192 protein-coding genes, 5 tRNA genes, 3 rRNA genes and 5 pseudogenes (2 of these 205 only partly in view) are annotated in these 229239 nt (G+C 65.9%); 104 read left to right on the plus strand and 101 right to left on the minus strand.

Translation table 11 applies throughout. The features are described from left to right. On the plus strand, positions 1–457 hold the 3' portion of the coding sequence (psbD, locus tag H8F25_RS10220; protein WP_197210327.1) for a photosystem II D2 protein (photosystem q(a) protein). It extends 599 nt beyond the left edge of the window; the window shows 457 of its 1056 coding nt (coding positions 600–1056); its start codon lies beyond the left edge, outside the window; the stop codon is at positions 455–457. Between the two features lie 949 nt (positions 458–1406). On the opposite strand, the gene H8F25_RS10225 is transcribed toward psbD, so the two are convergent. Then, positions 1407–3596 (minus strand): glycosyltransferase family 39 protein, encoded by a 2190-nt coding sequence (locus tag H8F25_RS10225; protein WP_197210328.1) that lies wholly within the window; start codon positions 3594–3596, stop codon positions 1407–1409. Positions 3597–3810: 214 nt separating this feature from the next. Between H8F25_RS10225 and H8F25_RS10230 the strand changes: the two genes are divergently transcribed. The 3 genes from H8F25_RS10230 (at position 3811) to H8F25_RS10240 (ending at position 8381) form a co-directional block, all read left to right on the plus strand. Then, on the plus strand, positions 3811–5460 hold the full coding sequence (locus tag H8F25_RS10230) for an iron uptake porin (RefSeq protein WP_197210329.1): 1650 nt from the start codon (positions 3811–3813) through the stop codon (positions 5458–5460). A 228-nt stretch (positions 5461–5688) separates the two neighbouring features. Continuing rightward, complete coding sequence (locus tag H8F25_RS10235) at positions 5689–7344, plus strand: iron uptake porin (RefSeq protein ID WP_197210330.1); 1656 nt, start codon at positions 5689–5691, stop codon at positions 7342–7344. Positions 7345–7676: 332 nt separating this feature from the next. After that, the gene (locus H8F25_RS10240; RefSeq protein WP_231596755.1) at positions 7677–8381 is read left to right on the plus strand and encodes a DnaJ domain-containing protein; all 705 of its coding nucleotides are present in this window, start codon (positions 7677–7679) and stop codon (positions 8379–8381) included. Between the two features lie 39 nt (positions 8382–8420). On the opposite strand, the gene ndhO is transcribed toward H8F25_RS10240, so the two are convergent. Beyond that, entirely contained in the window at positions 8421–8690 is a 270-nt protein-coding gene (gene ndhO, locus H8F25_RS10245) for an NAD(P)H-quinone oxidoreductase subunit O (RefSeq protein WP_197210332.1), read from the minus strand. A 257-nt stretch (positions 8691–8947) separates the two neighbouring features. On the opposite strand from ndhO, the gene H8F25_RS10250 reads away from it, so the two are divergent. The 4 genes from H8F25_RS10250 to H8F25_RS10265 are packed head-to-tail and all read left to right on the plus strand — an operon-like array spanning position 8948 to position 16981. Beyond that, positions 8948–9880 (plus strand): cupin domain-containing protein, encoded by a 933-nt coding sequence (locus tag H8F25_RS10250; RefSeq protein WP_231596756.1) that lies wholly within the window; start codon positions 8948–8950, stop codon positions 9878–9880. After that, a complete protein-coding gene (locus tag H8F25_RS10255; protein WP_197210334.1) occupies positions 9877–11085 on the plus strand; it encodes a hypothetical protein in 1209 nt (402 codons plus the stop codon). The genes H8F25_RS10250 and H8F25_RS10255 overlap by 4 nt, the downstream gene beginning before the upstream one ends. Beyond that, entirely contained in the window at positions 11082–12278 is a 1197-nt protein-coding gene (locus tag H8F25_RS10260; protein WP_197210335.1) for an HlyD family secretion protein, read from the plus strand. The genes H8F25_RS10255 and H8F25_RS10260 overlap by 4 nt, the downstream gene beginning before the upstream one ends. A 56-nt stretch (positions 12279–12334) precedes the next feature. Beyond that, a complete protein-coding gene (locus H8F25_RS10265) occupies positions 12335–16981 on the plus strand; it encodes a type I polyketide synthase (protein ID WP_197210336.1) in 4647 nt (1548 codons plus the stop codon). Positions 16982–17045: 64 nt separating this feature from the next. Here H8F25_RS10265 and H8F25_RS10270 read toward each other — a convergent pair whose 3' ends face one another. The 4 genes from H8F25_RS10270 to H8F25_RS10285 form a co-directional block, all read right to left on the minus strand. Next, positions 17046–18023 carry a 1-acyl-sn-glycerol-3-phosphate acyltransferase gene (locus H8F25_RS10270; protein ID WP_231596757.1) on the minus strand — a complete coding sequence of 326 codons (978 nt, stop codon included), beginning with the start codon at positions 18021–18023 and terminating at the stop codon, positions 17046–17048. Continuing rightward, positions 18023–19597, minus strand: a complete 1575-nt coding sequence (locus tag H8F25_RS10275; protein WP_197210338.1) for a hypothetical protein — start codon at positions 19595–19597, stop codon at positions 18023–18025. Before H8F25_RS10275 ends, H8F25_RS10270 begins: the two co-directional genes overlap by 1 nt. A gap of 168 nt (positions 19598–19765) precedes the next feature. Next, positions 19766–20665, minus strand: a complete 900-nt coding sequence (locus H8F25_RS10280) for an alpha/beta fold hydrolase (protein WP_231596758.1) — start codon at positions 20663–20665, stop codon at positions 19766–19768. Positions 20666–20682: 17 nt separating this feature from the next. After that, entirely contained in the window at positions 20683–22284 is a 1602-nt protein-coding gene (locus H8F25_RS10285) for a tetratricopeptide repeat protein (RefSeq protein ID WP_197210340.1), read from the minus strand. Between the two features lie 395 nt (positions 22285–22679). Between H8F25_RS10285 and H8F25_RS10290 the strand changes: the two genes are divergently transcribed. Further along, complete coding sequence (locus tag H8F25_RS10290; protein ID WP_197210341.1) at positions 22680–23540, plus strand: phytanoyl-CoA dioxygenase family protein; 861 nt, start codon at positions 22680–22682, stop codon at positions 23538–23540. 431 nt (positions 23541–23971) lie between these two features. Here H8F25_RS10290 and H8F25_RS10295 read toward each other — a convergent pair whose 3' ends face one another. Further along, entirely contained in the window at positions 23972–24541 is a 570-nt protein-coding gene (locus H8F25_RS10295) for a hypothetical protein (protein ID WP_197210342.1), read from the minus strand. 168 nt (positions 24542–24709) lie between these two features. Here H8F25_RS10295 and H8F25_RS10300 point away from each other — a divergent pair, with 168 nt between their 5' ends. The 5 genes from H8F25_RS10300 (at position 24710) to H8F25_RS10320 (ending at position 37416) form a co-directional block, all read left to right on the plus strand. Further along, a complete protein-coding gene (locus H8F25_RS10300; RefSeq protein WP_197210343.1) occupies positions 24710–32476 on the plus strand; it encodes a type I polyketide synthase in 7767 nt (2588 codons plus the stop codon). Positions 32477–32547: 71 nt separating this feature from the next. Next, positions 32548–33711 carry an amidohydrolase family protein gene (locus H8F25_RS10305; protein WP_197210344.1) on the plus strand — a complete coding sequence of 388 codons (1164 nt, stop codon included), beginning with the start codon at positions 32548–32550 and terminating at the stop codon, positions 33709–33711. A 139-nt stretch (positions 33712–33850) separates the two neighbouring features. Beyond that, a complete protein-coding gene (locus tag H8F25_RS10310) occupies positions 33851–34912 on the plus strand; it encodes a hypothetical protein (RefSeq protein WP_370525720.1) in 1062 nt (353 codons plus the stop codon). Between the two features lie 48 nt (positions 34913–34960). After that, on the plus strand, positions 34961–36157 hold the full coding sequence (locus tag H8F25_RS10315; protein WP_197210346.1) for a CaiB/BaiF CoA-transferase family protein: 1197 nt from the start codon (positions 34961–34963) through the stop codon (positions 36155–36157). Positions 36158–36165: 8 nt separating this feature from the next. Next, positions 36166–37416 carry a CaiB/BaiF CoA-transferase family protein gene (locus tag H8F25_RS10320; protein WP_231596759.1) on the plus strand — a complete coding sequence of 417 codons (1251 nt, stop codon included), beginning with the start codon at positions 36166–36168 and terminating at the stop codon, positions 37414–37416. A 47-nt stretch (positions 37417–37463) separates the two neighbouring features. On the opposite strand, the gene H8F25_RS10325 is transcribed toward H8F25_RS10320, so the two are convergent. Next, positions 37464–38279 carry a class I SAM-dependent methyltransferase gene (locus H8F25_RS10325; RefSeq protein WP_197210348.1) on the minus strand — a complete coding sequence of 272 codons (816 nt, stop codon included), beginning with the start codon at positions 38277–38279 and terminating at the stop codon, positions 37464–37466. Positions 38280–38708: 429 nt separating this feature from the next. Between H8F25_RS10325 and H8F25_RS10330 the strand changes: the two genes are divergently transcribed. Both H8F25_RS10330 and H8F25_RS10335 read left to right on the plus strand, forming a co-directional pair. Beyond that, the gene (locus H8F25_RS10330; RefSeq protein WP_197210349.1) at positions 38709–40019 is read left to right on the plus strand and encodes a sulfotransferase; all 1311 of its coding nucleotides are present in this window, start codon (positions 38709–38711) and stop codon (positions 40017–40019) included. Positions 40020–40191: 172 nt separating this feature from the next. Further along, positions 40192–41127, plus strand: a complete 936-nt coding sequence (locus H8F25_RS10335; protein WP_197210350.1) for a TIGR01777 family oxidoreductase — start codon at positions 40192–40194, stop codon at positions 41125–41127. Here the strand turns inward: H8F25_RS10335 and H8F25_RS10340 are convergent. From H8F25_RS10340 to H8F25_RS10355, 4 genes are all read right to left on the minus strand, one after another. Next, positions 41084–41320 (minus strand): hypothetical protein, encoded by a 237-nt coding sequence (locus H8F25_RS10340; RefSeq protein WP_197213716.1) that lies wholly within the window; start codon positions 41318–41320, stop codon positions 41084–41086. The genes H8F25_RS10335 and H8F25_RS10340 overlap by 44 nt on opposite strands. 113 nt (positions 41321–41433) lie before the next feature. Further along, entirely contained in the window at positions 41434–42651 is a 1218-nt protein-coding gene (locus H8F25_RS10345) for a lipid-A-disaccharide synthase-related protein (protein WP_370525883.1), read from the minus strand. Between the two features lie 5 nt (positions 42652–42656). Next, entirely contained in the window at positions 42657–43130 is a 474-nt protein-coding gene (locus tag H8F25_RS10350) for a hypothetical protein (RefSeq protein WP_231596760.1), read from the minus strand. 61 nt (positions 43131–43191) lie between these two features. Next, the gene (locus H8F25_RS10355) at positions 43192–43641 is read right to left on the minus strand and encodes an iron-sulfur cluster assembly accessory protein (RefSeq protein ID WP_197210352.1); all 450 of its coding nucleotides are present in this window, start codon (positions 43639–43641) and stop codon (positions 43192–43194) included. A gap of 259 nt (positions 43642–43900) precedes the next feature. Here H8F25_RS10355 and zds point away from each other — a divergent pair, with 259 nt between their 5' ends. The 3 genes from zds to H8F25_RS10370 are packed head-to-tail and all read left to right on the plus strand — an operon-like array spanning position 43901 to position 46418. Next, on the plus strand, positions 43901–45394 hold the full coding sequence (gene zds / locus H8F25_RS10360) for a 9,9'-di-cis-zeta-carotene desaturase (RefSeq protein ID WP_197210353.1): 1494 nt from the start codon (positions 43901–43903) through the stop codon (positions 45392–45394). Between the two features lie 9 nt (positions 45395–45403). Beyond that, positions 45404–45838, plus strand: a complete 435-nt coding sequence (locus tag H8F25_RS10365) for an SRPBCC family protein (RefSeq protein WP_197210354.1) — start codon at positions 45404–45406, stop codon at positions 45836–45838. Positions 45839–45857: 19 nt separating this feature from the next. Next, positions 45858–46418 carry a hypothetical protein gene (locus H8F25_RS10370; protein WP_197210355.1) on the plus strand — a complete coding sequence of 187 codons (561 nt, stop codon included), beginning with the start codon at positions 45858–45860 and terminating at the stop codon, positions 46416–46418. Positions 46419–46433: 15 nt separating this feature from the next. On the opposite strand, the gene H8F25_RS10375 is transcribed toward H8F25_RS10370, so the two are convergent. The 5 genes from H8F25_RS10375 to H8F25_RS10395 form a co-directional block, all read right to left on the minus strand. Continuing rightward, entirely contained in the window at positions 46434–47231 is a 798-nt protein-coding gene (locus H8F25_RS10375) for a uroporphyrinogen-III synthase (RefSeq protein ID WP_197210356.1), read from the minus strand. 129 nt (positions 47232–47360) lie between these two features. After that, the gene (locus H8F25_RS10380; RefSeq protein WP_197210357.1) at positions 47361–48578 is read right to left on the minus strand and encodes a glycosyltransferase; all 1218 of its coding nucleotides are present in this window, start codon (positions 48576–48578) and stop codon (positions 47361–47363) included. Further along, complete coding sequence (locus H8F25_RS10385) at positions 48578–50269, minus strand: glycoside hydrolase family 3 N-terminal domain-containing protein (RefSeq protein ID WP_197210358.1); 1692 nt, start codon at positions 50267–50269, stop codon at positions 48578–48580. Before H8F25_RS10385 ends, H8F25_RS10380 begins: the two co-directional genes overlap by 1 nt. Then, positions 50259–50708 (minus strand): 30S ribosome-binding factor RbfA, encoded by a 450-nt coding sequence (rbfA, locus tag H8F25_RS10390; protein WP_197210359.1) that lies wholly within the window; start codon positions 50706–50708, stop codon positions 50259–50261. Before rbfA ends, H8F25_RS10385 begins: the two co-directional genes overlap by 11 nt. A gap of 2 nt (positions 50709–50710) precedes the next feature. After that, a complete protein-coding gene (locus H8F25_RS10395; RefSeq protein WP_197213718.1) occupies positions 50711–50917 on the minus strand; it encodes a DUF751 family protein in 207 nt (68 codons plus the stop codon). 329 nt (positions 50918–51246) lie between these two features. Here H8F25_RS10395 and H8F25_RS10400 point away from each other — a divergent pair, with 329 nt between their 5' ends. Next, positions 51247–51966, plus strand: a complete 720-nt coding sequence (locus H8F25_RS10400) for a glutathione S-transferase family protein (protein ID WP_197210360.1) — start codon at positions 51247–51249, stop codon at positions 51964–51966. Here the strand turns inward: H8F25_RS10400 and H8F25_RS10405 are convergent. Further along, on the minus strand, positions 51893–52732 hold the full coding sequence (locus H8F25_RS10405; protein ID WP_231596761.1) for a DUF6816 family protein: 840 nt from the start codon (positions 52730–52732) through the stop codon (positions 51893–51895). The two genes, H8F25_RS10400 and H8F25_RS10405, sit on opposite strands and share 74 nt — an antisense overlap. On the opposite strand from H8F25_RS10405, the gene H8F25_RS10410 reads away from it, so the two are divergent. After that, entirely contained in the window at positions 52731–53048 is a 318-nt protein-coding gene (locus tag H8F25_RS10410) for a chlororespiratory reduction protein 7 (protein WP_197210361.1), read from the plus strand. The genes H8F25_RS10405 and H8F25_RS10410 overlap by 2 nt on opposite strands. A gap of 2 nt (positions 53049–53050) precedes the next feature. Here the strand turns inward: H8F25_RS10410 and H8F25_RS10415 are convergent, their stop codons facing one another. Continuing rightward, positions 53051–53686 (minus strand): shikimate kinase, encoded by a 636-nt coding sequence (locus H8F25_RS10415; RefSeq protein ID WP_197210362.1) that lies wholly within the window; start codon positions 53684–53686, stop codon positions 53051–53053. 59 nt (positions 53687–53745) lie between these two features. On the opposite strand from H8F25_RS10415, the gene H8F25_RS10420 reads away from it, so the two are divergent. Together H8F25_RS10420 and H8F25_RS17730 are read left to right on the plus strand one after the other, a co-directional pair. Beyond that, a complete protein-coding gene (locus tag H8F25_RS10420; protein WP_197210363.1) occupies positions 53746–54717 on the plus strand; it encodes a 6-carboxytetrahydropterin synthase in 972 nt (323 codons plus the stop codon). 83 nt (positions 54718–54800) lie between these two features. Further along, positions 54801–55667, plus strand: a complete 867-nt coding sequence (locus tag H8F25_RS17730) for a dihydrofolate reductase family protein (RefSeq protein ID WP_231596762.1) — start codon at positions 54801–54803, stop codon at positions 55665–55667. 183 nt (positions 55668–55850) lie between these two features. Here the strand turns inward: H8F25_RS17730 and H8F25_RS10435 are convergent, their stop codons facing one another. Next, a complete protein-coding gene (locus tag H8F25_RS10435; RefSeq protein WP_231596763.1) occupies positions 55851–56276 on the minus strand; it encodes a hypothetical protein in 426 nt (141 codons plus the stop codon). Positions 56277–56375: 99 nt separating this feature from the next. On the opposite strand from H8F25_RS10435, the gene H8F25_RS10440 reads away from it, so the two are divergent. After that, on the plus strand, positions 56376–57605 hold the full coding sequence (locus H8F25_RS10440; protein WP_197210364.1) for a GNAT family N-acetyltransferase: 1230 nt from the start codon (positions 56376–56378) through the stop codon (positions 57603–57605). Then, on the plus strand, positions 57562–57951 hold the full coding sequence (locus H8F25_RS10445; RefSeq protein ID WP_197210365.1) for a DUF4346 domain-containing protein: 390 nt from the start codon (positions 57562–57564) through the stop codon (positions 57949–57951). The genes H8F25_RS10440 and H8F25_RS10445 overlap by 44 nt, the downstream gene beginning before the upstream one ends. Positions 57952–58008: 57 nt before the next feature. Here the strand turns inward: H8F25_RS10445 and H8F25_RS10450 are convergent, their stop codons facing one another. Further along, complete coding sequence (locus H8F25_RS10450; protein WP_197210366.1) at positions 58009–59622, minus strand: B12-binding domain-containing radical SAM protein; 1614 nt, start codon at positions 59620–59622, stop codon at positions 58009–58011. A gap of 164 nt (positions 59623–59786) precedes the next feature. Between H8F25_RS10450 and H8F25_RS17735 the strand changes: the two genes are divergently transcribed. Next, positions 59787–59954 (plus strand): hypothetical protein, encoded by a 168-nt coding sequence (locus H8F25_RS17735; protein ID WP_231596764.1) that lies wholly within the window; start codon positions 59787–59789, stop codon positions 59952–59954. On the opposite strand, the gene H8F25_RS10460 is transcribed toward H8F25_RS17735, so the two are convergent. Next, positions 59932–61194 carry an MFS transporter gene (locus H8F25_RS10460; protein WP_231596765.1) on the minus strand — a complete coding sequence of 421 codons (1263 nt, stop codon included), beginning with the start codon at positions 61192–61194 and terminating at the stop codon, positions 59932–59934. The genes H8F25_RS17735 and H8F25_RS10460 overlap by 23 nt on opposite strands. Then, positions 61191–62567: a 30S ribosomal protein S12 methylthiotransferase RimO gene (rimO, locus tag H8F25_RS10465; protein WP_197210367.1), complete on the minus strand. Its 1377-nt coding sequence runs from the start codon at positions 62565–62567 to the stop codon at positions 61191–61193. The genes H8F25_RS10460 and rimO overlap by 4 nt, the downstream gene beginning before the upstream one ends. A gap of 246 nt (positions 62568–62813) precedes the next feature. Here rimO and H8F25_RS10470 point away from each other — a divergent pair, with 246 nt between their 5' ends. Next, positions 62814–63737 carry a vitamin K epoxide reductase family protein gene (locus H8F25_RS10470; RefSeq protein ID WP_197210368.1) on the plus strand — a complete coding sequence of 308 codons (924 nt, stop codon included), beginning with the start codon at positions 62814–62816 and terminating at the stop codon, positions 63735–63737. A 167-nt stretch (positions 63738–63904) separates the two neighbouring features. Here the strand turns inward: H8F25_RS10470 and nadB are convergent, their stop codons facing one another. The 3 genes from nadB to H8F25_RS10485 all read right to left on the minus strand — a co-directional run bounded on the left by nadB (position 63905) and on the right by H8F25_RS10485 (position 66997). Further along, on the minus strand, positions 63905–65479 hold the full coding sequence (gene nadB, locus H8F25_RS10475) for an L-aspartate oxidase (RefSeq protein ID WP_231597356.1): 1575 nt from the start codon (positions 65477–65479) through the stop codon (positions 63905–63907). 310 nt (positions 65480–65789) lie between these two features. Further along, entirely contained in the window at positions 65790–66167 is a 378-nt protein-coding gene (psbU, locus tag H8F25_RS10480) for a photosystem II complex extrinsic protein PsbU (protein WP_197210370.1), read from the minus strand. Positions 66168–66382: 215 nt separating this feature from the next. Continuing rightward, positions 66383–66997, minus strand: a complete 615-nt coding sequence (locus H8F25_RS10485) for a DUF3120 domain-containing protein (RefSeq protein ID WP_370525722.1) — start codon at positions 66995–66997, stop codon at positions 66383–66385. Positions 66998–67267: 270 nt separating this feature from the next. Between H8F25_RS10485 and H8F25_RS10490 the strand changes: the two genes are divergently transcribed. The 10 genes from H8F25_RS10490 (at position 67268) to rrf (ending at position 79733) form a co-directional block, all read left to right on the plus strand. Next, positions 67268–68140 (plus strand): undecaprenyl-diphosphate phosphatase, encoded by an 873-nt coding sequence (locus H8F25_RS10490; RefSeq protein WP_197210372.1) that lies wholly within the window; start codon positions 67268–67270, stop codon positions 68138–68140. 56 nt (positions 68141–68196) lie between these two features. Next, positions 68197–69582: a TIGR03279 family radical SAM protein gene (locus tag H8F25_RS10495; RefSeq protein ID WP_197210373.1), complete on the plus strand. Its 1386-nt coding sequence runs from the start codon at positions 68197–68199 to the stop codon at positions 69580–69582. Between the two features lie 76 nt (positions 69583–69658). Then, a complete protein-coding gene (locus tag H8F25_RS10500) occupies positions 69659–71494 on the plus strand; it encodes a TolC family protein (protein ID WP_197210374.1) in 1836 nt (611 codons plus the stop codon). Between the two features lie 5 nt (positions 71495–71499). Next, positions 71500–72894, plus strand: coding sequence for a BCD family MFS transporter (locus H8F25_RS10505; protein WP_231596766.1), 1395 nt, complete (start codon positions 71500–71502; stop codon positions 72892–72894). Beyond that, positions 72891–73703 carry an inositol monophosphatase family protein gene (locus H8F25_RS10510; protein ID WP_197210375.1) on the plus strand — a complete coding sequence of 271 codons (813 nt, stop codon included), beginning with the start codon at positions 72891–72893 and terminating at the stop codon, positions 73701–73703. Before H8F25_RS10505 ends, H8F25_RS10510 begins: the two co-directional genes overlap by 4 nt. Before the next feature lie 651 nt (positions 73704–74354). Further along, positions 74355–75839, plus strand: a 16S ribosomal RNA gene (locus H8F25_RS10515). A 185-nt stretch (positions 75840–76024) separates the two neighbouring features. After that, positions 76025–76098: transfer RNA gene (locus H8F25_RS10520), tRNA-Ile, on the plus strand. Positions 76099–76133: 35 nt separating this feature from the next. Beyond that, positions 76134–76206: transfer RNA gene (locus H8F25_RS10525), tRNA-Ala, on the plus strand. A gap of 432 nt (positions 76207–76638) precedes the next feature. Next, positions 76639–79515: ribosomal RNA gene (locus tag H8F25_RS10530) — 23S ribosomal RNA — on the plus strand. Between the two features lie 101 nt (positions 79516–79616). Continuing rightward, positions 79617–79733: ribosomal RNA gene (gene rrf, locus H8F25_RS10535) — 5S ribosomal RNA — on the plus strand. The 16S, 23S and 5S rRNA genes sit together here with 2 tRNA genes alongside, the layout of an rRNA operon. Positions 79734–80715: 982 nt before the next feature. On the opposite strand, the pseudogene katG reads toward rrf, so the two are convergent. The 7 genes and pseudogenes from katG to H8F25_RS10570 form a co-directional block, all read right to left on the minus strand. Then, a pseudogene (katG, locus tag H8F25_RS10540) lies at positions 80716–82918 on the minus strand (catalase/peroxidase HPI). A 206-nt stretch (positions 82919–83124) separates the two neighbouring features. Then, complete coding sequence (locus tag H8F25_RS10545) at positions 83125–83406, minus strand: MSMEG_0570 family nitrogen starvation response protein (protein ID WP_197210376.1); 282 nt, start codon at positions 83404–83406, stop codon at positions 83125–83127. Between the two features lie 131 nt (positions 83407–83537). Beyond that, positions 83538–84653, minus strand: coding sequence for a sll0787 family AIR synthase-like protein (locus H8F25_RS10550; RefSeq protein ID WP_197210377.1), 1116 nt, complete (start codon positions 84651–84653; stop codon positions 83538–83540). After that, entirely contained in the window at positions 84650–85315 is a 666-nt protein-coding gene (locus H8F25_RS10555) for an MSMEG_0567/Sll0786 family nitrogen starvation N-acetyltransferase (protein ID WP_197210378.1), read from the minus strand. Before H8F25_RS10555 ends, H8F25_RS10550 begins: the two co-directional genes overlap by 4 nt. An 85-nt stretch (positions 85316–85400) precedes the next feature. After that, positions 85401–86510 carry an MSMEG_0568 family radical SAM protein gene (locus H8F25_RS10560; RefSeq protein ID WP_197210379.1) on the minus strand — a complete coding sequence of 370 codons (1110 nt, stop codon included), beginning with the start codon at positions 86508–86510 and terminating at the stop codon, positions 85401–85403. Further along, positions 86503–87516: a Nit6803 family nitrilase gene (locus H8F25_RS10565; RefSeq protein WP_197210380.1), complete on the minus strand. Its 1014-nt coding sequence runs from the start codon at positions 87514–87516 to the stop codon at positions 86503–86505. The genes H8F25_RS10560 and H8F25_RS10565 overlap by 8 nt, the downstream gene beginning before the upstream one ends. A 50-nt stretch (positions 87517–87566) precedes the next feature. Further along, complete coding sequence (locus tag H8F25_RS10570) at positions 87567–88049, minus strand: MSMEG_0572/Sll0783 family nitrogen starvation response protein (protein ID WP_197210381.1); 483 nt, start codon at positions 88047–88049, stop codon at positions 87567–87569. A 412-nt stretch (positions 88050–88461) separates the two neighbouring features. Between H8F25_RS10570 and H8F25_RS10575 the strand changes: the two genes are divergently transcribed. Continuing rightward, complete coding sequence (locus H8F25_RS10575; RefSeq protein WP_197210382.1) at positions 88462–89760, plus strand: MSMEG_0569 family flavin-dependent oxidoreductase; 1299 nt, start codon at positions 88462–88464, stop codon at positions 89758–89760. Between the two features lie 210 nt (positions 89761–89970). Next, positions 89971–90618 (plus strand): RdgB/HAM1 family non-canonical purine NTP pyrophosphatase, encoded by a 648-nt coding sequence (rdgB, locus tag H8F25_RS10580; RefSeq protein WP_197210383.1) that lies wholly within the window; start codon positions 89971–89973, stop codon positions 90616–90618. 163 nt (positions 90619–90781) lie between these two features. Here rdgB and groL read toward each other — a convergent pair whose 3' ends face one another. Both groL and groES read right to left on the minus strand, forming a co-directional pair. Further along, positions 90782–92416, minus strand: a complete 1635-nt coding sequence (groL, locus tag H8F25_RS10585) for a chaperonin GroEL (RefSeq protein WP_197210384.1) — start codon at positions 92414–92416, stop codon at positions 90782–90784. A 202-nt stretch (positions 92417–92618) separates the two neighbouring features. After that, complete coding sequence (gene groES, locus H8F25_RS10590) at positions 92619–92930, minus strand: co-chaperone GroES (RefSeq protein ID WP_197210385.1); 312 nt, start codon at positions 92928–92930, stop codon at positions 92619–92621. A 386-nt stretch (positions 92931–93316) separates the two neighbouring features. Between groES and atpD the strand changes: the two genes are divergently transcribed. From atpD to H8F25_RS10610, 4 genes are all read left to right on the plus strand, one after another. Further along, positions 93317–94783: a F0F1 ATP synthase subunit beta gene (gene atpD / locus H8F25_RS10595; RefSeq protein WP_197210386.1), complete on the plus strand. Its 1467-nt coding sequence runs from the start codon at positions 93317–93319 to the stop codon at positions 94781–94783. 27 nt (positions 94784–94810) lie between these two features. Further along, on the plus strand, positions 94811–95218 hold the full coding sequence (atpC, locus tag H8F25_RS10600) for an ATP synthase F1 subunit epsilon (RefSeq protein ID WP_197210387.1): 408 nt from the start codon (positions 94811–94813) through the stop codon (positions 95216–95218). 237 nt (positions 95219–95455) lie between these two features. Then, positions 95456–96625 carry a rhomboid family intramembrane serine protease gene (locus H8F25_RS10605; protein WP_197210388.1) on the plus strand — a complete coding sequence of 390 codons (1170 nt, stop codon included), beginning with the start codon at positions 95456–95458 and terminating at the stop codon, positions 96623–96625. Positions 96626–96916: 291 nt separating this feature from the next. Beyond that, the gene (locus H8F25_RS10610; protein ID WP_197210389.1) at positions 96917–97054 is read left to right on the plus strand and encodes a hypothetical protein; all 138 of its coding nucleotides are present in this window, start codon (positions 96917–96919) and stop codon (positions 97052–97054) included. 243 nt (positions 97055–97297) lie between these two features. Here the strand turns inward: H8F25_RS10610 and H8F25_RS10615 are convergent, their stop codons facing one another. After that, the gene (locus tag H8F25_RS10615; RefSeq protein ID WP_197210390.1) at positions 97298–97594 is read right to left on the minus strand and encodes a DUF6679 family protein; all 297 of its coding nucleotides are present in this window, start codon (positions 97592–97594) and stop codon (positions 97298–97300) included. 67 nt (positions 97595–97661) lie between these two features. Here H8F25_RS10615 and H8F25_RS10620 point away from each other — a divergent pair, with 67 nt between their 5' ends. Further along, positions 97662–98465 (plus strand): creatininase family protein, encoded by an 804-nt coding sequence (locus tag H8F25_RS10620; protein ID WP_197213729.1) that lies wholly within the window; start codon positions 97662–97664, stop codon positions 98463–98465. A gap of 204 nt (positions 98466–98669) precedes the next feature. Next, positions 98670–98963 (plus strand): Asp-tRNA(Asn)/Glu-tRNA(Gln) amidotransferase subunit GatC, encoded by a 294-nt coding sequence (gene gatC / locus H8F25_RS10625; protein WP_197210391.1) that lies wholly within the window; start codon positions 98670–98672, stop codon positions 98961–98963. A gap of 204 nt (positions 98964–99167) precedes the next feature. On the opposite strand, the gene crtR is transcribed toward gatC, so the two are convergent. Beyond that, complete coding sequence (gene crtR / locus H8F25_RS10630) at positions 99168–100160, minus strand: beta-carotene hydroxylase (protein ID WP_231596767.1); 993 nt, start codon at positions 100158–100160, stop codon at positions 99168–99170. Between the two features lie 290 nt (positions 100161–100450). After that, positions 100451–100532 (minus strand) — tRNA-Leu (locus H8F25_RS10635). A 101-nt stretch (positions 100533–100633) separates the two neighbouring features. Here H8F25_RS10635 and H8F25_RS10640 point away from each other — a divergent pair. The 3 genes and pseudogenes from H8F25_RS10640 to ileS all read left to right on the plus strand — a co-directional run bounded on the left by H8F25_RS10640 (position 100634) and on the right by ileS (position 106015). Beyond that, positions 100634–101793 (plus strand): annotated as a pseudogene (locus tag H8F25_RS10640) (IS5 family transposase). A 240-nt stretch (positions 101794–102033) separates the two neighbouring features. After that, on the plus strand, positions 102034–102879 hold the full coding sequence (locus H8F25_RS10645; RefSeq protein WP_197210393.1) for a Ycf66 family protein: 846 nt from the start codon (positions 102034–102036) through the stop codon (positions 102877–102879). Between the two features lie 214 nt (positions 102880–103093). Next, a complete protein-coding gene (gene ileS, locus H8F25_RS10650; RefSeq protein WP_231597359.1) occupies positions 103094–106015 on the plus strand; it encodes an isoleucine--tRNA ligase in 2922 nt (973 codons plus the stop codon). A 33-nt stretch (positions 106016–106048) separates the two neighbouring features. On the opposite strand, the gene H8F25_RS10655 is transcribed toward ileS, so the two are convergent. The 7 genes from H8F25_RS10655 to H8F25_RS10685 all read right to left on the minus strand — a co-directional run bounded on the left by H8F25_RS10655 (position 106049) and on the right by H8F25_RS10685 (position 115045). Beyond that, the gene (locus H8F25_RS10655) at positions 106049–107938 is read right to left on the minus strand and encodes a bifunctional diguanylate cyclase/phosphodiesterase (RefSeq protein ID WP_197210395.1); all 1890 of its coding nucleotides are present in this window, start codon (positions 107936–107938) and stop codon (positions 106049–106051) included. 176 nt (positions 107939–108114) lie between these two features. Beyond that, positions 108115–110079: a cytochrome P450 gene (locus tag H8F25_RS10660; RefSeq protein WP_231596768.1), complete on the minus strand. Its 1965-nt coding sequence runs from the start codon at positions 110077–110079 to the stop codon at positions 108115–108117. 97 nt (positions 110080–110176) lie between these two features. Next, complete coding sequence (locus H8F25_RS10665) at positions 110177–112090, minus strand: hypothetical protein (protein WP_197210397.1); 1914 nt, start codon at positions 112088–112090, stop codon at positions 110177–110179. Then, positions 112087–113154: a hypothetical protein gene (locus H8F25_RS10670; RefSeq protein WP_231596769.1), complete on the minus strand. Its 1068-nt coding sequence runs from the start codon at positions 113152–113154 to the stop codon at positions 112087–112089. The genes H8F25_RS10665 and H8F25_RS10670 overlap by 4 nt, the downstream gene beginning before the upstream one ends. Then, positions 113141–113887, minus strand: a complete 747-nt coding sequence (locus tag H8F25_RS10675; protein WP_197210399.1) for a hypothetical protein — start codon at positions 113885–113887, stop codon at positions 113141–113143. The genes H8F25_RS10670 and H8F25_RS10675 overlap by 14 nt, the downstream gene beginning before the upstream one ends. A 145-nt stretch (positions 113888–114032) precedes the next feature. Beyond that, the gene (locus H8F25_RS10680; RefSeq protein ID WP_197210400.1) at positions 114033–114374 is read right to left on the minus strand and encodes a hypothetical protein; all 342 of its coding nucleotides are present in this window, start codon (positions 114372–114374) and stop codon (positions 114033–114035) included. Between the two features lie 56 nt (positions 114375–114430). Next, positions 114431–115045: a DUF3177 family protein gene (locus H8F25_RS10685; RefSeq protein WP_197210401.1), complete on the minus strand. Its 615-nt coding sequence runs from the start codon at positions 115043–115045 to the stop codon at positions 114431–114433. Between the two features lie 60 nt (positions 115046–115105). Here H8F25_RS10685 and H8F25_RS10690 point away from each other — a divergent pair, with 60 nt between their 5' ends. The 4 genes from H8F25_RS10690 (at position 115106) to H8F25_RS10705 (ending at position 120061) form a co-directional block, all read left to right on the plus strand. Further along, positions 115106–116398 carry an FIST N-terminal domain-containing protein gene (locus H8F25_RS10690; RefSeq protein ID WP_197210402.1) on the plus strand — a complete coding sequence of 431 codons (1293 nt, stop codon included), beginning with the start codon at positions 115106–115108 and terminating at the stop codon, positions 116396–116398. A gap of 181 nt (positions 116399–116579) precedes the next feature. Then, positions 116580–117290 carry a tRNA (guanosine(46)-N7)-methyltransferase TrmB gene (gene trmB, locus H8F25_RS10695; protein ID WP_197213731.1) on the plus strand — a complete coding sequence of 237 codons (711 nt, stop codon included), beginning with the start codon at positions 116580–116582 and terminating at the stop codon, positions 117288–117290. A 259-nt stretch (positions 117291–117549) separates the two neighbouring features. Continuing rightward, a complete protein-coding gene (locus tag H8F25_RS10700; protein ID WP_197210403.1) occupies positions 117550–118926 on the plus strand; it encodes an IctB family putative bicarbonate transporter in 1377 nt (458 codons plus the stop codon). After that, the gene (locus H8F25_RS10705) at positions 118919–120061 is read left to right on the plus strand and encodes a BadF/BadG/BcrA/BcrD ATPase family protein (RefSeq protein WP_197210404.1); all 1143 of its coding nucleotides are present in this window, start codon (positions 118919–118921) and stop codon (positions 120059–120061) included. Before H8F25_RS10700 ends, H8F25_RS10705 begins: the two co-directional genes overlap by 8 nt. Positions 120062–120077: 16 nt before the next feature. Here the strand turns inward: H8F25_RS10705 and glmM are convergent, their stop codons facing one another. Together glmM and H8F25_RS10715 are read right to left on the minus strand one after the other, a co-directional pair. Beyond that, positions 120078–121457, minus strand: a complete 1380-nt coding sequence (gene glmM, locus H8F25_RS10710; RefSeq protein ID WP_197213733.1) for a phosphoglucosamine mutase — start codon at positions 121455–121457, stop codon at positions 120078–120080. A gap of 105 nt (positions 121458–121562) precedes the next feature. Then, positions 121563–121832 (minus strand): hypothetical protein, encoded by a 270-nt coding sequence (locus H8F25_RS10715; RefSeq protein WP_231596770.1) that lies wholly within the window; start codon positions 121830–121832, stop codon positions 121563–121565. Between the two features lie 52 nt (positions 121833–121884). Between H8F25_RS10715 and H8F25_RS10720 the strand changes: the two genes are divergently transcribed. Beyond that, the gene (locus H8F25_RS10720; protein WP_231596771.1) at positions 121885–123873 is read left to right on the plus strand and encodes a lytic transglycosylase domain-containing protein; all 1989 of its coding nucleotides are present in this window, start codon (positions 121885–121887) and stop codon (positions 123871–123873) included. A gap of 281 nt (positions 123874–124154) precedes the next feature. On the opposite strand, the gene H8F25_RS10725 is transcribed toward H8F25_RS10720, so the two are convergent. Further along, the gene (locus H8F25_RS10725; RefSeq protein WP_370525723.1) at positions 124155–124766 is read right to left on the minus strand and encodes a hypothetical protein; all 612 of its coding nucleotides are present in this window, start codon (positions 124764–124766) and stop codon (positions 124155–124157) included. Beyond that, positions 124766–125176 carry an NIL domain-containing protein gene (locus H8F25_RS10730; RefSeq protein WP_197210405.1) on the minus strand — a complete coding sequence of 137 codons (411 nt, stop codon included), beginning with the start codon at positions 125174–125176 and terminating at the stop codon, positions 124766–124768. Before H8F25_RS10730 ends, H8F25_RS10725 begins: the two co-directional genes overlap by 1 nt. Positions 125177–125409: 233 nt before the next feature. Between H8F25_RS10730 and H8F25_RS10735 the strand changes: the two genes are divergently transcribed. Together H8F25_RS10735 and thyX are read left to right on the plus strand one after the other, a co-directional pair. Continuing rightward, positions 125410–126006, plus strand: coding sequence for a thioredoxin domain-containing protein (locus H8F25_RS10735; RefSeq protein WP_197210406.1), 597 nt, complete (start codon positions 125410–125412; stop codon positions 126004–126006). Positions 126007–126158: 152 nt separating this feature from the next. Continuing rightward, positions 126159–126884 (plus strand): FAD-dependent thymidylate synthase, encoded by a 726-nt coding sequence (thyX, locus tag H8F25_RS10740; RefSeq protein WP_197210407.1) that lies wholly within the window; start codon positions 126159–126161, stop codon positions 126882–126884. Between the two features lie 21 nt (positions 126885–126905). Here thyX and H8F25_RS10745 read toward each other — a convergent pair whose 3' ends face one another. Beyond that, on the minus strand, positions 126906–127388 hold the full coding sequence (locus tag H8F25_RS10745; protein ID WP_231596772.1) for a hypothetical protein: 483 nt from the start codon (positions 127386–127388) through the stop codon (positions 126906–126908). 123 nt (positions 127389–127511) lie between these two features. On the opposite strand from H8F25_RS10745, the gene H8F25_RS10750 reads away from it, so the two are divergent. The 3 genes from H8F25_RS10750 to hemB all read left to right on the plus strand — a co-directional run bounded on the left by H8F25_RS10750 (position 127512) and on the right by hemB (position 130697). Then, positions 127512–128486, plus strand: a complete 975-nt coding sequence (locus tag H8F25_RS10750) for a DnaJ C-terminal domain-containing protein (protein ID WP_197210408.1) — start codon at positions 127512–127514, stop codon at positions 128484–128486. Between the two features lie 136 nt (positions 128487–128622). Beyond that, positions 128623–129648 carry a hypothetical protein gene (locus H8F25_RS10755; protein ID WP_197210409.1) on the plus strand — a complete coding sequence of 342 codons (1026 nt, stop codon included), beginning with the start codon at positions 128623–128625 and terminating at the stop codon, positions 129646–129648. 47 nt (positions 129649–129695) lie between these two features. Beyond that, positions 129696–130697, plus strand: coding sequence for a porphobilinogen synthase (gene hemB, locus H8F25_RS10760; RefSeq protein WP_197210410.1), 1002 nt, complete (start codon positions 129696–129698; stop codon positions 130695–130697). 90 nt (positions 130698–130787) lie between these two features. Here the strand turns inward: hemB and H8F25_RS10765 are convergent, their stop codons facing one another. Continuing rightward, positions 130788–131816: a hypothetical protein gene (locus H8F25_RS10765; RefSeq protein ID WP_197210411.1), complete on the minus strand. Its 1029-nt coding sequence runs from the start codon at positions 131814–131816 to the stop codon at positions 130788–130790. Positions 131817–133118: 1302 nt separating this feature from the next. Beyond that, positions 133119–134333, minus strand: coding sequence for an ATP-binding protein (locus H8F25_RS10770; RefSeq protein ID WP_197210412.1), 1215 nt, complete (start codon positions 134331–134333; stop codon positions 133119–133121). A 383-nt stretch (positions 134334–134716) separates the two neighbouring features. Between H8F25_RS10770 and H8F25_RS10775 the strand changes: the two genes are divergently transcribed. Together H8F25_RS10775 and H8F25_RS10780 are read left to right on the plus strand one after the other, a co-directional pair. Then, positions 134717–135169 carry a VOC family protein gene (locus H8F25_RS10775; RefSeq protein WP_197210413.1) on the plus strand — a complete coding sequence of 151 codons (453 nt, stop codon included), beginning with the start codon at positions 134717–134719 and terminating at the stop codon, positions 135167–135169. Between the two features lie 266 nt (positions 135170–135435). After that, positions 135436–137907: an endonuclease MutS2 gene (locus H8F25_RS10780; protein ID WP_197213748.1), complete on the plus strand. Its 2472-nt coding sequence runs from the start codon at positions 135436–135438 to the stop codon at positions 137905–137907. 83 nt (positions 137908–137990) lie between these two features. Here the strand turns inward: H8F25_RS10780 and H8F25_RS10785 are convergent, their stop codons facing one another. Then, positions 137991–139223: an ABC transporter ATP-binding protein gene (locus tag H8F25_RS10785; protein ID WP_197210414.1), complete on the minus strand. Its 1233-nt coding sequence runs from the start codon at positions 139221–139223 to the stop codon at positions 137991–137993. 37 nt (positions 139224–139260) lie between these two features. Here H8F25_RS10785 and obgE point away from each other — a divergent pair, with 37 nt between their 5' ends. Continuing rightward, positions 139261–140343 carry a GTPase ObgE gene (obgE, locus tag H8F25_RS10790; protein ID WP_197210415.1) on the plus strand — a complete coding sequence of 361 codons (1083 nt, stop codon included), beginning with the start codon at positions 139261–139263 and terminating at the stop codon, positions 140341–140343. A gap of 178 nt (positions 140344–140521) precedes the next feature. On the opposite strand, the gene H8F25_RS10795 is transcribed toward obgE, so the two are convergent. Further along, positions 140522–140740, minus strand: coding sequence for a CP12 domain-containing protein (locus H8F25_RS10795; protein ID WP_197210416.1), 219 nt, complete (start codon positions 140738–140740; stop codon positions 140522–140524). Between the two features lie 166 nt (positions 140741–140906). Between H8F25_RS10795 and H8F25_RS10800 the strand changes: the two genes are divergently transcribed. Continuing rightward, positions 140907–141428 carry a hypothetical protein gene (locus tag H8F25_RS10800; RefSeq protein WP_197210417.1) on the plus strand — a complete coding sequence of 174 codons (522 nt, stop codon included), beginning with the start codon at positions 140907–140909 and terminating at the stop codon, positions 141426–141428. On the opposite strand, the gene H8F25_RS10805 is transcribed toward H8F25_RS10800, so the two are convergent. From H8F25_RS10805 to H8F25_RS10815, 3 genes are read right to left on the minus strand one after another with little or no spacing between them, the layout of a single operon-like run. Then, on the minus strand, positions 141402–143417 hold the full coding sequence (locus H8F25_RS10805) for an ABC-F family ATP-binding cassette domain-containing protein (RefSeq protein WP_197210418.1): 2016 nt from the start codon (positions 143415–143417) through the stop codon (positions 141402–141404). The two genes, H8F25_RS10800 and H8F25_RS10805, sit on opposite strands and share 27 nt — an antisense overlap. Then, on the minus strand, positions 143414–144094 hold the full coding sequence (locus H8F25_RS10810) for a DUF2301 domain-containing membrane protein (protein WP_197210419.1): 681 nt from the start codon (positions 144092–144094) through the stop codon (positions 143414–143416). Before H8F25_RS10810 ends, H8F25_RS10805 begins: the two co-directional genes overlap by 4 nt. Beyond that, positions 144091–145230 carry a glutathione S-transferase C-terminal domain-containing protein gene (locus tag H8F25_RS10815; protein WP_231596773.1) on the minus strand — a complete coding sequence of 380 codons (1140 nt, stop codon included), beginning with the start codon at positions 145228–145230 and terminating at the stop codon, positions 144091–144093. The genes H8F25_RS10810 and H8F25_RS10815 overlap by 4 nt, the downstream gene beginning before the upstream one ends. A gap of 55 nt (positions 145231–145285) precedes the next feature. On the opposite strand from H8F25_RS10815, the gene H8F25_RS10820 reads away from it, so the two are divergent. Then, complete coding sequence (locus H8F25_RS10820; protein WP_197213750.1) at positions 145286–146257, plus strand: aspartoacylase; 972 nt, start codon at positions 145286–145288, stop codon at positions 146255–146257. A 58-nt stretch (positions 146258–146315) separates the two neighbouring features. Here the strand turns inward: H8F25_RS10820 and H8F25_RS10825 are convergent, their stop codons facing one another. Next, the gene (locus tag H8F25_RS10825; protein WP_231596774.1) at positions 146316–146651 is read right to left on the minus strand and encodes a hypothetical protein; all 336 of its coding nucleotides are present in this window, start codon (positions 146649–146651) and stop codon (positions 146316–146318) included. Positions 146652–147147: 496 nt separating this feature from the next. Here H8F25_RS10825 and psbA point away from each other — a divergent pair, with 496 nt between their 5' ends. Further along, complete coding sequence (gene psbA, locus H8F25_RS10830; RefSeq protein ID WP_197210420.1) at positions 147148–148227, plus strand: photosystem II q(b) protein; 1080 nt, start codon at positions 147148–147150, stop codon at positions 148225–148227. Between the two features lie 186 nt (positions 148228–148413). Here the strand turns inward: psbA and nth are convergent, their stop codons facing one another. Next, positions 148414–149067, minus strand: coding sequence for an endonuclease III (gene nth / locus H8F25_RS10835; protein WP_197210421.1), 654 nt, complete (start codon positions 149065–149067; stop codon positions 148414–148416). A gap of 95 nt (positions 149068–149162) precedes the next feature. Between nth and aroC the strand changes: the two genes are divergently transcribed. Further along, a complete protein-coding gene (gene aroC / locus H8F25_RS10840; RefSeq protein WP_197210422.1) occupies positions 149163–150251 on the plus strand; it encodes a chorismate synthase in 1089 nt (362 codons plus the stop codon). A 26-nt stretch (positions 150252–150277) separates the two neighbouring features. Here aroC and H8F25_RS18165 read toward each other — a convergent pair whose 3' ends face one another. Both H8F25_RS18165 and H8F25_RS18170 read right to left on the minus strand, forming a co-directional pair. Next, positions 150278–150529: a Uma2 family endonuclease gene (locus tag H8F25_RS18165; protein WP_370525725.1), complete on the minus strand. Its 252-nt coding sequence runs from the start codon at positions 150527–150529 to the stop codon at positions 150278–150280. Next, complete coding sequence (locus tag H8F25_RS18170) at positions 150501–150962, minus strand: Uma2 family endonuclease (RefSeq protein WP_370525726.1); 462 nt, start codon at positions 150960–150962, stop codon at positions 150501–150503. The genes H8F25_RS18165 and H8F25_RS18170 overlap by 29 nt, the downstream gene beginning before the upstream one ends. A gap of 426 nt (positions 150963–151388) precedes the next feature. Between H8F25_RS18170 and H8F25_RS10850 the strand changes: the two genes are divergently transcribed. The 5 genes and pseudogenes from H8F25_RS10850 (at position 151389) to H8F25_RS10870 (ending at position 154145) form a co-directional block, all read left to right on the plus strand. Next, entirely contained in the window at positions 151389–151958 is a 570-nt protein-coding gene (locus tag H8F25_RS10850; protein ID WP_197210423.1) for a hypothetical protein, read from the plus strand. Positions 151959–152118: 160 nt separating this feature from the next. Then, on the plus strand, positions 152119–152913 hold the full coding sequence (locus tag H8F25_RS10855; protein WP_231596775.1) for a hypothetical protein: 795 nt from the start codon (positions 152119–152121) through the stop codon (positions 152911–152913). Between the two features lie 165 nt (positions 152914–153078). Beyond that, positions 153079–153303 (plus strand): annotated as a pseudogene (locus H8F25_RS10860) (chorismate synthase); the annotation flags it as partial. Positions 153304–153387: 84 nt separating this feature from the next. Further along, complete coding sequence (locus H8F25_RS10865; protein ID WP_197210425.1) at positions 153388–153750, plus strand: nucleotidyltransferase domain-containing protein; 363 nt, start codon at positions 153388–153390, stop codon at positions 153748–153750. Next, complete coding sequence (locus H8F25_RS10870) at positions 153747–154145, plus strand: HEPN domain-containing protein (protein ID WP_197210426.1); 399 nt, start codon at positions 153747–153749, stop codon at positions 154143–154145. The genes H8F25_RS10865 and H8F25_RS10870 overlap by 4 nt, the downstream gene beginning before the upstream one ends. A 157-nt stretch (positions 154146–154302) precedes the next feature. Here the strand turns inward: H8F25_RS10870 and H8F25_RS10875 are convergent, their stop codons facing one another. From H8F25_RS10875 to psbO, 4 genes are all read right to left on the minus strand, one after another. Then, on the minus strand, positions 154303–155010 hold the full coding sequence (locus H8F25_RS10875; protein WP_197210427.1) for a bifunctional 4-hydroxy-2-oxoglutarate aldolase/2-dehydro-3-deoxy-phosphogluconate aldolase: 708 nt from the start codon (positions 155008–155010) through the stop codon (positions 154303–154305). A gap of 183 nt (positions 155011–155193) precedes the next feature. Then, positions 155194–157038 carry an ATP-dependent zinc metalloprotease FtsH3 gene (ftsH3, locus tag H8F25_RS10880; RefSeq protein WP_197210428.1) on the minus strand — a complete coding sequence of 615 codons (1845 nt, stop codon included), beginning with the start codon at positions 157036–157038 and terminating at the stop codon, positions 155194–155196. A gap of 93 nt (positions 157039–157131) precedes the next feature. Then, a complete protein-coding gene (gene sat / locus H8F25_RS10885; protein WP_197210429.1) occupies positions 157132–158307 on the minus strand; it encodes a sulfate adenylyltransferase in 1176 nt (391 codons plus the stop codon). Positions 158308–158600: 293 nt separating this feature from the next. Beyond that, on the minus strand, positions 158601–159422 hold the full coding sequence (gene psbO / locus H8F25_RS10890) for a photosystem II manganese-stabilizing polypeptide (RefSeq protein ID WP_197210430.1): 822 nt from the start codon (positions 159420–159422) through the stop codon (positions 158601–158603). 112 nt (positions 159423–159534) lie between these two features. Here psbO and H8F25_RS10895 point away from each other — a divergent pair, with 112 nt between their 5' ends. Next, positions 159535–159960: a hypothetical protein gene (locus H8F25_RS10895; protein ID WP_231596776.1), complete on the plus strand. Its 426-nt coding sequence runs from the start codon at positions 159535–159537 to the stop codon at positions 159958–159960. Between the two features lie 149 nt (positions 159961–160109). On the opposite strand, the gene H8F25_RS10900 is transcribed toward H8F25_RS10895, so the two are convergent. Then, positions 160110–160379, minus strand: coding sequence for a DUF2555 domain-containing protein (locus H8F25_RS10900; protein WP_197210431.1), 270 nt, complete (start codon positions 160377–160379; stop codon positions 160110–160112). A 69-nt stretch (positions 160380–160448) separates the two neighbouring features. Here H8F25_RS10900 and H8F25_RS10905 point away from each other — a divergent pair. The 4 genes from H8F25_RS10905 (at position 160449) to H8F25_RS10920 (ending at position 161876) form a co-directional block, all read left to right on the plus strand. After that, positions 160449–160521, plus strand: a tRNA-Ala gene (locus tag H8F25_RS10905). 111 nt (positions 160522–160632) lie between these two features. Next, positions 160633–160806 carry a PCP reductase family protein gene (locus H8F25_RS10910; protein WP_370525728.1) on the plus strand — a complete coding sequence of 58 codons (174 nt, stop codon included), beginning with the start codon at positions 160633–160635 and terminating at the stop codon, positions 160804–160806. A 63-nt stretch (positions 160807–160869) separates the two neighbouring features. Beyond that, complete coding sequence (locus H8F25_RS10915; RefSeq protein WP_197210432.1) at positions 160870–161067, plus strand: hypothetical protein; 198 nt, start codon at positions 160870–160872, stop codon at positions 161065–161067. A gap of 461 nt (positions 161068–161528) precedes the next feature. Next, positions 161529–161876 carry a DUF565 domain-containing protein gene (locus H8F25_RS10920; RefSeq protein ID WP_197210433.1) on the plus strand — a complete coding sequence of 116 codons (348 nt, stop codon included), beginning with the start codon at positions 161529–161531 and terminating at the stop codon, positions 161874–161876. Between the two features lie 7 nt (positions 161877–161883). Here the strand turns inward: H8F25_RS10920 and H8F25_RS10925 are convergent, their stop codons facing one another. The 3 genes from H8F25_RS10925 to H8F25_RS10935 all read right to left on the minus strand — a co-directional run bounded on the left by H8F25_RS10925 (position 161884) and on the right by H8F25_RS10935 (position 164799). After that, positions 161884–162921, minus strand: a complete 1038-nt coding sequence (locus H8F25_RS10925; protein WP_197210434.1) for an aspartate carbamoyltransferase catalytic subunit — start codon at positions 162919–162921, stop codon at positions 161884–161886. Between the two features lie 26 nt (positions 162922–162947). Continuing rightward, entirely contained in the window at positions 162948–163595 is a 648-nt protein-coding gene (locus H8F25_RS10930; RefSeq protein WP_197210435.1) for a DNA-3-methyladenine glycosylase, read from the minus strand. Positions 163596–163662: 67 nt separating this feature from the next. Next, positions 163663–164799 (minus strand): ATP-binding protein, encoded by a 1137-nt coding sequence (locus tag H8F25_RS10935; protein ID WP_197210436.1) that lies wholly within the window; start codon positions 164797–164799, stop codon positions 163663–163665. Positions 164800–164905: 106 nt separating this feature from the next. On the opposite strand from H8F25_RS10935, the gene H8F25_RS10940 reads away from it, so the two are divergent. Next, positions 164906–165181: a BrnT family toxin gene (locus H8F25_RS10940; protein ID WP_197210437.1), complete on the plus strand. Its 276-nt coding sequence runs from the start codon at positions 164906–164908 to the stop codon at positions 165179–165181. Positions 165182–165183: 2 nt separating this feature from the next. After that, complete coding sequence (locus H8F25_RS10945) at positions 165184–165471, plus strand: hypothetical protein (RefSeq protein WP_197210438.1); 288 nt, start codon at positions 165184–165186, stop codon at positions 165469–165471. Positions 165472–165887: 416 nt separating this feature from the next. Here H8F25_RS10945 and H8F25_RS10950 read toward each other — a convergent pair whose 3' ends face one another. From H8F25_RS10950 to H8F25_RS10960, 3 genes are all read right to left on the minus strand, one after another. Then, positions 165888–166157, minus strand: a complete 270-nt coding sequence (locus tag H8F25_RS10950) for a Txe/YoeB family addiction module toxin (RefSeq protein WP_197210439.1) — start codon at positions 166155–166157, stop codon at positions 165888–165890. After that, positions 166144–166419 (minus strand): type II toxin-antitoxin system Phd/YefM family antitoxin, encoded by a 276-nt coding sequence (locus H8F25_RS10955; RefSeq protein WP_197210440.1) that lies wholly within the window; start codon positions 166417–166419, stop codon positions 166144–166146. Before H8F25_RS10955 ends, H8F25_RS10950 begins: the two co-directional genes overlap by 14 nt. Positions 166420–166736: 317 nt before the next feature. Beyond that, complete coding sequence (locus H8F25_RS10960; RefSeq protein WP_197210441.1) at positions 166737–167186, minus strand: type II secretion system protein; 450 nt, start codon at positions 167184–167186, stop codon at positions 166737–166739. Between the two features lie 493 nt (positions 167187–167679). Between H8F25_RS10960 and H8F25_RS10965 the strand changes: the two genes are divergently transcribed. Beyond that, positions 167680–169902, plus strand: a complete 2223-nt coding sequence (locus tag H8F25_RS10965) for a methyltransferase regulatory domain-containing protein (protein ID WP_197210442.1) — start codon at positions 167680–167682, stop codon at positions 169900–169902. A 137-nt stretch (positions 169903–170039) separates the two neighbouring features. Here the strand turns inward: H8F25_RS10965 and H8F25_RS10970 are convergent, their stop codons facing one another. The 3 genes from H8F25_RS10970 to H8F25_RS18040 form a co-directional block, all read right to left on the minus strand. Further along, positions 170040–170789, minus strand: coding sequence for a hypothetical protein (locus H8F25_RS10970; protein WP_197210443.1), 750 nt, complete (start codon positions 170787–170789; stop codon positions 170040–170042). Positions 170790–171011: 222 nt separating this feature from the next. Then, positions 171012–172973 (minus strand): hypothetical protein, encoded by a 1962-nt coding sequence (locus H8F25_RS10975; protein ID WP_197210444.1) that lies wholly within the window; start codon positions 172971–172973, stop codon positions 171012–171014. 153 nt (positions 172974–173126) lie between these two features. After that, complete coding sequence (locus tag H8F25_RS18040; RefSeq protein WP_304623254.1) at positions 173127–173558, minus strand: prepilin-type N-terminal cleavage/methylation domain-containing protein; 432 nt, start codon at positions 173556–173558, stop codon at positions 173127–173129. Between the two features lie 185 nt (positions 173559–173743). On the opposite strand from H8F25_RS18040, the gene H8F25_RS10985 reads away from it, so the two are divergent. Next, the gene (locus H8F25_RS10985) at positions 173744–175039 is read left to right on the plus strand and encodes a sensor histidine kinase KdpD (RefSeq protein WP_197210445.1); all 1296 of its coding nucleotides are present in this window, start codon (positions 173744–173746) and stop codon (positions 175037–175039) included. Positions 175040–175067: 28 nt separating this feature from the next. On the opposite strand, the gene H8F25_RS10990 is transcribed toward H8F25_RS10985, so the two are convergent. Further along, positions 175068–175763, minus strand: a complete 696-nt coding sequence (locus H8F25_RS10990; protein ID WP_197210446.1) for a response regulator transcription factor — start codon at positions 175761–175763, stop codon at positions 175068–175070. A 334-nt stretch (positions 175764–176097) separates the two neighbouring features. Here H8F25_RS10990 and H8F25_RS10995 point away from each other — a divergent pair, with 334 nt between their 5' ends. From H8F25_RS10995 to H8F25_RS11015, 5 genes are all read left to right on the plus strand, one after another. After that, positions 176098–176913, plus strand: coding sequence for an ABC transporter permease (locus H8F25_RS10995; protein WP_197213758.1), 816 nt, complete (start codon positions 176098–176100; stop codon positions 176911–176913). A 100-nt stretch (positions 176914–177013) separates the two neighbouring features. Next, positions 177014–177235 carry a hypothetical protein gene (locus H8F25_RS11000; protein WP_197210447.1) on the plus strand — a complete coding sequence of 74 codons (222 nt, stop codon included), beginning with the start codon at positions 177014–177016 and terminating at the stop codon, positions 177233–177235. 118 nt (positions 177236–177353) lie between these two features. Further along, the gene (locus tag H8F25_RS11005) at positions 177354–177542 is read left to right on the plus strand and encodes a hypothetical protein (RefSeq protein ID WP_231596777.1); all 189 of its coding nucleotides are present in this window, start codon (positions 177354–177356) and stop codon (positions 177540–177542) included. A 186-nt stretch (positions 177543–177728) separates the two neighbouring features. Next, positions 177729–178013 carry an AbrB/MazE/SpoVT family DNA-binding domain-containing protein gene (locus H8F25_RS11010; protein WP_197210449.1) on the plus strand — a complete coding sequence of 95 codons (285 nt, stop codon included), beginning with the start codon at positions 177729–177731 and terminating at the stop codon, positions 178011–178013. A gap of 15 nt (positions 178014–178028) precedes the next feature. Beyond that, complete coding sequence (locus tag H8F25_RS11015) at positions 178029–178436, plus strand: putative toxin-antitoxin system toxin component, PIN family (protein WP_197210450.1); 408 nt, start codon at positions 178029–178031, stop codon at positions 178434–178436. 97 nt (positions 178437–178533) lie between these two features. On the opposite strand, the gene trmH is transcribed toward H8F25_RS11015, so the two are convergent. After that, positions 178534–179223 carry a tRNA (guanosine(18)-2'-O)-methyltransferase TrmH gene (gene trmH, locus H8F25_RS11020; RefSeq protein ID WP_197210451.1) on the minus strand — a complete coding sequence of 230 codons (690 nt, stop codon included), beginning with the start codon at positions 179221–179223 and terminating at the stop codon, positions 178534–178536. A 59-nt stretch (positions 179224–179282) separates the two neighbouring features. Between trmH and H8F25_RS11025 the strand changes: the two genes are divergently transcribed. Together H8F25_RS11025 and H8F25_RS11030 are read left to right on the plus strand one after the other, a co-directional pair. Continuing rightward, positions 179283–179738, plus strand: coding sequence for an MGMT family protein (locus H8F25_RS11025; protein ID WP_197210452.1), 456 nt, complete (start codon positions 179283–179285; stop codon positions 179736–179738). A 61-nt stretch (positions 179739–179799) separates the two neighbouring features. Continuing rightward, a complete protein-coding gene (locus H8F25_RS11030; protein WP_197210453.1) occupies positions 179800–181218 on the plus strand; it encodes a 16S rRNA (cytosine(967)-C(5))-methyltransferase in 1419 nt (472 codons plus the stop codon). On the opposite strand, the gene H8F25_RS11035 is transcribed toward H8F25_RS11030, so the two are convergent. The 3 genes from H8F25_RS11035 to H8F25_RS11045 form a co-directional block, all read right to left on the minus strand. Then, positions 181175–183367: a transglycosylase domain-containing protein gene (locus H8F25_RS11035; protein ID WP_197210454.1), complete on the minus strand. Its 2193-nt coding sequence runs from the start codon at positions 183365–183367 to the stop codon at positions 181175–181177. The two genes, H8F25_RS11030 and H8F25_RS11035, sit on opposite strands and share 44 nt — an antisense overlap. Positions 183368–183456: 89 nt before the next feature. Next, positions 183457–184404 (minus strand): chlorophyll synthase ChlG, encoded by a 948-nt coding sequence (gene chlG / locus H8F25_RS11040; RefSeq protein WP_231597362.1) that lies wholly within the window; start codon positions 184402–184404, stop codon positions 183457–183459. 130 nt (positions 184405–184534) lie between these two features. Then, a complete protein-coding gene (locus tag H8F25_RS11045) occupies positions 184535–184747 on the minus strand; it encodes a DUF2862 domain-containing protein (RefSeq protein WP_197210455.1) in 213 nt (70 codons plus the stop codon). Between the two features lie 42 nt (positions 184748–184789). Between H8F25_RS11045 and hisF the strand changes: the two genes are divergently transcribed. The 6 genes from hisF (at position 184790) to H8F25_RS11075 (ending at position 189966) form a co-directional block, all read left to right on the plus strand. Beyond that, positions 184790–185587, plus strand: coding sequence for an imidazole glycerol phosphate synthase subunit HisF (gene hisF, locus H8F25_RS11050; RefSeq protein ID WP_197210456.1), 798 nt, complete (start codon positions 184790–184792; stop codon positions 185585–185587). A gap of 34 nt (positions 185588–185621) precedes the next feature. Then, the gene (locus H8F25_RS11055) at positions 185622–185963 is read left to right on the plus strand and encodes a hypothetical protein (RefSeq protein ID WP_231596778.1); all 342 of its coding nucleotides are present in this window, start codon (positions 185622–185624) and stop codon (positions 185961–185963) included. After that, positions 185950–186666 (plus strand): bifunctional demethylmenaquinone methyltransferase/2-methoxy-6-polyprenyl-1,4-benzoquinol methylase UbiE, encoded by a 717-nt coding sequence (gene ubiE / locus H8F25_RS11060; RefSeq protein ID WP_197210457.1) that lies wholly within the window; start codon positions 185950–185952, stop codon positions 186664–186666. Before H8F25_RS11055 ends, ubiE begins: the two co-directional genes overlap by 14 nt. A 47-nt stretch (positions 186667–186713) precedes the next feature. After that, positions 186714–187631 carry a glycine--tRNA ligase subunit alpha gene (glyQ, locus tag H8F25_RS11065; protein WP_197210458.1) on the plus strand — a complete coding sequence of 306 codons (918 nt, stop codon included), beginning with the start codon at positions 186714–186716 and terminating at the stop codon, positions 187629–187631. 93 nt (positions 187632–187724) lie between these two features. After that, on the plus strand, positions 187725–189815 hold the full coding sequence (locus H8F25_RS11070; RefSeq protein WP_197210459.1) for a ComEC/Rec2 family competence protein: 2091 nt from the start codon (positions 187725–187727) through the stop codon (positions 189813–189815). A gap of 66 nt (positions 189816–189881) precedes the next feature. Then, positions 189882–189966, plus strand: a tRNA-Ser gene (locus H8F25_RS11075). 309 nt (positions 189967–190275) lie between these two features. Here the strand turns inward: H8F25_RS11075 and H8F25_RS11080 are convergent. The 14 genes and pseudogenes from H8F25_RS11080 to H8F25_RS11140 form a co-directional block, all read right to left on the minus strand. Further along, positions 190276–191259: an IS5 family transposase gene (locus H8F25_RS11080; protein WP_197210200.1), complete on the minus strand. Its 984-nt coding sequence runs from the start codon at positions 191257–191259 to the stop codon at positions 190276–190278. Positions 191260–191406: 147 nt separating this feature from the next. Further along, the gene (locus H8F25_RS11085) at positions 191407–192081 is read right to left on the minus strand and encodes a DUF1028 domain-containing protein (protein ID WP_197210460.1); all 675 of its coding nucleotides are present in this window, start codon (positions 192079–192081) and stop codon (positions 191407–191409) included. Then, complete coding sequence (locus tag H8F25_RS11090; RefSeq protein ID WP_231596779.1) at positions 192078–193346, minus strand: Zn-dependent hydrolase; 1269 nt, start codon at positions 193344–193346, stop codon at positions 192078–192080. Before H8F25_RS11090 ends, H8F25_RS11085 begins: the two co-directional genes overlap by 4 nt. Positions 193347–193367: 21 nt before the next feature. Then, entirely contained in the window at positions 193368–195431 is a 2064-nt protein-coding gene (gene asnB, locus H8F25_RS11095; protein WP_197210461.1) for an asparagine synthase (glutamine-hydrolyzing), read from the minus strand. A 3-nt stretch (positions 195432–195434) separates the two neighbouring features. Beyond that, positions 195435–196550 (minus strand): aspartate carbamoyltransferase, encoded by a 1116-nt coding sequence (locus tag H8F25_RS11100; protein WP_197210462.1) that lies wholly within the window; start codon positions 196548–196550, stop codon positions 195435–195437. 175 nt (positions 196551–196725) lie between these two features. Further along, the gene (locus H8F25_RS11105; RefSeq protein ID WP_197214058.1) at positions 196726–196890 is read right to left on the minus strand and encodes a hypothetical protein; all 165 of its coding nucleotides are present in this window, start codon (positions 196888–196890) and stop codon (positions 196726–196728) included. A gap of 4 nt (positions 196891–196894) precedes the next feature. After that, on the minus strand, positions 196895–198325 hold the full coding sequence (locus H8F25_RS11110; RefSeq protein ID WP_197210463.1) for an urea transporter: 1431 nt from the start codon (positions 198323–198325) through the stop codon (positions 196895–196897). A gap of 3 nt (positions 198326–198328) precedes the next feature. After that, positions 198329–198454, minus strand: a complete 126-nt coding sequence (locus tag H8F25_RS17985; protein ID WP_255518278.1) for a hypothetical protein — start codon at positions 198452–198454, stop codon at positions 198329–198331. 62 nt (positions 198455–198516) lie between these two features. Further along, positions 198517–200205 carry a SulP family inorganic anion transporter gene (locus H8F25_RS11115; protein ID WP_197210464.1) on the minus strand — a complete coding sequence of 563 codons (1689 nt, stop codon included), beginning with the start codon at positions 200203–200205 and terminating at the stop codon, positions 198517–198519. Between the two features lie 254 nt (positions 200206–200459). Beyond that, positions 200460–200864 (minus strand): PIN domain nuclease, encoded by a 405-nt coding sequence (locus H8F25_RS11120; protein ID WP_197210465.1) that lies wholly within the window; start codon positions 200862–200864, stop codon positions 200460–200462. Beyond that, positions 200861–201058, minus strand: coding sequence for a hypothetical protein (locus H8F25_RS11125; protein WP_197210466.1), 198 nt, complete (start codon positions 201056–201058; stop codon positions 200861–200863). Before H8F25_RS11125 ends, H8F25_RS11120 begins: the two co-directional genes overlap by 4 nt. A 787-nt stretch (positions 201059–201845) precedes the next feature. Next, a pseudogene (locus H8F25_RS11130) lies at positions 201846–202418 on the minus strand (Gfo/Idh/MocA family oxidoreductase); the annotation flags it as partial. A 64-nt stretch (positions 202419–202482) separates the two neighbouring features. Beyond that, positions 202483–203761: pseudogene (locus tag H8F25_RS11135) on the minus strand (hemolysin family protein). A gap of 199 nt (positions 203762–203960) precedes the next feature. After that, positions 203961–204875 (minus strand): oxidoreductase, encoded by a 915-nt coding sequence (locus tag H8F25_RS11140; RefSeq protein ID WP_197210467.1) that lies wholly within the window; start codon positions 204873–204875, stop codon positions 203961–203963. A gap of 158 nt (positions 204876–205033) precedes the next feature. Here H8F25_RS11140 and H8F25_RS11145 point away from each other — a divergent pair, with 158 nt between their 5' ends. Continuing rightward, on the plus strand, positions 205034–205663 hold the full coding sequence (locus H8F25_RS11145) for a hypothetical protein (RefSeq protein ID WP_197210468.1): 630 nt from the start codon (positions 205034–205036) through the stop codon (positions 205661–205663). 222 nt (positions 205664–205885) lie between these two features. Here the strand turns inward: H8F25_RS11145 and H8F25_RS17750 are convergent, their stop codons facing one another. Beyond that, positions 205886–206305: a HipA domain-containing protein gene (locus tag H8F25_RS17750; protein WP_231596780.1), complete on the minus strand. Its 420-nt coding sequence runs from the start codon at positions 206303–206305 to the stop codon at positions 205886–205888. A 113-nt stretch (positions 206306–206418) separates the two neighbouring features. Between H8F25_RS17750 and H8F25_RS11155 the strand changes: the two genes are divergently transcribed. The 9 genes from H8F25_RS11155 (at position 206419) to H8F25_RS11195 (ending at position 217007) form a co-directional block, all read left to right on the plus strand. Further along, entirely contained in the window at positions 206419–207351 is a 933-nt protein-coding gene (locus H8F25_RS11155; RefSeq protein WP_197210469.1) for a hypothetical protein, read from the plus strand. Positions 207352–207433: 82 nt separating this feature from the next. Beyond that, entirely contained in the window at positions 207434–209914 is a 2481-nt protein-coding gene (hsdR, locus tag H8F25_RS11160) for an EcoAI/FtnUII family type I restriction enzme subunit R (protein ID WP_197210470.1), read from the plus strand. Positions 209915–209917: 3 nt separating this feature from the next. Beyond that, positions 209918–211396: a class I SAM-dependent DNA methyltransferase gene (locus H8F25_RS11165; RefSeq protein WP_197210471.1), complete on the plus strand. Its 1479-nt coding sequence runs from the start codon at positions 209918–209920 to the stop codon at positions 211394–211396. After that, positions 211393–213102: a restriction endonuclease subunit S gene (locus H8F25_RS11170; protein ID WP_197210472.1), complete on the plus strand. Its 1710-nt coding sequence runs from the start codon at positions 211393–211395 to the stop codon at positions 213100–213102. The genes H8F25_RS11165 and H8F25_RS11170 overlap by 4 nt, the downstream gene beginning before the upstream one ends. A 2-nt stretch (positions 213103–213104) precedes the next feature. Continuing rightward, on the plus strand, positions 213105–214394 hold the full coding sequence (locus H8F25_RS11175; RefSeq protein WP_197210473.1) for an AAA family ATPase: 1290 nt from the start codon (positions 213105–213107) through the stop codon (positions 214392–214394). A 7-nt stretch (positions 214395–214401) separates the two neighbouring features. Continuing rightward, positions 214402–215019: a hypothetical protein gene (locus H8F25_RS11180; RefSeq protein WP_197210474.1), complete on the plus strand. Its 618-nt coding sequence runs from the start codon at positions 214402–214404 to the stop codon at positions 215017–215019. Continuing rightward, positions 215016–215171 (plus strand): hypothetical protein, encoded by a 156-nt coding sequence (locus H8F25_RS11185; RefSeq protein WP_197210475.1) that lies wholly within the window; start codon positions 215016–215018, stop codon positions 215169–215171. The genes H8F25_RS11180 and H8F25_RS11185 overlap by 4 nt, the downstream gene beginning before the upstream one ends. Beyond that, positions 215155–216309 (plus strand): AAA family ATPase, encoded by a 1155-nt coding sequence (locus H8F25_RS11190; RefSeq protein ID WP_197210476.1) that lies wholly within the window; start codon positions 215155–215157, stop codon positions 216307–216309. Before H8F25_RS11185 ends, H8F25_RS11190 begins: the two co-directional genes overlap by 17 nt. Beyond that, positions 216309–217007, plus strand: a complete 699-nt coding sequence (locus tag H8F25_RS11195) for a DUF4276 family protein (RefSeq protein WP_197210477.1) — start codon at positions 216309–216311, stop codon at positions 217005–217007. The genes H8F25_RS11190 and H8F25_RS11195 overlap by 1 nt, the downstream gene beginning before the upstream one ends. 32 nt (positions 217008–217039) lie before the next feature. On the opposite strand, the gene H8F25_RS11200 is transcribed toward H8F25_RS11195, so the two are convergent. Together H8F25_RS11200 and H8F25_RS11205 are read right to left on the minus strand one after the other, a co-directional pair. Continuing rightward, complete coding sequence (locus H8F25_RS11200; protein WP_197210478.1) at positions 217040–218329, minus strand: type II toxin-antitoxin system HipA family toxin; 1290 nt, start codon at positions 218327–218329, stop codon at positions 217040–217042. Between the two features lie 46 nt (positions 218330–218375). Beyond that, positions 218376–218717 (minus strand): helix-turn-helix domain-containing protein, encoded by a 342-nt coding sequence (locus tag H8F25_RS11205; protein WP_231596781.1) that lies wholly within the window; start codon positions 218715–218717, stop codon positions 218376–218378. Between the two features lie 183 nt (positions 218718–218900). Here H8F25_RS11205 and H8F25_RS11210 point away from each other — a divergent pair, with 183 nt between their 5' ends. After that, on the plus strand, positions 218901–220364 hold the full coding sequence (locus tag H8F25_RS11210; RefSeq protein ID WP_197210480.1) for a DUF6880 family protein: 1464 nt from the start codon (positions 218901–218903) through the stop codon (positions 220362–220364). A 309-nt stretch (positions 220365–220673) separates the two neighbouring features. Here H8F25_RS11210 and H8F25_RS11215 read toward each other — a convergent pair whose 3' ends face one another. Beyond that, positions 220674–226037 (minus strand): DEAD/DEAH box helicase, encoded by a 5364-nt coding sequence (locus H8F25_RS11215; RefSeq protein WP_197210481.1) that lies wholly within the window; start codon positions 226035–226037, stop codon positions 220674–220676. After that, entirely contained in the window at positions 225961–226227 is a 267-nt protein-coding gene (locus tag H8F25_RS11220) for a hypothetical protein (RefSeq protein ID WP_197210482.1), read from the minus strand. The genes H8F25_RS11215 and H8F25_RS11220 overlap by 77 nt, the downstream gene beginning before the upstream one ends. Before the next feature lie 571 nt (positions 226228–226798). Between H8F25_RS11220 and H8F25_RS11225 the strand changes: the two genes are divergently transcribed. Next, on the plus strand, positions 226799–227350 hold the full coding sequence (locus H8F25_RS11225; protein ID WP_231596782.1) for a transposase: 552 nt from the start codon (positions 226799–226801) through the stop codon (positions 227348–227350). Here the strand turns inward: H8F25_RS11225 and H8F25_RS11230 are convergent. Next, positions 227328–228671 carry an IS5 family transposase gene (locus H8F25_RS11230; RefSeq protein WP_197210483.1) on the minus strand — a complete coding sequence of 448 codons (1344 nt, stop codon included), beginning with the start codon at positions 228669–228671 and terminating at the stop codon, positions 227328–227330. The two genes, H8F25_RS11225 and H8F25_RS11230, sit on opposite strands and share 23 nt — an antisense overlap. A 174-nt stretch (positions 228672–228845) precedes the next feature. Then, a protein-coding gene (locus H8F25_RS11235) for an IS5 family transposase (protein WP_197210200.1) crosses the window boundary here: on the minus strand, positions 228846–229239 show its final stretch. 590 nt of this gene lie beyond the right edge of the window; only the last 394 of its 984 coding nucleotides appear in the window; the start codon falls outside the window, past its right edge — the gene reads right to left on this strand; the stop codon is at positions 228846–228848.

Raw genomic sequence — 229239 nt, forward strand, 5'->3', positions numbered from 1 at the left:
GGCCGGCATCCTGGGCGGTGCCCTGCTGTGCGCCATCCACGGCGCGACGGTGGAGAACACGCTGTTCGAGGACGGCGAGCAGGCCAACACCTTCCGGGCCTTCGAGCCGACGCAGGAGGAGGAGACCTATTCAATGGTGACGGCGAACCGCTTCTGGAGCCAGATCTTCGGGATCGCGTTCTCCAACAAGCGCTGGCTGCACTTCTTCATGCTGTTCGTGCCGGTGATGGGTCTGTGGACCAGCAGCATCGGCATCATCGGTCTGGCGCTGAACCTGCGCGCCTATGACTTCGTGAGTCAGGAGATCCGCGCGGCGGAGGACCCCGAGTTCGAGACGTTCTACACCAAGAACATTCTTCTGAACGAGGGCCTGCGCGCCTGGATGGCCCCAGCGGATCAGCCGCACGAAAACTTCGTCTTCCCTGAAGAGGTTCTCCCCCGCGGCAACGCTCTCTGATCAATTTCTCTCTTTGATCAGGACGGATTCTCTGTCGCTCGGTGATGCCAGCCCCACTTCGGTGGCAGGTTCCGATCCAACGATGAATTCGACACTGTGCCGGGTGGTTTCTGCCACCCGGCTTTTTTGTTGGCGTTTGCTTCACGCACGCACCGGTGTCACGGGTGGTGGTTGACCGGACCGGGGCGCCGGGTGCAGGGGCCGCGCTGATCTGCCAGGGCTGGGCCTGACGTTGGCTGCGCCGCAGGCCCTTGGGCCCTTTTGCCCCCCTGGAGGCCGGGGAGAAGGATCCTGGGCAGCCCAGCGGCTCAGCCGCCTGGATTCCGTTAAGATTCCGAGGTTCCGTCGACAGTGAAGTGGGCGTTTGTTGAGTCAGGACGATGATCGCTCCAGCGTCTGACCCGGCTGAGTTCCTCTCGGTTCCGGTCCGGACCTGACGGCATCATTCCTTGTCTCCGCTGAACGTCTGCAGCCTCATCCGTTCTGTTCGCAGGTCGTTGTCCTTGTCGCGTTTCCTTCGGGGATCGCCCTGCAGCGGCAATCCTGTTTCAGGCGGTTGGTTGGACCGCAGGCTTCGCCCGAAAGCTTCGCCGGTCGGCATTCATTCCCACTCAGGAGGTGTCCATGCAAGGCAGTTGTTCGTTCCAGGGTCTGCTGATCGCGGAGAACGCCGGCTGATACGGCGTTGGTGACCGGACGCCCCGACCCTTGGTCGCGGCTCACCGGGTTGTCCTCCTGATCAATACGGTTCCGCGCCAGAGCGGACCCGGCGAGAGCCCCCAGTGAGCTTCGGCTTGCTGGGGGCATCGTTTTTGTGGCGAGCCATTCCATTCCTCATCGTCGGGAGAGGACGTCGCGATCGCCTCTCCACCGCGCCTCCCTGCTCGTCCCCAGGCCCGAGGGCAGGGCCTGGTCCGGGCGTGAGGGAGCGGCGGTCCCGGTGCCGTTCTCAGCGGCGCTTCGGCTGCTCGGGGGCTGGAGCGCTCTCCAGCTGACGTTTCACCGACTCAATCGCGTCCGGCAGCACACCGGCCAGCGTCGGAACCCGCCACAGCTTTCCGGAGAGCACGGCGCTGAGTTCCGTGAGGCTGCGGGGAATCGGCTGCCGTCGCAGATCCGCCGGCAGCCTCGCCAGGGCCTCACCAGCGGCGCCCGGATTCCAGTCCGCCAGGGACACCACCGCTCGGTAGGCGGCCGGCCAGGGATTGTCGGGTTCCAGGGCCTGCAGGCGGCCGTACCAGCGGCCCGCCTCAACCGGGCGGTTGTTGAGGGTGGCCAGCAGCGCCAGGCTCCAGAGGGCGTCGCGATCGTCGGGTCTGCGCTGAAGCTCCTCCAGGGCCCAGCGGCGTACGCGCTGCTGGTAGAGGAAATGCCCATCGAGCTGGTGCTCGGGCCCGATCCGCTCGAACACCGCCGCCAGCCCTGCGGGTCCCTGCTCCAGGCCGCGGGCCAGGCGGATGAAGTCCCTGTCGAAGGGGGGAGCGGCCTGGCCCCGTCGCCGCCACAGCTCCACCTGCCGGCCCTCGCTCCAGGGCCAGCGGCCCACCGGCCCGAAGCGGTCGTCGCTGCGCAGCCGCAGGCTCAGTTCCCTCGATCCTGGCCGGTCGGTGCCCTGATCACCGCTGGCCAGCAGCAGCCACTCGGCCCGCTCCAGCACCAGCGGATGCTCGCTGCGGCGTCGGCCGAGACGCCGCCCTTCGATCCGCCCGCCGCCCATGCGGCCGTAGGTCGTCACGTTCTGTTCATTCAGCGATGGACTCCCCGGCACCACCAGCAGGGTGGTGGGGGCATCCCCCACCTCGGAGCGCAGCCGGGCGATCAGCGCTGGCAGGGGATTCGGCTCGCTCGATCGCAGGGCGGCCACGGCAGCGGTGGCGCTGGTGGTACCACTCGCCAGCAGGCCCGCTCCCAGCAGTGCGGCGCCGGTTCGGCCCCCGAGTCGTGCACACAGCCATCGTCCCAGCTGCCACCACCCCGCGGCCAGCAGCATCAGCAGCAGCGGCAGGACCGGCGCGATGTAGCGGGCGTCCTTGTTGGGGCTGAGGGTGGTCGCGAGCCAGCCGGCCACGGCGCAGCCCAACAGCCAGCCCCAGCCGGAGGGCGGGTCGAAGCCGACTGGCTCTCGCGCTGGCGCGGGGTCTTCGCCGTGCGGTGAGGTCCGGGGCTGGCTGGCCCTCAGTGGCCCGCCTGTGGCGCTGAGCCAGCGCAGCTCCGGCCACAGCCGGTTCCCCAGGGCCAGAACGAAGCCGAGCAGTCCCGCCGGCAGCACGATCGGACCGAGCTGCTGTGGCAGCAGTCGCAGGTACCAGAGCAGGGAGGCGACGCTGAAGACGGGGGGATCCCCCTCGCTGGCGGCGGATTCGAGGACGGCGCGGTTGGTGCCCCCCAGGGTCGTGATCCAGTTGTGGTGCAGCCAGGGCAGCACGACAGCCAGCACCACGGCCAGGGCCAGCAGCACCTGCAGGCGACGCCCCCGCCAGCGCAGTCCGGCGGCTGCGGCCCAGGCCGCGGGGAGCGCCAGCAGCAGCAGGGCGCTCTGCTTGACCATCAGCGCCGCCGCGATCGCCAGGGCCGCCAGCAACGCCTGCCGGAGATGGCCGCCGCGGGGGACGGTGGCCTGCCACCGCCCCAGCAGCCACAGGGCCAGGGTGGTGGCTGCCGTGAGCGGGATGTCGAGGGTGTAGTCCACCCGCAGGGCCATCAGCGCCGGGGACAGGGCCACCAGGGCGACGCAAAGCAGGGCGAAGCGCCGACCGCCCAGCTGCCGCCCCCACGCGGCCACCACCGCCAGCAGCAGGGCATGCCAGAGCGACAGGGACCAGCTGGCCTGGTCCGGGCTGTCGCCCGCCAGGGCCATGACGCTGCCGTTCACCAGCGACGCCAGTGGCGGAATCTTGGGAGAAAGGTCCAGCAGGGCTGCCCAGCCCTGCCAGGAACCGCTCAGGAATCCCAGGGCACGGCCGTGATCGAGGGCGCTGTTGAGATAGTCGGCCTGGTCCCAGCTGGGGATCCGTCCGTCACGGGCCAGCCAGAGGCGATCCCACGCCGTGGCCAGTCCCCACAGCGCGGCGACACAGGCCCACCAGCGCCACTCGCGAGGACCGCGCGCGGAGTCGGGAGCGGGGGCGGTGTCGGACATGGGCTGGGGCGGATCAGCCGCAGGAGCCTGAAGTGTGCCCGAGCGGAGCTTCTCATCCCGTGGCGCCTTGCCATGACAGGCTTCTCAGCGGCCATGTCGCCAGGTTGACCGCAGGCGTGCGTTCTTCCTTCTGGCACACCGGAGGCGGTATCTCCGGTGACATGCCCCGAACATGACGCGTGGCGCATTGCGCCCCATCGTGTGAGGTCCCCCCATGAAACTCTTCCAGCAATTGCTGGTTGCCCCGGCCGCCCTCGGGCTGCTGGCTCCTGTGGCCGTCAGTGCCGCCGAGCTCAACCTCAATGGCGTGAATCAGTACGCCGCTGACAGCCAGGAGCAGGTCACCAGCATCACCCAGTTCTCGGACGTGCGTCCGACCGATTGGGCTTACCAGGCTCTCTCCAACCTGATCGAGCGCTACGGCTGCGTCGCCGGTTATCCCAACGGCACCTTCAAGGGTGGCCAGGCGATGACCCGTTATGAGGCCGCCGCTCTGCTCAACGCCTGCCTCGACCGCATCAGCGAGGTGACCGATGAGCTGAAGAAGCTGATGGCCGAGTTCGAGAAGGAACTCGCCGTGCTGCGCGGTCGCGTTGATGGCCTCGAAGCCAAGGTGGGTGAGCTGGAGGCCAATCAGTTCTCCACCACCACCAAGCTGAAGGGTATCGCCACCTTCGTGATCGGCGCCAACAGCTACGGCGGCAGCGCTCAGGTCACCCCTCTGGGTGCGACGGTCAACAACGCCCTGTTCGGCACCGCCCTGGTCCCCGGCAGCGAGTTCGCTGACAACGCCCGTGCCCTGCAGGGCGCCACGGCGTTCAACTACGACGTTCGCCTGAACTTCGACACCAGCTTCACCGGTAAGGACCTGCTGCGCACCACCCTGCGTGCCGGCAACTTCGCCGATTCCCCCTTCGGTCAGCCCGTGGTGGGTCTGAACGCCCTGGAAGTCGGCTTTGAAGAGAGCTGCGGCGCCGGCGCTGACTGCGGTGACGTGGTCGCGATCAACCGCCTCTTCTACCAGTTCCCGATCGGTTCGAACTTCACCGCCACCATCGGTGGTCGTGTCCGTCAGGACGACATGCTGGCCCTGTGGCCCAGCGTGTACCCCGCTGACACCGTTCTCGACGTCTTCACCTACGCCGGTGCTCCCGGCACCTACAGCCTGAACCTCGGTGCTGGTGGTGGTCTGTGGTGGAAGAGCGGCAACTGGAGCATCAGTGCCAACTACGTCGCCGCCAACGGTGATGTGGGCAACCCTTCCGAGGGTGGCATCGGTACCAGCGGCTCCTCTGAGACCGGCACCGTTCAGCTGGGCTACGGCAGCTCCAACTTCGGTCTGGCTGTCGCCTACACCTACAGCAACGGCGCTGGTATCTACACCGGCAACGGCACGCCTCTGGCCGCCTTCGGGTTCGCCAACTCCGAGAGCGTGAACTCCGTCGGCATCAGCGGCTACTGGCAGCCCACCAACGCTGGCTGGTTCCCCTCGATCAGCGCCGGCTGGGGCATCAACAGCCACAACGCCGATGACAGCACCTTCGTCGGTGAGATCGTCGACGGCGCCACCACCCAGTCCTGGTATGTGGGTCTGCAGTGGGCCGATGCCTTCATCAAGGGCAACTCCCTCGGCATGGGTGTCGGTCAGGCCACCTTCCTGACCAACTCCGGCAACGACAGCAACCTCGAAGCCAACGACGGCAACTACGCCTGGGAGTGGTGGTACAAGTTCCAGGTCACCGACAACATCAGTGTGACCCCGGCTCTCTATTACCTGAGCGCTCCTCAGGGTCAACTCCAGAAGTCGGATAACGACTCCTTCAGCAACTTCGGCGGCCTGGTCAAGACCACCTTCCGTTTCTGATCGCAGTCGATCAAAGGGGTTGCTTCCCCAGCAACCCCAAGCACATCCTTGACCCGGCTGCTCTGCAGCCGGTTTTTTTCATGGCAAGCAGGATGTGGGCAGTGGCAATGCTGGTGATCTGGGCTACATCCTGGCGTGCTCTGTTCGGTGCGCTTCCGTGGAGTGATTCAGATAGATTCGCCTTTGGCTTCCCCCGGGAAGTCTTCCTCTTTTTGGTGTGAGGATTCGATGAAACCCTTCCAGAAGTTCCTGCTGGCCCCCGTGGTCGCGGGGCTTGCCTCTCCGCTTGCGGCCTCCGCAGGCGAGCTGAATCTGAGCGATGTCAATCGCTATGCACGCAGCAGCAGCGCTGCCCAGGTCACCAGCATCAGCCAGTTCTCGGACGTGCGTCCGACCGACTGGGCCTATCAGGCGCTCTCCAATCTGATCGAGCGCTACGGCTGTGTCGCCGGTTATCCCAATGGCACCTACAAGGGTGGCCAGGCGATGACCCGTTATGAAGCCGCCGCTCTGCTCAACGCCTGCCTCGATCGCATCAGCGAGGTGACCGATGAGCTGAAGAAGCTGATGGCCGAGTTCGAGAAGGAACTCGCCGTGCTGCGCGGTCGTGTTGACGGCCTCGAGGCCAAGGTGGGCGAGCTGGAGGCCACCCAGTTCTCCACCACCACCAAGCTCCAGGGCGACACGGTGTTCGTTCTCGGCGCCCCCGCCTTCGGTGGCAGCCAGGACGCTCCCTCCCAGGCCAGCGGTGCTGGCCGTAATGCCAATCGCTACGCGGCCACCAACCGCGAGAACTGGGGCGCCACCACGTTCAACTATGACGTGCGGCTGAACCTCAACACCAGCTTCACCGGTAAGGATCTGCTGTACACCCGTCTGCGGGCCGGCAACTTCGCGAACAGCGCCTTCAGCGGTCAGCCTTACAACCTGATGGCCCTGGATCGTGCTTACAGCACGAATGGTGAGAATGATGTTCTGGGCATCGATCGTCTCTACTACCGTTTCCCGATCGGTAGCTCGTTCACCGCTCTGATTGGCGCCAAGGCTCGTAATACCGAATTCCTGGCGATTCGCCCGTCATTCTATGACGCCGGTCTGCTGGACGTCTTTGCCCTCCATGGTGCTCCTGCGACCTATAACAAGGCCACCGGCGCAATGGGCGGCCTGATGTGGAAACAGAAGGTCAAGAAGGGTAATCCTTACTTCGCGATTTCCACCAGCTACGTCGCCCCCAACGGCGACAACGGCAATCCGAATGAGGGTGGCCTCTTCAATGATGCCAGCCGTGCCAGCTTCACCACCCAGATCGGTCTGGCTGCTCCCCAGTGGGCCCTCACCGCGGCGTGGCGTTACGGTCAGTGTGATGACAACATGACCCGTCGCGGCACCCAGTTCGCCCGTCAGCGGCTTGACTGTGCCTATGACGACGGCGGCTCCGCCTATTCCAACAACTTCGCGGTGACGGCAGCCTGGCAGCCCGTCACCACCGGTTGGATTCCCTCGATCAGCCTCGGCTGGGGCATCAGCTCGATCAATCAGGCCGATTTCGACGTCGACCAGGCTTACGGCAGCCCTAACAACATCACCCAGACCCAATCCTGGTCTGTTGGCCTTCAGTGGAAGGATGCCTTCGCGAAGGGTAATTCTCTCGGCATGGCAGTGGGGCAGCCCACCTTTGTCACCGCCCTCGAAAATAACGATGGCTTTGATGGTCCCAACGACGGCAACTATGCCTGGGAGTGGTGGTACCGGTTCCAGGTGACCGATAACATCAGCATCACCCCGGCTTTGTTCTACCTCAGCCGTCCCAACGGCCAGTACACCGCCAACGGCGAGACCAACAACGTCTTCGGCGGCCTGATCCAGACCCAGTTCAAGTTCTGATCGGATCCGTTCCGGCGCCGCGGCACGACGAACGGGCCTCACCGCCCTTCTTGGTCGCAGCCGCGTCGTTCTGCCCCGGTCCACGTGACCGGGGCATCCTCCCCCCACAGATCCACACGCTTCATGACCATCGGATGGCACCGCCTGCGGGCGGCTGCCCTCCACTCCTCACACGAACCGCGCCCGGCCGGCGCACCCCGCGGGCTCCTCACACCCGCCGCCCTCCGCTTGCGGAGGGTTTTTTCATGGCCGCTCTCCTTCCAGGTCAATGGCGTTGTGACGGCCGTGGGCCGCGGCGGCTGCGAGAGGATGACAGCAGCCCCAGCCGCCCTGTGCCCGCTTCCCGCTCCCGCGATGTTGATGCTCCGCTGGGGGGCGATCCCTACGCGGTGCTGGGTCTGACGCCACAGGCCACCAGCGCTGAGATCAAGGCCGCCTACCGGGCCCTGGTGAAGTGCCACCATCCCGATGCCGGTGGCGACGAGGAGCGGATCGTGGCCCTCAATGCCGCCTGGGAGGTGCTGCGCGATGAGCAGAGCCGACGCCGCTACGACGCCGCGCAGGAGGCATCGCGTCGGCCTCCCGCAGCCGGTGATGGCCTGGCGCGGCCGATGCAGGCCCGCAGGGGGGCTGCCGCGGACGCCCAGCTGCTCGCCTGGCTGCAGAAGGTCTACGCCCCGATCGACCGGCTGCTGGCTCAGGTGATCAACCCCTTCCCGCAGCAGCTGCGGGAGCTGTCGGCCGATCCCTACGACGACCGCCTGATGGAGGCCTTCTGCACCTTTCTGGAGGAGAGCCGCGCCCGGCTGGAGAAGGTCGATCAGCTCTACCGCTCCATGGCCGCACCGGCCAGTGCCCAGGGCTTCTCCCTGAGCCTCTACCACTGCCTCAGCCAGGTGCAGGATGCCCTGATCGAGCTTGAGCGCTACACGATGGGCTACGTGGACAGCTACCTGCGCGATGGCCGCGAGATGCTGCGGGAGGCCAAACGCCGCCGCACCCTGCTGCAGCAGGAGCGCCGCAGGCTCGAGATCTGAGTGCATGGCCGCTGCTGAGGACGCCCGGTAGGAGACAGATCAGCCCGGGAAGGCCTCGAGCTGATCCAGGCGCAGCCAGACGTCGGGGACGGGACGACGCCAGCGCAGCTGGGCGTAGTCGCCCTTCAGGGCCAGGATCTCGCCAGGTCCTTCCAGCACGTAGGGCGGCAGCTCCGGGTCACTGGCCAGAGCTTCGAGACTGCCCTCAAACGCCTCCTTCCTGAGCCTCACCAGCGCACCTTTCTTCAGTGACGGCTTGGGGCTGGCGGCGGCTTCTGTGGGTGCCGGGGTGGCGGGGGTCTCGGCCATGGGGAGCACTGCGTCCCAGCAACCTTAGGAGTTACGGGAAACCCCTGTCGGACCCAGGCATCCCGGGGTGTGGCTGCACGACTCGACGCCCCGGGGCTGAACCGAGCGGCCCCTGCCGTCCGATCGACGACGGAAAAGCATGATCCCTGCCCTTAGACTTCACCAACTCGACCCTGATCAGGTTCGCAGGCGGCTGGTGTTCGGCCACGTGTTCAGAATCCCTCGGGGTGCTCCGATCCATGCAGATTCCAGGTGCCATGGCGGTCAGCTCCTCGGCATCGGGCTCCACTCCTCAGGCCACCTTGATCTCGCTGACCGGGGTCAGCCTCGTCAAGCGTCAGCAGCGGCAACGCCGGCCCCAGCCGAGGATCGAGCCCTGGGTGTTCCGGGCCGAGCGCGAACTTGCGTTCTCCCCGGATGCTCCCACGGGTCTGGTGCTGCTCGATCGATCCCAGCAGCTTCGGCTGGCTGGGCCTGGCACCACCCCATCGCTGCTGGCTGGCTACGTCGTGGTCCGTGCCAGGCAACAGCTCAGGACCCGCTTCAGGGGCGGTCGTGAGTTCTATTTCGTGATTCATGGTGAGGGGCAGACCGTCTGTGGCGATCAATCTGTTTCCTGGCAAACCGGAGATGCCTTCTACTGGCCTGGTGGTCATGAACTGTCCCACCACGCCTCCTCGGACAGCCGCCTGTATGTGTTGACCGATCAGCCATTGGCTGATTTCCTTGGTCTGCAGTCGATGCAGCTCGTTGATCAGCCGCTTCACTACAAAGCAGCTGATATCAGAGAAGCACAAGACAGGGATTATCGGCAGACTGGCAAGAGTGGCGTGGTTCACTTCGGCCTTGATGATCGCATTGTCTACAGTTCATTTGTGCCTTGTTGGAAGTGGCTCAAGCCCGGTGAGGCGCAGCTGAGTCATCGCCATGCGGCTGTCGCTGTGCAGTTGTTCGTGTCGGGGCGCAACTGTTATTCAGTGATTGATGATCAGCGGGTCCAATGGGAGGACTACACGGTGGCGATCACTCCGCCAGGCAGCCTTCATTGCCATGGCAACGAAGGTGATGATGTTGGCGTCTATCTCGTGGCCCAGGATCTCCCGCTTTATCGATATCTCCGAACCTACTGGCATGAAGAGCCTGAAACGGACGTCTGCCTGCAGGACTGGCGTCAACCCGAAGCTCAATGACAGAACTCGCCGATACCCGATTCCGCACCGATCTCGTGGTGGCATCCACCCGCAGTGGGGCTGATGGCGTCAAGCAGGTGGTCGTCAGGGATCTTAGGGCAGGGCGTAGTTATCGCTTCGATCAGCGCGAATTCTTCCTGTGCAGAAACTGGAACGGAACCCAGAGCGTTGAGCAGATCGTCCAGGCCTTCGATCAACGATTTGGGGCTCGTATCAAGCCTTCTGATGTCAGGGCCTTTCTCATGGGACTGGCCTCGGAAGATCTGCTCGAGCCCTGTCCGACTCTGTCAGAGGCCTCGGCAGCATCCGCATCAACAGCGCCTTACGTCTGGTCGGTTGCGCTGCCCTCAAAGGCTCTGTTCGACCTGGCCTCCATCGCGCATCAGTTCAGTTGGTTGGGGCCCGTGATGCTCTGGGCAAGCCTGCCGGCGTCGTTTCTGGCAACAGGCACTCTCCTCCACAATCAGCGGATCCTGAATCACGACCTGAGCATGTTGTCCGCCATTCCGCTTACGCAGATGCTGGCGATGCACTTTGGCACCATGTGGGGCCTGCAGCTGGCCGCGATCTTTCTCCAGGCCCTTGTACTCGCCTACTTCGGCGGCCAGACGACACAGCTCGGTCTGCGGCTGGAGTGCGGGTTTCTTCCCGTCTTTGAGTCGACGATGGTCAACATCGAGCGCCTGACGCGCCGAGAGCAGCTCTGGGTCTTCGGCGTGCCGTTGCTGCTGCGTCTGATCGTCACGGCCGCTGCTGTCATCGTCTGGTTCAACGCTCGCCATTCCGGCTCGTCGTTGACCCAACTGGCGATCTTCATGGCGATCAGCAGTTTATTGCAGTTGGTCACCCAAGGGAGTCCTTTGTGGTATCGTGATGGCTACTTTTTTCTGGCCTCTTACCTGCGCAATCCCAGGTTGTTGCCGCAATCTCACTTGCTGTGGCTCATGTTGATCCAGCGTCGCCCTCTTCCGCATCTGCTGGCTCCGATGAAGGCGTTCTGGTTGGGATTGCTAGGGTTGACTTCGTTCGTATTCTCGGTGATTCTGATGATATTTCTGGTTCTTCTGTTCAGCCATAGCGTCGGTCAGCTGCTGTATGGGCTTCTCGGCAAAGCTGGAGCACCACTGGCGTTGATTGTTGTGTCCATCGTGTTTGTGCGATTCCTGGCAACCACCTACACGCAACTCACGGCGACGCTTCAATGACGCTTCCCTCCCTGGATCGGCCACCAGCTGCCATCGCCCCGAAGTCGGATGCGCCATGGTTCCTACCCAGCCGCAGGCGTGTCAATCGTTTTGTGCGTCAGCACAGGATCAGCCTTTCTGTCTGTGCTGGATTGGTTTTGATTGGCTGCCTTCCGTATACCTTGCGGCCGGGCGGAAAAGTTGAGCTTCTGCCTCTCGCTCAACAGAATATTCAGGTCAAGGTGAGTGGCAGGGTCAGTCGTGTCATGGTGGATGGTGGCAGCCGCGATGTCATTCAATCCGGCCGGGTGATCGCCACTCTGGATGTGCCCGATCTGGAAAATCAGCTGCAAACCACACGCAAGCAGATCGCAACCCAGAATGCCGGTATCCAGGTTGCTCAACGCCAGATCAAAGTGTCTGAAGAAGAGGTCTCGGTCACCCTGGCCGAGCTGGATACGGCCCGCGTGCGCGCACGCTTCAGCCGCAAAGCCTATGAGCGCTATCGGGATCTTTACCGTGAGGGCGCAGTTTCGATGCAGCAGGTTGAGGATTATCAGAAGCAGGCTGAAACAGATGCCTCCAATCTTCTTGAATTGCAGGCCACGGTGCAGCAGAAGCAGCAGCAGCGCCAGCAGTCTGAGGAGAAGATCAAGGTGGCTCAGGGCGAGTTTCAGCGCTTGAATGAAGAGCTGAAGTTCGCGACGGACGAGCTGAATCGTGCTCGTGTCACCATGCCATTTGATGGTGTGATTGTTGATCATCGTCTCAAGGATAAGGTGGGAACTTATCTTGAGAAGGGAAGTACATTTGCTACGGCTGAAGAGGCCAATACCGATGTCCTTAGGGCGCGGGTTCAGGTTTCAGAGGTCGTCGCTGATCGGCTCAAGGCTGGCCGTCCTGTCGAAGTCAAGCTGATGGCCTTCCCGGATGATCCCATCCGAGGCACAGTGGTCGCCGTCGAGCCCAGCATTCATCTGCTGGAAACCGAGCAGAATCGCTCGCAGGACACAGGCAACATGATCACCGTTGCCCAGCTCAATGCCGGGCGGCTGCTTGGCGTGATCATCAAGCTTCCCAATCAGAATGGGAAACTGCGGCCGGGCATGAGTGGCTACGCGAAAATCCAAGGTGACACGGTGCCTGTTGCCGTCGCGTTTAGCCGCGCATTGGCCCGATTCTTCAACATTGAGGTGTGGTCGTGGCTGCCGTAGACACCTCACAGGTTTCCTCTGCAGGGCTTCATGCCCACCAGTCGACATGCCAGCAGATGGATATCGCTGTTGTCGGCATGTCGGCACTGTTCGCCAAGGCTGATGGCCTCAAGAAGTATTGGCAGAACATCTGCAATGGCGTCGATGGAGTGACGGCGGCCAGTCCTGAATGGCTGCGCGACTCCTTCGATCCAACGTCCAGTGAGAATGATCGCCTCTGCACCGATAAAGGCGGCTTTCTGCACGATCTGGCGCGCTTCAATCCAGTCAGATACGGGATCATGCCGCGTGCCATCGATGGTGGTGGCCCCGATCAGTACCTGGCCATCGAACTGGTCTCCCAGGCCCTGGCAGATGCCGGATATGGCTCAGCGTCCCCGGGGCTGCGACCCTTTGATGGCGAGAGGACCGCGCTCATCCTCGGCTACGGCAGCTACATGAACAGGGGGTTCGCCAATCTTCTCCAGCACGGTCTTGTGGTGGATCAGACCATGGATCTGCTGCAGCAGCTCGCTCCTCAGCTGGATCAGGCCACACTGGAGAGCGTGAAGCAGGGACTCAAGGCCAGTCTGCCCCCGTTCACTGCCGAGATGTGCCCTGGACTGGTCCCCAACAACGTGACAGGGCGCGTGGCCAATCGGCTCGATCTGATGGGGCCCAACTATGTGGTGGATGCGGCCTGTGCGTCTTCTCTGATCTCCGTTCATCTCGGAATCGAGGAGTTGCGGCAAGGCCGCTGCGATCTTGCGATCGTCGGCGGCGTGAACGCATCAACGCCAGCTCCGATCTCGTTGATCTTCAACCAGTTGGGTGCTCTGACACGCAAGGACATTCGCCCTTTCGATGAAGCGGCGAGCGGTACGTTGCTTGGAGAGGGGCTTGGCATTCTGGTGTTGAAGCGTCTCGCTGATGCCGAGGCGGATGGTGATCGCATCTATGCCGCGATCAAGGGGGTCGGATCGGCGAGCGATGGCAAAGCCCTCAGCAGTGTGGCGCCGCGTCTGGAAGGGGAAGCTCTGGCCATGCGCAGGGCCTATGCCGACACGGGAATCGACCCGCGGACGATCGGTCTCGTCGAAGCGCACGGCACCAGCATCCCTCTCGGCGATCGAACGGAGATCGCCTCGCTGCGCTCGGTGTTCGGAGATCGTTCGCAGGCCCCGCACTGCGCCCTTGGTTCGGTGAAATCGATGGTGGCGCACTGTACCACTGCGGCTGGGGCAGCTGGATTGATCAAGACGATTCTGGCTCTATATTATAAGGTTCTGCCGCCAACAATCTGTCAGCGTGTCAACCCAGATCTTCAGATCGAGGCGACACCTTTCTACATCAACAACCGAACCCGTCCGTGGATTCATGGCAATCCTGCCCATCCTCGGCGAGCTGCGGTCAATGCATTTGGATTCGGTGGCATCAATGCCCACGCGATTCTTGAGGAGTATCGGCCTGCCTCAGGTGATCCAGACGTGCAGCTGTACAGCTGCTGGCCGACTGAACTGGTTCTGCTGACGGCACCGACTGCAGCTGGATTGCACCAGCGCATTCAGGCCTTGCTCGCTCATCTGGAAGCGGCCTCTGATCAGGGCTGTAGTCCTGATCTCGCCGATGTTGCCTACACATCGGCCCGGGATGTCACCGGCTCATGCCGCCTCGCGATCGTGACTCACGATACCGATGACCTGAGGGATAAGCTGACCACAGCGGCTCAGAAGCTCGAGAAGCCGTTGCAGAAGTTCAAGACCAGGAGCGGCATCTTTTACGGTGAAGGGTCCAGTCCAGCAGGGAAAAGTGTGTTCCTTTTCCCTGGTGAGGGAGCGCAGTATCCAGATATGCTGGCTGATCTCTGTATCTATTTCCCGCAGATCAGGCGCTGGTTTGATCTGCTCGATCAGGCCCTGGGATCCCCCGATCGTCCCGCTCCGAGCAGTGCCATCTTTCCGCCTCCCACCAGCACCACGGAGGCTGAGCAGCAGGCGGCCAGTGCTCGTCTCCATGGCATGGAGGTCGGCCCTGCGGCCGTTTTCGTGGCCAGCATGGCCCTGCATGAGCTGATCCGGTCGTTCGGCCTCAAGGCTGACGCCATGGTCGGCCATAGCAGCGGCGAAAACTCCGCGCTCACCGCCTCAGGCATGGTGACCTATGAGCAGCAATCTCATCTGATCGAGAAGATGGGTGATTTCGATCGCATCATCCGTCAGGCGGAGGCGGGGGGCCTGGTGCGTGTCGGCGTTCTGCTCGCGGTGGGTGGGATTGATCTTGACGCCATCCACGAGGCGATAGCTCCTTACGGAGATGATGTGGTGATTGCCATGGACAACTGCAGTCATCAGGCCATTGTGTTCGGGCCGCCTCAGCCGATGGAGGTGCTTGCAGATCTCTTCAGGGAGAAAGGCGGCATCTGCATGGAGCTCCCATTCAACAGGGCTTACCATACGCCCCATTTTGCTGAGGTTGCCCAGGCCCTTCGTCAGTTCTACGACAGCTTCCCGTTCCAGGTCCCCACAACACCGGTCTATAGCTGTGCCTCCTGTGAGCGATTCCCAGATGAGCCGTCGAAGATGCGTGATCTGGCTGCTCATCAGTGGATGGCTCCTGTTCTGTTTCGTGACCTGATTCAGAAACTCCATGCGGACGGTTTCAGACAGTTCATTGAAACCGGACCCAGTTCCAATCTCACTGCATTTGTCACCGATATCCTGCGCGGCCACAAGGACAGCCTTTCCGTTGCCAGTAATAACCGCAACAAGTCTGGTCTTGAACAGCTCCAGCTCATGCTCGGCCAGCTGTTCGTCAGCGGTGTCGAGCTGGATGTGACTCCCCTGTTCAGCCGCCGTCAGCTTCAGCATCTGACATTCGAGGCCGCGCCCACTGTCACGGATCTTCCACCGTTGCTGTCGACCGCGTTGCCTGTGGCGACTCTGCCTGCCGACCTCATTGCGATGCTCCACAGCCGACTGTCGACCACGCATGTGGGGGCACCCCAGGCGGGATCAGCGAGCGGGGCTCAGCTGGTTGCGGATGGCCTCCTGGATCCGGCCCAATGGCCCCTGCTTGGCCGGGTCGTGGCCCGCTCTGCCGATCGACTCGCCTGTGAGCGACGCTTCAGCCTCAGTGAGGATCCATTTCTCGAGGATCATGTCTTTGGTGGTCCACTCTCCGCTCATCAGACGGAGCTCAAGCCACTGCCGGTCATCCCGCTCACCTTCAGCCTGGAAATGATGGCGGAGGCTGCCAGTGCCCTGGCTGGGCCAGGCCTTGAGGTGGTGAGCCTTCATAACCTGCGTGGCTATCGCTGGCTTGCACTCGATCGCGGCGATCTCTGTCTACGTGTCGAGGCCCAGCAGGCAGGCAAGGTTGGCGAATTCGTCACCATTCAGGCGCGTATCTTCCAGATCGATGCCGGTCGCGAGCCGATCCTGGTCTTTGAAGGTGATGTGCGCCTCTCTGCAGGTGTGCCGGTTGCTCCCATCGCTTCCACGTTCCAACTCAGCGAACCTCTGTTGCCAGCTCTTGTGGACGAGGATCTCTATCGCACCTGCATGTTCCATGGTCCACGCCTTCAGGGCGTCCGGCATCTGCGCCAGTGGTCTCTGGATGGAATCGAAGCGGATCTGCTCGTGTTGCCTGTTTCTCAGTTCTTCCGAGCAACCAGCCAACCCCGATTCATCCTTGATCCCGGTCTGCTCGACGCCGCCGGTCAACTGGTGGGCTACTGGATCTCGGAGCAGTGGGGCCCCGCAGATTCCTACTGCTTCCCATTCCAGATCTCAGATCTGCATTGCTACGCTCCGCCACTTCCTGCCGGAACGCAGGTTCTCTGTCGTTGCTGGCTGAGCTTCACCAGCGAACACCAGATCCAGGCTCATTTCGAGTTGCTCGACTCCAGCGGTTCGCTGCTGGTTCGTATCCAGAACTGGACCGATATCTGTTATCAGGTCCCACGCAACAACTTCTATCCCTGCCGCCTCCAGCCGAGCACTGAATATCTTTCAGTCCCTTATCTGCAGGCTGAGACGGGCACCTTCTGCAGGCTGGTCGCACCTTTCCCTGATCATTTTCTGGACAAATCATGGGGTATCTGGTGCCGAATGCTGGCTCATCTCATGTTGTCCCAGCCCGAGCGTGATGCGTGGTACCTGCTCCCTGAGGGCGGCCCCCGTCGCAGCGAGTGGTTGCTTGGTCGGATTGCGGCCAAGGATGCAATCCGCCAGTGGGCGTTGCAGCTGCATGGTGTCGCTCTGGCCCCTGTCGATATTCAGATCTGCGCTTCCCCGGAAGGACAGCCCTATGCTGTTTGCCCCCTGTTGGATGGATATATGCTGCCCTCGCTCTCGATCAGTCACAGCCAGGGTCATGCTCTTGCTGTCGTTGCACCTTCCGGCCAACCAATCGGTGTCGATCTTGAGCGACGTTCAGCCGCACCTGATTTTGATCTGCTGGCTGATGCCTATAGTGACGCAGAACGGTCATTGCTGTACCAGCTTGAGCCAGAATCCCGGTCTCTTGCCATGCTCGGAATCTGGTGTGCCAAGGAGGCTGCATCCAAGGCCCATGGCACTGGGCTGCAGGGCGATCCCTACAGCTGGGAACTGCAGCACTACACCACTGATTTCAGTCAATGTTGGTTGAGCCATGCGGGTCAGTCGTTCGAGGTACGCATCTGGTACACAGAGGATGACGTTCTGGCTGTCTGTCTGCTCTGATCAGCGAGAGATGCCCGCCCCTCAGCACCTGAAGCCCGCTCCCTGAGCTCGGTTCTCCTGCGGCTCAGCCGTCTGGATCTGTGGCGGGGTCACCGCTTGCCACCGAGGAGGGAGAGCTTCCGTCGATCTGGCTTCGATCGACCCGTCCTGTGGACATCCCGTGTCGAACCTGGAGTTGCCGCGCCGTTTCCACCATCGGCCGGTTGAGTGCCTCACCATCCAATGTCACTTGAATGGCTCTTCGGACCCGTTGGCAGAAGGCCGATAGCTTGTCCACATCAGCGAGCTTCGGCACATAGTGCCGGACATCAAAGGCGGGCAGGAAGGCTATGTGATACGAGACCTTGTTCGGATTGTTGATTGGGGTGACAAACACGATCGGCCCTCGATTGACATCGATCCGCAACCTGCTTTCGTGTGGCCCCAGCACGGCAACCGGCACAATCAGGGCTTCGGCGATCCATGCCATCTTTGCGAATCCCCAGAAGAAGGGGCGTGTCTGATAGGGAGGCACCGAGTCTTCTCCCTCTGGATACATCAAGACATCCTCATCCATGTCAAGCAGCTGGATGCCATTTTCAAGCGTCAGAGGAACACACCCGAGCGGCTCAAAAATCTGCCGGTGACGCACAAATGCCAGTTCATCCTGATAGTATTCCAGCCCCATCAATGGTCTGACTGTCTTGCGTCGATAGTGATGCAAGACGTGGCTCAGCAGCAGCACAGTCTCCGGAACCGCGCAAGCGTTGGCGATCAGCGGTGTTCCTGTGTGATTGCAGACAAAGATGATTGGCTTGCCGGTCTTTGGTAACTTCTCGATGCCCGTTACTTTGAGTGCGTGAAAATCAAAGGCATAGTCAAGAAAACCAGGTGCCGCCTTCGAGAGGTCGATTTTCTGTTTGAGGGCTTTGAGTTGCGCCTTGTCAAGTTGAAAGGGATCTGGCTTGAGAGGCTTTCGACGCACATAACTGGGTTTTCGATCCTCTTCCGCTACCATTCGCCCCATTGATCGTGATCTCATCTTAGTCAGAGGTGACGCCATCAGGCGTTGCGCCTGAGCCGTTGCACATCCTCGTCACGCAAGGGCTGCTGTGTGGCGTGGCTGAGATGCCCCAGCCACACTTCGGTTCCACCGCGTGGGTTTTCAATGTAGTGCCATTCACCATTCTCCTTCACGGCCACCTTGGGGCTGAAGGGATTCACGGTTCCAACTGCGAGGCCAATCGGCGTGGGCAGAAGTTTCCGGATGCCGACATTGTATGGATTCTCGAATCCAGTTTTTGTTACGGGTTCCCAGTGATCCCCATCTTGGGTTCTCCAGAGGTCGGCACCTCCTTCCTTGTTAACAATCTCTTCGACTCCTCCTTGGGCGTTGATCACCAGGTTGCGGATTGCAGCTGCCCAGCGATCTGTCGGTGCATACCGCAAATACACGCTCCAGTCCATCGTGGATAGATAGAGATGATCTTCGTATTCGTACATCTGCCATAGATAGCCATTGAAATAGTTGTCCAGTCCCTGTGACAGGCCGCTGGTCGGAATCTTGAGGCCATGGGGGGTGAGTCTGGCTGTTCCGACGACAAGATCCCAGCTGTCATCTGGATAGATTCGGATCACCTCGCCAGCTGCAGGCCCGATCTTGTTCTTGCGGTCGTAGCCACCGTCTTGTATGCCCGTGCAGGCATAAAGAGCACCTTTGAAAGGGTGCATCCAGATGACGCCTTGATTGAATTTACCGCGATAGGCCCCCAGTCGCAGCACGTTCTTCCATTCATAGGGAGCATCGCCTTCCCCGCGGGTTTTCCAGATCTGGAAGCCGCTGACGACATTGAATGTGCTGGCGTATAGATGGTTGTTGAATGCTGTCACAAAAAAGACGACGGTATTGTTTTCGTCGCCGAACTTCGATGTGCTCACCGGTCGCCACTTCCCCTTGGCTGGATCATCCGATTCGTAGACGATGGGTGATGCGCTTGAGTTCACCACGCTATTGATAAACTTCGACTGATCTACTTTTTTCTGGACTCCGCCAATCGGAGAGGTATAGATTTTACCGTTGAACACTTCCAGGAATCGAAATGAGTTCAGACCGACAAGGCCCAGGCCCATGCCTGGATCCGTCACGGGAACAAACTCACGACCATCTTCTGAGCGAAGAATCACGGGCCCGGTGCTTCTTGCTGGGCTCAGTGTGCAGACATACAGAGCTGGCTTACGATCACTCTTTCCCTGAAAAACCGCCATTCCGCGATAACCCACCTCGCGGGGAACCTCCTGGCCGAACCGTCCCATCACAATGGGGGCCTGATAAGCCAGATCCCAACGATCAGTCTCTGGTGTGTAGCACCAGATCTGTGCACGAATGTCCAGCGCGAATGGATCCTCCGGAATCGGGATCGGGAATGGTTTCATCTGCGGAGGGGGTGTCCGCAGATTGATGAAGATGAGGCTACCGCGCATTGTGCCGCAATAGAGCTTTCCTTCAAACCACGCCATCGAATAAAGGTAATCACTATGCGTCTGCTCCCAGCCATTCAGTGACAGACATCTGAAGTGCTTTCTGTGCAGCCCGCCAAGATCCTTGCTGTTTTGATTGTTCTCAGGTTCTGTTGTCACGCGACCGATGCCTCAGCTGGATTCGTCTGCCATGTTTGATCCCACAAAACGCCAGTCTCCAGCCTGTGCACAGAGCTGCTCTGATCACTTGCCCTCACGCTAGCAGAAATCCTGTTGCTGGAATCGCCTGGATGGCGCCCCAGCCGACTCGTGCCCGCTTGTTGCCGCTCAGAGGATGTTCTGATAGAACTCACGCAATGCCGTATTCAAGGACTCTGGTTTTGTTGTGGGGAAGAAATGTCCGGCATTGGGAATGATCCATGAGTTCAGGTCAGGCCACACGTCCTGAAGTGCCTTGTGTGTCGCCAGCGTTTGTGACTCAGCTCCGTAAACTGCGGCTACCGGGCATTGAATCGACTTCAGCTGTGCAAGTGTCTTCTCATCTGGCTTGCTCATTTCTGCCAACGCCGTCGTCGACTCCAACAACCTCAGCAGTTGACCAGCAGCCCGCCGTCCACCTGCCCCCGTGAAGGTGAAGCCGGCCAGTAACGACCCCGACAATCGCTTCATCAACTCTTCGCCTCGATCTGCCGCAAGCCATTGCAGTCTTGCGATTTCACGGAGCAGTTGATAGCTGATTTCGCCTTCCTCAGGTTTTAGGACAATTCCCAGTTCATCCAACACCGGTTTCACCGCTTCCCAGTGGGGCCAGTCAGCCAGTGTCATCGTTGGTTGGAACAGTTTGAGACGGGCATCCACGAACGTGAGGCTCGCAGCCCGATCAGGATGACTTGCTGCGAACTCAGCCATCACGGCCCCACCGAGGCTGTGGCCAACCAGATGCGGTGCGCCAATCTCGAGATGATCAAGCAATGCTTCCAGATCACCGGCGAGATCCTGCATCCGATAGCCATGTTCCGGCATGGAGCTTCTCCCGTGTCCACGCAGGTCAAACATCGTGACCCGAGCGAAGTCACTGACAGCCGGCGCGATGTTGAAATACCAGAAGCCCAGGTTGGCGCCTAACCCATGAATAAAGACGATATCGGGCACGTCCCCTATCCCTTGACTTTCTGGGATGAGCTGCAAATAGTGAACTCTGACTGGCCCAAGGGTGATGAATGGCACGGCTTCTCTGGCAGGGCTCAGGGTTGTTTGATGCTGTACATCGGGCCAATTCCGTATTTGACTCCCATCTCGCGCAACCTGTTGACCGCCTCATCGGTCTCAATGCCGAATGCCAGCGTTTCCACTTCTTCTGAGTGCATTTGCTGCAACATCCCAGCCATGGAGGCATCGTTCAATATGCTGCTGCACGAGAATCTAAGCAGCCTTGCATTTCCTTGATCAACCAGTCGGCATTGTTCGCTGCCAGCCGACTCGGCTGTCACAGCCAGTCTGATCATGAGGCGTTCCATCCCCGCCCGATTCTCCAGCCATGCCGTGTCAGACCAATCGATCACGTCGTTCGAGATGCCTGGGATGATGACTGATACCGGCAATTGGAATGCTCCCGCAGCCAGGCTCATCTGTTCGCAGAGTGTCTGATCGAGCAGCTGTTGTTTTGTCAGCTCAATGCAGACAAAGCCATCGCTTCCGAGTGTGCTGCCGAGATGCCTGCATGCAGCTCCCATCAGCCACCAGCCCAGAGGGCGTGACAACCGCCTCCCTTCCATCTCTTTCGCGAACTCCTGGTCTTGGATCATGGTTTTGAGTTGATCCTGCCAGTTCACCCGGGCTTCCCATCCGACGATCCGGCCATCCTGCAGGTCAACCACCGGTCGTGCATCAAGGCTGAATTGCAGTCTTGCGAGGTTTTCCAGCAGGAATCCCCCGCCTTCACTTCCCTCCCAGCGTCGCTGTTGTTGGTCGTCTGCGCGGATCTGCTCGTCGATTTCCCAGGATCCCAGGAAGCAGTCCATGGCTGCCTGATCATCGCCCTCTCTGATTTGAATCACTCCCTTCAGTCTTTGTTGTCGTGCAGCCAATCTCCGGAAGTCGGTTGTTGTGCTTTCGGCTTCCCTGGCCGCTTCTACATTCCCCGTAGCAAGAAAGGCCGTCATCATATCAAGTTGGGCCGGACCCGTTGTCCCGATGATCAACGGATAATCGGCTCGTAGTCGCTCCAGTACAACGCGTGCCTCATCGTATCGATGGCAACTCAGCAGCAGATCTGCCTGCTTCGGCTTCACCACTGGAGCCTGAGGACTCCCCGCAGGCACATGTTCGAGCAGCCTGATCGCATCGTCCCAGCGTCTGGCTTTCCGGTAGACCTCGGCAAGTGGCAATTTCGCCTCGATCAGTTCGGGCACCATTTCCAGTGCCTTCTGAAGCTGCATCTCGGCTTCCTGGAGTTGATCGCATTGCAAGGCGATCTTCCCCAGTCCAACCATGGCCGCATCTGACCTTGTGTCGATCGCCAGCGCCGCCTTGAAGCCTTCAACCGCTTTGTCGAGCTCTCCACGATGGAGATGCAGCCGAGCAAGAGCCAGCAGCGGCTGGGCCGAGAGAGGATCCACCCGTGCCGCATTGGTGAATGCTTCCTCGGCTTTCTCGTAGTCGTGTTTGCGGCTGTATATCTTGCCTAGTGCAAGATGAATATGTGCCAGTTCAGGGGCCTTCGCAAGAGCTGCTTGAAATTCTTCAACCGCCGCCTCCAGCTGCCTGGATTGCAGCAGCGCCTGGCCCATCAATAAGTTTTCTTCGAGCGTTGGCTCAAGCGCCATGATGTCTGTTGTGAACTCCACGGTTGCAGTGTTTCTATGCTTTCGTGCTCACAACCTACCAGAGCAGGTCTTTCCCCAGGCCAAGCGGTTGCCAACCACCAGGGCAAGAAACAGGCTGCAGCGCCTGCCCGGCATCGCCGATGGTGGCCGTTTCGTTCTTGTGTTGATCACATCACCTGTCGGCTCATGGCCGAGCGCTCTGGAATCACCCCATTTCTCCATCCCCAATGGGGATCGGAATCCCCATCCCATGCCGTCGCGCTGGATGGAGGGGCTGTGTCAGGGCCATCACCCTGCCGTTCCTGGCCGTCGCCTCGCGCAGGACCTGCCATTTCTCCGGTTTCAGAAGCCTGCTTTTGTGTTGCACCCTGTCGATCCGGGCTAGGATCACATCTGATTTCAAGGCCCTAGCGTCGATGAACACACTGGAATCCCAGTTGGCGTCTGAAGTCCGGACCAGGGGGTTCGCAGGACCCTTTCCGGCCTGCACGCCTGAAGAGATGCAGGAGATCCGCAGCGAAATCGAACGGGACGTCCTCGATAGTCCCTCAAAAATCTACGGTTTTCCCATCGGTAGAGATCGCCATCTTGATTGCCGTGTCATCTGGGACCTGTTCACCCTGCCGACCATTGCGTCCAGGCTGACTGAAATCCTCGGACCTGATCTTCTGGTCTGGCGCTCAGGCTTTTTCTACAAGCCTCCTGGCGCGCCCGAAACGGCCTGGCACAAGGCTGCGGTGTTCACTGATTTCACCGACCATCCCATTCTCGAGCCGCCCGACTCAACCGGCCTTTACTGTCTCACGGCCTGGATGGCCATTGACGAGGCCACCATCGAGAATGGATGTGTACAGCTTATCCCTGGCACTCAGAACATCAAGATGAAGACTTCTCAGCAGGAGGTCTCCATGCAGAGCAAAGAGGATGAGCGTGAGTTCGGAGCCAAGAAGGAGGGTTTCTTCGGCTACCAGTTCAACTACGATCTCACTGAGGAGCACATGCGTTCCGTGGTGAACATGGAGTGCAAGCCAGGCGAGTTCTTCATCTTTGATCAGCGCACAGTCCATGGCTCTCCGCCTAATAATTCCAGCAAGCGGCGCCTCGGCATCAACTTCCGCGTCATCACTCCTGATGTCAAGGCCTATGCCCATTTCCTGCCGGAAGGCAAGATCGAGCATTATGGCAATGTCTACGATCTCACAAAATGGGGCTGTGTTCAGTATACAGGAGAGGATCGTTTCGGCCTCAATAAGATTGTAGCGCCCCCAGAGAACTGATCCTGCCCTGTCACCTTTTCGGACCTGAAATGTTGCCTGGCCAACTGGGCTGTTCGGCTTGTGCCCGTTTATCAGCTTGGTGTGCACCAATCAAGTCTTTTCAGCCAGGGAGTGTGTTCCACGCGCTTCCTGGTTTTTGTATCCAGGATCAGCATCGTGATTTCACCTGCGGGCAAGCAAGTTCACGGTATGCACCTGTCTGGCGGCCCTGGTTGGGGGTGTCCGCGCAATGGTGGCCAACGCAGGTCGGTATCAGTCTGTTTCGCCTCGTGCCTGCAGGTGATCGTTCGTGGCCCTGCCCAATGTCGTCGGTGCGACTGACCATTGCCACCAATTCCATCCTCGGCTGTCCGTGCAGGCGAACCGTGAACTGCCTGTCAGTTGGGTCGGCCAGGGCAGAGCCAGTTGGATTGATGTGTCCCTTCTGGGCATCAGCTCGAAGAATCGGCCGATTGTTCGCTGTGAACCTTGCTTAGTCCGGCTGCAGTTTCATGCTCTCTTGTGACGAGTTCCGTTGCCGAGATGTTTGCTAGAGTATTCAGGAACGTTTGTCCCTTGTAGGCATGCCGCAGTCGCCAGGCCAGCACGGTTGGCTTTGCTTTGCGGTCGCCCCGGCTGGGATGGGGCATGCAGGGACGGCTTTGGCTGCGGCCAGGGCCGGCGGCGTTGGCATTCTTGACTGGGAGTGGAGCTTCTCCGATGAAGACTCCATCGCCCAGGCCATCGACCAACTCGATGCACTCCTGGCGCTTCCCCGCGAGGACGGCAGTCCGCCCAGATTTGGCGTCAGGCTTCGAGCCGGTCAGCTCCTCCCCGAACCCGTCCGGCAACGCTTTGAAGGCATTCCGCATTGGCTGATCCTCAGCCAATGGGAGAATCCCGGGGTTGATTCCCAGATTTCCTGCTCCGAGTTCTGTCATCTGCTGCTGGAGATCACCGATCCAGCGCAACTCGAGAAGGCAAGCCTCTGGCAACCCCATGGTTATGTCGCTCGAGGCCATGAATGTGGTGGTTGGTCCAGTCCAGACTCTGCATTTCTGCTGACCCAGAAACTGGTCGACCGCATCACACTGCCGCTGTTTGTTCAGGGTGGAATCGGCGTCAGGACTGCTGCGGCCTGTCGCGCCGCTGGTGCGGCCGGAGTTGTTCTTCAGGAGGAGCTCTGGCTGATGCCGGAGTCCCCTCTCGATGGGATGGCCCGTCAGTGGATGGCCTCCGTCAATGGCCAGGAGGCCCTCCTGCTCGGGGAACGACTGGGGCAGGGGTGTCGGGTGTTGTCCCGTCCTGGCCTCAGCCCCGTCGAAGCTCTTCGTGCCCAGTCCGAGGAGCTCGAGATCGCCGATCTGGATGCGTCCGAGCGTTCGTCACGCTGGCGGCGGTGTGTCGACCGTCTGGTCGGATGGCGGTCTGTGCAGGAGTGTGCCTGGCCTGTGGGTCAGAGCATCGGCCTGGCCGCCCCCTTGCTGCGGCACCACCGCACGACAGGCCGCCTCATCCGTGCTCTGCACGTTGAGACGGAACGCGCGCTGCGGATCGCCGCCGAACGTCAGCCACTCGCTGCTGGATCAGAGCTGGCGCTGTCCCACGGCACCACCTACCCCATCGTCCAGGGGCCGATGACGCGGGTCAGCGATTCGGCCGGCTTCGCTGAACAGGTGGCCCTGGCCGGTGGCCTGCCGATGCTGGCACTCGCCCTGATGCAGGGATCGGGTGTCAGGGCGCTGCTCGCCGAGACCCGTGACCGACTGCAGGGCCGTCCCTGGGGTGTCGGCGTGCTGGGCTTCGTCCCCCAGCAGCTGCGCGCCGAACAGATGGAGGTGGTCAGGGAGTTCAGGCCACCCTTCGCGCTGATCGCCGGGGGAAGGCCGGATCAGGCCCTGCAGCTTGAAGCCGAGGGCATCGCCACCTACCTCCACGTTCCGACGGCGTCTCTGCTGGAACTCTTCCTGGAGCAGGGGGCGCGCCGCTTCGTGTTCGAAGGCCGGGAATGCGGCGGTCATGTCGGCCCGCTCAGCAGCTTCGTTCTGTGGGAATCAGCCATCGCAGCCCTGCTCGAAGGCCTTCAGCCCGAGCAGGCACACGAGCTGCACATCCTGTTCGCGGGTGGCATCCATGACGCTCGCTCGGCCTCGATGGTGGCCGCCCTTGCGGCACCGCTTGTTCTGCGTGGCGTCAAGGTGGGGGTTCTGCTCGGCACCGCCTATCTGTTCACCCAGGAGTGCGTGAGCAGCGGCGCCATTGCCCAGTCCTTTCAGGATGTGGCTCTGGCCTGCACGGAAACCATCAATCTGGAGACGGGCCCCGGCCACGCAAGCCGCTGTGCGATCACCCCGTTCGCCACCGAGTTCTATGAGACGCAGCGCTCGTTGCGCCGAGAACGGCGTTCGCCGGAGGACATCAAGAACTCTCTGGAGGACCTCACACTCGGGCGCCTCAGGGTCGCATCGAAAGGAGTCGTCCGGCAGGGCGGTGAACTGCAGGCTGTGGCGGGTGAGCGACAACTGCGTGAGGGCATGTACATGCTTGGGCAGGTCGCGACCCTCCGATCGGAGGTGACGACGGTCAGCAGCCTGCATGCCGACATTTCCGGCGGCAGCAGCGAACGACTGGCCCGTGCCGCCAGATGGCTGCCTGCGGAGCTCGGGCCCGAATCCCCACCTCCCCTGGAGGACATCGCCATCATCGGGATCGGCACTCTGCTGCCTGAGGCCCAGGTTCCTGCGGGCTTCTGGCGCAACATCGTCGCCCAGAGCAGTGCCCTGAGGGAGATTCCCGCGAATCGCTGGGACTGGCGTCTTTACTACGACAGTGATCGTGACGCCCGCGACCGAATCTATTCACGTTGGGGTGGCTTCCTTGATGACGTCACCTTCGATCCCATGGATTTCGGCATTCCGCCGAGATCGATGCGTTCCATCGAGCCGATGCAGCTGCTGACCCTTGAAGTCGTGCGGCGAGCCCTCCTCGATGCGGATTGCGGCCCCGACAGCGATTTCGACCGTGAGCACACCAGCGTGATTCTCGGGGCTGGAGGCGGTGTCGGGGATCTTGGGCAGCAATATGCGGTTCGCACCGGTCTGCCACTGGTTGTCGAACAACCCGACCCACGAGCCTGGGAGCGTCTGCCGGAGTGGGACGAGGAATCCTTCCCGGGGCTTCTGCTGAACGTGGCGGCTGGTCGCGTGGCCAACCGCTTTGATCTCGGCGGATCCAATTACATCGTTGATGCCGCCTGTGCCTCATCCCTTGCGGCCCTGAGCCTGGCGGTCAAGGAACTGCAGAGCGGCAGAAGCAATCTGGCGATCGCCGGTGGTGTCGACACCGTTCAGAACCCACTGGCCTACATGTGCTTCAGCAAGACGCAGGCCCTCAGTCCAAGCGGGGTGCCGCGCCCCTTCGACAGCAATGCTGAGGGCATCACGATCGCCGAGGGCCTGGCGGTGGTGGTGTTGAAGCGCCGCCGAGATGCCGAGCGTGATGGCGATCGGATCTACGCGATCATCAAGGCTGTCGAGGGCTCGAGTGACGGCCGCGGACTGGGAATGACCGCGCCCCGATCCGAAGGTCAGCAGCGGGCCGTGCAGAGGGCCTGCGCATGGGCTCAGGTTCCGGCACAGACCCTCGGCCTCTATGAAGCGCATGGGACCGGGACGATGGCCGGCGATCGTGCCGAACTTGAAACGATCAACACGATTCTCAGCGACGCCGGGGCCGCCGCCAACGCCTGTGTCGTGGGATCGGTCAAGGCCCTCATCGGGCACACCAAGGCCACCGCAGGCATCGCCGGTGTGATCAAGGCGGCCCTGTCGCTGTATCACGCGGTGCGTCCCGGTCACGCCGCGGCGCAGTCGCCGCTGGCTCCGCTGCGGGATCCCGGCTCCCCGGTCTGCCTGTTGCCTGAGGCCAGGCCCTGGCTGGATTCAGGCCATCCGAGGCGGGCTGGTGTGAGCGCCTTCGGCTTTGGCGGCACCAACTTCCATGCCGTGCTCGAGGAGTACCGCAACACCGTGCCCGCGCCGGTCGGTGCTGACCTGTGGCCTCAGGAGCTGCTCGTCTGGCGCAGCCGCAGCATCCAGGCCCTGACCACTGCTCTGCATGCCCTCAGCCAGGCTCTGCAGGCGGGAGCCACCCCGAGGCTCTGCGACCTCGCCCACACCTGTGCCGGCCAGTTCGAGGCGGCCGCCGGTGAGGTCACCCTGGCCATCGTGGCGTCCGATCTCCCCGAGCTGCAGGCCAGCCTTGCGGCGGTTCTGGCTCATCTGGATGGCAGCTCCTCCGCCCCGCTGGCGCCCACCATTCAGTTCAACCCCCACACCCCTGCCGCGGCGCCCGGCCTTGCCTTCCTGTTCCCAGGGCAAGGCAGCCAATACCCCGGCATGGCCACCTCCCCCTCCCTGTACTTCCCGGAGTTCCGCCGGGCTCTTGTGCGCGCCGATCGGGAGTTCGAGGGGCAGTTCCCCCAACCGCTGAGCCAGTACATCTTCCCTCCCGGCGCCTATGACCAGGAGGCCTTGGCGGCCCAGAAACAACAGCTCAGCGACACCCGCGTCGCGCAGCCAGCCCTCGGCGCGATCGAACTGGGCTATCTGGCCTTCGTGCGCCGGCTGGGAATCAGCGCGTCGGCCGTCTGCGGGCACAGTTTCGGCGAGTACGCGGCGTTGCATGCCGCCGGTGTGCTGGCGCCGGATGCGTTTCTGCGGCTGTCCTCCGATCGAGGACGCATCATGGCCGCTGCGTCCTCCGCCACTCCTGGTGGGATGGCGGTGATTCAGGCTCCGCCCGAGCTGGTCCTGGAGGTCCTCGCAGGACGAGCCGACGTTGTCATCGCCAACCGCAACGCTCCAGCCCAGACCGTCATCTCCGGTGACCGTGGCCAGATCCAGGATCTGATCGAACAGTTCACGCAGCGCTCCATCCCCGCTTTCCTGCTTCCGGTTTCAGGGGCTTTCCATTCGCCCTTGATGGCCTCGGCTTCCGCCGATCTGGCTGCCGTGATCGCCGAGGCCTCTCTGGCCACGGCGCGGATTCCTGTCTTCAGCAACACGACGTGCGATCCCTACCCCGAGGACATCGAGGCGATCCGTGCGCAACTGGCTCAGCACGTCGTCTCACCCGTGAACTTCGTGGGCCAGATCGAGGCTCTTCATGCCTCAGGCATCACCGTCTTCCTGGAGCTGGGGCCCAGGAACGTCCTCGCCGACCTCACGGATCAGATCCTCTCCGGCCGACCTGCAACGGTGGTGTCACTTGATCGCCGCGCTCCGGGGCTCAGCGGCCTGTTCACCGGCCTGGCCCAGCTGCTCGTCGCCGGTGTGCCGCTCAAGCCGAGCGAGCTGCACCGTGGCCGTGCCGTCCGCAGCCTCAATCTGAACCGGCTGCTGGAGTCCACAGGCCCCCGGCCCCTGCCCGCCACGGCCTGGCTGATCGACGGAGGCAGTGCCCGGCCCCATGCCGAACCTGCCTCCGGACGCACCGGCCTTCGGCCCAAGCTGACCCTTGAGGAGACGCAGGCGGCTCGCGCCGGCACCGGCTCCGGCGCATCAGCACCGGGACCTGGCCTTCCCACCACGCCACCAGCGCTTCAGCCTCCCGGCCCCCTCGTTCCACAGGCCGGGCCCGCGGCCTCACCGCTGATTCCCGAGGAGCGACCACCATCCCCCGCTCCGATCCAGATCACCCTCACCCCTGTCACCCGCAGCACCCTGTCAGCCATGCACCCCTCGAACGGTCTCAGCCAGCCGGGCGCCTCCTCCCTGCCTCCCATCCGCAATCCAGGCGACGTCAGCGCGGTCGGCCTGCCGGCCATGTCGGGCGATGCGCGGCTGGCGGGCCTGCAGAGCCACCAGGAAACGATGCGCCAGTTCCTCGCGTCCCAGGAACGGGTGATGAGTCATTTCCTGGGTGGCACCCCAGCCGCAGTCCCCATCAGCACAGCGCCATCTGCTGTCCCGATCGCGGCTGCGGTCCCGCCGACGCGCCCTGCTCGCGCCGTCGAAGCACGTCCGAGCCCCCCCGTCTTCGCCGCGCCTGCCCCGGTTCACAGCGCTCCCAGGCCGGCCGCGCCTCCGCCCGCCGCTCCATCGGTCGAACCCGTCGTGGCTGCGGCCGCCGCCGTCCCCGTCGCCGCACCGGAGCCTGCGGCACCAGCCGCCGCCGTCAGCGCCACTGCCCCGGAGCTTGACCGCGCCAGGATCGCTCAACTCCTGCTGGAGCTCGTCAGCGACCGCACCGGCTATCCCACGGACATGCTCGGTCTCGACAAGGACATCGAAGCCGACCTCGGCATCGATTCCATCAAGCGCGTCGAGGTGCTGGGCAATCTGCGCAAGAGCCTGCCTGATGTGCTGGCCCCGGTCATGCAGGGCCAGATGGAGACGCTGTCGCGACTGAAGACCCTCGACGGCATCATCGACCGGGTGGTGGAACTCGCCCAGGAGGCCGGCTGCCTGGGAAAGCCTTCAGCGGCAGCCAGTCCATCTGACTGGCTGCCGCGTTTCCAGATGCAGGCGGTGCATGCCCCGAGAGGCCGCGAGGCGGTTCCTCTCAGGGGGGTGTGTCTGCTCACAGAGGATCAGCTCGGTGTCGCCGATCGGCTGGCCGGGAGTCTCGAAACCCGTGGTGCGACGGTCGTTCGGCTGTCTGTGAGCACGCTCGCCGAGCCCTCCATGCTGACCGCCGCTGTTGAAGCGGCGCGCCGGCAGGGGCCCATTGCAGCGGTTGTTCACCTCGCCCCCCTCCAGTTCGACGCTCCCGCCGACCTGGCGGAGTGGACCGCCCAGACACGCCTCGCCAGCGTTGCGCTGTTTCAGTTGCTCCAGCTGTGTGCGGCTGATCTCCAGGCCGTCGAGGGAGCCCGGCTGTTGTCGGTTTCCGGATTCGGGGGGCAGTTCGGCCGTTCGGCCGCTGCGACCCGATGTTCCGCTGCCGCTGGTGGCCAGACCGGTCTGCTCAAGACCCTGGCCCAGGAATGGCCGGATGTCTGCTGCCGGGTCGTGGACTGCGATCCCACGGTCCCGTCGGAGCGGCTCAGTGAGCAGCTTCTCGCTGAGTTGGAGTGTCTCCAGGGTCCCGTCGAGATCGGCCTGCAGGGGGAGGAGCGGTTGGCGTTCCAGACAGTCTCCACCCCCCTCGCAGCCCCGGTTGAAGCGGCAGCGGCCCCCCTCGTGCCCGCCGCCGACTGGGTCGTCCTGGCCACGGGCGGTCACCGCGGCATCACGGCGGAAACATTGAAATCGATCACGGTTCCGGGCATGACCCTGGTGATCGTGGGGCGCACCCCCGAGCCGGGGCCGGAAGCGGCATCCACCGCCGGCCTGAGTGATCGTTCCGATCTGCGGCGAACGCTGCTCGAGCAGGCGCGCTCCCAGGGTGACACTCCATCCCCGGTGGCGATCGAGCGCCAGCTGAACGCCCTGCTCGCAGCACGGGAGATCAGGGCCAACCTTGCCCATTTCCGCCAGACCTGCCACGTCGACTATCGCTCCCTGGACGTCACCGATGGGGCGGCACTGGATGTGCTGATCACCGATCTCCAGGCGCGCTACGGGCGTCTCGATGCCGTGATCCAGGGAGCGGGCGCCATCGCCGACAAACTTTTGGTGGACAAGAATCCCCAGGCCTTCGAGCAGGTTTTTGACACCAAGACCGTCAGTGCCTTTGTGCTGCAGAAGAGCCTGCGGTTTGAGTCCTTGAAGCTGCTGGTGTTCTTCAGCTCAGTCGCGGGTCGCTATGGAAGCCGTGGTCAGTCTGATTATGCGGCTGCCAATGAAATCCTCAATCGGCTGGCGTGGCAACTCCATTGGCAACACCCGGGTACCCGCATCGTGGCCATCAACTGGGGGCCCTGGGATTCGACGGGAATGGCTTCCGAAGAGGTCAAGCGCCAGTTCAGAGAGCGCGGGATCATCCCGATTCCTCTTCCTGAGGGCTGTGATTACTTCCGGCAGGAGCTGCTTTTGGGATCCTTCGATGCGGTTGAAGTGATCGCTGGAGAGGGGCCCTGGTCTTCGATCGACCCGGTGGGTTGCCCTGCCCAGGAGATGCCGCGTCAGCATCAGGGCGAGACGCCACTGCTGCAGGAGGCACCCTCGGTGCAGCCGGACAGCCGCATGGGTGCCGAGTGGCAGCTGGATCCCAGGCAGCCCTTTCTGGCCGATCATCGGATTGACGGAACGCCCGTTCTGGCTGCTGCCGTCGCAGCGGAAGCGCTCGCTGAGTTCGTCCACGCAGCCTGGCCGGAGTATGCCCTGCGTGGCCTGCGCGATGTTCGCGTCCTGAGCGGCGTGACCGTTCCCCCCGAGGGGGTGTCTGTGCGTCTGCTGGCGCGTGCTTCAAGCCACGCCGATCCTATGGATCTTGAAGTGCTTGCTGAAATGATCGACCCGGTGAGCAGGCGCTTCCACTACCGCTCGGTCGTGCATCTGAGTCAACGACCAGCCGCGCCCCCGGCCGACCTCTGGGAGCCCCTGACAGGGACTCGCTGCGATGCCGGGCAGGCCTATCGCGAGTTCCTGTTTCATGGTCCCTGCTATCAACGCATCGTATCCATTGATGCCATTTCTCCTGATGGCATTGATGCCATGTGCTCGGTCAGCTCGCCGGCTGCATTCCTCTCGTCCCTCCAGTCAGGAGCAGAATGGTTGCTGGATCCTGGTCTCATCGATGTCGTGCCGCAGCTCGCCATCGTCTGGGCACGAGCCCTGCATGACACCACTCCACTGCCTTCCCGTATCGGGCAGCTGACTCGGTTCCGGCCCCCTGCTTCAGAGCACCTGCTGGCACAGCTCCGCATCGATCGTTTCGATGGCAGCGGCATCAGCTACCGCGCTCGCCTCAGTGATCGGCAGGGGGTCTGTTTCGAGCTCACTGATTTCGAGGGAAGCTGCAGCCAGGCCCTGAACCGACTTGCCCAGCAACCGGTCGCCGGGCCATCGTGATTCCTGCTCCCTCGTCTCGATTCACCGCCCGGCACTGCTAGATTTCACAGAACTCTCGTCACTCCGTTCCCATGACCATCAACAACTCCCTTGTCGTCGACACCGATAGTCATATCCTCGAGCCAATTAACCTTTGGACTGATTATCTGGAAAACAAGGAGTTGTTATCCCTTGCTCCTCGCTTTTATGACGACGCTGAGGGCGTGCAGCGCTTCGTCATCGAAGGCTTCCAGCCAACCCCGCCCAAGGGCACCGGTATGGGTGGGCGCAATGTCGACAAGAAGTTCCAGGACACCGTCGCCACCCAGCGTTGGGAAGAGCAGCAGCCAGGTGGCTTCAGTCCGGAACCTCGTCTGCAGGACATGGACCGGGAAGGGGTTGATATCGCAATGCTCTACCCCACGGTGGGCCTTCGCTACACAGGCCTCAAATCCGATGAGGTCGCGGCGGCAGTCTGCCGTGCTTACAACAACTGGCTTGCCGATTACTGCAAAGCCGCTCCAGGACGCCTGATCGGCATCGGAGCGGTTCCCTTCCAGTCGCCTGAACTGGCCGTCGCCGAGATGCGTTATGTCATCGAGAAGCTTGGTTTCAAGGGCGTCTTCACTCGCCCCAATCCCCTGAGGGGGCGCAATCTCGATCACCCTGACTACGATCCGATCTGGCAGGCCGCTGAGGAGCTGGATTGTCCGATCGGCATCCATGAAGGCGGCTTCATGCCGGGAATCGTCGCTGTTGGCTACGACCGCTACGACAACATGGCTTATCGGCACATGGCCTCCCATCCCATGGAGCAGCAGTTGTCATGCATGACCCTGATTCTCGGGGGTGTCCTTGAGCGTTTCCCGAAACTCAAGATCGTGTTTCTTGAGTCGGGTGGTGGCTGGGTTCCCTATTGGATTGATCGGATGGATGAGCATCGCAAGCACATGGGCTGGATGATCCCCGATTGCAAGCTGCTCCCCAGTGACTATTTCCGTCGCCAGTGTCTGATTCAGATCCCTTCTGACGAGTCAACGACTCCGATGCTCGTTGACCTCCTTGGCGAGGACCACATTGTGTGGGGAACTGACTACCCACACTTTGACTGCAACTGGACTGGTGCCACCAACAGGTTCGCCAACAGTTCCCTCTCCCCTGTGGCGATTCAGAAGATCCTGGGGCTGAACGCTGTTCGCTTCTTCAACCTGGAGACATCCAAGGTCTCAGCTCCCCTGCAGCCCGCGTTTGTCTGACCCAGCTGTGAGGGATGCGATTTCAGCGTTCCCCCTGCGGGAGCATCCGTGATCCGGAGGATGGTGTGGCGCCAGGGTATCCCCTGCATCAGGACCATCCTTCTTCAGACCCATTCAAGCCATCGGGAGTTGACCAGCCATGGGCGTTCCTCGAACTGCTGTCATTGCCACAGTGATTGCGCTCGCCTTGTCGACCACGTTCGCCGTGTGCTGGGCCAAGGGGCCATCCCGATCCACTCGCCTCTCGCTCACTGGGCTCGCTCCCACGCGCCCAGTGCCCCCTGCTTCCCACCTGGCGTTGGCCGGATCCCAGCGTCGGCTGATCGGTCAGGGTGCGAGGGCCTTCTGGTTGTTCACTCCCTCCACGCCCTCCACCCGGTCAGCGCCTGTTGTTTTCTTCCTGCATGGCTGGATGGCCATCGATCCCTATTTCTACGGGGGTTGGATTGATCATCTGGTCAGCAATGGATCGATCGTTGTCTATCCTGTTTTCCAGGCATCCAAGGACGACACGCCTCAGTCCATGCGCCAGAACGCCATCGTGGCGTTGCAGGATGCAGTTGACACCCTCAACGCTGCAAGCAGTTCTGTTCGTCCTGACTGGAGCCGGCTTTCCATCGTTGGCCATTCCTTCGGTGGTGGGCTCTCGACTCTGGTTGCAGCGTCGTCCCAGGCTGCCGGTCTGCCTGTCCCGAGACTGGTGCTGGCACTGGCCCCAGGCTGGCGAGGCGGCTCCTTGCCAGGGGGTGATCTGGCACGATTCCCTGCTTCAACGTATCTGCTGCTCGTCGAGGGTACCGAAGATGAACTGGCAGGCAGCCGTCAGACCTCAGTCATTTACAGCTCCACCTCCAGCCTGGCAGCCAGGAACAAGCAGCTTCTTGTTTTGAGGACAGCGAATAATGTTCCCATCAACCATAGTTCACCGCTCTCACCCCTTGAGGCCTATCGCAACCCTGCTCTCAGCCCGAGTGAGGTGCGACGCCAGCGTTTTGCCACCTTCCTTTTCAACCGGATGCTTGGCCAGGATTCAGGAAAGATTGATTTTGTGGATTACAACGGCTATTGGAGTCTGCTCGACAATGCCAATCAGGCGCTTGACCGCAGCCAATCCCCCTTCCTGGCCATCTCGGAGACCTTCCGAAACGTGAGCGGCGATGGCACGCTGATCAATCCTCGTCGAGGCATCGTCGCTCCCTGAGGCCATGCATATGCCTGCTGACTGCCACTCCCTTGACATCGATACTCCGTGAGCGAAGGCCCTCTTTCCCATCTGAGAATCCTCGACTGCAGCACTGGTATTGCAGGCCCCTACTGCACGCGCCTTTTCGCTGGATTCGGTGCCCTGACGCTCAAGATCGAGCCGCCCTGCTCCGGAGATCCCCAGCGCCAGCGGGGGCCTTTTTATCACAACCAGCCTGGACTTGAGCGGAGTCTTTCATTCCATTGGCTCAACGCTGGCAAACGCAGCATCACACTTGACCTTGAGCACCCTCAGGCGCCTGAACTGCTTCATGCGCTGGTTGCCGATGTCGACATCCTCGTCGAGTCATTCCTGCCAGGGACATTGCAGAGACTGGGCTTTGATTACAAGTCTCTTGCCAGTATCAATCCTCGATTGATCCTTGTTTCCATCTCCGACTTTGGTCAGTCTGGTCCTCGTCGTCATTGGAAAGCCACCGATATCGTTCACTACGCCATGAGTGGCGCCATGTCACTGACAGGCGACCCTGATCGGCCGCCTCTCAACAGTGGTCCAGCGATTGCCGCTTACACAGCCGGTCTGCACGCCTATCTCGCAGCACTACTGGCTCTGCAGCGCCGTCATGAGGATGGCATTGGAGATTGGGTGGATGTCTCCATCCAGGAAAGTTCCCTGGAGAATGTAGAGATCAAACTTGCTGAGGCACTGTTGGCGGCCCATCAGGCGCAGCGAAATGCCGATAACCATGCAATGACTCCCTGGCAGTGTTATCCCACGGCTGATGGCATCGCAGCCATCATCGGCGGGCCCCTGCGCAACTGGGCTGGTGCCGCGGAAGCCTTCGACGACCAGGCATTGGTCGAACCGCCCTTCGACACGATCGTTGGTCGCAATACCAATCGCGAGAAGGTTCATGATCGCGTCAGAGCTGCTCTGAAATCGCGCACGAAACGGGAGATTTACCATCGCGGTCAGGCTGCTGGTCTCGCCTTTGGTTATCTGGCAAGCCTTGCTGAGGTCCTGGAGTGGCCCCAGCACATCGCCCGTCGTTTTCTGCAGCCCACGGATCCCCATCCGGTTGTCGGGAGCCTGCTGTCAATGACGGCCCCCTTTCATCCGAGCACAACCTCCTGGAGAACGGGGCGGGCCCCATTGCTTGGTGAACACAATGAGGCGATTTACGCTGAGCTTGGCTATTCACGCGAAGCCCTCGTCTCGCTCGCCGACTCAGGCATCATCTGATTCCTCCCTTGGCCGTTTCGTCCGTGACACGCCTTCCTCTCGATTCCATCAGGGTCATTGATCTTGGGCACGAATGGTCTTGCCCCCACGCTGCGCGCTTCCTGGCTGACTACGGCGCAGAAGTGATCAAAATCGAGTACACCAAGCGCCTTGATTTCTTGAGAGGTGGCATCACAAGGAATCGTGCTTACGACGGTAAGCTTCCATTCTGGCAGGTTCATCGCAACAAGAAGTCGCTGACTCTCGATCTTCGAGATGTCTTGGAAAGGGACATTTTCGAGAGGCTGGTCTGCGAGAGTGACATTGTTCTTGAAAACTCTCGGCCTGGAGTCATGGACAGGTTGGGGCTTGGATATCAACGCCTTCGTGAGCTCAAGCCTGACATCATCATGGTGTCCATGTCGGCTTTCGGCAGCACAGGGCCCGAATCCCAACATCGAGGCTATGGCGGCACGATTGAAGCGATGGCTGGAATTCAATCACTCACGGCTTATCAGCCGGACAGCCCACCCCGTCGTATTCGTGAGATGGATGTCACCAATGGAATCATGGGGGCCGCTGCTGCACTCACCGCACTGATCGCTCGTCAGCATCATGGAGTTGGTGAATGGATCGATCTATCTGAAGCCGAGTCTGCCAGTCATGCGCTGCTTGGTGAGCATATGCTTGCCTGCACCACGAATGGTTCAAATAGTCAACCGATCGGAAATCGGCATCCCGAGTTTGCCCCCCAGGGGTGCTACCCCTGTCTTGAAGATGATTCGTGGCTGGTTCTCACAGTCCAGAACGACTCAGAATGGGCGTCCCTCTGTGTGCTTCTCGAGCGGCCTGACCTTGCTGCAGATGAGCGCCTGTCGACGGCCTCAGGGCGTCATCAGCACCATGATGAGATCGATGCTGAGATCAGTTCCTGGTCACGTTCCCGCCAATCCCTTGAGGCCTGCGAGCAACTTCAGGCAGCTGGAATCGCGGCAGGACCTGTGATGTCGATGCAGGATCTGACCACGGATCAGCATTTGCTCGAGCGATCCTATTTTCTGACTCCCGAGCAGGGCGACCGCCACAGTCGCTATCCCGGTTTTCCATTCAGGATGACCAGAAGCAGCGGCAGACTCACCAGCCGCGGTCCCGCCCTTGGGGCCCATAATCATGAGATCGTCTGTGACCTGCTTGGACTCCCGGAGCAGCGAGTCCCTCAGATCGATGAATCAAAGCTGGGAACCAGCCTGGATCCTCTTGGTGATCTGTCGCAGGGATGAGTGGAGCGATCTCTGACTCGCCGCAGGGACTGCTCTAACAGGAGCGTTCAGATTACAGGCTTGCGGGCTGAAACGAGCACGTAGTGCTGTGTGTATTCAATTCGCTGGTAGTAAACCTCCAGCCTCGACCTGAGCTCTTCTGTTGAGATCTGACGCTGCAGCAGCCGCTCGTGTCCGAATCGGATGGCTTGCCGGAAGTGGCCATGCCAGCATTGTTCAGTCGCATCCTTGATGGTCACGGACTGGAAGCCAATCTCTTCCAGCATCTGCTGGTATTCATGGATGCCTTCAAGGTGGTTCTCGGCCACTGTTCGCTGGTGATAGTCCGTCACATTGCTGGTGCGGAGAATGTCACTAAGCACCAGGTGACCTCCCGGCCGCAGGACCCTGAGCGCCTCTTCGAGGAAGCGTCGTCGCGTGTTGAAGTGGAAGGCTGCCTCGACACAGATCACGGCGTCAAAGTGTTCGCCTTCAAACCCCATCTCCACGGCATCCATGTGCAGAAACGTAGCCTCGGGGAGATTGGCCCTGCAGCTCTCCAGTTGTTTGTCTGAAATGTTGATGCCCGTGATATTTCGGGGCTCGTAATACCTGCTCAGATATTTTGAGGTTTCACCTTTCCCGCATGCCACATCCAGGATCAGCCCCTGTTTTGATGGGATAGTGTCCAATAGCTCCTCCATCAGTCGGTCGCCGGCGTCCTTGCCGTTGTCCGTGCCGGCCTCCCAGTAGCCATAGTTGACATAATCACTGCCGCGATAGAAATCGAGGGCCGTCTTTTCATACATCGTCTCGTCATAACGCCTGTTGATCGTCGCCTCCAGTGGCGAACAGTCTGCAGGCACCTGCTGCGCGCCTTCCATGGCGGTGTTTGCTCTTGAGTCTCCACACTTTACCTTCGCTTTCGCTGGCAGACCCCTTCTTCCAGCTGTGGGGCCCGGAAGGATGCCTTCCCGCTGCCACCGGTGTTCCGCTGCGCCTCACCTTTCCTGCGCCTGAGCTTGCCTCCCTCTGCTCCGAGTCGTGGTTGTAGCGGGCAAGTTCGCTGCCGGTTTCTGTTTGGTGGCGGCTTTTGCCCACGGTTTGCCCGCAGTCAACGGCGATGCCTGGGAATGTTTTCCGCTGAGATCAAGGCTGCTATGAAGGCACTCTTGATCACTGCAATCGTTTCGCCACATGTATTTGACAAAAAGATCGATTTATGATTTTATGGCGGTTCGCTAAGCAGTGGGGCCAAGGCCATCGAAGCGATCAACACCCGCGAGGCCCTGATTGAGCTGATCCAGGCGCTCATGGAAGAGCAGGGGTATGACGTCGATGATCCGATCGGCCCCGAGACTTCCCTTGTCCAAGACCTGGGCTTTTCGTCGCTTGACTTTGTTCAGTTGATTGTTGACATTGAGGCGAAGTGGGCCAGGAAACTCGGATTCCAGGATTTACTGCTGAAAAATGGCGTCTATGTCAAGGACGTCTCCGTCTCCGAGATTGAGTCATTCCTTGCTGCGCAGTTGTCGTCGGTGGACGCTCCCTCTGCGCCTCCGGGCCCGGTTTCCGCGACTTCAGGGCACTCCGCAGTGCGCCAGGCTGCGATTCCCGGTGATGCCATTCCGCCGATCACCGCCGAGTCGGTGGTTGCCTTCCGTCAGTCGATCCGGCCGCGTCAGCTGCCGGCGGGTTCGTCATCAACGCCGAAGAATCCCAGGGCGGTGTTTGTCCTCTCGCCTCCCCGTTCGGGGACCACCCTGTTTCGTGTGATCCTGGCGGGTCACCCCAGATTGTTCGCTCCGCCTGAGCTCTATCTGCTCATGTACGACGATCTGCAGCAGCGTCGTCTCGAGCTCGCAGGCGATGCCAACAGCCATCTGCTCGAGGGGACCATGCGTGCCCTGGTTGAGCTTGAGGCCTGCTCGGCCGACGAGGCGGAAGCCAGGATGGCGGCCTGGGAGCAGCAGTCGCTGCCGACCCGCGACTTCTACGGCTATCTCCAATCGCGTCTTGGCGATCGGCTGTTGGTGGACAAGACGCCCCTTTATCCGCTGGATCCCAGCATCCTGGCGCGTGCGGAGCTGGATTTCGAAGAGCCTCTGTACATCCATCTCGTGCGCCATCCGTATGGCATGATCCGTTCCTATGAGGAATCACAGTTAGACCGTTTTGCGCCAGTTCTCTATGAGAACTCATTCCACCGGAGGCAGCTTGCCGAGCTCACCTGGTATGTGAGTCACCGCAACATTCTGGATTTCAAGGCTTCCGTTCCTGATGGCCGATGGTTGCAACTCGGCTTTGAATCTCTGGTCACCCAGCCTGAGCATGAGATCTCGCGGCTTTGCCAGTTCCTTGGCCTCGATCTGGATCCAGCCATGCTCCAGCCCTACAGCCAGCCGGAGCGACGCATGCTCTCCGGCGCCAAGCAGTTGACGCGCATGCCTGGCGATCTCAAGTTCCACCTGCACAAGGGCATTGATCCCGAGGCTGCCACACGTTGGCAGCAGTTCCTGCCTTCCGATTTCCTCGGCGATCTCACCTGGGACCTCGCTGAGCAGTTCGGCTACGAGAGGCAGCAGGTGCGGCAACTGCTGGAGGCTCAGGGCCTGCTCCGCTGAGCTCGATCCCTGCCTGCCAGCTGGCCGGCCAAGCCCGATGCGAGCGACCCGCGGACCTTTCGTCTCAGAAGGGCTTGCGTCACCCACGAGCCCCAGGCAGCTGCAGCCCTGCAGTCGCCTCCGCAGGCGGCCTCAGCTCCTAGGGTCAGCCCGATCTGCCTGAATGCCGGGGATGAGGCTGCTGCTGCTGGGTTGCACCGGGTTCGTGGGTCGGGATCTCGTGCCCTATCTGCTGGAGCTTGGGCACCACGTCACTCTGGTCAGCCGTCGTGATCTTCCCTTCCCTGGCCCGCTGGCCGATCGGTTGGTCTGTCTGAAGCTGGATCCTTCCGATCCCGCCAGCTGGCGTCAGGACTCGCTGCGTCAGGCTCTTGCCGCGGCAGATGGTGTCGTCAACCTGGCTGGTGAGCCCATCGCCGAAAAGCGCTGGACACCCGCCCACCAGCGGTTGCTGATGGACAGCAGGGTTCGCACCACCGAGTCTCTGGTCACCGCGATGGCCTCCCTCGCGGTACCGCCCAAGGTGCTGATCCAGGCCTCGGCCGTCGGCTACTACGGCACCAGCGGCGAGGCGGTCTTCCGCGAGGACAGCCCCGCCGGCGATGATTACCTCGCTCGGATCTGTCAGCGCTGGGAGGCGGCCGCCGCCAAGGTGCCGTCCGGGGTGCGGCTGGTGACGCTGCGGATCGGCATCGTGCTCGGCCCCGATGGGGGCGCTCTCGGCAAGATGCTGCCTGTGTTCCGGCTCGGCTTCGGCGGTCCGGTCGGGAATGGCCAGCAGTGGATGAGCTGGATTCATCGCCACGACCTGGTGCGGCTGATCGCCACCGCCCTGGAGGATCCCGCCTATAGCGGCACCTACAACGCCGTGGCGCCCCAGCCCAGCCGCATGGGGGACTTCGCGGCCGAACTGGGCCGCGTGCTGGGTCGCCCGAGCCTGCTGCCGGTGCCCGGGCCGCTGCTGCAACTCCTGCTCGGTGACGGGGCCCAGGTGGTGCTCCAGGGGCAGCAGGTGCTGCCGGCACGCCTGCAGGCCCAGGGTTTCCCGTTCCGCTATCCCGATCTCAACGCTGCCCTCGTCGCCGCCACCAGCCCAGGGCCCCGCTGAGCAACGCCGCGGCCATCAGCAGGCCGATCGCGGGGGTGAACAGAGGTTCCCACAACCGCTGAAACAGTTGCAGCGGCACCTCCACCCCCTGGGCGTGCAGCACCACCGCTGTCCCAAACCAGAGGGCGGCGCCGATGACCAGAAACACGTCCAGCACCAGCAGGCGGTCGAGCCACTGCTGCAGGCGTTCCAGCAGTGAGGGTTGCCCGGCTGCCGTCCCGGCTCCCGATCCGCTGCGTGCCTCAACGGGCAGGCTGCTGGGCCGCGGATCGAGCGGCCGGGCCCGGGGGGCTGGTGGAGAGCTCATCAGACGCCGGGGGGAAGCGAGGAGAGGACCTCCATGATCGCCGCTGCCATGCGCTGGCTGCCGCCGGGCGGACCGATCCGTTGCTGGCCGATCTCGGTGAGTTCCGCCCGCCAGGCCGGGCCCTGCTCCCTGTCCGCCAGGCGATCCAAGGCACGGGCCATCAGGTCGGCGCTGGCCTGCAGATGGTCATGGCCCTCGCCGTGCGCACAGAGCAACCCCGGACCGAGAAGACGCCGCTGCGCCTCTGCGAAGCCCGCGGTGAACTGGGGCCCCTCCCCTTCCACCTGCAGCACGGGCTTGCCCAGGCCTACGGCCTGTTCCGCCGCCGTTCCGGTCATCGACACCACCAGATCACTGCCTCGCAGCACGGCCGGGAACCGCCCCCAGTGCAGTTGCAGCCGCTGCTCTCCGCGGATCAGCACCTGGGGGGCCAGGCCATCGGCGACGCCCCGGCCGGGCTGCAGCCGCCAGCCCTGCGGAGCGGCGAGGCGCCCGAGGCGCTCGGCGTCGAGGCTGCTCACCAGGGCTGCCCGCAGGGCAAGCCGCCGGGGCTGCTGCAGCCGTTCCGGCAGGCGACCGAGCAGACCCAGCAGCCGTTCGAAGTTCCGCAGGGCCTCCGGCAGGCGGCTGCCGGGGAGCACGGCCAGGCTCTGCTGCGCGTCGTTCGGGATGGGTGCATCCTCGCTGGCGACCAGGTCGAGAAAGGGATTGCCGAGAAAGTGCACCGGCCGCGCCAGCTGGGTGCTCAGGTCGTCGGCTGTGAGGGGGTCGCGGCTCCAGATGCCCAGCATGCGGCGGCGGCGCAGCAGCCAGCCGCAGGGCCAGGGCAGCCGCAGCCGCCCTTCGTAATGGCTGGAGTAGGCCACCAGATAGACGACAGCCGGCCTGCGGCAGAGCCAGGCCACCAGCACCGGCAGCAGGTCGCCGACCGCCACGATCAGGCGGTCGCGGCGACCGCGCAGGTTGCCGAGCCGCCTCACCAGGTCGACGTACTGCCCCTCCCGCAGTTCGGTGAGACGCCCGCCCAGGCTGGTGTAGCCGAGTCCGCCGGTGCTGAAATCCCGGGTGGGACCCAGCACCGGGATCCCCGCCTGGCGGTAGGCGTGGCCATGACCCACCAGGGGAAGGGCCTCCACCGTCACACCCCGCTGCCGCAGTTCACGGGCCAGCAGCGCACCACTGAGGTCTTCGCCGTGGCCGTTGCTCAGCAGCAGCACAGGGTTCAACCCTGCAGCCAGTTGCGCACCTTCTCCAGGGCCTGCCAGCCCGGCCGCCGCCGAAGGCCGTCGGCCATGGAATCGGTGAGTTCCGTGGCCAGCTCAGGGGCCATCACCAACACCCGCTGCACCAGCTCCACATGCTCGCGCACACCCTTCTGGCCGGTCTCCAGCATCGCCACGCTGAGGTTGATGCGGGCCTGTGGATCCTGGGGATTCAGGCGCACGGCCGTGCGGGCCGAGCGCAGCGCCGCATGAGGCTGGTCCAGCAGCAGTTGCAGCCAGGCGAGGCAGGTCCAGCCGGCTGAGAGGCGGGGCTGCTGGGCGGTGATGCGCAGGAAATCGTCGATCACCTCCTCGGGGGCGGCGCCCTGCTGGTAGCGGCTGATCGCCTGATCGAACAGGGAGGCGGCCTCGGAGGAGGGCGCGCCGGCGTCGCTGTCAGCTGCCGGCGCGGGGGAGGATGTGCTGGCCGTCATGGCTGCGGCATGTGAGCGAAATGATCCTCAGATTCCCATGCCGTCGCCGCCCGGGATCGTCTCAGACCGCGAAGGAGCTGCCGCAGCCGCAGGTCTGGCTGGCATTGGGATTGGTGAAGTTGAAGCCGCCACCGATCAGGGCCGAAGAGAAATCGAGCTGCATGCCATAGATGTACAGCAGCGACTTGGGGTCGCTGACGACGCGGAAGCAGGGGGCTCCCTCCGGTTCATAGGTGTAGATCTCGTCGTCATCGCGGATGGCGCCGGCGTCGATGAAATCCATCGTGTAGCTCATGCCACTGCAGCCGCCCGAGCGGACGCCCACCCGCAGCACCTTGTCGTCGCCCTGCTGCTGCATCAGGGACGCCAGCTGACGCATGGCTGGCTCGGTGATCAGGATGCCGCGGCCGTCGACACCGGTGTGGGTGGGCGCCGGCGCGCTGGCCTGGATCGCGTCGGCGGCCTCAGGGGCGGCCTGGGGGGCGGTGGCGCTCGGGCTGGGAGAACTCATGGCGGCTGGGCGGAGGGGGTGCGTGAGGACTGGAACGGTGGGGTGACGCCGGGAGTCGGCTGAAAGGAGCGGCTCGCTGCCGCATCTCTGGTTGTCACGCACTGTATGGAGGTCGAAGCCGCCTTGGCCGATGGTGTTGTCGCCGCAGGGACCCGGGTGGCCGCCGGCGAGCGGAGTCGCGGCGCCGGTTCTCCGCCCTGCCGGCGCCGTCGCTCCGCCCTGCCGCTCCATAGAGTCGGTGCCTAGGCGGGAGAGAAGCGTGCGGGTGGCCATCGTGGGAGCCGGGCTGGCCGGTCTGTCGGCGGCGGTGGATCTGGTCGATGCCGGCCATGAAGTCGACCTCTACGAGGCCCGGCCGTTCCTCGGTGGCAAGGTCGGGAGCTGGGTCGATGACGACGGCAACCACATCGAGATGGGGCTGCATGTCTTCTTCTTCAACTACGCCAATCTGTTCGCCCTGATGCGCAAGGTGGGGGCGATCGACAACCTCCTGCCCAAGGAGCACACCCACCTGTTCGTCAACGCCGGCGGCGATCTGCGCGAGCTTGATTTCCGCTTCCCGATCGGCGCCCCCTTCAACGGACTCAAGGCCTTCTTCACCACCCCTCAGCTCGACTGGATCGACAAGCTGCGCAATGCGCTCGCCCTGGGCACCAGCCCGATCGTGCGCGGCCTGATCGACTACGAGGGGGCGATGAAGGTGATCCGCGATCTCGATCGCATCAGCTTCCACCAGTGGTTTCTCAGCCATGGCGGCAGCGAGCAGAGTATCCGCCGCATGTGGAACCCGATCGCCTACGCGCTGGGCTTCATCGACTGCGAGGCGATCTCGGCCCGCTGCATGCTCACCATCTTCATGATGTTCGCGGCGAAAACCGAGGCCTCCAAGCTCAATCTGCTCAAGGGCTCGCCGCACCGCTGGCTCACGGGTCCGATCCTGGAATACATCCAGCAGCGCGGCGGCCGGCTGCACCTCCGTCATCGCGTCACCGAGGTGTTGTTCGAGGAGGGAGAAGCGGGCTCGGATGGTCTGCCCGGCACACGGGTGAATGGCCTGAAACTCGGCACTCCCGAGGGCGAGATCTCGGTGCAGGCCGACGCCTATCTGGCCGCCTGCGATGTGCCCGGCATCCAGCGGATGATTCCCGAGACATGGCGCCGCTGGCCGCTGTTCGACAACATTCACCGGCTGGAGGCGGTGCCCGTGGCCACCGTGCAGCTGCGCTACGACGGCTGGGTGACCGAGCTCGGCGAGACGGCCGCCGCCGAGGCGCACCGGCGTGATCTGAGCCATCCCGCCGGTCTCGACAATCTGCTGTACACCGCCGACGCGGACTTCAGCTGCTTCTCCGATCTGGCGCTCTCCAGCCCGGTGGACTACCGCAAACCGGGTCTGGGATCTCTGCTGCAGTGTGTGCTCACCCCCGGCGATCCCTGGATTCCCAAGAAGACCGAGGAGATCGTCGCCCACACCGATGCCCAGGTGCGGCAGCTGTTCCCCTCCGCCCGCAACCTCAAGCTGGTGTGGAGCAATGTGGTCAAGCTGGCCCAGTCGCTGTACCGCGAGGCCCCGGGCATGGAGCCCTATCGGCCGGCGCAGCGCACGCCGGTGGTGAACTTCTTCCTGGCCGGCAGCTACACCCGCCAGGACTACATCGACTCGATGGAAGGCGCCACCATGAGCGGACGGCTGGCGGCCGCGGCGATCCTCGATCGCCCGGTTCAGCTGGCCACCAATGCGGCTGCGGCCTAGGGGGACCTGATGGGACGTTGGCTCGAGCACTCCGTCACGACCGAGATCGAGGCCCCGGCCGACCGGGTCTGGGAGGTGTGGAGCGACCTGGAGGCGATGCCGCGTTGGATGCGCTGGATCGAATCGGTCGTGATGCTCGATGATCCCGATCTCACCGACTGGACCCTGGCGGCCCAGGGCTTCCGCTTCCACTGGAAGGCCCGCATCACCCGCCGGGTCGAGGCGCAGCAGCTCCACTGGGAATCGGTGGGAGGGTTGCCCACCCGAGGGGCCGTGCGCTTCTATCCCCTCTCCGCCGATCGCACCGCCGTGAAGCTGTCGGTCAGCTATGAGCTGCCGGGTGTGCTGGCCCCTCTGATGGAGCCCTCCATTCTCGGTAACATCGTCACCAGGGAGTTGCAGGCCAATCTTGATCGTTTCCGGGATCTGGTGGAAACGGGTTGAAGGGCCCCTGAGGGCGATTGTGCTCATCCCGTTGCTGGTGATCGGCGGCTGTGGTTTCGAACAGTTCCTGCTGGGCCGACCAGCGGACCCGGATCAGCCTGAGCCGCTGCCCCCCCCCCGCTCCGCCGGTCCTCAGACGAATGTCGGCGCCGGGCTGTCGCCGCTGCTCACCCCCCAGCAGGTTCTCACTGCCGTTCCGTTTGGACGCCCCGACCCCTTCGCACCAACGCCGGGCACCGCTCCACCGCGGGCTGACGCCGTCTCAGGGGCGTCGGCCGCTCGTGCCGGCGCTCCCGCCACCGCTGGCACGGCTGCCGCTGCTGCCCAGCCCGCCAGCACGTGTCAGTCTCAGGGTCTGCGGCTCACCGGTGTGATCCGCAGCGGCGGTCGTGCGGAAGCCCTGGTGAGCGTCGGCCCTCTGAGCGGCACTCTGCGTATCGGCGATCGTGGCGGCCGCAGCACCGATCTGCTGCCCTCCGGCTGTGTGCTCGCGTCGATCCACTTCGGTGGATTCACTCCCGCCGATCCCCCCTCGATCACCCTCCAACGCGGTCAGCAGAGAGAAAAGGTCACCCTCTGAGCACCGGCCCCGGGCTCAGCCCAGCGCCTGCACGCAGGCCTGCGACAGGCCCTCGAGATCATGGGGGTCGGCTTCGGCATCCACACGACCCAGTGCCTCGATGCAGCTGCGACTCGTCTGAGGTCCGATCGAGACCACGCGCAGTCCCTCCAGCACGGTTGGCCAGCTCTCGCCGAAGCTGTCCTGCAGCATGCGGGCGGTGTGCTTCACCGTCTTGGCGCTGGCGAAGGTGATGGCATCCAGTCGCCGCTGCTGCAGCGCCTGCAGGGCTCCACTGGGCAGCCCCCGGGGGCAGCGGCTCTCGTAGGCGGCCACCTCCACCACGCGGGCTCCGGCCTCTCCGAAGGCCTCCGCCAGCACGGTGCGGCCGCCGCTCTGGACACGCGGGAGCAGCAACCGCAGCCCCCATCCCGAGACTGGGAAGTGCTCGATCAGGCTGTCGGCCACGAAGCTGGGGGGCACGAAGTCGGCTGGGGCTCCCAGCTCCTCCAGCAGCGCCGCGGTGCGGCGTCCCACGGCGGCCAGGCGGGCGTTGCCGGGGCGACGCGCCAGGCTGGTCCCCATGCGTGCCAGTCGCTGCTGCACGGCCTCGACGCCATTGGCGCTGGAGAACACGATCCAGTGGAAGCTTTCCAGGTCGGCCAGGGCTTCATCGAGCGGGTCCCAGTCGTCCGGCGGTCCGATCACGAGGGCGGGGATGTCCACCACCGCCGCGCCGAGCTTCTCCAGGCGTCGGCGCGCCTCGCCGGCCTGCTGCTCGGCGCGGGTCACGGCGATCGTCCGGCCCGTGAGCGGGCCTGCCGGTGGCGTCATGGCGTCTGGGGGGGGCAGGGATGGGAAGGGGACTCTGGATCGGTTCCGTGGCCGTTCAGGCCGGACCCGTCATTCCAGTCAAGCGATGGGGGCGCCGGCGGCGTGACCGGTTGACTTCCCTCACGGGCCTCACGGGACGTCCAGCTGCACCATCGCTCCCGCCCGCTGGGCCAGCGCTGCGGCCTCCTGCTGGCGGCCCTGCTCGGCCAGCAGGGTGATGGCCCGTCTGAAACCGCTGCGGGCGGAGGCGATGTCTCCGGCCAGAAGACAGGCCGCCGCCAGGTTCTGCTGGGTTTCGGCGTGCTCCGGAGCCAGGCTGATCGCCTGGCGATAGGCGGCGATCGCCTCCCCCAGGGCGCCCCGCTGGCGCTGGATCAGCCCCAGCTGGGTCCAGCCCAGGGCGAACTCCGGTGCCGCGGTGGTGACCTGGCGGGCGTGCTCGAGGGCGGCCTCGCCGTTGCCCAGGCGCAGTTCCAGGATGGCCAGATTGAGCCGGGCGCCCAGGTTGAGACGCGGGTCCAGCGGCAGCTCCAGGGCGGCGGTGTAATGCCCGCGGGCCCGCCGTGGATCGCGGGCGGATTCGGCCAGCCCCAGATGCAGCAGCAGCTCATAGCGCTCGGCCGCTGCTTCGGGCGGGCAGGCGGCCAGGCCGCGGCGCAGCAGCCGGAGGGCGCGATCGCTCCGCCCCTCGCTCAGTTCCAGCCCTCCGAGCTTGGCGCAGGCATAGGGATCGTCCGGCCGGCGTCGCAGCTCGGCCTCCATCGCCTGACGCAACTGGCGCGCCTTGCGGCCATCGGCCAGCAGCTCGGGCCGGTAGCCGTCGTGCAGCAGGGCCGGTTCGGGGCACGCCAGCACCCGCCGGTGCGGCTCGTCGCGCAGCAGGGCCGCGACGCTGTCGTCGACCATGGCGTGGTAGGCGCCGCTCCAGTGAATGGCGGGGTGCCGGCGAAAGAGGCGACTGACGCTGGAGTAGGGCGACTGGGCGGCCTCCAGCTCGACCCGCAGCAGGTTGATCAGCAGTGCCTCCGGCTCCTGCATCAGTCGCCGCAGCGGCTCCCTGGCTTCCGGCCGCAGCCGTTCGTCGGCATCGAGCACCAGCACCCAGTCGCCGTTGGCCAGCTCCAGGGCGTGGTTGCGTGCCGGAGCGAAGTCGCCCGGCCAGCTGAGGTGATGCACGGTGGCGCCGCAGGCGGCGGCGATCGCGGCGGTGTCGTCGCTGGAGCCGGTGTCGACGACCACCATCTCGTCGACGAAACCGCGCACCGACTCCAGGCAGGCCTGCAGCCGGGAGGCTTCATTGCGCACGATCATCGACAGGCTCAGCCCCGGCATCGCTCCCCCGCTCATCAGTCGGTGAAGCCGGTGCGCTGGCCATCCCTGCCAGCCCCGCTGCCGCATGCCGCCTCCCCGGACGGATCGCCGGGAAGGGACGGAGCCGGCCCCAGCCCCAGAGCGGCGAGCACTGCCTCCTGGGCCAGGGGCATCTGTCCGGGGCTGCAGGCCGCCGGAATCCCCGGCGCCACCAGCGTTCTCAGCCGCCGCCACAGGTAGGGGCTGCCGTAGATGGCCAGGCCCGCCAGGCGGCCGAGGTTCTGCAGCTGGCGGATCGCCGCCTCCCAGGGCTCCTCGCCGCCGCCGGCGCTGCCACGGAAGGGATTGCCACGCACGAACAGCTGCAGCACCACGGGGCCCTCGCCCAGGCGCGCCAGATCCAGGGGCGCCTCGGCATCGTTGCGCCAGGGTGAGGGTGCCTGGGGGGTGATCAGACACGGTTTCAGGCCGGCGGCACTCGGCCGGCTCAGGGCCGGGGCGCTCGCCATCAGAAACGGGCTGGCCAGGGGGTGGTCGAGGCGGATCAGGTTGAGGCCGCCGTCCCCAGGGGCCAGCGGCATGCTGGCCGGGCTCTGCACCTCCAGGCTGCGCCGCACCAGCTCGACGGCCAGCTGCCGGTCCTCGGGCAGAGGGCCATTGCGCAGAGGGCCCAGCGGCGTGAAACCCGCATCGGGGTCGGCCTCGGCCGGTGGGGGGAGCGCATTCAGAGCCCGACTGCGTCGCTCCAGGCTCTCCTGCAGCCGTTCCTCGCTCAGGCGTCCGGACTGCACGGCCGCCACGATCGCTTCGATCGCCGCCTCGGCATCGGCCGGCATCAGCACCAGATCGGCACCGGCCTCCAGGGCCAGCACCGCAGCCTCACCCGCCCCGTAGCGGCCGGCGATCGCCTCCATCACCAGCGCGTCGGTGACCACCAGGCCGTCGAAGCCCAGATCGCGGCGCAGCAGGTCGGTGAGCACCGCCTTGGAAAGGGTGGCCGGGCGCTCGGCGTCGAGGCTGGGCAGGAGCAGATGGGCCGTCATCACCGAGGCCACGCCGCTGGCGATCGCCTCGCGGAAGGGGGGCAGCTCGATGGCCTCGAGCCGCTCGCGGCTGTGCTCCAGGAGCGGCAGGTCCAGATGGGAATCCGTGGCGGTGTCGCCATGGCCGGGGAAGTGCTTGGCGCAGCAGAGCACCCCCTCCGCCTGGGCCCCGCGCAGGAAGGCGCAGGCCAGGGAGCCTGCGGTGGCCGGATCCTCTCCCCAGGCCCGCACGTTGATCACGGGATTGGCCGGGTTGTTGTTGACGTCGCAGACCGGGCCCAGCACCCAGTTGAGGCCCAGGGCCCGCGCCTCGCGGCCGGTGCAGCGCCCGTAGCGTTCCGCTAGCTCCAGGGCCGCGGCCGGATCCCGGTGGTGCAGGCCGGCCAGGGCCAGGGGGGGCACCAGCCAGCTGGCGCCCTCGAAGCGCTGCCCCACCCCCTCCTCGACGTCGGCGCACAGGAGCAGGGGCGCCGGGCTCCAGGCCTGCAGCTGCAGGGTGCGCAGCCGCAGTTCCGCGGCGCTGCCGCCCAGCAGGATCACGCCCCCCACGCCCTGTGCCAGCAGCTGCTGCAGCTCGGCGTTGCGCAGTTCCCAGCGGGGATAGCGGCGCTGGCCATCGCTGAGGTGGCCGCTGGCGCGCACCACCAGCAGCTGCGCCACCCGGCGCCGCAGCTCAGGGCTCATCGCCGGAGGGATCAGCCTGGACCGAGGCGGAACCCTCCCCGCCGTCGTCCTGATCGGTGCCGGTGGGGATCTCACCGCGCTCGCGACGCTCCTCCTCCAGGCGGTTCAGCAGGCTGAGGACCGTGGTGCCGCGCTCCAGGCCCCGGTCCAGCTGGAAGACCACCTCCGGGGTGCGTCGCATCTTCAGGCGCCTGCCCAGCTCCCCCTTGACGTAGGGAGTGGCGGCTCTGAGGCCTTCCATGACCTGCAGGCGGTCGTCTTCGCTGCCCAGCACGCTCACCCGGATGCGGCAATGCTGCAGATCGCCCGCCACCTCCACCGCGGTGACGCTGACCATGCCGTGGTGGACCCGCTCGTCGCGGATGCCGTTGACCAGCAGTTCACTCACCTCACGGCGCACAAGCGCCGCCACCCGCTCGACGCGGCGTCCCTGGGCCATCGCTAGATCGACGGTGCGGTGTTCACCATCGCACGCAGCACAAGGCCCAGGCTGAGCAGGCCGCTGATCAACGCCCCCACCAGGGCCACGGCGGTGACCGGATTGCTGAGGCGCTGCAGCAGCGGATCAAGCACTGACTGGAACACCCCCAGTCCGAAGGCCACCAGATAGCGCGGATAGCGCGTCACATTCAGGAAGAAGTCCTTCATCGCTGCTCGGGCATCGGCGCCGGGGATCCGCTCGCGCGGCTGGCCGCCCATTTTCGGCCAAGGGCCGTGCGGGTGACGTGGCTTCCACACTCCGCAGGAAGGTCCCACCAGAAACCTGGCTGCTCAGGCAGGCGCCAACGCCCCTCTGTGGCCATCGGGCAAGCAGGCGTCGCTTCGCTGCGGCGCCCCCTGACGATGCGGCGGGCGCCTGCTGCCTCACTGCCCTGTCCCTTGTCCGTGGGGCTCAATCCCTGCCGGCTCCCGTCACGGCCCGCACGCTCCTGCTCGCTACCCTGCGCCCACAGGCCTGTCCGGAACGTTCTGTGACGATGGAGTTGCACCAGTTCCGCCACTCGGCCTTCTGCGAGAAGGTGCGGCTGATTCTGGCCTCCAAGGGCCTTGAGGTCACTCTGGTGGAGGTGACTCCTGGCCTCGGTCAGCTGGAGCTGTTCCGTCTGTCCGGCCAGCGCCAGGTGCCCGTGCTGGTGGAGGGGGCCACGGTGATCGCCGATTCCACGGTGATCGCGCTGCATCTGGAGGAGGCCCATCCCACGCCGGCGCTGCTGCCGGCCGATCCCGTCGCCCGCGCCCGCGTGCTGCTGCTGGAGGACTGGGCCGACACCGCCCTGTCAGCCGGCTGCCGCCGAGCCCTGCTGCAGGCCGCCACCGCCGATCCGGTCCTGCGCACGGCCCTGCTGCCGGAGGCTGCGCCCTCGATGCTGCGGCAGCTCGTGAGCGCCCTGCCCGGCGGGCTGATGGCACCGATGGGCGAGGCGATCACTGAGGCCCTCGCCCCCTGTGAGGCGCGTCAGCTGCAGCGCAATCTCGAACAGCTGGTGGTGTTGATCGAGGCAGGGGCCTATCTGGTGGGCGATCGCCTCAGCCTGGCGGATCTGGCGGTGGTGGCCCAGTTGTCGCTGCTGCGCTTCCCCGCCACGGCCGGTGCTCCTCTGGCCGGCCGCGGCCTGCCGGGTTTCAGCGACAACCCGCTGCTGGCGCCGCTGTTCCAGTGGCGTGATCGGATCCTGGCGGAACTGGGACGAGCCTGAGCCGCCAGTGGTCGCTGGAGAGTGGCGTTGCCGCCAGCCCCTCGCTGGGCGATGGGTAGCGAGCCTGCCACTGCTCAGCGGCGATGCTCCCATCGACCAGCAGCCGCCACCGGCCGAGGGTCTCGATCCGGCTGACCCGTGGTTCGCCCGGGCCGTGCAACACCTGCAGGCTGAGCTCGTCGTTGAGAAAGCGCTCCGGCTCCGGTGTTTCGCCCCGCTGCCCGATGAGTGTGGTCTCCAGCAGCAGGTCGCCGGCGAGGCGGGCCAGCTGCCGCTGGGGGTTGGCCGGATCGTCCTGAACCGACAGCAGTCGCTCCCCCAGCAGGCTGCGGCCGACCGAGCAGGCGTTGAAGGCCCGCTCGGCCACGGCTCCGCCCCGTCCATCGGGCCGGAAGCGGGCCTGCCAGGGCGGATTGGGCTGGGGTGGCATGGCGGGGTCCATCGACAGGGTCTCGCTTTCCACCAGCCACGTGCCCTTGAACCAGATCGGCCACGCCGGTGCCTGATGGCCGGGCCGGGCCAGCGGAGCCGGCAGCTTCCATGCGGGCCACTGGTGCAGGCGGCGTTCCAGGGGGGTGGCTGGAGCCAGCGGGCCAGCCTCCGCTGCTGCTGCCGGTGGCGCCGCGCTGACGCTCAGCAGCACAGTGACCACCAGGAGCCCCGCCAGCGCCCGCCACAGCGGCATTCCCGGGGCTGCTGAGCGGAGAGCCTGCACCCCAGGGAGCCGCAGCGCCGCCAGGATGGCCCGGATCCGCCCTCTGCCCATGTCCGATCCCCTGCTGCGGGAGCTCGATCATTACGTGGTGCTGGAGCCGGCCGCGGCCGAGCGCATCCTCAGCGCCGCTGAGACGCGTGACTGGCTGGCGGCGCAGCTGGCGGGGCTGGAGCATCCGCCGGAGGATCTGCAGGGTCTGGCGGATGACCGGGCCCGGGCCGAACGGCTGCTGGAGACGGCCTGTGCCCTGGAGCTGGCTCCCGGTCACACGATCCAGTGGTTCGCAGTGCGCCTGGAGCCCCCGGGATCGCGGCCGGCTGCCGCCTCGGCTTCAAGGTCAGCCCCGGGAGCATCAGGGAGCGAATGACGTCAGTTCAGCGACTGGGTCAGGCGGCCGTCAGCGTCCTGAAGCTGCACCGGCGCAGTGGGGGGCTGGGTCCGTTCCCTGAGGATGGTCGGCAGGGCCGCCACCACCCGCTCAGCCACCGCCCGCGGATCGTCGCCGCCCCGCTGTTCGACCCGCAGGTCGGCCTGGGCGTAGAGGGGGCGGCGCGCCTGCAGCAGGGTCTCCAGCCGCGCCGCCGGGTCCTCCGTGGCCAGCAGCGGCCGTGGTGTCGGATCGGCCTGCAGACGGTCCAGCAGCAGTTCGGCGGGGGCATCGAGCCAGATCACCACCCCCTGATGCAGGTGGCCCCAGTTCACCGGCCGGGTCACCACGCCGCCGCCGGTGGCCACCACCAGCGAATGCCAGCCGGTGATGCGATCGAGCACGGCCGTCTCCAGCTCGCGGAAACCCTCCTCGCCATCCGCTTCGAAGATCGCGGGAATCGGCCGCCCCGCGGCCTGCTCCAGCACCTGATCGGCATCGAGGAAGCGGTAGCCCAGGGCCTCGGCCAGCGGGCGCCCCACGGCGCTCTTGCCGGCTCCCATCATCCCCACCAGGTAGAGATTCAGGCCCCGCAGGCGGTGGGTCAGCTCAGCGGCGGCGAGGGGGGGCGAGGACATGCCGGTGATCGGCGGGTGTGAAGGTGTGTTTCTAGGATGCGCCTCCCCGATCGAAGCGGATGACCGCAGCCGGCCTGCAGGCCCCGCTCCAGACCCCAATCCCCCCTGGCCGGGAAGTCGCGGCCCACGGCCGGGGGCGTCCCTGCGTGATCACACGCCGGGCCTGTTTCAGTGCCAGTCACCTGTATCGCCTGCCGGAACTGAGCGATGCGGAGAACCAGCGGCGCTTCGGGCCCTGCAGCCGGGTGCCTGGCCACGGCCACAACTACGAGCTGATCGTGGCCATGGGCGGCGCACTGGATGGCGACGGCATGGTGCTCAACCTCTCGGATGTGAAGCACGCCATCCGCCGCGAGGTGACCGAGCCGCTCGACTTCCGCTTCCTCAACGAGGCCTGGCCGGAGTTCGATCTGGAGCGCCCTGAGGGGCGACTCCCCACCACCGAGGCGCTGGCCCTGGCCATCCGTGACCGCCTCGCTCCCCATCTGCCGCTGATGGGAATCCGCCTGTACGAACACCCCGATCTCTGGGCCGATGTGCTCAGCGGACCCGCCATCGATCCCATGGAAGCCTTCCTCTCCATTCGCACCCACTTCGCCGCTGCCCACCGCCTGGCCCGCCCCGAGCTCAGCCAGAGCGAGAACGAGGCGATCTACGGCAAGTGCGCAAGGCCCCATGGCCATGGCCACAACTACCTGCTGGAGGTGAGCGTGCGCGGGCCGATCGATCCCCGCACCGGCATGGTCTGCGATCTGGCGGCGCTGCAACAGCTGGTGCAGGACCTGGTGGTGGAGCCGTTCGATCACACCTTCCTCAACAAGGACGTCGAACACTTCGCCAGCTGTGTGCCGACTGCGGAGAACATCGCCCTACACATCGCCGATCTGCTCAGTCAGCCGATCGCCGGACTGGGGGCCCGCCTTCACAAGGTGCGTCTGCAGGAAAGCCCCAACAACGCCGCCGAGGTATTCGCCGAAATGGCCCAGTTGGGGATGGTGCCCTCTGCTCTGGAGGTCCTGGCCAGCGCCTGAGGGGCCTCCCGGATCGAATCAGGCCTGCCTGCCTCGCGCTTTCACGTTCCTGTGAGCTGTGCCCCCCTGAGGTGGATCCATCGATGACTCCTCCGTCAGGGCCCAGGAACGGCCTGCCGCATCTGCGGCTGGTCCTTGCCGTCAGCCTGGATGGTCGTCTGGCATCGCCGGCGGGGGGCGCAGCCCAGATCGGCGGCCGCGGCGACCGGCGTGTGCTCGAGGAAGCCCTGGCCTGGTCCGATGGTGCGCTGCTCGGGGCCGAGACCCTGCGGCGCCATGGCAGCACCTGTCTGATCCATGCCCCCGACCTGCTGGAGCGACGCCTTCAGCAGGGGCTGGCCCCCCAGCCGCTGGCGCTGGTGGCCAGCCGCAGTGGCCGCCTGCCGCCGGGGCTGCCCTTTTTCGCTCAGCCCGTTGAGCGCTGGCTGCTGCTGCAGAAGGCTCCGGCCGAGGAACCGCCCACCGAGCCGCTTGTCGCTCCGCCGGTTGAGTGCACTGGCGCAGTCCCTGGGGCGTCGGAGCCACGGGGCTCTGCCGAAGCCATGCCAGAGGTCGCGGGGCAGGAGGGGGAGGCCATCCTCTCCGTCGAGGCCGCTCTGTTGGGCGCGAGGAACAGCGTTGCCCGGCCGGTGGTGCACCCGGCCGGTTTCGCCAGGGTGCTGACCATGGAGGGCTGGGAGCCGGCCCTGCGGCAGCTGGCGTCGGTGGGGCTGCAGCGGCTGGTGGTGCTCGGCGGGGCCTCCCTGGCGGCCAGCCTGCTGGCCGAGGACCGCCTGGACGAGCTTCAGCTCACCTTCTGTCCGCAGCTGCTCGGCGGTGCGCACACCTGGCTGGGCCCCACGGCGCTGGTGCCGGTCCCCGCCCGTGGCGGCTGGCGCCTGCTGGAGCACCGTCGCCTCGAGGGAGACGAGCTGATGCTGCGCTACGGCCGGACTGCGACCGGAGGCTGATCCGGGGGCTGGTCTTCCCCTGCCCGGGCGATGGCGGTGGATCGGTCTGGGACGACTGGGCTGGACGCCCGTCGCGGGCCAGGCCAGTGGATCCGGTAGGAGCCGTTGATTCCGTCAAGGCCACGGTCCCGTTCGGTTCGGCTGTGGGCTCAATCGGTCGCGGCGCGATGGTTCCGGCGCCTCCTAAGGCTGCTCGCCGGCGGGGGGAAGGCCGAGGCTGCTGAAGCGGCGCGCCAGCTCCTGCAGCGGCACATCGCGCAGGGTGTCAGCCGGCAGGCCCAGCAGGCGCGCCAGGCAGCGCTTCACCACCACCTCGCTGTCGTCACCGAAGCGGCCACGCATCAGTTCGGTCAGCACCCCCATGCCGCGTCCCGTGGTGTCGGTCTCCTCGATCAGGCAGCGGCTGGTGGGGGCGGCCAGCTTCCGACAGGGATCACGCAGCCGGCTCGCCAGCTCGGGGTTGTCGCCGGCGGCCGCCTCGACGCAGGCCCTTGCCAGGCGGTTCTCAAGCTGGGGGCGGAGAAGCACCAGCAACGGCTTCCAGACGCCTGCCTGGGCTGCCGGCATCGGCAGGCCCAGGCCCAGGCAGGCGGTGGCCGCCAGCAGCAACAGCCGGAACCGGTGCGAGGGGCAGAAGGCGATCAGGGCTCGCTGGCGGCGGGTTGTGGTTAGTTTTGCGCCTCTTCGTACCCTGTCGCGCACGACGCCATGGCCGAGCTTCGGGCGCAGTGGCACACCACCCTGAATCAGCTGCCCGAGGACCAGTGGCAGGCTTTGCTGCGGGCCGGTGCCGCGGAAGGAGGCGAGCCGCCACCCTTCTACTCCTGGCGCTGGCTGCATCATCTGGAGGCCAGCGGCAGCATCGCGCCCCGTGAGGGCTGGCAGCCCTGCCATCTGGCTCTGTGGCGGGGTGAGGTGTTGGTGGCGGTGGCTCCGCTGTATCTGAAGGGGCACAGCTATGGCGAATTCGTCTTCGATCAGGCCTTCGCCCAGCTCGCCGGCCAGCTCGGACTGCGCTATTACCCCAAACTGGTCGGCATGAGTCCGGTCAGCCCGGTGCAGGGCTATCGCTTCCTGGTGGCCTCCGACGAGGACACCGCACGACTCACGGCGTTGTTGCTCGAGCAGATCGATGTCTTCTGTCAGCGTAACGGCATCCTCAGCTGCAATTTCCTCTACGTGGATCCGGCCTGGCAGCCCCTGGCCGAGGCGGCCGGCTGCGAGCGCTGGATCAACCAGCAGAGCCAGTGGACCAACCCGGGACACGCCGATTTTGAGGCCTATCTGGCCAGCTTCAACGCCAACCAGCGTCGCAACATCCGTCGCGAGCGGCGCGCCGTGGCACAGGCGGGTCTGACGGTGACGCCCCTCGCCGGTGAGGCGATCCCGCCGCCGCTGCTGGGCCGGATGCATCACTTCTATGCGCAGCACTGCGCCCGCTGGGGGCCCTGGGGAAGCAAGTATCTCAGCGAGGCGTTCTTCGAGGCGGCGGCCCTTGAGCTGCGCGAGCACCTGGTGCTGTTCAGCGCCCATCGGGGGGATCCCGGCGATCCGCTGGCGATGAGCCTTTGCGTGCGGGGCGGAGACAGCCTCTGGGGTCGCTACTGGGGCAGTGATGTGGACCTCGACAACCTGCATTTCGAGGTCTGCTACTACGCGCCGATCGAGTGGGCGATCGCCCAGGGGATCCGCCGCTTCGACCCCGGTGCCGGTGGCAGTCACAAGCGCCGTCGAGGATTCCTGGCGGAGCCCCGCGTCAGCCTGCATCGCTGGAGCGATCCAGGCTTCGCCGCCATCCTCAGAGAGTGGCTCCCCGGGGCGAACCGGCAGATGCTGGCGGAGATCGAGGCGGTCAACGCCGAGCTGCCATTCAGCGCCACCTACGATCCACCCCATGTCCAGCTGCAACACCACGACGTCGCGCCAGGCCCTGGATGAGGAGCTCTCGAAGCGCTTCATCGAGCTCGATCCTGCCGGCTATTTCCTGATCCGCGTCGATGCGGAGACCGCCGAACTGGTGGCCGAGCACTACAGCAACAGCATCAACGAACGAGGCCTCGCCACCGACCCCGACACCGGCGAGGTGCTGGCCTGCCGCGGCGGCGGTCCGCGCAAGCCGACCGCCATCTATCGCGGCCGCAGCGCCAAGGAACTGGGCATGGCCCTCACCGAGGGTGACGGGCCTCACCCCCTCAGCCGCCTCGATCACGCCCTCTATCTGGGCCGTGAGCTGCAGAAGGCTGAGCTCTGCCTGGAGCAGGGGATCGCCTACGTCCAGGATTGATCGAACAGGACTGATCGAATCGTTCCGGGGACGTGTACAGCGGCCCTGTGCCGCCCTTCAGGCCGGCTGAAGCTCCCGGGTCGGGCTCACGGGTGCGGTCGGAGGATCGGGGGGCAGGGCCGCCAGCTGTTCCTGGATCTCCCGGCTGACGATGCCGCGATATTCCTGGAAGTGCTCGTTGTGAGCCAGGGTGACGAGGAATTGCTCGAACACCTCGGGATTGTGGCGGGCGATCTTCAGCAGGGAGCGCCAGAAGCGCCAGCGGGTGTCCCGCTTGATGCCCTGCCGCCAGATCACGATCGCGAGAGCCCGGATGTCGGTCCAGCTGGGCAAGGTCGCCTTGCCGAGTGCCACCCCTTTGGGAGCGAACTGCTGCCAACGGGGTTTTCCCGCCTTGAGGTAGTAGTGGGTGACGCGGTCGATATAGGCATTGGGTTCGTAGAGACGGCAGAAGGCATCCACGTATTCGTTGGCGATCTCACGGATCGGTCGCGTCGGCACGAAGTTGAGCAGGTTGGTCTGATTGACGCCCTTGGCGTCGGTCTTCTCCTGAATCAGGCGACCTTCTTTCTCGAGCCGGTGCCACAGACCGGTGTTGGGGAGGGCCTGCAGCATGCCCATCATCGCGGCAGGGATGCCGGTGCGGCTGACGAACTGCACGATCCGGTCACCGGCACCGGTCTTCTCACCGTCGAAGCCGATGATAAAGCCGGCCATCACGCGGATGCCGTAGGAATTGATGCGGTCCACCGCCTCCTCGAGGGAGCTGCGCATGTTCTGGTGTTTGCCGGCGATTGAGAGCGAGGCCTCGTCCGGTGTTTCGATGCCGAGGAACACGCTGTCGAAGCGTGCTTCGCTCATCATCTGCATCATCTCCTCGTCGGAGGCCAGATCAACCGAGGCCTCGGTGGCGAAGCTGAAGGGGTAGTTGCGTTCGATCTGCCACTCCTTGATCGCCGGCAGCAGCAGCTTGGCGTTGCGCTTGTTGCCGATGAAGTTGTCATCCACCAGGAAGATCGAGCGCCGCCAGCCCAGGTCGTACAGAGACTGGAGTTCGGCAATCAGTTGCTGCGGTGTCTTGGTGCGCGGCTTGCGGCCGTAGAGCACGATGATGTCGCAGAATTCGCACTGGAACGGACAGCCCCGCGAGAACTGCACTGACATCGAGTCGTATGCGTCGAGCTCCAGCAGGTCGAAGCGGGGAACCGGGGTGGCGGTCACATCCGGCTTGTCGCCGTTGGCGGTGAAGCGGCCTGAGGTGTCGCCGCGTTCGATCGCCTCGATGAACATCGGCAGGGTGATTTCACCCTCATCGAGAATCTTGAAATCCGCCAGTTCCAGCTCGGGAGCATCCGGAGTGGAGCTGGCGAAGGGCCCGCCCACGGCCACGGGGAGGCCGCGTGCCTTGGCTTTGGCGATCTGCGCGGCCATGTCGGCCTTCTGCACGATCATCCCCGAGATCACCACCAGCTCTGCCCAGTCCCATTCCGCCTCGGTGACCTCGCGCACGTTGCGGTCGACAAGCTTCATCTCCCACTTCTGGGGCAGCAGAGCCGCGACGGTCACCAGACCCAGAGGTGGCAGCAACACCTTGCGGTTGACCAGCTCCAGGATCTTCTCGTAGCTCCAGAAGGTCTTGGGGAATTCTGGATAGAGGAAGAGGGTGCGCATGCGCTCAGGGTTTCAGGGTCGGTTCTCAGAGCCCCGCCGCCGGCAGGGCGAAGCTGGAGTTGCAGAGCGGTCTAGGCGAGATGCCGGCGCTGAGCGACGGGAAATGTGTCAACCCTAGAGGCGGCGGGCGTGGAACGGAGTTTCGGCTGCGCTTGTGCCGCTCCATGGCGGGCCTGCCGTCGCCGGCGCCGCTGCCGGAGCGTCTCTGCTGTAATGGCAGCCGTTTCCCGGTTACATCCATGGGCGTGGCTCTCTATCTGGCTCTTGTCGGCGGCGGCCTGACCGCGGCCTTCCTGGCCACCGTCGTGCTCAAGGGTGTGCGTCTGATCTGAGTCGCAGTCCCCGGCGCCCCAGCAGCTCCACCAGGGCCAGGATCATGCCGCTGATGCCCATCAGCGCGAAGGTCTGATCCAGTCCAACGCGCATCGTCAGCAGCGCCGCCAGGAGGCCGCTGAGGCCACCCCCTCCAAGGGCCGCGATCTGTCCCATGGCGGCCATCCGCCCGCGCAGCTCCATCGGCGCTCCCACCTGCAGGACCAGGTTGCTGCCGGCCAGCAGGGACGCTGTGCCCATCCCGATCAGGAAGCTCATGGCCAGTCGGATCCCGTCCTGGTTCGCGTAGGCCATGCCCAGCTGGGCCCAGGAGGTGAGCAGCAGGCTTCCTCCCAGCAGCAGCACGGGTCGTTGCACCAGCCAGCGGCTGCGGCGCTGCAGGGCGATCCCGCCCGTGATGCTTCCAGCGGCCAGCACGCTGGTGAACAGCCCGAGGTTCTGGGGGCTCGGCCCGAGGATGTGGCCGGCGATCAGGGGGGCGAGCCCCGGATGGAAGAACCCCACCAGGCTGGCCAGGGCGGTGAACTGGAGCACATGGCGCAGGGTCGGGCCGCTCTCTTTCCATGCGGCCCCGAGGGAGGTGCGTTCCCCGGTGCCGCTGCGCCTCTCCAGGCTGAGGTCGGGCTGCAGGAGCCACAGCACGGTGGCAATCGGCAGCAGATAGCTGAGTGCATCGAGTGCCAGGGCGATCGGCACGCCCGCCAGGGCCACCAGCCCTCCACCGATGGGCGGGCCCACCAGCTTGCCGACGTTGAAGACCACCGAGAAGCTGGCCAGATAGGGAGCGAGCTGCTCCGGTCTCTCCACCAGCAGCGCGCAGTACTTGTTGCGGGCGGTCAGTTCGTAGCTGCTGGCCACTCCCACCAGCAGGGTGCTGAGCAGCAGCGCCATCATCAGGGCGGCCGGCCAGCGGGCCAGCAGCGGGATCGCCACCGCTCCCATTCCGCTGGCGGCCAGCAGACCCCACTGGGCCCGGATCAGAACGGCCTCACTGCCGAGTCGGTCGGTGAGCACCCCGGCCGGGCCACTGAACACCAGGCTGGGCAGTGCCAGGGCGGCGAAATGGAGCGAGAGCAGCAAGGGGCTGCCGCTGTCCTGCAGCAGGAGCCAGCCCTTGGCAGTGAGACCGGCGAAGGATCCAGCGGTGCTGAGTCCGGAAGCCAGCAGGAAGAGGCGGCGCTGATGGCGGCTCCGCCAGCCGTGCCGGCGGAGCGGGGTTGCCGGTTCTGGTCCGATCAAGCGTCGCGCCGGCCGACGGCGCGCACCGCGCCCACCAGCTCGCGGGCGCCCACCACGATGCCGCGCAGGTCATAGGTCTCGGCGGCGGTGATCTGCACGGGCACCATCGTGCCGGGGGCGGCGCAGAGGCCCCCCTCGCCGGGGCTCACCCGCACTTCGCCGTCCACGTCCGGCGCGAAGCGGCTGCAGCGGCCCAGCATCTCCCCTGTCGATGGGTTCTCCTGCTCGATCAGCACATCGACGATGCGCCCCACCCAGGCGGCATTGCGTTCGGCGGCGATCGGCTGCTGCAGCGCCATCAGGCGGCTCTTGCGCTCGTCAGCCACCTCCGCAGGCACCGGGTCGGGCAGTGCGGCGGCTGGGGTGCCGTCCTCCGGAGAGAAGGTGAACACCCCCACATGGTCGAAGCGCTGCTCGGCCACGAAATCGAGCAGGTGCTGGAAGTGCTTCTCGGTCTCGCCCGGGTAGCCGACGATGAAGGTGGTGCGCAGCACGGCTTCGGGCAGCTGCTCCCGGATGCGGCGCAGCAGACCGCCGGTCACGTCCGCCTGCCAGGGGCGATTCATCGCCCGCAGCACCTCGGGGTGGCTGTGCTGCAGCGGTAGATCGAGATAGGGCAGCACATTCGGCACCTCCCGGTAGGCCGCCAGCACCTCGGGTGTCAGGCCTGTGGGATAGGCGTAATGCACCCGGATCCAGGGGATCTCCACGCCTCCAAGGGCCCGCAGCAGATCTGCCAGCCTGGGCTTGCCGTACAGGTCGAGGCCGTAGTTGGTGGTGATCTGGCTGATCAGGATCAGCTCCTGCACCCCCTGGGCCGCCAGCTGGTGTGCCTCGGCAACGACCGACTCGATCGTCCGCGAGCGCTGATCGCCGCGCAGCTTCGGAATGATGCAGAAGGAGCAGCGGTAGTCGCAGCCCTCAGCCACCTTCAGGTAGGCCACCGCCTCGGAGGTGGTGCGGTAGCGGGGCAGGTGCTCATCGGCCACGAAGGTGGGATTGGCGCTGACGCGATTCACCCGCTCGCCGGCCTCCACCCGCCGCAGCACCTCGACGATGTGCTGGTAGTCGCCCGTGCCCACCACGGCCTTCGCCTCGGGCAGTGAATCGAGAAGCTCCTGCTGAAACTGCTGCGCCAGGCAGCCGGCGATGATCAGCTCCTTGCCCTGTTCGGCCAGTTCCACCAGGGTGCGCACCGATTCCTCGCGGGCGTCCTGGATGAAGCTGCAGGTGTTCACCACCACCACCGAGGCCTCGCTTTCATCGGCGCTCACGCCGTAGCCGGCCTCCGCCAGCAGGCCGAGCATGTGCTCGGTGTCCACCCGATTCTTTTCACAGCCCAGGTGGGCGAAGGCGACGGTCGGCAATCCCATGGGACGGGGTCTTCAGTGAAGGGTGGAGGCGGCATGTCGGCGGCGATGGCAAGGCCGACGCCCGGTTGCAGATCTCCGCTGGGGCGGGTGTGATGCCAGCTCCCGCTCAGGAGGGAGCGAGTCCCCCGCTCATGGGGGGCGACCCCTGCCAGGGAGCGCAGGACCGGAGCTCAGTCCACAACCCTAGGCAACATCCGGCACCCCACCCGGAAGACTGCGAGAATCGCCCCACTGCCTCTGTTGTCCGTGACTTCCACCCGCCTGGCTGATCGCCTGACCACCCGCCGGCGCAGCGATACCGGCAATCGCTGGCTTCGGGTGGCGATGGCCGTCCTGGCCACAGTGGGGGTGATTGATACCGCCACCATCACCCTGGAGCGCTGGGGATTGCTGGGGGAACTGTCCTGCCCAGGGGGCGCCCATGGCTGCCAAAAGGTGCTCGCCAGCCCCTGGGGCACCGTGCTGGGCCAGCCCCTCTCGCTTTACGGCCTGCTGGCCTATGGAGCAGTGCTGATCCTGGCGCTGCTGCCTCTGGTGCTCCGCGGGGAGAACAGGGCCCGCATCGGCCCCCTCAGCTGGTGGGGACTGCTGCTCCTCAGTACCGGCATGACGGTGTTCAGCCTGGTGCTGATGGGGGTCATGGTCTTCAAGATCCAGGCTTTCTGTCCCTTCTGTGTGCTGTCGGCCTGCCTGAGCCTGGTGCTGTTCGTGCTCAGTCTGGTGGGAGGGGAATGGCCGGATCGGGGCCAGCTGATCTTCCGGGTGGTGCTCCTGGCCCTGCTGGTGCTCCTCGCCGGCCTTGGCTGGTCAACGGCCGTCGGCAGGCCGGAGTCGAGCCTGGGCAAGGGGGTGCCGATTCCGGTCACCTCCCCCAGCACACCCGCCACGATCGCTCTTGCAGAGCACCTGAGCCGCACCGGCGCCCGTATGTATTCGGCCTACTGGTGCCCGCACTGCCATGACCAGAAGGAACTGTTCGGCAAGGAGGCTGCGGCGAAGCTGACGGTCATCGAGTGTGCCCCCGACGGCCGTGACAGCCAGGCGGAACTCTGCAGCACCAAGAACATTCAGGGCTATCCCTCCTGGGAGATCAACGGCAAGCTCGATTCCGGGGTCAAACCACTGGCCAGGCTGGCTGAGATGAGCGGCTTCAAGGCCGGCGGGGAGTGATCCCCTGCCGGGTTGCCGATCGGCTTTTTCAGGCGGGACGGGTGAAACGCCTCAGCCCCTGCTTCGCAGTGGTCCCGCAGTCGCCTTCCCTCCTCGCCGATTGAGCAGCTGTCTTGGCTGATCGAGATTGCTTCGTCAGCACCTGCCGCGCTGGCTCATCAGACGGGTCAGGCCCCTTGCACCGCTGCGGTGGATGGTGGACGGTCCCGCTCCTGCACGGTGTGGACACGCCAGAACGGCTGGCTCGCCGGGGCGTCGCGCCGGAAGTGTCCGCCACGGCTTTCGTTGCGGAACAGAGCCGCCTCGATCAGCAGGTTGGCGAGCACCAGTCGCTGCTGCAGCTCCTGCAGTTGGAGCAACCGCCGCTGTTCTTCGGGGTTCAGCACCACAGCATCCCCTGGCTCCAGGGTCCGGATCCCGCTCAGCAGAGGGGCCAGCGCCAGCTCTGCCCGGCGCTGGCGCACCCAGTGCAGCGCTGGTGTGAGACCTCCTGCTGAGCGCTCCACACCGGCCGCCTGCCAGCACAGCTGGCGCAGCTCGACGATCTCTGCCTGGGGATCCCGGGCCTCTGATGGGCTGTCCTCCGTCCAGCGACAGCGCCGTTCTGCCGCAGGTGGCGGGAGGGGCTGCAGGCGCAGGTTCCGAAGCTGGCGTGCGAACACCAGGCACTCCATCAGTGAGTTGCTGGCCAGTCGATTGGCACCGTGCACGCCCGTGCAGGCGACCTCCCCCACCGCATACAGCCCGGGAAGGGAGGTGGCGGCGTTGAGATCCGTCGCAATGCCTCCCATCCAATAGTGCGCGGCCGGGGCCACCGGGATCGGCCGCTCGAGCGGACGGAGTCCCAGTTCGTGGCAGCGGCCCAGAATCGTCGGGAACTGCCGCTCCAGACGCTCGCGCCCGACCGGGCGCATGTCGAGCCACAGATGCTCCACTCCCTGGGCCTGCATGCGCCGGGCCAGGGCGCGGCTCACCTGGTCGCGGGGCGCCAGGTCGCCTCCCGGCAGGTCCTGCACGGGACTGACGCCATGGGCGTCCTGCAGACGTGCACCCTCCCCGCGCACCGCCTCGGAGATCAGGAAGTGGGGTGCCCCCGGAAGCATCAGGGCGGTGGGGTGAAACTGCACGAACTCGAGGTCGCGCACCCGGGCGCCCGCGCTCCACGCCATCGCCACGCCGTCACCGCTGGCCTGGCTGGGGTTGGTGGTGTGGGCGAACAGGTGGCCGCCGCCGCCGCTGGCCAGCACGACGGCACCGGCCCGCAGCCAGCGAACCGACCCTCGATCGAGGACCTGCAGCCCCACGCAGCAGCCCGCCTCGACCCACAACTGCAGTGCCGGCATTCCCTTGCGCTGCACCAGGCCGGGGCGCCGCAGCACCTCCCTTTCCAGGGCATCCACGAGCGCTCCACCGGTGCGGTCCTGGGCATGCAGGACACGCCGGTGGCTATGGGCCGCCTCGAGGGTGGTGCTCAGGCCTCCGGGGGTGCGGTCGAAGTCCATGCCCAGCTGGAGCAGTCGCTCCACGCAGGCGGGTGCCTGACGGACCAGCAGCTCCACCGCATCGCGGTCGCACAGACCAGCTCCGGCCCGCAGGGTGTCCTGGATGTGACTGTCAAAGCTGTCGTCCGCACGCGTGACGGCGGCGATGCCCCCCTGGGCCCAGCGGCTGGCGGAAGGAGGGCCGCTGTTCTTGCTCAGCAGCAGCACCCGCAGTCCTGCGGGCAGCTCCAGCGCGGTCATCAGACCGGCGGCACCGCTGCCGATCACTACCACGTCCCACTGGCCGGCAAGGGGAGCTGCCGACGTCGGCTCCGGGCTCACAGCCGTCCTGGTGTGGGAGAAGGCCGAGTCGGCGGCGCGGGACTCCCCGTCGGGCTGTTCTCGCGGGAGTCCTGAGGATGGTGGTGCAGGGGAGGCGGCCGATCCGCTGGTCATGGCGCTGCCGCACTGCCACTGAGCCTATGGGATGCAGGTGCGCTGGCACACAGCAAAAAGCCGCCGGGGTCACCGGCGGCCTGAAGGTGCGGAAAGAGGGGGCTGGATTCGGGGATCAGCGGTACTGACCGTCGTTGATTCGGTCGAAGCCCTCGTTGAGCGCGATGGCGGGTGGGGTGACGGTGAAGTTGTCCTTGTACTTCGAGAACAGCTCCTTCTGGCGGTCGGTCAGGTCGAGATCCAGCACGTCATCGACACTGTTATAAGGGCCGCCCAGAACGATCTTGCCGGCCAGGGTGGGGTACATCCCCGGAAACTGCTGAAAGCGACGCACCGAGCAGTTGTTGAGATCGATCTTGCCGCCGCTCTCGGCGATCTTGTCGTCGGCCAGATTGCGCAGCTCCGCAGCATGGGCGGGCGCCGGCAGCAGCAGGCTCACGAGCAGACCGGCCATCACCACACCACTCATCAGCCAGGCAAGCAGCCGCTTCATCACGTCACTCCGTAGGAGGGGAAACATTGGTCAGGGACTGAACGCGGGCACGACCTGAGGTCGTCCCGGGCGGTCTGAAGAGGAGATCCGCAGAAGGACCGCCGCCCCATACCGCAAACAACGTTACAGAAGCAACTCCGGGCCACAGGGGCCGGTTCCCCGGCGTTTGCAGTTCTTCAGAAGGCGAGCCCCTGCAGCGATCCCGTGCTCAGGTGTCAGATCAGACCGCTGAACCGTGGGGCGGCCAGGGATGCGGCCAGAAACAGACCATCGACCGCCAGGGTGGTGGCGATGGTCACGGCGGCGAGACGGCCTGCCGTGCCTCGCTTCCGGAGCCACCCTGCCAGGCCCAGCAGCAGGCTGGCCATGGTTCCGACCACGACCAGGGGGAGGGGACGAAGGACAACCATGGCGGCGGCCTGCAGCAGCGCAGGGGCCTCCTGGAGCGGCGCGCTCAACACCTGCGGCCACAGTTCCATCACGCCGCTGAGGAGCATGGCGACATCGGTGGCGGCCGTCCCCAGCAATGAGGCCAGATAAAAGATCCCCGCCAGTCGCCACCTACCCCCCAGCCCCGCCACCGCCAGGGGGAGGGCAAAGGCCTCGACCGGCAGATGCCAGGCCGGATGCAGGCGGCACCAGCCCCAGAAGAGAGCGCCTCCCAGCCAGCTGCCGCTGAAGCCGACCAGCAGGGCTCCCACATCCTTCCAGTGGGGGGAGCGATGGCGTTCCAGCAGAATCCCGATCGCCACCAGAGCTGCTGTGAACAGGGCTGCGGCCATGGGCGCGGCGCGCACCCAGGGCGCCTGCACGAACACCGGCAACACCACCAGGGCTCCAGCCAGGGCCGGCAGGGGAACAGCTGGCTGCTCGGTCGCTGCAACGCATGACCCGGAGACGGAGACTCTCCGCCGGTTCAGGCTTGGATCGGCATCGACGGCAGGTGCTGGAACCCGGACCGGGATGTAACGAGAACTGACGCCGGAGGGAACCGCGACCACCGCTGCGGGGCACCGAGAAAGGCAGTCCACCATAAGGGGGGCGTTCCTGGCTGTGAGAGGGGACGACAGGTAGCGTCAGGCCTGCGGCCCTGAGCAGGCATGTCCATCCCAGCCACCACAGGCGATCTGACTCTGCTCGAAGCCTGCTGGCATGCCGTGGTGCTGGGGGTGGTCCAGGGGCTCACCGAGTTCCTGCCGATCAGCAGCACCGCTCACCTCAAGGTTGTCCCTGTGCTGCTCGGTTGGGGCGATCCCGGCGTGGCGTTCACCGCAGTGATTCAGCTGGGCAGCATCGCGGCCGTGCTCGCCTATTTCCGCGCTGACCTGGCGAACGTCCTTGCGGCGGTCAGCAGTGCCTTCCGTCAGGGCAGCTGGGGTGACCCGGATGCCCGTCTGGGAGTGGCGATCGCTCTGGGAACCCTGCCGATCGTCCTCGCCGGTCTGGCCCTCAAGAGCTTTGTCCCCGACTACGACAATTCGATCCTGCGCAGTCTGACCTCGATCGGCGTCGTTTCGATCGTGATGGCTCTTCTCCTGGCGGTGGCCGAGCTGCTCGGTTCCCGCCAGCGCAGGATGGATGCGGTCCGTCCCCGTGACGGTCTGCTGGTGGGCCTGGCCCAGGCCCTGGCGCTCGTGCCGGGGGTGTCCCGCTCGGGAAGCACCCTGACGGCCTCCCTGTTCGATGGCTGGCAGCGGGCCGCCGCCGCCCGCTTCTCGTTTCTGCTCGGGATCCCGGCGATCACGCTGGCCGGGTTGGTCGAGCTCAAGGCTGCGGTCGAGGCTCCGGCGAACGGTGGGCTGATTCCGATGCTGGTCGGTGTCCTGGCTGCAGCGGTGGTGTCCTGGCTGGCGATTGCCTGGCTGCTGCGTTTTCTGCGGAACCACAGCACCTGGGTCTTCGTCGGCTACCGGTTGCTGTTCGGCCTGCTGCTGCTGACGGTCTTCCGCCACGTCGAGGCTGGCACTCCCTGAATCCCTTCGCCGCGCCACGGGACAGACTGGTGCCTGAAGCGTCCTGAGAACGAGCTGTGTGGAACGAGCCTCAGGCAGGCATCCCGCTGGCCCCGGCTGAAGCCGCCGCTGGTGCGGCCACCCTGCCGCGGCCGGCGGTTGTGACCGGGGTCGAGCCGGATTCGATCGCCGAGGAGCTCGGGTTTCAGCCCGGCGACCGCTTGCTCAGTCTCAATGGGATCCGCCCCCGCGATCTGATCGATTTCCAGATCCTGCAGGGGGAGGAGGAGCTGGTGCTCGAGGTCGAGGACCCCGATGGCACGCAGCACACCGTCGAGCTCGAGAAGGATGCCGATGAGTCTCTGGGCCTTTCCTTCAGCGAGGCTCTGTTCGACGGCCTGCGCCAGTGCAACAACCACTGCGCCTTCTGTTTCATCGACCAGCAGCCTCCCGGGCGCCGCCGCACGCTCTATCTCAAGGATGACGACTACCGGCTGAGCTTCCTCTACGGCTCCTATCTGACGCTCACCAATCTCACCGCAGCCGACTGGCAACGGATTGAGGAGCAGCGCCTTTCTCCCCTGTTCGTGTCGGTCCACGCCACGGATCCAGAGCTCCGCAGCCGTCTGCTTGTCAATCCCCGCGGGGCCCTGCTGATGGACCAGCTCCGCTGGTTCGCGGCGCGCCGGCTCCAGATCCATGCCCAGGTGGTGGTGTGTCCCGGTCTCAACGATGGTGAGGCTCTGACACGCACGCTGCAGGATCTGGCCTCCTTTGCCGGAGGGGAATGGCCGGCGGTGCTCTCCACGGCTGTGGTGCCTGTTGGGCTCACACGCTTCCGGCCCGATGGCGATGCGCTGCGGCCGGTGGATCGGCAGACGGCGCGGCAGGTGATCGAGAGGGTGGAGCCCCTGCAGCGGCGCTTTCAGGAGGAGCTGGGGAGTCGTTTCGCCTGGCTTTCCGACGAGTGGTACCTGATTGCGGGGCTTCCCCTGCCTCCGCGAGCCAGCTACGAGGACCTGCCCCAGCAGGAGAACGGCGTCGGCAGTATCCGCGCCTTCCTGGAGGAGCTCGACCAGGCGACGCGCGATCTGCCTGAGGCGGTGGCGCAGCCGAGGCGCTGCAGCTGGGTCGTCGGACGCCTCGTGGCCGAGGCTCTGGCACCTGTGGTGGAGCGGCTCAATCGCGTCAGAGGAGTCACGCTCCGATTGCATGGCCTGCCCAGCCCCTACTGGGGACAGGATCAGGTGGTCACCGGCCTGCTCACCGGATCCGATCTGCTGGCGGGACTGGAGGGGAGGGATCTGGGCGATTGCCTGCTCCTGCCAAGGGTGATGCTGCGTCAGGGTGAGGATGTCTTCCTTGATGACCGCACCCTGGCGGAGCTGCGTCAGGCCCTGCCGGTGCCGGTGCATCTGCTCGGGGGTGCGGACGATCTGGTGGCCCTCTGTCTCGGAACCTGACGGGGGGGTGCCTAAGCTCGGCACCGTTTATCCAGCCTTTCCTGTGGTCCGTCACCATCTTCTGCTCGCGGCACTGATGGTGTCCCCGGTCACGGGGGGCTCTCTGCCCGGTTCAGCTCAGACCAGCCCGACGGCTGCGTCGAGTCAGGAGGCACCCGCGACCACCACCGTTGCCGAGGCGAGCGCCCCCGGCGCCGCCCTGCCTTCGGCCGCTTCCGCTCCGGCGGCGACGGATCCACCCGGGTCGGCTCCTTCATCGGCTGCGGCGACGCAGGATCCGGCCCCACAGAACCTGCAGCTGGCTCCGGCCCTGAAAGGCGATCGGCCCCGGTCAAATGCGACGGTGCTCCCGCCTGCCGCCACCGTGCTTCCTCCGGACCTGAAGAACCTTGGAGCTCCCGCGCCGCTGGCCCTGCCCGATCAGCCGTCGCAGGTTCGCATCCGTGAGTTGCGGCCCCTCAGCCTGACCGACGTCGAGACGCTGGCGGAGGTCAACAACCCCAACCTCAAGGCGTTGGCCACCCAGGTCGAGCAGGCCGCCTCCGCGCTGAAGGCGGAGATCTCGCTCTGGTACCCCCAGCTCAATCTCAACGCCTCACCCTTTCCCACCTATACCGGCGGGCAGCAGTTCAGTACCGGGCTCACCGGGACAGGTCAGCAGCAAGGCCTCACTCTTTCCAACATCTGGCGGATGCAGGCTGCACTGCAGGCGAGCTGGGCGTTGATCAATCCGGCCCGCAATCCGCGCATCGCGGCTGCGCGAGACAACTACGAGAAGGCCAAGAATCAGTATCTGATCGGTCTGCGTGACCTGCGTCTCCAGGCCGCGACCCGCTACTTCGAGCTGCAGGAGGCGGATGAGCAGGTGCGGATCGGCCAGGAATCGGTCCGCTCCTCCCAGGTGAGCCTGCGTGATGCCCGGGCGCGCTTCCAGGCCGGTGTCGCGACCAAGCTGGAGGTTCTTCAGGCCGAAACCCAGCTGGCTCGAGACCAGCAGCTGCTCACCACCGCTCTGCTTGGGCGCAATTCCACAGGCCGACCAGGTCAGGCGGCCGCTCGTCGCAATCTCGCCGCACTGTTGGCGCTGCCGCAGGACGTCACCCCCACGGCCAAGGATCCTTCGCGGGTGATCGGGGTCTGGCTGCCTTCGCTTCAGGAGAGCATCGTGGCGGCCTACACCTTCCGCGAAGAGCTCGACCAGGCGCTGCTGGACATCTCCAGGGCCAACAGCAATGCCAATGCTGAGTTGGCTCAGGTTCAGCCGTTTCTCAATATCGTCAATACGCTCACAGCCGGACGTTCCAATGGATATGAATTCGTCAATACGCCGATCCCCAACGAAGAGGGTTGGAACGTTGACAATAGTGTCGGCCTGAACATCAGTTGGAACCTCTTCGATGGCGGTCGTGCCCGCGCCCTCTACCGTCAGCAGAAACAGGCCGCTCAGGAAAATCGTTATCGCTTCGCAGATCGCCGCGACACAATTCGTCAGGAGGTGGAAGAAAGCTTCTACCTGCTCGATCAGAACAACCGCAATATCAGCACCACCTCCCGTGAGGTGATTTCGGCGCGGGAGTCCCTTCGTCTTGCACGCCTGCGCTTCCAGGCCGGCGTCACCACCCAACGGGAGGTGGTCGACACCCAGCGAGATCTCACCCAGGCCGAAGTGCGCTATACCTCAGCGATTGCCGATTACAACCGCAACCTCGCTCTCCTGCGCCGACGGACTGGCCTTGACCAGATCGGTCTGTGCCCTGTGGTGAACCTGCCGTCCACCAAGCCGGTGATCCCAGGGGTGACCGATGTCCCTGTGGAGCCTCAGCCCCTGGTCCCCGCCTGTCAGGCGAAGTTCCGCCCCGGTGCGGCGTCCGATCAGCTCTCCGCTCCGCTCACGGCTCCAGTCAGTCCCTGATCCCCTTGGCCCGCCCCGCCCGACCCGGTCTTTCGATTCCCGCGACCCTGCGTCTGGGCCTGTTCCAGGGATGCCTTGGATGCCTGGCCGTCATCTTCTCGGGGCTGCTCAACCGGGTGATGCTCAGCGAGCTCGGATTCCCAGGCCTGCTCGTGGGAGGCGCTCTGGCCTTTGAGCAGTTCGTTGCTCCATCACGGGTGCTGTTCGGGCAGATCTCCGATGCGCACCCGCTCTGGGGCCGGCGGCGGGTGCCGTACGTCCTGCTCGGGACCGCTGCCTTCTGTCTCCTGGCGGTGCTGTCGGTGCCGCTCACCTTTCGTCTGGGAAGGCTTTTCTCGGCAGGCAGCCAGCCTGAGCTGGCCCTCGGCATCGCTGGCCTCTGCGGTCTGTATGCGCTGTACGGCCTGGGTGTGTCACTGGCAGCCACCCCCTATCTGGCGCTGGTGATCGACCGCACCGAGGAGCAGGAGAGATCCAGGGCGGTGGGCATCATCTGGTGCATGCTCACCGTGGGAATCGTCATCGGAGCGATCGCCATCAGCCTCAGCCTGGGTTCTCTCGATGGCGTCACCGATCCTGCTCTGCTGGAGCCGGTGCTTCTGCGCTTCATGATCGTGGTCGCCGTGGTGGTCTGGAGCCTGACCCTGGTGGCGCTCTGGGGCATGGAGCCTGCTCGGCTCGACCGTGATCCGAGCGGTGACGAGCCACGCGACGACAGCGTCACCCTCCCTCAGGCCTGGGCTCTGATCACTTCCAGCCGCCAGGTCCTGGTGTTCTTCCTGTTTCTGGTGCTGTTCACGCTCGGTCTCTTCCTGCAGGACCCGGTCCTCGAGAGTTACGGCGCTCAGGTGTTCGCCATGACGATCCGCGACACCACCCAGCTGAATGCCTTCTGGGGGATGGGCACGTTGCTGGGGCTGCTCATGGCGGGACTCTGGATCGTGCCGAGGCTTGGGAAGCTGGCCACGGCCCGTCTCGGGTGCCAGCTCATCGTCGCTTCGTTGGTCCTGCTTCTCCTGTGTGGGCTGCAGCCCAGCGTTCCGCTGCTCAAGCTCGTACTGCTGTTGTTCGGCCTTTCGGCTGGCATTGCTACCAACAGTGCCCTCTGTCTGATGCTGGATTTGACACTGCCTCAGGCTACAGGCACCTTCGTCGGAGTCTGGGGGCTGGCCCAGGCCCTTTCCCGGGCGATGGGCAAGCTGATCGGAGGCGGTCTGTATGACCTCGGCCGACTCCTGCCGCTCGGCAGCGGTCCCTATCCGCCGTTTGCGCTGGTCCTCGGCGTCGAGGCCCTCGTGGCCCTGGCGGCCCTGCTGGCTCTCGAGCGTGTGAACGTGCGTCAGTTCAGAGAGGATACGGATCTGGGTCTGCGAAGGATCCTCGCCATGGAACTGGAATGAACCTCCCGGCCTCCGTCCTGGATCCCCGTCTCGATGCCCTGATCGACAGGGTCGCGGAACGCCAGAGAGCCGATTTCGGGCACATGGCCTCGGACGTGAAACCGGATGGTTCCCTGATCACCGCCTGTGATCGGTGGAGTGACGCCGAGCTGGTGCATGGGCTGGCCGAGCTTTTCCCAGGAGAGGGAGTCCTCAGCGAGGAGGGCCGTCAGCAGGTGCCGACCACCGAGGCCTACTGGGTGGTGGACCCCCTCGATGGCACCACCAACTTTGCCGCTGGCATCCCTTATTGGGCCATCTCGATCGCCCGTTATCAACGGGGCTTGCCGGTGCTGGCTGTTCTTGATGTGCCGCCACTGCGTCAGCGGATCGTTGCCATTCACGGCCAGGGTGCGTGGCGCAATGGCAAGCCCCTGATGTCCCCAGCCAGTCAGACGAGGCTGAAGGGCACCAGTTGCGCCTCTCTCTGCAGTCGCTCGATCCGGGTGTTGCAGGCCCTGCCGGAACGGCGCTTCCCAGGCAAGATCCGACTCCTCGGTGTGGCCAGCCTGAATCTGGTGAGCGTCGCCCTCGGACAGACCGTGGCTGCTCTGGAGGCCACGCCGAAGATCTGGGATCTGGCAGCAGCATGGCTGGTGTTGCGGGAACTGGGGTGTCCTCTGGTCTGGCTGCAGCAGGCCCCCGAGGCCATCGCCCCAGGTGTGGACCTGTCGAACACCCCGTTCCCGGTCCTGGTTGCCCGTAACCAGGAGACTCTGGAGCGGTTCCTACCCTGGGCTCAAGCCCTGCAGCTGCAGGAAGAACACTGATCTTCCTGAAACCCCCCTTGGCCCTTATGCGAGGAGGGTGCTAAGGTTTTGGACTGCGCGGCCGAGGCGAGAGCCCTGGAAGCGCGGACCGACAACCGAGGAGGCGAGAGCCGCCGATGTTGTAGGTTTCTGAGGTCGTCGCGAGACGACGAGCCCGCGAGGTTCCGAGAGGGACCGAAAGCGGGAGCACCTGGACAAGTAAAGAGTTTAGGAACTGACGCTTTCACTGCGTCGTCCCTGAAGGAAGCAACTGCAGGTGACTGTAGAAGCGATTCCGAAAGCCTCGCGTATCAGTCGATACCGGGTGGAGGGAAGGAGGCGAGAGCCGGCCGGAGGGAGACGATGAACGAGCAGTGAAGGTGTGAGGTCCCGTCAAAGAACAACGCTGAAGCATCGCGATGTTGGATGGCCTGAGGTTCTCACGACCGAGGGCTGTCGAAAGTGACGAGCGATGGGACGGCAAACCGGATCTGAGATCCTGGAAAGCTATGGAGATTGTATCAAGATAGCACTCTCGAAACCTTTGTGTCAGCGAAGGGGCAACAACTGAAGGCTGATTGAGAGATCAGTGATTTGGGTGATTGCAAATCAGTCTGAGGACCAATTGTGCTTGTGCAAGCAAGTGTGAGTGGATTCAAGAGGGATTGATCTACAACGGAGAGTTTGATCCTGGCTCAGGATGAACGCTGGCGGCGTGCTTAACACATGCAAGTCGAACGCACCTTCGGGTGAGTGGCGGACGGGTGAGTAACGCGTGGGAACCTGCCCTCAGGAGGGGGATAACGGCTGGAAACGGCCGCTAATACCCCATATGCCGAGAGGTGAAATGAAATTCGCCTGAGGATGGGCCCGCGTCTGATTAGCTAGTTGGTGGGGTAAAGGCCTACCAAGGCGACGATCAGTAGCTGGTCTGAGAGGATGATCAGCCACACTGGGACTGAGACACGGCCCAGACTCCTACGGGAGGCAGCAGTGGGGAATTTTCCGCAATGGGCGAAAGCCTGACGGAGCAACGCCGCGTGAGGGATGAAGGCCTCTGGGCTGTAAACCTCTTTTCTCAAGGAAGAAGAACTGACGGTACTTGAGGAATAAGCCACGGCTAATTCCGTGCCAGCAGCCGCGGTAATACGGGAGTGGCAAGCGTTATCCGGAATTATTGGGCGTAAAGCGTCCGCAGGTGGCCCTGTAAGTCTGTCGTTAAAGCGTGGAGCTTAACTCCATTTAAGCGATGGAAACTACAGGGCTAGAGTGTGGTAGGGGCAGAGGGAATTCCCGGTGTAGCGGTGAAATGCGTAGATATCGGGAAGAACACCAGTGGCGAAGGCGCTCTGCTGGGCCATCACTGACACTCATGGACGAAAGCCAGGGGAGCGAAAGGGATTAGATACCCCTGTAGTCCTGGCCGTAAACGATGAACACTAGGTGTCGGGGGAATCGACCCCCTCGGTGTCGTAGCCAACGCGTTAAGTGTTCCGCCTGGGGAGTACGCACGCAAGTGTGAAACTCAAAGGAATTGACGGGGGCCCGCACAAGCGGTGGAGTATGTGGTTTAATTCGATGCAACGCGAAGAACCTTACCAGGGTTTGACATCCTGCGAATCCCTTGGAAACGAGGGAGTGCCTTCGGGAGCGCAGAGACAGGTGGTGCATGGCTGTCGTCAGCTCGTGTCGTGAGATGTTGGGTTAAGTCCCGCAACGAGCGCAACCCACGTCGTTAGTTGCCAGCATTCAGTTGGGCACTCTAGCGAGACCGCCGGTGATAAACCGGAGGAAGGTGTGGATGACGTCAAGTCATCATGCCCCTTACATCCTGGGCTACACACGTACTACAATGCTACGGACAAAGGGCAGCAAGCTCGCGAGAGTTAGCAAATCCCATAAACCGTGGCTCAGTTCAGATCGTAGGCTGCAACTCGCCTACGTGAAGGAGGAATCGCTAGTAATCGCAGGTCAGCATACTGCGGTGAATACGTTCCCGGGCCTTGTACACACCGCCCGTCACACCATGGAAGTTGGCCACGCCCGAAGTCGTTACTCCAACCCTTGTGGAGGAGGACGCCGAAGGTGGGGCTGATGACTGGGGTGAAGTCGTAACAAGGTAGCCGTACCGGAAGGTGCGGCTGGATCACCTCCTAACAGGGAGACAAACCAGACATTGCTGTTGGATCCATTCTGTGATCCGGCCGATGTCCTGTCATCTCGAAGGTCGATCGGTACCTCAAGCCAGGTTGCCATGATGAGAAGGAGACTTCTGATCGATGGTGATGGTGGTTTCAGTTCCTGAACTCTGTCTAGGTCACCCCACAAGGGTAAGTACTCCTGGGCCATTAGCTCAGGTGGTTAGAGCGCACCCCTGATAAGGGTGAGGTCCCTGGTTCAAGTCCAGGATGGCCCATTCACCGCCTGCTGAGCAGGCAGGACTTGACTGCTGGGGGTTTAGCTCAGTTGGTAGAGCGCCTGCTTTGCAAGCAGGATGTCAGCGGTTCGAGTCCGCTAACCTCCATCCAACGAGGAATCTCGAGTAGCGAAGGAAGGAGTCGCTGCGGTGGTGACCGAACTGCTGAACGCATGTTGCCTCAACAGAGGTGAGGATGCGGAAAGGAATCTAGCCTCCAGGCATTCTGAACGATCAGCTGCCTGGAAGCTGGATTCAGGCTTCTTGAAGGAGAAGCGATGAATTCAGCAAGAACCTTGACAACTGCATAGGTGAGTTTGGAAAGAAAGCATCTCATGGATGCCCAGCGCGAGCTGGGATTCTATGGAGTTTAAGAGCTGAGACTTTCCAATGTTCTTCCAAGCCTGCCGAGGGTAAGGGAGTTTGATCCTGGACGTCAGGAGGAGAGTGGATTGTGCTGCGAAAGCAGGATGGTCAGCTCAAACCTTGACGCTGGGAGAAGGGGCCTCAACAGCCCTATGGCATTGGAAAGATTTTATAGGTCAAGCTACAAAGGGCTCACGGTGGATACCTTGGCACACAGAGGCGATGAAGGACGTGGTTACCTGCGATAAGTCTCGGGGAGCTGGAAACACGCTTTGATCCGGGAATTTCCGAATGGGGCAACCCCTAGAACGGCCGCCTGAATCCATAGGGCGGTGCGAGCCAACCCAGCGAACTGAAACATCTTAGTAGCTGGAGGAAAGGAAAGTAAAAACGACTCCCTCAGTAGCGGCGAGCGAACGGGGAAGAGCCTAAACCGATGGGTTCGCCCATCGGGGTTGTGGGACAGCGTTGTGGTACCAGTGCCGTTAGGAGAAGCGCTTGAAAGGCGCGCCATAGAGGGTGAAAGCCCCGTATCTGAAAACGAATCTGGCCTAGCTGTATCCCGAGTAGCACGGAGCACGTGAAATTCCGTGTGAATCCGCGAGGACCACCTCGTAAGGCTAAGTACTCCTGTGTGACCGATAGCGCAACAGTACCGCGAGGGAAAGGTGAAAAGAACCCCGGGAGGGGAGTGAAATAGAACATGAAACCGTGAGCTTACAAGCAGTGGGAGCCCGACTGATCGGGTGACCGCGTGCCTGTTGAAGAATGAGCCGGCGACTTATAGGCACTGGCAGGTTAAACCGGAAATGGTGGAGCCATAGCGAAAGCGAGTCTGAATAGGGCGATCGTCAGTGTTTATAGACCCGAACCCGGGTGATCTAACCATGGCCAGGATGAAGCTTGGGTGATACCAAGTGGAGGTCCGAACCGACTGATGTTGAAAAATCAGCGGATGAGCTGTGGTTAGGGGTGAAATGCCAATCGAACCCGGAGCTAGCTGGTTCTCCCCGAAATACGTTGAGGCGTAGCGTCTGGTGCTCCAATTGGGGGGTAAAGCCACCGTTTCGGTGCGGGCTGCGAGAGCGGTACCAAATCGAGACGAACTCTGAATACCCAATGTGTAGCCAGGCAGTCAGACTGTGGGGGATAAGCTCCATGGTCGAAAGGGAAACAGCCCAGACCGCCAGCTAAGGTCCCCAAATCGATGCTCAGTGATAAAGGAGGTGGGATTGCCCAGACAACCAGGAGGTTTGCCCAGAAGCAGCCATCCTCAAAGGAGTGCGTAATAGCTCACTGGTCGAGCGATCCTGCGCCGAAAATGAACGGGGCTAAGCATCGTACCGAAGCTGCGGATTTAACTTGTTAAATGGTAGGGGAGCGTTCCATGTGGGGCGAAGCGTTAGCGTAAGCGGGCGTGGACTGCATGGAAGTGAGAATGTCGGCTTGAGTAGCGAAAACATGGGTGAGAATCCCATGCCCCGAAACCCTAAGGGTTCCTCCGGCAGGCTCGTCCGCGGAGGGTTAGTCAGGACCTAAGGCGAGGCCGAAAGGCGTAGTCGATGGACAACAGGTCAACATTCCTGTACCGGTCATGTTTTGGGAAGGGGGACGGAGAAGGCTAGCCTGGCCAGAAGTTGGTTACTGGTCCAAGCGTTCGAGGCGTTGAGAGCTGGCGAAAACAGCTTGAGCTGAGGCGTGAGTGCGAGCTGCTACGGCAGCGAAGCAGGTGATGTCAAGCTTCCAAGAAAAGCCCTATACCCGTTAAGGCATGACTGCCTGTACCCGAAACCGACACAGGTGGGGTGGTAGAGAATACCGAGGGGCGCGAGGTAACTCTCTCTAAGGAACTCGGCAAAATGGCCCCGTAACTTCGGGAGAAGGGGTGCCACCGCAAGGTGGTCGCAGTGAAGAGGCCCAGGCGACTGTTTACCAAAAACACAGGTCTCCGCTAAGTCGCAAGACGATGTATGGGGGCTGACGCCTGCCCAGTGCCGGAAGGTTAAGGAAGCTGGTCAGCGCAAGCGAAGCTGGCGACTGAAGCCCCGGTGAACGGCGGCCGTAACTATAACGGTCCTAAGGTAGCGAAATTCCTTGTCGGGTAAGTTCCGACCCGCACGAAAGGCGTAACGATCTGGGCGCTGTCTCGGAGAGAGGCTCGGCGAAATAGAATTGTCTGTGAAGATGCGGACTACGTGCACCCGGACAGAAAGACCCTATGAAGCTTTACTGTAGCTTGGTATTGTGCCCGGGCTCGCAATGCGCAGGATAGGTGGGAGGCTTTGATCATCGGCTTGCGGGTCGATGTGAGCCACTGGTGAGATACCACTCTTTGCGAGCTAGGGTTCTAACAGCCACCCGTGATCCGGGGGCTGGACAGTATCAGGTGGGCAGTTTGACTGGGGCGGTCGCCTCCTAAAAGGTAACGGAGGCGCGCAAAGGTTCCCTCAGGCTGGTTGGAAATCAGCCGACGAGTGTAAAGGCAGAAGGGAGCTTGACTGTGAGACCTACAAGTCGAACAGGGACGAAAGTCGGCCTTAGTGATCCGACGGTTCTGAGTGGAAGGGCCGTCGCTCAACGGATAAAAGTTACTCTAGGGATAACAGGCTGATCTCCCCCAAGAGTTCACATCGACGGGGAGGTTTGGCACCTCGATGTCGGCTCATCGCAACCTGGGGCTGAAGTCGGTCCCAAGGGTTGGGCTGTTCGCCCATTAAAGCGGTACGCGAGCTGGGTTCAGAACGTCGTGAGACAGTTCGGTCCATATCCGGTGCATGCGCAGGAATATTGAGAGGAGTTCTCCCTAGTACGAGAGGACCGGGAGGAACGCACCTCTGGTGTACCAGTTATCGTGCCAACGGTAAACGCTGGGTAGCCATGTGCGGAGAGGATAACCGCTGAAAGCATCTAAGTGGGAAGCCCACCTCAAGATGAGTATTCCCATGGCGTTAGCCAGTAAGGTCACGGGAAGAACACCCGTTGATAGGCTCTACGTGGAAGCGCAGTAATGTGTGAAGCGGAGGAGTACTAATAGACCGAGGGCTTGACCACCACTCAACTCAAAGCTTTCTTTTCCAGGCGTGTTGTTTCTGTCAAGGCAGGGACGACCCAACCTATGCAGTTCTCAGGGCTCACCTGAGGATCAAGACTATCCTGGTGTCCATAGCGCTGTGGTCCCACTCCGATCCATCTCGAACTCGGATGTGAAACGCAGCAGCGGCGATGATAGTTGGGGGGTAGCCCCCTGCGAAAGCAGCACGATGCCAGGTAAAACCTTGATTCCAGCCTCCAGTGAAGCCATGACCGGACTGCCGTGTCATGGCGTGATGGAGGATCAATGATGGATGCAGTTACTGCACCGAGATCAGCCACCCGATGGGTGGCTTTTTTTATGGCGTGCCTCCGCTGGGTGGTGTGCGCCGGGCGCGAACTGCCGTGCTGCTGCTGCGGTGCTGGGGTCGGCCGCACGCGGCAATAGCAGAGAACGAGCGGTCGTGGGAGGCAGCTGAACACCAATGATCTGAGCCTGCACGCAAATGAATCCTCCACGGCAATGGAATCGGATCCCAGAGGTGTCTGGTTGAGCCCAGATTGGTCTCCTTTCGCGCTGCGGAATGCTGAGGCCTGCGAGGCTTGTGACGAAAGTTACTAACGGTGGTGCCTTGCGAGGCGGAGGCCCTCTGAGCCTGAAGCCGGCCTTTAAGCTGAGAATGATTCGCAATGGCAGGCGTGTCGCCTGCGATCCCATGGCCCCGTCCATCGGTTCTCTTGAGGAACAGTCGGTTCGCCGCAGTTCCATTCAGCAGGACAAGAAAAAGGGCTGTCGGCAGAAGAAATGCTCCAACTGGAAGGGCGGAAAGTGTCGCTGTGGGCGAGATTGAGCAGAGTGTTTCCTGCCCGCACGCTCAGCTTCGCCAGCGGCGTCGTCTCCACGGATGGCGCCCTGGATGGTCTGAGGAATGACTTCGGATTGCACTTCTCTGGCGTTGGATGTGTGCAATCAGCGGCCATTGGCTCCTGGGGTTGAGTACGTCCCCCTTCGACTATCGCACTCATCGGGGTCTGGCGGTCTTTGGCGATCGTTCGAGATCATCGACCCCTGCTGCGCTCAATGTCCTGTCTGCCCGGACTGATTGCACCGAACGCTTCGTGACTACTTCTGCTCTGATCATCCAGTTGAGCCGAAGGACGCATTGAGCTTGTTGCGGACGCCCCCCTCGCGCGCCTAACGGATGTGGGGCTGCAGAAGACTCAGCGCTTCAGATCGAAGCGATCCGCCTCCATCACCTTCACCCAGGCCTTCACGAAATCGCGGGCAAAGCGTGGGGCTCCATCGCTCTGGGCATACACCTCGGCGATCGCCCGCAGTTGCGAGTTGGAGCCGAACAACAGGTCCACCCTGGTGCCTGTCCAGCGCAGGGCGCCGCTGCTGCGGTCGCGTCCTTCGAACAGCTCACCGGTCTCATTGACCGGGCTCCAGCTGGTGCCCATGTCGAGCAGGTTCACGAAGAAGTCACTGCTCAGCACACCGGGCCGCTCGGTGAGCACGCCATGGCGGCTGCCGCCGCTGTTGGCGCCCAGCACACGCAGGCCGCCCACCAGCACGGTCATCTCCGGCGCGCTCAGCCCCAGCAGCTGGGCCCGGTCCACCAGCAGGTGTTCTGCCGTCACAGTCATCGGGCCCTTCTGCCAGTTGCGGAAGCCATCGGCCTGAGGCTCCATCACGGCAAAGGACGCCACATCCGTCTGCTTCTGACTGGCATCCATCCGCCCTGGCGTGAAGGGCACCTCCACGCTCTGGCCTGCGGCGGCAGCTGCCTGTTCCACGCCCACGCCACCGGCCAGCACGATCAGATCCGCCAGCGAGACCCGCATGCCATCGCCGCGCGAAGCGTTGAACGCCTGTTGGATGCCTTCAAGTACGCCCAGAACCCGCTGCAGCTGCTCGGGCTGGTTCACCGCCCAGTCCTTCTGGGGTGCCAGCCGCACCCGGGCGCCGTTGGCGCCGCCGCGCTTGTCGGAGCCGCGGAAGGTGGAGGCCGAGGCCCAGGCGGTGCTCACCAGCTCGGCCACGCTCAGGCCCGCAGTCCGCACACGGTGCTTGAGACCGGCGATGGCGGCGTCATCGACAAGGGGGTGATTCACCGCCGGAATCGGGTCCTGCCAGATCAGGTCGTCCTCAGGCACCTCCGGCCCCAGGTACAGAGTCTTCGGCCCCATGTCACGGTGGGTGAGCTTGAACCAGGCGCGAGCGAAGGCATCGGCAAAGGCCTCCGGATGCTGGTGGAAATGGCGAGAGATCGGCTCGTAGATCGGATCGAAGCGCAGCGACAGATCCGCCGTCGTCATCATCGGCGGGTGCTTGAGCCCAGGGATGTGCGCGTCGGGGATCAGGTCCTCTTCGCGGCAATCCCTGGCCTGCCACTGCCAGGCGCCGGCAGGGCTCTTGATCAGCTCCCACTCGTAGCCGAACAGCATGTCGAAGTAGCCCATGTCCCAGCGGGTGGGATGGGGTTTCCAGGCCCCTTCGATGCCGCTGGTGGTGGCGTCGGCTCCCTTGCCGCTGCCGTGGCGGTTATGCCAGCCCAGCCCCATCTCCTCCAGTGGCGCTCCTTCTGGGGGAGGGCCCACCAGATCGGCGCTGGCGGCGCCGTGGGCCTTGCCGAAGGTGTGGCCGCCGGCGGTGAGGGCCACCGTTTCTTCATCGTTCATCGCCATGCGTGCGAAGGTCTCGCGCACATCGCGGCCGGAGGCCACCGGGTCGGGTACGCCATTGGGCCCCTCGGGGTTCACGTAGATCAGGCCCATCTGCACGGCGGCCAGCGGGTTCTCCAGCTGCCGCTCGCCGCTGTAGCGCTCATCGCCCAGCCAGGTTGTTTCGTTACCCCAGTAGATGTCCTCCTCGGGCTGCCAGATATCGGCGCGACCGCCGCCGAAGCCGAAGGTGCGCAGCCCCATCGATTCGAGCGCGCAGTTGCCGGCCAGGATCATCAGGTCGGCCCAGGAGATCTGGTTGCCGTACTTCTGTTTGATCGGCCACAGCAGACGGCGGGCCTTGTCGAGGTTGCCGTTGTCGGGCCAGCTGTTGATCGGGGCGAAGCGCTGGTTGCCGGTGCCGGCGCCCCCCCCGGCCATCGGCGGTGCGGTATGTGCCGGCGCTGTGCCAGGCCATGCGGATGAACAGACCGCCGTAGTGGCCCCAGTCGGCCGGCCACCACTCCTGGGAGTCGGTCATCAGGGCGATCAGGTCGCTCTTGAGGGCCTGATAATCGAGCTGGCGGAATGCTTCGGCGTAGTCGAACCCAGAGCCCAGCGGGTTGGAAGCAGGACTGTGCTGGTGAAGGATGCCCAGGTTCACCTGCTGGGGCCACCAGTCGCGGGGAGACGGCCCCCTCCCCGCCACCGCCATCGGCGCGGCGCCGTGGTTGAAGGGGCACTTGCCGAGTTCGGTCATGACGGGCCGTGGGTGGCGGGTCCAGGCTTGACCGTAGGCAGACCGAACAGCAGGGCTGTCACGGCCTCACAGACCTTCGCAGATCAGATTGTGGAGGGCGCGACAGGCTTCTGAGGTCCTTCGCAATCGTCAGGGGGCCTGCCTGTTCCGGGGCGAGGCCGAGGATGTGTTGTTCGCGATCGGTTCCCAGGACCGGGATCGCGTGCTCAGCTGAGCTGCCGGGTCACCTTGACCGTCGAACCCGTGGCGTAGCGGGCCAGCCGCTGGCGCAGACGTTGTTCCTCCTCGTCCGTGCGGGTGCAGGCGAAGCCATAGCGGGCTCGTACCCGCTCCGAGGCCTCCCGCAGGGCCTGGACGCCGCGCTGTTCGAGATCCGCGACGCTCAGAGCGTCACCGGGCCGCAGGTACTCGAGCACCACCGTGGAGGGGGAATAGAACTCGCTGGTGTCACCATCGGGCCACTCCAGCTGCAGGCGCACTTCCGGCATCGTTCAGGTCCCTGGAGCGTTCGGCTGCGACTGTGGCCGTGATGGCCCGCTCGGGCTGTCACAGGCAAGACAGCGCCGGCGAGGGCAACTGGCCCAGATACCGAATGCAGAGTGCCCCGGTGAGGAGCTGATCATGCCGTCTCTGCCGGGTCGCCTGGCTCCTGGTGGAGCGGCCCGAAGCCCGTCAGTCCCTCGCCGCCACTCCAGAGCGTGACCGCTTCTGCGCCGCGTTGCAGCACCAGCGCCGGATCGCCCCCGGCGAAGCACCCGATCGGTGCGGCCAGCAGTGCGGGATCGCGCGCCAGGACGTCGACCAGTCGGCTCTGCAGCTCCGGTCGCACCGCCAGCAGGAAGCCGAAGCTGGGGAAGCAGCGGAGCCAGGCCTCCTCCGTCACCCCGTCCGGCCGCGGAATGGCCTCCAGATCGAGACTGAGCCGCAGGTCGGCCGCCTCGGCGAACATCACCGCCGTCCCCACCAGGCCGCCCATGCTGATGTCCTTGGCGGCATGCACCAGACCCTCCGCCGCAAGCCGGGGCAGCAGGGCCAGCTGGGCCCTCAGTTGCGCAGGATCCGCCTGGGTGGCCGCATCCCAGAACGGGTAGTGGCGGTGGAAGGCGCCTCTCTGGTTCACCACCATCCAGAGCTGATCTCCCGCGGTCGCGGATCGGGCCGACAGCACCGGCCCCTCGGTCGTGCCGAGCACCGCCACCGACAGGGCGTCGTAGGGGCTGTGCAGATTGCTGTGCCCGCCGACCATCGGGATCGCGAAGCGCCCGCAGGCGAAGCGCATCCCCGCCAGCAGCGCCTCGCTGCGCTGGGGATCCCTGCACCAGAGGCTGTTCACCAGGGCCAGTGGCCGGCCGCCCATGGCGGCGATGTCGCTGAGGTTCACCAGCACGCCGCTCCAGCCGGCGAACCAGGGGTCCTCCTCCACCAGGCCGGGATGCATGCCCTCGCAGGCCAGCAGCAGGCGCCCGCTCTGGGCGGGCAGCAGCGCCGCGTCATCCCCCAGGGCTGCCGCCGGACCCAGCTCCGGGAAGGGTTGATGGGCGAAGGTGGCCGCCGCCGGCTGGATATCGCGCTTGGCGGCGAGTCCCGCCTCGGCCGCAAGGCGCGCTGCCAGAACGGCCAGTTGCCCGGCTACCGGGTCGCCACCCGGGATGGCATTCCCTACGCCTGCCGTGGCCTGGGATGGGGCCGCCGTGGCGGGCTGCACTGGCCCCCGGGCCGCCGGTCGCCCGCTCATGCCGCGAGCCTGCTGCCGGGCGGTGTCGCCAGCAGTGCTGCCGGGCGCGGTTCGCGCGAGGGCCGGTAATAGGCCAGGTCGGCCTGCATCAGGTGATGGCGGATGCCGCGGATCTCCAGCTCTTCGAGCGACTGCCAGTGCAGCCGCTGGAAGAAGCGCACGTTCTGAATCTGCACCGTCGCCAGGAAGCGGTCGCAGCCCCAGCCATGGGCGGTGGTGACCGCCTTCCAGATCAGGCCCTTGCCGATCTGGTTGTGGCGCCGGAAGTCCCGGTGCACCCCCAGGCGACCGCCGTACCAGAGGCGTGGCTCGCTCTCAAGGATGCGCACCACTCCCACCACCTGCCCTCCCATGCCCCGCGACGGGTCGTGGTTCACCGCGGCGATCGGGTAGGCCCGCTCGTCGAGCGCATCGCGGTCGCTCTGCTCGAACAGGTGCTGCTCCTCGCAGAAGATCGCGCTGCGCAGGTCCCAGTAGCTGGGAATCAGCGGGCTGCGCCGCCGCAGCAGGTGGAACGAGAAGCTCGGCGAACTGGCGGTGGGCGAAAGCTGAAAGTCGTCGGCATCGACAGCGATGCCCCAGCGCACCGAGGGGGTGAAACTCGCCGGGGCCGTGCTGAGGCTGCCGCTGGCGGCCTCGCTGGCTGGATCCAGGAAGACCATCGGGGTATCTAGAGCGGGGTGGCAGTGGAGAGTGAATGGGCAGGGGACAGGTGGGACCCGGGCCTACGGGCGGCTGCGGCGACCCTCATGGCGCCTTCTCGAACAGCGACAGGGCCGAGCAGGCGCCGCACTTGGCGCAGCCGGCGCTCATCTGATCGCTGCGGAGATCGGAGACGCGCAGCCGTGCCGCCACCGCCGCATAGATCTCCACCATGAAGTCGGTGGTGGGGGCCGGATGGCCCTCCAGCGGCGTGCCGGCGATCGGCACGAAGGGCACCACAAACGGGTAGACGCCCAGCTCGATCAGCCGTTCGCTGCAGGTGATCAGGGAGTCGGCGCTGTCCCCCAGGCCGGCCAGCAGGTAGGTGCTCACCTGGCCGCGTCCGAACACCGCCACGGCCTGCTCAAAGGCCTCGAAGTACCGCTCCAGGGGCAGCTCGGACTTGCCGGGCAGGATGCGGCGGCGCACCTCGGGCTCCACCACCTCCAGGTGCATCCCCAGGCTGTCGACGCCGGATTCCTTCATGTGGGCATACCACTGCGGATCCTCCGGCGGTTCGCACTGGGCCTGGATCGGGATCGCCACGCGCCGCTTCACGGCCGCGGCGGTCTCGGCCATCAGCCGTGCGCCGCGGTCGTCGCTGTTGGGGGTGCCGGTGGTCATCACCAGCTGGCGAATGCCATCGAGGCGCACCGCCGCTTCGGCCACTTCGGCCACCTGCTCGGGGGTCTTGCGCACCACGGTGCGGCCGTCCTCGAGAGACTGCTCGATGGCGCAGAACTGGCATGAGTCGCGCCGGTCCCGGAAGCGGATGCACGTCTGCAGCAGGGTGGTGGCCAGCACATCGCGGCCATGCAGCAGGGCGATCGAGCGGTAGGGGATGCCGTCGTCGGTGCGGAGGCCGTAGAAGCGAGGCTCCGGCGGTGCGCTGAGGCCGTTCAGCCGTTCGCCGCCGCGCTCCTCAAGGGCCACGCCGCCGCCGGCCTCGGCTGCCAGGCGGTAGGGCGACTCCTGGGCGGTGGCGTTGTAGACGGGCACCATCACCGTGGTGTCGCCGAAGGTCAGAGCGCGGTGGTCGGAGGGGCCGGCACCACCGCGGCGGCCGCTGTTGCCTGCGATCGGGGCGCCCGCGAGGGCCGGATCCACCACGCCGCGCACCTGCAGTTCGGTCACGAGGCGGCCGAGCTCAGACATGACTCACCTCCCCTGCCGGGGCCGGGGTCGCGATATCCGGCAGGCGGGCCGCAGCCTCGGGATGGCCCAGGGGTGGAGCGCCCATCGCGCTCACCTGGGCGGCCGGTTCGGCGTTGAGGCGCAGGCCCAGAAGATCGGGGCGGCTGTAGTGGCCGACGCTGTCCATCATGCGTTTGCGTTTGGTGATCAGGGAGCGGTCCAGTTCGGCGATCGCCAGCCCCTCCCCCTCCGGCAGCGGCCCGGCCAGGTAGCGGCCCTCGGGGCTGATCACGGCCGTGTGGCAGCCGCCCTGGAAGGCGGCATGGAGAGAGGCATCCGGTGTGATCGCGGCGTGATCGTCGGGGTGAAGCCAGGCGGTGGAGCAGATCACGAAGCAGCCGGCCTCGAGGGCGTGGTGGCGCATCGTCACCGCCGTCTGTTCGCTGAAGATCGGCCCCACCAGGGAGCCCGGGAACTGGGCGCAGTGGAGTTCCTCCCCCTGGGTCATCAGCGCGAAGCGCGCCAGGGGGTTGTAGTGCTCCCAGCAGGCGAGGGCCCCGATCCTGCCGATGGATGTGGGCACCACCTGGAGGCCCGCCCCGTCGCCCTGGCCCCACACCATCCGCTCGTGATAGGTGGGCGTGATCTTGCGGCGTTTGAGCACGATCGTGCCGTTGGCGTCGATCAGCAGCTGGGTGTTGTAGAGGCTGCCGCCGTCGCGTTCGTTGATGCCGAGCAGAACATGCATGCCGTGCTGGCGGGCGGCGGCTGCGATCGTGTCGATGGCGGGACCGGGAACGGTCACTGCCTGCTCGTAGAGGGCCAGGTGGGAGCGGCCCATGCGCACGGGCGGCTCGACGAAGGAGAAATAGGGGTAGTAGGGCAGAAACGTCTCCGGAAAGACGATCAACTCGACCCCGGAGGCGGCTGCCTCCGCCATGGCGGCGAGCACCCGCGCCACGGAGCCCTCCAGAGAAAACAGAACCGGCCGGATCTGGGCCGCGGCGACGGTGATGGTGCTGGCCATGGCAGAACAGTCAGCGCAGGTGATCAGTGATGACGATCAAGGCGAAGGGGTCAGAGGGTCCAGGTATCGAGAATGAAGGCCCCTTCCTTGCGGTGCATCAGCACCAGATCGAGAACATCAAGCGGGTTGATCGGCCGGATGCCGGGCATCAGGGCCGCTTCACCATGGCCGTAGAGGGCCTGGAGGGCGAAGCGGCAGGCGTACACCTTGCCGCCCTGATCCATGAACTTCTGCAGGCGGGCGTTGAAATTGAGATGGCCGTCGAAGGCGGCATCGCCCAGCTTCGGAAAACCGCGCTGCACGCCGAGGGTGACGCCGGGTCCGTAGAGCAGGATCGAGGTCTCGAAGCCCTTGTTGATCAGGCGGCTGCCCTGCAGCAGATTCACCAGTCCGATCGAACCTTCGAAGGCGACGGTGTGAAAGGTGATCAGCGCCTTTTCGCCGGGTTCTGCTTTGACATCGGGAAAAACCTTTTCCTCATAGTCAACGAGAAAATCGCCCGGCTGGTTGGCGGGGCGGGTGACGGCAGGCATGAGGACTAGGGCGTCGAAATGGCGTGTGAAGCTTTGCTGCTGGGTCGTCGTTTGATTTGTCGCCGATGCGACCGAATCGCGGGTGGGTGGTCCGTGAGTCGCCGCAAAAACGGTCGAACTCGTTGTCGGTGTCAACGGCTACAGAGGCAGAAGGTTGTTGCCCGCATGATCGTTGATCAGGTCCATTTCCTGAATCCGTACCCGGCGCATTCAGCCCTGTTGGGCATCACTGGCGTCCTCGCCTTGCGGATGCCCTCAGGCGTCGCGGTTCCTTCCATCGGCTGAGTCTTCCTCGCATCCGTCCCGCTCAGGCAGGGCGTGGCTCAGCCGGTTGCCCGGGGTCTCCCGTGTCAGGCCGTTGGCCCGTCTGGCTCTGCCTCTCCCGTTCGTCCCTCTCCCCCGGTTGTCTGCCGTGTCCAGTCGCTTCAGCCCCAGTTCACGCCGATCCGTCGTGGTGGTCGGCGCCGGTCAGGCCGGCCTCTCGGTGGCTCAGGCCCTGCAGCAGCGCGGCATCCGGCCGCTCCTGCTCGAGAAACACCGCATCGGCTACGCCTGGGATCAGCAGCGCTGGGATTCCTTCTGTCTGGTGACGCCCAACTGGCAGTGCCGGCTGCCGGGCTTCCCCTACGACGGCTCCGATCCGCATGGCTTCATGGGCAAGCAGGAGATCGTGGCCTATCTGCAGCGCTTCGCCGCGCACGTCGGCGCTGAGGTGCGTGAGGGGGTGAGTGTCGATCGGCTGGTGCAGAACGGCTCGGCCTACCGCCTGGGCACCAGCGAAGGCGAGATCGAGGCTGACCACGTGGTGGTGGCCACCGGCGGTTATCACCGGCCGCGCCGCCATCCCCAGGCACCGCGCCTGCCGGCCGGTGTTCTGCAGCTGGACGCCCGCGACTATCGCAGTGCCGCTGCGTTACCGCCAGGTCCGGTGCTGGTGGTCGGCAGCGGCCAGTCGGGCTGCCAGATCGCTGAAGACCTGTTCCTCGAGGGCCGCGAGGTGCATCTCAGCGTCGGTTCCGCCCCCCGTTCCCCCCGCCGCTACCGCGGCCGCGACGTGGTCGACTGGCTCGATCGCATGGGCTACTACGCCATGCCGATCAGCGAACACAGCGACCCCAGGGCTGTGCGTGCCAAGACCAACCACTACCTCACCGGCCGCGACGGGGGACGGGAGATCGACCTGCGCGCCCGGGCCTGCGAGGGCATGCGGCTGCACGGCCGCCTGCTGGCGATCGGTCCGGGCCACATCGCCTTCGAGAACAACCTGGCCGCCAACCTCGATCAGGCCGATGCGGTGTATTGCCGCATCCGCAGCAGCATCGACAGCTGGATTCAGCAGCAGGGCATCGCAGCGCCCAGCGAGGCGCCTTACTCCCCCTGCTGGGAGCCGCCCCCCGGCGACGATCCGGGGCTGGATCTGTCCGCCACGCCCCTGGCGGCGGTGATCTGGTGCACGGGCTATCGCTCCGACTTCCGCTGGATCGACGTGCCGGTGTTCGACGGGTCGGGTCAGCCGGTCCATGAGCGCGGTGTCACCCAGAGTCCCGGTCTCTATTTCCTTGGCCTGCCCTGGCTGCATACCTGGGGATCGGGGCGTTTCTGCGGCGTGGCCGACGACGCCGAGCATCTGGCGGCTTTGATCAGCCTGCGGGTGGCCCGTCGTGACGCCAGCCAGGAGCGGCTGGAGTGCACGGCGCTGCTCGGCTCCTGACCGGGACGGCTTCCCGGTTGTGATCGCTGGGCTGAGCGGCCGGCCCGATCCGCCGTGTGCAGCGCCAGGAAACCCGCGCCTCCCTGGTCCGCTTGGCGCCTTGGCGTCAGGGGCGAAAGGCAGCCGCCACCTGGCAGACCTCATGCCTGCCGTGGCTGCCCTGGCCGCCAGCGGGTCGGGCATGCTGACGCGCAGATCTCCCCGACCCGGATGGCCTCTGGCAGTGCGCCCCTCCCCCTGGTGATTGCCAGCGGCAATGCCGGCAAGATCCGCGAATTCGCCGCTCTGCTGGCGGAGCTCCCCCTCGAGATCCGCAGCCAGCCTGAGGGGCTGGAGGTGGAGGAGACAGGCACCTCCTTCGCCGAGAATGCACGCCTCAAGGCCACGGCCGTGGCTCGCGCCAGCGGCTGCTGGGCCCTGGCGGATGACTCGGGACTGAGCGTCACGGCCCTGGAGGGGGCCCCCGGCGTGCAGTCGGCCCGCTACGCGGACAGCGACACGGCGCGGATCGCGCGCCTGCTGCGGGAACTGGCCGCAGCCGATGGTCGCCGTGCCAGCGCTGGTCTGCCGCCCGACCGCACCGCCCACTTCACCGCCGCCCTGGCGGTGGCCGATCCCAGCGGCAGGATCCGCCTGGAGGTGGAGGGCACTTGCCCCGGCGAGATCCTGGAGGCCCCCCGCGGGGAGGGCGGCTTCGGCTACGACCCGGTGTTCTTCGTGCCGGAACTGGGCCTGAGCTTCGCCGAGATGGACAAGGCCACCAAGGCCTCCATCGGTCACCGCGGCCGTGCCTTCGCCTTGCTCGAGCCGCGGCTGCGGCAGCTCCTGGAGGGCGAGGCCGCGATGGCGGCGATCTGAAGGTCTTGCCCTGAACGCAGGCTCGGTGGCTAGAGCCGGGAGGCCGTGGATTCTGGCGATGCTCCAATGCAGGGGTGCTTGCCTTCCCAAAAAAAAGCGCCCCCGAGGGGGCGCTTGCTGACAACCGGCAGGGTTGTGCGTTGACTGTGATCCCGGGTTGGGATCAGTAGTCGAAGTCGCCACCCATGCCGCCGCCACCGGCGGGAGCGGCTTCCTTCTTCTCGGGCAGATCGGCCACGATGCACTCGGTGGTGAGCACCATGCCGGCGATCGAGGCGGCGTTCTGCAGGCCGGAGCGGGTCACCTTGGCGGGATCGACGATGCCGGCGGCCAGCATGTCGACGTACTCGCCGGTGGCGGCGTTGTAGCCCTCGTTGAAGGGCTTGCCCTTGACGTGCTCGGCCACGACGGCGCCGTTGGCGCCGGCATTCTCAGCGATGCGCTTGAGGGGAGCGGTGAGGGCGGAGGCCACGATCTGGGCGCCGATCAGCTCCTCGCCGGAGAGGTTGGCTGTGGCCCACTCCTCGAGGGCGGGAGCCAGGTGGGCCAGGGTGGTGCCGCCGCCGGGGACGATGCCCTCCTCGACAGCCGCCTTGGTGGCGTTGATGGCGTCCTCGAGGCGCAGCTTCTTGTCTTTCATCTCGGTCTCGGTGGCAGCGCCCACCTTGACCACGGCCACACCACCGCTGAGCTTGGCCAGACGCTCCTGCAGCTTCTCCTTGTCATAGGAGGAGTCGGTCTCGTCCATCTGCTTGCGGATCTGCTCGCAGCGGGCCTTCACCGCAGCCTCGTTGCCCTCGGCGACGATGGTGGTGGTGTCCTTGTTGATGGTGATGCGGCGGGCCGTGCCCAGCATCTCCAGCTTGGCGTTCTCCAGCTTGAGGCCGGCGTCCTCGGTGATCAGCTGACCGTTGGTGAGAACGGCGATGTCCTCGAGCATGGCCTTGCGGCGGTCACCGAAGCCGGGAGCCTTGACGGCGGCCACGTTCAGGACGCCGCGCAGGCGGTTGACCACCAGGGTGGCGAGGGCTTCCTTCTCGATGTCCTCGGCAATGATCAGCAGGGGCTTGCCGGTGCGGGCGATCTGCTCGAGAACGGGCACCAGGTCCTGCACCAGGCCGATCTTCTTGTCGGTGATCAAGATGTAGGGATCCTCGAGCACCGCCTCCATCCGCTCGGTGTCGGTGGCGAAGTAGGGGGAGATGTAGCCCTTGTCGAAGCGCATGCCTTCGGTGACCTCCAGTTCGGTGGTCATCGACTTGCCCTCCTCGAGGGAGATCACGCCTTCCTTGCCGACCTTGTCCATGGCGTCGGCGATCATGCGACCCACCTCTTCGTCGTTGCCGGCGGAGATGGTGCCCACCTGGGCGATGGCGTTGCTGTCGCTGATCGGCTTGGCGTGTTCCTCGATCTTCTTGACCAGGAATTCGGAGGCCTTGTCGATGCCACGCTTGAGGCTGATGGCATTGGCGCCGGCGGCCACGTTGCGCAGGCCGGCCTTGACCATGGCGTGGGCCAGGACGGTGGCGGTGGTGGTGCCGTCACCGGCGGCGTCGTTGGTCTTGGAGGCGGCCTGACGGATCAGGGCGACGCCGGTGTTCTCGATGTGGTCCTCGAGTTCGATCTCCTTGGCGATGGTCACACCATCGTTGACGATCTGGGGAGCACCGAACTTCTTCTCGAGCACCACGTTGCGGCCCTTGGGACCGAGGGTGACGGCCACCGACTCGGCGAGGATGTCGATGCCTTTTTCGAGCGCACGGCGAGCCTGCTCGTTGTAAATGATGCGCTTGGCCATGGGATTGGCGGAAAGAAAAGGGGTGGGATGGAAGACGGAAGCCGGGATGGGACTTCCTGGGGAGTGCGATGGGCCGGGCCGAAGGTGCAGTCCTGAGACATGGGCTGACAGCGGGCCCGGAGCTCAGCTGAGGTGTTCTGGAGAGGTTCAGCGGCCAGTGCCACCAAGGCCTCTCAGCTCAGAGGCCCACGCTGAGCGGTGCTCAGTTGACGACGGCGAGGATGTCCTTCTCGGAGAGGAGCACGTACTCATCGGTGCCGAGCTTGATGTCGGTGCCGGCGTACTTGCTGTAGAGCACCTTGTCGCCCACGCTCACTTCGGGAGCCTGACGGGAGCCGTCTTCGTTGCGCTTGCCGGGGCCGACCTGCACAACTTCACCGACCTGGGGCTTTTCCTTGGCGGTGTCGGGCAGCAGGATGCCGCCGGCGGTTTTTTCCTCGGATTCGGACACCTTGATAAAGATGCGATCTCCGAGCGGTTTGACCGTGGAGACGCTGAGGGAGACAGCAGCCATGGATGAGGAATGGGTTGGTCGCGGAAGATACACGTGCGCTCAGGGAGGCTCCGACCCGGCCGGGCGGCGCAGCGCCGAATGGCGGCTGGCGGAGCGATCTGGCACTCACGTGCTTCGAGTGCCAACTTATGAGCCTGTCCGCCCTGTGCGCCAGTTCGGGTGACCGAACCGGGCCTGCCGGGGCCGTCCGTGGGTTGTCCGGGGGGTGTCCGGGGTGGGCCGTCGGGTCTCTGCGTCAGCTTTCGTGAGTGCTGGTGACGCTGGGGGTTGCCACGGCGGCGGGTCGGGTGTAGCGGCGGGGCTCCTCCGGCCGCGGGAGTGGTAAGGTTGCCCGGCTTCAGGCGGGAATTCCCTCCCGCTGGCTCTCACCGCCACCTCCTTCTCCTATGGCAGCTGCTGCTCCCGCCGCGACCGGCACACAAGGAATCGTCAAGCAGGTCATCGGCCCGGTGCTCGACGTGGAGTTCCCGGCCGGAAAGCTGCCCCGCATCTACAACGCTCTGCGCATCACCGGCAAGAACGCCGCCGGGCAGGACGTCGCCCTGACCGCCGAGGTTCAGCAGCTGCTGGGCGATCACCGGGTGCGCGCCGTCTCGATGAGCAGCACCGACGGCCTTGTGCGCGGCATGACCGCCCTCGACACCGGCGCTCCCATCTCCGTGCCCGTGGGTGAGGCCACCCTGGGTCGCATCTTCAACGTGCTGGGTGAGCCCGTCGACGAGCAGGGTCCCGTCAACACCACCCTCACTGCCCCGATCCACCGTGAGGCTCCCAAGCTCACCGAGCTGGAGACCAAGCCCAAGGTGTTCGAGACCGGCATCAAGGTGATCGACCTGCTGGCTCCTTACCGCCAGGGCGGCAAGGTCGGCCTGTTCGGGGGCGCCGGCGTCGGCAAGACCGTGCTGATTCAGGAGCTGATCAACAACATCGCCAAGGAACACGGCGGTGTGTCCGTGTTCGGTGGCGTGGGTGAGCGCACCCGCGAGGGCAATGACCTCTACGAGGAGTTCAAGGAGTCCGGTGTGATCAACGCCGACGACCTCTCCAAGTCGAAGGTGGCCCTCTGCTATGGCCAGATGAACGAGCCCCCCGGCGCCCGTATGCGCGTTGGTCTGTCGGCGCTGACCATGGCCGAGCACTTCCGTGATGTGAACAAGCAGGACGTGCTGCTGTTCATCGACAACATCTTCCGCTTCGTGCAGGCCGGCTCCGAGGTTTCGGCGCTGCTGGGTCGGATGCCTTCGGCTGTGGGCTACCAGCCCACCCTGGGCACCGACGTGGGTGAGCTGCAGGAGCGCATCACCTCCACCCTCGAGGGTTCGATCACGTCGATCCAGGCCGTTTACGTGCCTGCGGACGACCTCACCGACCCGGCTCCCGCCACCACCTTCGCCCACCTCGACGCCACCACCGTGCTCAGTCGCGGTCTGGCCTCCAAGGGCATCTACCCCGCCGTGGATCCCCTTGATTCCACCAGCACCATGCTGCAGCCGGCAGTGGTGGGCGACGAGCACTACCGCACCGCCCGTGCTGTGCAGTCCACCCTGCAGCGCTACAAGGAGCTGCAGGACATCATCGCCATCCTTGGCCTTGATGAACTCTCCGAGGAGGATCGCCGCACCGTTGACCGGGCCCGCAAGATCGAGAAGTTCCTGTCCCAGCCCTTCTTCGTGGCTGAGATCTTCACCGGCATGCCTGGCAAGTACGTGAAGCTCGAGGACACCATCAAGGGCTTCAACATGATCCTCGCCGGTGAGCTCGATGATCTGCCGGAGGCCGCCTTCTATCTGGTCGGCAACATCGATGAGGTGAAGGCCAAGGCGGCCAAGATCCAGGCGGAAGCCAAGGGTTGATCCCCATCCCTTTCGGAGCTTCTCCCCATGACACTCACTCTTCGCGTTCTGGCTCCTGACCAGAGCGTCTTTGACGACAACGCTGACGAAGTGATCCTTCCCAGTACCACCGGCCAGGTGGGCATCCTCACCGGTCACGTTTCGATGCTCACCGCCCTTGACAGTGGTGTGCTGCGCCTTCGTCAGGGTTCCTCCTGGCAGTCGATCGCCCTGATGGGCGGTTTCGCCGAGGTGGAGGCCAATCAGGTCACGGTGCTCGTCAACGCCGCCGAACTCGGCAGCCGCATCGACGCCGCTTCTGCTGAGAAGGAACTGGAGGCTGCCCAGCATGCCGCCGATGCCTTCGAAGGACAGGCCTCGAGCACTGAGAAGGTGAAGGCCCAGCAGGCCCTCGCCCGTGCCCGTGCGCGTCTCGCAGCCAGCCGCGGCAGCTGAGCACAACACCACCCCCCTGTCGCTGCTCCCCTCCGGTGGTGGAGCCGTCTCATCAGCCCCCCTCTTCAGGGGGGCTTTTGTCTGAGCCGTGAGAGCCGCTGATCAGCTCGGCCAGCGGCCGGAAGACCTGGCCCCTCCGTCCCGTTCCTCCAGCATCAGGGGGCCCAGCCGACGCCGGTGGGGCCAGCGATGGGGCTTCGCGGCCTCCCTTTAGGCTCGTGCGGCACGAGCGGGTCGATGGGGAAGGGGAGGGAGATCGGAGCCCAGCTGCATGCCTGGCTGGCCGGGGGTGACCGTGAACCGCTTCAGGCGCGACGGATCGAGGGTGTGCTGCTCGATGCCCTCGGCAGCGATCCCCGTCTGCGCGGTCCCGTGCGTGATCTGGCGTTGCAGCCCCTGCTGTTGACGCTGCTGCAGGAGACCTCGCCGGTGGCACGCCGCAGCCTGCTCGAAACCCTCGTTCAGGATCTGCAGGCCACCTACGCCCCCGCCGTACTGGGCGAGCTGCTGGATCTGCTTGAAGCGGCCACGGGCCTGCCGGTGGGTCGCCGATCTTCATCCGATGGCGCCACGCCCCTCCGGACGCCGCCAGCGGCGCAGCCGGCAGGAGCGCCACGGCGGCGTCCGCGTCGTGGCTCCACCCAGCCGTGGGGTCAGCGGTTCCGTGACCTGCCTGCGGATCTGCAGCCGATCGCCCCGGGATTGGCCCTCGGCTTCGCCAATGCCCTGGTGTTCCTCTGGCTGGGGGGCGAACTCGGCCGCCTGCTGCCGCGCTCCTGGAGCAGTGGGCTGCTGCTGCTGCTGGTGCTCGCGGTGCTGCAGCTGCTGCTGGTCCGTCCCCTCGCCCGGCTGCGGCGCGACGCCCCGCTCACCCTGGCGGACAGCAGCGATCCCCATCGGGTGTGGCGCTGGATCACCGCTCCCTGGGTGCATCACCGCCAGGGGGAGGCCCTGCTCAATGGGCTGATGCTGTTGATCCTGCTCGGGGATACGCCTCTGCCGCTGGGCCAGCTGCTGCTGCGCTACCTGCTCACGAGCCTGGCGACGATGCTGCCGGCGGTGCTGCTGGCGCGCCGCTGGTTGCGGTATGCCTGCTGGGATGGTGCCACCGGAGCTGTCGCGGCCCTGATCGCCCTGGCCACGGGGGTGAGCCTGCTGCAGTGGCGACCCGTCAGCTTCCCGTTCGGCGTGCTGACGGTGCCGGTCTGGGTGCTGTTTGTGGTGTACGGCGTCATTCAGCTGGCCTGGGTGCTGCCCAGGCAGCATCCCGACGAGATGGCGCCGCCGCGGCGGCGCCTGTTCTGCTCCACCTGGTGGTGGGGCACCTGCTGGGGTCTGCTGTGGGCCCTGCTGACCCGACTGCAGGAGTGGGCGGAACCCCTGCTGCGCGGCACGGCAGCGGGCTGACCACCGCCCGGGAGGCAGCGGTGCAGGTTTGCGCTCCGCCGCCGCCGTTGCGGAGCCTCCAGCTCGCTGCGACACCCGCGTCCGGACGTCGAGCGACAGTCTCTGCCTTGTCTGGGATGGCTGCCGAAGCCCTGCACCTGTTCCGAGCGAGGGGGTGGCTGGCTGCTCGCCTGCCGTGCGTGCCGGTTTGTCGCCATTCAGCGCTCCAAGGCCCGCAGACGCCAGACTGCAGTCGATCCGGCAGGGTGCCGCTCGGCCCGCTGCCGGCTCCCGCTCGCTTCTCTGGACCCGATGGACAGCAACACCTTCACCCTGGGCTCGATCCTGCTGGGGCTCAGTGCCCTGTTCGTGCTGGCCACCCTGTTCTTCGGCACCAAGGGCGGCTACTACGACACTGACGACTACGACGGCAACGGCACGGCCCACTGACGCTCAGACCTCGGCAATCCCTCCATGCCCCTGCAGTGGGGTTTCGACAGCAGCACCTCCAGGGCTGGTCGGCACATGCTCTGAGTGGACCCTTCGCTGGGGTGCCTCAGGTGCGGGAGTGCACTCGCCCTCGGATCCGAAGGGGCATCTGACAGGCACCTGACCGCGGGGCGCCGAGACCCGGAACCGCGACGTTGGCGTGCCCTGGACGCCGGCCGGGATGGCGGACCCTGAGGCCGGGCCTCAGGGGCTGCCCAGCCGCTCGGCCTCCGGGCAGTCGCCGGTGGTGGCGATGTCCTCGCTGGCTGCGCTGCGGTTCACGCTGGCGAGGCGGGTGCTCACGGCCCCGATCGACTCGAGCCGCACGCTCAGCTCCCAGCTGGAGCGCTCCTCGTCGTCGTCGTCCTCATGGCGCAGGGTGACGAGATCGCCGAGGATCTCGACGATCAGCGCGTCTTCGATCCAGCACTGCTGGTCGCGCAGATAGATCCAGACCGGACGCTGCTCCTGAAGGAAGCGATCAAGCTTGCGCTGCAGCATCGGAACGCCGCGAATAGGGTCGATCCTACGCAGAATCCCAGGCCCAGCCGTGTCCGCGATGACCGAAATGCCCTCCACCGCTCGTTCTGAGGCTGGTCTGCCCGGCCCTGTCGCCGACCTGGCGGCGATTCGGCTGCAGCTGCGCAGCTGGCCCGAGGTGGAGGCCTACCTCGAGCGCTGTCGCGGCGTGATCGTGCCGCTGGGTTCCACCGAGCAGCACGGCCCCACCGGCGCCATCGGCACCGACGCCCTCACCGCCGAGGCGGTGGCCCTGGAGGTGGGGCGCCGCACCGGTGTGCTGGTGACCCCCGCCCAGAACTTCGGCATGGCTGAACACCACCTGGGTTTTGCAGGCACGGTCAGCCTGCAGCCCTCCACCCTGCTGGCGGTGCTGCATGACGTGGTGCTGTCGCTGGCGCGTCACGGCTTCGAGCGGATCTTCGTGATCAACGGCCACGGCGGCAACATCGCCACCGCCCGCGCTGCCTTCGCCCAGGCCCATGGCACCGCTGCCGCCCGCGGGCTGCCGGTGGCCGAGCGGCTGCGCTGTCAGCTGGCCAACTGGTTCATGGCCGGCCCGGTCATGCAGGAGGCCCGCAGCCTGTACGGCGACCGGGAGGGCCACCACGCCACCCCCAGCGAGATCGCCCTGACCCTGCACCTCGAGCCCACCCTGCTGGCCAAGCACCGACCCCTGGACGAGCCTGCGCCGGCCGGGCCAATCCACGGCCCCGACGATTTCCGCCGCCGCCATCCGGATGGCCGCATGGGCTCCGATCCCTTCCTGGCGCAGCCCGATCATGGCGAGCGCTTCCTCGATCTGGCCGCCACGGCGCTGGCGACCGATCTGGAGCGCTTCCTGGCGGAATGAGGTGCTGAGGAGGTGGGCCGGCCGGGGTGACCGGTGTTCCGTTCACCCTGGACGACGCCTGCGGATGGCGCCTGAAGGACTTGCCTGAGCCATGGGAGAGATGTCCCGGGCCCTGTCCCTGGGTCTGCCGGGCGGAGGGCCCTGCCCATGGCGCCCAGCCGCCGTCGCCGGACCGTAGTCTCGCCTCAGTGCAAGCCGATCCTGATGACACGCATCACCGCCGACGATGTGCGCAAGGTGGCGCAGCTGGCGCGGTTGGACCTGCCGGAGGAGCGGATCGCCACCTACACCGGCCAGCTGGAGCGGATCCTCGACTATGTGGCCCATCTGCAGCAGGTGGACACCGAGGGTGTGCCGCCCACGACCCGTGCCGTGGAAGTGGTGAATGTCACCCGAGAGGATCGGGTGGAGCCCACACCGGTGCGAGAGGAACTGCTGGATCTTGCTCCCCAGCGCGAGGGAGATTTCTTCCGGGTGCCGAAGATCCTCGGCGATTGAGCTGCGCTGCCCGGTGGCGCACAGGCCTGGAAAAGATGACAGGGAGCACCCGGCGTTGTCTGTGGCGGCCCTTCGCGATCCCGGCTTCCGGTCGTGATGGGCTGCTGTCAGGCCGCTGCCAGAAGCGCCATGGGCCCGGACTCCAGGTGAGAGCGCATGCGTGCCGAAGCCTGAGGCTTGGTCACAGCACGCGCTCGGGATGGGTCAGCGGGCCGGTGGAGACACGGCGGTGCGATGCAGCACCTCCAGAACCCGGCGGCGGGCATGGCGGGTAGGCATCAGACCGGCGAGCGGGCGCAGGCGACTGCGACGGCGCTTGTGGCTGCGGACCCCGAGAAAGATGTCGTAGAGGAAATTGAACAGATCGACGCGGCTCTCGAACATGCCGAGCCGCTGAGGTGATCCCTTGGCGTCGAGGATGTGACGGGTGGCCTCATAGGTGGGCTTGTACTCAAACCAGGGAATCGAGGGCCAGAGGTGATGAATCAGATGATAGTTCTGGCCCATGATCAACCAGTTCATCAGACGCCCTGGATAGACGCGCGCGTTATGCCAGCGGTTGCGCGACTGGAACGGCCGGTGCGGCAGATAATCGAAGAACAGGCCCAGGGTGACGCCAACCATCAGGGCCGGGGCGAACCAGCAGTTGAAGATGAAGGGGAGGAAATCGAACTTGATTGCTGCCAGCACGATTGCCACGAAGATGCCGCGGGCGATGCCCCACTCCAGCAGCTCGTAGCGACGCCACAGACGACGGCGGAAGAAAAAGATTTCATGATAGAAGAAGCGCGGCGCGATCAGCCAGAGCGGCCCGAAGGTGCTGACGATGTGATCGGGATCGTTCTTGGGATCATTCACATGGGCGTGGTGCTGCAGATGCACCCGTGTGAACACCGGAAAGCTGAAGCCCAGCAGCATCGCTGCGCCATGCCCCATGAAGGCATTCCAGAAGCGGCTGGGGTGGGCGGCGTTGTGGCAGGCGTCATGGATGACGGTGCCTTCCAGATGGAGTGCGAGGAAGCCGAGGATCAGCAGCACCGGCAGCGGCCACTGCCCCACGAACCAGCCCCAGATGGTCAGTGCCGCCAGCAGATAACCACCGACAAACAACCCCACAGTGGGATTGATCGGATCCGGTGGGTCCAGATACTCGCGCGGCACGCTCTGGATCGAGGCGGCCGGGCGGGGAGCGGCCATCGCTGGGGAGTGAATCTGCGCTGTCGTCATCACCCGCCAGGCCAGCCGGAGCTCCATTGGACTGGCCAGACTACGAAGCCAGCACCCGTGAACGGTGGAGGTGGTGCTCTTCGCTCACCGGAATGCCCGGCCGCCGGCGTCGGCTGAGCCTTCGGCCGGGGTGCGGCGCCGGGCCAGCCACCCTCCGGTCGCTGCAGCGCGCCAAGGGCGGACATGCCGCCACGGCAGCGCACTCCTCTGCGCCGTGGCAGCGCTGTGGGTGCGCCATGGCGTTCGTGATGCCTAGCCGATGCCCATCGGGGGACTTGAACCCCCACAGCCGCAGCCACTGGAACCTAAACCCAGCGCGTCTACCGATTCCGCCAGATGGGCATGGAGCCGTGCGATCACCCGCCGGCTGCGCCTGCCGACTTTAGGAGTTCGCTGAAAAACCCGCCCATCCCTGCGAAAATGGGGCAACCGCCCACCCTGTGATGCGAGGTCGACAGGAGCGCACCGGCTCGCTGTTCTCCTACGTCTCGGTCGAGGATCGGATTCCGGCCAGTCATCCGCTGCGGCGGATCCGCAAGCTGGCCGATCAGGCCCTTGATCGACTCAATCCCACCTTCTGCGCGCTGTACGCCTCAGAAGGCCGGCCATCGGTGCCGCCCGAGCAGCTGCTTCTGGCCTCGTTGCTGCAGGCGTTCTATGGCATCCGCTCGGAGCGTCTTTTGCTGGAGCAGCTCCACTACAACCTGCTCTTTCGCTGCTACGGCTTCGCCGGGCCTGCGGCTACGTGGGTCTCAGCCCGGATGATCCGATCTGGCATCCGACAACGTTCACCAAGAACCGCGAGCGGCTGCTCAACGAGGAGGTGATGGGGCGCTTCCTGGAGAAGTTGATGGGTGCGCCGGAGGTCAGGCCGCTGCTCAGCGATGAGCACTTCTCGGTGGATGGCACCCTGCTGCAGGCCTGGGCGTCCCATGCCTCGCTGGAGCGAATTGATGGGCAGGACGATCCGCCGCCGCCGCCATCGGGCCCTGGCGAGGGCTTTGGTGCTCCAAAGCCCGGCAGGAAGCGCGCGAAAGGGGATTTCCGCGGCATCAAGCTCAGCAACAAGACCCATCGCTCCGGCGTCGATCCGGATGCCTTGCTGTGCCGCAAATCCAAGGCCCATCCGGCGTTGCCCAGCTACCGGGGGCACGTGCTCATGGACAACCGCCATGCCCTGATCGTCGACTGTCGCGTCACGCAAGCGACGGGCACCGGAGAGCGGGATGCCGCCAAGGTGATGGCGGCAGATCGTCCCGGTGCCCACCAGAAAACGATCGGTGCCGACAAGAACTACGACACCAGGGGCTTTGTCGCAGAGATGCGCCGCATCGGAGTCACACCTCACGTGGCTCAGAACACTGCTCGCTCTGGTGGTTCCGCCATTGATGGCCGCACCACTCGCCATGAGGGCTACGGCAAGTCGATCAATGCCCGCCGCGGCATCGAGAAGGTGTTTGGCTGGATCAAGCAGTGGGGCGGTCTGCGTCAGTTCAAGCTGCGCGGCACCGAAAAGGTGGGTGCAGTGTTTGGCCTGCACGTGATCGCCTACAACCTGATCCGGCTGGGCAACCTGCTCAAACCGGCGATGGCGGCGGCATGAACAGGTGGTTGCCCAGAGGTGTGCCAACGAGGCGGCTTCCAGGAAGCCCCAACGGGGCAAAACGCCTGAAATCTGGCGTTCTGAACCGCTGAATCAACGAATCCAGCCCGAACAGCGCGTAATCAGATCACGCGAGGGAGGAACGCGGCGTTTCTGACGGTTTTTCCGCAAACTCTTAGGGGGGATCGGGCTGCTGGCAGGTGCGCTGCTCCGCAGAATGGGGCCTTCTGCGGCCTCGCCATGCTCGCCACCCTTGCGGGTTTCCTGGCCCTGGTGCTGGGGTTGTCCCTGCTGCTGCTTCCCCTGCTCGTCACCGAGCTGAGCCGTCCCCGCGACTCCGCCTGGGGTGCGGTGGTGCTGTTGCTGGGTCTGGTGCTGGTGACCAGCGCCGAGAGGCTCACAGGAGCGCCGATGCTGGCCGTGCTCTGCGGCGGGCTTCTGGTGGGCCGTCTGGGGGGTGAGGTGGCCCAGGGCCGCTGGCGTGCCCTCAGCGACGAGGAGCGGTTGGCCCTGGGCTCCAGCGAGCGTTGGAGTCGCAGTTTCAACCAGCTGGCCGCCGTGGTGGCGAGTCTGGTGCAGTCATCGGTCTCTCGGGCGGCCGTCGTCTCCGCCTGGGTGGCGGAGCGACGCCAGAGCCGCTCCCATGGCAAGCGCTGGGTGCGTTCTGAGCCCCCGGGGCAACCCGCCCCCGCAGCGCCAGTGACTGCTTCCGACGGGGAGTCCAGCGAGGAGGCCCCGTCAGGCTCCGCGGCACCGGCGGTGGCCGGAGCGGAGGGCGATGAGCCGATGCCGCCTCCTCCCGGAACCGACTCCGTGCCTGCGATTCCCGCTACGGCCGCGTCGACGGCCACCGACGAGCCGAGCGGCGCCTCCGAGGCGATCACCCCCACATCGGGTGGAGAGCGGATCTCCCAGAACCGGACCGCAGCCACCCCCCGGGCGGATCCAGGCATTCGGATCGTCGCCGATTTCGGCGGCATCGACGCCCTGCTCGCTGCCGCTCCCCAGGCGGAGGACCCGCCGCCGGCAGCCGGTGCACCGGTGGAGCCGTCTGCCCCGGCCTCGATCTCTGAGCAGGACGCCTGATCCTCCCGTGGCGGCATCCGCGCCATGGACGGCGCGGATGCCGCTCACCCAGGCGTGCGGCCCAGGGGGGCGGGGCGAAGCGGGATAATCTCAGGCTGCAGCCTCGTGAGGCGCCGTGACCGCCAGAAACGCCTCAGATCGTTCCTCCTCTCCCCAGGCTGCTGGCGGCTCGGCCTACAAGCACACCCTCAACCTGCTCCAGACCCCCTTCGCGATGCGGGCCAATGCTCGCCAACGTGAACCTGAACTGCAGTCCTTCTGGGCCGGCCAGCGTCTCTACGAGCGTCTCAGCCGTGAGAACCGTGCCCCCGATGGACAGCCCGGCGAGCCTTTCACGCTCCACGACGGGCCGCCCTACGCCAACGGGGCCCTGCATGTGGGCCACGCACTCAACAAGATTCTCAAGGACGTCATCAACAAGCACGCGCTGATGCGCGGCCGGCGGGCGCGTTTCGTGCCCGGCTGGGACTGCCACGGCCTGCCGATCGAGCTGAAGGTGCTGCAGGGGCTCAGTCAGGACGAGCGTCGTTCGCTCACCCCGCTGGATCTGCGTCGCCGCGCCCATGCCTACGCGCTCGAACAGGTGGAGCTGCAGCGCCGGGGGTTCCGCCGCTGGGGCATCTGGGCCGACTGGGACGCCCCCTATCTCACCCTCAACAAGGACTACGAGGCGGCCCAGATCGGCGTCTTCGGTCGCATGGTTCTGGCCGGACACATCTACCGGGGCCTCAAGCCCGTGCACTGGAGCCCCAGCTCGCGCACGGCTCTGGCTGAGGCCGAGCTGGAGTATCCCGAGGGCCACACCTCTCCGAGCGTGTACGTCGCCTTCCCTGTGGTGGAGCTGCCTGATGGCCTGGCGGCCCGGCTGGAGGCCGTGGGCATCAGCGGCCCCATCGCCGGCCGACGCGAGCAGCTGTTCGTGGCGATCTGGACCACCACCCCCTGGACCCTGCCCGCCAATCTGGCGGTGTCGGTGAACGGGGCACTCGATTACTGCATCTGCCTCGATGGCAGCAGTGCCGGCAGTTCCCCGCGCTACCTGGTCGTGGCCCAGGAGCTGGTCGAGACGCTGCAGGCGAAGCTGGAGCGGCCGTTGCAGCCGCTGCTCACCCTCAGGGGTGCCGAGCTGGAGGGCCTCAGCTACCGCCATCCGCTGCTGGAGCGCACCAGCCCGGTGGTGATCGGCGGCGACTACATCACCACCGAATCGGGCACGGGTCTGGTGCATACGGCTCCGGGCCATGGCGTCGATGACTTCAACACCGGTCGCCAATACGGCCTGCCGGTGCTCTGCCCGGTGGATGAAGCCGGCAATCTCACCGATGAGGCCGGCCCTTTTGCGGGCCTCAACGTGCTCAAGGATGCCAATGCGGTGATCATCACCGCCCTGCGTGATGCCGGCGCGCTGCTGGCTCAGGAGAGTTACGCACACCGTTATCCCTACGACTGGCGCACCAAGAAACCCACCATCTTCCGCGCCACCGAGCAGTGGTTCGCCTCGGTGGAGGGCTTCCGTCAGCAGGCCCTCGAGGCGATCGACCGGGTGACCTGGCTGCCGGAGAGCGGCCGCAACCGCATCGAGGCGATGGTGCGCGACCGCGGCGACTGGTGCATTTCACGCCAGCGCACCTGGGGGGTGCCGATCCCTGTCTTTTATCACCGCGAGACCGGTGAAGTGCTGCTGAACGAGGGAAGCCTGGCCCATATCCAGGCCCTGATCGCTGAGCACGGCTCCGATGTCTGGTGGGAGAAGGAGGAGGCCGAGCTGCTGCCGCCCTCCCACACCGACGAGGCCCATCTCTGGCGCAAGGGCACCGACACGATGGATGTCTGGTTCGACTCGGGATCCTCCTGGGCCGGGGTGCTTGGTGGCCTCGACGGCGCGACCGGTTCCGGGGATGGGACGACGCCACTGTGCTATCCCGCCGATCTCTACCTCGAAGGCAGCGATCAGCACCGCGGCTGGTTCCAGAGCAGCCTGTTGACTTCGGTGGCCGTGAACGGCACCGCGCCCTACCGAACCGTGCTCACCCACGGCTTCACCCTCGATGAGAAGGGGCGAAAGATGAGTAAATCACTCGGCAATGTGGTCGATCCGGCCGTGCTGGTGGAGGGTGGAAAGAACGAAAAGCAGGAGCCGGCCTACGGCGCGGATGTGCTGCGCTTATGGGTGAGCTCGGTGGATTATTCCGCCGATGTTCCGCTCGGCCCTGGCATTGTCAAACAGCTGGCGGACGTGTATCGCAAGGTGCGCAACACAGCCCGCTATCTGCTCGGCAACCTGCATGACTTTGATCCCTCCCGCGATGCGGTGCCCGTGGCCGAGCTGCCGCTGCTGGATCGCTGGATGCTGCAGCGCACGGCCTCACTGATTGATGAAGTGACCGCCGATTTCGAGCGTTTCGAGTTCTACCGCTTCTTCCAGGCGCTGCAGAACTTCTGCGTGGTGGATCTGTCGAACTTCTATCTCGACATCGCCAAGGACCGCCTCTATGTCAGTGGCCCCAGCGACTTCCGCCGTCGCAGCTGCCAGACGGTGCTGGCCCTGGTGGTGGAGCGTCTGGCCGGGCTGATTGCGCCGGTGCTGTGCCATATGGCCGAGGACATCTGGCAGAACCTGCCTTACCCCGTGGCCGAGGCTTCGGTGTTCGAGCGAGGCTGGCCCACAGCGTCGCAGGAGTGGCGGCAGGCGATCAGTGACGAGGAGAGCGCTGCCCTGCATCAGGTGCGTGATGATCTACGGCCGCTGGTGAACCGGCTTCTGGAGAGCGGTCGCGCGGCGGGGAGTCTGGGGGCTTCCCTGGAGGCCCGGGTGCAGCTGGAGTCTGTTGCCGAGGGGGCCGAGGCAGCGATCTCCCTGGATCAGCTGCAGCGGGTCCTCGCCGCCAGCGCCCATCCCGAGGTCGACAATCTGGCGGACTGGCTGCTGGTGTCGGAGTTGCACATCGGTGGCGAGGCTCCGGCCGCGCCCCTGGCCGAAGCCAGCGAGGCCGGCTTCACCGTGCGGGTGGCCAGGGCTGACGGCGAGAAGTGCGAGCGCTGCTGGCATTACGAGAGCGATGTGGCCGATCACCGGCTGGCCAGCGGTGAGGGGGGGCGGATCTGCGGGCGCTGCCGGGGGATCCTGACGGGCTGAGGCCCGAGGGGCCGGGGCCCACCGCTGCCGTCGTCAGGACTGCGCCGATGCCGCCTCCTGGCCCTGGCGGCGCAGGTGGGAGGGATCCCGCAGCAGCTCCGTGTAGGCGTCGTGCTCGAGGGGACGGCTGAACAGGTAGCCCTGGAAACGGCGATAGCCCATGTCCACCAGCTGCTCCGCCTGCCAGCTTTCCTCCACCCCCTCCACCAGGGCCGTGGCGCCGATCGAATCGGCCAGGGCCAGGCTGGCGCGCAGGATCGCCACCGAGGCCTCGGATGTATCCATCTCGCGCACGAAGCTCTGATCGAGCTTGAGGGTGTGGATTGGGAGGCGCAGCAAGGCACTGAGGCTGGCGAAGCCGGTGCCGAAGTCGTCGATCTCCAGAACCACGCCCGCACTGTGGATGGCTGTGAGCTGGCGGATGCCGTTCTCCTCGAGCGCTCCGGATTCGGTGATCTCCACATGCAGCGCCGCTGGATCGAGCCGATGCCTGGTGAGGCAGTTCAGCAGGTGTTCGGCCACGCTGATGCGGCTGTTGGTGAGCTGGACTGCGGAGATGTTGATTCCCATCGGCGGCGGATTCAGCCCTTCTGCCCGCCAGTGGGCCTGCAGGCGACAGGCCTCCTCGATCACCCAGGCGCCGATGCCATGGATCTGGCCGGTCTCCTCGGCGAGGGGGATGAAGCGCCCCGGGCTGACCATGCCCAGCTGGGGGCTCTGCCAGCGCAGCAGCGCCTCGCAGCCGAGCAGCGCCCCGTCGGCCCCCACCTGGGGCTGGAACACCAGCCGCAGTTCGTTGCGGGAGAGCACCTGCTGCAGCTCCTGTTCCAGGCTCATCACCTCGCGGGCGGACTCGGTGAGCGCCTCGCTGTAGACCACCAGGGCATCGGGTGCGTGGCGGGCGGCCTGGTCGAGGGCGGCGGCGGCATAGCCCAGCAGGGTCTCGGCCTCCTGGCCGTGGTGCGGGTAGCTGCAGATGCCGGCCCGGAAGCTGAGCCCCCGCTGCAGATCGGTGTGGGACTGCATGCGGTGGGGGAGCACCTGCTGCAGGTGCTGGGCCGCCGAGAGGGCCGCGTCGCTGTCGCGACCGGGCAGGACGATCAGGAATTCGTCGGAGTTGGGCCGGGTCAGCAGGTCGCCGTCCTGGATCCACTCCCGCAGGATCCGGGCCGCGGAGATGAGCACCTCATCACCCTTGCTGCGCCCCAGCAGTGAATTGAGGCGGCCGAAGCCGGCCAGATCCAGCCAGATGATCGCGAAGGGATCGGGGTTCCTGGCGACCTGAGGATCGCTGCTGGGCGGCGCATCACCAGCGGTGTCCGCCGGATCGGGAGGCGCCATCGCCCTGGCCTCGCCGCCGGGGTGGATCAGTCGTTGCAGGCTGCGTAGCGTCGCCGCCATGTTGCCGAGACCGGTGAGGCGGTCCTCAAAGGCGACCCGCTCCAGCTTGTGACGTGCCTCCTCCTGTTCCTCGACGTTGATCATCAGGCCTTCGCAGATGCGCAGGTCTCCCTCCATGCGCACGCTCATGCGCACCTCGTACCAGCACCACTGGCCGGTTTCGGAGACGCCGCGGAAGCGATTGCTGGTGATATCGGAGTTGTGGTTCTCGCTGCCGAGAAGGATGCGGGCGACGCCGCTCATGTGCTCGCGATCCTCCGGATGCACCTTCGAGAGGAAGACCTGCAGCAGGGTGAGCGCCGAGCCCTCCTGCGCCACCCAGGTGGGGGTGAAATGGCAATGGATGTAGGCGGGGGAGAGGAAGTAGGCCTGCATCGCCTCTCCCTCGGGGGCGATCGGGATGCGGAAGAACTCCACCCCGGCACGTCGCAGGAGCTCCACCACATCGGCGCGGAGCGGCAGGCGATCGGCTGGATCGTGTGGCAGAAGGCGGGCCAGGTTGACGTCGGGCTGTTCGGGCATGACGACGCCTTGCAAGCTGCCAGGTTCTTCCCGTGTTGAGCGGGAGTGCTCTCGCCCGGAGCGGCAAGTTCTCCCGGCACGGCCCAGGGTATCGGATCTCTTCTGAGGTCAAGGGCTTGCAGCGTCAGATGCGCACATGGCGATGGTCTGCTTACCGTTCCGTGGTGCCGGTCCTGTCAGGGTTGCGTCCGCTCGCGCCCAATCGGCAGCAGCAGGAGCTCGAAATGGCGCACGGTGATCCCGGGCTTGTGCATCCTGCCGGCGCTTCCCTCGGCGCGCCTGAGCCGGCCCCGGCGCAGCAGCGGCGCCAGGATCGCCGGAATCACGGCCATGTTGATGTAGGCGCCGGCGCAGCTGTGCTGGCCATGGCCCCAGTGCAGATAGGCGCCCGCCGGACGATCGGTTCGGAAAGCCCAGGGGGCGCTCACCAGGGCCGGATCGAACATCGCCGAGGCGTTCCAGGCCATGACCAGCGTGCCCCGGGGGATGGCGCGACGGCGTGACCCCTCCCCCACCCAGCTGTCCCGGCATGTCCAGCGATAGATGACCGGATCGCCGGGGGAAAAGCGCAGCGCCTCCATCACACAGGCCCGCAGCCGGACATGGGTCTGGTCGGGATCGGGGTCCCGGGCGGCGGCCTGGGCCAGGGCCAGGGCCCGGGGACGCTCCAGCAGTACATCCATCACCTGGCAGGTGGCGTTGATCAGTGGCGTCATCGCCCCCACCAGGAACCCGGTGAGATTGATCCGCAGGGTCTCGTCGTCCATGCCGGGGGTGCCGGAGCGCTGCAGGCGCAGGCAGCGGCTGAGCACGTCATCCGCCTCGCGGGCGGCGGGGTCGTTCTCCATCGCCTGCCTGCGAGATCGGATCAGCCGTTGCAGGGCAGTGCGCACCCGCGGAGCGGCATGCAGCGCGCGGGGGCGGCTGCTCTCGCCTTTGAGGTCATAGAAGAGGTAGTCGAAGACATCCTCCAGCCAGAGGTGCTGCACATCCACCTCGTCCTCGCCCGGGTCGGAGCCGGGTGCAGGATCCGATCCGGAGCGGCCGCCGCAGCGCAGCGGCAACGGGATGCCGAAGTAGGCCCCCACCAGCGCCTCCAGGGCCGGCACGACCAGCTGGACCGGTAGATCGAGGCGCAGTGGGCCGCTCTGGCCCTGGCTGCTGATCAGTCGCTGCAGGGTCGATTCGGCCGCCCGTTCGCTCAGCTGCCGGCACAGGGCCGCATCCTCACGCCGGAAGGCCAGCCGCATGTTGGAGATGTCGCGCCAGTAGCGCGGTGTGTCCTGCATGCCCAGCAGGAAATTGCCCTCCTCGCTCGGGTCGCCGGGCACCTCTTCGCCACCGGGAGGATCCAGGGGCTGGCTCACCTCCTGCATGCGGGGGCCGTAGATCACCTCGAAGGTCTCGGGCCGCTCCAGCACATCGCGCACATCGGCGTTGCGGGTGAGCCAGAGCATCCCCCGGATCGGGAAGCCGGGATAGCTGTCCGCGTGCACGAACCGGCGCCACAGGGCACCGGGTAGCCAGAGGCGCGGCTGCACCAGGCGCAGCACCGACAGCCCCAGATAGAGAGTCACATGGCGCTCCCAGGCCCAGCGCAGCCGCGGTAGCAGCGCGGCGCTGGAGCGGAGGCGGCGCTGCTCCTTCTCCTCGGTTGCCGGATCCGGGCGCAGGAGTCGCTGGGGCCCCAGGCTGGCCACCCAGTCCAGCGGCAGGGCGATCAGATCCAGCAGCACCTGCCGGAGGCTCCGGCCCAGTGGTGAGTCCTCCTCATCCACAGGACGCCAGCGTTGATGGCGGGCGCGGCGCAGGGTCGGATCGACCCACAGGAGCTCACGCACCAGAGCCAGCAACAGGCGCCAGAGGCGGCTGGCCAGCTCCCGCAGTCGCGCAAGCTGCTGTCCGGTCCGGGGAATCAGCCCCGGCAGCTGCATCGCCAGCACCAGCACCCCGAACCACAACAGCCAGACCGGCAGGGGGGGCGGGCCGTTGCGCTGCATCGCGGCGAGCAGGCCTTGCCCCAGGGCGAGGGCCCAGGATCCGAGGGCCTGCAGCCAGCTCAGGAGGGCCTGCGGCCCGTGCGGCGCGGAAGCGAACCATGCCGGCAGCAGCGAAGCGGGAAGGGGGAGCGGCATGGCCATGGATGGGGCGGAGAGGAGGGGACTGGACAGCCGGTGGTCGGGGCGATTGTCACCGCGCCCACCGGGGCAGCGGTGCTCCATGGACCCCCAGTACGGCTCAGATCGGATCCACCAGTCCCTGGGCGATCTGCCGCAGGGCGGTGAGGCTGGGCAGGAAGAAATAGCCGCCACCGCGGCAGGTCACCGCGGTGGCGGGGCGCAGCACGAACGGTGGCCGGTCGCTCCCCTGGGGGGCGGCGATCATCAACTTGCTGCGCTGCTGCTCGGACGCGGCCACACCACTGATCGGACAGATGTCGTTGCCGGCGCCGAATTCGGAGCCGTAGTTCAGCCACTGCTGCTGAACGAATTCGAACTGGCGGGACAGGCTCGTGCACAGCGCCATGAACAGGGTCCCCCGCTCGCGACCGTCATCGCTGTAAGCCTCAGGGGGCGCATCGGCCGCGGCAGGGCGCCGCCAGGGTTCGCCATAGGTCATGCCGCGCCGCAGCATGCGCCGCCGGTTCGTCAGCACGGAACGGGCCTTTCGCCGCTCATTCACTCCGGCTTCATCGCCGATTGCGGGGTCGCCGCTGTCACGCGGATTGCTGCGGCGGATGTGGGAGGTGAAGGGGCAGCGTCCCCCCTCGCTGTCCTCGGGTTCGAAGCGGATGTCGCGGAACTGCCGCTTGAGCGCGGTCAGCTCCTGCTGCAGGGCCGGGTCGTGGCGGGCGGCGATCCGCAGCTCCTGGAACCGGCGCCGGAACTGCAGCCACTCCCCGTAGCTGGGAGCGACCACCAGGGGGGTGCCATCGGGCCAGCGGCCCACCAGCTTTGCCCGCAGCAGGGTCGCCGCCGCTTCACGGCCCGGGGCGTCGCCATCGACGGCGCTCCCCGGAGGATTGCGTTCCTCCAGCCAGGCCTGGAACGCCGGCAGCTGCTGGACGAGGGAGCGCTCGAACAGGGCCACATTCTGGTGCAGCTTGCGCACCACCAAAAAGGTTCCATTGCGGCTGAAGCTCAGCGGCACGGCCGCCGCCGGCAGTTCCTGCGCCTCATCCGGGTAGCCCAGCAGAAACTCGCCGGTGGCCAGGGGATGCCAGCCCGAGGCATCGAGGCGTCCCTGGCCGATCAGCTCATCATCCGCGTCTTCGGGTGGATGCTGACCGGCAAAGACGGGGTCGCCGATGCCATCGAAGAACCCGAAGTGTTCGTATTCGCCATAGCGAAGATCGTCAGGATTCCCCTGGTCCTGCGGGCTGTCAACCTCGGCCGGTGTGCTGTCCTCTGCGCGGCTGCGCAGCAGGGTTTCCATGAACTGCCAGCGTCGCTCCTCGCCGCCCTCTCCGCCCGAGGAGCCGTGGCCGCTCAGCAGCTCCAGACCATGGCGGCGGGCCATGCGGATGAGCAGTTCACTGCGCAGATTCAGGCGCTTCAAGGCCATGCGGCGCGCCTGCTCGAGGATCAGCGGGGGGTGGTAGCCGGCCTTGGGACGTTCCCTGCCGTCGGAGTGGGGCGCCATGGCCGGGTGGCTCTGATAGGCCTTGCGGAGCAGGCCGGCGATGTTGACCCTCAGAAGGATCAGCAGGTGGATCTCGGCGTCACCCGTCTCCTCGCACCAGACCCGATCCCACTGCTGCGGGTCATCGTGGAGCACGGCCGCGCGGGCGAGCATTCCCTCCTGGAAGTCCACCGGGAAGCCGTCCAGGGTGCTCTGCGGCACCCCGAACGCGGCCAGCCCGCGGGCGGTGAAGGCCACATTGATCGTCAGCGGCGGAGACTTGGGTAGCCGGTCGCCGCGGCCTTGATACCAGCCACGGGTGCGTTTGGAGCGCACCAGCCGGGAGGTGCTGATCTGGGGCAGCAGCGCCTCCAGAAAGCCAGGCGCCTCGGCTGCCGGCCGCTCGCCGGATCGCCTGCCGCCGCCCGGTCGCAGATGGAACAGCAGCAGGTTGCCCATCGGATAGGTGTTGCGTCCGTAGGGCAGCAGCACATGCCCCTGGATGTCGGCTCGGTCCAGAGACGCTGTCATGACTGCGTGCGGCCGCGGATGGAATGGATCTGTCCCGGGCGGAGGCTGGGGGCCTCGAGATCGTCGGGCTGCACGGCATGCAGAAAATCGCGGAAGTGGTGCCGCAGCGACGCGGGTCCGCTGGTGTCGCGGTTCTGCCAGGCTTCGGCCATCTCCAGGAAGGCGCTCTGCAGATACAACGCCTTGAGCACCGAGCGCAGATCGGTTCCCGGCTCCGCCGGACCGGGTCTGTTGCCCAGGCGCAGCAGCACCTGCCAGAGCAGGGGGATGGCCAGCCCCAGGCCCAGAGCCAGCCAGCCCAGCGCCGCCACGGGGTGGTGCACCACCAGCACGCTGAGGCTGATCACCACCACGATCGCGATCAACAACACTCCCGGCAGCCGTGCGGGTCGGCGCCTTTGTCCCTCCGGCGCCGGCGCCGGCTTCAGGGACCGGCGGTTGACCCTGGCGGCGGCCCAGCCGTAGGTGGAGTAGCTGAAGGTCGACTCGAGCTCATGCTCCACCAGCAGTGCGACGAATGACTTCTCCCGCTGCACCGGATCCCGCGTGAAGCCACGGCAGTGTCGGAGGATCAGCGTCCATTCCTGTTCGGTCGTCGACCACAGCTCGTGCAGATAGCGCTCGACGCTGGCGCGCTGTCCGTCGGGCGCATCGAAATCGAGGAGCACCAGCAGATAGGGCTGCGGCAGATGATCGACCTGATCACGCTCCGCGAACTGAAGCGCGGTCCATCCCATCCCCGCGAGGACATCGCGCAGCATGCCGATCGCGGTGTCGGGCTGCTGTCGGCCGTTGTAGGCGAGGTCATCGACCACCACCAGCCGGGCGAAGTGGGTGCGGGCGTTGCGGCTGAAGGGGACCGATCGGGCAGGAGCACCATCGCTCTGTGCCTCCCGGGCGGTCAGGGGGACATCGACCGTGCGCAGGCTGTCCAGCAGTTCGCGCAGGCTGTGGGACGCGGAGCGGGGCATGGGATGCCAGCGCCAGATCTCCGGATCGTCACCGTCCTGCCGGAGCGGGATCAGCGCGGTGAACTGGTAATAGCCCCGGTCAAAGCTCGGCATGGCTGGCGGCGGGGTGGTCGCTGCCGCCGGCCCGAACACGTGGCTGGAAGCCATGGCTGCCCTTCAGGGCCTCGAGGCGGGCGATGCGGTCGCGGCGGGCCTGGTTGAGAGCCTGAACTTCCGCGGCCACCTGCGGGGCTGGGCCAGGGGTGGGCAGGCGGTTCTGGAGCGTGCGCCACGCCGCGTGAAACCGTTCGCGGAACTGCTGTTCCCGGTCACGTTCCGACAGAGTCGCATCGGCCTCGAGAACGTCGAGATGGCGTGACAGGGTGTCGATGGCCTGCCGCACGTGAAAGGCGTGATGGATGTCGCGGACGGCGTGGCCTGGGGTGGCGTTGTAGTAATGGCCGGCATCAACCGTGTTGTGGTCGATGTAGTGCTTGAACGGACGGCTCGGCACGGATCGGGGGAAGCCCACTCCCTGATACCAGAGCAGATCGAGACTGCGGGCCAGGATGTCAGAGAACTCGTCGAGATAGGTGTCCCAGGTGTTGTTGAAGTTGCTCGCGAACAGCATGTAGCCGTGGCGAGTTCTCCAGCCCTTCGCTGCTCCGGGCCATCGGTCGCGCGGCAGGATCACCCAGCGGGCGAAATGGATGATGCGCATCTGATGCAGGGTGGACAGTGCACCCGGGAGGAGGCGCACCGCCGCGAAGATCAGCCTGTTGAGCCAGGTGAATCGCATCGGGCTGATGACGGTCAGCGCATAGGCCTTGCCGGCGAGATTGGACATGGCCTGCGATGGCTGCTCTTCGCCTTCACTCCGGCGGCAAGATAGGCGCACTCCCCGTGCGCGTCAGCTCCGTGGTCAGGCCCTGCCGTCGTGGCCGTTGCTGGCCGCGCGTGGTCCGACTTCGCTCGCGTCCGCCCACAGGCGTTCATTGCCAGGCGGAGGGGGACAGCAGTTCGTCCACGTGCATCGGTCCCGCCAGAGACGTTTCCGCCTCCGGGATCAGCGGTGCCTGCAGCAGTTCGGCGCTGTCGATCCGGCTGCCTTCCGGCAGGGCGGGCCTGTCCGGGTCGAAGGCGGTGGGATGGGTGGTGAGACTGGAGAAGCCGCGGAAGATCAACAGCTCGAAGGGTTTTGAGGCCTCTCCTGCCGGCAGGACGCCGCGCAGGCGGAGCACCCGGTCGGGACGGGCGCGACTGCGCTCCTCAAGCTCGCTCAGCAGAGCGGCGATGGAGGCCGGAACCTCGGTGCTGCGGTCGGGCTGATCCATGGCCGTGACGAAGACACGGGCGGACCGTAATCGTGGGGATGGCGCGGGTGCCGCCTTCAGAAGCCGCCGGCCACCCGTCCCTGGCGTGGCAGGCGCACCAGCAGCCACTGCAGCAGGCCCACCGCGTAGGCCACCAGCGCCACGTAGCCGACGAAGGCCGCGGCCGCCGGGGTCCAGTCCGCCCCGAAGATGAAGTCGAAGACCCGGTCCAGCGACGCGTTGAGCGTCTGGGGGGCCTCCAGCCAGCTGCGGCACGCCACGCTGCTGAGGCCGCCACCCAGGCAGGGCAGGGCCGTCAGGGCGAAGCCGCTGGTGAGCAGGGACACCAGCGTCAGGCTCCAGCGCCAGATGCGCACCGTCAGCGGCAGGGGGCGCCAGGGCGGCATGTCCGCCAGCTCCTCGTTGAGATCCACCCAGAACCACAGCGAGAGCAGGCTGAGCAACGGCGCGATCACCAGCAGGGGGTAGCCGATCGGCCGGCTGTCGACCAGCAGCAGCAGAGCGATCAGCATCAGGCTGGCGGTCTTCCAGTAAAGCGACAGCAGTCGCAGGAGCGCCGGTTCGCGCCGACGCACGCTCCAGATCAGCAGCACCAGGGGCAGGGCCACCGCGAACAGCACCCCCAGGCGCATATCCAGCCAGACCAGGGAGCGGTAGAGCAGATCCGGCACGGACGGGTGGTTCGGGAAGGCGCCATTATCCGTACACCCTCAGGGAGATAGGGTCCGCCCATGGCTGCCTTTCCCTCCTTTCCCTGGCTGGCGCGTCGTGATCGGCCGCCTGCCGGTCAGGCCTGGTGCCGCACGGCCCTGGCCCGTGAGATCTCCCTGGAGGAGGCGGTCCAGAGCGTGGCCCGGCAGCTCGCCGGCTGTGGCCCGGCCGATCTGGCGCTGGTGTTCGCTTCCGCCAGCTTCGCCAGCGATCTGCAGCGTCTGCTGCCGCTCCTGCGTCAGAAACTGCGCGCCGAGCACTGGCTGGGCTGCCTTGGTGGCGGCGTGGCCGGAACCGATGCCGATGGCACCCCCCATGAGCTCGAGCAGGAGCCAGCCCTTGTGGTGACGCTGCTGCGCCTGCCTGGGGCCGAACTGCATTCCTTCAGCCTCGACACCACCAACCTCCCCGATCTCGACGGGCCCGCCGAACTCTGGATCCAGCAGCTGGGCACTGACCCGGTGGCGGGCCAGTCGCTGCTGCTGTTCGTCGATCCCTCGGCAGCCGGCATCAACGACCTGATCAGCGGCCTCGACTACGCCTATCCCGGCGTCCCCAAGGTGGGTGGCATCGCCTGTCCCCACAGCGCCAGCCACGGTTCGCTGCTGTTCGGAGACGGAGTGGCCGCCGGAGCGGTCGGCTGTCTGATCGGCGGGGCCTGGCGGATCGAGCCGGTGCTGGCCCAGGGCTGCCGGCCGATCGGCCCGGTGCTCGAGGTGGAGCAGGCTCAGCGCAATGTGGTGCTGGAGGTGAGCGACGGCGAGCATCGCCGCAGCCCGGTGGCGGCTCTGCAGGCGATCCTGGTCGATCTCAGCCCGAGTGAGCGTGAACAGGTGCGCAACTCCCTGTTCCTCGGAGTGGGCCGCAGCGACTTCAGCCTGGCCAGCCTGAGCCAGGAGCCCGCCGCTTTTCTGGTGCGCAATCTCATCGGGGTCGACCCGCGCAACGGTGCCGTGGCGGTGGCCGAACGCATGCGCGTCGGTCAGAAGGTGCAGTTTCAGCTGCGCGACGGCGAGGCCTCGCGGCTGGAGGCCCGGCAGCTGCTCGCCGCCCTGGAGCAGCGTCTGGAGGAGCCGCCGCTGGCAGCCCTTCTGTTTGCCTGTCTCGGCCGCGGCCAGGGCCTCTACGGCGCCCCGGACGGTGATGTGAGTCTCTGCCGCGAGGCCTTCGCGTCAGTGCCGATCAGCGGTGTGTTCTGCAACGGCGAGATCGGCCCGGTGGGCGGCACCACCCATCTGCATGGCTACACGGCCAGCTGGGGCTTCCTGGTGCCGCGCAGCCCGGCCACTCCGGCGTTGCCCGCCGCCGTCTGATCGGTGGGGTTCCGGCCCGGAACCACGGGCCATGTGGATTCCGGGTCACCGATCCCTCGCGAATCAGGGTGGCGGCTGAGATGGACCTGGGCCATCGCTGGGATCGCCCGAGCCGCGCTGCTCACCCCTCCCTCTCCATCGCTCCGCCGCCGACTCACCTCTCGACCTTCCGCCCCTGATGGTGCGCCAGCACGTCAATCCCCTCAGTCGCTACCACCAGCTGCCGCGGCCCCTGCCGCCGCTGGTGGATCTGTTCGCTGATCCCACCCGGCCGCTCCACCTCGACATCGGCTGCGCCCGCGGCCGCTGTCTGCTGGAGCTGGCGCGCCGGCGGCCGCAGCGCAATCACCTCGGGGTGGAGATCCGCCGGCCCCTGGTGGTGGCCGCGGAGGCGGATCGTCAGGCCGAGGGGCTCGCCAACCTGCACTACCTGTTCTGCAACGCCAACGTCAGCCTCCAGGACTGGCTGGCGCAGCTGCCCGAGGGCCGGTTGGACCTGGTGTCGATTCAGTTCCCGGATCCCTGGTTCAAGAAGAAGCACCACAAGCGGCGGGTGCTGCAGCCGACGCTGCTGCTCAGTTTGGCGGCGGCCCTGGCCCCGGGCCGGGAGCTGTTTGTGCAGAGCGATGTGCCGGCCGTGATCGAGCCGATGGTGCAGCTGGTGGAGCTGAGCGGCTGTTTTGAGCGCCCCGCCGAGGACGCACGCCCCTGGCGCCTGAGCAACCCCCTGCCGGTGCCGACCGAGCGGGAGACCTACGTGCTCGACCAGGGACTGCCGGTGTATCGGGTGCTGTACCGGCGCAACACGCTGCCGCTGCCGTCGCTGGAGCGGCTCGAGCGGGCGCTGCAGGAGGCGGAGGCCGCCGGTCAGACGCTCACCGAACCGGTCTGACCGGGGAGCGCTGCGCCGTTCAACGGGTGGTGTGGCTCTGGCGCCCTTCGCGAAGGGCCATCCCGGCGGGTCTGGGCGTGCTCTCGCGTGGAGACTGCCTTCCCCGGAGCCGTCCGAGACCGGTCTGCCGCTGTCACTGCCGCGCACCTGGAGCAATGGCTCGGCCGCACCGATAATCCGGCAGATCCTCCTTCCCGGGCCGAGGGCATGCGCCCCAGGCGTGCCGGCAGGGAGGGGCCCTGGCCCTTCCACCCTCTCCATGTCCTCTCCCCCCTCCGCCACATCGCCACGGCTGTTCCCAACGCCATGGCTGCTGCGCTGGCAGGGGCTGCTGGCCTCCTGGCACGGGGGCTGGCTGGCGGAGCATCTGCCCCTGCTGGCCGGTTGGGTGCTGGTGGCGCTGATGGCCAGCCTTCCCGTGATCACCCGCGCCGGCCTGACGCTGCTGATCACGGCCTGCGGGTTGCTGTGGCTGTTGTGGGCTCTGCGCACCCCGCCGGGGCGGATCGGTGCCATCAACGCCTGGCTGCTGCTGGTGCTCGGCCTGGCGGTGCTGGCCACGGGCTTCTCGCCTGTTCCCCTCGCGGCCTTCAAGGGCCTGCTCAAGCTGGTGAGTTACCTGGGTGTCTACGCCCTGATGCGTCAGCTCCTGGCCAGCGCTCCGCTCTGGTGGGACAGGATCGCGGCGGCTCTCCTGGCGGGTGAGCTGCTCACCAGCGTCATCGGCATCCGCCAGCTCTATGCCGCCCCGGGCGCCCTGGCCCGCTGGTCGGATGCGAACTCCGTGGCCCAGGGCACGGTGCGCATCTACAGCACCCTCGACAACCCCAACCTGCTGGGGGGCTACCTGCTGCCGATCCTGCCGCTGGCCCTGGTGGCGTTGCTGCGCTGGCAGGGACGTCCCCAGCGGCTGTTCGCCCTGGTGTCGCTGGTGCTGGGGGTGGTGGCCCTGGTGCTCACCTACAGCCGCGGTGCCTGGATGGGGATGGTGGCCGGCCTGGGCACGCTGGCGTTGCTGCTGATCTGGCGGGCGATTCGCCACTGGCCCCTGTTCTGGCGCCGCACTCTGCCGGTGCTGCTCGTGCTCGGTGGTGCCGCGGTTCTGGTGGTGCTGGTCACCCAGGTGGAGCCGCTGCGGGTGCGGGTGATGAGCCTGGTGGCGGGCCGCGAGGACAGCTCCAACAATTTCCGCATGAACGTCTGGACGGCGGTGCTGGAGATGATTCAGGACCGCCCCTGGATCGGCATCGGCCCGGGCAACAGCGCCTTCAACCTGATCTATCCGCTTTACCAGCAGCCCAAGTTCAACGCCCTCAGCGCCTATTCGATTCCCCTGGAATGGACGGTCGAGGCGGGCATCCCGGGCCTGCTGGCGGGGGTGGGGCTGTTTCTGACCGCGGTGCGCACCGGTCTGGCCCAGTGGCGCTCCCATGGACCCCTGGTGCTGCCCAGCCTGGCGGCGGTGGCGGTGTTCGTGGCGCTGGCGATCCAGGGCCTCACCGACACGATCTTCTTCCGGCCGGAGGTGCAGCTCGTCGCCCTCTTCAGCCTCGCCACCGTGGCCGCCTCGGTGAGCGGCGTCGGGGCGAGCCGCCGTGAGGCGGAGGGGCCCCAGGGCACCGCGGCTGATGGCTGAGGCGATCGCGGGCTCCGGCCCTGGCCACTCCGGCCTTCAGGAGCCGGCCGCGGCGATCGGGCTCTCCCAGGCCGCTCTGATCGCCGGCTTCGACGCAGGCCAGACCCACACCACCTGCCGGCTCGCCGAGAAGCACAGCGGCCGGGTGCTGGCCGAGGGGGAGGGCCCCGGGGTCAGCCATCTGGCGGCGGCGGCGGGCGAGGAGCGCTTCCGTCAGGCCCTCATCGTCAGCCTGCGTGACGCCCTGCGGAGGCTCCACGGTGGCGGCAGCGCCGCTGACCGGAGTCCTGAGCCGATGGCATCGGGCGATCCGGGGGCCCCGGGGGAGAGGCTGTTCTGCCCCCGGCTGGGGGGCCATACCGGGGGGCCTGCCCTGCTGGCGGCGGCGGTGGGAGCCAGTGGCATTGAGCGGGACAGCGCCGTGGAGCTCAGGGGCCTGGCCCTCGCCGCGGAGGCGCTGGCTCTCGAACCGGGGCGACTGTGGGTCGGCGGGGATGAGCGCACGGCCCTGCGCGGCGCCTTCCCCGAAGGAGCTGGAATCATTGTGATCAGCGGCACCGGCACGATCGCCCTGGGTCGCGATGGCCAGGGCCGGGAGCACCGCTGCGCCGGCTGGGGCTGGCTGCTGGATGGTGCCGGCTCCGCCTTCGACATCGGCCGCGACGGTCTGGCCCTCACGCTCGAGATGGCCGATGGCCGCCAGCCGGATGGACCCCTGCGCCAGCGGCTCTGGCAGGCCCTGGATCTGGATCCCGCCGATGCCGGCGCGCCGCAGGCGATCAAGGCCCGGGCGGTGAGCGCCGGATTCGTGCCGTCCGGGCTGGCTGCTCTGGCGCCCCCGGTCGAGGAGGCCGCGGCGGCGGGCGATGGCGTCGCCCTGACGATCCTGCGGCGCCACGGCGAGGCCCTGGCGGAGTCGGTGGCGGCAGTGGCCCGGGCCCTGGATCTGATCGCCCCACCGGTGGCGGCCCTTGGGGGGGCGATCAGCCATCTGCCCCTGTTCCGCAGGCAGTTCGAGCAGGCACTGGCGGATCGGCTGCCTGGCGCCTGTCTCGGCGCACCGGCCGGAGACGCGGCCTGTGGGGCCCTGGCCATCGCCCGGGAGCTGGCGGAGGGAGTGCCCTCAGCGGGTTGAAGCCCTTCGGTTCAGGTCAGCCGGCCGCCCCCGGGGCCGCGTTCAACCAGCGTTCGGCGTCGGCGGCGAGGCTGCTGCACCAGTGCTCCACCTGCTCCATCTCGGCGGCCTCCACCATCACCCGCAGCAGCGGTTCGGTGCCGCTGGGGCGCACCAGCACCCGGCCGCTGCCGGCCATCGCCTGCTCCGCCTGCGTCACCGCTTCGCGCAGGGGTGCGCAGTCCTGCCAGCCCACCCGCTTCCGGCGGTCCGGCACCACCACGTTCACCAGCTTCTGCGGATAGGGCTGCCAGCTGCCGTCCATCCACTCAGCCAGGCTCTGGCCGCGGCCCTGCACCAGCGTGGCCACCTGCACCGCCGTGAGCAGGCCATCGCCGCTCATGCCGTGGCGCGCCGAGAGGATGTGACCCGACTGCTCGCCGCCGAGGCCGGCGCCGAGCTTCTCCATCGCCGCATGCACGTACTGATCGCCGACGGCGGTGCGCTCCAGCACGCCACCCGCGTCGGTCCAGGCCCGCTCGAAGCCGAGGTTCGACATCACCGTGGCCACGATGCGGTTCTCCGGCAGTTCGCCGGCCTGCATCAGGGCGGAACCCCAGAGGTAGAGGATCTGATCGCCATCCACCACCCGGCCGCGGCCGTCCACCGCCAGCATCCGGTCGGCGTCGCCGTCGAAGGCGAAGCCCATGGCGGCACCGGTCTCAAGCACCGCCTGACGCAGAGGCTCCAGGTGGGTGCTGCCGCAGCCCTGGTTGATGCGCTGCCCATCCGGGCTGCCGTGCAGCACGGTCAGATCGGCCCCCAGCTCGCGGAACACCGATTCGCCGCAGGCGGTGGCGGAGCCCCAGCAGAGATCGAGCACCACCCGGACGCCATCGAGGCGGCGGCCACCGGCGCTCTCGACGAGCGAGCGGCGATAGGTCTCGATCAGATCGGTGCGCCCCTGGCTGCTGCCCTCCCCGTGGAAGGCCGGCAACGGCCGCTCGCCCCGCAGCCCCGCCTCGATCGCCTGCTGCATCTGACGGCCGAGCTTGGAGCCGCCGTTGTCGAACACCTTGATGCCGTTGTCGTGGGGCGGGTTGTGGCTCGCCGACACCATCAGGCCACCGGCCGCCTGGTGGCGTCGGATCGTGCCGGGCACCGCCGGCGTCGGGCAGAGGCCCAGATCCCACACCTCGCGGCCGGCGGCGGTGAGGCCGGCGGTGAGGGCCGCCATCAGCATCGGGCCGCTGCTGCGGGAATCGCTGCCGATCACCACCGGCCCGTCCGGAGGCAGCACCAGGCCGCACCAGTAGCCGAGCTGCAGGGCCAGTGCCGGTGTGATCGTGCTGCCCACCCGGCCGCGGATGCCGTCGGTGCCGAAGCCCGTGACGGATTCCCCCAGGGCGGGCCCGATCGGCGAGGCTGTGGCGGCAGCGGGCGAGGACGCCGGCGTCGTGGTGGGAACCCCTGCTGAGCTGCCGTTCACCCTGCCCCTGCCCCCGATGGATGGGGCGTCAGGCTACGCGGAGCGCTGCGGCCACCAGAGCCAGCCCACGAGCTCGCCGATCGCCCAGAGCAGCAGCAGCCCCACGCACCAGCCAGGCAGCCACTGAAACGGCGGCCAGGGCCGCAGCAGGACGGTCGCGGCCGCCAGCAGCCAGGCGATCAGCAACCTGCGGCGTTGTCCGGCTCCGGGCAGCACGCTCCCGGACGGCGCGCGGCGCCACCGCAGCAGCGGCAGTAGCCTGCGGCCTCCATCGGCGCGCCGTGCGGGGGGGAGGCCGGCCAAGGGGATAAGGCGAGTCAGTACCCAGAATGCTGCCATTGCCGCATGCCGGTCCTTGATCCGTCTGCCGCGCCTGTTGGCGGTCTCCTGTCTGGGAACGTTTGGGGTGCTGCTGGCCGGGTGGGGGCTGCTGGGCCTGCGCCCTGCCCTGACTCCCCTCACCCCCGTCACCGGCCTGGAGCGGGTGCGGCGCTTCTCCGTCGATCCGGTGCGGCGGCGTGAGGCGAGCCTGCTGCTGGCCGCCCGCCCGGAGGCCCTGGCCGATCCACGCCTGCAGCGTCGGCTTCTGCGTCACCAGGGCTGGGGGCCCGATCCCCTTGCCGCGCTGGTGCTCAAGCGGGATGCCCGTGCTGCCGAACGGCTGCAGCGCGATCCCCAGGCCGCTGCTCAGTGGCGGAGCCTGCTGCGCCGCTTCCCGCAGGATCCGGCCAGCGCCGATGCCCTCTACAGCCTGGGCCGGCAGTCGTCGACGCTGCGCACCGAGCTGCTGCGGCGTTTCCCGGCCCATCCCGCCGCCCTGGCCGCGGCGCTGGAGGCCGGCCCGTCGGCCCCGGCCCGCCTGGCCGGTCTGCTGCATCTGGCCCGCTGGGGTGCCCGCTGGCCCGGGGCGGAGGAGCGCCTGCGCCAGGCCTGCCTCCAGGGACCGCTGACACCGGCTGACCGGGGTGTGGTGGCCTCGGCCCTGGCGGAACTGGGGGATGGCGAAACCGCTCTGGCCTGTCTCAGGCCTCAGGCCTCCCTGACTCCCCAGGGGAGCCTGGCCCTGGCCCGTGGCCTGCTCCGCGCCGGACCTGAACGCCGGTCTCAGGCCCTTGCCCTGCTCGTGCAGCTCGCGGGCGGCTCAGGTCCGGAGGCGGAGGAGGCGGTGCGGCTTCTGGCCATCCAGGAGGGTGACGGCGTTGAGGAGGCGATCGCCCGCCTGCCGCGGCGCTGGCGTGACAGTGCGCCGCTGGCGGCCAGGTGGGCTCTGGCCGGGCCGGACGATCGGGCGGCGCTGGAGGCGCTGCGGCGCTGGCCGAAGGATCCGGCCATCTGGGATCTGCAGTGGGAGCGCAGCCGCATCCATCTGCTGGCGGGGCAGTGGGCGGCGGCGCGGACGCTGCTTCAGGCGCTGGAGCCGGATCGCCTGCCGCCTCCCCTGGCGGCGCGGCAGCTGTTCTGGCTGGGCTACGCCCAGCAGCAGCTGGGCCAGAGTGATGAGGCCCGCGCCCGCTGGCGGCAGCTGAGCCAGCGCCACCCGGGTGGCTACTACGGCTGGCGTGCTGCGGTGCGCCTCGATCAGGGCGATCTGGCGATGCGGTCCCCGGCCACGCAGGCCCCCGCAGAACCGGCCTGGCACCCGTTGAACAGCGGTGACCCCGCATTGGATCGCCTGTGGCGCCTCGATCAGCGCGATGAGGCCTGGGAGGCCTGGCGCAGCGGCCGCCGCGGCCGGACACCGCGTCAGCCCCTGGAGCTGGCGCTGGAGGGAAGACTGCGGCAGGGCGTCGGTGATGACTGGACCGGCATGGCCCAGCTGGAGCGGGCCCAGCTGGGCCTGCCGCCCGATCAGTGCGCCCTCGAGACCCAGCTGGAGCGCGCCCTGCATCCACGCCGCTTCGGCGAGCACTTCGGCCGCGCGGCAGATCAGCATGGCCTGAACCCTGCCCTGCTGCTTGGTGTGGCCAAGCAGGAGTCGCGCTTCACCCCCGGAGTCCGATCGGTGGTGGGGGCGGTGGGGCTGATGCAGCTGATGCCCGAGACCGCCGCTGAGCTCGCCGGCCGGTCTCTCAGCGGCAGCGAGCTGGAGGATCCCGCGCGCAACACCGACCTGGGCAGCCTCTATCTGCGCCGTCTGCTGGAGCAGTGGCAGGGTGATCCACTGCTCACGGTCGCCAGCTACAACGCCGGTCCGGGGGCCACGGCCGGCTGGATCAACCCGCGGCTGCGCCAGGCCCCGGAGCTCTGGGTGGAGGCGATTCCCTACCCCGAGACGCGCCTCTACGTGAAGAAGGTGCTGGGCAACGCCTGGAGCTATCAGCAGGGCCGCCTGCCGGGGTGCTGAGCCAGAGGGGGGAGCCTGTGCAGGCCTGCGCAGCCGGAGCCCTGCAGCGGCAGCGAGTCGGCTGAAGGGGAGTGGCGAGCGGCTGGGGCGAGTCCGTTGCGCCAGGGCCGGCATCAGGGCTGTCGGCCCGTTGGCACAGCAGCAATGGCACGTGGAACGGAATGCGCGACAGGGACGGGCTCGAACCCCTCGAAGCCAGGCCTTGATTCCGCTGGATCTCCCGTCTTCACCAGCTCATCGGACGACTGCCCCGCCGGTGATTCAGACGCCGCCAGCGCCGTTCAGAGTGCTGGCCCCGGGGGGGCGTTGCCGGGCAGGTGCGGGATGGCGCGATCGGGTTCACGCCGGGTCCGGCTGCGGACCGGACGTCGATCGACAGCGGCAGGGGTCCGGGTCGGCTGCGGCACGTTCACATAGGGCCTGATCTGCAGTTCGAGGGCACGGCCGAGGGTGATGCCCCCGAGCACCAGCACGCAGAGGATCAGCGTCATCACGAACGGTGGTGGCACCACCCTCAGGCGCACCAGATCCAGGCGTGCCAGCAGAACGCTGGAGGACAGGATCAGCACGTTGGAGAGCACCTCCAGATGCAGCAGATAGAGGCCACCGGTCACCACCAGCAGCAGGGTGATCACCAGACTGGCCACGCGACTGGCGGCCATGATTGAAGAGAGGCGCCGCAGCAGCAGGTCGGGCATGGTGCACACCACCACCACCACCAGCGCCTGAAGGCATTCCGCCGACCAGATCAGATGGGTGACGCCCCCTATGCCCGCATCGGCCCAGGAGCCTGGGCGGCTCCAGTGCAGGCCGAGGTAGGTGCTCACCAGCAGCAGGAGCAGCACCATCGGTGCCCGCAGGGGAAGCAGGATCAGGTTCAGCACGGTCGTCATCAGCTCTCCAGCACCAGTGAGATGGCCTCCAGAGGGCAGCTCGGGATGCACTGTTCGCACACCAGGCAGCGGGGGGCGTCGAAGCGCAGGCGCTGGCTGGCGCTCTCGAAGCGCAGGGCACCGCTGGGACAGATGCTGGCGCAGATGCCGCAGTCGATGCAGTGCTCCGGATCGATGCGGATCTCGCCGGGCACCCGGTCGAGCCTCAGGCCCTGACGCTCCATCCAGAGCTCGGCGGCGTCGAGTTCGTCGATGTCGCCGGAGAGCTCCACCACCATCGTGCCGCTCTGGTTGGGGGCGATCTGGGCGCGCAGGATCTTGGCGGCGATATCGAAATCGACGGCGAGCCGGTAGGTGATCGGCAGATGCACCGATTCCCGCGGGAAATGCACTGTGAGCCGCCGTTTCACCTCGACCTTTCGCTTGCCTGGAAGCTAGCAATGGTGATCGGTTCCCTCCCGGCCCGGCGTGCGGCGGCCTCAAGGGTCACGAGGCCGCGACGCACCTGAGGTGCCTCCGAGGTGGCACCTCAGGGTTTGCGACGCAGGCCTCTCCGCCGCCGAGTGAGGCGGCACGGGGCCGCGGCCGGCCGCTCAGCGCTGTCAGAGTGCCCGTTCCATTCCTCTGATCAGGCGCTTTCGTCATGACGCCGTCCCCGCCGGATCCCGCTGCGCTGTCCTCCCCGTCCGGGCCGCGGCCGGCCTCAGGCGCCATGGGCCGCACCGAGCGGATGGTGCTGGCGGCCGTGGCCGCCCTGCTGGCGCTGCTGCTCCTCTGGCTGCGGGGAGGGCTGCATCCGGAGGCGCCGCTGGAGCGCCTGGCCCGTCAATCGCCTGATCTGGCGGTGGCCCTGGCCAATGGGCGTCCCACGCTGGTGGAGTTCTATGCCGACTGGTGCGAGGCCTGCCGGGCGATGGCGCCGGCGATGGATCGGCTCGAGCAGCAGCACCGCGGCGAGCTGGATGTGGTGCTGCTCAATGTGGAGAACCCTCGCTGGCAGGCGGAGGTGGAGCGCTTCGAGGTGAACGGCATTCCCCAGCTGGAGCTGTTCGATGCCGCCGGCCAGCCGGTGGGCCGCTCGATCGGCGCCCGCAGCGCCACCGAGCTCGCGTCATTGACCACGGCGCTGCTGCAGGGTGAGCCGCTGCCGCAGCTGCCCGGTGTGGGCGCCACCAGCCGCCTGCCGGCCAGTGTTCCCGCCGCCGTCGCCACCCAGGCGGGTCCCCGCAGCCACGGCTGATCCGGCCGGCTCCCGCTGCGTCAGCAAGGACGAGCCCTCGCCGGTCCGCCGACACGGCACGGATGCCTGCCCATGCGCCGGAGGGGACGCGGTGCCATCGTTGGGCGGCCAGGGCCTGCCCTTTCCCCCGCATCGCTCCTGCCTCGACTTCCATGGATCCCCGCTTCCGGGTCGACCTGATCGCCGCCACCCCCAACCCTCAGCAGTGCGTCTATGCCGCGATGCACCAGGACTACAGCGAGGGCTTCGTGGCGGCCGATCGCGACGACTGGCCCGATGAGCAGCGGGCCGGTGAGATCTGCGTCAAGCGGCTGCTGGCGGGGGAGCGGGGCCACTACGGCCCGCTGGAGCATGCGCAGATCGTGCTCAATGTCGGCTGGTTTCCCCATTCGGTGATGCAGCAGGCCCGCACCCATCGGGTGGGTGTGAGCTTCGATGTGCAGTCGATGCGGTACACGGGCGACCGGATCCGCAAGGCCGCCAACGGCGAACTGGATCTGGAGGAGGTCTTCTACCTGCGGCCCGTGGGCAGCTACAGCGACCGCCAGGGCAAGAAGTATCAGTATGACGAAGGCCAGCGGGCCATCGATCTGCAGCTCTGCCGGTCTGCCGCCGAGCGCTACCGCGACCTGCTCGATGCCGGCTATGCCGAGGAGCATGCCCGCGGCATCCTGCCCTTCGATTACCGCCAGCACTTCGTCGTGAGCTTCAGCCTGCGGGCGCTTCTGCATTTCCTCGATCTGCGCGCCAAGCTCGATGCGCAGCAGGAGATCCGCGCCCTCTGCGATCTGCTCTGGCCGCATCTGCAGGCCTGGACACCGGAGTTCGCTGACTGGTACGAGAAGAGCCGCCTGCATCGGGCCCGGCTGGCGCCCTGAGGCCCACCGGCCGGGGCCGGATCACAGACCGGGCTTGGCGTCGCTGAAGCTGGTGGGCCCATTGAACTGCGTCCAGACAGCCAGCTCCTGCAGGCTCTGCACGCCGACGCGGCGCTCATTGCCCATCACCCAGGTGGGATAGGCCAGCACGTCGGCCGCGCTGCAGGCCTGGGCGCCGGCGGCGTCCTTGGCGCACTCCACATAGGGCAGTCGATTGCCGGCCTGCTCCCCGAAGAGCACCTTCTGTTTGAAGCAGTGCACACACCAGAAGGCGCCGTAGAAGACCACGCCCTTGTTGCGCAGGTGCTCGACGAGCGCGATCTGATCCGGGGTGGAGGGGCCGAAGGCCTTGCCGAGACTGGAGGTGGTGCTGGCGGGGGTGGCTGCGCCAGCAGCCTGATCCACCGGGGGGCCGCCGGCGTGAGCGGGAGCGCCGCCCGCCCCGAGCAGCAGGCCCGCCACTGCCAGGGCCAGCGTCATCGGTGAGCGGGCGTGGAAGGACATCGGGCCGGTCGGGAACACTCCGGCGCGACTCTAGAAGCGGCGTCCCGTTCGGCCTTCCGCCCTCCGCCGCGCCCCTGGATGGCCGCCTGAGGCTGAGACAATGCACCCACAGGGCGAACGTTGATGGCTGCCAACGGTTACCGCGACTACTTCAAGGTGCTCGGAGTGGAGCGCGGTGCCGACGCCGACGCGATCAAGCGCGCCTTCCGGCGCCTGGCACGGCAGTACCACCCTGACGTGAACCCCGGCGACAAGGATGCTGAGGCTCGTTTCAAGGAGGTCAGCGAGGCCTACGAGGTGCTCTCGGATCCCGACAAGCGGCGTCGCTACGAGCAGTTCGGGCAGTACTGGAACCAGGTCGGCGGTCCCGGAGGCGGCGCCGGGGTTGATGTCGACTTCGGCCGCTACGGCAACTTCGACGACTTCATCAACGACCTGCTGGGCCGCTTCGGTGGTCCCGGCGGCGGTGGCTTCGCCGGCTCTCCGGACGGGTTCGGCTTCGGCAGCGGCTTCCCCGGCGGGTTCTCCGGCTTCGGTGGCCCCGGTCCGGCGCGGCCGGTGAATCTCGACGCCGAGGCCACCCTCAGTCTCAGCTACACCGACGCCTTCCGCGGCTGCGAGCGCACCCTGGCCGTCAACGAGGAGCGGGTGCAGGTGCGCATCCCCGCCGGCGTCAAGGACGGGAGCCGTCTGCGGCTCAAGGGAAAGGGCAACCTTCAGCCCGGCACCGGCCGGCGCGGTGACCTCTATCTCACCCTCAAGCTGCAGCCCCATCCCATCTGGCGGCTCGATGGCGACCAGCTCCGCGCCGAGCTGCCCCTCAGCCTCGATGAACTGGCCCTCGGTGGCGATGTGCGGGTCGCCACTCCCGATGGGGAAGCCACCGTGCAGGTGCCCCCCGGCATGAGCCTTGGCCGCAGCCTGCGGCTCAAGGGCAAGGGCTGGCCCCTGCGGGATGGCCGTGGTGATCTGTTGCTCACGCCCACCCTCCGGCTGCCCCAGGCCCTCAGTGAGCAGGAGCGCCAGCTGCTGGAGCAGCTGCGCCAGGCACGCAGCGCCGATCCACGGGAGGGCTGGGCGGCCGCGGCGCGTCTCTGAAGGCGCTTGCCTCCACCCGTGCAGACTGGCGGGCCCTGATTGCAGGCGGTCGATGGAACGAGCACGGCGGTCATGGCGCCTGGGTCGCTGCGTTCTGGGCCGGCTGCTCCTGTCGCTCGTCCTGAGCCTCTGCCTGATGGGTTTCGCCCCTGCGGCTCAGGCGTTACCGACGGCGCGTGCCGAGTCAGCGGCTGCCGCGGCGCCCGCCACACCGGACGATCCCCTGACGGTGCGGGTGGGGCTGCATGTGCGCAACATCTATGGCCTGTCCCTGCACGAGCAGACCTTCAAGGCGGATGGCTGGTACTGGCTGAAGGTGCCGCCGGCGGTGCTGGCGCTGATGAACAGCCGTGGGATCAGCCCCAAGGACATGGTGGAGTTCGTCAACCAGGTGGACAACTGGGATGGGCTGATCGAGCTGCTCGACGAGGAGCAGCCACCGCTGCAGGACGGGTCGCGTCTGTTCTCCTTTCGCTTTGCAGCCAACTTCTATGTCAATGAGATCGATCAGCGCCGCTCCCCGTTCGAGTCGATCCGGCTGCCGCTGATTCTCGAAACCGATGCCGACTCCTTCGCCGATCCGGCCTCGCGGGTCCGGCTTCTGCCGGAGTCCGGCAGCCGCGGGCTGCTGGGGGATTACAGCAGCATCTACGGCTATCAGCTGCGCGGGGTGCGGGTACGGGCGGCCGATCACGCCTATCCCACCGCCTTCGGCAAGGATTCGGATCAGACCTACAGCCGCGTCGAGATCTGGGTGGAGTACAGCCCCGATCCCTGGGCGATGTTCACCCAGTGGATCCTGCCCCTTCTGCTGGTGATGTGCCTGGTGCTGCTGGCGCCGACCCTTGAGGGCACGCTGGGGGACGCCAGGCTGGCCATTCCGCCCACGGCGCTGCTGACGCTGGTGTTCATGCAGCAGTCCTACAAGGCGGAGATGCCACCCACCTCCTATCTCACCTTCCTCGATCAGCTCTTCATCTATGGCTACGTCGTCTCGGTGGGGCTGTTCGTGCTGTTCCTCTGGGGCAGCAACCAGATGGAGGCGGCCAGCGAGGATCAGCGCGAGCGGGTGATGCGACGCATCAACCGCGTCGATGTCCGCTCTCAGGTCGCGGCGCTGATCGGTTTCGTCCTGGTGGCCCTGATCGCCTGGTACCGATGAGCCAGGCCTGCACTGGTCCGTAGGATCCGGCCAGACCGATCCCCCCCATGGAGCTCACCTACCGTCCGCGGCGGCTGCGGCGCACCCCTGCCCTGCGGGCCCTGGTGCGCGAGCACCATCTCGCTCCCACCGACTTCATCTACCCCCTGTTCGTGCATGAGGGGGCGACCAACGAGCCGATCGGCGCCATGCCCGGCGCCAGCCGGTGGAGCCTCGAGGGCCTGGTGGATGAGGTGGGCCGCGCCTGGGATCTGGGCATCCGCTGCGTCGTGCTGTTTCCCAAGGTGGCCGACGGTCTCAAGAGCGAGGACGGCGCCGAGTGCTTCAACGAGCACGGCCTGATCCCGCGGGCGATCCGCCGCCTCAAGGAGGTGCATCCCGGCATGGCGATCATGACCGACGTGGCGCTCGACCCCTATTCCTGCGACGGCCATGACGGCATCGTCTCGGCCGAGGGCGTGGTGCTCAACGACGAGACCGTGGAGATCCTCTGCCGTCAGGCGGTCGCCCAGGCCCGTGCCGGCGCCGATCTGATCGGCCCCAGCGACATGATGGACGGTCGCGTCGGCGCCATTCGCGAGGCCCTCGATGACGAGGGCTTCGAGCACGTGGGGATCATCAGCTACACGGCCAAGTACGCCAGCGCTTACTACGGTCCTTTCCGCGAGGCACTCGATTCGGCCCCCCGTGCCGCCGCCGGCAAGCCGATCCCCAAGGACAAGAGCACCTATCAGATGGATCCGGCCAACGGTCGCGAGGCGATCCTCGAATGCCAGCTCGACGAGAGCGAGGGGGCCGACATCCTGATGGTCAAGCCCGGCCTGGCCTATCTCGACATCATTCATCGCCTGCGCCAGGCCAGCGAGCAGCCGATCGCCGCCTACAACGTCTCGGGCGAGTACGCGATGGTGAAGGCCGCCGCCGAGCGCGGCTGGATCGATGAGCGGGCGGTGGTGCTCGAAACGCTGCTCAGCTTCCGGCGGGCCGGAGCGGATCTGATCCTCACGTATCACGCCTGCGACGCAGCCGCCTGGTTGCGGCAGGGCTGAGGGAAGGGGGCGCTGGGGAGCGAGAGAGCAGCCTGACTCCTGCTGCCTTGGTAGCAGGATGATGCCAGGCATTGGAGAATGCCCTAAGGATCAAGGCTGATCTTGTCGCTCGCTGCGCTGACCGGATGATGGTTCCCCGCGATGCATGGATGTTGATCTCTGTTGTTTTTTTGGTTTGCCAGCCCGGCTTGACAGTGAAAATCTGTTCAAAACGGCTTCCAGGTTTTGCATGGCGCTCAGGAGCAGGCCCAGGGGGCCTCTTTTAGCGTTTCCATAGCGCTGCTTGTTCCATTGTTTAGCCGACTGTCTGCGGCGACGCTCCAGCATGTACGCCTGAATGCTGTTTGACAGAGCCTTGAATGGACCCGATCGAAGTGCTGATCTACCAGCCGGCCCAGAACGGAACAATGTCCTGAGACGAAACGTCGCCAGCTTGTCCTGGACGCTGTCCATCAGAACCGGACCTGTTGGCGTTGGACTGGTGAAGGATGCGAAGCCGAACGCCAGCACGAGACAGGCGATGACGATGCGCAAGACCTGCGGCGCTCGGGCACGCCAACTGTATTGCGCCGCCAAGGCCTGGCGTTGCTGGGTAATCTGTTTAGCGATCTGATCAAAGCCGGCATCCAACTGGGCTTGGACATCTGGAAGCGGGCGAGCGAGAATCGCTGGGTTGAGTGCAGGTGCACCCAGCTTGGACATCCGTTGCTGAAGATCGGCAACGCTGGAGGCCTGATTGGCAGCCTGGCGATAGGTCTTGAGCTGCTGTTCCGAAGCATCAAGAGCACGAGCCTGATCGGATGTGCCAGTTTGTTGTAGAATCCCCATATAAATGTGCACTGGAACCAGGAACAGAAAACCTAGAACTGCCAGTCCGGCGAGGCGAGAAAAGAGCAGGCGGCGTTTGTACAGGAGCTGATTCTCCGGATAAAGCTTGCTGCCCACGACAAGAACAAGAAGCGCAAGAAGCGGCATGCTCGAGCCGTTGATCAGGGTGGCAGTGACGCGACTGATCCAGTCGTAATCCAGTAGTTTTGGTGGGATGGCCGCAGAGACGACCAGCAGGACATACAGGAATGCAAACACCAGGCTGAGCCGGCTGAGGCTGCGCGCGTACATGCTGAGTGGATAAAAGAAAAGCCCTGCTCTCGCAGGGCTTGGTGAGGAGGCGCAAGGCTTGATTAGGAGTGAAGAGAACTCTCTACTCACGCTTGTTGGGATTGTTCAGCCTTGGAGGCACTCCGGACCCGCGAACGCAGGCGACGGCTGAAGCTGAAGGCGGTGGCTGCTCCCAGAATGGGAAGCGGCCCGGGAACGGGAACCTCTCGGAATACAATGGTTTCACTGCTTCCGGCGAGTGTGAAGGTCACTGTGGGAGTTGCAAGCCCAAGCTGGGCAAGGCTGCGATCGAGGAAAAATGAATTGAGAATTGAATCTCCACTGGCATAAGAGTTTGCAAGCCAGATGGTAGATCCCGGCACATTCGCGTTTGTTGAGCTGCCAGCATTAATGAACAGAGGAACTGTTGTGCTTGGTGCTGGAGATGCGAGTGCGAGGCAGTTTCCAGTTGCTGAGCAACCTGGCTGATTGGCGTTATCGAAGGTGAATGGGCTCGCAATCCCAGAAATTGAATAGTATCGGCCTGGTGTGCTCGCAATCAGTTCACTGAAGCGAGTGACGTCGTTATTGGTGTTGAGGCCCGACCGTGCAGCGGCGTTTCCAAAATTTACGCTAAGATTAGTGCTAGTAAGGCCTGTTAGATTGAGAGAGCCGGATGCTCTGACCTCTGTTCGTGTTGGCGAAACTTCAATCAGGTCGATAAACAGGGTGGCTCGGCTGGCGCCTGCATTGATGATGAGCGGGGCTGTTGCAACTGCCAGTAATTAGGCAATTCCTTTAATCTTAAACCGTTGCACGGTATCTCTGATTTTAAACTGTCATCGCAATTTTGCTCCGCTGCCCTGACGCACCCGAAGGGGCTGGACGCCTGTGCAACTGGCGCATTGACCGGTCGGCTTGGGTCTGGTCCGTGCTATGGGGTGATTGCTGGCTTTTCCGGCCCTGCTTGGTGTTCGGCAGCAGCCATAAAGAAGGCGCCTCGCCGAGGCGCCTGCGGGTGGGGTTGGCCGGTGAACCTCGCCATGGCCGGCTTCTCCGCCCGACGGGAGGCAGCTTGCTCCATGCCGTGGATCCTGTCCAGGGGACTTCCATTTCGAGGACCCGGCCGCAGTCGATGCGGGCCACGACCAGCTGGAGGCGACCGGCGATCCCATCGGCCCGCTGCATGACCATCGCGACGGCACCGCCTCCTCCTATCTGCAGGATCCGGAGGGCAACTGGCAGGAGGTGCACGACGAGCCTGCCTGCGGCGTTCCCGCCAACACCGGTGAGGATCCGATTCCCTTCGGTCGATGGCTGCGCTCAGAGCACCCGCCACCACGGCGCCGCCAGCACATCGGCTGTGAGCCATTCGATGCGCGTGCCGGTGTGCAGCAGCAGACCCGAGCGGGCCTGGCTGCCGTATTCGGCGCGGAAGCTCCTCAGGTGGGTGCAGTCCGCCAACCGCGGTGATGCCGTGGCCTTGATTTCAATCGGCAGCAGTCTGCCCCCCGCTTCGATCACCAGATCCACCTCCTCGCCGAGGGTGGTGCGCCAGTAGCCCAGTTCCACCCGCTGGACGCGCGCATCGCGCCAGGCCAGTAGATCCTGGAGCACCAGGTTTTCGAGATGGCAGCCCTGCGGTTCCGCTCCGGCCAGGTGCAGGGCGACGGCGGTGTCGCCCCAGTAGAGCTTGGGGGCCTTGATCAGCCGCTTGGTGCGGTTCACGGCATAGGCCGGCAGGCGCACAAGCAGATAGGACGTTTCCAGCAGATTGAGCCAGCGGTGCACCGTGGGTTGGGGCAGCGCTACGTCACGGCCCAGTTCGGTCTGGTTGAGCAGCTGCCCCAGGCGCAGGCAGGCCGCCTGCATCAGCCGGCGGAAATCGGGCAGGGAGCTGATCGAGGCGAGGTCCTGCAGGTCGCGCTCGAGATAGGTGCGCACGTAGCCGTCGAACCAGATGGCGCGCTCGGCAGGGTTGCTCAGTTCGATCGCTGGCGTTGGGAAGCCGCCCCGCTGCGCCAGCGCCCGCCAGTCCTCGGGCTGGCCGTCCCCGTTGGCCAGCAGGTCGTGCCAGCTTTCTTCAGGCGTGGCGAGCAGTTCCTCCCAACGGCCGGCGCTTCCCAGCCCGAGCTGCTCACGGCGGGTGAGCGGCCAGAGGTTGAGGTAGCTCGCCCGGCCGGCGAGCGATTCAGACACCTGCCGCATCAGCAGCAGGTTTGCCGAGCCGGTGAGCAGGAAGCGCCCCGCTGTGCGGTTTCGATCAATGGCCCGCTTCACGGCGCTGAGCAGAGAGGGCTCGCGCTGCACTTCATCGAGCGTGATCGGCTCGTGCCCTCCCACCAGGGCCTCCGGATCGCTTCTGGCGGCAGCGAGCACGTCGAAGTCATCCAGCGTGCGGTAGCGCCTGCCTCCAGCAACGAGCTGCTCAGCCAGGGTGCTCTTGCCGGTCTGACGCGCCCCCGTGACCACCACCGCCGGCATCACCGCCAGACGATCGGCGAGGGCGCCGCTGACCAGACGGGGCAATGGATTCACGTCTTGGATGAATTTCATTCACCATGCGAATGGTAGGTGGCGCTGGCAATCGAGGCGCTGCACGCTGAACGTCCCGTGCCGCCCGAGCCGCAGCTGCATGCAGGCGAGGCGGCGCTGAAGGAGCCCCTACGCGCCGCCAACGGACCGGGTTAGGCCGGGTGTCCTGGGGGCCTGGCCCCCGCACGCCGAGTGCCCGCAGAGCACCAGGAAGCCGGCGCGGTCGGCCGGGGCGATCAGCAGGGTGCGCAGGGTTGTTGTGCACCAGCTCGAAGCGCAACGGAAGCCGAAGGCTCCTGCGAAGCCATACAGCCGGTTCTCCTCCACCTCGGGATCCTGGCTGAACTGCGCCTTGCCCGAGAATGCAGGCCGTGCGCCGTCCCGCCATGGCTCCAGCCCCCCACCGCGCAGAGCCCGCCGTTCATCGCCTCGGCCATGTGGCCCTGCGGGTGACCGACATGGAACGGGCCAAGGCCTTCTACACCGCCCTCGGGCTGCGGCTCACCTGGGATGCGCCCGACTGGGCCTACCTGCAGTCGCCGGTCACCGGCGATGGTGTGGCCCTGCTCAGCCCTGAGTACAAGGCGGCGGGTCCCCATTTCGCCTTCCACCTTGAGGACCGCGCCGCTGTGGATGCGGTGCATGGCCAGCTCGTGGCCAGCGGCCATCCGGTGGGCCCGGTGCACGATCACCGCGACGGCACCGCCTCCTTTTATCTGCAGGATCCGGAGGGCAACTGGCTGGAGGTGCTCTATGAGCCCCCCGCAGGCATTCCCACCAACACCGGCGAGGCGCCGATCGCCTCGCTCACGCCAGCCAGGGACGGCGTTTGCGGGTGAGCCAGACGACCGACCCCATCCCTGCCGTGAACGAGAGCGCCGCCACCGTGCCGGATGGGCCGACGGACCGGCAGGTCTGCGCTGCCGCTGCCGGCCCTCCACCTGCTGACCTGAAGGACGCGGGGCCGACGTGGCAGCCGGCAGACGCGGCTGCGGTGTCCTTGCCGACAGATCCCGGCCTGGGGGTGGTGATTTCCCCGCAGGCTCCCGGGCTGCTGCCAGCGGCTGACCTGCCAGCGGCTGAACGGGCTGCCGCGTCGGCCGCCATCCCGTCGCACTCGGCCCCTGAACCGGACATCGCCGCCGACACCCTGGAGCTGCTCGAGTGGCCGCGGCTGGCCGAGCACGTGGCCGGCTTCGCAGGCACCGAGGCGGGACGGCGCCACTGCCGCCTGCTGCCTCTGCCTGCATCGCCCGCCGAAAGCCTGGGGCTGCTGGCGGAGACCACCGAACTGCTGGCGCTCGATGGCCTGATCGAAGGCGGCCTCAGCTTCCAGGGGGTGGCCGACATCCGCGCCACGGTGCAGCTCTGCGCCAAGGGGGGCTGCGCCGGAGGCGAGGAGCTCCTGGATCTGGCCGCCACCCTGGCGGCGGCCCGCCGGCTGCGGCGCCAGATCGAGGATCCGCAGCTGCGGCCCGTCTGCAGCGCTCTGGTGGGCGAGCTGCGCACCCTGCCGGAGCTGGAGCAGCGCCTGCATTTCTGCCTCGAGGAGGGCGGTCGCGTGGCGGATCGGGCCAGCGCCGAGCTGGCGGCCTTGCGCCGCCGGTTGCAGGCAGCCCTGGCTGAGCGGCGCGAGCGGCTCCAGGACCTGCTGCGCCGTTACGCGCCGATGCTGCAGGACACGGTGCTCTCGGAGCGTTCCGGCCGGCCGGTGCTGGCGGTCAAGGCCGGCGCCGCCGCCCAGGTGAAGGGCCTCGTGCACGACAGCTCCGCCTCCGGACAGACGGTGTACATCGAGCCGCAGGCGGTGATCGCCCTCGGCAATCGCCTGCGGGAGCTTCAGGGGGAGGAGCGCGAGCTGGAGCGGGCGGTGCTGCTGGAGCTCAGCGGCCTGGTGGGGGAGGAGGCCGAGGCCCTGCACCATCTGCAGAGGATCCTGGTGCGGCTCGATGCCGGCCTGGCCCGGGCCCGCTACGGCGCCTGGCTCGGAGCGGTCCGGCCTGAGCTGACTGACGACCCCGAGACCCCGTTCGAGCTGCGGGATCTGCGCCATCCCCTCCTCCTCTGGCAGCAGCGTCGCGAGGAGGGATCTCCGGTGGTGCCGGTGACGGTGCGGGTGGGCCCCGAACTGCGTGTGGTGGCGATCACCGGTCCGAACACCGGTGGCAAGACCGTCACGCTCAAGAGCATCGGCCTGGCGGCGCTGATGGCCCGCGCCGGTCTGTTCCTGCCCTGCAGCGGTACGCCCAGGCTGCCCTGGTGCGGCCAGGTGCTGGCCGACATCGGCGATGAGCAGTCGCTGCAGCAGAACCTCTCCACCTTCAGCGGCCACATCCGCCGCATCGCCCGGATCCTGGCGGCCCTGGCGTCGGCTGCCGCGGCACCGAACGGCGGGTCCACCCCGCCACCCGTCGTCCACCCCGCCGGCGCCAGCCTGGTGCTGCTCGATGAGGTGGGCGCCGGCACCGATCCCACCGAGGGGGCGGCCCTGGCGGCCTCCCTGCTGCGGCACCTCGCCGACCGGGCCCGCCTGACGATCGCCACCACCCACTTCGGCGAGCTGAAGGCGCTCAAGTACGGCGATTCCCGCTTCGAGAACGCTTCGGTGTCGTTCGACGAGCAGACCCTCTCGCCCACCTATCGCCTGCAGTGGGGCATCCCGGGCCGCAGCAACGCCCTGGCGATCGCCACCCGTCTGGGCCTGGACGCGCAGGTGGTGCAGGCGGCGGCCGAGCAGCTGCGGCCCGGCGGCAGCGGTGAGGTGAACCAGGTGATCGAGGGCCTGGAGCGGCAGCGCCAGCAGCAGCAGGAGGCGGCGGAGGCGGCAGCGGCCCTGCTGGCCCGCACCGAGCTCCTGCACGAGGAGCTCCTGTCCCGCTGGCAGCAGCAGAAGGAGCAGAGCGCCGAGATCCAGGAGCAGCGGCGCCGCGAACTCGAACACTCGATCCGCGAGGGACAGGGGGAGGTGCGCCGTCTGATCCGGCGGCTGCGCCAGGGCGGCCGCAGCGGTGGGCGCGAGGCGGCCGAAACGGCCCGCGTCACGGGCCAGCGGCTCAAGCGCCTGCAGCAGGAGCACAGCCCCCAGCCCCAGCGCGTGGACCACGGCGGCTGGCGGCCTGCCGTGGGCGATCGCGTGCGGCTGCTGGCCCTGGGCAAGGCGGCCCAGGTGCTGGCCCTCTCCGAGGACGGCCGCGAGCTCACCGTGCGCTGCGGCGTGCTGCGCACGACGGTGGATCTCTCGGCGATCGAAGGGCTCAACGGTGAGAAGGCGTCGCCGCCGCCGCTGCCCCAGGTGCAGGTGCGCAGTCGCCGCAATCCGGCCAGTCGCGGCCCTGATGTGCGCACCGAGGCCAACACCGTCGATGTGCGCGGCCTGCGCGTGCATGAGGCGGAGGCGGCGGTGGAGGAGCGGCTGCGCGGCGCCAACGGGCCGATCTGGGTGATCCATGGCATCGGCACCGGCAAGCTCAAGCGCGGTCTGCGCGACTGGCTGGCGACGATCCCCTACGTGGAGCGGGTCAGCGACGCGGACAAGGGCGACGGCGGGCCGGGCTGCAGTGTGGTTTTTGTGAAGTGAAGGGGCGCAGGAACCAGCACCGCTCGCCACTCGCGCTGTTTCAGCCCGCTCCCCCGCGCTTCATGACCTGCCGCCGCGGTCGCTCACCCCAGCACCGGCAGCTGAGGCTCCCTCCTTTCCTGGGGACCCGGCCCGCGCAGCAGCGCCTCGCCGGCGGCATCGAACAGACGCCAGCCGCTCGGATCCACCTCCAGATGCACGTCCTGGCCCACGGTCACGGCCTGCTCGGGACCTGTGCGCACCAGCAGCAGATGATCGCCCTCCTTCAGCCGGCAGGTGAGCAGCTGCTCGTTGCCGAGGGCTTCAAGGTGGCAGACCACGGCCGTCAGGTTGCGGTTGGTGGCGGGCGCCAGGCGCAGGTGCTCCGGCCGCAGCCCGCCGGTGAGGCCCATGCCCACATGGGCGGCGCTGAGCTCCTCCAGCGGCCCCTCGAGCAGCAGGCGCTGGCCGGCGACCTGCAGCTGCCCCGGGGCCACGATCCGCACCGGCAGCAGGTTCATCGGTGGGCTGCCGATGAACTGGGCCACGAACAGGTTGGCGGGCCAGCGGTACAGCTCCATCGGCGAGCCCAGCTGCTGCAGCCGGCCGGCATGGAGCACGGCGATGCGATGGCCCATCGTCATCGCCTCCACCTGATCGTGGGTGACGTACAGCGTGGTGGTGCCCAGGCGCCGCTGCAGATCGACGATCTGGCTGCGGGTGCCGGTGCGCAGCTTGGCGTCGAGGTTGCTGAGCGGCTCATCCATCAGGAACACCGCCGGCTCGCGGGCGATCGCCCGGCCGAGGGCCACCCGCTGTTTCTGGCCGCCGGAGAGCTCCTTGGGCAGGCGCTGCAGCAGGCCGTCGAGTTCGAGGATCTCCGCCACCTGCTGGACCCGCGCCTCGATCCGCCGTTCGCGGGCGGAGGGAACCTGCAGGGGGGCGGGCCAGCTGCGCGTCAGGCGATGGCCCTGGTCCTGGAGCTGCTGCAGCGGCGTGCGGGGCGTGCGGCGGCGCAGCCCGAAGCCGATGTTGTCAGCCACATCCAGGTGGGGGTAGAGCGCATAGCTCTGAAACACCATGGCCACATCCCGCTGCGAAGGCCGCAGCCGGCTCACCGGCCTGTCGCCCACGAAGATCTCGCCGCCGCTGGGTGTCTCGAGGCCCGCCAGCATGCGCAGCAGGGTGCTCTTGCCGCAGCCGGACGGGCCCACCAGCACCAGAAATTCGCCATCTGCCACCGTCAGATCGAGCGAGGCCAGCACCTCCACCGGATCGCCATCACCGCGGCGGGGCGGGTAGGTCTTGCGGACCTGCTGGAATCGGACCTCGGCCAAGCGGTTGCCGCGACCGGCGGATCCTAGGGTTGAGCGAATGCAGTTCATCGATCAGGCCCGCGTCGTGGTGCGGGCCGGCCGCGGCGGCGACGGCATCGTGGCCTTCCGCCGAGAGAAGTACGTGCCGGCCGGCGGACCCTCCGGCGGCGATGGCGGTCGCGGCGGCCACGTGCTTCTGCGCGCCGACAGCAATCTCCAGACCCTGCTGGACTTCAAGTACAAGCGGCTCTTCGAGGCGACCCCCGGTCGCCGGGGTGGCCCCAACCGCTGCGCCGGAGCCGGTGGCGATGACCTGGTGATCAAGGTTCCCTGTGGCACCGAGGTGCGCGACTGCCGCACCGGCATCCTGCTGGGCGATCTCACCGAGCCGGGCCAGGAGCTGATGGTGGCCGCCGGCGGCCGCGGCGGTCTGGGCAATGCCCACTACCTCAGCAACCGCAACCGGGCCCCCGAGAAGGCCACCGAGGGCAAGGACGGCGAGGAGTGGCAGCTGCAGCTGGAGCTCAAGCTGCTGGCGGAGGTGGGCATCATCGGCCTGCCCAACGCCGGCAAGAGCACGCTGATCTCGGTGCTGTCCGCCGCCCGGCCCCGCATCGCCGATTACCCCTTCACCACCCTGGTGCCCAACCTGGGGGTGGTGCGCAAGCCCAGTGGTGATGGCACCGTGTTCGCCGACATTCCCGGCCTGATCGAGGGTGCCGCCCAGGGGGCGGGCCTCGGCCATGACTTCCTGCGCCACATCGAGCGCACCCGCCTGCTGATCCACCTGGTGGATGCCGGCGGCGAGGATCTGCTCGCCGATGTGGCGGTGGTGGAGGGCGAACTGCAGGCCTATGGCCACGGCCTGGCCGAGCGGCCGCGGCTTCTGGTGCTCAACAAGATCGAGCTGCTCGACGCCGACGCGCTGGAGGCCGCCATGCAGGACCTGCAGCGCCACGCCCACAGCCAGGGCGTGCTGGCCACCCTGGCGATCTCCGCCGCCACCGGCGTGGGCCTGGAACGGCTCAAGGCGACCGTCTGGGCCCAGCTGGAGGCCGCGGCGGCCGAGCAGTCGCCCACAGTCCAGGAGATCACCACGGTGGAGCCGGTCGCCAGGCCGCGCTACGAGCCTTCAGCCTGAGCGCGACTGGCTGCGGCAGCGGGCAGCCTCGGGCCTGCGAACAGCCCCTTGCCATGGCAGCAGCCTCCCCGATGGGGCGCAAGGCCAAAAAAAACCGGGCCCTGCGGCCCGGCTGAAGCTGATTGATGGGCTCCCGGCGCGTTGATGGCTGCAGCGGAGCATGGGTGCGGACGACGACTCAGTCGTCGTAGACCTTGCACTCGGGGGCTTCCGGGTTCAGATCGCAGAACACTTCCAGGGGAGTGGGGTCGTGGCTGTCCTCGGGGTGGTGCTGCTTGTACTCCTCGAGACCCTTGAGCTCCTCTTCGAGGTGACGGACCTTGCCGTCGTTGCCTTCGGCGCGGGCGGCCTCGATCTCGAGCCTGTCCTTCTCGATGTGCTCGTCGATGCTTTTCATGCGGACACCGGCCTCGCCGGTACGGACCGGGCATACCTTACGGACCATGCCCCCTCCCACGCGCCCCCCTGTGGGCGGCCGCTGATCTCCGTAGCCAACCGCAACGATGGCGCCTTGCGGTCTGCCGCTGCTAGCACCGAAGTGGACTGTCCTGGCAGGTGTGCCCATGACCCGCATCCGCAAACGGCGCGGCCGTCACTTCATCGATGAGAACGGGCGTCTGTTCTGGATCAATGGTCCGGAGGATCACTGCTATCTCTCCGAGCAGCGCCAGTGGCGGCGGGGGCTGGCCTTCGAGGAGGTGCTCGACTGGAAACAGTGCGCCCCCAGCGGCATGGTCAGCCAGCGCTTCGGCTCGCCGCAGGAGGCCTGCGAGGCCTACGAACACAGCCGGATCAGCTGGTATCAGGATCTCTATCTGCGCCGCATGGGCGATCAGATGGCGGCCCATCGCAGCGCGGTCGATTACAAGCCCACCGCCATGAAGCAGGCGGAAGCGTCCGGTGAGCCGGTGCGGCAGCAGCCCTGGCGCCTGCCCGATCCCGCCGGACCGGTCTGCGGCCTGCCGCCCCGCTCCTGTGACGCCGGCGCCGCCTCACCCGGCAGCGGTCGCGGTGCTCCCGCAGAGGCGGAGGTCACCCATGCCTGCCGCCGCCGTCGCTCAGGCCGTGAGCTCGCTGAGCGCTAGCCAGCGCTCCTCGGCGGCACTGATCTGCTCCAGGAGCTCGGCCAGTTCCTGGGAGAGGGCCTCGAGCTGGCGGTGGTCCGCGGCGCCGGGATCGGCCAGCCGCTGCTCGAGCTCCTGCCGGCGGCTCTCCAGCTGCGGCAGCTCGGCTTCCAGGCTTGCCAGTTCGCGGCCCTCGCCGTAGCTGCGGCGTCGGGGGGGCTGCTCCTGAGCGGCCGTTGCAGCGGTGGCCTCGTCTGCGGCGGCCCTGGTGGCCGGGCTGCCCTGGGTCTCCAGCCTTGCCGTGTCGGCCCGGTCTGCAGGCGCCTGGGGAGCAGATCCGGCCGCCTCGCGAGCGCTCCTCCGCTCGCCCTGCCGCCGCTCCAGATAGGCGCTGTAGTTGCCCTCGAACCGTTCGAGCCGGCCGCCCTGGAAGCTGAACAGCCGATCGACGGTGCGATCGAGGAACCAGCGGTCGTGGGAGACCACCACGACACAGCCGCGGAAGTCCTCAAGGAAGTCCTCCAGCACGGCCAGGGTGTGGACGTCGAGGTCGTTGGTGGGCTCATCGAGCAGCAGCACGTTCGGTGCCTCGATCAGCAGCCGGCAGAGGTGCAGCCGGCGCCGTTCGCCGCCTGAGAGACGGCTCACCGGCTGGTGCTGCTGGGCCGGCGGGAACAGGAAGCGCTCCAGCAGCTGCGAGGCCGTCAGGCTGCTGCCCGCCAGCTCGACGCGGCTGGCGGATTCCTGCACCACGTCGATCACCTTGCGCTCGCGGCCGGCGGCATCCACCCCGTCGAGGGCGGTGTCGCTGTGCTGGTCGAAGCAGGCCAGCTTGACGGTGCTGCCCAGTTCGACCCGCCCCAGCTGGGGCCGGCGGCGGCCGGCGATCAGATCGAGCAGGGTGGATTTGCCCGAGCCGTTGGGGCCGATGATCCCCACCCGGTCCTCGGGGCTGAAGTCGTAGGTGAAGTCCTGCAGCAGCGGCTCGGCGCCGGCCTGGCGAGCCTCGTCGCTGGCCCAGACGCTCAGCGCCTCGATCTCGATCGCCCGCCTGCCCAGGCGCCGCCGCTCGCTGGCCAGGCTCAGCTCCCCCTTGCTCTGGCGCTTCGGGGTCTCCCGCAGGGCCTCGATCCGCTGGATACGGGCCTTCTGCTTGGTGCTGCGGGCCTTGGGGCCTCGCTTGAGCCATTCGAGCTCGCGGCGCAGCACGCCGCGCAGCTTGGCCTCGCTGGCGGCGGCGGCGGCCTCCTCCTCGCCCTTGCGCTGCAGGTAATAGGCGTAGTTCCCGCTGTAGGCGCGCGCCTCGCCCCGGTCCACCTCGACGATCCGCTCGGTCACCTGATCGAGCACGTAGCGGTCGTGGGTGATCAGCACCAGGGCGCCGCTGAAGCGCTGCAGCCAGCCCTGCAGCCACTGCACGCCGTCGGCGTCGAGGTGGTTGGTGGGCTCATCGAGCAGCAGCACATCCGGGTCGGCCACCAGCGCCGCCGCCAGGGCCAGCCGCTTGCGGTAGCCGCCGGAGAGATCGCCCACCCGGCGGCCGACGTCATCGATGCCGAGCCGGTCGAGCACCTCGCGGATCTGCTGCTCCAGGCCCCAGGCCTGGCTCTGGTCCATGCGGGCGTTGAGCTGGCCCAGTTCGGCCAGCAGGGCCGTGTCGTCCTGCCCGTGCTCATGGGCGTGGGCCAGGGCGGCGCTGACCTCGGTGTAGCGGCGCAGCAGCTCCATCTTCTCGCCGCTGCTGGCGAACACCTGCTCGAGCACCGTGCGCTCCGGATCGATCTCGGGCTCCTGGCTCACCAGCACGACGCGGCTGCGCGGGTCCACCCGCCGCTCGCCCGCCCCGGGGGGCTCCAGGCCGGCCAGCAGCTTCAGCAGCGTTGATTTGCCGGCGCCGTTGGGGCCGATCAGGCCTAGCCGTTCGCGCTCGCCGAGGTGCAGGGTGAGGTTGTCGAACAGGGTGCGGATGCCGAAGTCCTTGCGCACCCCCACCAGGGAGATGGCACTCATGCGGCCGCTCCGCTCCGGGAGCCGGTCGCCGCGCGCTGGCGGGCGAGATGCTCGAACACGCTCTTGTCGCCCACATCGGCGGCGGCCTCCATCGGGAACTTGCGCAGGCAGAGCACCAGCAGCAGGGCGGCCGCGGCGAGCAGCAGGGCACCGGTGGGTTCTGCTGCCAGCAGGCCGCTGAGGCGGCCCAGCAGGGCCACGGGCAGCAGCAGCGTCACGCCGATCGCCTCGGGGCGGCGGAAGCAGAAGAATTCCTTGAAGCCGATGCCGGTGAGAGCGGCGAAGAACGGTCCCACCGCCAGGATCCACAGGGGCTGGGCGGCCAGCGTCGGCAGCAGGGCGTCCGGGCCGACGCGCAACGCCAGGGCGGCGGCGCCGAGGCAGCCCAGCAGCCAGAACAGCTGCAGGGCCCGGTGCAATGGCCGCAGATAGATGTGAATCCAGCGCAGCGCCAGACCCAGGCCGGCGCCCATCAGCAGCAGCCAGGGCCAGGTCAGGGCCGGGCCCCACTGCTGCCACTGCAGCAGCAGCGCCAGCAGCGCCACGGCCACCGCCGTCAGCGCCAGCCGGTAGCCGAGCACCTCACGGCGGTCCCGTTCGGTGATCGTGTAGGTGCCGAACATCCCCTCAAACACAGGATCGGAGGCGGCGGGGCCGGGCGGGGAGGAGGAGCTCATGGCTGGGGGGCCTCCGCGAGGGGGGAGGTGGCGAGGGGATTGGAGGGGGGCATGGCCGAGAGCAGCGAGGCCAGGTCGGGGCCCGCCGGGATGATGCCCGAGGGGTGGAGCGGGAACAGGGCGCCGAAGTAGTCGCGCCGCCAGGCCTCAGGGAAGCAGGTGGCGGCCACCCCGGGCAGTGCGTGGAAGCGGCGCCGCCAGTCCCAGATGGCCGGCAGCTGCCAGAGCGGGCGCCGGCTGACCCCGAACAGGGGCCCGTAGACCAGCTCCAGGCGCACCAGCGTGGTGAACAGCTGCACATCCGCCAGGCTCGGGGTGGGGCCACCGGCGAGCCAGGGCCCGCCAGGCGAGGCCGGGCCCTGTGGGTCTCCCGAGGGCTGCTCCCGTTCTGCCGATCCCGCCCCTGCGGACGTCCCGGCCGGGTCGGGCTGCGCGCTGTTCAGGTTCCCCATCGGTTGCGGCGTCGGGATCCCAGCCGCCTGCGCCTGCAGCGTCTCCTCGGCGGCCTCAAGGGTCTGCCAGAAGTCAGCTTCCGCGTCGTCGTAGGCGGCCTGGTTGCGGGCGAAGCCGCAGCGATACACCCCGTCGTTGACCGCGCTCTGCAGGCGTTCGCGCCAGCGGCGGATCGCTTCGTGGCGCTCCGGTGGATCCAGCCGCAGCGGGGATGGCGAGGGCCAGAGGTCGAGCAGTTCGATCAACCGCGCGCTCTCCCCCACCACCACCTTTCCCTGCCGGCGCGACCAGAGCACCGGCACCGTGGCGCGGGTGCCGCGGGCCGCACCGCTGCGCTGATACAGCGCGGCCAGGGTGTCGCAGCCTTCGAAGGGCTCGCTGAAGCGCCAGCGGCCCGCCTGGGGGTCGGGATCGACCACCAGCAGTTCGATCGTGGCGGCCAGACCCCGCAGGCTGTGCACCAGGGCGGCCCGGTGTGCCCAGGGGCAGCTGCGCCCGACGATCAGCACGTGGGCGCCCGGCTCGCCCGCGTCGTCCGGCACAGGAGGCAGGGTGGTGAAGGGGCTGGCCGGCCTGCGGTAGCGGCCCTGGTCGTCGGCCGGTCCAAGGCCTCCCATCAGCTGGCGCCACTGGCAGTGCCAGAGCTCCCGGGCGGTGCGGATCAGAAGGGCGGGAGGGGCCATGGCCTCACTCTGGCGCTCCTGCGCCAGGCTGGCGCAGGTCCGGGCGGTGGCGACGATGGGCATCGAGGTGAAGGACACACGGGCGGTGGGCCGCGTGCTGGTGGTGGCCGGCACCCATGGCAATGAGATCAACGCCCCCTGGCTGCTGGATCGCTGGCAGCGGGACCCCCGCAGCGCACCCGACACCGAACTGGTGGTGGAGTGGCGCCTGGGCAATCCCGCCGCCCGGGCCGCCTGCCGCCGCTACCTGGAGCGCGATCTCAACCGCAGCTTCGATCCGGCGCTGCTGCAGGCCACGGAACCGGTGGCCCTGGAGGTGGAGCGGGCCCGCCAGCTGCTCGCCGATTGCGGCCCCACGGGCACGACGCCCTGCCTGGTGGCCTTCGATCTGCACAGCACCACCGCCGCGATGGGCAACAGCCTGGTGGTCTACGGCCGCCGGCCGGCGGATCTGGCGCTGGCGGCCGCCGTGCAGGGCGATCTGGGCCTGCCGGTGTATCTGCATGAGGCCGATGCACGCCAGACGGGCTATCTGGTGGAGCGCTGGCCCTGCGGCCTGGTGATCGAGGTGGGACCCGTGCCCCAGGGGGTGCTGGCGCCGGCGATCCTGCGGCAGACCAGGCTGGGGCTGGAGAGTGGCCTGGCGGCCCTGGAGCGGGCGGCGCTGGGGACGCTGCGGCTGCCGCCGCAGCTGGTGGTGCATCGCCACCTCGGCAGCCTGGATCTGCCTCGTCACGCCGATGGTTCACCGGCCGCGGTGCTGCATCCCGAACGCCTGGGTCGCGACTGGCAGCCGCTGCAGCAGGGGGATCCTCTGTTTCTGGATGGCGAGGGGGCCACACTTGCCTACGTGCCCCCGACCGGTCTGGAGGATCGTGTCGTCTGGCCGGTGTTCATCAACGAAGCCGCCTACGGCGAGAAGGGCATCGCCCTGAGCCTCACGCAGCGCGAGGTCTGGGACGGGGAAACCGCCTGGGCAGAAGCGCTGGAGGCGATGGCCCGGCGCCTGGAGCGTGCCGGGGGCTGAGACGGCCGCCGCCCATGGGCTCAGCCGCACGCCAGAGTCTCAGACGTAGGCCAGCGCCTCAGCCGCAGGCCAGGGTCGCCTGTTCCTGGTTGCACTCCAGATCGGTCTGGCTGCCGTCGGCCCAGTAGATGCGGAGACGGTTGCCGTCCTCGGCGGTGCGGTAGGTGAGCGACTTGATCGCCCCTTTCGGCACGCGCGGCCCCTGCTGCGGCTGCCTCACCTGGCCGGAGATCTGGTTGATCCGCGTCTCCAGCTGCTGGATCTTGAGCACCAGCTGATCGATGCGGCGGCTCTGCTCGTTGCCCTTGCTCTCACATCCGCTCAGGGCCATCGCGGCGAGCAGGGGCAGCACCAGCAGGCTGTTGCGCAGGAGCGGAGCGGCGCGCTTGGTCATCAGCGGATCGAGCCCGGTCTGGCTACCTCCTAGCAGCCCGGCCTGGGCTTGACCAGACAGGCCCCGGGTGCTCTGCCGTGGGGAGCTGTGGATGGACGGCCGAACTCGGCGCCGATCCCGCGGCCTGCCACGGACAGGTGCGAGCGACGGCGGATCGCAGGCGAGGGAACGGGGGCCTCGGGATGGTCTGCCGCCATGGCGCGCTGAGGCCGGTTGCAGCCCCGGGATCGGCCATGGCCCCCGCGTGGGTGGGGCGCCTGCAGGGGCCGGATGGAGCGAGCCGAACGAGCAGCGCGGCGCCCGGAACACCCATGCCCAGAGGCGGATCCGGGGCCTCCCGCCCCGCTCAGGAAATCTTCATGACGGCTCCTTCACAAACGCCGCAAAGATCCGTTACATTGCCGTCGGGCGGGAACCCGCCCCTTCATTCCCGTCTCTCTGTCTGCGTTCAGGTCTGTCCTGTCGCCGGCACCGGGGCACCACCTCAACCGTTCTCATGACCGCCACTCTCCAGCAGCGCTCCGGCGCTTCCGGTTGGCAGCAGTTCTGCGAGTGGGTCACCTCCACCAACAACCGCCTTTACGTGGGCTGGTTCGGCGTGCTGATGATCCCCTGCCTGCTGGCCGCCACCATCTGCTTCGTGATCGCCTTCATCGCTGCTCCCCCTGTGGACATCGATGGCATCCGTGAGCCCGTTGCCGGCTCGCTGATGTACGGCAACAACATCATCTCCGGCGCCGTTGTTCCTTCGAGCAACGCCATCGGCCTGCACTTCTATCCCATCTGGGAAGCCGCCAGCCTCGACGAGTGGCTGTACAACGGCGGTCCTTACCAGCTGGTGGTGTTCCACTTCCTGATCGGCGTCTACGCCTACATGGGTCGTGAGTGGGAACTCTCCTACCGCCTGGGCATGCGCCCCTGGATCTGCGTTGCCTACAGCGCCCCTGTGGCCGCTGCTTCGGCTGTGTTCCTGGTGTATCCCTTCGGTCAGGGCTCCTTCTCCGACGGCATGCCCCTCGGCATCAGCGGCACCTTCAACTACATGCTGGTGTTCCAGGCTGAGCACAACATCCTGATGCACCCCTTCCACATGCTGGGTGTGGCCGGTGTGTTCGGCGGCAGCCTGTTCTCCGCCATGCACGGTTCGCTGGTGACCTCCAGCCTGGTGCGTGAAACCACCGAGTCTGAGTCCCAGAACTACGGTTACAAGTTCGGCCAGGAGGAAGAGACCTACAACATCGTGGCTGCCCACGGTTACTTCGGTCGCCTGATCTTCCAATACGCCTCGTTCAACAACAGCCGCAGCCTGCACTTCTTCCTGGCTGCCTGGCCTGTGATCGGCATCTGGTTCACTGCCCTGGGCGTGAGCACGATGGCCTTCAACCTGAACGGCTTCAACTTCAACCAGTCGATCCTTGATTCGCAGGGTCGTGTGCTGAACACCTGGGCGGACATCCTGAACCGCGCTGGTCTGGGCATGGAAGTGATGCACGAGCGCAACGCTCACAACTTCCCGCTCGACCTGGCTGCTGCTGAGGCCACGCCTGTGGCGCTGACCGCTCCGGTCATCGGCTGATCCTCGGGATTTTTCCAACCCTCAACGCTCTGTTGAGCTCGGGCCCCCTCCTCGGAGGGGGCATTTTTGTCGCCGCGTCCCGGAAGGGGGGCAGCAGGCCACCGGCCACTGCAGATCCCGGATGGGTGGCAGTGCATCCCCGACGCGGAGCGTTCCCGATGCCTGTCGGACCTCAGAGCGGCTTGATCAGGCCTTCTGGGTCAGCACCGGCCGGCGGCGGTTTGGATAGAGCTCGCGGCACAGGGGGCAGACCGTGCCGTTGCAGCCGCGGGCGGTGCAGTACTCGCGGCCATAGAAAATGATCTGCAGGTGCAGCCTGTTCCAGGCCTCTCGGGGGAACAGGCGCTTCAGATCGGTCTCGGTGCGGGCCACGCTCTCGCCGCTGCTCAGGCCCCAGCGCTGCGCCAGGCGGTGAATGTGCGTGTCCACCGGGAAGGCCGGCACGCCGAAGGCCTGGGCCATCACGACGCTGGCGGTCTTGTGACCGACGCCCGGCAGGGCCTCCAGCGCCTCAAAGCTGCGCGGCACCTCGCCGCCGTGGCGCTCCAGCAGCAGCTCCGAGAGCCGTCTGACGTTCTTCGCCTTGGTGCGGGCCAGCCCCAGCTGACGGATGTGGCCCAGGATCGTCTCCTCGCTCAGGGCCGCCATCGCCGCCGGCGTCGGGCCAGCGGCGAACAGGGCCGGCGTCACCTCGTTCACCTTCCTGTCCGTGCACTGGGCGCTGAGCAGCACCGCGATCAGCAGCGTGAAGGCATCGCTGTGATCGAGCGGCACCGGTGTCTCGGGATAGTGCTCGTCGAGGCGCCGCAGGATGAGGGCCGCCCGCTCGGCTTTGCGCAAGGCTCGAGGCTCGCGGAGGGCCCCTGACGCTAAGCAGGGCGCCTGGCAGGCCGGCCGGGCTGCGTTTGTAGGCTCAGCCTCAGCGCAGACGGCCCATGGGCAGCAGTTTCGGCACCCTCTTCCGCATCCACACCTTCGGTGAGTCGCACGGAGGCGGAGTGGGCGTCATCGTCGATGGCTGCCCGCCGCGGCTGGCTCTGGATCTCGAGGCCATCCAGGCCGAGCTCGATCGCCGCAAGCCAGGCCAGAGCAAAATCACCACCCCCCGCAAGGAGGACGACCGCGTCGAAATCCTCAGCGGCCTGCTGGATGGTGTGACGCTGGGCACGCCGATCGCGATGGTGGTGCGCAACAAGGATCAGCGCCCCCAGGACTATCAGGAGATGGCGGTGGCCTTCCGCCCCTCCCATGCCGATGCCACCTACCAGGCCAAGTACGGCATCCAGGCCCGCAGCGGCGGCGGCCGCGCCTCGGCCCGCGAGACGATCGGCCGGGTGGCGGCAGGCGCCATCGCCAAGCAGCTGCTGGCCAGAGCGGGCGGCACGGAGGTGCTGGCCTGGGTGCAGCGCATCCACACGATCGAGGCCCAGATTGATCCGGCGGTGGTGAGCCTGGAGGCGATCGAAAGCAACATCGTGCGCTGCCCCGACGCGGAGGCCGCCGAGCGGATGATCGAGCGGATCGAGGCGATCGGCCGCGAGGGGGATTCCTGCGGCGGCGTGATCGAGTGCATCGTGCGCAACCCGCCCGTCGGCCTGGGCATGCCGGTGTTCGACAAGCTGGAGGCGGATCTGGCCAAGGCGGTGATGTCGCTGCCGGCCACCAAGGGCTTCGAGATCGGCTCGGGTTTCGGCGGCACGCTGCTCAGGGGCAGCGAGCACAACGACGCCTTCCTGCCCAGCGAGGCCGGCCGCCTGCGCACCGCTACCAACAACTCCGGCGGCATCCAGGGCGGCATCAGCAACGGCGAGGAGATCCGCCTGCGGGTGGCCTTCAAGCCCACTGCCACGATCCGCAAGGAGCAGCAGACGATCGATTCGGAGGGCAACGCCACCACCCTGGCCGCCAAGGGCCGCCACGACCCCTGCGTGCTGCCGCGGGCCGTGCCGATGGTGGAGGCGATGGTGGCGCTGGTGCTGGCTGATCACCTGCTGCGTCAGCAGGGGCAGTGCAGCCTCTGGTGATGAGGGGGAGGGTCGAGGCACCGGCCTCACTCCGCCCAGATCGGCTCCAGATCGATCACCAACCCCGAAAACTCTCGCTCCCCCTGCAGCCGGCTGGCGGCCTCGATCCGGCGGCCATGCGCACCGCCTTCCAGCGGTCCCCACACCTCCACGGCCTGTTCGGCCGGGATCAGCAGCCAGCCGAGGCGGGCGCCGTTGCGCTGGTAGGCGGTCATCTTCTGGCGCAGGGCGGTGAGCCCTCGGGGGCCTTCATCGCTGGGGCTCGCCAGCTCCACCACCAGATCGGGGCAGAGGGGGGAACCGGCGGCGCTGCTCGGGCGTGAGAGCCTGCCAGCGATCCAGGGCCACCAGGGAGGTGTCGGGGCTGAGCACCGCATCATCGGGGAGCCGGAAGCCTGTGGAGCTGTCAAATGCCATCCAACCGCCCTGGGCCCGGGCCCAGGCCTTGATCTGGAAGAAGAGCTCGCCGTTGCGGGCGCCGGTGTCACCGCCGGTGGGTGTCATGGCGATCAGGTGTCCGTCGGCAGCCAGCTCCAGCACCGCCTCGGGGTTGGCCTGGCAGAGCTGTTCGAATTGCTCGGGGCTGAGCCGCAGGCTGGTGGTGAGCGCCACGGGCAGGGTGAGGGCGCCGAAGGGTTGATCGGGGCTCAGGGTGCCCGGGCGCACCGGCGTGGCGCTCGGCGTCTCCCTGGGATTCGACGGGGCAAGCATGGACCGATCGGTCGCTGCGCTCAGGCTAAGAGCCTCGGCAGCAGCTGATCTGGATTCGAGGCCCACTGGCCCAGCGGCACGGATCCGGGAGTTGCAGCGATCCGGTAAATCCAAGGCCAGAGCAGGGGTCCCGAACGCCATCAACGGCTCGGAGCCTTCCACCTCTGCACTGGCAGCCATCGCATCCGCTGCAAAACGGTGTGCAAATTCACGCTTCTCGACTGTCGCCTGCGTCGATGACACCGAGAAGGCGCGTAGGGGATTTCCCCCGCGATGGCAGGCTCGCTTCCGTCATGAAATGCTCAGGTCCACGGCCCAACCGCTTGCTTGCGGTAAAGAAATCCGAAGATTGTTCGCCCTGAGATCTGGCACATACCCCCCCCAAAAAAAAGCAAGCCGTAAGCTTAGTTTGGAATATTCAGTTAAATGAAGCCCTCAAAAGTCACTATTGCTTCCTTTTTCGTGGCATCACTTCTGAGCGCAACCCAAGCGAAAGCCGCTCTATTTAACTATGAATTTATGAATGTAGATGGCGCTGTTCCCGGTACGGTCAAAGGTAGCATCACCTTGCCCGATGGCGACGGCACGTTCGCGGCCTCTTTGGTTACGATCGATTCGTACCCCGCCGCGCTCGGCCTGGGTCCGACGCCAATATCAATATCCCCTTCCGATATGTTATCTAGTTCATTTACTGTTGGCGGTGGGCAAATTCTTTCCTCTGATTTCTTTGGATTGATCAATCAATTTACTGCCTTGGCGCTGAATGACACTTCGGTATGCGGAACTGGTGTGCCTGGTGTTTCGTTTCTGGATTTGTTCGATGCTATCGACTGCGGAGTTACTGGTGTCCTGGATTCAGCCAGTTCAACCTTGTCATTTTCTCCTGCCGCTGCCAGCGTTCCAGGCCCGTTACCCCTTCTCGGCGCTGCGGCAGCCTTCGCGCACAGCCGTCGCCTGAGAGCGCGTCTACGCGATGGCTCCCGCCCCCAGGCTTGAAGTTTCGCTCCATTTGCTTGTCTGGCCCTGCCTCGTCGGGGCTTTTTTATTGGTTGGTCGCCATCCCTGGTTTTGGTGGCTCCGTTGTTTGGCTCTCCAGCCTGGCTCGCCGGCTGGGTTGCGGAGCCGGTCTGTCTTGGTCTCCCGCCTGCTGCTCCCCATGTCCGTGCGCAACTTCAGCCGCCTGGCGCTGGTGTTCGTGGTGCTCTTCGTCGTGCTGGTACTGGGCAGCCTCTTCCCCATCCAGCTGCTGGATCCCGCCTGGCAGCGCCGCTTCGGCGCTGTGCTGTTGAATGCGGGCACCCTGCCACTCACCGCCCTGGCGCTGCTGCAGCTGGCCCGGCATCTGGATCCTGAAGATCCGCGCATCAGGAAGCGCCAGCAGCGTTTCGCCCAGCTGGCGATTGGCGCCGCCTTCGGTTTTCTGTTGCTGGCCCCCCTGCTGATCAGCGCCTCCCTGCGGCTCCAGAGCAGCGGCAACGCTGAGCAGCTCAGCCGCCTGGCTCGGGCCGAGGCGAAGGTGCAGCAACTGCGGCAGGCTGCCCGGCAGGCCAGCAGCAGCGCCGATCTCAGCGCCAGCTTCCAGGCCCTCAGCGGCCCCACCATCTCCCCGGCTGAACTGGCTCTGCCGCTGCCGGTGCTCAAGGCCCAGTCCTCCCTCGCCCTCGATCAGGCCCAGGCGCAACTCCAGCGCCAGCGAAACGCCCTTCCAGGCAGCAATCCGCTGCGGCTGCTCCCCGAGCTGCTGCTCAACGCCCTCTCCTGCCTGGCACTGGCCTTTGGCTTCGCGATCTTTGCCAAGGCGAAAGACTCCGATCTCTCGCTGTTGGATTCCTGGCAGATCTCCCTGAAACGCCGATGTCAGTGGCGCGCTCGCCGCTCCGATCGGCAGGCCGATGAAGCCGACTACATCCGCCAGCTCAGCCGCGACGGGGACGAGCCGCCAAGGAACTGAGCGGCCCTCACAGATGGCGATGCCCCACTGACCACCCCATGTCCTCCAGAATGCAGTCCCCTCGGATGGCCCTGTAGATGGGGCGGCAGCGCTCACGCCGCCGAGCGGATCGAGGCGATCAGCCGCGAGGGCGACTCCTGCAGTTGAGTGATTGAATGCGTCGTGGGCAACCCACCGGTGGGTCGTATTCGGGTGGCCTTCAAGCCCACCGCCACGATCCGCAAGGAGCAGCAGACGATCGATTCGGAGGGCAACGCCACCACCCTGGCCGCCAAGGGCCGCCACGACCCCTGCGTGCTGCCGCGGGCCGTGCCGATGGTGGAGGCGATGGTGGCGCTGGTGCTGGCTGATCACCTGCTGCGTCAGCAGGGGCAGTGCAGCCTCTGGTGAGCGGATCTCCGTGGGGATCAGGGCAGCGTCAATCTGGATCGCATCCTGGGCTCTCGGCTGACCCAACCGATCGATAATGCCCAGATGACAACACCAGAAGGCGGCATCCAGGCTGGGAACCTGCCGGAGGGCCTGCGAAGCGAACTGCTGCCGGCTCTGGAAACCCTGGTGCGACAGGTGCGGCCGGAAGGCCTCTGGCTGTTCGGCAGCTGGGCGCGGGGCACCGCCAGCCGCCGTTCGGATGTCGATCTGCTCGTGATGGGCCTGGGCGACCGCCGTCTGCTCGAGGCCTACGAGGCGGTGCTGGAGGCACTGCAGGACTGCAGGCTGCCGCTGCAGCCGCTGGTCACCTCCGCTCAGCTCCTGGCTCGCCATGGCGATGCCCCGTTCTGGCGATCGGTGCGGTCTGAGGCGATTCCACTGCTGGCTGGCAGTCGCTTCCCATGAGCCTGGAGAGCGCACGCCATCGGGCCCGGTTGTGGATCCGCCAGGCCGAGGATGATCTGCGGGCGGCACGATTGCTGCAGGCGGCGGGTCAGTCCGCCCAGGCCTGCTTCCTGTCGCAGCAGGTGGGAGAGAAGGCGATCAAGGCCCTGCTGGCCGCAGAAGACCGTGATCTGCGCAGCCATTCGCTCACCGCGTTGCTGCGCACGCTCGACGAAGAGCTCGCCGTGCGCTGGCAGCGTCAGGCCCGCGTTCTCGACAAGCTGTATGCCCCCACCCGTTACCCGGATGCGCTGGGAGACGAGCTGCCTGCCGATGTTTTCGGCCCTGAGGATGGCGAGGCAGCTCTCCAGGCTGCCGGAGAATTGCTGGACTGGGCTTCTCAACAGCTCCAGTAGGAGGGCCTGCAGACGTCTCTCATGGGCGGGGGCCGTGTGGATCAGACAGGGCAGAGCAGCGGGATCGTCTGGCGTCCATGGCCTGATCTGCTCCTGAAGGCAAACGACAACTGAACAGCGACACCCAGGGGCCGTTGTCGAGCAGCAGCGCCATGCTTCAACGCGCGCCGAAGCCCTTCAGATGGGCTGGATTGGAAGACAGATCGGCCGGGGCTCGCTCACAGCAGCCCACCAGATCGCCGGCGTCAGGGGCTGTGCCCAGCGCCGCCAGCAACTCCAGCCAGGGTTCCTCCTCCAGGGCCCCCAGCCCTGAGCCCAGTGCCACCGCATCCACGCCGGCCTCCAGCCAGGGCCGCACATCGGCGGACGTGAGACCGCCGGCGGCGATGCAGAACGGCAGTGCTGCTCCCAGGGGCCCCCGCAGGCGCCGCCAGTGGCCTGGGCCGACGCTCACCGCCGGGAACAGCTTCACGATCGCGCAGCCGAGTTGCCGGGCGTGGTGCACCTCGCTGGGGCTCATCACACCAGGCACGAGCACCAGATCCCGGCGGGCCGCCTCCTGCTGCAGGGCCGGATCGAGCACCGGGGACACCGCGTAGCGGCAGCCGGCTGCGGCGGCCTCCACCACCCCCTGCGGCTTGCAGACGGAGGCGGCTCCCAGTTCGAGCGCGGGAAACCGCTGGATCAGCTCCGCCATCTGCTCAGCCCAGCCCGGCCGCTGCTGCCAGGCGATCTCCACGTGGCGCAGCCCCAGGGCCTGCAGGCGCTTCAGAGCGGGCTCTGCCTGCAGTGGGTCGCCGGGGCGCAGCACGATCAGCAGCGGCTGCGCCCGCAGGGACTGGATCAGAGACTCGGCGCTGGGCATCCCTTCATCCTGAAGCGCCGGGGGCCTCTGGAGCGCACGCATCCGCGTGAGGCCTGTCCATGGTGCGCGTCTCACCCGCTCATGGGAGGGCCGGCCCTGCCAAAACAAGAGCCCCCAGGAACAGGCCTGGGGGCTTTGCCATCAAAGGCGGGGCGGTGGTGCCGGCGCCGACTCGGCTCCGCTTCAGACGTAGCTGGCGACGCGCACGTCGCGCTGGATCAGCAGCTCCTGCAGCTCCTCGGCGTCGACGGTCTCGCGCTCCACGAGCATCTCGGCCAGCTCATCGAGCACGGGGCGGTTGCCGGTGAGCACCTCGGTGGCGCGGCGGTAGGCCTCGGCCACCAGCTGGCTCACCTCCTCGTCGATGGCGGCGGCGGTGTCCTCGGAGAAGTCGCGCTCAGCGGCGATGTCGCGGCCGAGGAACATGCCGCCCTGACTGCGGCCGAGGGCCACCGGGCCGAGCTTGTCGCTCATGCCGAAGCGGGTGACCATCTGGCGGGCGACGCGGGCCACCTGCTGCAGGTCGTTGGAGGCGCCGGTGGTCACCTCGTCCTCGCCGTAGACGATCTCCTCGGCGACGCGGCCGCCGAGGGCGACGGCCATCTGGTTCTGGAGATAGGCGCGCGAGTAGAGACCCGACTCCATCCGCTCCTCGGAGGGGGTGAAGAAGGTGAGGCCACCGGCGTTGCCGCGCGGAATGATCGAGATCTTCTGCACCGGGTCGTAGTCGGGCATCAGGGCGCCGACGAGGGCGTGACCGGCCTCGTGGTAAGCCACCAGGCGCTTGCGGCGCTCGCTCATGACGCGGTCCTTCTTCTCGGGGCCGGCCATGACGCGCTCGATCGCGTCGTTGACCTCATCCATCGAGATCTCGCTGAGCTGGCGCCGGGCAGCGAGGATCGCGGCCTCGTTGAGCAGGTTGGCCAGGTCGGCGCCGGTGTAGCCGGGGGTGCGGCGCGCCACCTTGTCGAGGTCGACGTCCTTGGCGAGGGTCTTGCCGCGGGCATGCACGCCCAGGATCTGGAGGCGGCCGGCGTAGTCGGGGCGGTCGACGACCACCTGGCGATCGAAACGGCCCGGGCGCATCAGGGCCGCGTCGAGCACGTCGGGGCGGTTGGTGGCGGCCACGATGATGATGCCGCTGTTGCCCTCGAAGCCGTCCATCTCCGTGAGGAGTTGGTTGAGGGTCTGCTCCCGCTCGTCGTTGCCGCCGCCGAGGCCGGCGCCGCGCTGGCGGCCGACCGCGTCGATCTCATCGATGAACACGATGCAGGGGGCGTTCTTCTTGGCCTGCTCGAACAGGTCGCGCACGCGGCTGGCGCCGACACCGACGAACATCTCGACGAACTCCGAGCCGGAGATCGAGAAGAAGGGCACGCCCGCCTCACCGGCGACGGCCTTGGCGAGCAGGGTCTTGCCGGTGCCGGGAGGGCCCACCAGCAGCACGCCCTTGGGAATCTTGGCGCCGACGGCGGTGAAGCGATCGGGGTTCTTGAGGAAGTCGACGACCTCGGTGAGCTCGAGCTTGGCGCCCTCGATGCCCGCCACATCGCCGAAGGTGACCTGGGTCTGGGGCTCCATCTGCACCCGCGCCTTGCTCTTGCCGAAGTTCATGGCGGGGTTGCCGCCGCCGCCCTGGGCGCGGCGCAGCAGGAAGAAGAGGCCACCGAGCAGCAGCAGCGGGAAGATCAGCGAACCGACGGCCTGCTGCCAGGCGGCCGGCTCACGGCTGGGCTGAACGGCGATGTCGACGTTGTGCTCGGTGAGGATCTTGAGCAGGTCGCGGTCGGGGGCGAGGTTGACCAGGGCGCGCTGGCCATCGTTCTCGACCACCTGAGCGGTGCCGCGATCGGGCGAGATCAGCACGCGGGAGATCTCATTGCCCTGAACGGCCTCGATGAAGTCGCTGTAGCGCAGGGTGCGCGGCGCGTTGGCCGGGGCGGGACGATCGAGGAAGGCGGTGCCGACAGCCAGGAAGACGATCACCAGCAGGACATAGAGCCCTGCGTTGCGCCAGCGTTTCTTCACGGGGCGGTCTCCGGGGTGAGAAGGAAGTTACGTAACGTTAACCGAGCTGCAGGGCAGGGCGGCGCACCGGCCGCTGCCCCGGGCTCCTGAGTCTCAGGCGGCGGACCGCAGCACCTCGACGACGCTGCGGAAGGCGAACCATTCGGGGATCTCCTCGCCGCCGCGCAGCATCTGGCGGAACTGGGTGCCGCTCAGCTTGCGCACATGCAGGCCGCGGGCCTCGGCGTGCTCGGCGGTCACGTAGCCCTCCTCCTCGGTGTAGACGAGGTTGAGTGAGGGCACCGTCTCCATGCCGAGTTCGGGGGCGTTGTCACGGGCGAAGTCCTGGGCCTCGTAGGGGCCGTAGAAGTCGTCGCCGGTGAGGCTCGATTTGCAGCCGGCCATGTCGCGGCCGATGATGAAGTGCGTGCAGCCGTAGTTCTTGCGGATGATCATGTGCTGCAGCGCTTCGCGCGGGCCGGCCATGTGCATCGAGTAGGGCAGGTAGGCCCAGCGGATGCGCGGGTTGTTCACCTCGGCGGCCAGGCGCTCGTAGGTCTGGAAGCGCACCTCGCCGGCGATGTCGTCGTCCTGGGTGGGGCCGCAGGTGGGATGCACCAGCACCACGGCTCCCTTGCTGACGTTGGTGGCGTCGAGGGCGCGGGTGAACAGCTCGTAGTGGGCCCGGTGGATGGGGTTCCGGCACTGGAAGGCCACCACGTCCTCGCGGGCCGGCAGGGTGGAACGCACCTCGGCCGGGGTGCGGCAGGGGAAGACGCGGCGGGGCAGCTCGAGGCCCTGCACCCGGCCCCCGAGATAGATGCGGCCGCGCTCGGTGGCGATCATGCGCACGGCCGGGTGCTCGAGTGAGGTGGTGCCGTAGCAGCCCTTGGCCTCCTTCACCTTGTCGGGTTCCCAGCGGCTCTCGACGGTGAACACCGCCAGCTCCTGGCCGCGGTAGGTGAGCAGCAGGCGGTCGCCGATGGCGATGGTGGCGTCGTCGGTGTCGAACACGATCGGGAGGCCGAACAGCAGGCCGCTGCTGGTGCGATGGCCGCTCACCACCGATTCGTAGTCCTCCTGATGCATGAAGCCGCGCAGGGGCGAGAAGCCGCCCACCACGAGGAGCTCCACGTCACAGGCGTTGCGGTCGGAGCATTCGACGCGCCGGTCGATGCCGCTGCGGACGGCGTCGCGCTCCGCGTCCGGCACCATCAGATCCACCAGCACACCGCCGTGGGGAGCGATCAGACCCGTGGCGGCGGTGGGACTGGCTTCGGCGAGGGACATCGGAAGACGCGGCAGCGAGCAGTCGGGGGATTCTCCCAGACCGGACCACCCGGAAGGGGGGCTGACACCGCCGGGGTAGGGGCCGCCGCCGGCTTCGGGACGCCTGGTGCGGGCAGGCTCCGCTGAGGGGAGCTCCCTTGAGGACCGGGGATGTGCCGGCCCTGGCCGCCCTGCTCACCGGGGATGGCCGGGCTCGGGCAGCCCACTGGAGCGCTCGCGGCTGCGCCATCAAAAAGGGGGCCTTGCGGCCCCCGGAGGATCTGCCGTTCTGGCGGCAGCCGTGGTGGGAAGGATCAGGCCTGGTCGAGGCGGCCGTAGAGCTCACCGGTGATCTTCACGTCGAGGGGATCCTTGGAACCCATGTCGGTGTCGGAGGGCTGAATGGCGGTGAACACGCCGGCGAACTCACCGGTGGAGCTGTCCACCTTGGTGATCGACAGCTCCATGGTGCCGGTGCCGTCGACATAGCGCTTGATGTTCTCGCGCTCGATGCCCTCGCTGTCAGCGCCGAGGCCCACCAGGCCCTGGGCGTACTCGACCCCGGTGGTCAGGCCGCGGGCCTTGGGATCGAGGAAGTTGGAGGTGCGGTAGCTGGGAACGCGGTAGGAGCCGCTGAAGTCGGTGCTGGTGGAGAGGGCGGCGCCATCCGCGGTGGCGTTCAGCTGCTTGCTGGAGAACACGAAGGGCACCTCCTCACCTCCGGGGAGCAGCACGGTGACGAGCTGGAAGTCGAGACCACCCTGCTCCTGGAAGGTGATGCCGTCGCCCTGAACATTCAGATCGCCGTAGACCTGGTCAAGAGCGGTGGTGTAGCGGGTGAGGATCTTGCCGGCCACGAACTGCGCTTCCTGGCGCTTGTTGGCAGGTTCACCCTTCACGAACACCTCGGAGGGGTGGAGGCACAGCTCCCGAAGCTGATACTTGCCGCCGGTGTTGAGGGCGATGGAGCCGCGGGCCGAATCCGGCAGGGTGGGGCAGTTGTTCGCCAGGCCGGTGTTGTGGATGTCGTCGTAGGTGAGGTTGCCCCGATCGACAGCCTTGGCCCCGCCGCTGCATGCGGTCACCAGGGTGAGACACAGGGCCAGCACCAGGGCCAGCAGGGGACGAAAACGCATGGGGAGAAGCCGCAGGGACGGAACGGGAACTGGGCTGGCCGGGATCCTACCGGTGGCAAACCGCCAGCCCAGAGTGCTTGCAGCCCCTCTCAACATCCTGTATGAGAGTGCGATGAGCCAGAGCACTCCCCCCGCCATCCCGTCCGGTCCGGCCGGCGCTGAAGCGTCTCAGAGCACCTCTGAGCAGGTTGCCGCGCAGCCGCTGCCCGCAATCGCCCAGCCGCTGTCTCAGCTGGAGGAGGCGGCCCTGGAGCTGGAGGGTCAGCCGGAGGCTCTGCTGGCGCTGCTCCGCAGCCTCGAGAAGCTGCACCGCTCGATTCAGGACGGCCCGTTCCGCTCCAGCCTGCCGGCGGATCGCAATGACCTGTTCCGGCTGCTGTCGGAAATGGAGCGCAGCGGCGGCTGGCCCTACATCCCGCGGCTGCAGCTGCGCACCTTCCTCGATCTGCTCAGCCAGGGAGCCGGTGCCGAAGCCCTGGCCGAGCTCGAGGAGGGCCAGCAGGGTGGGCATGGAGCCGCCCCCCGGCTGGCGGCCTGAGCCACCACCGGATCCACGGCCCCATTCGCTGATTGAAATGGCCGGCTTCATTGCCCCCACGCCTCTCCTTTGGAGGTCGGTGGGTTCGCCGCAGTCAGTGCCCGCCTGAGGGCTCGCCTGCGGCAGCAGCCCGCAGGCCTACATGGATGTCAGTCCTCGTCGAAGGGCTCCTGATCCACCAGATGCACGTAGGGGGCGGCGAGATCGGGGCGGTGAATCGCCAGGGCCCGCAGCAGGTGCCAGTCGTCGAGACCGGCGAAGGGGGTGGGGTAGTCGTCCTCCTCGAGGCGGCGGGCGAGCTCCGCGGCCTTGGCCTCATCGAAGCTGGCCAGCAGCTCCGGGGAGATGGCGGTGGCGCGCCCGTTGTCAGTGGTGCGGCCGTCGGCCGTGGCGCCACCGTTGGAGGAAGGGGAACCCATGGGTCGGTTGCAGGAGCCGCCACCGGCTGAGCCGGAGGGAGGGGGAGGGAGCAATAATGCACCCACCAGGGGGAATTAGCTCAGCTGGTAGAGCGCTGCGATCGCACCGCAGAGGTCAGGGGTTCGAGTCCCCTATTCTCCATTTCCGCCTACGCCAGCTGGGGTTCCGTCTCTCTGCCGGCCCCGATCTGCCTCCGCAGGCAGGTGCGCCTCCGGCCGCCCTGCGATTGTCCATGTGCTGTGTTGTGATCCGATGAAGCCCGCGATCTCCTGGAGCGATGAGGCCGAGCAGCTGCTGCGGGAGGTGCCGTTCTTCGTGCGGCCTGCGGTGCGGCGTCGCATTGAATCCCTGGCGCTCGAGGCCGGCGAGGCTGTCGTGGATGCCGACTTCTACCGCCGGGCGCGCGACAGCTTCGGCCGCAAGTAGGGGGGGCGGTGGCACGCGATGATGTAAAAGGGTGATCTGAACCGTCAGTTCCGTCCCTGATCGATGTCGCAATCCAAACGAGAGCAGGTGGTGAGTCACCTGCGCTACATCCGTCAGGAGTTGCGCGAGATGCATCAGGGAGTCATGGAAGACGGTCTGCTGCCCGAGGCGGGTGAGGTGCGTGGCGTGATGGCCCAGATGGAGGCCCTGCTGGAGCTGCTGGAGGGCAAGGGCAGCCGCAAGAAGGATGGCGATCTCTGAGGCGTGAGCACCTGGGCAACCGGGATCGGTTCCCCTTCTCCTGAGTCTCAGGGCGAGGCCGTCAAGGGGTTCCCAGGACGATCCAGATGGCGGCCCGGCGCACTTGCGGCAACCTGCAGCCGTTGGTTCCCTTGTGTCGTCCCCATCACCCGGCCCCGGCCCCTGGCCAGGGCTTTTTTATTGGCATCCCCTATCTGTGGCGTCCAACCACTGCCAAGACGCCAGAGATGGTGTAAACAAGAAGTGCAGGGCGCGGGCCGGGTGATGGGGATCACCGCCTGGGCGTCCTGGCCATCGGTTGGTCCGCCTTCCGATTGTGCCAGGTTCCGGGATGATGGCCGCCCTGCACCCCACCCTCGCGATGGTGTCGCTTTCAGGCTGGTCGATCGGGAGCCTGTCTCAGGCGCCCTCGTGCGTTGTGCGGCTCCCCGGCTGAGCCTCTGTCTGCATCCGACGGTTCGGTGACGCCCTCCCCCCGCTACCAGCAGACCCGCTTTCAGCGCCGCATCGCCGCCGCCGGTGCAGGGCTGGAGCGCTGGGCCACCAACCCCTGGCGCCGGGCTTCGCTGCTGCTGATCGTGCTGCTGGGCGGCTTCGTCATCGGCGGCGGCCTGGGCACGATCACCGGCGCCCTCAGTGAGATCGATCAGATCTCGGCGATGGTGTGCGTGCTGCTGCTGGAGGTGGCGGTGCGGCTGAGGCGGCAGCTGCTGCAGCGCCCCGGGGATCGCCTCGGTCTGCAGCTGCTCGACATGACCCGGATGGGCGTGCTCTACGGCCTGGTCGTCGACGCCTTCAAGCTGCTCTGAGGTTCCCTCAGGCGAGCTGGCCCCCATCGCCGCCGTCGCGGGTGGCCATCAGATAGAGGAGGGCCATACGCACGGGCACGCCATTGCGCACCTGTTCGTCCACGAGGCTGCGCTGCGGATCATCGAGCAGGCGGCCGGCCAGCTCGACGCCGCGGTTCACCGGACCGGGATGGAGCACCGGCACCGGCCTGCCGCAGAGGGCGAGCCGTTCGTGGCTGAGCCCGTAGAGGCGGTGGTAGGTGTCGAGGCTGGTGAGCAGGTGCTGCTGCATGCGCTCCTTCTGCAGGCGCAGCGTCATCACGGCGTCAGCGCCGGGCAGGGCGTCCTCGAGGCGGCGGCAGAGGTGCAGCTGGCCCCGCTGGGGCACCGGATCACGCTGCAGACCGGGCGGCGGGGCGTCGAGGAAGGAGGCGAAGGCCTCCGGCAGCAGCGTCGGCGGGCCGCAGAACACCACATCGGCGCCGCAGGCGGTGAGTGCCCAGAGGTTGGAGCGGGCGACGCGCGAATGCAGGATGTCGCCGACGATGACGATGCGGCGGCCGCGCAGGGCCTCCGGCGTGGGAGCGTCGGGCTGGAAGTGGCGGGCCAGGGTGAACAGATCGAGCAGGCCCTGGCTGGGGTGGCTGTGTAGGCCGTCGCCGGCGTTGAGTACCGACACCGAGGTGCCCGCGGCCTCGAGGGCCAGGGCCAGGCCGCGGGGCACGCCGGCGCAGCGGTGACGCACCACGAGCAGGTCGGCACCCATCGCCACGTAGGTGAGGGCGGTGTCGAGCAGGCTCTCCCCCTTGCTGAGGGCGCTGGAGGCGGGCGAGAAGGTCTGCACATCGGCGGAGAGGCGACGGGCGGCCAGCTCGAAGCTGCTGCGGGTGCGGGTGCTCGGCTCGAAGAACAGGGTGGTCATCAGCCGTCCCTGCAGGGCCGGCAGCTTGCGGGCGCCGGAGACGGGCAGGGAGCGGAAGCGCTGGGCCAGCGCCAGCACGGTGGCGAAATCACCCTCGCTGAAGGCCGCCAGATCGATCACATGGCGGTGACTCCAGCTGCTCAAGGGCCTGCGGCGGTGCTGTCGGCACGCTAAGCCTCACCCGGCGTCCAGGCCTCCTGGCGGCTGGGGGTGCGGTCGCCGGGGGCGCGGCGGCTGACGGAGCGGCTGGATCGCAGGTACCAGCGCCAGGGCAGCTCCTGCCCCTGGCTGATGCCGATGCGGCCGGTCTGCACCAGCGGCGGCTGCGGTGAAGACTCGAGCCGATGCTGCAGATCGGCATCGCGGGGCGCCAGCCAGAGCCCTTCTGAGGGATCTACCCCACGGGCGTCGTGGGAGCGGTCGATGCCGAAGCGGCGCGCCAGCAGGGCCGGGCCGGCCGCCACCCGCTCGGGCTCCCCGGGCAGGCAGGCGGCGCGCAGCAGCACGCCATTGGCCCAGTCGTCGCGGCCCGTCACCACATTGACGCAGTGGTGCATGCCATAGCTCACGTACACATAGAAGCGCCCGGGCGGGCCGAACAGGGTTTCATTGCTGGGCGAGCGGCGGCGATGGCCGTGGCAGGCGGGCTCGCTCTGGCAGTAGGCCTCCGTTTCCACGATCACCCCCCAGAGCAGGCAGCCATCCGCCAGGCGCCGCACCAGCCGGCAGCCGATCAGCTTCGGCGCGACGTCCTCGGCGGGGCGGGCGAAGAAGGAGGGGGGCAGGGGCTTGTGGATGGCGCTGTCGGTGGACGTCATCGACACCAGGCTGGCAGCACCATCCGCCGGATGTTGCGGGCGACCTGACCGGTCGACGTCCGGCGGCTCAGGGACGCAGCTGCCTCAGCCAGGGCTCGATCGGCTCGCAGCGGATGCCATCGATCAGCAGCGGTTCCGGGGCGAAGGACAGCAGGAGGCATTCGGCCTCGGGATAGTCGTCTCCGAAGGCGCGCAGGCCCGCCAGATCGCGCCTGTCGATGCGGTGGCTGCGCTTCACCTTGATTGCCCAGAAGCGGTCGGGGCCGTAGATCACGAAATCCACCTCCAGCCCGGCGCGGGTGCGCCAGAAGCTGAGACTCTCCCCCCGCCGCCGCAGCTGGCAGAGGGCCCGCAGGTGCTGGGCGACGAGCGTTTCCAGGGCCAGACCTTCGATCTCCTGCGGGGCGTCGAGAGGGCCACGTGGCCGCAGGGCGCGGTAGATGCCGGCATCGACATAGAAGAACTTCTGATGTTGCACCAGCTGCCGCTGGGCCCGGCGTTGAAAGACGGGCACCCGGAAGGAGAGCAGCAGATCTTCCAGGATCGTCAGATAGCTTTCAGCGCGCTTGCGGGGGATTTCGGCCTCGCGTGCGAGGGCGGCGAGGTTGAGCTGGCTGGCCTGGGAGAAGCTGATCACCTCCAGGAAGCGGCCGAAATCGCCGATCTGGCGCACCAGCGCCTCGGCCTGCACCTCTTCCTGCAGATAGAGCGAGGCGTAGGCGGCGAGGCTGGCCTGGGGATCCGCGGCCTGCCAGATCAGGGGCACCAGGCCGATCTGCAGAGCCCTGGTGAGGTCGAAGGCCGAACCAAGTTCGGCGGCCAGGAAGGGCGGCATGGACGCCGACACCAGGCGACCGCCGAGCAGGTTGGCGGCGCCATGGCGCAGTTTGCGGGCGCTGGAACCAGTGAGCACGAAGCGCAGCGAGGGGCGTTCCTCGATGAGCGAATGCACCACATCGAGCAGCTGGGGGGCCTTCTGGATTTCGTCGATCACCACGGTGTCGGCCGCGGGCATGGCGTCGAGTCGCTCCCGCAGCCGCTCGGGCCGGGCCTGCAGGGAGCGCAACACCTCTGGCGCCAGCAGGTCGAAGCGCAGGGCGCCTGGGAAGACCTGCCCCAGCCAGGTGGACTTGCCGGTGCCCCGCGGCCCGAACAGGAAGAAGCCCCCGGCCGGAGGCTGCAGAAATCGCCGCACCACCGCCATTTCCGCAGCCGAAATGGAGTTTTCGGTGCCAGTTTAGGGGTGCTGCCGGCGCCTGACGGGAGCAGGCCTGATGACATCAGGCAGACAAGCTGACTAGGCTGAGCCCATGGGCCCTTTCATCTGGAGCCATGAAAAGAACGCGTTGCTCATCGCTGAGCGGGGCGTCAGCTTTGAGGCGGTGGTGGCGGCCATTGAGGCTGGTGAGCTGCTCGACGTGCTCGCTCATCCCAACCCCAAGCGCTACCCGGGTCAGCGCATCCTGGTGGTGCGTCTCCATGACTACGCCCACCTCGTCCCCTTTGTCGAGACGGCCGACGGTCTGCTTCTGAAGACCATCATTCCCAGCCGCAGGGCAACCCGTCGTTACATCTCAGAAACGTGATCATGCAAGCCACTCCCAGTCTTGAACCCGAAGAGCAACAACTCCTCGATGACTTTGAAGCCGGTTCACTGCATTCCGTTGCCTCACCGCAGTTGCTCACTCAGTTGCGAGCCGCAGCTCGATCCACAGGCCAGAAAGACGTGCGCATCAACATCCGTTTATCCAGTCCCGACCTTCAAGCCCTACGGGCGCGCGCCCTGCAGGAGGGAATTCCTTATCAAACACTGATCAGCAGCGTGTTGCACAAGTACATCAGCGGCACACTCAGAGAGGAGCCCGCGCCAAGGTAGCCGCAGCCCCAAACCCTTTCACATCCAAGCCGGAAGGCACCCTGAGACTGATTGCGGCACAGCATGTTCGGCTCATCAATCGTACTTCCCCTCTCCCCTCGGCTGTCAGGGCGCCACTTGGAACCTGGCAATGATTGACAATGCCAAGGTGGGAAGCATCCCACTTTCGACGAAAGAGTCAGACAGCCAGGAGAGCATTGAGGCGGGCCTGCCTGAAAGCCGGAATCTCCAGCCGCTGCGCCAGGCAACTGGTGGGCCTGCTTGGAACGAGAAAAGATGCTCCAGCCCTACTCATGGATCGGCGGCGACCACGATCAAAACAACGAAACCGGCACTTTCAGGCATCCCTGGGGCCAGCGCCACAGCTGTAGGGGCCAGCGCCAAGTTGGATGGCGGCAGAACGCATCCTGCTAGCTTCAGCGGTAGTGGTAGCGACAGGCCAGGATCACCAACAGTGAGGCTTCCAGGCGATAGACAAGCCGGTGTTCGTCATCAATCCGGCGGGACCAGCAGCCGGAGAGATTTTCACGCAATGGCTCCGGTTTGCCGATGCCTGTGAAGGGTTCCCGCAGGCAGGCCTGGATCAGCTGGTACATCCGACGCAACTGTTTGCGATCCTGACCCTGCCAGTACAAGTAATCCTCCCAGGCTGCCGGAGTCCAGGCCAGGCGCTCAGCAGTTGGCATCAGCGCGATCCGGTTCCCACAGAGGCTGCTCCAGCAGTTCACCGTGTTCGGCCTGCTCCAGGGAGCGCTGCAGATGAGCTGCGTTGGCGGGAGAACGCAGCAGATGCACGGTCTCCATCAGGCTGTTATAAGTGTCGAGGGACATCACAACCGCGTCCTTGGCGTGGCGTCTGGTGATCAACGTGACATCGGCGTCGGCGACGACGCGATCCAGAACGGTTTTGAAGCTCTCGCGAGCCTCGGAGAAACTCACAACCTGCATGCTCTTTGTCCAGCTGGTTGTACAACAGTCTAGCGTGGTTGTGAGCGGTGCTCTGGAGGTGCTGAGGACAAAGCGCGACTTGGGGCGCCTGGAAAGACCTGCGCCAGCCAGGTGGACTTGCCGGTGCCCCGCGGCCCAACAGGAAGGAGCCCCAGGCTGGAGGCTTCAGGAATCGCCTGACCACCGCCATTTCCGCAGCCGAAATGGAGTTGACGGCGCCAATTTAGGGGTTGTGCCGTATGCCTGATGAATTCCCCGGAGGATCAAAGGCATGGCAAGCCGGGGGGCACTCTGGGCGTGATCGTGAAGCGCCTGGCTCAGTCTTCGAAGAGGCAGCTGAGCGTGCTGTCGGTGGTGATCGTGAAGGTGGCCTTGCTCGAGCTGAGCGTGCTTGTGCTGCTCAGGCAGCGAATGCCGCTGGCGCGGGCGCTTCCCCAGGAGGCCTGCAGCGTGGCGCCCTGGTTGGCGGCCGTGCAGCCCTGCAGGATCTCCACGCCGCCCCGCTCCGGGGAGACGGGCGGCGGGGTGGGAGTCTCGCTCAGGCCTGATGCGTTGAGCGTGGCACAGGCCCTGGCGAAGCCCGTGAGCTCACCCACCAGGGAACCGATCAGGGCAGCGTTGCGGGTCTGCTGGTAGAGGGGGAAGGCCACGGCCGTCAGCACGACAAGAATCGCTGACGTGATCATCAGCTCGAGAAGCGTGAACGCAGCGGCACCGTTCCTGCCCACGGCGGCACCAGCCTGCTGGAGGCGACGAGGGGCATTCACGGTGGCCAGCGTCTTGCCGATGTTTTTGCGATAATCCTTACTCCAAGCGTACTCTGCCTATGGCCAGCGTCAATCTGATTGTGATGTAGGGAATGCTTGTTCGCGTGCCAGCGCCTCAAAAACCGGGCAATGATGGCGGCCGGCTGGCGTGCTGCCTTTTGAGTGATCAGATCGGGGGCGTCGAACTCGGCCGGGAGGGCGAAGCAGGTTGGGGAGATCCGATGGTGTCATCGATCGCAAGGCCGCCCAGGTCATCAGCTGACGGCATGTGGCTGTGGCGCACTGGAGCATCTGGCGTGACGTCATATCGAGAGATCTTGCAACGGGTTTATCCAGTTGAGCCTCTTTCCTGCAGATGCTCCACATCTCCTGTGAGGGCTTGCAAGCCTTCTGCTCCTTGCCTGCGCGCCGATGACAGACAATGGTTCCCTGGATGCACAAGGGGGCGCAGGAGGCTTATCGTAAGCAGATCAATGCTTCGCGCTGGCCCTTCATGACTCGTCGGCTGCATATCGGTGGCACGGTTGCCCGTGAAGGCTGGGAAGTTCTGAATGCCATCCCAGCGGAATGGGTGGACCATGTGGGCAGGGCCGAAGACCTGTCTCGCTTTGCGGATGGCACGTTCGCCGAGGTGTATGCGTCCCATGTTCTGGAGCATCTGGGCTACCAGTCGGCCTTGCCGGCTGCCCTGGCTGAATGGCAACGTGTTCTGGCCCCAGATGGCCGCCTGATGGTGAGTGTTCCTGATCTGGACACACTCTGTGAGCTTTATTCCAGTCGCGAAGCGCTGACCTCTGAACAACGCTTCGCTGTGATGCGCATGATGTTTGGCGGGCAGATCGATCAGTATGACTTTCACTGTGTGGGGCTGAATGAAGAGCTGTTGACGTCTTATCTCTCCAGTGCAGGTTTCAATGAGATCAGGCGGGTGAACGATTTCGGCCTGTTTGACGATTGCAGCACCCTGGTTTTTGCCGGCCGGCCGATCAGCCTGAATCTTGAAGCGCGCAAGAACCGCGCTGGTCAGGAGGGTTCCGTCGTGCAGCAGAAAAGCGCGGCGACTGAGGCACCCCAGCCCCAGCGTGCCGTCCCCGCAGAACTGAGAATCGGAGGATCCAGCTCCTGGGGCGGTGGCTATTACACCGGCCTCACCTACGGTTGCTATAGCTTCCGCGAGCTGGCGCCTAACTGGATTGATTTCGCCCTGCTCAGCCAGCGGCAGCGGCCGCCCCGGGTAGGTGGTGAAGGCAGCCCGTTTCACTACTTGGAGCTGGGCAGCGGCATGGGGCTCGGCCTCTGTCTCCTGGCCGCGGCTTATCCGGAGGGACAGTTCATCGGCATCGACTTCCACCCCAGCCATATCGCCCACAGCCAGTGGCTGGTGGCCGAGCTTGGCCTCAGCAATGTGAGCTTCCACGAGGCCGATTTTCTGGAGCTGGCGGCGGATGATGCCCAACTTCCCTTTGCTGCAGACCTGCACTTCCACTATGTGGTGGCCCATGGGATTCTCAGCTGGATCGCACCTGAAGTGCGTACTGCCCTCCTGCAGCTTTCCGGCCGGCTGTTGCGCTCCGGCGGGGCTTTCTACTGCTCCTACAACACTTTCCCGGGCTGGCTGGATCGCACGTCCTTCAAGGCCCTTGCGGATCTGGAGCGGCAACGCCTTGGTGCTGCCAACGTGATGCAGGCCATGGAACGGGCGAGCTCCAGTCTGGGCATGCTGCTCCAGCATGACTCTGCGCTTGGCCGGGCTCTTCCCCTCCTGGCCAATCAGATTGGGAAGATCAACACCATCAACCGCCCTGACTATCTCTGTGGCGAGTACGGAGCTGAGCATTGGCAGCCCTTCTACGTGGGCGTGGTGCATCAGCTGGCCGCCTCCTACAAACTCAGCTATGCCGCCTCTGCCAGCCTTCCGGATAACTTTCCCTCTCTTCTACCGCCCCCGGTGGCGGCGCTACTCTCAGCCGAGGGCGATCCCACCATCCGCCAAGCGCTGCAGGATCTGGCCATCAACCAGAGCTTCCGCCGCGATCTGTTCGTGAAGGGTCCGTTGCCACTCACTCGCGCGGCCCAGGAGCAGCGCCTCTCTGAGCTGCGGCTGCGCAGCTCTGGCAACGGCGATTCGCGCTCACGGTCAGCAGACTCCGGTGGCCCCGACCGAATCGAGACCAACCTGGGTGGAATTGCTGATCACAGCGGCAGCCTGCAGAAGCTGGAGGCGCTGCTGGCCGCCCAGCCTTCAACTCTGGCCGAGCTGCATCAGGCCATCGCTATTCCGCCTGAGGAGCTGGTGGTGTTGACCAGCCTGCTGCTTCACGCCGATCGGATAGGCCTGGACCGGGGTACGGCAGCTACCGCCGCCATCTCCGCTTGCCGCGACGTGAATGCGCGCCTGATGGCCTTGATGCAGGGTGGTCACAACCTGGGATATTTAGCTGCGCCCGCCGTGGGCCATGGCGCCCAGCCCTTCAGCCTGATCGATGCTCTCATCCTTGAGGGGCTGCGGCAAGGCCTGGACGGTGAGATCCTCAGCGGCTGTGTGCTCCTCGGGTTGCAGGCCACAGGCGCAGAGCTGCGTGGTCCCGATGGGGACCCCTTGAATGTGAATGATGTGGCGGACTGCACGCAACACATCAACCGCCACATCGGGCGCTTCCTCAGCGCCACCCTGCCGGTCTTGGTACAGCTTGGGATGATTGATTCTCCCAACTGAGAGGAATGCTGGACGATGAGGGGTCAAGAAGTCTTTCGACCTTTGAAATGACCTTCCAACAGCGTTTTCGATTGCGGGACGTTAATTCTCTATTAATGATAAGACGAATCTCCTTGATGTCTCACCAGTATTCTGGCTTAATGGCGTGCCGTGAATGGTGCAAAGCCATAAGATCTCTCCTGATAGTCGCTGTCGCCAGGCTCATTCTTGATCAGCAGTGCGCAATTCTGCCCAAAGGTCACACTGCTGATCATGCGCGCAGTCGCAGGATCCAAGCCGGCCAGTAGCATCGAGTATTCCAGGAGATTTCTGTCTTCCTCGGAAAGATAGGCGCGATTAACATAATCTATGGTAAGCTTAAGCGCCTCGATTGCCGACCATTTAGAAAAAAGGCCAGCGCGTATCTGATAACCGTAGAGATTGCCAGCCAGCCAGTAGGACGTTTCGATGTCTTCAATGATGTAGAAGCCTCCGGGTTCTAGAATCGTTTCAAAGAGTACGCTCAGAGTGCTCAGTTGATGGCGAGGCAGGTGGGAGCCATCATCAATGACAAGCCGCACAGGACTGGGCGCACTGCGCAGGGCTGCCTGCAATTGGTCGGGCTGATCCTGATCCGCCTGGATCACGACGTAGCCCTCACCCTCTTGACTGACATCCCGGTCGATGCAGATCAGGAAGGCATGCGGGAAGAGCCCCCTCCAGAGATGAATGCTGGCACCATCTCCAAACCCGATCTCCACGATTGTGAACGGCTCTGCGCCACTGAGCTGGGCCAGCACAAGCGGATAAAATCGCTGATAGCCGTGGACAGCGGCCTTGTCTGTACCACAGGCATTGGCCAGATCAGCGAACGTCGAACGCTTGATCGGAGGTGGATGGGGGGGCATCGATAAGAGGAGTGTGCGTTTACCGATGAGACTCTATCCATTGTGGCACTTGAGGAGACACTGGGGACACCCCTCTACTCGGTCCCAAGATTGCCTTTTGATCGCGCAAGCGGGACGTGCTCGCAAAAGGGAAGCAGATCTGCCACTGCTGATTTGAAGCATCAGCCAATCGTTCTTGATTGTGTTTATGGTGCAAAGACTTAACCGGGAAATGCCCGAATTTCAATTATTTGCCTTGACTAGTTCACTGCAAAAATCTTCAAAGCTTCGTATGAATGTCTGGTCGTCATAGAGGCGATGTGCTGCTTCAATGAGCTCATTTTTTAAACGCGTCCGCTCGACTGGATCCCTGGCGAGCTGCAGGGCGATCTGAATGTACTCATTGATGGAGCTGGCTATGGGGGGATTTGAAATGCCCAGATGGCGATAAATCGCAGATGTCGTGGAGTCTCTGAGCCTCTTGCCCTTGAAACATATGGTGGGTGTCCCCACATACGTGGACATATAAGCAGTGATTCCCGCCCCGTAATAGGGCGTGTCCAATAGCAGATCGAAGCAATTGCATAATGACAAGAAATCGGCAGCGCCGCACTTGTTGATCAGGATGGTCTTGCTGGCTGCTGTTGGAGCTCGCCGCTGTATCCTCTCCAGGAATTCCCTGTCGAGGCCGTCTGTGCCTGAGCTCATGAAGGCAAAATAGGCCTCGGGCATGCCGCGGGAAATCTTTTCGATCATGCAGTCGAGATCGGGGTGCACCTTGCCGAGGGTTTGGGTGCAGCCAAAAATGAAGATATCATCCGGAAGCATAAAATACGCTCTCTCAGTGATTCGTTCTTTGTATCTATAATATAGCAAGCTGCGAGGGAAGCAGCATGGAAGGCCTTCAAGTCGCGCCAGTTTTTCGGTATATTCATCCTGATGATCATCTGTTTCGATCCAAGCACTTGTTAAATAATAATCAATAGATTGAAGGCCTGTCGTGTGAGGCAGGCCCCAGCCGGTGATCTGTATCGGACATGGCCTCATATTGGGAATCAAGAAGTCGAATGGATCCATGCCGATATCTGTGAAAAAGAGAATATCCAGGCTTAAGCTTCTTATGGTTGCGCAGGAAAAGGATAAAGAGCTATCGAGGTAAATGACCTCGTCGGCCAGACTATTGATTGATTGTTGCATCTCATCGGCTATGGTTTCATGTCTGTGTATGACCACAACGGAAAAATGAGAGCGATCGATATACATAAAGTAGCCCATAAAAGCCTGCGTGTTGCTATGCGAGTAGAAATATCGGGACAAAAAGCCGATTCGTATCTTCTTATTTATGACTCGATTTCCTGGGCTCCTCGGTTGTGAGGCCTGAGGGTCTGGCTTACCGATTAAATGAAATGACTCAGTGATTGCCGCTGCATCGTTGAAGGCATCCTCCAGGTAAGGGGTAAAGGCATCTGTGAGCGCTGACATATACTCACCATAAATTAAACGGAGATTAAAGGGCGAATAGGCGATATGGAACGCATAGGGAACCAATGCATACTCTCCGGAAATATGCCATGTTTCACCGGATGCTAGATGGGAGCGGATGGCTTGGGCCGACCAGGCTAGCTTTGCGGCCATCGCGTTCGCCGTACGTCCATCTCTGGCAACTCTATTGCAGCGATTGTGGGCATTGAGAAAAAAGATGAGATTATCAGGCTCAAGAATGTGAGCCTTTGCGTATGCTAATGCGCATTCGTCAGATTGAAAAGCGAGATGACAGGCGCGTCCCTGCCAATCATGGTAGAGTGCTGAATCAGGCGAGAGAGTTGCCAGCTTCTTGGCTATTTCTGAGGCCGAGTCGTATGCCTTTGCTTTCATGGAACATGCATAGGCTAATGTCCATGTATTCAATTCATTCGGGAAGGATGCGAGCCTTCTCTCTATGATCTTGCGAGCTAAATGCGGCTTCTCCGCGTCTAAAAGCTCTGTGGCGATTAGCAGTTGAGCGTTGGCCGAGTGATTGAGTAAAGTCGATATTCGTAGAAGGGTCTCACCTGGGGAGTCTATGCTCTGTTTGACGAATCTCAATAAGCTTTTGATCGCAATGGCAGAATCCGTTTCCTTGATTACTTTTCTATAAAGTCGCCAGGCTGCTTTCAGGTTTCCTCTTTCCGCTTGCGCTTCAGCAGCCAACAGATCTTGATCCATGCGTGCTTCGTGGTATACAGCTCTTTGTGACTTGCTTGTCTTGCGATTGAAAATGCTTTGTTTAAATCATTAAAAATCCCCCCAATAAAAATTGGAGGGATGGCAAAATTTAAAGGGCTATAAGATTCTTAGTTGTTTTGGGTTTTGCTATGCTCAGCTGAAAGCGCAAGAGAGTGCGCCGTTGTCCGCAATTGTGATCGTGGCCTTGGTGTTTGCTGCTGCTGATGTGGCTCCAAGGCAGCGGAGGCCATCAACCCCAGATGTCCAGGTGCCCGACACTACCGTTCCGCCGCCGGAGGTGCAAGTTTCGCCGCTCGGTGCGGAGCCAATGTCAGATGCGGCCAAGGTTCCGCATTCCTTGGCTTTGCCGATCGCTTCACCGATTGCAGCGCCGGCTGCAGCTGCGTTCCGTGCCGTCAGGTACTGCGGTAGAGCCACCGCCGACAGAATACCGATCACGGCAACCACGATCATCAGCTCCACCAGGGTGAAGCCTTCGGTGCCTTTGCGGCGCTTGCGCTCGGCGAGGTGCATGAGCAGGCGTGTCCGGAAGGAGGCCTGGGCTCGCTTCTGAGTCAGGGTCATGATGTGGGGGATCCCTGGGGGGAGCTCGGATGGAAAGGGATGCAACCTTTATAGCAGGCTTTCGGGGAGCCAGGCAAGAATCTCCTGAACGCAGGCTTAAAAAAGCTTCAGATCTCTCTGATAGCCTGGCTCGCTGGCTTCCCCGGGGCCCTGCCTCGCTGCGGCTGCGTCTGCAGGCGGCCACTGTGCTGGCCGTCCTGGCCGGTTACACGGCCCTGGTGCTGCTCTCGCTCAGTCTGGACCGGATCAGCCGCCGCCAGCAGCACCAGCAGCTGGTGGAGCGGATCGGCGTGGCGTTGATCCAGCAGCCTGCTCCCACTCAGCCGTTCCCCTCCGCGGTGCGTGCGCTGCTGCAGCCCGGCACCGAGCTGAAGCTGCTCCCCCCCGGCTCGGAGCATCCGCCGCGGCTCCGCTGGGAGGGGGAGCGTGCGCGGCTTGAGAGCATCTCGCCGCTCACGCTGCGTGACGGGGTGCCGCGTGCGCTGCTGCTGCGGCAGGACGTGACCGACTCGGTGTCGCAGCAGAAGCTCTCGCTGCAGCTCCTGGCGGCGGCCGCCGCGGTGTCTGCCCTGATCACCTGCCTGCTGCTGCGTCTGGTGCTGCGCTTCGGCCTCGCCCGGCCCCTGCGCATCCTCAGCGATCAGCTGTCTGCCTATCGCTCCCTCGCCAATCCGCCGCCGCCGCTGGACGTGGAGCGCCAGCCCGATGAGCTGCGGCCGATCGCCGCCACCTTCAACGCCATGCAGGAGCGCCTCACCGCCTCCTGGGAGCGGCAGCGCACCTTCGTCGATGGGGTGGCCCACGAACTGCGCACCCCGATCACCCTGATCTCCGGCCATTCCCAGAGCCTGCAGCGTCAGAACACCACTCCTGCCCTGGCCCCCTCGCTGGCCCTGATCACCACCGAGGCCCGGCGCATGGGCGCCATGGTGAGCGACATGCTCGATCTGGCCCGCAAGGATGCCGGTCGCCTGCACCTGCGGCGTCAGGCGATCGACGCCGAGGATGTGCTGCTCGACACCTTCGAGCGCCTCTCCCCCCGGGCGGAGGGGCGCCTGCGCCTGCAGCCCCCTTCGGAGGCCAGCGCGCTGCCGCTGGCCGCCGGTGATCCGGAGCGGCTCGCCCAGTGCCTGGTGGTGCTGATCGAGAACGCCCTCAACTACAGCCCTGCGCCCTTGCCGGTGCGCCTGTATGCCGAGGCTCGCGATGGGGTCGTCATCCTGCATGTGAGCGATCGCGGCCCCGGCGTGCCCCTCGAGGAGCGGAAACTGATCTTCGAGCGCTTCGCCCGTGGTGGTGCCGCCGTCAACACCCGCGGCAGCGGCATCGGGCTGGCGGTGGTGCAGCTGCTGATGGAAGCGATGGGAGGCCGGGTGCTGGTGACCGACGCGCCGGAGGGGGGCGCCGATTTCCAGCTCCATCTCCCCGTCCACGACGAGCAGCCGGAAAGCCCGGGTCTCGCGGCAGCCGGGGGGGCGTGATCCAGGGGGCTGTGTCGCCAGCCTGTCGTCAGCGCGGCAGCCCCTCCTTGATCATGAAGCCCACCCCCCGCACCGTCTGAATCAGGGTCGGGCTGCCGGCCGGTTCAAGCTTCTTGCGCAGATAGCGGATATAGACATCGAGGAGGTTGTCATCGCCCATCCAGTCGGTGCCCCAGAGGGCATCAAGGATGGCCCGGCGTTCATGCACTTGATGCGGCTGGCGCAGCAGATAGAGCAGCAGATCGAATTCGCGCGCCGTCAGGTGAATGGGACGGCCGCCACGACTCACCTCGCGGCTGGCGGTGTTGACCATGAGATCGGCGATGCGCAGCACACCATCCTCACTGTCCTTGAGCCCGCTGCGCCGCAGGCGTGCCCGCACCCTTGCCAGCAATTCCTCGATCGAAAACGGCTTGGTGAGATAGTCGTCGGCGCCGGAATCGAGGGCCTCCACCCGCTCGCGCACCTCATCGCGCGCCGTGATCATCAGCACCGGCGTGCCGATGCCGCCCTGGCGCATGCGCCTGCACACCTCCACGCCGCTGAAATCGGGCAGTGTCCAGTCCAGTAGCACCAGGTCCCAGGATTCGTTGCGGATCTTCCCGAGTGCCTGCTGACCGGTGGCCGCCTCATTGCAGTCATATCCCTCCACCTTGAGCTCGGTGGTGAGGAAATGTCGCAGTTCCGGATCGTCGTCGACAATGAGAAGGCGGGCGGGACTCATGACGTGCTTGCAGGCCCGAGCCTGCGATGGAAAGGCGTGGATTCAGGAACAGGAGATGGGGTGAGGCGATCCTGATGATGGGTGCAGCAGCGGCTGAAAACAGGCTGATCTCGACAACCAGCGACAGATGTTCTGAGTTGACATCTGTCTGGCCGTTGAATGTGCCGTATCAGTTAGATCAAAGTTTAATGCAGCACACTCCGGCGTCGCGCCCTGCCTTGCCAGCGCTGCGCCCTGCCGCCTCCCCGGCCCGGCATGGCTGCGCTTGGATGGGGCGCGCCTCGAAGCCTGCCCCATGATCCTGCGCTGGCGGCCCCGCACGCTCTCCGGGCGCATGGCCCGCTGGGGGGTGGTGATCGTGCTGCTCTATGGCCTGGTGGCTCTGCTGACCCCGCTGCTGATCCACCTGGGCTGGCTGGCGGATCCCAACGCGGGCCTGGCCAATCCCATCTACGCCCCGCCCTCGCTGGCCCACTGGTGCGGCACCGATCGCCTCGGCCGGGATGTGTGCGTGCGCACCCTCGCCGGCAGCGGCGTGGCCCTGCAGGTGGTGCTGGTGGCCCTGGTGCTCGCCCTGCTGGTGGGGGTGCCGCTGGGCATGGTGAGCGGCTATCTGGGCGGTGGCGTCGATCGCAGCCTGGTGCTGCTGATGGACACCCTCTACACCCTGCCGGTGCTGCTGCTCTCGGTGGTGCTCGCCTTCCTGCTGGGCCGGGGCCTGCCCAATGCCGCCGCGGCGCTGTGCGTGGTGTACGTTCCGCAGTACTTCCGGGTGGTGCGCAATCAGACGGCCCAGGTGAAGGCCGAGCTGTTCGTCGAGGCGGCCCGCTCGCTCGGGGCCGGCCCGCTGTGGATCCTGCGCCGCTACCTGCTGCGCAACGTGATCACCTCGGTGCCGGTGCTGCTGACGCTCAACGCCGCCGATGCGGTGCTCGTGCTCGGCGGTCTCGGCTTCCTGGGCCTCGGCCTTCCGGAGACGATCCCCGAGTGGGGCGGAGATCTGCAGCAGGCGCTCACGGCCGTGCCCACCGGCATCTGGTGGACGGCCCTCTACCCGGGGCTGGCGATGTTCGTGCTGGTGCTGGGGCTGTCGTTTCTGGGTGAGGGGCTGGAGAGCTGGCTGGCCGGCCAGCCGGAGCGCAGCAGCTGAGCGGGGTTTCCTATCGGCCGGTCCTTCGGCGGCTGGGGCCATGGGCGGCGTTGGTGAGCCGGGCTAACGTCCCGGAAATGACATCGTCTGTGGGCTAAGGATGACCTGGTGGGGCGAAGTGCTGCTGCTGCTCCTGTCGGGTGTCCTCTGGATGCGGGGCATCTCGCATCGCGATGAGGTCTTCGGCCTGTTCTGCAAGTTTCTGGCGATCCTGGTGCTGCTGGTCCTGCTGATCGCAGGGCATTCCCTCCTGCTGGAGCTGCCTCTGCTGGCGCTGGCGCTGTGGCTGCCGAGCGCGGTGCGGTTTGAGAAGGAGGCCTGAGGACAGGGCACCAGCGCCCGGACGGCACCCTCAGCCTCCCGATACCCAGTCGCGATGACGCGACGCCGATCCCGAGCTGTGTCGCCAGCCCTCGCTACGGCGATCGCAGGGAAGAGCGATGCAGATGTCTCTGGCCAGCACTCCAGCAGCTCCACCTGCGTCTGTCGAGGCGCCGCTCTCGCTGCGTCTTTCTGCCGATCTGCGGCTTACACCCGAGCAGTTCCCCCTGGTGTGTGCCGAAAACCGCGAGGCGGTGCTTGCGCTGGCGGCTGATGGTCGCGTGATTGCAATGACCCGCCGGGAGTGAAACCAGCAGTCGTCACAGTGAGCCTTCTCATGGCGATCCACGTCGCTGGCCTGCTGGCGTTGGCGTTCGTGTGCCGTGGCGTCCTGGGAGCCGAGGCCGCCGCCTACCGCCTGTCGGATCGGCTTCGCTCGCCAGCTTGGCCCTCAGTCACTGGCTAAGCTGAAATTCCGAATTTCCGTTGATCCTGTGACCCGTTCCTCTGGCGGTGCGCGCCATGGTGCCCGCCGTGAAGTGCTCATGGTCTCGAATCGTGGTCAGATCACGCTTCCGGCCGGCATGCGTCGGCAACTCGGCATCACCCCCGGAGGAGCCGTGATCGTCGAGGAGTGCGACGGGGAACTGCGCCTCAAGCCCGCGGCTGTGCTGGGGATGGATTGCTACAGCGATACTGAGATCGAGGAGTGGGATCAGGCCGATGCCCTGCCGCCCTGCGAACGGCAAGCGATCCTCCACCGCCTGCAGCAGGCCTGAGCACTCTGTCGACGCATGCAGCGGCTCTTTCTGGATGCCAACGTCCTCTTCACCGCTGCGCACAATCCCGGTGGTAAAGCGGCGCTGGTGATCAGCCTCGGCCAAAGCGGCTTGTGGCAACTGGCTACCAGCGCCTATGCCAAGGAGGAAGCGCACCGCAATCTCATCCGCAAGTTTCCGTCCTGCGTCCATCGCTTTCAGGACATCATCAGGCCCATTCGTCTCGTGAGCGATCGCATCGACCTCCCCTGTCCGGCGTGTTTGCCGGAAAAGGACTGGCCGATCTATCGTGCCGCCCACGCCTGCCGAGCCGATGTGCTTCTCACCGGGGACCTCCGGGATTTCGGACCACTGATGAATCAACCGGAGCTCGCCGATGGGCTGCTGATTCAGACGGTCGCTGACTTCCTTCTCAACCTCTGAAGCGGCCCGCTGACGCCGTGACGACGAACCTCGACGCGCTCGGGGCTGATGGCCGATCGGTGATACCGACTCCCATGCTTCTCAGCCCCGCTCTGCCTCAGCACCGCACCCGCAGCGTCCGCGGCAGCTGCTCGCGGATCGCTCCCTCCGCATCCAGCTCCGGGTAGGGCCTGCCCTCCTGCCTGCACCAGGCCGCCACCTCCGGATAGGCCCATTCGAACAGGCGCTGCGCATACAGCGCCGCCGGCAGCCCTTCGCCATGGCTCGGCAGCACACCGGTGGCGCGCCGTTGGCGCAGCGCTTCAAACAGCAGCGTCGCCGCCGCCACCGACACATTCAGCGACTGCACCATGCCGCGCATCGGGATGAACACCGCCTGATCCACCAGTCCCGCCGCCGTGTCGCTCAGGCCCCACTTCTCGGCCCCGAGCAGGAAGGCCGTCGGGCCTGTGTAGTCGCCGTCGCGGTAGTCGATCGCCTCCACCCCCAGATGGGTGCCCACCAGCCGGAAGCCCTGGTCCCTGAGCTGCCTCAGCGCCGCCGCCGTGTCGCCGTGGCTGCGCAGCTCCACCCACTTCTGGCTGCCCAGGGCCGTGTCATTGAAGGTGGGGGTGCGGCCCTTCAGGTTGATCACGTGGGCCTCCAGCACCCCGGCCGCATCGCAGCTGCGCAGGATCGCCGAGAGGTTGTGGGGTTTGTGCACGTGCTCGAGCACCACGGTGAGATCGGCCATGCGCTGATCGAGCACCGCCTTGAGGCGCTCGAACCGGCGGGGCAGCAGGGGCATGGGATGGGGTCGTCGCAGGGGATCAAGCCAGCATGGCCGTCGGTCGGAGGGTGGGGCGCATGCCGGAGCTGAGGGGGCGAGGGGCGCGATCGCCTGCAGGGCAGGAGCGGGTGCCCGAGCAGGCGGTGCCCGCCATCGCCTCCCCGGACCCGGTGGCGGCTCGGCGCGGCTTCGACCAGCGCGTCTATGCCGCCGTGGCCCTGATCCCCGCCGGCCAGCTGGCCACCTACGGGCAGATCGCCGAGCTGATCGGCGCCTGGGGCTGCGCCCGCCAGGTGGGCTGGGCCCTGCGGCGCCTGCCCCTGCCCTCCGCCATCCCCTGGCATCGCGTCGTCAACGCCGCCGGCCGCATCGCCATGACCCCTTCGCGGGAGGGCAGCGACTGGATCCAGCGCGAGCTGCTGCTGGCCGAGGGCATCCCGGTGGATGGGGAGGGGCGTCTGCCCCTGGCCCGCTTCCGCTGGCGCTCCCCCTGCCCCGGGGAGGAGGGGGCTCCGAAGAACGGCCCGCGCTGAGGGCCCTGCGGCACCACCTGGGCGGCCGCTCCGGTACATCTGGATCAGCCGGTGCCGTCGCATGCTCCCCTCCGCCTCCTCTGAGGCACCCTCCGCTGCGGCGGGGACCACGCCCGTGGGCCTGGCGCCGCGCCAGCTGGCCTGGAATGCCCTGCAGGCGGTGGCGGCCGGCGCCTATGCCGATGCCGCCCTCGAGCGCCTGCTCGCCCGTGCGTCGCTGAGCGGTCCCGATCGGGCCCTGGCCACCGAACTGGTGTACGGCGCCATCCGCATGCGCCGCCTGCTCGACGCCTGGATCGATGCCCTCGGCCGCGTCAGCGCCGAGCGTCAGCCCCCCCGCCTGCGCTGGCTGCTGCATGTGGGCCTCTATCAGCTGCTGTTCTGCGCGCGCATCCCCGATTCCGCCGCCGTCAGCACCACCGTGGAGCTGGCCCGTGCCGGCGGCCTGGCCCGTCTGGCTCCGGTGGTCAACGGCCTGCTGCGCTCGCTGCTGCGCCGCCGCGGGGAGGCCCCTGCCGCACCCTGGAGCGGCCTGGAACTGCCCGCCGATCCGGCTGCCGCCCTGGCGCTGCGCCACTCCCTGCCCGACTGGCTCGCCGCCGAACTGCTCGCCTGGCTGCCGGTGGAGCGCGCCGAAGCCTTCGCGGAGGCCTGCAACATGCCGCCGCCTCTCGATCTGCGCTGCCGCCGCGGCCGCCTGGAGCGCGACGCCCTGCTGGCTGCCTTCGCCGCCGCCGGGGTGGCCGCCGAGCCGCTGAGCGAAGGGCCCGACGCGCTCACTCTCCTGGATCGGCCCGGCGATCTGCGCGCTCTGCCGGGCTATGCCGAGGGCTGGTGGTGCGTGCAGGACCGCAATGCCCAGCGCATCGTGCCCCTGCTCGATCCCCGTCCCGGCATGCGGGTGCTCGATCTCTGCGCCGCACCCGGCGGCAAGACCACCCAGATCGCCGAGGCTCTGGGCGGCGAGGGGGAGCTGTGGGCCGTCGACCGCTCCGAGGCCCGTCTCAAGCGGGTGGCTCTCAACGCCGAGCGCCTCGGGCTGACGGGGATCGGCCTGCTCGCCGCCGATGGCAGCGATCTCCCTGCCCTTCGGCCCGACTGGCGCGGCGCCTTCGACCGCATCCTGGTGGATGCTCCCTGCTCCGGCCTGGGGACGCTGGCGCGCCATGCCGATGCCCGCTGGCGGCTGGAGCCGGACGCGATCGAAGCGCTCGTGGCGCTGCAGCAGCAGCTGCTCGAGGCCGTGTTGCCGCTCCTGGCTCCTGCAGGGCGGCTCGTCTACGCCACCTGCACGGTGCACCCGCGCGAGAACCAGGATCAGATCGCCTCCCTGCTCGCATCCCACGAGGAGATGACGCTGCTCGAACAACGGCAATGGTGGCCGCAGCCGCAGGGCGGTGATGGCTTCTATGTGGCGGTGCTGGAGCCCGTGGGGCTCAGGGAAGCGGCGATGGTGCCGCCAGCGGGGGCGGTGGCGTGACCGGGGGAGGCGGCGGTGCCGGAGGTGCCGGCGGAGCCGCCGCCGGGGCCGGAGCGGCCGCCGGCGCAGGGGTTGGAGCACGGGCAGGAGCCGCGGCCTCCGGTTGCCTCGACGGCTGCGGGCGGGAGGGCGTCTCAGGCGAGCGGGGCGGACTGGTGACCGTCGCGTCGGGCGGCTCGGTGCGGCTGTCCTCGCGCGGGGGCGGCGCGTCGAGCGAATCGTTGCGCTCCTCCGGTGGCTCCAGGCGGATGCCCTCGCTCTCCAGAGACGGGGGGGTATCGCTGGCCTGGGGCCGCGCCGAGGGCGCGTTGGCCTCGCCGGGCTTGCGCTTCGGCGGCACGAACGGCTGGAAACTGCCGCTCAGCGTGGGCTTGGGCGGAAACGGCTGCACCGGCAGCTGTTTGCTCACCACGCGCATGAAGGTCCCCCAGGTGGCCGCCGCCTGGGCGCTGCTGCTGCCGGTCTTGAAGTTCTCGTCGTAGCCGAACCACACCGCCGTGGTGAGCTGGGGGATCGAGCCGACGAACCAGAGGTCGCGGGCGCCCTCGGCGGTGCCCGTCTTGCCGGCCACAGGTCGGTCGGGCAGGGCCGCGCTGCCGCCGGTGCCACTGGTCACCACCCGCTGCAGCATCCACATGACCGCGTCGGCCACATCGCTGCTCACGGCCCGCCGGGGCCTGGGGGCATCGACGCGGCGGCTCCACAGCAGCTCGCCGTCCGGGCCGTAGATCTCCTCGAAGGGGAGCGGTTTCACCCAGACACCACGGTTGTTGATGGCGGCGTAGGCCGCCACCATCTCGAGCATCGTCTTCTCGTTGGAGCCCAGCACCATGGACGGGTACTCGCCGATGGTGCCGGTGATGCCCAGATCCCTTGCCACGCCGATGACCCGCGGATAGCCCACCTTCTCGGCCAGGGCGACGGCGGCGGAGTTGATCGAGCGCGCGAACGCCTGCGACAGGGGGATCGCGCCGCCGGAGCCGGGGATGCAGAAGCGCTTCGGCGGCCATCCTTCCTTGTAACAGCGCTCCCGGGCCGAAATCGTGTCCTCCGGCTTCATGCCGTACTTGAGCGCCGCCGTGTAGGCGAACAGCTTGAACGTCGATCCCGGCGAGCGCAGAGCCTGGGTGGCGCGGTTGAACTGGCTCTTCTCCCAGTCCTTGCCGCCCACCATCGCCCGCACCAGCCCGGTGCCCGGCTCCATCGAGATCAGGGCGCCCTGCATGCTGCCGGCGCCGTTGTTGATCGCCTTCTGGGCCTCGATCTGCCAGTCCTTGTTGAGGCCGGTGCGCACCGTCAGGCCACCCACCTCCAGCTGCTCCTTGGTCAGCACCCTGGGCAGCTCCTGCTCCAGCCAGCTGGTGAACCAGGGGGCGGGGTTATGGAAATACTTCGGCTCCGCCGGGTTCAGGCCCAGCGGGGCGGATTCGGCCTGCGCCAGCTGGGCGTCGTCGATGTAGCCCGCTTCGCGCATGCGCCGCAGCACGATGGCGCGCCGCTGCAGCGCGAATTCAGGATTGACCAGCGGCGAATAGACCGAGGGCGCCGGCGGCATGCCGGCGATCAGGGCCGCCTCAGGCAGGGTCAGCTGCTCCGGAGTCTTGGAGAAGTACACCCAGGCGGCGTCGGAGACGCCGTAGGCGCTCGAGCCCAGGTAGACGACATTGACGTATTGCTCGAGGATCTGCTCCTTGCTGAGCTCACGCTCGATCTTGCCGGCCAGCAGCGCCTCCTTCAGCTTCCGCCAGAGAGTCCGGTCCTGGCTCAGGAACACCGTGCGCGCCAGCTGCTGGGTGATCGTGCTCGCACCCTCCTCCACCGAGCCCTGGCTGAGGTTGCGCAGGCTCGCCCGCAGGATGCCGACGGCATCGACACCGTCGTGCTGGTAAAAGCGGCGATCCTCGGCCGCCACGAATGCCTTGCGGATCAGCAGCGGCATCCGCCCGGGGGGCAGCTTTTCGCGCGTGGCCGGCCCCTGTTTGACGATCACCTTGCCGTTGGCGTCGAGCACCGTGAGCGTGCCCGGCCGGCTGAAGGTGTTGATCCGGTTGGCGTCGGGCAGGGTGCTGTCGATCGCCGAGGTGATGGCCGCCTGGCCCAGGGACACACCGACCCCGATGGCTGCGGCGGTGAGGGCCGGCACCAGCATCGGTGAGGCCCGGAGTCGTCTCGCCCGCCCTGCCACCGGCTTCGCCTCCCTGGCGTCGGCAGGCGATCGGGTCGAGCGGCCCTGCTGGATCACAGTGACAGAGCGGAAGTGCCGCCTTGCGGAATCAGGCCACTGTGGCCGATCGCCAGGGCGGTGACCAGCATGCCGAGCACGAGAAAGGGCTGGGCGCTGGCCTGGTATTTCACATCGAAGGCGAGGGGATCGCGCAGCAGCCAGATGTCCTGAAAGGTGATCTGCGGCACGATCAGCAACACCAGCAGCACGGCGGCGAAGTGCTGGCCGATCGCGATCAGCACCACCACCATCGCGATCTGGAACACATCGATCATCGCGGCGCTGATCCAGCTGGCCCGCTGGATGCCGAACACCACGGGCAGCGACTGCAGCCCCAGAGCCCGGTCTCCTTCGACGCTCTTGAAGTCATTGACCACGGCGATGCCGAGGCCGGCGAGGCTGTACACCAGCGTGAGCAGGGCGGTGGTCCAGGTGAGCTGGCCGAACAGCGCCTGGCCGGCCCACCAGGGCAGGGCGATGTAGCTGGCACCGAGGGCGTAGTTGCCGAGCCAGCCGTTCTGCTTGAGCTTCAGCGGCGGCGCCGAATAGATGAAGCTCACAAAGGAACCGCCCAGTGCCAGCAGCAGCAGCACCGGGGTGGTGTGGCCGGCCCAGAGATCAAGGCCCCAGGCCACGGCGAGGCCGGCGAGCAGCAGCACCCAGATCTGCAGCTTCACCTGCGTCAGCGGGATCGCTCCCGACGGGATGGGCCGATAGGGCTCGTTGATCGCGTCGATCTCGCGGTCGTAGTAGTCGTTGATCGTCTGGGTGTAGCCCGCCAGCAGCGGGCCGCTCATCACCATGCAGGCCAGGGCCGCCAGCAGATCCGGCAGGCGCCAGTGATAACCGCCGGAGGCGGCCGCACCGCAGATCACACCCCAGATCAGAGGGATCCAGGTGACCGGCTTCATCAGCTGCAGCCGGATCTTCCAGAGATTGGTGGTGGTGCCGGCGCCCTTCATGCCGAGCAGCTGCCGCGCTCCGCCGGACACGCTGCTCTCGGGAGATGGACTGCCGGCCGCAGGGGCTTCCGGCAGCCTGGACTGGTCTTCGGAGGATTCGCTCACCACGTCGGCCCGCTCATGCATCCGCTCAGGCGGGCGCGATTTCGTCGTCGAAGAACCAGGTGGTGCCGCCGGCCGTCAGATCGACCACGACGCCGATGCCCTTGCCGTCGGTCACACGGAAGTCGCGCACCGTGCCGGTGGCGTCGGACTTCAGCGTGGCCACGAGATCGGCCGGAATACGGTCGCGCACCCGGGTGACCCGCACCTTCGAGCCGATGGTGATGGCAGCCTGGGACATGGCCCCGCGTCGTAAAGGTGGCGCAACACTACCAGTGAACCCATGGTCGCCAAGCGGATCATCCCCTGCCTGGACGTGGCTGATGGCCGTGTGGTGAAGGGCGTCAATTTCGTCGGTCTGCGGGATGCCGGCGACCCGGTGGAGCTGGCCTGCCGCTACAGCGCCTCCGGCGCCGACGAGCTGGTGTTCCTGGACATCGCCGCCAGCCACCAGGGCCGCGCCACGCTGGTGGATCTGGTGCGCCGCACCGCTGAGGCGGTCACCATTCCGTTCACGGTCGGGGGCGGCATCAGCAGCGTCGAGGGGATCACCGAGCTGCTGCGCGCCGGCGCCGACAAGGTGAGCCTCAACTCCTCGGCCGTGCGCGATCCCGATCTGGTGGCCCGCGGCGCCGAGCGCTTCGGCTGCCAGTGCATCGTCGTGGCGATCGATGCACGCCGCCGCCAGGCGGACACCCCCGGCTGGGATGTCTATGTCAAGGGAGGCCGCGAGAACACCGGTCTGGACGCGGTGGACTGGGCCCGCCGGGTGGTGGCCCTCGGCGCCGGCGAGATCCTGCTCACCTCGATGGACGGCGACGGCACCCAGGCCGGCTACGACCTGGAGCTCACCCGTGCCGTGGCCGAGGCGGTGGAGGTGCCGGTGATCGCCTCCGGCGGCGCCGGCTGCATCGATCACATCGCCGCCGCCCTGGAGGAGGGCAGGGCGGCGGCCGCCCTGCTGGCCTCGCTGCTGCACGACGGCGTTCTGACGGTGGAGGAGATCAAGCGGGATCTGCTCGGCCGCGGCCTGCCCCTGCGTCCCCTGCTCGCGTCCCAGCTGAGCGATTCGTTACGTTGAGAGGCCTCAGTCCAGGCTGCACCCCCGCCTTGCCTTGACCGCCCTCCTCGCCCTGCCGGCACCGCTGTTGACCCTGACCGCCCTGGTGATGGTGGCACTGGTGGTGGCCTTGGTCGCCTGGGCCCTGCAGCTGATGCAGGCCGCCAACGACCGGCGGGAGTTCTCGCTGATGCTGGCCGGCTGCATGGTCTGCTCCGCGGCCGTGGGGCTGGCCACCGTGATGGTGATCACCTTCACCAGTCCCGTACGGCTCGAGGCGCGGGGCCTGCTGCTGCCCCCTCCCCCCGTCGAGGCCGGTGTCAGTCTCGATGCTCTCGTGCTGCCCTGGGACTCCGAGGATCTGATCCGTCAGGCCAGCGCCGGTGAAGCCCGGTGATCCGGCGGCGGTCCGCAGCCTGTTCGAGGCCGTCGCACCCCGCTACGACCAGCTCAACGACCTGCTGAGCCTGGGCCTGCATCGCCTCTGGAAGCGTCAGGCCCTGCTGTGGCTGCAGCCGCGTCCAGGCCAGCGGCTGATCGATCTCTGCTGCGGCACCGGCGATCTGGCGCTGCTCATGGCGGCTCGGGTGCGGCCCGGTGGCGAGGTGCTCGGTCTCGATGCCGCCGCTGCGCCGCTGGCCCTGGCCCGGCGCCGGGCCGCCGCCCAGCCCTGGTTGCCCCTGCGCTGGCAGCAGGGCGATGCCCTGGCCACCGGCCTGCCGGAGGCCTGCATGGACGGGGCCGTGATGGCCTATGGCCTGCGCAACCTGGCCGATCCCGGCGCCGGGCTGCAGGAGCTGCGGCGGCTGCTCCGGCCTGGAGCCCGAGCGGCCGTGCTCGATTTCCGCCGCCCCGATCCGCAGGCCGGCCTCGGCGAGGCGACCGTGGAACGCTTCCAGCGGTTGATGCTGCGCCGGGTGGTGGTGCCCACGGCGCGGCTGGCCGGACTCGAGGCGCAGTACGCCTATCTGCAGGCGAGCCTTGATCGCTTCCCCACGCAGGAGGCGCTGTGCGCGCTGGCCCGGCAGGCGGGCTTCCAGCACGTCGGCCATCGCTCTCTGGCCGGGGGGCTGATGGGGCTGCTGGAGCTGGTGGCCTGAACGCAGCGACAGGGAGAATGGCCGGCACGCAGCTCCCCCGACCCGCGATGCACTTCCAGGACATCATCGCCACCCTCAACCGCTTCTGGGCGGAGCAGGGCTGCCTAATCCTCCAGCCCTACGACACCGAGAAGGGTGCGGGCACCATGAGTCCGCACACGGTGCTGCGGGCGATCGGGCCGGAGCCCTGGGCGGTGGCCTATCCGGAGCCCTGCCGCCGTCCCACCGACGGCCGCTATGGCGACAACCCCAACCGCGCCCAGCACTACTTCCAGTACCAGGTGCTGATCAAACCCAGCCCCGACGCGATCCAGGAGACCTACCTGGCCTCCCTGGAGGCCCTCGGCATCCGGGCGGCCGAGCATGACATCCGCTTCGTGGAGGACAACTGGGAGTCGCCCACCCTCGGCGCCTGGGGCGTGGGCTGGGAGGTGTGGCTCGATGGCATGGAGGTGACCCAGTTCACCTATTTCCAGCAGTGCGGCGGCATCGACTGCACACCGGTGTCGATCGAGATCACCTACGGCCTCGAGCGGCTGGCCATGTATCTGCAGGATGTCGAGAGCATCTGGGAGCTCTCCTGGGATGGCAACCGCTCCTACGGCGACATCTGGCTGCCGTTCGAGAAGGGCCAGTGCACCTACAACTTCGAGGCCTCCAACCCGGAGCGGCTGCAGCAGCTCTTCGCGCTGTATGAGGCCGAGGCCACCGATCTGGTGGCGGCGTGCCTGCCGGCGCCGGCGCTCGATTTCGTGCTCAAGTGCAGCCACACCTTCAACCTGCTGGAGGCCCGCGGCGTCATCTCGGTGACCGAGCGCACCGCCACCATCGCCCGCATCCGCCATCTGGCGCGGCAGGTGGCCGAGGCCTGGCTGGCGGAGCGCGAGGCGCTGGGCTTCCCGCTGCTGGCCCGGGAGCAGGCCGGCGCGCTGCTGCAGCGCGCCGCTGAGCCGGTGCCCGCCTGATCCCAGGCAGGCGACGAAGAGCCGCACCCGCGCCGGCAGGGCTGGCCTTGCCCGGCGGAGGGAACTCTCCCCTGGCAGGTGTCGGCCGAGGGCATGGTCAGCGCAGCAGTCGCCGGCAGGCGCCAGGGTGCGGGCGTGGCCACGCGGCTGGCCACTCGGCTGATCGCAGTGGCGCTGGTCCTGGCGTTCCTGGTGCTGTTCGGGCTGCGCCTGCGGCCGGCCGCCCTGGGACCCGCTGATCCGGTGCGCTGGCTCGCCGGTGGTGATGGGCCGGTGCCCGTGACCCTGCGGGGCGCCCTGCTCGAGGATCCCCGCCGGCCGCCGCCGTCATCCCCGCGGCCTGCCAGCCCCGCCCCGCCGCCTGCGTCCGACGTGCAGCCAGGCGAGGGCCCCTGCAAGGCGCTGCTGCAGACCGCCGTTGGTCGCACGGAGCTGGCGCTGGATCCCTGCCCGCCCCTGCGCCAGGGCTGGCAGGTGCGGGCCAGCGGTGAGCTGAGGCGGCTGCGGCCCGCGCCCCATCCGCTGCTCGCCGGTCCGGCCGAGCGGCTGGCGGGGCAGGGGGTGCGGACCCGCCTGCGGGTGCAGCAGTTGCAGGTGCTGGAGCGCCCCGCGACGCCGATCCTCGATCTGCGCCAGCGCATCGCCGGGCGGCTCATCGATGCCGCCGGAGCCGAACGCGGCGGTCTGCTGGCGGCCCTGGTGCTCGGGAGTGCCGTGGTGCCTCTTCCCCTGGAGCTGCGCGAGGCCTTCCGCGCCGCGGGGCTCTCCCATGCGCTGGCGGCCTCGGGGTTTCACCTGACGGTGCTGCTGGGGGTGGTGACGGCGCTGGGCCGGCCCCTCCCCCGGCCGCTGCGGCTGGTGCTCTCGGCAGGGGCGATCCTCGCCTTTCTGCTGCTGGCGGGGCCACAGGGCTCGGTGGTGCGGGCGGTGCTGATGGGGGCTGTGGCGCTGCTGGCACTGGAGTGCGGCCGCCGCGCCAGGCCGCTGCCTTTGCTGCTGGTCACCGCGGTGACGATGCTCTGGCTCCAGCCCGCCTGGCTGCGGGATGTGGGCTTCCAGTTCTCGGTGCTGGCAACGGCCGGCCTGCTGATCACGGCCTCGCCGCTGGAGCAGGCGATCGCGGCGCGGCTTCCTGATGGACGGGGCGGCCGGCCGGGCTGGCTGCAGCGGCTGCTGGCGCCGGCCCTGTCGGTGCCCCTGGCGGCGACCCTCTGGACACTGCCGTTGCAGCTGCTGCACTTCGGGGTGGTGCCGCTCTATGCGGTGCCCGCGAACCTCGTGGCCGGGCCGCTGCTGACACCTCTGACCCTGGCGGCGATGCTGCTGGCGGCGGTGGCGCTGCTCGTGCCATCCCTGCTGCCCCTGCTGCTGCTGGCGGTGGATCCGCTGGCAAGGCTGTTGCTGGCGATCGCCGCCTGGTTCGCACGCCTGCCGATGGCCCAGTGGCAGATCGGACGGCCGCTGCCGCTGCTGGTGGCCCTGTTCGCCCTGGCGGTCCTGGGCTTGTTGCTGCCGCTGCCGCGTCGCTGGCTCAGGCCGATGGCGCTGCTGCTGCTCCTGGTGGTGGCGGCGGCCCATCTGCAGCTGCTGCGGGCCGATCAGCTGCTGCTGGTGCACCAGGGGAGTGCCGGCGAAGGACGCGATCTGCTGCTGGCACGCAGCCAGGGCCGCGGTGCGTTGATCAGCAGCCGCGCCGATCCGTTCAGCTGCCGCCAGGTGGGCAGCCTGGTGAAGGGACTCGGCCTGCCGCGTCTGGACTGGGTGCTGCTCCTTGATCCGGTCGCGTCGCAGGATCCCGCCTGCTGGAGGGAGCAGAGCGACCTTGTGGTGGCCTATGGCGATGACAGCCTGCCCCTGGCGGCGGGGGAGCGGCTCGAGAGTCCGGGACTGGCGGTGCAGGCGCTGACGCAGGACAGCCATGCCCTGCATCTGGAGCTCGGCAGCCAGCGGTGGCTCCTGCTGCCCGACAGGCAGGCCCTGCAGGCCTGGCAGGATCTGGACGAGACGCCGCCACAGGGGGTGTGGCTGGGGTTCCAGCCCAGGCCGCAGGAGCGGCGGGCCCTGCAGCGGCGAGGCAGCTCCGGTGGCTGGCGCTGGATCAGCGGATCGGGGCGCAGCGGCGCATTGCCACCGCCCTGGCGCGCCAGCGGCGACAGTGGTTCCCTGCAGGCCCCCGGGGGGTGACGGCCCGTACAATTGCGGCCGGCTTGTGCACTCCCGTCCCCGCGGCAGTCGGCGTGAGCCCCACCGGGAGAGGTGGCTGAGTGGTCGAAAGCGAACGACTCGAAATCGTTTGAAGGGCAACCTTCCGTGGGTTCGAATCCCACCCTCTCCGTTTCACGGGAACCCAGTCCAATACGAGGTTCTCAAGCCCAACGCCCAGCCCTTGGGAGGAGATCCGCCAGGGCCAGCGAGGCACGACAATGAGGAAATGGACCCCTGGCGCCATGGTTAGGGAAGCTCTGATCAAGACCGGGAATTGAGCGCAAGCGTGTCTCATTCTCGTCAATGAGACACAAGTGGGGTATTTTGTCCTTGGCTACTCGCCAGGTGCTTCAATCCAGGGCCTGACTGGCTTATTTCTCGTGAGTTCCCCGATCATTTTTGGCTGCTCACCCTCAAGATGGCACACTTATTCTGTCATTTACGCTGTAGAAGGACAACGTTCGCGCACCATCCAGAGATTGGCGAGGGCAAACAGCATCGTCAGCTTGAGGTTGTTCTTGCGGATGCCTCGGTAGAAGACCTTCCGAAATCCAAACTGGCACTTGATGATCCGAAATGGATGCTCCACCTTTGCCCTGACATGTGCTTTCGCCGCCTCCATCAGATCCAGCAGTCTTCCCTCTGGGGTGTCCGGTAGAACTCGGCGCTGTCCGGGCTTCATGGCGATGCGCATCTCTGCTTCGCAGTCCTTGAACGCCTCACGCTTTTCGATGCCGATGTGGCCAGAGTCGCCGTAGATCACGCGTTCCTCGCCATGGACGCGATCGGGTGCCGTGTTCAGCTCATGGACGTTGGCAGCCGTGCTCACCACGGAATGGACCAGACCCGAGGCTGCATCCACACCGATGTGGCACCGCATCCCAAAGAACCACTGGTTGCCTTTGGCCACCGAGTGCATTTCAGGATCCCGCTCGCCCGTCTTGTTCTTGGTTGAACTGGGAGCGTTGATGATTGTGGCATCGAGGATCGTACCCTCCTTAAGCATCACGCCCTTCTCCCGCAGGCTCTGGTTCACCGTCTCCAGGATCTGCTCTGCTATCCGATTCTCTTCCAGGAGGTGGCGGAAGTTCAGGATCGTCGTCTCGTCAGGGATCCGGTCCTCAACCATGTCGATCCCAGCAAAGCGGCGGAAGCAGGGGGTATCGATCAGCATCTCCTCCATCAAGGGATCGGAAAGCGTGAACCACTGCTGCAGCAGGTGGATGCGCAGCATCACCTCCAGCGGAAACGGTGGGCGCCCGCCCTTGGCAGAAGGCCTGTGGTACACAGGCGAAATCAAGGCCAGGAAAGGATCCCAGGGCACTGTGGCTTCCATCTCATCGAGGAAGCGCTGCCGGCGCGTTTTCTTCTTGGCGTAGGTCTGCTCGTAGTCCGTGAAACCCAACTGGAGGGGGGCCGCCATCCGCTGCCAGTCTCATTATTGGAACTGTACTGATTCTATCGGGTTTTTCAGGGGTTCCTTAGGCAAATCGCCAGGCAAAACGAACGCTGAACGGCGATCCCGACGTATTGGACGAGTGAAACCGACCGAGAAGATCGCGGTCTGCTTTCAGGCCACATGACGGCTGATGATCGGCCGTTGGGCTAGTTCGTCGCGCCAGGTCTGCGCCCAGTGCATCTGGCTGCGCTCATAGAGCAGGGTCAGCTCAGAGAGGGCCTGGTCGTGGTAATCGATTCGCAGATCGAGCAGCGGGAAAGCTGCCTCGCCACTCACCTGCAGGGCTGCGGAGGTGGCGTGGCTGGCACGCCTGTCGCCGCCGGCGGCTTCGCCCGCATGCAGCGCGTGGATCAGGCGTCGTCCAAGCTTCCAGCTGGGGTCACTGGTGAGAAAGGCCTCTTCCATGGCGATCAGGACGGCTTCCCCCACCAGCAGATTGCCCGCCACGGCAACCCCCTCGCGGCTCCGGTGACCCGCCCACTCACCGCAGTCTGCGCCCGTCCAGGCGGCGGTCTGGCCGCGGGCATCGATCAGGTGAAACTGGCGCAGGTTCCGTTGGGGATCGTCGCGCAGCAGGCTGGCTTTCACCTGCTCGGCGCTGAGGTTCTGTTCAAGACGCTCCAGCCCGCAGATGCCCAGATAAGGGTTGGTGTGGGCCTGGGTGGCGACGGCACCCACACCGGAGCGAATGTGCGGCACGGTGGATCCGACAGCCAGATGAAAGGTGGCCACGGCCACCCCGAAGCGTCCGTTGCCCGGATCCCGCGCCAGGATCGAGAACGTCATGGATCCCGGCCTGGATCCAGCGCGCGATCAAGTTGCAGCAGGCTCGCCAGCAGCACACTGGTGCCGGCCAGGCATTGCTCAAGGCTGGTGAATTCGGCGGCCGAGTGGCTCAGTCCGCGGTGGCTGGGCACAAAGATCATTCCCATGGGCCAGCGGCGCCCCATTTCCTGTGCATCGTGGCTGGCACGGCTCGGCAATGGGCTGGCGCTGTAACCCAGGTCTGCAGCGCAACGGGCAATGGTGGCCATCACGGTGGGGTCCGCCGGTGTGGGCTGCACTTCGAACTGGGGTTCGATGACCAGACGACAGCCGCTGCTGGCCTCGATCCGTTGCAGCTGCTGACGCAGCCCTCGCTCGAGGGCGTTGAGCACCGCGCTGCTGAGATCGCGCAGGTCCACGCTCAGTACCACCTCGCCGGGCACCACATTGGCGGCGTTGGGCCACACGTCGAGGCGGCCCACGGTGGCGACCGGCTGCCCGGGATGGCCAGCGGCGAGCTGTTGCACCGCCAGCACCACCTGGGAGGCGGCCACCAGGGCATCCTGGCGGTCGTGCATGGGGGTGGTGCCGGCGTGGTTGGCCTGCCCCTGCACGCGGATCGTGAACCGCCGCTGCCCCACCACGCCCTCCACCACACCGATCGTGTGCTGGCGCTGCTCCAACACACCGCCCTGCTCCACGTGCAGCTCCAGAAAGGCGGCAATTTCGCCGTCGCTGCGGCGGGCCTCGGCCAGATGGGCCCAATCGCCACCCAGATGGGCCAGGTTGCGCTCAATCGATTCGCCGTTGCTGGTGGTGTAGGCGTCCGGATCGGCGCTGGCGGCACCGGTCATGCCCTTGCAGCCCACCATCGTCGATTCCTCATCGGCGAACACCACCAGTTCCAACGGGTGGCGCAGCTGGTGCTCACAGTCCTGCAGGCAGCGCAGCACTTCCAGCCCGGCGATCACCCCCAGGGCGCCGTCGTAGCGGCCCCCCGTGGGCACCGTGTCGAGGTGGGAGCCCGTGACCAGGGCCGGCAGGTGGGGCTCGGATCCTTCGCGGCGCGCGATCAGGTTGCCGGCGGAATCCACCCGCGCCGTGAGCCCGGCCTGCAGCAGCCAGCTGCCGAGCAGTTCACGGCCCTGCCGGTCTTCAGGGCTGAAGCCACGCCTGCAGATGCTGCCGTCGGGCTGGGCGCCCACTTCAGCCATCGCCTCAAGCGCCGCCAGCAGGCGGAGCCCATTGGGCTGAAGACGTGGCGCGACGGGGGACGCCAGAGACAAGCGGTGATGACCTCAGAAAGCTCAACAGAGAATCTCCGGTCGCCGAGCGCTCTCCTGTAGTGACGATGACACTTCAGGGTGCCAGCCCAGCGCATCGGCCATCGCCCTGGCCTTGGCCGGGATGTCGGTGGCGATGAACAGGCGGTGCAGCATCTGCACGCCCAGCAGGTGGTTGATGACCGCATCCAACTGCACCCGTTCGGCATCGGAGGTGGCGGGGTCATCGTGGCGTGCGAACAGACGGTTCACCCCCTCGGCGCTGAGCAGCCCCGCAGCGGCGATGGCCTCGGGGTTGAGGTGGGTGTCGGCCAGCTCCTTCATCTGCTGCCATTTCTTCGGCTCGGTGTGGGCCGGTGGCGCCATGAAGGCAAATTTCTCGCGCTTGTAGAGCACCTCCGGCAGCAGGCCCGCCATGGCCTCGCGCAGCACATATTTCTCTGTTTTGCCCTTGATGCGCAGCTCCGGCGGCACCTGCACCGCCACTTCGGCGAGGTGATGATCGAGAAAGGCAGGGCGAGCCTCCATCGAGTTGGCCATGTCCACCCGGTCGCCGCCCCAGGTGAGGATCTGCCCCTCGAGCATGGTCTTGATCCACACGTACTGGGCGCGATCGAGCGCGTGGCGCCCCTCCAGCTGTTCGGGGTTGAGCTCGGCGGCGATTGCCCTGCCGGGTGAATAGCCCTCCAGGGCCGTCCGATGCTCGTCGGCCAGGAGCTCCGGCACCAGCGGTGCGCAGGCCAACCAGGGCTGCAGGCAGCTTGGCGTGAAGCCCACCACGGCGGTGAGATCGGGATCATCGATCTGATCCGCCGCCAGCATGGCGCCCTGCACCAGGGCGTTCGACTGATCCAGCAGCTGCTGGCAGCTGCGGCGTTCCTCCTCGGGCAGGTCGTCGAGGCCGTGCAGGTACATGTCGCGGCGGAAGGCGGGATAGCCGCCGAACAGCTCATCGGAGCCCTCGCCCGTCATCACCACCTTGTAGTCGACATCGTTGACGTGGCGACTCATCAGGAACTTCGCCACCGCCAGGGTGTTGTAGATGGTGCGTTCGGTGTGCCAGAGCGTGCGCTCCATCCAGCCGTAGAGCTGCTCGCCGCTGAGGCGCAGCACATCCTGCTCGGCGCCGGTGGCATCGGCCATCTCCCGGGCGATCGGCGTCTCGTCGTAGCGGGCGTCATCGAAGCCGATCGTGAAGGCCTTGACCGGGGTCTGACTCACGGCGGCAGCCAGCCCCAGGATCGAGCAGCTGTCGATGCCGCCGGAGAGGTAGCAGCCCACGGGTACATCGGCCACCATTCGCAGTTCGACCGCCTCGAGCAGCGCCTCACGGATCGCGGCAATGTGGTGCGCTTCGCCCAGGCTGCGGTCGCGCTCGTGCTCACGCGGGAAGTTGAGATCCCAGTAACACCATTGCGAGACCTCGAGCTGCCCGTCGCGCCGCTGCACCTTGAGCACATGGCCGGGTCGCACCTGCTGAATGCCGGCGAAGGCCGTGCTGCCGGGCACCATGGTCTGCATCAGCTGGTGGAACAGGCCTTCGGAGGTGAAGCGCCGCTCCACGGCCGGGTGGGCAAACAACACCTTCAGTTCCGAGCCAAACACCAACCCCTGCGGCGTCAGGCACCAGTACTGGGGCTTGATGCCGAAGCGATCGCGCACCAGGTAAAGACAGTCCTCGCTGCGGTCGTAGAGGGCGAAGGCGAACTCGCCCCGCAGTTGCGGCAGGGTGCTCTCGAGGCCCTGCTGCTGGTAGAGCCGCAGCAGGATTTCGGAGTCGCTCTTGCTGGTGAAGCGCATGCCGCGGGCGGTCAGGTCGGCGCGGATGCGCTGAAAGTCGTAGAACTCGCCGTTGTGCGCCATCAGCAGCTGGCCATCGCCGCTGATGAACGGTTGGCGGGCGCGGTTCTCGTTGAGATCAATGATCGAGAGGCGGGCATGGCAGAAGCCCACGCCGGCATCGTCGATGCCGCGCACACCGAAACCATCGGGGCCGCGGTGCACCTGAATCGCGGCCATGTTCACCAGCAGCTGCGGATCCACCGCCTCCGCAGGGTTGTTGTGAAAGATGCCGCCGATTCCGCACATGCTTCAGATCACATCCATGACGCGGTCGGTGCGGTTCACCAGGCAGGTCAGCAGCGCCATGCGCAGGAATACGGCTCCACGAGCCTGGCTGAAATACCAGTTGTGCGGCGTGTCGTCCATGCAGGTGCTCAGTTCCGGGCCACGGGCGAGGGGATGCAGAACGATGGCGTCGGCTTTGTAGGGAAGATCGCGCGTCAGGCGAAAGCAGCTGCCGTGTACTTCATAGCTGTCACCAACCCAGGCGATGGCATTGATGTAGATCACATCGAGCTCAGGAATCTCGCGATGCAGATTGGTGCTCAGCCGCAGCGTCAGCCCCGCCTGTTGCAGCTCCTCTAGCTGCCCTGGATCGAACAGATCATCTGAGGGGTGCGTCGCTGCGTCGTGGATGATCACCAGCTCGTCGACGATCTGGGGGAACTTGGCGAGGATGTGCAGCAGCGATCTCACCGTGCGCATGCGATTGGGAATGCCCACGATGCCGATGCGGATCCTGGAGCTGGCGGGAACGTTGGTGTTCGCGAGGCTCGGTCTCCATTTGAGCAGGGTGAACAGGTCGGCCATCGCCTGGGTGGGGTGCTGGTCGATCCCATTGCCCGCATTGATGATCGGGATGCGCAGCGCCTCCGTCATCTCGTAGACGGCTTCAGCATGGTTGTCGCGCAGCACCACACAGTCGCCATAGTTGTTGAACATGTGGGCGACATCGGTGAGCGATTCGCCCTTGGCGATGCCGGTGCTGCTGCGGTCGGTGATGTTGATGGAATCCCCGCCCAGGCGGTGCCAGGCACTGTCAAAGGAAAGGCGCGTGCGCGTGCTGGGCTCGTAGAAGGCGTTGATCAGAATCTTGCCTTTGAGGGGTGTGTTGTGGGTGATGTAGCGCTTGGGATTGCTCTCGAACTTGGCCGCCAGCCGGAACAGCTGCAGCAGGGTTTCGGCGCGAAATGGCCGGATTGACACCACATGCTGATCCGCCAGGTCGTGCAGGGCTTCGCCGTCTTCCTGGATGTTGCTCAGCAGCGCCTGGGGCTGGGTGGCGCCGTAGGTGTCAGGGCCGAGGGGGCGAAACCGGATCGAGGCGGCTGGATCGGCATGCTTTTCGGGTGTCAGGATCACCATGAATGCGAGGGCTACAACCAGGGCAGCGAAGCGTGTTGCGCTGCACTTCTGCGTTTTTAACACCATGCATGAACGTGCTTCCGCCTTGCACGGATCGCAAGCGAATCTTCAAATTTGACCTGATTTGGTAGCGGTTGATACAGAGTAATGGCCTGACTTTCCCGGCATGGCCGCCTCACCAGGCTTTGCCTGAGCGCCATTCGTGCCACCAGATCAACAGCAGCACCACCACGGCCAGCGCCAGAGCGGCAAGGCTGCCGTAAACCACCAGACGCAGCAGCTGCAGACTGGCCATCCAGCTGGTGCTCGCCAACACGGTCGGTGCCAGGCCGTGAAGCATCGGGTCAGGCCTCCCTGAGAAGGTGCCACTGGAAGCGCTCGGGCCTGAGGCTGCTGCCCACGGCCATCACCAGCGCCGAGACCGCGGTTGAAAACAAGGCGGCGCAGTACGGGGCGATCTGCACATAGGCCACCAGCCCCACGGCGCTGCCCGCCAGCATGGCCGCGATGGCGGCGTGGCGGTTGGCCTGTGACCAGTAGAGCCCATAGGCCACAGGCCACACGGTCGAGGCCACCAGGGCGCCGGTGAAAAACAGCACCGAGGCCAGCGAATCGAGCCGCGGCCACGACAGCACCAGGGTGAGCAGGCCGAGCCCCACCACCACCAGCTTGGTGGCCTGGCGCAGCTGGGCATCGCTCAGCTGCGGGTTGAGCAGTTTGAACACCACATCCTCGGCGACCAGATCGGCGGTGGAGGCCAGCAGCGAATCGAGTGTCGAGGTCAGAGAGGCGAACACCACCACAAACACCAGCGCGGCGCCGCCGGCGCCCAGCAGCTGTGAGGCCATCACCGGGAACACCATGTTCACCTGGGGCAGCGCAAGGTTCTGCGCCAGGGCCACCAGGCCGAGCGAGCCCGTCACGATCGGCACGGTCATCCAGGCCAGGCCGCCCAGGACGAAGGCGTTGACGACCACCGAGGCGCGGCTGGAGAACACCCGCGACCACCAGATGTTGTTGTGAAACACCTCGCCCATCGAAAACAGCGCAGAGTTCCAGGCGATCAGCAGGCCCGCCGGCAGCAGCAGGTTGAGCCGATCGGGATGGCTCGCACTGAGGCTGCTGTGCACCAGCTCGAGCGGAAAGCGCTGGAACGCCAGCACCGCCACCACCACCAGCAACCCCATGATCAGCAGCGACTGGATGAAGTCGGTACCCACCACCGCACGCATGCCGCCATAGAGCGTGTAAACGGTGGACACGCCGATCACCACCACCATGCCGAGCCGGTAATCAAAGCCCGAAAGCGCCTCCAGCAGGATCCCGGCGCCCATGGCCTGGGTCATCAGAAAGCCCAGGGTGTAAACCGCGGTGATCGCCATGAACACCCACCAGGCGGCGCGGCCGTAGCGCAGGCGAATGAAGTCGCCGCTGGTGCGCCCGTGGGGCATCAGCCTTTTGATGCGGATCGCCAGGGGTGCGAACAGGATCAAGCCCAGGCCGGCCAGGGCATAGCTGAACATCCCCCAGAGGCCATTGCGGTAGCCGAATTCGGGGGCCAGCAGGGTGGTGTTGCCGGTCACCCACGACGCCATCAGCGTGGCGGTGCTGAGGGCCAGGCCGATGTTGCGGCCGGCGAGCATGTAGTCGTCGGCGTCGCCCTTGCCGCCCCGTCCCCAGGCCACACCAAGGGCGATCCAGAGCACGGCGAAGACCACCACCAGTGCCCAGGCGATGCCGGGCGACAGCAGCGGTGTCACAACCCCACTGTCCATGTCTCAGTGCTGCTCCCAGGGATCGCGGCCGCGCCACTGCAGATGGCCTCGCACGATCATGGCCGTGGTGGAGGCGGTCACCACCGCGCCCACGGCAAAGATCAGCAATGCTTGCTGCAGGGCATCCATAGGCGTCGCGGGTTCAGGTGGGGCTCCTTGTCACCTTGACCAGAGCCGTCAGGGGCGTCAACTCACGTTACCCGCGCCGCGTCGAGCTGGGCGATCGCCGCCGCGCGGCTGGGCAGCAGTTGTGCTGATCCGTAGCGCGACACCCCGAAGCGGTTGAGTCGGTCACGGAACCGCGCCTGGGGCACGGCGATCAGCACGCGCCGCCCCTGTTTGGCCGCGTCACGGCACAACGCATCGATGGCCAGTGATGCGGTGACTCCCAGATGGCTGACAGCGCTCAGATCAAGCACCAGGCAGCTGTAGGCGGTGCTGTCGCTGAGCAGCTGGGTCAGGTAGCGGCTGGCGCCGAAGCTGAGCGGCCCTTCGAGCCGCAGCAGCGCCGCCGATGAACCCGCCTGCTCCAGCAGCTGCTGTTCCTGGGGGCTCAGGGTGCTGAGATCATCGCCCCCTGCCAGTCGTTGTGTCGCCTGCTGGAGCGCGTCGGCCTGATCTTTGATGGTGATGATGTTGGCGATCGAGACGCCGATCACGACGGCGGTCACGAGATCCCAGAAAACGGTGAGCAGCAGCACCAGCCACATCAACCCCGTGGCCTTCCAGGACACCTTCGGAGCTCTGTGCAGGAAGGGCCAGTCGATGATCTCGAGCCCCACATGGAGCAGGATTCCCCCCAACACCGCCAGTGGCACCAGCGAGGCCAGCGGTCCGGCGCCCAGGGTGACCATCAGCAACGCGGCAGCATGCACCATGCCCGAGAGGGGCGTGCGGCCTCCGGCCTGCACGTTGGTCACCGTGCGCATCGTGGCGCCCGCTCCGGGCAGGCCACCCACCAGAGCGGCGGCCATGTTGCCGATGCCCTGGCCGATCAGTTCGCGATTGGAGTGGTGCTGGGTGCGGGTGATGTTGTCAGCCACCAACGAGGTGAGCAGGGAATCGATCGACCCGAGCACAGCCAGGGTGATGGCATAGCCACCGATCAGGCGCAGGTCGTCCAGGCGCAGCTGGGGCCACTGCAGGTGGGGCCAGCCCTGCGGAATCGCCCCGAGCCTGGTCACGGCGTCCTGCGGCAGCAGCAGGCTGAGGATGCTGATCAGGATCAGCGCCAGCAGTGGTGCCGGCAGCCAATGGCTCCATCGCTTCGGCGTCCAGCGCACAACGGCGAAGCTCGAGGCGCCGACCAGCAGCGCCACAGGATTGATGGAGCCGACCTGCTGCGGCAGAGCCGCCAGGATCTGCGGAATCGAGCCCCGCAGTTCCAGCCCCAGCAGCACGGGCAGCTGCAGCAGCACCACGATCACGCCGATGCCCGACATGAAGCCGGAGATCACCGAGTAGGGAATCTGAACGATGTACTGACCGAGCCGCAGCAGGCCGAACACCACCTGCAGCAGGCCTGCCACCAAGGCCACGGTGAACGCCATCGCCAGGCCCGAAGCCGGTCCGTAGCGCGCCACCATGGTGGTGATGATGCCCGCCATGATCACGGTCATGGGACCGGTGGGGCCTGACACCTGCGCCGGTGTTCCGCCCAGTGGCGCAGCTAGAAAGCCCAACACAATGGCGCCCCACAGACCGGCGATCGCACCGGCACCGGAGGTGACGCCGAAGGCCATCGCCAGCGGCAGGGCCACCACGGCGGTGGTGATGCCTCCCGCCAGATCGCCGCGCCAGTTGCTCAGAACGCTGCTGCGCCATCGCTGGCTGGATCGCCACAGACGCAGTGGCGGTGAATCACGAAACGGCGAGCGCATGGCAGCAGAGCACTGTCTTCAAGCTGCCAAGGCGCCCAAGAAGCTACAACGACGGCATCAGAAGCCGATAAGGCCCGTTTGAAGCCCACAATTCCGGCCAGGCCCCCAAAGCGATTGGCTCGCGCTGCTGGCGCGATCTGATCAGCCCAGAGACCGGAGCCACAGTGCTCAGCATTGTGGCAGGGCACGTTCTGCTGCCCCAGACCCGTCGGAGAAGCGCGCCCCAGCGCCAGCAGGCGGTCGTGATTTTGGGCTCAGACAGGACGGTTCAGGCGGTTGAGGCGCAGCGCACTCACGGAGGCGATGGCTTCGAAGTCGGCATCGAAGCTCACGAGCTCCGCGTTGTGGTGCAGTGCTACGGCGGCCACCAGCAGATCAAGGCTCAATACCGTGCGGCCGACCTGACGGCAGGCCTGGCCAAGGGCAATCGCCTGCTGCCAGACATCTGATGGCGTGGACAGGCAGGGCAGGGTGTTGAACTGCGCCTCAAGCAGGCGTGCTTCCTCCGGTCGTGCGACTCGAAGAACCTCGAAGCGCACCGGCTCGGCCAGATGGGCAGTGGCATCCAGCACATAGGGGGTAATGAACTGCTTCAGGAGAGCTGGGCTGCGGGATCGGGTGAAGTCGATCCAAAGGCTGGTGTCGATCAGCAGGGTCATGGGCTGATCTCCTGCGCGCGCTGTCGCTCCCGCTCCTGGTCGGCCTCATAAGTGTCCAGTTCCACGCCCCATTCGCCGTTGAGGAACCGCTGGGCGATCTGCGCCCGGCGTCGCTGCTGCAGGGCCTCTTCCATCAGACGCCGGATGGCGGGGCCCTTCTTGCGCTCGCCCGTGAGATCCATGATCTCTGCCATCTCAGAATCTGAAAGCTCAACGGTGACTTTCATGCTTCTGGCCTTACAAAGTCCCACTCTTTCTTGAGAATCGCACTGGCTGTCAATGGGGTGCGCTCCCGGCAGCCGGCCCACCTCCAGAGCGGATCGCACGACAGTGCTGGTGGCTGCCTGCCTGACCCGCGGCCACTGCGCTGCTCAGCTGCCAGGAACGGGCACGGGATGGGCTGCTCGATCGCACGTTGCTTTCCCTCACGCCTGAGCAGACCACGGCCCAGCTGGCTGATCTGGAGGATTGCAGCGATACCGCATCAAGGCCAGGGCCTGGGACGTGGACTGGTGGCCGATGCGCTGCGGCGCAGCCTGGCCGCCTCGATCGCGGTCTGGCGGAAGAGCTGGGCGACAGCGCCACGGCAGTCGAGGAACCCCGTGCCCTGATCCAGCCCGAGGGCGGCGCACCCGCCACGGAAGCCCAACTCCTGCGTTGCTCAGTGTGTGATGGGGGTCGCGAGGATCGAACTCGCCTAAGGCGGATTATGAGACAGCCCGGAGCTCAGGTATAGCAAGGGATCTCGGCGAGGCTATGCCTGGGGAATGCCTATCTCAGGTTCTTCGTGTGTCGAACTGTGTCATCGGCATGCCACGCGTTCGACAGGTAGGAGCCCTTGGATGCCGCACTGGGCTGCACAGGGTCGCACCACCAGTGGCGGGCAACTGTGCCCTTGTCGCGAGGCCCCACACCAGATGTAGTGCACAGCAGGTGCAGAAACCAGCACAACGGCGATACAGTTCGGTCCCAATGGGGCCTCGCGCTGCGTCCCCCGGCCGCCGCCAGCCGCACCACCGGCGCGCCGGCCAGCTCCAGCACCAGGTCGATGTCGTGGATCATCAGGTCGAGCACCACCGACACGTCGTTGGCGCGATCGGGGTTGGGGCTGTGGCGGCGGGCCTCCAGCACCACCACCTCCTCGCCGGCCACCACCTTGACCAGTTCGCGGAAGGCGGGATTGAAGCGCTCGATGTGGCCCACCTGCAGCAGCACGCCGGCCTGATCCGCGGCCCTGATCAACGCTTCGGCCTCCTCCTGGCTGGCGGCGATCGGCTTCTCGATCAGCACATGGCTGCCGGCCTGCAGGCAGGCCAGACCCACCCGGTGGTGGAGCAGGGTCGGCACGGCGATGCAGACCGCATCCACATGGGGCAGCAGGTGCCCGTAGTCGGCGAACCAGCGGCAACCGAACTGCTGGGTGGCCAGCTGCCCCCGGGCTGGATCCGGATCGGCCACACCCACCAGCTCCGCATCCTTGATCAGGCTGAGCACCCTGGCGTGGTGCCAGCCCATGTTGCCGATGCCGATGACACCCACACGCACCGGGTTCATGGCAAGGCTTCCAAATGTCTCAATTATCGGTGATGCGTGATCGCTCCGTTCGCGCTGCGTTGATTCAGGGTTCCGGACCGGGGCGCCGTTCGATCTGCACCCGCTCGATCCGGGGCCCGTCCATGGCCAGGATCCGAAACTGATAGCCCTTCCAGCGCAACCCCTCCCCAGGGGCCGGAATGTGCTGGAGCCGCTCCAGCACGAAACCGGCCAGGGTGTGGTGCTCCTCCGCCTCCGGCAGGGGCAGCGGCAGCTGGCGATTGAGCTCGCAGATCTCCAGATCACCGGCCACCGACCAGCGGCCCGCATCCAGGCTGATCAGATCGGTGTCGGGTTCCAGGGGGTTGTCGTCCTCACCGACGATCTCGCTGGTGAGGTCAGCCACGGTGACCAGCCCCGCCGTGCCGCCGTGCTCATCCACCACCACCAGCAGCGGCTGGCCGCTGCGGATCAAGGGCAGCAGCTCGGCCAGGGGGGTGCTCTCCTGCACGCGGGCCACGGGGCGGATGTAGGGATGCAGGGGGGACTCAGGCCGAAGCAGGCCGCTGGCGATCGGATCGGCCAGGTGGCGCAGATCGAGCAGACCGCGCACGTCATCGAGGGAGCGGCCGATCACCGGGAAGCGGGCATGGGCGGTGTCATGCACCGCCCGCATCAGCTCGGCGAAGGTGACCTCCAGCGGCAGGGTGACCATGCCCGCACGGGGCACCATCACCTCCCGCACCAGGGTGTCGCGCAGGGAGAACACCCCTTCGAGGATGTTGCGCTCATCGGGCATCAGGCCGGTGACGCTGCCGGTTTCGATCAGGCTCTCCAGTTCGCCAGCCGAGAGGGCGGGCACCAGTTCATCCCAGTTGCGGGGCAGACCCAGCAGGTGGAGCAGCAGGGAGGCCAACCGCTCCACCAGGCTGAGCAGCGGAGCGAGCGCGCGGCTGAGCGCATCCAGCAGGGGCGCCAGGCTGAGGGCGGAGTGCTCGGGCCGGTGCAGCACCCCATGCCTTGGGCGCCAGACCGCCCAGCAGAGTGGCCAGCAGCGCCAGCGACAGAAACACCCCCAGGTCGACCGAAGCCTGGGGCAGCAGGCCCGCAGCGTTCAGAGCCAGCCGCTCGGCCACAACGCGACCGGCCCAGCCCAGGGCCACCAGGGCCAGCACCATCCCCAGCTGGGTGGCCACCAGGGCCCGGCGCAGCCGGCGCTGCAACTTGGCCACCGCCTCGGCGCCAGGCTGGCCATCCTCCACCAGTTGCTGCACGCGGCTGGGGCGCAGGCGGATCAGGGCCATCTCGCCGGCCGAGAAGAAGGCCAGCAGGGCGATCAGGGCGGCCAGAACCAACAGCGGGATCACAGCGACCCCGACCGTTCAGAGCGAGCGGGAGGGTTCACTCCCGGGGCTGCGAAGGCAGGAATCTGGAGCGGGACCGCTGGGGGAGGCGGAAGCATGGGTGGGCTGGATCGGCCAGGGAACGGCGCGCAACCTGGATTATCGGCCGACTGCCCGCCGCCGGTGTTCAGCGCCGGCCATCAAGGGATGGCTGGGCCAGCTAAGCGGCCGCGCAGAGCTCCTCGCTCACCTGCCAGAGGCGACGGCGCTGCTCGGGATCGCGAGCGGCCGGTGCCACCCGGGCCTCGGTGGGCCAGCCACGCATCCCTCCCATCTGATCGGGTGCGTAGTGGCCAGCGCGCCGCACCCCTGGCGCCGTAGCGGCGTGGAGCTGGGGCAGGGCGCCCTGGGCGGCGCTCTGAAACAGGGGGGTCATCAGCCGATAGGCCAGGGCCTCCGCCCAGGAACCGCTGGCCGCCACCGAGGCCGGCTGCAGGTTGGTGCGGGCCACACCGGGGTGCGCGGCCAGGGAGGTGACTCCGGCGGCCTCGGCATCCAGCCGCTGCTGCAGCTCCAGGGCGAACATCACATTGGCCAGCTTGCTCTGGCCATAGGCCTGCCAGCGGTCGTAGCGGCGCTCGCCCTGGAGGTCGTCAAAGCTGATGCTGCCGAAATACTGGGCGCCGGAGGTCACGGTGACCACCCGGGCATCGGGCTGGCCGCGCAGCAGGGGCAGCAGGGCCAGGGTGAGGGCGAAGTGGCCGAGGTGGTTGATGCCGAACTGACGCTCAAAACCGTCGCGGGTGAGGCTGCGCGGCAGACCCATCACGCCGGCGTTGTTGATCAGCAGATCGAGACGGCCATAGCGATCCTGCAGCTGGCAGGCGGCGGCGCGCACCGAGGCCAGGTGGGCCAGATCCAGCTCCAGCAGATCGATGGCAGCGCCATCCCGGGCGTCGGGCAAGAGCTGCTGGCGGGCCCGCTCGGCCCGTTCCGGCGAGCGGCAGGCCAGGATCACCGAGGCTCCCCTGGCTAGCAGCGCCCGGGCCGTCTCCAGCCCCAAACCGCTGTTGGCGCCGGTGATCAGGGCCAGCCGACCCGACTGATCGGGGATGTCGGCAGCGGACCAGGGCATGGCACTGGAGAAGATGGCGTCAACGTAACGGCGAGCTCCCGGGGGATGCGAGAGCCGCCAGCGACCGGCAGCCCTGTGCCAGTTCAAAAAGTGCCCCCCCCGGATCGCGCCTGCCGAACTTCGTGCAAATTTCGTGCAGGTTTTGTAATGTAGATCAAGTGTTCATCAAAAGATCAGCTATCAGCGCTGTACTTCTTGTACTTGCCAGCAGCCAAGCAAAAGCTCTCACAACGTACAACTTCGACGGAGGAGGCTTAACCGGCTTGGCCGAGGTAATTTTAACGCAAGATGACATAATTTTGACGATTTCAAATTTTGTCTCGTCAACAAATCTATCAAAAGCGGATTCCGATGGCCTATGCTTTTCCGGCAATAGCAGTGCTTCAGAAGACTTTTGCCAATTTACATCCTCCCTACAGCTTCAGTTCAATAAGTCAGTTAAATTAGTATCATACCTAACTGGATTTAATGATTATGAGATTCCGGGAACTCCCTCACTTACCTTTTCTCAGGGCAGTTTTTCTTCACTTCAAACTAGCTTTCCAGATTGGTCCTCTCAACTTTTTACAAATCAGTTTATCGCATCCGCCAACACGCCGATTCTGATCACCAATAACATCGATAACTCCACCTTTCCAGGCCCCGTTAGCTCTCTGCAATTCCGGTCTCTCACAGTTGAAGCAGTTGAAGACGTGCCCGGACCGCTTCCGCTGATGGGTGCTGCGTGTGCATTTGGGTATTCACGGAAGCTGCGCCGTCGGATTTTTACGTCTCGCCCCAACTCTTGATTCCTTCATCGAAGGCCTACTCCAATGCTTCAAGGGGGTCAGCCCAAGCGCATCGCTCTTTTAACCTCCCTCTAAATAGCCTAGCCCTCTTGCATCGTTTACTTAGGTCTCATGCTAGCCTGACTTGAGCAGATTCGGCTAAAGATTAATAATTTACACTTTCACTTCACGTTCTCTTCCCATGGAGAACGTTACAGCCGCCTCCCATTCTGCTTAATGAAATCACCCTGCCGCAGGAGCTGCTGAAGCTCCAGTTTCAGCCTGCCCTTGAAGTTGATGGGGGGTGAGCTGAACGTTGGTGAATCGTGCCCCTGCCAGGAGCCAAGCAGTGGCCCTGCCTCTGCCCATCAGCTCCGGATCCAGCTCCAGCCCCGGGTAGAGAAAGGCGCGGCTGGGGCTGCGGTCCACCAGGCCGCAGGCCATGGCCAGGCCGTAGGCGGGGCTGAGCTGCCAGCTTGTTGACCTGGCCAGCAGCGCATGGTTGCGGGGGTGGTCGTCGATGTTCGAGACTGCGGCGTTGAAGCAGATCCGGGGGCCGCAGGAACACTTCCGGGCAGTGGCCCAGGGCCTGAAACGACCTCCAGGCCGCAGCGTCCAAAGGCAATGGCTCCATCCCCTCAGCTCGCAGGCGCTGGAGCTCACGGCGTACAGACGCCAGATCCAGCACCGGATAGGCAGCGAGGTGGCGCCCGCAAAGGCCTGATTGCGCCTTGCCGTGGCGAGGGTGTAAGGCTGGGTTGAGCGAAGCTTGATCGATGCTTCTGTCTCCAGAGGATGCCAAGCGCTTCATGGCCACCTACGAGCAGGTGGCCCTAGCCGTGCATGCCATCGCAGCCCTCGATCCGCCGGACAACCCGACGGCCTCCCTTGTGCATGCAAGGGAGCGACTGCAGGAGACTCCTGAGCTGCTCGATGAGGCGGAGACGTTTCTCAGACGGCAGGGCACCTGGACCGATCCCGAGGTTCTCGACGCCCTGCGACAGATGAAGCTGGAAGAATATGTGCACCTTAAGGATCTCAAGCGAGGCGCCATCTTTCTGAGTGCCGATGGCAGCGAGGGCTACAGCGCCATCGGCCTCACCCAGCCCCCCGGTGCCATCTTCGGCGCCCGTGGCCATGTGGTTCATACCGCCCTTTGTCCCTTTGCCGAGAAGATCGTCTGCGATGGTGTGTTCATCGCTCGCGCTCAGCTGGGGCCGGGCTTGTGGAGTGCATTCCACAAGCGCTATCTCAGCCTCAAGGCCGCGGGCCAGCTGCATCACGACCCCAGCACAGTGCCCGAATGGCAACAACCAGCCTTCGACTCAGACCCGGCCGTGGCATCCAGGGAGGTCCTCGAAATTCTCGATCCCTGGCAGATGGTCCCCTTGGAGGTGGTGGACTCAGCGTTGGCGTTTCTGGACGCCTATCTGCAACCGCATCACCCCCTGAGGCAATACAGGCTCTTCCCGATGCTCAAGCGCGAGGATGCCCAGATCTGGGTGATCACCAAAGACGATGACGATGGCATCACGTGGCTGTTGGATCTCACCAAGAAACGGCGCTTCAAGGGGCGCACCATCTACCACTACCGTCAGTTGGCAGACGACGAGGAACTCAAGGCCCTGATCCAAGAGGACCATCAGACCTGGTTGGACAGCTTTCCTGACGACGAGGAGGACGAGGAAGACGAGGAGGACGACCTCTGATCGCACGCTCGCTGCCATGGCGCAGCCCTACCCTTCGGGCCGCGTTCGTTCAGAATGATCTGTACCGGCGCTCCACGGTCCGATGCCCCAGGAGCGCCTCAGCGAAACCGACATCTGCGACCGGTTCATTACGCCGGCGCTTCACCAGGCGGGCTGGTTGCGGGAGCAGATCCTGCGCGAGCACGCCTTCACGGCTGGCCGGATCACCGTGCGCGGACGGCTGGTGGCCAAGGGGCAGCCACGGCGGGCCGACTACGTGCTGCTGGTGGGGCAGGTGGCGCTGGCGGTGATCGAGGCCAAGGACAACAGCCATGCCGTCGGCGATGGGATGCAACAGGCACTGGCCTACGCCGAGGCGCTGCAGACGCCGTTCGTGTTCGCGAGCAACGGTGATGGCTTCGTGCTGCACGACCGCACCGGGCTGAGCGAGCAGCGCGAGAGCCAGCTCAGTCTGGAGGCCTTCCCAGCTCCTGAGGAGCTCTGGCGTCGCTACTGCCGTTGGAAGGGGCTCTCGGATGACCAGCAACGGGTGGCGCTGCAGCCCTACTACGACGGCAGCAACCGCAAGGAGCCCCGCTACTACCAGCGCAACGCGATCCAGAAGGTCGTGGAGGCGATCGCCAAGGGGCAGACGCGGCTGCTGCTGGTGATGGCCACCGGCACGGGCAAGACCTTCGTGGCGTTTCAGATCATCTGGCGGCTGTGGAAGGCGAAGCAGGCCAAGCGGGTGCTGTTCCTGGCCGATCGCAATGTGCTGGTGAACCAGACGATGACCAACGACTTTCGGCCGTTCGGAGGGGCGATGGCCAAGCTGAGCACGAGCTCCAACACGATCGAGAAGGCCGATGGCTCGCTGCAGGAGCTGACGCTGGCGCTCGACAGACAGCGCCGGATCGATCCCTCCTACGAGATCTACCTGGGCCTGTACCAGGCACTCACTGGGCCAGACGAGCGTCAGAAGCTCTATCGGGACTTCTCACCCGACTTCTTCGATCTGATCGTGGTGGATGAGTGCCATCGCGGCAGCGCGGCGGAAGATTCGGCCTGGCGCGAGATTCTCGAGTATTTCGCCAGCGCCGCCCAGCTCGGGCTCACCGCCACACCAAAGGAAACGAAGTATGTGTCGAATATCCACTACTTCGGTGAACCGATCTACAGCTACTCGCTGCGCCAGGGCATCCACGACGGCTTCCTGGCGCCCTACAAGGTGATCCGTGTGCATCTCGATATTGATGTACACGGCTATCGCCCGAAACGGGGTGAGGTGGACAAAGACGGCAGGGAGATCGAGGACCGCCAGTATAACCAGAAGGATTTTGACCGAGTTCTGGTGATCGATGAGCGCACCCGCCGCGTCGCCCGCTGGATCACGGCATACCTCAAGGCCAGTGGCGATCGCTTCCAGCCCACGATCGTGTTCTGCGTCGACACCGAGCACGCCCTGCTGATGCGACAGGCCCTGATCAACGAAAACCAGGATCTAGTGCAGCAGCACCCCAACTATGTGATGCGGATCACGGGGAATGACACCGAAGGCATGCTGCAGCTCGACAACTTCATCGATCCGCTGGAGCCGATGCCGGTGATCGTCACCACCTCACGGCTGCTGTCCACGGGCGTTGATGTGCAGACCTGCAGGTTGATCGTGCTCGATCGTGAGGTGGGCTCGATGACCGAGTTCAAGCAGATCGTCGGCCGCGGCACCCGCCTGCATGCCGAGTCGGGCAAGGAGTACTTCACCCTGGTGGATTTCCGCCAGGCGAGCAATCATTTCGCCGATCCCGAGTTCGACGGTGAACCGGTGCAGATCTACGAACCCGGTGAGGGTGATCCGCCACTGCCGCCGGAAACCGGCACCACCTCGGAGGGTGAGGATCTTGATGGGCTGGAGGGAGATGGTGCTGGGGACCTGGATGGGGAATCCGACCTGATCGGCGGGAGCGATGGTTCCGGCGGCCCTGAACAGGGAACAGGGACGGGACCGGGAGGGGAACCGCGCCGCAAGGTCTACATCAAGGGCCGGCCGGTGCTGGTGCTCAGCGAGCGGGTGCAGTATCTCGATGAGCAGGGCAAGCTCGTCACCGAATCGCTGCGCGACTACACGCGCCGGCTGGTGCGCCAGCAGTACGCCGATCTCGACGGCTTCCTGCGCCGCTGGCGGGGAGAGGAGCGCAAGCAGGTGATCCTGCAGGAGCTGGCCGAGGAGGGCCTGCTGCTGGAGGCGCTGCAGGAGGAGGTGGGCCGCGAGCTCGACCCGTTTGATCTGATCTGCCACATCGCCTACGACCAGCCGCCGCTCAGCCGCGCCCAGCGGGCGGCCCGCCTGCGCTGCGATGTCTTCAGCCGCTACGGTCCCCAGGCACGAGCGGTGCTGGAGGCACTGCTCGACAAGTACGCAACGGAGGGCGTGGTGGACGAGCTCGACAACGTCAGGATCCTGGCGATCCCACCCTTCAGTCAGATGGGGACCCAGCTGCAGCTGATCCGTGAGTTCGGCGGCAAGGGGGGCTTTGAGCGGGCCGTGCATGACCTGCAGGCCGAGCTCTACCGGGAGGCTGCCTGAGGGATGGCCACCTCAGCGCGCACCACTTCTGCGCGGACAGCCGTCAAGGCGATTCAGGACATCATGCGCAAGGACGTGGGTGTCGATGGCGATGCCCAGCGCCTGTCGCAGCTGTGCTGGCTCTTCTTCCTCAAGATCATCGACGACCAGGACCAGGCCCTGGAAGTCACCGAGGATGACTACCGCTCACCACTGCCGGAGCATCTGCAGTGGCGCAGCTGGGCCAAGGATCCAGAGGGCATGACCGGCGACACACTGCTGGAATTCATCAACCAGGAGCTGTTTCCCTATCTCAAGGAGATGCCCCTCAAGGGTTCCCACCCCCACCGGGCCCAGGTGGTGCGCGAGGTGTTCGCCGATGCCTTCAACTACATGAAGTCCGGTCAGCTGCTGCGCCAGGTGATCAACAAGGTGGAGGGTATCGATTTCAACAACCTGGCCGACCGCAAGCATTTCGGGGATGTGTATGAGCAGCTGCTCAATGATTTGCAGAGTGCCGGCAATGCGGGCGAGTACTACACGCCTCGGGGCGTCACCAGCTTCATGGTGGATCGCATCGATCCCCAACCCGGCGAGACGCTGCTGGATACATCAGGCGGCACGGGAGGTTTCGTCACCTGCTCGATCCGCCACATGCGCGAGCGCTATGTGAAGACGCTGGCCGATGAACAGGCGATGCAGGCGGCACTGCGGCTGATCGAGAAGAAGCCGCTTCCCTACATGCTCTGCGTCACCAACATGCTGCTGCATGGGATCGAGGATCCCAGCTTCGTGCGGCGCGACAACACCCTGGCTCGGCCCTATCGCGACTGGGGTGTGGCCGATCAGGTGAACGTGATCCTCACCAATCCGCCGTTCGGTGGCGTTGAGGAAGACGGCATCCAGGACAACTTCCCGGCCGAGTTCCGCACCCGCGAAACCGCGGATCTGTTCCTGGCGTTGTTCATCAGTCTGCTCAAGCCGGGTGGCCGTGCCGGCGTGGTGTTACCCGATGGCACGCTGTTCGGCGAGGGGGTGAAAACGCGGCTGAAGAAACAGCTGCTGACCGAGTGCAACTTGCACACGATCGTGCGCCTGCCCAATTCGGTGTTCAAGCCCTACGCCAGCATCGGCACCAACCTGCTGTTCTTCGAGAAGGGCAAGCCCACCGAGGAGATCTGGTACTACGAGCAGCCCGTGCCTGATGGGCAGAAGGCCTATTCGATGACCCGCCCGATCCGCGCAGAGCATTTCGCAGACTGTGTGGCCTGGTGGGGCGGCCCCAACCGCAAGGGCCGGAAAGAAACCGAGCAAGCCTGGCGCGTGCCGATCGCCCAGATCCAGGAGCGCAACTACAACCTCGACCTCAAGAATCCCCATGTGGCCGCTGCCGACCACGGCGACCCCGAGGAGCTGCTGGCCGACCTGCAGACCGCTGAGCAGAAGGCGGCCGAGCTGCGCGATCAGCTCAAGGCGATCCTGGCGGAGGCGCTGCTGCGATGAACGCCGAGCGATTGCTGGCCCTGTTCGAGCGGATCAGCGAAGCCCCAGACGCGATCCCCAGGCTGCGCCGCTTCATCCTCGACCTGGCGGTGCGGGGGAAACTGGTGGAGCAGGACCCGGAGGATGAGCCGGCGGAGGAGTTGATCAGGCTGATTTCGACAGAGAAGGCGAGATTGGCCCAAGCAGGAAAGATCAAGAGGTTTAAGCCATTACCGCCCATAACCGGAGAGGAAGTATTAGAAGAACTTCCTAAGGGCTGGAGCTTGAGTCGGCTTGGATGCCTAATTGATCTTATTTCGGGTCAACATCTGCAGCCAAGCGAATACTCAGAAAACCCTGCAGATGGACTGCCGTACATTACGGGCCCTTCAGACTTCTCGCCTGGCGGCATTTGTATCACCAGGTATGCGCTTGTGCGCAAAGCCGTTGCCTTCAAGGGCCAGCTTTTGTTGACGGCAAAGGGATCCGGAGTTGGCAAAATAGCAATCTGTGATATCCAAGAGGTAGCGATAAGTCGTCAACTCATGGCATTAACAGCAATTGGATGGAACGATCGCTACCTTGCCTTGGTCACTCATCGGCTTGCCGTCAAGCTGCAAAGTGAAGCAAGAAGTCTGATCCCTGGTATTTCCCGACAAGATGTTGAGAATTTCGTTCTTCCCCTCCCACCCCTCGCCGAACAACACCGCATCGTCGCCAAGGTCGACAAATTGATGACCCTGTGCGATCAGCTGGAGGCCGCCCGCACGCAACGCGTGCAGTGCCGCGAGCGCCTGGTGGCCGCCAGCCTGCAGCGCCTCAACCAACCCAGCGACGACCCGGAGGCCTTCCGCAGCGACGCCCGCTTTGCCCTGCAGGTGTTGCCCAGCCTCACGAACACCCCCGCCCAGATCAAGCAGCTGCGCCAGACGATCCTGAACCTGGCGGTGCGCGGGAAGCTGGTGGAGCAGGATCCGGAGGATGAGCCGGCGGAGCAGTTGCTCAGTGCAGTCTTGAAGGCACCGTGGCAGAAAAAGCGAAAACCGATCCCCACGGCGTTTGATGACAAGTCAAAGACGCTTGTTAAGCTCCCTCTTCCAGATTCTTGGACCTGGGCAACGATTGAGGCGATAGTGCCGCCAGACGAGACAGTTACATATGGAATCCTGAAACCAGTCTGGGTTGCTGATGGCGTCCCCACTGTGCGAGTCACCGAAATGAAGACGGGTTCTATTGACACCAGCAGGTTGCCATGCTGCGACCCCGTTCGGGCCGAGAAGTTCCGCAAGACAACCCTGAAAGAGTGGGACTTACTTATTTCCAAGGACGGCACAATCGGAAAAACGGTATTCGTTCCTGCTAGCCTCGCAGGGGGCAACATTACTCAGCACGTAATTCGACTGCCCATCTCAAGTCAACTCTGCAGACCTTATATACGGATTGCCATTGACTCTCCATATTGCCAGTCTTATATGAGGGGTGAAACAAAGGGGGTCGCGCTGCAAGGTGTCAATGTCGGTGATTTCAGGAAAATGCCTATCCCCCTCCCACCCCTCGCCGAACAACACCGCATCGTCGCCAAGGTCGACGAACTGATGGCCCTCTGCGATCAGCTGGAGCAGCAGCTCAGCCAGGGCGAGGAGAGTCGTCGGGGGCTGCTGGAGGCGGTGCTGCAGGAGGCATTGGCGGATTCTCAGGCAGACTTGGTGTTGGAGGGGAGAGCCTGACCATGCTGGAACGTATCCATGTGCGGGGGTTCAAATCCCTCCGCGAGGCCACCGTTGACCTGGCGCCTCTCGTTGTGTTGTTTGGGCCCAATGCGGCAGGTAAGAGCAATCTGCTTGAGGCTCTCCTGCTGTTGTCCAGGCTTGTAGGCGAGCGCACCTTGAATGAGGCCTTCGCTCCGACGGGGATACGGGGAAATCCCCTGGAGGCCTTTTCTCTGCCCTCAGGTGGCATTGAGGAATTGCTCCATAGCCCCATGCCGACCCTGCGGTTGGATGCAGAGATGAGCCTGACTCCGCCGGAAGGTATCAAGCGTAGGCCCGATCTTCTCTCCTACCAGGTCGAAGTTGGAATCCAGCCGCAAACGGGTCAGCTGTCTGTCCAAGATGAAAGGCTTGAGCTGCTGACGGCCAATCGCAAGCCCCGCTTCTGTAGCGTTGAAAAGACTACACGCGCAAAAGAAGCCGGCCCTTCAGAGGTTATCGCTATACGACGTAAGGGCTCACCAAGCCATCCCTTCGAGGAGGATGTTGGATTATCACATACCGTGGTTTCGAATCGACAATATACAGGTACGGAGCGCTATCCCCTTTTTGATTCCTTGCACCGCGAGATTGGGGCCTGGCGAATCCTCTATCTAGATCCAATGGTTGCGATGCGGCAACCCGTGCCACCTCGTGACGTCCAGGATATCGGCAGTCGTGGCGAGTGGCTCGTCCCCTATCTCCATCGTCTGATTCATCAACAGCCACATGCTTTTGCAGCCGTGCGGCGTGTGATCGCCATGGCGATTCCATCCATCACGGACTTGCAGACTGAGCTCAACGAAAAGCGTGGCGAATTGGAGCTCAGGATTCAGATGGACGGAATCTGGCTTCCTTCGAGGGTGGTCTCGGAAGGCACGCTACGGTTACTGGCGCTGTGTGCCATGGCGGCCAATCCGTTCCAGAAGGGTCTGGTTGCGTTTGAAGAGCCTGAGAATGGGGTACATCCGCGTAGAATCGAAGTGGTCACCAGACTCTTGGCTCGCACATCCCGCAGCCAGCAGGTCATTGTCACCACCCACTCCCCACAGGTGGTCGTTGATATTGTGCGCATGATTAGGGATGGAGAACTGCACGCCAGCCAAGTGCGATTGATTCGCTGTGGCACATCCTCTGATGGTTCCACCTACCAAACCTTTAACCCTCTGGGGCCGCTCTTTGACGCCACAGACATCAATGAGGGCTTGATCGCTAGTGACGATGCCAAGGTTCTGCAGGCAATGACCATTGGAGGCTGGCTGGATGGCTAGTCGCTTGGTGATCGATATCTTCTGTGAAGACAGTGGACATGAGACCTTCCTTCGCAACCTCATCAAGGTGCTGGCCAAAGCTGCGGGTGTCTCGACACCTGAGTTGAACCTCCATTCTTCTCGAGGAGGCCATGGCCGTGCCATTGCAGCCCTGAAGGCATGGCAACGGGCACTGAGCTCCAGTGATCAGCCGCGTGGAGACGCACTGCTCGTGCTGATCGATGCAAATAGTACAGGCTGGCATCCTACGCTTCGCGCCATTCAGAAATCTGTCGATTCTTCTCTTTATCCCAGTGTCCTGATCGGTTGTCCCGATCCACATGTTGAGGTTTGGTGTACTGCTGATCCAGCAGCTTTCCAGGCGCTTTTCAGCGTACCTGTACCTTCTCCTCCTACACAACCGGGGCGGCTTGTCTACAAGCAGTGGCTCACCCAAGCTCTTGAGCACGGCGGAGTCGTTGTCCTCACTGACCCAATGGACATTTGTCTCGACCTTCTCCCTGCGATGGACATGGTCAAGGCCTGTCAGAACAACCCCTCCTTGGGGCATCTGGTAGGGGATATCCGGGCTCTGCTCACCCGCCACCGTCAGACCCAGGTCCAGGCGCCGATATCCAACCCGTGAGGAGTATCCATCCCCCCCTCTGCGATCAGCTGGAGCAGCAGCTCAGCCAGGGCGAGGAGAGTCGTCGGGGGCTGCTGGAGGCGGTGCTGCAGGAGGCGTTGGCCGGCAGACTGCCAGAGAGGCCGGAGGAACGCCATGCAGCCATCGCCTGAGCCGGTCGCACGTCCTGAAGACCAGCAGGACGGCATCCAGGAGATCCATGTTGCCGGCTTCTGTTCCCTCAAGGAGGTTTGCCTTGAGCCTGGCAGGCTCACCGTGCTGATCGGCCCGAACGGTGCCGGCAAATCCAATCTCCTCCAGGCCTTGCGCCTGATCCCCTTACTGCGGACTCGCTCCCTGCAGCGCTACGTGGCTGATCACGGTTTCGCGTCCGCTCTGTTGCATTACGGCCCCAAAGCGACGGATGCTGTCGAGCTTGGTGTGGTGATTCGGGATCTGGGTGTGACCTACCGCTACGAGGCTTGTCTGGCTTTTGCGCCGGGCGACACGCTCTACTTTCAATCGGAAACCGCGGAACGCATCAATCCTGATGGGACTGGCTCATTCAGTCAGCTCGGCTCAGGTCATCGTGAGTCACGACTTCAGGATTCTTTCGATCCTGATGATTCCCCCGACCGCCAGGCTCTAGTGGCCCTGAATGCCTGGCTGGGCCGGATGACCTTCTACCACTTCCACGACACCTCGGCCCAATCCAAGCTGCGCACGCATGCGCGTCGAGAGGACGATCGTTATCCTCGTTCTGACGGCTCCAATCTCGCGGCCTACCTGCTCCGCCTGAAGGAGAGCGACGACAGCGCCGATCAGAAGGCCTGGCAGCGGATCAACCGTCACTGCCGCCACATCGCCCCAGCCATCAAGCAGCTGGATCCTGTGGCGGTCAATGGCAGTGTGCGGCTCGACTGGATCGATGATCGCGACGAACGCTTCGGTTGCCACCAGTTCTCTGATGGCACACTGCGGGCACTGGCGCTGATCACGGTGCTTTCGCAGCCCAGCGAACGCTTGCCCAGGCTGATCAGCATCGACGAGCCCGAGCTTGGTCTGCATCCCTCCGCCATTGCCTTGATCACCGAGCTCTGCCGCTCGATCTCACGCCATACCCAGATTGTTCTCTCCACACAGTCCACGGAGCTGCTGGATTACTTCAACCCCGATGAGGTGGTGGTGGTGGAGCGGCAGCACGGTGAAACAAAGCTGACAAGGCTGAGCAGTGAAGCCCTGCAGACCTGGCTGGAGGACTACAGCCTCAGCGAGCTTTACGACAAGGGCGTGATCGGAGGCAAGCCTTGATGGCCGATCCGGTCAGGCGATTGATTGTGGCCGTGGAGGGCTCTACAGAGGACAACTTCGTGCGACGGATTCTGCAGCCCCATCTGTGGAGCTATGGGATTGCTGTCTCGTCCACGATTGTTGGCAAAGCCAAGGCAGCTGCAAGAGGCAACAAGGGGAAGGGTGCTCGTGGTGGCGGTTGCTATTCCGACTGGGAAAGAGACATCCGCAACTGCCTGAAGGACAACCCATCGGGTGACTTCAGGCTGACAACCCTGTTCGACCTCTATGGGCTGCCTGATGACTTTCCAGGGCGCGATCGTATCGCCTCAGATCGCAGCCAGGCTGATCGCTGCGATCGCCTGGAACAGGTCATGGGAAAGAGGATCGATGACTGGCGATTCATCCCCTATCTGCAACTGCATGAGTTCGAGGCCCTGGTGATGGCCTGTCTTCCTGATCTCGAAACGATCTACGACGCTCCAGATCAACTGGCTGGGCTCGCCCGCCTTCAGGCTGAGGTGGCTTCACTGCAGCCTGAAGAGATCAATAATTCCAAGGAAACATCGCCCAGCCATAGGTTGGAGCGGCTGATTCCTGACTACCGCAAAAAGTTGCATGGGCCTGATGCGATCGAGAAGGCTGGCTTGGCCCATGTGCGAAGCCGTTGCCCTCGCTTTGACAACTGGCTGACTGGCTTGGAGATGAAGATGTTCTGACTTCCTTCCGCCTGCGTCTTGATCGCCTGCCATCAGTCCACCATCTCCGGATCCAGCTCCAGCCCTGGGTAGAGGAAGGCGCGGCTGAGCCGCTGGCAGTCGGCGGGGCTCACCGAAGCTTCGCGCAGGGTGGCTTCCCAGCTGCTGGCCACGGTGTTGCAGATCCGCGTGGCGATCGCTTCGGCTTCCGCCGGCTTGAGCAGAAAGCGACCGGCCCCGGCCAGGATCGCCCGGCGATTGGCCCAGCGGCTGGGGCTGCGGTCCACCAGGCCGCAGCCCATGGCCAGGTCGCGGCGGGTCTCGGCTTGCAGCGGTGCGGGGGTGAGGTCGTAGGCGGGGCTGAGCTGCCAGCTTGTTGACCTGGCCAGCAGCGCATGGTTGCGGGGGTGGTCGTCGATGTTCGAGACCGCGGCGTTGAAGCAGATCCGGCCGAACAGCTCCCGCAGATCCGCCGCCGGCTGAGCACTGACGCGTCGCAGCTCATCGGCCAGCAGCAGATACGACCACCTGCCGCGATCGGTGGCACTGTCATCCGCCTGCAGCAGGGTGACGGCGCTGACCATGCGATGGCGCCGGTATCCCGTCTCGCTCCAGTCGCGGTCAAAGCGTTTGACCAGCAGCACATCGGCATCGCCCACTCTGGTGAGGCGGCTTTCGGCCACCTGCAGCCCGCAGCGGCGGGCCAGCAACAGCAGGCCGTGCTCCACGCGCGGTTGGTTCCAGGTGTCGGAAGGCGCTGGGAACTTGGCCAGCCAGAGGGCGTTGTCGGCCTCCACGGTGGTCTTGGGGCGGGCGCCGCCCATCGACGTGCCGGCCTGGCCAATCAGCTCCTCCACCTGCTCCAGGGCTGAGCCTGCTTGGAGGGGTTCCTCGCGGAGGATCGCATCAGCCGCCTGCTTGATGCGCTCCAGATCGAGGGTGCGATGGAAGCGGCGCTGCGGCGCCGGTGGATCAACGCCGCGGCCAAAGCCCACCGCACCGCAGCGATCGTCCGGTCCGAGCAGCAGCAGATCGAAATCGCTGGGCTCCCCCAGGCCGCCATGGCGAGCGATCACCCGGCGTCCCCAGTGATCCGGCAAGGCATCGCGCAGGGCCCCGAAGAAGCCACCCAGGCGGGCTGTCTCGAAGGGGCCCTGGCGCAGCCTCAGCTGCACCGGATCGAGCTCCACCGCGTCCTGCCGCTCCCGGTAGCGGCGGCCATAGACGAACGTGCCCACCGGTTGGCCTTGCCGATCACTGCTCTGCGAAAACCGGCCCGCCGTGACGAACGCCGTGCTGCCCGGCAGGACCACGTAGACGTAGCACTCGAGATCCGATGGCATGACAGGAGAGCGCCAGGGCTGGGCAAAGGGGGATGGACGAGGCTGATCAGAAGTCGTCGTCGAAGCGTTGACGGCGAGGGGCCTGGCCGGGCTGGCGGGCGGCCTCCAGTGCCTTGCCTTCTGCATCCCGGTCAGGATCGGCCACCGCCTCCAGCTGATCGAGCAGCCCCAGCACCCAGAGGGCTCCGAGGTAGGCGGCGATGGAGGTGCCGGGCTTGCCACGCTCCACATCAGCCACGGTGAAGCGGCTCACGCCCATCCGCTCGGCCACGTCCTCCAGGCGCCAGCGGCGCCGCAGCCGGGCGGTACGGATGTTGCGCCCCAGCCGCTGCAGAGCCTGCTCCAGGGCCGCCGGGGGGTGCTGGACGATGGGACTGAGCTGGGCCAAGGCCGGCGGAACACCCAAGACACGTTATGTGATGACATCTTAAGGGGCTCATGCGTTGCCTGATGGCACCATGACGCCCGAGCAGGAGGCATGCCCTGGGGCTTGTTCTGGGACCCTGGCGATCGCGTCTGGCCGCTCCGCCCGGATCCGCCAGGCTGGATCGTCGTTCGTGGCTCCCCGCCGGTGCCCCGTTCATCGAGCCTGAATGCTCAGGTGCTGATCGCCCTGGGCCCCGAGCGCCTGGCAGAGCTGCTGCTGGAGCTGGCAGGCAGCGACCCAGCGATCAAGCGGCGGATCCGCCTGGCCGTAGCCCAGGCCACCAGTCCCCAGGAGGCCGCCGCGCAGGTACGCCAGCGCCTGGCCACCATCGGGCGGTCGCAGGGCTTCCTGGAGCGTGAGAAACGCTGGGCGGTACTGCAGGAGCTGGGCCTGCAGCTGGAGGCGATCACTGGCCCCATCGCCCAGGCCGAGCCTTTGGCGGCCCGGGAGCTGCTGTGGCAGTTCCTGGAGCTGGGCAACAACGTGCTGGGCCGCTGCGATGACAGCAGTGGCCTGATGGGTGATCTGTTCCGCCAGGCGATGGGCGAGCTGGGCCGGATCACCGAGGCGGCGCAGCCCAACCCCGCCACGTTGGCGGAGGCGGTGTTCGAGGCCTTCTGTGACAACGGCTATGGGGTGTTCGACGGGGTGATCCAGCAGGTGAAGCAGGCCCTGGGCCCCGAGGGACTGCAGCTGCTCAAGCGTCGTTTCGAGCAGCTGGCGGAGCAACCGGTTCCCGTCCCGCCGCGGCAGGAGTGGCAGCAGGTGGGCTGGGGCTCCGGCGGCCCCACCTACGCCCATGAGCGTGAGGAAAGCTCGCGGCAGTGGACCGTGAAGCTGGGGCTTCAGGAGGTGGCCACGGCGATGGGCGACATCGATGCCTACATCGCCCAGTACACGCCAGAACAGCAGGGCTATCCCCGCATTGCCACCGGCATCGCCCGGCGCCTGCTGGCGGTTGGCAGACCAGAAGACGCGCTGGCATTCCTCACCCGAGCCACGCCGGATCGTTCCCGCTGGCCGGAGATGGAGTGGGAGGAGACCCACATCGAAACGCTGGAGGCCCTGAAGCGGCAGGACGAGGCTCAGGCCGCCCGTTGGGGCTTGTTTGCGCGCTGCCTTCGCAGTGACGTGCTGCGGGATTACCTCGATCGCCTGCCGGCCTTTGAGGATGGGCCTGCGGAGCAGCAGGCGATCGAGCAGGCCCTCGCCCACCCCTCGGTGGATCAGGCACTGAGCTTCCTGATCAGCTGGCCCTCGTCCCTCGCTCGCGCGTCGGAGCTCCTGCTGAACCGCCGCAGCCAGCTCGATGGCGACCACTACACCCTTCTGGATGCCGCCGCCCAAAAGCTGAGTCAGGCCCACCCCCTCGCGGCCACCATCGCCCTGCGATCCATGGTCGACTTCACCTTGAGCAACGCGCGCTCCAGCCGCTACGGCCATGCGGCCCGCCATCTGCAGAGTTGTGAGCGCCTTAGCCACCGCATCTCCGACTGGGGGGAGATCCCGGGCCACGACGCCTACATCGCGGCGATCCGCCGCGATCACGCCCGCAAGAGCGGCTTCTGGAAGCGGATGCAGGAGCTGGGGATGGCTCAGGCAGGCTGACGTGGGTTGTCTGTCCGGCGCGGAGCTTGAGCAGCAGGGCATCGCGCAGCAGCAGCGCTGAGCTTTGGGAGCCGCTGCAAGAAGGTTCGGGGTATCGGAAGTGAGCGGGTCTTACCGCTTCTGCTTCCAGCGGCCAGAACAGGGTGGCGATCGTCTGATCCCCGCCGCCCAGCGGCCGCAGCCGGAGGACCTGATCCTGCTTCTCGGCACGGCTCTGGGGCAGGGTCACCCACTCCCGCCCCCGCACCTGCACGATCGAGCCGGGGCTGGGGATGTCGGGCAGCGCTGGGGCCTGAGTGAGGGTGCTGGTCATGGCTGTGGCTCCTTCCCGAACAGTTGCTGGTGTTGAGCGAACACCGCATCGAAGGCATCGCCAATGTTCTGGGCTGTCCCACCATCACCTGAGGAAGGCGGCGTCCTCTCGGCCGCTGACGATCGGGGGGAAGTCGCCTTGCCTTCCCCGAACAGCCAGGCGTGCTCGCGGAACACCTCGGGCCATTCCTCGCTGTGCTGGTCAAAGACCACCACGCGGATGCCGGCATCCTTGAGGGCCTGGCGCTTCTGCTGATCCAGCCGCTGCTGCAGGGGCTGGTCGTGGTGCGGGCCATCGATGAAGACGACCACCCCCGCCTCCCGGTAGGTGAAATCGGGGGTGACGAAATGGCCGCTCACCTCCTTCTGGGCGTCATCGGGCAGGTAATGGCCAAGACGGAAAGCGGTGTCGAGCCAGAGGCGCTCCAGACCGCTCTGGCACAAACCCCGCAGCCGCTCCAACCGTTCGCTGCGGCTGTCTGAGCCACCCTGGCCCACCAGCTCGCCGCGTACAAGATCGAGCAGGAACTGCTTGAGCTCTGGGAGCCGGCGATCGATGCGGTCGTGTTCGCGCTGGTTGTGATATCCGAGCAGGCAGCGGTAGCAGCCGGCTTCGCATTCGGGATCGGCATCCTCCAGGGCTGTCTCGGATGTCGGCAGAGGATCGCTCAATTTCCAGTGGCAGACCTCCAGCGCCGTGCGCCCCAGCTGCCGCAGTGCCGTTGGGCTCTCCACAAGGCGGCTGAGCACGCCCGCGCCACCCTCGGCGCTCTCATAGAGCAACAGGGCGTTGGCTTCCTCGTCGTTGGGCATCAGCTCAGCGGCGATCTCGCTGCCGTCGAGCTGGAAGGCCACCTCAATACCGCGCTTGAGTGCGTTCTTGAGACTGAGCAGCTGCAGGGGCTCCCAGTTGTTGGCGAACTGGAGCAGCAGGGCGTTCTTGCGGTCTTGCACGAAGGGTGTGATCTTGACGTAGCCCACTTCGGCGCTGTCGTCGTCACCTTCGCCCTTGGCGCCATCGCCGTCGGAGCCGGTGCCGGCGGCCAGCTGTTTTTCGCCGCCCCAGCGGCCGGTGATCGGGTGGATCGGAAAGCCCATGTCGCTGCGGTTCTCGCGCCGCCGCCAGCCGAGGTTGATGCGGCTGATCTGGGTGGCAGGGGCGTAGCTGAGCTCCAGCAGCGGCTGGCCGCCGCTGCTCACCTGGGCCCGCGCGACCTTCACCACGCCGTTCTCCTGCGGGAACTCATAGGTGGTGAGCAGCTCGTAGCCGAGCCGTTGGCGTTCCTCGTCGTCAGAGGTGATCCGCTCGGCGCGGCGGGTGTTGACCTGCTCGATCTGATAGAGCCGGGGCACCCGCACCGCCTTGCCTTCCGGTTGCTCCTTGAGCGGTGCTCCGCAGTGTCGGCAGAGTTCCAGTTCCGTGGAAGCACCGACATGGGCATGGCCGCAGGCGCCGCAGAGCAGGGCGTCCTGGGTGGCCAGGGTGGCCGTGCCGCTGGCCACGGCGTTGTCCTGCAGGCCGAGGATGGCGCCGCGCACCTTGTAGGTGTTGCCCTCGTGATAAATCAGCGAATGGGGGCCGAACTCGCTGATGCCCACGAAACGGGGGCGGGTGATGAAGGTGCCGCCTCCCACCTGCTCGCGCGTGCCGGGGATGTAGGCCATCAGCGGCAGGCGCGGGAAGTTGTAGCCGGGCATGAAGCCCTGGCTGGCCAGATAGCGGTAGGTGCTGAAGTCGTTGTTGTTGCTGCTGCCCGGCTTGTCGGCCAACAGCAGCTGCTGCTGCAGCCGGGCCGCCCGCTGGCGTTGATCGGCCGCCTGCCGTTCCCGCTCGCTCAGCGCATGGTTGGCCAGATCCTTCTGGGCCTGGGCGAACTGGCTGTCGACCGCCTCCAGCAGCTCCCGCCAACGCCGCAGGGCCGCATCGAAATCGATGGCTGCCCCTCGGATCAGGGAGTCCAACCAGCTGCCCGTGAGCCAGGGCGGCGGGGTGCTGCCCAGCCAGTGGTTCTCCAGCAGGTCGTCGACGATCGCCTGGCCATCGGCCTGGGCGCTGCGGCAGGCGTCATCGCTGGCCAGAGAATCGCGCAGATCCGCCACCAGCGGCCTGCCCTCGGTAGCCAGATCCACCAGTTCCTTCACCTTGCCCGGCAGTCGCTGCCTGGTGGCAGCCAGCCAGAGCGCCCGGAAATGGGCCTTGAGCAGCTCTTCGTTGGCCAGCTCCAGCGTCGGGGCACTCACGGCGCCGGCCACCATGCGGGTGGGATCGGAGAAGAAGTACTGGTCGTGCGGTGAGGTGGCGCCGCAGTAGCTGAGCACCAGTGCCGGCTGGCCGCTGCGCCCGGCCCGGCCGCTGCGCTGGGCGTAGTTCGCCGGTGTCGGCGGCACGTTGCGCATGTAGACGGTGTTGAGCGAGGAGATGTCAACGCCCAGCTCCATCGTTGGCGAGCAGTAGAGCAGCCGCAGGCGGGCCTCGCGGAACTGCTTCTCTCGCTGCTCCCGAACCCCGGCATCCACCTGGGCGGTGTGCTCCCGCGCCTCCAGGGTCTGCACGAACGGCCTTCCTTCCGCCTGCTCCGGATCAGCGATCAGCGAGGCCAGATCCTCGTAGAGGCTGCGGAAATAGTTGTTCACCGGTCCACGCCGGCCGCTGCTCTCCTGCTGCAGCAACAGTCGTTCGGCGTAGCTGTCCTGCGGGGCAGCATCAGGATCCACCAGCGTCCAGCGCAGTGCCGAACTGTTCAGCCGCCAGCCCTGCAGCACTTCGCTCTTGCGCTTGCCGACCCTCACCTCTTTGGGCTTGACCAGGCCCCAGGCCGTGAGCATCGCCAGTAGGTGGCCGGTGATCTCCTGATAGAGGTCGTCCTTCCACTTCAGGCCGCGGTGCAGTTCCTCCACCGACAGCCAGCGTTCCCGTGCCTTGAGCCAGCGCCCGAACGCACCACGCAGCGACAAACCCTCCAGCCGCTGCAACCGCTGCTCCGAGGTGACCGGGTTCATCAGCACGGTGCGGGCCAGCTCCGGCTGTTCATCCGCCCGGATCGCCCACACCTCCTCCAGATCGAAGCAGGCCTTGCGGCGACGCTCGAACTCCTCAAGGCCGAGGGCGTCGCAGTCGATCGCGAGCCGCTCGCGCAGCTCCTCCAGCAGGCGATGCAGGATCAAGAATCGCTCCTCACTACTCGCCTGGGCGAGTAGGGGATGACGCTGCTGCCAGTCAGCCTGGTCCTCGGCGCAGTTGACCAGCTCGGCGTAGTCGATCTCCAGCAGCCGCAGCTGCTCGAGGTTGGGATTGGTGAGCCGCCAGCCCTTGCGCAGATCCACCAGCAGCCGGTACTCCAGCACTCCGCGCAGGGCACGCCGCCGCTCGGCCTCCACGTTGGGCTTGACGCCCTTGGTGGCGATGAAGTCATCGGCGCGCAGGCGCAGGGCCTTCTCGGTGTCGAGCGCCAGGGTCTCCAGGCTCAGCTCCCGCTCCGGCCTGGCCCGTAGAGCTGCCACCAGGCCTGAGCGCAGCTGCAGCACCCGCACGAAGTCGTTGAAATGCCCCGCCTGCAGCGAGGCGTCCTGGCGGTTGTCGCTGAACGCCAGCAGCTTGCGGGCGTTGTCTGGGATTTCATCATCCGGGAAGCTGAGCAGCTGACGCAGCACCGCCAAGCTCAAAGTGGTGGTGGCCGAACTGCGTCCCTCCGAATTCAGGCCGCAGAGTTTGCTGAACTCACTGGCAGCAGGATTGTGCTCTGCTCCACAGCTGGGACAGAAGCGGAAACTGCCCTTAAGGAACCAGGCCGGAAGTCCATCATTGGTTGAGGTGCCATCAGCTCCCAGCCGGCAAGGCACTGGTACATAATCCCGGAAAGTCTTCTTGACCCCGAGTTCTCCACTTTTGCTGGTCTCAAGCCATCCGTCAGGGAAGCGGGCCTTTTCCAGATCCTCTGCCTCGTATGCAGTCTCTGCATCGGGCATGACGTAACCATTAACCACATCCCGTTCCCGCAGGCACGATTCATCGGAGAACTCCCGCGGCTCAAACCGTTCCGGCCGGCGGTTGTGCAGCTGGGCCCAGACAGGATGGAACTCCTGCCCGCAGCTGCGGCAGAACACCACCGGGTATAGCAGGGCCTGGCGGCCGGCATTCGGTTGGTACTTTTGGCCCTTGAGCGTCAGGTAGCGGCGCCCCGGCGCTTCCAGGCTGGCGTGCACATCACCACCGGCCGAGACGAATTGGTGCAGGCGGAAAGCAAAGAATCGCCGGTTTGGACCAACCTCCACCTGGTAAGCCGCCAGCAGGAACTGCCGCAGGTTGGGGAGTACCGCATCCCTGGCCTGACATGCTTTGTCGGAAGTGGGGGCGGCATCGTCCGCGAGACGACCACTGGCTGTGGCGAGCTCGAGGGCCGCATCCTGAAGGGTTCGGGGCCGGCAGCGTACCCACTTGCCATCAGTGCGGCCATCCTCACCCTCCAGACCCAGCCGCAGCTCCACCCACCGGGCCAGAGGATGCTGCCGGAGATCGTCTGCTGTCCAATCCGCGGTGGCATCGGGTGAATAGTCGGCATCCAGGGCAGAGCTGAGTTCTGCTGCCGAGGGGAGATCGCCCACCGTGAGGCGCTCCGGCGTCTCGGTGACGATGTTTTCCACCGGGATCTCGGTGCCGAACAACTTGCTAGCCACCTGCGCCACCGTGCCGTTGCGCTCGGCGGCAGTGCCCTCAGATGCCATCGTGGCGGAGGTACCGATGCAGATCAGATCGGCATTCAGCCGCTGCCGAACACGGCGCACGAGCAACGCCACATCAGCACCTTGCCGTCCTCGATAGGTGTGCAGCTCATCGAGGACCAGGAACTCCAGACCCTGGGCATCGCTGATCACCTTCTGATCGAGCGGATCCTGGCGGGTGAGGATGTACTCCAGCATCACGTAGTTCGTGAGCAGGATATCGGGGGGATCGTTCTTGATCTTCTCGCGTTCTTCCTCACTCTCCTGACCTGTGTAGCGCGCAAAAGTGACGCGAGGCCCCTCGGGATAGCCCCAACCCAGATATTTCTGCAGTTCTTCAATCTGGCTATTGCAGAGGGCGTTCATCGGGTAGATGACAATCGCCCGGATCCGTTTGCTTTGGTCGCCTCGTTCCCGTTCTTCCAGCACCCGATTGATGATCGGGATCATGTAACCCAGCGACTTGCCGGAGCCCGTGCCGGAGATCACCACCAGGCTGCCGCCGGCGCGCGCTATGACGATCGCTTCCCGTTGGTGGCGGTGCAACCGCAGCTCCACCCCGTCGTCACAGTCCTGGCTGGCCGGTTCCTTGCCCCAGCGGAAGATGCGGCTGCACTCCGGATGCAGCAGGCCTTCCTCCACCAACTGGCTGATGCTGCCACCCCCCCACAAAGCTGGGGTTGAGCTGGATCAGGGGTGAGGGCCAGTACTCGCCCGCCCCGTAGCGGCCATCCACAAAGTCCCGCAGATCGGGCGCCTTGATCTGGGTGAAGCTGCGGCTGAACTGGCCGTAGTCCTCGACGACCCGGTCACGGAAGGAGAAGACGTCCATCAGCTCTGCTCGACCTCGGCAAGCTGCACAGACCTGCTCGCGCACTGGTCAAGACTTCGATCTGACCCCGGATGACGCGACCAGGTCGGCCGCGGCTTGTAGTCGAGAGCCTGGCGCATGGCGATCCGCAGCAAGGGCCCTCCTGATTGACGCCGTAAGGCACAACTGGAAACAGTTCTACAGCAACTCTGCGTCTCCGCCGCGTACCCACGCCCCCACTCCGCCAAGTCGATGCATTTTTTGCATAGCTTTTGTGCCGGTCCTTGCCTGTTGCGGCTCGATGCCGGTCAGCTCCGGAATCCAGCCCCACTCCTGCAGCGGTGGTTGGCGACGGGTTCCTGAGGGTCATCACCCCTCGTTACCGCTGCGCGGGCCTGCGGCTACATGGCATTGGTCTTGGTCTTCTTGATGGTCGATTGATGTGCCTTGCCGAAACCGGTGTCGATCCATGGGCTGGCGTCGCTCCTCTCGCGGATAGGGAGAGGCAGATCCCTCGCATAAACCGTCACCTAGGGAACCCCTGAAAAACCCGATAGAATCAGTACAGTTCCAATAATGAGACTGGCAGCGGATGGCGGCCCCCCTCCAGTTGGGTTTCACGGACTACGAGCAGACCTACGCCAAGAAGAAAACGCGCCGGCAGCGCTTCCTCGATGAGATGGAAGCCACAGTGCCCTGGGATCCTTTCCTGGCCTTGATTTCGCCTGTGTACCACAGGCCTTCTGCCAAGGGCGGGCGCCCACCGTTTCCGCTGGAGGTGATGCTGCGCATCCACCTGCTGCAGCAGTGGTTCACGCTTTCCGATCCCTTGATGGAGGAGATGCTGATCGATACCCCCTGCTTCCGCCGCTTTGCTGGGATCGACATGGTTGAGGACCGGATCCCTGACGAGACGACGATCCTGAACTTCCGCCACCTCCTGGAAGAGAATCGGATAGCAGAGCAGATCCTGGAGACGGTGAACCAGAGCCTGCGGGAGAAGGGCGTGATGCTTAAGGAGGGACTCCTGAAAAAGATTCTCGGCCCATCGGCGCCGAATTCGTCCGTTTGCTTCGCGTTAATCAGGCCGGCAAGCGCCGTGACATCAAGTGGGCCAGATCTCAAAAGTCTGGCTTGCAGATGACCGCAGGAGCTCTGATCGCTGACCAGGCCATAAGAAAGCTGTAGATCCACCCAAAAAGAAGGGCAAAAAAGAGGCGCAGCAGCCTCAAGACCTTTTCCGCGCACATCACGACAAAGGCCATTGAGATGGAGGATTCGGCACCAGCTGGTAGACGAACCATGATCAGATCCAGGGAATACTTGCGCTTTCCATATCCAAAGACGCCTTCCACTTCATTGCGTCGAGCTTGATCAGATCGGAGCTGCTGCTTGTGTGCAGTGGTGACATCAGGATCCTTGGGCGGGCGGCCCAATCGCTTGCCGGAGAGGCGAATACCGTTCCTCATGCAGAAATGCCTATTCTTGGCCGTGATATAAATCCGGTCGGCGCAGATGCGCTCTGGGTAAGATCCTGTATCCAGCTTGTATTTTTCCGCCTGAGCGATCAGGTCTTCTCCTTCGTTGTAGGGGTTCCAGCTGATGCGGTGCAAGAACGGAAAGCCGTTTTGAACCGAAACACTGATTTTGGCACCAAACTCCACCGCAGCACGTGCTTTGCCTCGCACCATTGGGCGGATATGGGTCTGCACAAGATTCACCAGGCGGTCTGGAATGCTGTTGGTCTGAGAGGCGAGCAGAAGGCCCTGCTGCCGCTCCAACTCGCTGCAGGCCAACAACTTCTGCCACCAATGCCTCTTGAGCTCAGAAAGCCTTGCCCCACAGCCGATCAGAGCATCAATGGCTTTGAGATTCTGCCGCACATATCCAAGCTGATGTTTAATGGCAGCCTTCACTTTTCGGCGGCGTGGCCGTTTTTGCTTCGCCACTCTCAGGAAATGAGCACGAGCAAGGCCACGGTCGTAGCGAGGTCGATGTCTCCTGAATCCCGATGACTGACTGCACAGATCATCAATGACTCGCTCGGTCGTTGTGCGAGCCTCGCTGAGGAGCCTGAGGTCTCTGGGATAGGTAATGTCGGCAGGAGTGCAACTAGCATCAATCGTGAGAATGCCCCAATTCTTTCCTTCTGGCCAGTCAGCAGGCTTGATCAACGCATCAAGTTCCAGCTGAGCGCCTCCTCCTCTGGAATCAGGATCATCATGGTCGTCATCGTCTGCTACCTGAGCAAGTGCTTCCAGAAGGATCTCTTTGCCGCGCTGCACCACCAGCTCATTGATACGGCGCAGATCCTCGTCAGAAAAGCGTTTGCGAAAATGCACCATCATCGAGGCATCAAACGGTGCCTTGGCTGTGTAACCCGCAAAGCCGAGAAAGAACTGCATATAGGCGTTCTCTCTGATCTGATGGACAGTCTCTTCGTCGGTTAAGGAAGCTCTGATCAAGACCGGGAATTGAGCGCAAGCGTGTCTCATTCTCGCCAATGAGACACAAGTGGGGTATTTTGTCCTTGGCTACTCGCCAGGTGCTCCAATCCAGGGCCTGACTGGCTTATTTCTCGTGAGTTCCCCGATCATTTTTGGCTGCTCACCCTCAAGATGGCACACTTATTCTGTCATTTACGCTGTAGAAGGACAACGTTCGCGCACCATCCAGAGATTGGCGAGGGCAAACAGCATCGTCAGCTTGAGGTTGTTCTTGCGGATGCCTCGGTAGAAGACCTTCCGAAATCCAAACTGGCACTTGATGATCCGAAATGGATGCTCCACCTTTGCCCTGACATGTGCTTTCGCCGCCTCCATCAGATCCAGCAGTCTTCCCTCTGGGGTGTCCGGTAGAACTCGGCGCTGTCCGGGCTTCATGGCGATGCGCATCTCTGCTTCGCAGTCCTTGAACGCCTCACGCTTTTCGATGCCGATGTGGCCAGAGTCGCCGTAGATCACGCGTTCCTCGCCATGGACGCGATCGGGTGCCGTGTTCAGCTCATGGACGTTGGCAGCCGTGCTCACCACG

Origin of the sequence: Synechococcus sp. CBW1004 (assembly GCF_015840715.1) — a bacterium.
Taxonomy (GTDB): Bacteria; Cyanobacteriota; Cyanobacteriia; order PCC-6307; family Cyanobiaceae; genus Cyanobium.

Bases quoted from the DNA above. Each gene is read 5' to 3' on its own strand.
- H8F25_RS10260 (WP_197210335.1), top strand. From the start codon at position 11,082: ATGACGCTTCCCTCCCTGGATCGGCCACCAGCTGCCATCGCCCCGAAG.
- H8F25_RS11085 (WP_197210460.1), bottom strand. From the start codon at position 192,081: ATGACGTTCTCGATCCTGGCGCGGGATCCGGGCAACGGACGCTTCGGG.
- H8F25_RS10560 (WP_197210379.1), bottom strand. From the start codon at position 86,510: ATGTCTGAGCTCGGCCGCCTCGTGACCGAACTGCAGGTGCGCGGCGTG.
- H8F25_RS10850 (WP_197210423.1), top strand. From the start codon at position 151,389: ATGAAGCCCTCAAAAGTCACTATTGCTTCCTTTTTCGTGGCATCACTT.
- obgE (WP_197210415.1), top strand. From the start codon at position 139,261: ATGCAGTTCATCGATCAGGCCCGCGTCGTGGTGCGGGCCGGCCGCGGC.
- H8F25_RS11220 (WP_197210482.1), bottom strand. From the start codon at position 226,227: ATGGACGTCTTCTCCTTCCGTGACCGGGTCGTCGAGGACTACGGCCAG.
- H8F25_RS10765 (WP_197210411.1), bottom strand. From the start codon at position 131,816: ATGTACGCGCGCAGCCTCAGCCGGCTCAGCCTGGTGTTTGCATTCCTG.
- H8F25_RS10445 (WP_197210365.1), top strand. From the start codon at position 57,562: ATGTCCAGCTGCAACACCACGACGTCGCGCCAGGCCCTGGATGAGGAG.
- hsdR (WP_197210470.1), top strand. From the start codon at position 207,434: ATGCCCCAGGAGCGCCTCAGCGAAACCGACATCTGCGACCGGTTCATT.
- H8F25_RS10990 (WP_197210446.1), bottom strand. From the start codon at position 175,763: ATGAGTCCCGCCCGCCTTCTCATTGTCGACGACGATCCGGAACTGCGA.
- aroC (WP_197210422.1), top strand. From the start codon at position 149,163: ATGGGCAGCAGTTTCGGCACCCTCTTCCGCATCCACACCTTCGGTGAG.
- trmH (WP_197210451.1), bottom strand. From the start codon at position 179,223: ATGCCCCTGCTGCCCCGCCGGTTCGAGCGCCTCAAGGCGGTGCTCGAT.
- H8F25_RS10965 (WP_197210442.1), top strand. From the start codon at position 167,680: ATGACTCGTCGGCTGCATATCGGTGGCACGGTTGCCCGTGAAGGCTGG.
- H8F25_RS11100 (WP_197210462.1), bottom strand. From the start codon at position 196,550: ATGGTGATCCTGACACCCGAAAAGCATGCCGATCCAGCCGCCTCGATC.
- H8F25_RS10875 (WP_197210427.1), bottom strand. From the start codon at position 155,010: ATGCCCAGCGCCGAGTCTCTGATCCAGTCCCTGCGGGCGCAGCCGCTG.
- H8F25_RS10490 (WP_197210372.1), top strand. From the start codon at position 67,268: ATGTCCATCCCAGCCACCACAGGCGATCTGACTCTGCTCGAAGCCTGC.
- H8F25_RS10255 (WP_197210334.1), top strand. From the start codon at position 9,877: ATGACAGAACTCGCCGATACCCGATTCCGCACCGATCTCGTGGTGGCA.
- H8F25_RS10235 (WP_197210330.1), top strand. From the start codon at position 5,689: ATGAAACCCTTCCAGAAGTTCCTGCTGGCCCCCGTGGTCGCGGGGCTT.
- H8F25_RS10945 (WP_197210438.1), top strand. From the start codon at position 165,184: ATGCAAGCCACTCCCAGTCTTGAACCCGAAGAGCAACAACTCCTCGAT.
- H8F25_RS10330 (WP_197210349.1), top strand. From the start codon at position 38,709: ATGGAAGAGCAGGGGTATGACGTCGATGATCCGATCGGCCCCGAGACT.
- H8F25_RS10225 (WP_197210328.1), bottom strand. From the start codon at position 3,596: ATGTCCGACACCGCCCCCGCTCCCGACTCCGCGCGCGGTCCTCGCGAG.
- H8F25_RS10795 (WP_197210416.1), bottom strand. From the start codon at position 140,740: ATGAAAAGCATCGACGAGCACATCGAGAAGGACAGGCTCGAGATCGAG.
- H8F25_RS11030 (WP_197210453.1), top strand. From the start codon at position 179,800: ATGCTCCCCTCCGCCTCCTCTGAGGCACCCTCCGCTGCGGCGGGGACC.
- gatC (WP_197210391.1), top strand. From the start codon at position 98,670: ATGACACGCATCACCGCCGACGATGTGCGCAAGGTGGCGCAGCTGGCG.
- rimO (WP_197210367.1), bottom strand. From the start codon at position 62,567: ATGGGATTGCCGACCGTCGCCTTCGCCCACCTGGGCTGTGAAAAGAAT.
- H8F25_RS17735 (WP_231596764.1), top strand. From the start codon at position 59,787: ATGGCGGGCCTGCCGTCGCCGGCGCCGCTGCCGGAGCGTCTCTGCTGT.
- thyX (WP_197210407.1), top strand. From the start codon at position 126,159: ATGGATCCCCGCTTCCGGGTCGACCTGATCGCCGCCACCCCCAACCCT.
- H8F25_RS11105 (WP_197214058.1), bottom strand. From the start codon at position 196,890: ATGCTTCACGGCCTGGCACCGACCGTGTTGGCGAGCACCAGCTGGATG.
- H8F25_RS10620 (WP_197213729.1), top strand. From the start codon at position 97,662: ATGCCCTCCACCGCTCGTTCTGAGGCTGGTCTGCCCGGCCCTGTCGCC.
- H8F25_RS10545 (WP_197210376.1), bottom strand. From the start codon at position 83,406: ATGCCGGAAGTGCGCCTGCAGCTGGAGTGGCCCGATGGTGACACCAGC.
- ndhO (WP_197210332.1), bottom strand. From the start codon at position 8,690: ATGGCCGAGACCCCCGCCACCCCGGCACCCACAGAAGCCGCCGCCAGC.
- H8F25_RS10510 (WP_197210375.1), top strand. From the start codon at position 72,891: ATGAACCTCCCGGCCTCCGTCCTGGATCCCCGTCTCGATGCCCTGATC.
- crtR (WP_231596767.1), bottom strand. From the start codon at position 100,160: ATGGCCGCTCCCCGCCCGGCCGCCTCGATCCAGAGCGTGCCGCGCGAG.
- H8F25_RS10380 (WP_197210357.1), bottom strand. From the start codon at position 48,578: ATGAGCGGGGGAGCGATGCCGGGGCTGAGCCTGTCGATGATCGTGCGC.
- H8F25_RS10725 (WP_370525723.1), bottom strand. From the start codon at position 124,766: ATGACGACCGTGCTGAACCTGATCCTGCTTCCCCTGCGGGCACCGATG.
- H8F25_RS10665 (WP_197210397.1), bottom strand. From the start codon at position 112,090: ATGACAGCGTCTCTGGACCGAGCCGACATCCAGGGGCATGTGCTGCTG.
- H8F25_RS11170 (WP_197210472.1), top strand. From the start codon at position 211,393: ATGAACGCCGAGCGATTGCTGGCCCTGTTCGAGCGGATCAGCGAAGCC.
- H8F25_RS10605 (WP_197210388.1), top strand. From the start codon at position 95,456: ATGGGGAAGGGGAGGGAGATCGGAGCCCAGCTGCATGCCTGGCTGGCC.
- H8F25_RS10400 (WP_197210360.1), top strand. From the start codon at position 51,247: ATGGAGTTGCACCAGTTCCGCCACTCGGCCTTCTGCGAGAAGGTGCGG.
- H8F25_RS10290 (WP_197210341.1), top strand. From the start codon at position 22,680: ATGAACACACTGGAATCCCAGTTGGCGTCTGAAGTCCGGACCAGGGGG.
- H8F25_RS10365 (WP_197210354.1), top strand. From the start codon at position 45,404: ATGGGACGTTGGCTCGAGCACTCCGTCACGACCGAGATCGAGGCCCCG.
- H8F25_RS10410 (WP_197210361.1), top strand. From the start codon at position 52,731: ATGTCCGATCCCCTGCTGCGGGAGCTCGATCATTACGTGGTGCTGGAG.
- rdgB (WP_197210383.1), top strand. From the start codon at position 89,971: ATGGCCTCTGGCAGTGCGCCCCTCCCCCTGGTGATTGCCAGCGGCAAT.
- ileS (WP_231597359.1), top strand. From the start codon at position 103,094: ATGCGGGCCAATGCTCGCCAACGTGAACCTGAACTGCAGTCCTTCTGG.
- H8F25_RS10700 (WP_197210403.1), top strand. From the start codon at position 117,550: ATGTCCTCTCCCCCCTCCGCCACATCGCCACGGCTGTTCCCAACGCCA.
- H8F25_RS10550 (WP_197210377.1), bottom strand. From the start codon at position 84,653: ATGAGCGGGCGACCGGCGGCCCGGGGGCCAGTGCAGCCCGCCACGGCG.
- H8F25_RS10375 (WP_197210356.1), bottom strand. From the start codon at position 47,231: ATGACGCCACCGGCAGGCCCGCTCACGGGCCGGACGATCGCCGTGACC.
- atpD (WP_197210386.1), top strand. From the start codon at position 93,317: ATGGCAGCTGCTGCTCCCGCCGCGACCGGCACACAAGGAATCGTCAAG.
- H8F25_RS10675 (WP_197210399.1), bottom strand. From the start codon at position 113,887: ATGTCCAATCTCGCCGGCAAGGCCTATGCGCTGACCGTCATCAGCCCG.
- H8F25_RS10270 (WP_231596757.1), bottom strand. From the start codon at position 18,023: ATGGCGTCACCTCTGACTAAGATGAGATCACGATCAATGGGGCGAATG.
- H8F25_RS10995 (WP_197213758.1), top strand. From the start codon at position 176,098: ATGGCCCGCTGGGGGGTGGTGATCGTGCTGCTCTATGGCCTGGTGGCT.
- H8F25_RS10420 (WP_197210363.1), top strand. From the start codon at position 53,746: ATGACCGCAGCCGGCCTGCAGGCCCCGCTCCAGACCCCAATCCCCCCT.
- H8F25_RS11045 (WP_197210455.1), bottom strand. From the start codon at position 184,747: ATGTCCCAGGCTGCCATCACCATCGGCTCGAAGGTGCGGGTCACCCGG.
- H8F25_RS10610 (WP_197210389.1), top strand. From the start codon at position 96,917: ATGGACAGCAACACCTTCACCCTGGGCTCGATCCTGCTGGGGCTCAGT.
- H8F25_RS11025 (WP_197210452.1), top strand. From the start codon at position 179,283: ATGCCGGAGCTGAGGGGGCGAGGGGCGCGATCGCCTGCAGGGCAGGAG.
- H8F25_RS10855 (WP_231596775.1), top strand. From the start codon at position 152,119: ATGTCCGTGCGCAACTTCAGCCGCCTGGCGCTGGTGTTCGTGGTGCTC.
- H8F25_RS10870 (WP_197210426.1), top strand. From the start codon at position 153,747: ATGAGCCTGGAGAGCGCACGCCATCGGGCCCGGTTGTGGATCCGCCAG.
- H8F25_RS11080 (WP_197210200.1), bottom strand. From the start codon at position 191,259: ATGGCGGCCCCCCTCCAGTTGGGTTTCACGGACTACGAGCAGACCTAC.
- psbU (WP_197210370.1), bottom strand. From the start codon at position 66,167: ATGAAGCGGCTGCTTGCCTGGCTGATGAGTGGTGTGGTGATGGCCGGT.
- H8F25_RS11000 (WP_197210447.1), top strand. From the start codon at position 177,014: ATGACCTGGTGGGGCGAAGTGCTGCTGCTGCTCCTGTCGGGTGTCCTC.
- H8F25_RS10250 (WP_231596756.1), top strand. From the start codon at position 8,948: ATGGCGGTCAGCTCCTCGGCATCGGGCTCCACTCCTCAGGCCACCTTG.
- H8F25_RS10670 (WP_231596769.1), bottom strand. From the start codon at position 113,154: ATGCCGAGCTTTGACCGGGGCTATTACCAGTTCACCGCGCTGATCCCG.
- H8F25_RS10930 (WP_197210435.1), bottom strand. From the start codon at position 163,595: ATGACGTCCACCGACAGCGCCATCCACAAGCCCCTGCCCCCCTCCTTC.
- H8F25_RS10660 (WP_231596768.1), bottom strand. From the start codon at position 110,079: ATGGCCATGCCGCTCCCCCTTCCCGCTTCGCTGCTGCCGGCATGGTTC.
- H8F25_RS11125 (WP_197210466.1), bottom strand. From the start codon at position 201,058: ATGGCAGAGATCATGGATCTCACGGGCGAGCGCAAGAAGGGCCCCGCC.
- H8F25_RS10655 (WP_197210395.1), bottom strand. From the start codon at position 107,938: ATGCCCGAACAGCCCGACGTCAACCTGGCCCGCCTTCTGCCACACGAT.
- H8F25_RS10800 (WP_197210417.1), top strand. From the start codon at position 140,907: ATGACCCGCATCCGCAAACGGCGCGGCCGTCACTTCATCGATGAGAAC.
- H8F25_RS10825 (WP_231596774.1), bottom strand. From the start codon at position 146,651: ATGACCAAGCGCGCCGCTCCGCTCCTGCGCAACAGCCTGCTGGTGCTG.
- H8F25_RS10645 (WP_197210393.1), top strand. From the start codon at position 102,034: ATGCTCGCCACCCTTGCGGGTTTCCTGGCCCTGGTGCTGGGGTTGTCC.
- psbO (WP_197210430.1), bottom strand. From the start codon at position 159,422: ATGCGTTTTCGTCCCCTGCTGGCCCTGGTGCTGGCCCTGTGTCTCACC.
- psbA (WP_197210420.1), top strand. From the start codon at position 147,148: ATGACCGCCACTCTCCAGCAGCGCTCCGGCGCTTCCGGTTGGCAGCAG.
- nadB (WP_231597356.1), bottom strand. From the start codon at position 65,479: ATGACCGCGCTGGAGCTGCCCGCAGGACTGCGGGTGCTGCTGCTGAGC.
- H8F25_RS18040 (WP_304623254.1), bottom strand. From the start codon at position 173,558: ATGACCCTGACTCAGAAGCGAGCCCAGGCCTCCTTCCGGACACGCCTG.
- H8F25_RS10295 (WP_197210342.1), bottom strand. From the start codon at position 24,541: ATGGCCTCGAGCGACATAACCATGGGGTTGCCAGAGGCTTGCCTTCTC.
- H8F25_RS10955 (WP_197210440.1), bottom strand. From the start codon at position 166,419: ATGCAGGTTGTGAGTTTCTCCGAGGCTCGCGAGAGCTTCAAAACCGTT.
- H8F25_RS10680 (WP_197210400.1), bottom strand. From the start codon at position 114,374: ATGGATCAGCCCGACCGCAGCACCGAGGTTCCGGCCTCCATCGCCGCT.
- H8F25_RS11195 (WP_197210477.1), top strand. From the start codon at position 216,309: ATGGCCGATCCGGTCAGGCGATTGATTGTGGCCGTGGAGGGCTCTACA.
- sat (WP_197210429.1), bottom strand. From the start codon at position 158,307: ATGTCCCTCGCCGAAGCCAGTCCCACCGCCGCCACGGGTCTGATCGCT.
- glyQ (WP_197210458.1), top strand. From the start codon at position 186,714: ATGCACTTCCAGGACATCATCGCCACCCTCAACCGCTTCTGGGCGGAG.
- H8F25_RS11115 (WP_197210464.1), bottom strand. From the start codon at position 200,205: ATGCGCTCGCCGTTTCGTGATTCACCGCCACTGCGTCTGTGGCGATCC.
- H8F25_RS11070 (WP_197210459.1), top strand. From the start codon at position 187,725: ATGGTCAGCGCAGCAGTCGCCGGCAGGCGCCAGGGTGCGGGCGTGGCC.
- H8F25_RS10735 (WP_197210406.1), top strand. From the start codon at position 125,410: ATGACGCCGTCCCCGCCGGATCCCGCTGCGCTGTCCTCCCCGTCCGGG.
- H8F25_RS11120 (WP_197210465.1), bottom strand. From the start codon at position 200,864: ATGACCCTGCTGATCGACACCAGCCTTTGGATCGACTTCACCCGATCC.
- H8F25_RS10310 (WP_370525720.1), top strand. From the start codon at position 33,851: ATGGGCGTTCCTCGAACTGCTGTCATTGCCACAGTGATTGCGCTCGCC.
- H8F25_RS11140 (WP_197210467.1), bottom strand. From the start codon at position 204,875: ATGCCCTGGTCCGCTGCCGACATCCCCGATCAGTCGGGTCGGCTGGCC.
- H8F25_RS11165 (WP_197210471.1), top strand. From the start codon at position 209,918: ATGGCCACCTCAGCGCGCACCACTTCTGCGCGGACAGCCGTCAAGGCG.
- chlG (WP_231597362.1), bottom strand. From the start codon at position 184,404: ATGAAGGGCGCCGGCACCACCACCAATCTCTGGAAGATCCGGCTGCAG.
- H8F25_RS10265 (WP_197210336.1), top strand. From the start codon at position 12,335: ATGGATATCGCTGTTGTCGGCATGTCGGCACTGTTCGCCAAGGCTGAT.
- H8F25_RS10415 (WP_197210362.1), bottom strand. From the start codon at position 53,686: ATGTCCTCGCCCCCCCTCGCCGCCGCTGAGCTGACCCACCGCCTGCGG.
- H8F25_RS10690 (WP_197210402.1), top strand. From the start codon at position 115,106: ATGGCTGCCTTTCCCTCCTTTCCCTGGCTGGCGCGTCGTGATCGGCCG.
- H8F25_RS10305 (WP_197210344.1), top strand. From the start codon at position 32,548: ATGACCATCAACAACTCCCTTGTCGTCGACACCGATAGTCATATCCTC.
- H8F25_RS17730 (WP_231596762.1), top strand. From the start codon at position 54,801: ATGACTCCTCCGTCAGGGCCCAGGAACGGCCTGCCGCATCTGCGGCTG.
- H8F25_RS10970 (WP_197210443.1), bottom strand. From the start codon at position 170,789: ATGCCCCCCCATCCACCTCCGATCAAGCGTTCGACGTTCGCTGATCTG.
- H8F25_RS10300 (WP_197210343.1), top strand. From the start codon at position 24,710: ATGCCGGAGTCCCCTCTCGATGGGATGGCCCGTCAGTGGATGGCCTCC.
- H8F25_RS10750 (WP_197210408.1), top strand. From the start codon at position 127,512: ATGGCTGCCAACGGTTACCGCGACTACTTCAAGGTGCTCGGAGTGGAG.
- H8F25_RS11155 (WP_197210469.1), top strand. From the start codon at position 206,419: ATGCTTCTGTCTCCAGAGGATGCCAAGCGCTTCATGGCCACCTACGAG.
- asnB (WP_197210461.1), bottom strand. From the start codon at position 195,431: ATGTGCGGAATCGGCGGCATCTTTCACAACAACCCTGCGGAGGCGGTG.
- H8F25_RS10895 (WP_231596776.1), top strand. From the start codon at position 159,535: ATGAGCCAGAGCACTCCCCCCGCCATCCCGTCCGGTCCGGCCGGCGCT.
- H8F25_RS10335 (WP_197210350.1), top strand. From the start codon at position 40,192: ATGAGGCTGCTGCTGCTGGGTTGCACCGGGTTCGTGGGTCGGGATCTC.
- H8F25_RS11175 (WP_197210473.1), top strand. From the start codon at position 213,105: ATGCTGGAACGTATCCATGTGCGGGGGTTCAAATCCCTCCGCGAGGCC.
- rbfA (WP_197210359.1), bottom strand. From the start codon at position 50,708: ATGGCCCAGGGACGCCGCGTCGAGCGGGTGGCGGCGCTTGTGCGCCGT.
- H8F25_RS10565 (WP_197210380.1), bottom strand. From the start codon at position 87,516: ATGGCCAGCACCATCACCGTCGCCGCGGCCCAGATCCGGCCGGTTCTG.
- atpC (WP_197210387.1), top strand. From the start codon at position 94,811: ATGACACTCACTCTTCGCGTTCTGGCTCCTGACCAGAGCGTCTTTGAC.
- H8F25_RS11005 (WP_231596777.1), top strand. From the start codon at position 177,354: ATGCAGATGTCTCTGGCCAGCACTCCAGCAGCTCCACCTGCGTCTGTC.
- H8F25_RS10935 (WP_197210436.1), bottom strand. From the start codon at position 164,799: ATGGCGGTGGTGCGGCGATTTCTGCAGCCTCCGGCCGGGGGCTTCTTC.
- H8F25_RS11015 (WP_197210450.1), top strand. From the start codon at position 178,029: ATGCAGCGGCTCTTTCTGGATGCCAACGTCCTCTTCACCGCTGCGCAC.
- groES (WP_197210385.1), bottom strand. From the start codon at position 92,930: ATGGCTGCTGTCTCCCTCAGCGTCTCCACGGTCAAACCGCTCGGAGAT.
- H8F25_RS10900 (WP_197210431.1), bottom strand. From the start codon at position 160,379: ATGGGTTCCCCTTCCTCCAACGGTGGCGCCACGGCCGACGGCCGCACC.
- H8F25_RS18170 (WP_370525726.1), bottom strand. From the start codon at position 150,962: ATGCTTGCCCCGTCGAATCCCAGGGAGACGCCGAGCGCCACGCCGGTG.
- H8F25_RS11035 (WP_197210454.1), bottom strand. From the start codon at position 183,367: ATGCTGGTGCCGGCCCTCACCGCCGCAGCCATCGGGGTCGGTGTGTCC.
- hemB (WP_197210410.1), top strand. From the start codon at position 129,696: ATGGAGCTCACCTACCGTCCGCGGCGGCTGCGGCGCACCCCTGCCCTG.
- H8F25_RS11225 (WP_231596782.1), top strand. From the start codon at position 226,799: ATGGCGGCCCCCCTCCAGTTGGGTTTCACGGACTACGAGCAGACCTAC.
- H8F25_RS10385 (WP_197210358.1), bottom strand. From the start codon at position 50,269: ATGAGCCCTGAGCTGCGGCGCCGGGTGGCGCAGCTGCTGGTGGTGCGC.
- H8F25_RS10355 (WP_197210352.1), bottom strand. From the start codon at position 43,641: ATGAGTTCTCCCAGCCCGAGCGCCACCGCCCCCCAGGCCGCCCCTGAG.
- H8F25_RS10975 (WP_197210444.1), bottom strand. From the start codon at position 172,973: ATGGATCAAGATCTGTTGGCTGCTGAAGCGCAAGCGGAAAGAGGAAAC.
- H8F25_RS10325 (WP_197210348.1), bottom strand. From the start codon at position 38,279: ATGGAAGGCGCGCAGCAGGTGCCTGCAGACTGTTCGCCACTGGAGGCG.
- H8F25_RS10615 (WP_197210390.1), bottom strand. From the start codon at position 97,594: ATGCTGCAGCGCAAGCTTGATCGCTTCCTTCAGGAGCAGCGTCCGGTC.
- H8F25_RS10555 (WP_197210378.1), bottom strand. From the start codon at position 85,315: ATGGTCTTCCTGGATCCAGCCAGCGAGGCCGCCAGCGGCAGCCTCAGC.
- H8F25_RS11190 (WP_197210476.1), top strand. From the start codon at position 215,155: ATGCAGCCATCGCCTGAGCCGGTCGCACGTCCTGAAGACCAGCAGGAC.
- H8F25_RS10405 (WP_231596761.1), bottom strand. From the start codon at position 52,732: ATGGGCAGAGGGCGGATCCGGGCCATCCTGGCGGCGCTGCGGCTCCCT.
- H8F25_RS10775 (WP_197210413.1), top strand. From the start codon at position 134,717: ATGGCTCCAGCCCCCCACCGCGCAGAGCCCGCCGTTCATCGCCTCGGC.
- H8F25_RS10500 (WP_197210374.1), top strand. From the start codon at position 69,659: ATGGTGTCCCCGGTCACGGGGGGCTCTCTGCCCGGTTCAGCTCAGACC.
- H8F25_RS10805 (WP_197210418.1), bottom strand. From the start codon at position 143,417: ATGAGTGCCATCTCCCTGGTGGGGGTGCGCAAGGACTTCGGCATCCGC.
- H8F25_RS10440 (WP_197210364.1), top strand. From the start codon at position 56,376: ATGGCCGAGCTTCGGGCGCAGTGGCACACCACCCTGAATCAGCTGCCC.
- H8F25_RS10395 (WP_197213718.1), bottom strand. From the start codon at position 50,917: ATGAAGGACTTCTTCCTGAATGTGACGCGCTATCCGCGCTATCTGGTG.
- H8F25_RS10570 (WP_197210381.1), bottom strand. From the start codon at position 88,049: ATGCCTGCCGTCACCCGCCCCGCCAACCAGCCGGGCGATTTTCTCGTT.
- H8F25_RS11110 (WP_197210463.1), bottom strand. From the start codon at position 198,325: ATGGACAGTGGGGTTGTGACACCGCTGCTGTCGCCCGGCATCGCCTGG.
- H8F25_RS10450 (WP_197210366.1), bottom strand. From the start codon at position 59,622: ATGCGCACCCTCTTCCTCTATCCAGAATTCCCCAAGACCTTCTGGAGC.
- hisF (WP_197210456.1), top strand. From the start codon at position 184,790: ATGGTCGCCAAGCGGATCATCCCCTGCCTGGACGTGGCTGATGGCCGT.
- H8F25_RS10350 (WP_231596760.1), bottom strand. From the start codon at position 43,130: ATGACGGCCAGCACATCCTCCCCCGCGCCGGCAGCTGACAGCGACGCC.
- H8F25_RS10755 (WP_197210409.1), top strand. From the start codon at position 128,623: ATGGGTTTCGCCCCTGCGGCTCAGGCGTTACCGACGGCGCGTGCCGAG.
- H8F25_RS10940 (WP_197210437.1), top strand. From the start codon at position 164,906: ATGGGCCCTTTCATCTGGAGCCATGAAAAGAACGCGTTGCTCATCGCT.
- H8F25_RS10810 (WP_197210419.1), bottom strand. From the start codon at position 144,094: ATGAGCTCCTCCTCCCCGCCCGGCCCCGCCGCCTCCGATCCTGTGTTT.
- H8F25_RS10915 (WP_197210432.1), top strand. From the start codon at position 160,870: ATGTCGCAATCCAAACGAGAGCAGGTGGTGAGTCACCTGCGCTACATC.
- H8F25_RS17985 (WP_255518278.1), bottom strand. From the start codon at position 198,454: ATGGATGCCCTGCAGCAAGCATTGCTGATCTTTGCCGTGGGCGCGGTG.
- H8F25_RS10820 (WP_197213750.1), top strand. From the start codon at position 145,286: ATGGGCATCGAGGTGAAGGACACACGGGCGGTGGGCCGCGTGCTGGTG.
- H8F25_RS10705 (WP_197210404.1), top strand. From the start codon at position 118,919: ATGGCTGAGGCGATCGCGGGCTCCGGCCCTGGCCACTCCGGCCTTCAG.
- H8F25_RS10745 (WP_231596772.1), bottom strand. From the start codon at position 127,388: ATGTCCTTCCACGCCCGCTCACCGATGACGCTGGCCCTGGCAGTGGCG.
- H8F25_RS10230 (WP_197210329.1), top strand. From the start codon at position 3,811: ATGAAACTCTTCCAGCAATTGCTGGTTGCCCCGGCCGCCCTCGGGCTG.
- H8F25_RS10815 (WP_231596773.1), bottom strand. From the start codon at position 145,230: ATGGCCCCTCCCGCCCTTCTGATCCGCACCGCCCGGGAGCTCTGGCAC.
- H8F25_RS10865 (WP_197210425.1), top strand. From the start codon at position 153,388: ATGACAACACCAGAAGGCGGCATCCAGGCTGGGAACCTGCCGGAGGGC.
- H8F25_RS10950 (WP_197210439.1), bottom strand. From the start codon at position 166,157: ATGCCAACTGCTGAGCGCCTGGCCTGGACTCCGGCAGCCTGGGAGGAT.
- groL (WP_197210384.1), bottom strand. From the start codon at position 92,416: ATGGCCAAGCGCATCATTTACAACGAGCAGGCTCGCCGTGCGCTCGAA.
- H8F25_RS10910 (WP_370525728.1), top strand. From the start codon at position 160,633: ATGAAGCCCGCGATCTCCTGGAGCGATGAGGCCGAGCAGCTGCTGCGG.
- H8F25_RS11200 (WP_197210478.1), bottom strand. From the start codon at position 218,329: ATGCCATCGGATCTCGAGTGCTACGTCTACGTGGTCCTGCCGGGCAGC.